The organism is Candidatus Erwinia haradaeae (assembly GCF_900698965.1).
GTDB lineage: Bacteria > Pseudomonadota > Gammaproteobacteria > Enterobacterales > Enterobacteriaceae > Erwinia_E > Erwinia_E haradaeae_A.
The window spans coordinates 865,070-1,064,936 of record NZ_LR217725.1 but is presented as its reverse complement, the minus strand read 5'-3'; the positions used below and the strand labels follow the sequence as shown (position 1 = coordinate 1,064,936).

At 34.9% G+C, this 199,867-nt stretch carries 114 protein-coding genes, 10 tRNA genes, 3 rRNA genes, 1 other RNA gene and 4 pseudogenes; 55 read left to right on the top strand and 77 right to left on the bottom strand.

The window, feature by feature from the left end; all coding sequences use genetic code 11:
- Positions 1-299 precede the first annotated feature (299 nt).
- The 3 genes and pseudogenes from tsaC to hemW all read right to left on the bottom strand — a co-directional run bounded on the left by tsaC (position 300) and on the right by hemW (position 4,522).
- On the bottom strand, positions 300-860 hold the full coding sequence (tsaC, locus tag CIPSTX3056_RS03375; protein ID WP_072666505.1) for an L-threonylcarbamoyladenylate synthase type 1 TsaC: 561 nt from the start codon (positions 858-860) through the stop codon (positions 300-302).
- Between the two features lie 691 nt (positions 861-1,551).
- Positions 1,552-1,872, bottom strand: a pseudogene (locus tag CIPSTX3056_RS03370) (DUF494 family protein); the annotation flags it as partial.
- A gap of 1,513 nt (positions 1,873-3,385) precedes the next feature.
- On the bottom strand, positions 3,386-4,522 hold the full coding sequence (gene hemW / locus CIPSTX3056_RS03365; protein ID WP_072666504.1) for a radical SAM family heme chaperone HemW: 1,137 nt from the start codon (positions 4,520-4,522) through the stop codon (positions 3,386-3,388).
- Positions 4,523-5,077: 555 nt separating this feature from the next.
- Between hemW and serC the strand changes: the two genes are divergently transcribed.
- From serC to ffh, 6 genes are all read left to right on the top strand, one after another.
- Positions 5,078-6,166: a 3-phosphoserine/phosphohydroxythreonine transaminase gene (gene serC, locus CIPSTX3056_RS03360; RefSeq protein ID WP_072666503.1), complete on the top strand. Its 1,089-nt coding sequence runs from the start codon at positions 5,078-5,080 to the stop codon at positions 6,164-6,166.
- 1,359 nt (positions 6,167-7,525) lie between these two features.
- A complete protein-coding gene (gene cmk / locus CIPSTX3056_RS03355; protein ID WP_125918805.1) occupies positions 7,526-8,203 on the top strand; it encodes a (d)CMP kinase in 678 nt (225 codons plus the stop codon).
- Positions 8,204-8,366: 163 nt separating this feature from the next.
- Positions 8,367-10,037 (top strand): 30S ribosomal protein S1, encoded by a 1,671-nt coding sequence (rpsA, locus tag CIPSTX3056_RS03350; RefSeq protein WP_072666501.1) that lies wholly within the window; start codon positions 8,367-8,369, stop codon positions 10,035-10,037.
- A gap of 1,039 nt (positions 10,038-11,076) precedes the next feature.
- Positions 11,077-12,429 (top strand): tRNA lysidine(34) synthetase TilS, encoded by a 1,353-nt coding sequence (gene tilS, locus CIPSTX3056_RS03345; RefSeq protein WP_072666500.1) that lies wholly within the window; start codon positions 11,077-11,079, stop codon positions 12,427-12,429.
- Between the two features lie 1,513 nt (positions 12,430-13,942).
- Positions 13,943-14,016, top strand: a tRNA-Ile gene (locus CIPSTX3056_RS03340).
- A gap of 1,073 nt (positions 14,017-15,089) precedes the next feature.
- Entirely contained in the window at positions 15,090-16,448 is a 1,359-nt protein-coding gene (gene ffh / locus CIPSTX3056_RS03335) for a signal recognition particle protein (RefSeq protein ID WP_072666499.1), read from the top strand.
- A gap of 491 nt (positions 16,449-16,939) precedes the next feature.
- Here the strand turns inward: ffh and priA are convergent, their stop codons facing one another.
- The 7 genes from priA to sdhC form a co-directional block, all read right to left on the bottom strand.
- Positions 16,940-19,144: a primosomal protein N' gene (priA, locus tag CIPSTX3056_RS03330; protein ID WP_072666498.1), complete on the bottom strand. Its 2,205-nt coding sequence runs from the start codon at positions 19,142-19,144 to the stop codon at positions 16,940-16,942.
- Positions 19,145-19,468: 324 nt separating this feature from the next.
- Positions 19,469-20,686, bottom strand: coding sequence for a dihydrolipoyllysine-residue succinyltransferase (gene sucB / locus CIPSTX3056_RS03325; RefSeq protein WP_072666497.1), 1,218 nt, complete (start codon positions 20,684-20,686; stop codon positions 19,469-19,471).
- Positions 20,687-20,708: 22 nt separating this feature from the next.
- Positions 20,709-23,516 carry a 2-oxoglutarate dehydrogenase E1 component gene (locus tag CIPSTX3056_RS03320; RefSeq protein WP_072666496.1) on the bottom strand — a complete coding sequence of 936 codons (2,808 nt, stop codon included), beginning with the start codon at positions 23,514-23,516 and terminating at the stop codon, positions 20,709-20,711.
- 264 nt (positions 23,517-23,780) lie between these two features.
- The gene (locus CIPSTX3056_RS03315) at positions 23,781-24,497 is read right to left on the bottom strand and encodes a succinate dehydrogenase iron-sulfur subunit (RefSeq protein ID WP_072666495.1); all 717 of its coding nucleotides are present in this window, start codon (positions 24,495-24,497) and stop codon (positions 23,781-23,783) included.
- Between the two features lie 35 nt (positions 24,498-24,532).
- Positions 24,533-26,299, bottom strand: coding sequence for a succinate dehydrogenase flavoprotein subunit (sdhA, locus tag CIPSTX3056_RS03310; protein ID WP_072666494.1), 1,767 nt, complete (start codon positions 26,297-26,299; stop codon positions 24,533-24,535).
- Positions 26,299-26,646 (bottom strand): succinate dehydrogenase, hydrophobic membrane anchor protein, encoded by a 348-nt coding sequence (sdhD, locus tag CIPSTX3056_RS03305; RefSeq protein ID WP_072666493.1) that lies wholly within the window; start codon positions 26,644-26,646, stop codon positions 26,299-26,301. Before sdhD ends, sdhA begins: the two co-directional genes overlap by 1 nt.
- Positions 26,640-26,978, bottom strand: coding sequence for a succinate dehydrogenase, cytochrome b556 subunit (gene sdhC, locus CIPSTX3056_RS03300; RefSeq protein ID WP_083595514.1), 339 nt, complete (start codon positions 26,976-26,978; stop codon positions 26,640-26,642). The genes sdhD and sdhC overlap by 7 nt, the downstream gene beginning before the upstream one ends.
- A 1,281-nt stretch (positions 26,979-28,259) precedes the next feature.
- Here sdhC and CIPSTX3056_RS03295 point away from each other — a divergent pair.
- The 11 genes from CIPSTX3056_RS03295 (at position 28,260) to rrf (ending at position 42,647) form a co-directional block, all read left to right on the top strand.
- Positions 28,260-29,543 (top strand): citrate synthase, encoded by a 1,284-nt coding sequence (locus CIPSTX3056_RS03295; protein ID WP_072666491.1) that lies wholly within the window; start codon positions 28,260-28,262, stop codon positions 29,541-29,543.
- A 1,725-nt stretch (positions 29,544-31,268) separates the two neighbouring features.
- Positions 31,269-32,072, top strand: a complete 804-nt coding sequence (gene truA / locus CIPSTX3056_RS03290) for a tRNA pseudouridine(38-40) synthase TruA (protein WP_072666490.1) — start codon at positions 31,269-31,271, stop codon at positions 32,070-32,072.
- 508 nt (positions 32,073-32,580) lie between these two features.
- A complete protein-coding gene (locus CIPSTX3056_RS03285) occupies positions 32,581-33,264 on the top strand; it encodes a YggS family pyridoxal phosphate-dependent enzyme (protein ID WP_072666489.1) in 684 nt (227 codons plus the stop codon).
- A gap of 61 nt (positions 33,265-33,325) precedes the next feature.
- Positions 33,326-33,865 carry a YggT family protein gene (locus CIPSTX3056_RS03280; RefSeq protein WP_072666488.1) on the top strand — a complete coding sequence of 180 codons (540 nt, stop codon included), beginning with the start codon at positions 33,326-33,328 and terminating at the stop codon, positions 33,863-33,865.
- Between the two features lie 651 nt (positions 33,866-34,516).
- Entirely contained in the window at positions 34,517-34,810 is a 294-nt protein-coding gene (locus CIPSTX3056_RS03275) for a co-chaperone GroES (RefSeq protein ID WP_072666487.1), read from the top strand.
- Between the two features lie 101 nt (positions 34,811-34,911).
- Positions 34,912-36,558, top strand: coding sequence for a chaperonin GroEL (groL, locus tag CIPSTX3056_RS03270; RefSeq protein ID WP_072666486.1), 1,647 nt, complete (start codon positions 34,912-34,914; stop codon positions 36,556-36,558).
- 679 nt (positions 36,559-37,237) lie between these two features.
- Positions 37,238-38,779, top strand: a 16S ribosomal RNA gene (locus CIPSTX3056_RS03265).
- Positions 38,780-38,853: 74 nt separating this feature from the next.
- Positions 38,854-38,930, top strand: a tRNA-Ile gene (locus CIPSTX3056_RS03260).
- Positions 38,931-39,066: 136 nt separating this feature from the next.
- Positions 39,067-39,142, top strand: a tRNA-Ala gene (locus CIPSTX3056_RS03255).
- Between the two features lie 330 nt (positions 39,143-39,472).
- Positions 39,473-42,410: ribosomal RNA gene (locus tag CIPSTX3056_RS03250) — 23S ribosomal RNA — on the top strand.
- 121 nt (positions 42,411-42,531) lie between these two features.
- Positions 42,532-42,647 (top strand): 5S ribosomal RNA (gene rrf / locus CIPSTX3056_RS03245).
- The 16S, 23S and 5S rRNA genes sit together here with 2 tRNA genes alongside, the layout of an rRNA operon.
- Before the next feature lie 96 nt (positions 42,648-42,743).
- Here rrf and CIPSTX3056_RS03240 read toward each other — a convergent pair.
- The 3 genes from CIPSTX3056_RS03240 to pepP are packed head-to-tail and all read right to left on the bottom strand — an operon-like array spanning position 42,744 to position 46,465.
- On the bottom strand, positions 42,744-43,961 hold the full coding sequence (locus tag CIPSTX3056_RS03240; protein ID WP_072666485.1) for an FAD-dependent monooxygenase: 1,218 nt from the start codon (positions 43,959-43,961) through the stop codon (positions 42,744-42,746).
- A gap of 12 nt (positions 43,962-43,973) precedes the next feature.
- Positions 43,974-45,152, bottom strand: a complete 1,179-nt coding sequence (ubiH, locus tag CIPSTX3056_RS03235; protein ID WP_072666484.1) for a 2-octaprenyl-6-methoxyphenyl hydroxylase — start codon at positions 45,150-45,152, stop codon at positions 43,974-43,976.
- Positions 45,149-46,465, bottom strand: coding sequence for a Xaa-Pro aminopeptidase (gene pepP, locus CIPSTX3056_RS03230; RefSeq protein WP_072666483.1), 1,317 nt, complete (start codon positions 46,463-46,465; stop codon positions 45,149-45,151). The genes ubiH and pepP overlap by 4 nt, the downstream gene beginning before the upstream one ends.
- 1,178 nt (positions 46,466-47,643) lie before the next feature.
- Between pepP and zapA the strand changes: the two genes are divergently transcribed.
- Positions 47,644-47,955 carry a cell division protein ZapA gene (gene zapA / locus CIPSTX3056_RS03225; RefSeq protein ID WP_072666482.1) on the top strand — a complete coding sequence of 104 codons (312 nt, stop codon included), beginning with the start codon at positions 47,644-47,646 and terminating at the stop codon, positions 47,953-47,955.
- A 475-nt stretch (positions 47,956-48,430) separates the two neighbouring features.
- Here zapA and ptsN read toward each other — a convergent pair whose 3' ends face one another.
- From ptsN to CIPSTX3056_RS03190, 7 genes are all read right to left on the bottom strand, one after another.
- Positions 48,431-48,913 (bottom strand): PTS IIA-like nitrogen regulatory protein PtsN, encoded by a 483-nt coding sequence (ptsN, locus tag CIPSTX3056_RS03220; protein ID WP_072666481.1) that lies wholly within the window; start codon positions 48,911-48,913, stop codon positions 48,431-48,433.
- Positions 48,914-50,491: 1,578 nt separating this feature from the next.
- On the bottom strand, positions 50,492-51,220 hold the full coding sequence (gene lptB / locus CIPSTX3056_RS03215; protein ID WP_072666480.1) for an LPS export ABC transporter ATP-binding protein: 729 nt from the start codon (positions 51,218-51,220) through the stop codon (positions 50,492-50,494).
- Position 51,221: 1 nt separating this feature from the next.
- A complete protein-coding gene (gene lptA / locus CIPSTX3056_RS03210) occupies positions 51,222-51,776 on the bottom strand; it encodes a lipopolysaccharide transport periplasmic protein LptA (protein WP_072666479.1) in 555 nt (184 codons plus the stop codon).
- Positions 51,712-52,329, bottom strand: a complete 618-nt coding sequence (gene lptC / locus CIPSTX3056_RS03205; protein ID WP_072666478.1) for an LPS export ABC transporter periplasmic protein LptC — start codon at positions 52,327-52,329, stop codon at positions 51,712-51,714. The genes lptA and lptC overlap by 65 nt, the downstream gene beginning before the upstream one ends.
- A complete protein-coding gene (gene kdsC, locus CIPSTX3056_RS03200) occupies positions 52,322-52,894 on the bottom strand; it encodes a 3-deoxy-manno-octulosonate-8-phosphatase KdsC (RefSeq protein ID WP_072666545.1) in 573 nt (190 codons plus the stop codon). The genes lptC and kdsC overlap by 8 nt, the downstream gene beginning before the upstream one ends.
- A gap of 779 nt (positions 52,895-53,673) precedes the next feature.
- Entirely contained in the window at positions 53,674-54,666 is a 993-nt protein-coding gene (gene kdsD, locus CIPSTX3056_RS03195) for an arabinose-5-phosphate isomerase KdsD (RefSeq protein WP_072666544.1), read from the bottom strand.
- 240 nt (positions 54,667-54,906) lie between these two features.
- Positions 54,907-55,104, bottom strand: coding sequence for a hypothetical protein (locus tag CIPSTX3056_RS03190; RefSeq protein WP_072666477.1), 198 nt, complete (start codon positions 55,102-55,104; stop codon positions 54,907-54,909).
- Between the two features lie 1,841 nt (positions 55,105-56,945).
- Here CIPSTX3056_RS03190 and recD point away from each other — a divergent pair.
- A complete protein-coding gene (gene recD, locus CIPSTX3056_RS03185; protein ID WP_072666476.1) occupies positions 56,946-58,781 on the top strand; it encodes an exodeoxyribonuclease V subunit alpha in 1,836 nt (611 codons plus the stop codon).
- Between the two features lie 381 nt (positions 58,782-59,162).
- Here the strand turns inward: recD and ansP are convergent, their stop codons facing one another.
- The 4 genes from ansP to CIPSTX3056_RS03165 form a co-directional block, all read right to left on the bottom strand.
- Positions 59,163-60,635 carry an L-asparagine permease gene (gene ansP, locus CIPSTX3056_RS03180; protein WP_072666475.1) on the bottom strand — a complete coding sequence of 491 codons (1,473 nt, stop codon included), beginning with the start codon at positions 60,633-60,635 and terminating at the stop codon, positions 59,163-59,165.
- Positions 60,636-61,571: 936 nt separating this feature from the next.
- Positions 61,572-61,796: a DNA-directed RNA polymerase subunit omega gene (gene rpoZ / locus CIPSTX3056_RS03175; RefSeq protein WP_072666474.1), complete on the bottom strand. Its 225-nt coding sequence runs from the start codon at positions 61,794-61,796 to the stop codon at positions 61,572-61,574.
- 83 nt (positions 61,797-61,879) lie between these two features.
- Entirely contained in the window at positions 61,880-62,530 is a 651-nt protein-coding gene (gmk, locus tag CIPSTX3056_RS03170) for a guanylate kinase (protein WP_072666473.1), read from the bottom strand.
- A 72-nt stretch (positions 62,531-62,602) separates the two neighbouring features.
- Positions 62,603-62,818 (bottom strand): hypothetical protein, encoded by a 216-nt coding sequence (locus CIPSTX3056_RS03165; protein WP_072666472.1) that lies wholly within the window; start codon positions 62,816-62,818, stop codon positions 62,603-62,605.
- 2,625 nt (positions 62,819-65,443) lie between these two features.
- Here CIPSTX3056_RS03165 and CIPSTX3056_RS03160 point away from each other — a divergent pair.
- The 4 genes from CIPSTX3056_RS03160 (at position 65,444) to purB (ending at position 71,232) form a co-directional block, all read left to right on the top strand.
- Positions 65,444-66,052: a riboflavin synthase subunit alpha gene (locus CIPSTX3056_RS03160; RefSeq protein ID WP_072666471.1), complete on the top strand. Its 609-nt coding sequence runs from the start codon at positions 65,444-65,446 to the stop codon at positions 66,050-66,052.
- A gap of 2,002 nt (positions 66,053-68,054) precedes the next feature.
- A complete protein-coding gene (mnmA, locus tag CIPSTX3056_RS03155) occupies positions 68,055-69,167 on the top strand; it encodes a tRNA 2-thiouridine(34) synthase MnmA (protein WP_072666470.1) in 1,113 nt (370 codons plus the stop codon).
- 21 nt (positions 69,168-69,188) lie between these two features.
- Positions 69,189-69,833, top strand: a complete 645-nt coding sequence (gene hflD / locus CIPSTX3056_RS03150) for a high frequency lysogenization protein HflD (RefSeq protein WP_072666469.1) — start codon at positions 69,189-69,191, stop codon at positions 69,831-69,833.
- 31 nt (positions 69,834-69,864) lie between these two features.
- On the top strand, positions 69,865-71,232 hold the full coding sequence (purB, locus tag CIPSTX3056_RS03145) for an adenylosuccinate lyase (protein WP_072666468.1): 1,368 nt from the start codon (positions 69,865-69,867) through the stop codon (positions 71,230-71,232).
- 339 nt (positions 71,233-71,571) lie between these two features.
- Here purB and cysQ read toward each other — a convergent pair whose 3' ends face one another.
- From cysQ to pitA, 3 genes are all read right to left on the bottom strand, one after another.
- Positions 71,572-72,327 carry a 3'(2'),5'-bisphosphate nucleotidase CysQ gene (cysQ, locus tag CIPSTX3056_RS03140; RefSeq protein ID WP_072666467.1) on the bottom strand — a complete coding sequence of 252 codons (756 nt, stop codon included), beginning with the start codon at positions 72,325-72,327 and terminating at the stop codon, positions 71,572-71,574.
- A gap of 1,300 nt (positions 72,328-73,627) precedes the next feature.
- Positions 73,628-74,050: a SoxR reducing system RseC family protein gene (locus CIPSTX3056_RS03135; protein WP_072666466.1), complete on the bottom strand. Its 423-nt coding sequence runs from the start codon at positions 74,048-74,050 to the stop codon at positions 73,628-73,630.
- Positions 74,051-75,801: 1,751 nt separating this feature from the next.
- A complete protein-coding gene (gene pitA / locus CIPSTX3056_RS03130; RefSeq protein ID WP_072666465.1) occupies positions 75,802-77,304 on the bottom strand; it encodes an inorganic phosphate transporter PitA in 1,503 nt (500 codons plus the stop codon).
- Positions 77,305-78,334: 1,030 nt separating this feature from the next.
- On the opposite strand from pitA, the gene CIPSTX3056_RS03125 reads away from it, so the two are divergent.
- Positions 78,335-79,168, top strand: a complete 834-nt coding sequence (locus tag CIPSTX3056_RS03125; RefSeq protein ID WP_072666464.1) for an NAD-dependent epimerase/dehydratase family protein — start codon at positions 78,335-78,337, stop codon at positions 79,166-79,168.
- Positions 79,169-80,205: 1,037 nt separating this feature from the next.
- On the opposite strand, the gene rpe is transcribed toward CIPSTX3056_RS03125, so the two are convergent.
- Positions 80,206-80,880, bottom strand: coding sequence for a ribulose-phosphate 3-epimerase (gene rpe, locus CIPSTX3056_RS03120; RefSeq protein ID WP_072666463.1), 675 nt, complete (start codon positions 80,878-80,880; stop codon positions 80,206-80,208).
- Between the two features lie 1,338 nt (positions 80,881-82,218).
- Positions 82,219-82,743 carry a shikimate kinase AroK gene (aroK, locus tag CIPSTX3056_RS03115; RefSeq protein WP_072666462.1) on the bottom strand — a complete coding sequence of 175 codons (525 nt, stop codon included), beginning with the start codon at positions 82,741-82,743 and terminating at the stop codon, positions 82,219-82,221.
- A gap of 826 nt (positions 82,744-83,569) precedes the next feature.
- Here aroK and pykF point away from each other — a divergent pair.
- Together pykF and CIPSTX3056_RS03105 are read left to right on the top strand one after the other, a co-directional pair.
- Complete coding sequence (gene pykF / locus CIPSTX3056_RS03110) at positions 83,570-84,982, top strand: pyruvate kinase PykF (RefSeq protein WP_072666461.1); 1,413 nt, start codon at positions 83,570-83,572, stop codon at positions 84,980-84,982.
- Positions 84,983-85,538: 556 nt separating this feature from the next.
- The gene (locus CIPSTX3056_RS03105) at positions 85,539-86,288 is read left to right on the top strand and encodes a Nif3-like dinuclear metal center hexameric protein (RefSeq protein ID WP_072666543.1); all 750 of its coding nucleotides are present in this window, start codon (positions 85,539-85,541) and stop codon (positions 86,286-86,288) included.
- A 1,418-nt stretch (positions 86,289-87,706) separates the two neighbouring features.
- Here CIPSTX3056_RS03105 and djlA read toward each other — a convergent pair.
- Complete coding sequence (gene djlA / locus CIPSTX3056_RS03100) at positions 87,707-88,534, bottom strand: co-chaperone DjlA (protein WP_072666460.1); 828 nt, start codon at positions 88,532-88,534, stop codon at positions 87,707-87,709.
- Between the two features lie 1,613 nt (positions 88,535-90,147).
- Between djlA and lptD the strand changes: the two genes are divergently transcribed.
- Together lptD and surA are read left to right on the top strand one after the other, a co-directional pair.
- Positions 90,148-92,490 carry an LPS assembly protein LptD gene (gene lptD, locus CIPSTX3056_RS03095; protein WP_072666459.1) on the top strand — a complete coding sequence of 781 codons (2,343 nt, stop codon included), beginning with the start codon at positions 90,148-90,150 and terminating at the stop codon, positions 92,488-92,490.
- Between the two features lie 59 nt (positions 92,491-92,549).
- Entirely contained in the window at positions 92,550-93,830 is a 1,281-nt protein-coding gene (gene surA / locus CIPSTX3056_RS03090) for a peptidylprolyl isomerase SurA (protein WP_072666458.1), read from the top strand.
- Between the two features lie 615 nt (positions 93,831-94,445).
- On the opposite strand, the gene ispF is transcribed toward surA, so the two are convergent.
- The 10 genes from ispF to cysJ form a co-directional block, all read right to left on the bottom strand.
- On the bottom strand, positions 94,446-94,919 hold the full coding sequence (gene ispF, locus CIPSTX3056_RS03085) for a 2-C-methyl-D-erythritol 2,4-cyclodiphosphate synthase (RefSeq protein ID WP_072666457.1): 474 nt from the start codon (positions 94,917-94,919) through the stop codon (positions 94,446-94,448).
- On the bottom strand, positions 94,897-95,646 hold the full coding sequence (ispD, locus tag CIPSTX3056_RS03080) for a 2-C-methyl-D-erythritol 4-phosphate cytidylyltransferase (protein WP_072666456.1): 750 nt from the start codon (positions 95,644-95,646) through the stop codon (positions 94,897-94,899). The genes ispF and ispD overlap by 23 nt, the downstream gene beginning before the upstream one ends.
- Positions 95,647-95,834: 188 nt before the next feature.
- A complete protein-coding gene (locus CIPSTX3056_RS03075; RefSeq protein WP_072666455.1) occupies positions 95,835-96,053 on the bottom strand; it encodes a septum formation initiator family protein in 219 nt (72 codons plus the stop codon).
- A gap of 188 nt (positions 96,054-96,241) precedes the next feature.
- A complete protein-coding gene (gene cysC / locus CIPSTX3056_RS03070; protein WP_072666454.1) occupies positions 96,242-96,847 on the bottom strand; it encodes an adenylyl-sulfate kinase in 606 nt (201 codons plus the stop codon).
- Positions 96,848-96,854: 7 nt separating this feature from the next.
- Complete coding sequence (gene cysN, locus CIPSTX3056_RS03065; protein WP_072666453.1) at positions 96,855-98,279, bottom strand: sulfate adenylyltransferase subunit CysN; 1,425 nt, start codon at positions 98,277-98,279, stop codon at positions 96,855-96,857.
- A 9-nt stretch (positions 98,280-98,288) separates the two neighbouring features.
- Complete coding sequence (cysD, locus tag CIPSTX3056_RS03060) at positions 98,289-99,197, bottom strand: sulfate adenylyltransferase subunit CysD (protein ID WP_072666452.1); 909 nt, start codon at positions 99,195-99,197, stop codon at positions 98,289-98,291.
- 37 nt (positions 99,198-99,234) lie between these two features.
- A complete protein-coding gene (cysG, locus tag CIPSTX3056_RS03055) occupies positions 99,235-100,623 on the bottom strand; it encodes a siroheme synthase CysG (protein WP_072666542.1) in 1,389 nt (462 codons plus the stop codon).
- Positions 100,624-101,585: 962 nt separating this feature from the next.
- Entirely contained in the window at positions 101,586-102,320 is a 735-nt protein-coding gene (gene cysH, locus CIPSTX3056_RS03050; protein WP_072666451.1) for a phosphoadenosine phosphosulfate reductase, read from the bottom strand.
- Between the two features lie 11 nt (positions 102,321-102,331).
- A complete protein-coding gene (gene cysI / locus CIPSTX3056_RS03045) occupies positions 102,332-104,047 on the bottom strand; it encodes an assimilatory sulfite reductase (NADPH) hemoprotein subunit (protein ID WP_072666450.1) in 1,716 nt (571 codons plus the stop codon).
- Entirely contained in the window at positions 104,047-105,852 is a 1,806-nt protein-coding gene (gene cysJ, locus CIPSTX3056_RS03040) for an NADPH-dependent assimilatory sulfite reductase flavoprotein subunit (protein WP_072666449.1), read from the bottom strand. The genes cysI and cysJ overlap by 1 nt, the downstream gene beginning before the upstream one ends.
- 637 nt (positions 105,853-106,489) lie before the next feature.
- On the opposite strand from cysJ, the gene queD reads away from it, so the two are divergent.
- Complete coding sequence (gene queD, locus CIPSTX3056_RS03035; protein WP_072666448.1) at positions 106,490-106,846, top strand: 6-carboxytetrahydropterin synthase QueD; 357 nt, start codon at positions 106,490-106,492, stop codon at positions 106,844-106,846.
- A 400-nt stretch (positions 106,847-107,246) separates the two neighbouring features.
- On the opposite strand, the gene queE is transcribed toward queD, so the two are convergent.
- The 4 genes and pseudogenes from queE to metK form a co-directional block, all read right to left on the bottom strand.
- A complete protein-coding gene (gene queE, locus CIPSTX3056_RS03030) occupies positions 107,247-107,918 on the bottom strand; it encodes a 7-carboxy-7-deazaguanine synthase QueE (protein ID WP_072666447.1) in 672 nt (223 codons plus the stop codon).
- 262 nt (positions 107,919-108,180) lie between these two features.
- Positions 108,181-108,618 (bottom strand): annotated as a pseudogene (locus tag CIPSTX3056_RS03025) (DNA polymerase III subunit chi); the annotation flags it as partial.
- 174 nt (positions 108,619-108,792) lie between these two features.
- Positions 108,793-110,313 carry a leucyl aminopeptidase gene (gene pepA, locus CIPSTX3056_RS03020; protein WP_072666445.1) on the bottom strand — a complete coding sequence of 507 codons (1,521 nt, stop codon included), beginning with the start codon at positions 110,311-110,313 and terminating at the stop codon, positions 108,793-108,795.
- A 467-nt stretch (positions 110,314-110,780) separates the two neighbouring features.
- On the bottom strand, positions 110,781-111,944 hold the full coding sequence (gene metK, locus CIPSTX3056_RS03015; RefSeq protein ID WP_072666444.1) for a methionine adenosyltransferase: 1,164 nt from the start codon (positions 111,942-111,944) through the stop codon (positions 110,781-110,783).
- 1,381 nt (positions 111,945-113,325) lie between these two features.
- Between metK and CIPSTX3056_RS03010 the strand changes: the two genes are divergently transcribed.
- Together CIPSTX3056_RS03010 and bioD are read left to right on the top strand one after the other, a co-directional pair.
- The gene (locus CIPSTX3056_RS03010; protein ID WP_125918803.1) at positions 113,326-115,548 is read left to right on the top strand and encodes a hypothetical protein; all 2,223 of its coding nucleotides are present in this window, start codon (positions 113,326-113,328) and stop codon (positions 115,546-115,548) included.
- Between the two features lie 2,317 nt (positions 115,549-117,865).
- Positions 117,866-118,576 carry a dethiobiotin synthase gene (gene bioD, locus CIPSTX3056_RS03005; protein WP_072666443.1) on the top strand — a complete coding sequence of 237 codons (711 nt, stop codon included), beginning with the start codon at positions 117,866-117,868 and terminating at the stop codon, positions 118,574-118,576.
- Positions 118,577-120,616: 2,040 nt separating this feature from the next.
- Here the strand turns inward: bioD and ubiB are convergent.
- The 5 genes from ubiB to rpmE all read right to left on the bottom strand — a co-directional run bounded on the left by ubiB (position 120,617) and on the right by rpmE (position 127,484).
- A complete protein-coding gene (ubiB, locus tag CIPSTX3056_RS03000; RefSeq protein ID WP_072666442.1) occupies positions 120,617-122,242 on the bottom strand; it encodes a ubiquinone biosynthesis regulatory protein kinase UbiB in 1,626 nt (541 codons plus the stop codon).
- Complete coding sequence (locus CIPSTX3056_RS02995) at positions 122,239-122,850, bottom strand: ubiquinone biosynthesis accessory factor UbiJ (protein ID WP_072666441.1); 612 nt, start codon at positions 122,848-122,850, stop codon at positions 122,239-122,241. The genes ubiB and CIPSTX3056_RS02995 overlap by 4 nt, the downstream gene beginning before the upstream one ends.
- Positions 122,851-122,860: 10 nt before the next feature.
- Entirely contained in the window at positions 122,861-123,616 is a 756-nt protein-coding gene (ubiE, locus tag CIPSTX3056_RS02990) for a bifunctional demethylmenaquinone methyltransferase/2-methoxy-6-polyprenyl-1,4-benzoquinol methylase UbiE (RefSeq protein ID WP_072666440.1), read from the bottom strand.
- Between the two features lie 1,314 nt (positions 123,617-124,930).
- Positions 124,931-126,418 (bottom strand): DNA recombination protein RmuC, encoded by a 1,488-nt coding sequence (gene rmuC, locus CIPSTX3056_RS02985; RefSeq protein ID WP_072666439.1) that lies wholly within the window; start codon positions 126,416-126,418, stop codon positions 124,931-124,933.
- An 850-nt stretch (positions 126,419-127,268) separates the two neighbouring features.
- Entirely contained in the window at positions 127,269-127,484 is a 216-nt protein-coding gene (gene rpmE / locus CIPSTX3056_RS02980; RefSeq protein WP_072666438.1) for a 50S ribosomal protein L31, read from the bottom strand.
- A gap of 1,590 nt (positions 127,485-129,074) precedes the next feature.
- Here rpmE and proP point away from each other — a divergent pair.
- The 6 genes from proP to CIPSTX3056_RS02950 all read left to right on the top strand — a co-directional run bounded on the left by proP (position 129,075) and on the right by CIPSTX3056_RS02950 (position 135,345).
- Positions 129,075-130,580, top strand: coding sequence for a glycine betaine/L-proline transporter ProP (proP, locus tag CIPSTX3056_RS02975; RefSeq protein WP_072666437.1), 1,506 nt, complete (start codon positions 129,075-129,077; stop codon positions 130,578-130,580).
- A gap of 288 nt (positions 130,581-130,868) precedes the next feature.
- Positions 130,869-130,961 (top strand) — tRNA-Ser (locus tag CIPSTX3056_RS02970).
- 4 nt (positions 130,962-130,965) lie between these two features.
- A tRNA-Arg gene (locus tag CIPSTX3056_RS02965) sits at positions 130,966-131,042 on the top strand.
- A 952-nt stretch (positions 131,043-131,994) separates the two neighbouring features.
- Positions 131,995-132,792 (top strand): glutamate racemase, encoded by a 798-nt coding sequence (gene murI / locus CIPSTX3056_RS02960; RefSeq protein ID WP_072666436.1) that lies wholly within the window; start codon positions 131,995-131,997, stop codon positions 132,790-132,792.
- 901 nt (positions 132,793-133,693) lie between these two features.
- A tRNA-Glu gene (locus CIPSTX3056_RS02955) sits at positions 133,694-133,769 on the top strand.
- Positions 133,770-135,269: 1,500 nt separating this feature from the next.
- Positions 135,270-135,345: transfer RNA gene (locus tag CIPSTX3056_RS02950), tRNA-Trp, on the top strand.
- A 223-nt stretch (positions 135,346-135,568) separates the two neighbouring features.
- Here the strand turns inward: CIPSTX3056_RS02950 and tsaB are convergent.
- Positions 135,569-136,243 (bottom strand): tRNA (adenosine(37)-N6)-threonylcarbamoyltransferase complex dimerization subunit type 1 TsaB, encoded by a 675-nt coding sequence (gene tsaB, locus CIPSTX3056_RS02945; protein WP_072666435.1) that lies wholly within the window; start codon positions 136,241-136,243, stop codon positions 135,569-135,571.
- A 602-nt stretch (positions 136,244-136,845) separates the two neighbouring features.
- Here tsaB and msbA point away from each other — a divergent pair.
- A complete protein-coding gene (msbA, locus tag CIPSTX3056_RS02940) occupies positions 136,846-138,594 on the top strand; it encodes a lipid A ABC transporter ATP-binding protein/permease MsbA (RefSeq protein WP_072666434.1) in 1,749 nt (582 codons plus the stop codon).
- The gene (gene lpxK / locus CIPSTX3056_RS02935; protein WP_072666433.1) at positions 138,591-139,574 is read left to right on the top strand and encodes a tetraacyldisaccharide 4'-kinase; all 984 of its coding nucleotides are present in this window, start codon (positions 138,591-138,593) and stop codon (positions 139,572-139,574) included. The genes msbA and lpxK overlap by 4 nt, the downstream gene beginning before the upstream one ends.
- A gap of 1,335 nt (positions 139,575-140,909) precedes the next feature.
- On the opposite strand, the gene CIPSTX3056_RS02930 is transcribed toward lpxK, so the two are convergent.
- Positions 140,910-140,985 (bottom strand) — tRNA-Ala (locus CIPSTX3056_RS02930).
- Between the two features lie 1,572 nt (positions 140,986-142,557).
- Between CIPSTX3056_RS02930 and folA the strand changes: the two genes are divergently transcribed.
- The gene (gene folA / locus CIPSTX3056_RS02925) at positions 142,558-143,037 is read left to right on the top strand and encodes a type 3 dihydrofolate reductase (protein ID WP_173646054.1); all 480 of its coding nucleotides are present in this window, start codon (positions 142,558-142,560) and stop codon (positions 143,035-143,037) included.
- A gap of 319 nt (positions 143,038-143,356) precedes the next feature.
- On the opposite strand, the gene CIPSTX3056_RS02920 is transcribed toward folA, so the two are convergent.
- Entirely contained in the window at positions 143,357-143,497 is a 141-nt protein-coding gene (locus CIPSTX3056_RS02920; protein ID WP_157883608.1) for a hypothetical protein, read from the bottom strand.
- Between the two features lie 1,000 nt (positions 143,498-144,497).
- Positions 144,498-146,144: pseudogene (metG, locus tag CIPSTX3056_RS02915) on the bottom strand (methionine--tRNA ligase); the annotation flags it as partial.
- 840 nt (positions 146,145-146,984) lie between these two features.
- On the opposite strand from metG, the gene trpS reads away from it, so the two are divergent.
- The 4 genes from trpS (at position 146,985) to holB (ending at position 151,888) form a co-directional block, all read left to right on the top strand.
- Positions 146,985-147,989 carry a tryptophan--tRNA ligase gene (trpS, locus tag CIPSTX3056_RS02910; RefSeq protein ID WP_072666431.1) on the top strand — a complete coding sequence of 335 codons (1,005 nt, stop codon included), beginning with the start codon at positions 146,985-146,987 and terminating at the stop codon, positions 147,987-147,989.
- A gap of 1,461 nt (positions 147,990-149,450) precedes the next feature.
- Entirely contained in the window at positions 149,451-149,687 is a 237-nt protein-coding gene (gene rpmB / locus CIPSTX3056_RS02905) for a 50S ribosomal protein L28 (protein ID WP_072666430.1), read from the top strand.
- 15 nt (positions 149,688-149,702) lie between these two features.
- Positions 149,703-149,870, top strand: coding sequence for a 50S ribosomal protein L33 (rpmG, locus tag CIPSTX3056_RS02900; RefSeq protein ID WP_072666429.1), 168 nt, complete (start codon positions 149,703-149,705; stop codon positions 149,868-149,870).
- 1,028 nt (positions 149,871-150,898) lie between these two features.
- The gene (gene holB, locus CIPSTX3056_RS02895) at positions 150,899-151,888 is read left to right on the top strand and encodes a DNA polymerase III subunit delta' (RefSeq protein ID WP_072666428.1); all 990 of its coding nucleotides are present in this window, start codon (positions 150,899-150,901) and stop codon (positions 151,886-151,888) included.
- A gap of 749 nt (positions 151,889-152,637) precedes the next feature.
- On the opposite strand, the gene lptG is transcribed toward holB, so the two are convergent.
- The 4 genes from lptG to alaS all read right to left on the bottom strand — a co-directional run bounded on the left by lptG (position 152,638) and on the right by alaS (position 159,275).
- On the bottom strand, positions 152,638-153,717 hold the full coding sequence (lptG, locus tag CIPSTX3056_RS02890) for an LPS export ABC transporter permease LptG (protein WP_072666427.1): 1,080 nt from the start codon (positions 153,715-153,717) through the stop codon (positions 152,638-152,640).
- 1 nt (position 153,718) lies between these two features.
- Positions 153,719-154,825: an LPS export ABC transporter permease LptF gene (gene lptF, locus CIPSTX3056_RS02885; RefSeq protein ID WP_072666426.1), complete on the bottom strand. Its 1,107-nt coding sequence runs from the start codon at positions 154,823-154,825 to the stop codon at positions 153,719-153,721.
- A gap of 1,143 nt (positions 154,826-155,968) precedes the next feature.
- Positions 155,969-156,154: a carbon storage regulator CsrA gene (gene csrA, locus CIPSTX3056_RS02880; RefSeq protein WP_072666425.1), complete on the bottom strand. Its 186-nt coding sequence runs from the start codon at positions 156,152-156,154 to the stop codon at positions 155,969-155,971.
- Positions 156,155-156,635: 481 nt separating this feature from the next.
- Entirely contained in the window at positions 156,636-159,275 is a 2,640-nt protein-coding gene (gene alaS, locus CIPSTX3056_RS02875; RefSeq protein WP_072666424.1) for an alanine--tRNA ligase, read from the bottom strand.
- 1,570 nt (positions 159,276-160,845) lie between these two features.
- Here alaS and prfC point away from each other — a divergent pair.
- A complete protein-coding gene (gene prfC, locus CIPSTX3056_RS02870; protein ID WP_072666423.1) occupies positions 160,846-162,435 on the top strand; it encodes a peptide chain release factor 3 in 1,590 nt (529 codons plus the stop codon).
- Between the two features lie 1,349 nt (positions 162,436-163,784).
- Here prfC and CIPSTX3056_RS02865 read toward each other — a convergent pair.
- Both CIPSTX3056_RS02865 and CIPSTX3056_RS02860 read right to left on the bottom strand, forming a co-directional pair.
- Complete coding sequence (locus CIPSTX3056_RS02865; protein WP_072666540.1) at positions 163,785-164,054, bottom strand: RnfH family protein; 270 nt, start codon at positions 164,052-164,054, stop codon at positions 163,785-163,787.
- Positions 164,047-164,484, bottom strand: coding sequence for an SRPBCC family protein (locus CIPSTX3056_RS02860; RefSeq protein WP_072666422.1), 438 nt, complete (start codon positions 164,482-164,484; stop codon positions 164,047-164,049). Before CIPSTX3056_RS02860 ends, CIPSTX3056_RS02865 begins: the two co-directional genes overlap by 8 nt.
- Before the next feature lie 863 nt (positions 164,485-165,347).
- Between CIPSTX3056_RS02860 and smpB the strand changes: the two genes are divergently transcribed.
- From smpB to CIPSTX3056_RS02835, 5 genes are all read left to right on the top strand, one after another.
- Positions 165,348-165,827, top strand: a complete 480-nt coding sequence (gene smpB / locus CIPSTX3056_RS02855) for an SsrA-binding protein SmpB (RefSeq protein WP_072666421.1) — start codon at positions 165,348-165,350, stop codon at positions 165,825-165,827.
- Positions 165,828-165,870: 43 nt separating this feature from the next.
- Positions 165,871-166,251: a transfer-messenger RNA gene (ssrA, locus tag CIPSTX3056_RS02850) on the top strand.
- Between the two features lie 1,139 nt (positions 166,252-167,390).
- The gene (purU, locus tag CIPSTX3056_RS02845) at positions 167,391-168,242 is read left to right on the top strand and encodes a formyltetrahydrofolate deformylase (protein ID WP_072666420.1); all 852 of its coding nucleotides are present in this window, start codon (positions 167,391-167,393) and stop codon (positions 168,240-168,242) included.
- 303 nt (positions 168,243-168,545) lie between these two features.
- Positions 168,546-168,621: transfer RNA gene (locus tag CIPSTX3056_RS02840), tRNA-Val, on the top strand.
- Between the two features lie 4 nt (positions 168,622-168,625).
- Positions 168,626-168,698, top strand: a tRNA-Lys gene (locus CIPSTX3056_RS02835).
- A 467-nt stretch (positions 168,699-169,165) separates the two neighbouring features.
- On the opposite strand, the gene CIPSTX3056_RS02830 is transcribed toward CIPSTX3056_RS02835, so the two are convergent.
- The 5 genes from CIPSTX3056_RS02830 to degP form a co-directional block, all read right to left on the bottom strand.
- On the bottom strand, positions 169,166-170,338 hold the full coding sequence (locus tag CIPSTX3056_RS02830; protein WP_072666419.1) for a glycosyltransferase: 1,173 nt from the start codon (positions 170,336-170,338) through the stop codon (positions 169,166-169,168).
- Entirely contained in the window at positions 170,335-171,300 is a 966-nt protein-coding gene (gene rfaC / locus CIPSTX3056_RS02825; RefSeq protein ID WP_072666418.1) for a lipopolysaccharide heptosyltransferase RfaC, read from the bottom strand. Before rfaC ends, CIPSTX3056_RS02830 begins: the two co-directional genes overlap by 4 nt.
- Positions 171,301-172,347 (bottom strand): lipopolysaccharide heptosyltransferase II, encoded by a 1,047-nt coding sequence (gene waaF / locus CIPSTX3056_RS02820; RefSeq protein WP_072666539.1) that lies wholly within the window; start codon positions 172,345-172,347, stop codon positions 171,301-171,303. It lies immediately after the preceding gene.
- Between the two features lie 14 nt (positions 172,348-172,361).
- A complete protein-coding gene (gene rfaD / locus CIPSTX3056_RS02815; protein ID WP_072666417.1) occupies positions 172,362-173,297 on the bottom strand; it encodes an ADP-glyceromanno-heptose 6-epimerase in 936 nt (311 codons plus the stop codon).
- Between the two features lie 235 nt (positions 173,298-173,532).
- Entirely contained in the window at positions 173,533-174,975 is a 1,443-nt protein-coding gene (gene degP / locus CIPSTX3056_RS02810; protein WP_072666538.1) for a serine endoprotease DegP, read from the bottom strand.
- Positions 174,976-176,178: 1,203 nt separating this feature from the next.
- On the opposite strand from degP, the gene queC reads away from it, so the two are divergent.
- On the top strand, positions 176,179-176,925 hold the full coding sequence (queC, locus tag CIPSTX3056_RS02805; protein ID WP_231939196.1) for a 7-cyano-7-deazaguanine synthase QueC: 747 nt from the start codon (positions 176,179-176,181) through the stop codon (positions 176,923-176,925).
- 450 nt (positions 176,926-177,375) lie between these two features.
- Here queC and suhB read toward each other — a convergent pair whose 3' ends face one another.
- Positions 177,376-178,158: an inositol-1-monophosphatase gene (gene suhB, locus CIPSTX3056_RS02800; protein WP_072666416.1), complete on the bottom strand. Its 783-nt coding sequence runs from the start codon at positions 178,156-178,158 to the stop codon at positions 177,376-177,378.
- Positions 178,159-178,780: 622 nt separating this feature from the next.
- On the opposite strand from suhB, the gene CIPSTX3056_RS02795 reads away from it, so the two are divergent.
- Entirely contained in the window at positions 178,781-178,999 is a 219-nt protein-coding gene (locus CIPSTX3056_RS02795) for a hypothetical protein (RefSeq protein ID WP_072666415.1), read from the top strand.
- 394 nt (positions 179,000-179,393) lie between these two features.
- On the opposite strand, the gene kdsB is transcribed toward CIPSTX3056_RS02795, so the two are convergent.
- The 11 genes and pseudogenes from kdsB to CIPSTX3056_RS02745 form a co-directional block, all read right to left on the bottom strand.
- A complete protein-coding gene (gene kdsB, locus CIPSTX3056_RS02790; RefSeq protein WP_072666414.1) occupies positions 179,394-180,140 on the bottom strand; it encodes a 3-deoxy-manno-octulosonate cytidylyltransferase in 747 nt (248 codons plus the stop codon).
- 11 nt (positions 180,141-180,151) lie between these two features.
- Positions 180,152-180,325: a Trm112 family protein gene (locus tag CIPSTX3056_RS02785; protein WP_072666413.1), complete on the bottom strand. Its 174-nt coding sequence runs from the start codon at positions 180,323-180,325 to the stop codon at positions 180,152-180,154.
- Between the two features lie 208 nt (positions 180,326-180,533).
- Entirely contained in the window at positions 180,534-181,475 is a 942-nt protein-coding gene (gene mdh / locus CIPSTX3056_RS02780; protein ID WP_072666412.1) for a malate dehydrogenase, read from the bottom strand.
- Positions 181,476-182,103: 628 nt separating this feature from the next.
- Positions 182,104-183,471, bottom strand: a complete 1,368-nt coding sequence (locus CIPSTX3056_RS02775; protein ID WP_072666411.1) for an MFS transporter — start codon at positions 183,469-183,471, stop codon at positions 182,104-182,106.
- Positions 183,472-183,592: 121 nt separating this feature from the next.
- On the bottom strand, positions 183,593-184,480 hold the full coding sequence (gene cyoE / locus CIPSTX3056_RS02770; RefSeq protein WP_072666410.1) for a heme o synthase: 888 nt from the start codon (positions 184,478-184,480) through the stop codon (positions 183,593-183,595).
- A gap of 33 nt (positions 184,481-184,513) precedes the next feature.
- A complete protein-coding gene (locus CIPSTX3056_RS02765) occupies positions 184,514-184,843 on the bottom strand; it encodes a cytochrome o ubiquinol oxidase subunit IV (RefSeq protein WP_072666409.1) in 330 nt (109 codons plus the stop codon).
- A complete protein-coding gene (gene cyoC, locus CIPSTX3056_RS02760; RefSeq protein WP_072666408.1) occupies positions 184,843-185,430 on the bottom strand; it encodes a cytochrome o ubiquinol oxidase subunit III in 588 nt (195 codons plus the stop codon). The genes CIPSTX3056_RS02765 and cyoC overlap by 1 nt, the downstream gene beginning before the upstream one ends.
- Positions 185,420-187,429, bottom strand: coding sequence for a cytochrome o ubiquinol oxidase subunit I (gene cyoB, locus CIPSTX3056_RS02755; RefSeq protein ID WP_072666407.1), 2,010 nt, complete (start codon positions 187,427-187,429; stop codon positions 185,420-185,422). Before cyoB ends, cyoC begins: the two co-directional genes overlap by 11 nt.
- A 164-nt stretch (positions 187,430-187,593) precedes the next feature.
- A pseudogene (gene cyoA, locus CIPSTX3056_RS02750) lies at positions 187,594-188,451 on the bottom strand (ubiquinol oxidase subunit II); the annotation flags it as partial.
- A gap of 2,424 nt (positions 188,452-190,875) precedes the next feature.
- Positions 190,876-191,004: a hypothetical protein gene (locus CIPSTX3056_RS03465; protein WP_269456851.1), complete on the bottom strand. Its 129-nt coding sequence runs from the start codon at positions 191,002-191,004 to the stop codon at positions 190,876-190,878.
- A 440-nt stretch (positions 191,005-191,444) separates the two neighbouring features.
- A complete protein-coding gene (locus tag CIPSTX3056_RS02745) occupies positions 191,445-192,356 on the bottom strand; it encodes a DMT family transporter (protein ID WP_072666406.1) in 912 nt (303 codons plus the stop codon).
- Between the two features lie 108 nt (positions 192,357-192,464).
- Here CIPSTX3056_RS02745 and CIPSTX3056_RS02740 point away from each other — a divergent pair, with 108 nt between their 5' ends.
- Genes CIPSTX3056_RS02740 through CIPSTX3056_RS02730 form a run of 3 tightly spaced genes read left to right on the top strand, consistent with a single transcriptional unit; the run spans position 192,465 to position 196,503 of the window.
- A complete protein-coding gene (locus CIPSTX3056_RS02740) occupies positions 192,465-192,938 on the top strand; it encodes an Lrp/AsnC family transcriptional regulator (protein ID WP_072666405.1) in 474 nt (157 codons plus the stop codon).
- A gap of 48 nt (positions 192,939-192,986) precedes the next feature.
- The gene (locus CIPSTX3056_RS02735) at positions 192,987-194,756 is read left to right on the top strand and encodes a SmdA family multidrug ABC transporter permease/ATP-binding protein (protein WP_072666404.1); all 1,770 of its coding nucleotides are present in this window, start codon (positions 192,987-192,989) and stop codon (positions 194,754-194,756) included.
- On the top strand, positions 194,749-196,503 hold the full coding sequence (locus CIPSTX3056_RS02730; protein ID WP_072666403.1) for a SmdB family multidrug efflux ABC transporter permease/ATP-binding protein: 1,755 nt from the start codon (positions 194,749-194,751) through the stop codon (positions 196,501-196,503). Before CIPSTX3056_RS02735 ends, CIPSTX3056_RS02730 begins: the two co-directional genes overlap by 8 nt.
- 1,037 nt (positions 196,504-197,540) lie before the next feature.
- Here CIPSTX3056_RS02730 and sstT read toward each other — a convergent pair.
- Positions 197,541-198,803: a serine/threonine transporter SstT gene (sstT, locus tag CIPSTX3056_RS02725; protein WP_072666402.1), complete on the bottom strand. Its 1,263-nt coding sequence runs from the start codon at positions 198,801-198,803 to the stop codon at positions 197,541-197,543.
- Positions 198,804-199,867: the final 1,064 nt, after the last annotated feature.

The window sequence follows — 199,867 nt, the reverse complement described above, 5'->3', positions numbered from 1 at the left end:
TCCAGTCACTTCTCATGAGGCAGTAGTCATATCTGATAGGTCAGATGGTTTTTAAAAAATAAGATTATTATTTTGCAATAAAAACGATCTAAGAAAACCATGTCATGCATGCTGCCATTAGCATGCAGTGGTAAACTGACAGAATTAGCATGTATTATAGTAAATCATCCATCGATGCATATATAATAATATAAAATTATTATGTATATTATATATACAATACACACATATTTACGTGTAACATTGTAATACATAATGCATACTTGTTATATCACTTTAATTGTATACGCTAATACGTATTAGCGTATACGCTCACCAGTAAATACGCTGCGTATCTCAGATGGATGCATTCGCCAACCTATCTCACCTGCTAATACTGGAAAGTTATGTCCAAATTGTTCGAATAATTCTGTTGAATAGCGACAAGGGGGATGATTAGTGATATTGGCGCTAGTTGAAACCAGCGCTGTATTACATGCAAGGCATAAATCAATAACAGAAGGGTGACTACTAACCCGCACTGCCAGTGTACTTAGCCCTCCTGTTAACCAATATGGCACCATGTTGCGTGCAGGAAGTATCCACGTCACTGGGCCGGGCCAGGTAGAAAAGATTAGCTCTTTTTGCTGTAATGATAATTGCTCATCAGCAACCCAAGGAATCAATTGTTCATAGTTAGCGGCAATGAGAATGAGGCCTTTTTTGATAGAGCGTTTCTTTAAGGTAAGCAAACGCATTACGGCTTTTTTCTGAGCAGGATTACAACCCAGCCCAAACATCGCTTCAGTTGGATAAGCAATGACTAAGGCATTACCTACATAGGTAGCGCATTGTAACAGGGAATGCATGATAAGACTCATTATTACGCTAGTGACCTCTAGAGAATCTGTAAAGTAAACATGATGCTGTGCAAAACCATATGATGTGTATATGCATGTGGTATATGCGTAGCATATTTGTTTAATGGGTCAACAATAAAGAGTAAAAGACTGTATATAGTATATATATAATGTATGATTTATTATTGGTTGTGATTTAAGATACTAGAAATCTGTATGTTAGGTGCGTGATTGCACTAACAGTGCATGTTAGTTAGCATGTCTTTTCTTAAGCTTAAGACGGTCCTCTTACTGAATTGAGTTATTAGTAACTCATTAATTGAGTTATTAGTCACTCAGGTCTGTAATAATGGTTTCACATAACAATAATTTTTTTCTTTAATTATATTACAATGCGCAATAGTATCTCTAACACCTTCGACTATAATTAATTGCTAGATTCTGTATATTTATTTTTTGTGATATTTGTGATAATACAGTAGCTTTGTATTTAATTTTAACGGCCAGATATTGTCAGTAAATTAGACAATTAGAGTAATACAAGTTTGTGATGCCTAATATATGCTATGTTTTGTTTTCGAGAAGATAGGTATATCATATAATGCATAGTGAGGCTTTTATCTACAAGAAAACTCGTCAATTTTAGGAGAATGCTTTATCATAAACTATTTAATAAACTTATATGTTTAAGTTCTATCTTCGTTAGTAATAATTAATGAACCACTCTTTCATTTAAGTCAAAAATTAATTCTTCCATTTTTTTGTAAGAACTTTCACAGCCAGGGGTGTTAAAAAGAACCATAAGCACAACCCACTTTAGGTCTTCTATCTGAAGATCAAGAGTATCAAGCGCCATAATACGCTCGATAACTATCTCACGTGTTTCTAAATTTAATACGTGAATCTGCTCCAGGAATAGCATAAAACCACGACAGTGAACATCTAGCAGCTGCTTTTCGGCTATAGTATAAACACGCATCGATAGGGGATTAGAGGATAGAAACATTGAAGATTCCCGCCTAGATTGATAATCTACTCATGGCTTTAATTAATTAAATTAAATTTGCTGTAACTTAATTAAACTAAATTAAATGCATTTATAATATTTTTGCGATAAAAATCAGCGAATAAACCAAGATCAGCTAGCTACAGCTAGCTGATCTTGGTTTATTCGTGCTGCCATCTGATGATAGATACATATATGCTTTCAATTAGTATATTAGCGCGCAGCACGTGCAACATGGTCATAACCCCGCTTTTAATTGAATATGGCGCGCTATTCCCGTTAGGTATGGCCTACCTTAGGGGCTGATCCCAGGCATATACTCAGAACAGACAACTTATTATGTGTATAGCTGGATGATGAGTGTCTACTCATTTTCTTACTTTAAACTAGCAGATGGCACATGGTGATGACCAATGACGCTATGTAGTTGAAAAATAATTTTTATTTACATATTGTTGTAAATCCATGATTTACGCACGCTTATAGGTTCAATGAGTGTATAATCATGAAGTAAAAATCTTCCTGTAACTTCTTGAATGCAATGTAGGGGTGGACTGTATTGATACCCTGATCGTCTATCTGAAATATTCAGTCACTTTATGCTATGTACTATATTTTTCTACGCTGGTCATCAGCCAGTTTTTAACTAACTTATGTGATAAATGTGATAACTACGATATTGCGATATAATTATAACTACGACATCATTATCTTGTATGATATACCTGTTAGGTTATATATAAAAACTGTTGGGTTACTGTTGGGTTATATATAAAAGATAATATCTTGCTAATCTTACTATTTAGCTAAATAGTTATTTAGTATACTGGGCATATCAGCGAATATTGTCATGATTTTTTAAGTGATGTGTTTAGTCATTTGCAATCAATTGGTAATAAAACTATAGATATCACATTATATCTGTGGATACGAATTTATTGTAGAATGCAATAAATATTAAATATTGCTGAATTTATATTATTTGTTATTGACTTAAAGTCATGCTTAGTTAGGAGCAGATAACCTGACTAGAGCTTAGCGTTATACTTTTATAGTTAACCATAACGTTTATAACTAACCATAACGTTAACCATCATAACGATTTAACAATGAAAGTTTAACCATAAAATCTCATGCAGTCAATCTTGTATTGAGATTAATTGCATAATAAAATTTTTATCGATTATTAGATCATAATGTTATGTGTAACATACAACAATGGTATTGTATAGACAATAGGCCATGTTGAGCGCAAGGGTATATGTCCGGCGTTATTTTATTATTATGTTGTTCTTATGCGCATGTTAAAACTTAGATTTAAAGAAGAAATATGTAGTAAAAAATCATGCAAAATCTGATTCGAGATATTATACTGTATTTTTAATGCAGTATTTCTAATAAAAAAGATTTTTTTATGCTAATTATAATGTATATAGTTTTTGATAAGTGCGCTGATACCCTAAAAAGGGCAAAATGTATTCATAATCATACCTGCTTCGTCAGAATCTAAATTATGAAATGATACCATCATGGATGTATATTAATCTGTTAAAAATAATTCCAACATACAATTAAGCAATAATTGTCCCTGTTTAGTCACTTTCCAAAATTTATCGGTTTCTATTAAAAAACCTTTTTTTATTGCTATCTCTATTGGAGATCGAATGCTATCTTCTGATAGGCCGGTATAATATGCATATTCATTGCGGGGTATCGCTTCTAGTAAGCGAAATCGATTCATAAAGAATTCAAGAGGTTTTGAGCAATTAGGAACCGCGAAGCGTTTGCACAGATAATGACCAGACATAAATTTCCGCGGATGACGAGTTTTACTAGTTCTAATAATAGAACCATTGAGCTGAGTTAACTTTCCATGAGCGCCACAACCGATTCCTATATAATCACCAAATCGCCAATAATTTAAATTATGTATACAAGCATAATTAGGTTTGGCATATGATGATATTTCATACTGCTTATAACCGGAAACTCTGAGCAGTTTATGGCCTGTGTTGAAAATTCTCCAAAGCTCATCTTCGTCTGGTAATTGTGGAACTGTTGCAGAAAATAAGGTGCATGGTTCAATCATTAATTGATACCATGATACATGCGGTGGATTGAGTGCTATCGCTTTTCGAAGATCGTAGAGTGCTTTTTTCTGAGACTGATTTGGTAATCCATGCATAAGGTCTATATTAAAGCTGCGCAGATCTAAAGAAGTAAGGGTGTGTACTGCTGTTTCTACTTCGTGTGCGCTATACATACGACCTAATTGCGTTAAACTATCTTCTTGAAAGCTTTGCACACCAAGTGAAATCCGATTTACGCCGGCATTTTTATAACCATGAAATCTATCTACCTCTAATGCTCCAGGGTTGGCCTCTATTGTAATTTCTGCATTCTGCGATAACTCTAAACTTTCACGTACTCCATCCAAAAGATATTGTATATTTTTAACATGGAGTAGACTAGGAGTCCCGCCACCGATAAAAATCGTATCAATCTTTCGGTTGGAAGTCAGCGGTATATCTAAGCGAAGATCGTTTAAAAGATGCTGTATATACTGATCTGCTGGAATCTCCTCAACTAATACGTGCGAATTAAAGTCACAGTATGGGCATTTCTTAACACACCAAGGGATGTGAATATAGAGACTTAAATTAGGCAGAATCAACATATGTACGCACTCATAATCTAAAATAATATATTTTGCAAATACTTGTCAATAGTAAGAAATTAATTTTTATTAATTCAACAGCCCATGAGGCGACGTTTATAAGTTTTGTCAAATCATAGTATCATAATAACAGGTTAATGTATTGTGCAGTTGTGCAAAGGATATAAAGGATAGCAATATTTCTAGTATGAACAAATAATTCTATTATTTGAATATTTCATTACAATCTCTCTAGCTAGATAGCTATATTAGAATAATGTTCAGGTAATGAGCATGTGAAGATATCAATAAGTGATATATGTTAAAAGTTAATATTTAAAATATTTAGGATAGTAATTTGTAGTTTCAACCGAAAAAATTATTGTGATGATCAGAAATGAGAGCATAACTTAGGCGATGGCTATGTATTAGACGATACAGTAATAAATCGTATTTTCTTAACGACATGGCCATAATAATAATTATTATACCCGAACCTGCTATAGTAGGTGCTATACTTGACAAATGTTTGGCTATCTGATTAGTGTGATTAATTTGTCAAGGATTGTTATAAGAATGAATCAAATTTTTAATTTTAGTGCTGGGCCGGGCATGTTACCAACAGAAGTCCTGCGTCATGCCCAGAGGGAATTTTTTAATTGGAATGGCATAGGGATTTCTATAATGGAAGTAAGCCACCGCAGTAAAGAATTCATGCAAGTTGCTGAGGAGGCTGAAACAGATTTTAGGGATCTTCTAAATATTCCAAATAACTATAAAGTATTATTTTGCCATGGAGGGGCGCGTGCGCAATTTTCTGCAATTCCATTGAATTTATTAGGCAACAATACTAAGGCGGATTACATTAATAGTGGGCACTGGGCAATAAATGCTATTAGAGAAGCCAAAAAATATTGCGAACCTAACATCATTAATGCTAAAATATCCATTAACGGTCTGCAAGCTATTACTCCGATGGAAAGTTGGAGTATTTCAGATGATTCTGCTTATGTACATTTTTGCCCAAACGAAACTATTGAAGGTGTTGCTATTCATGAGACTCCAGATTTTCGTGGAAAAACTGTCGTAGCGGATCTTTCTTCAACGATTCTTTCGACGCCAATTGATATCAGTAAATATGGTGTCTTATACGCTGGAGCACAAAAAAATATTGGCCCTGCCGGGTTGACACTGGTAGTGATAAGTGAAGACCTTCTTGGTAAGGCGCGTAATGAATTACCTTCAATCTTAAATTATACAGTGCTATCAGAAAGTAACTCCATGTTTAATACCCCCCCTACATTTGCATGGTATTTATCTGGTTTAGTATTTAAATGGTTAAAAAAACAAGGTGGGATTGAAGAATTATCAAAACTCAATAAGGTTAAAGCAGATCTCTTATATAAGACAATTGATAGTAGCAATTTATATCATAACAATGTGGTATGCAATAATCGCTCACGTATAAACATACCATTCTACCTTGTAGACGAAACATTAAATATACGTTTTCTTGAAGAGTCGGTTTCCGCAGGATTACATGCCTTGAAAGGTCATAAGATAGCAGGGGGCATGCGAGCGTCATTATATAATGCCATGCCATTGTCTGGAGTAAGAAAGCTCACTGATTTTATGATTGACTTTGAATATCGTCATCATAGATAGATAACAATCATAGATTGTATCTATCTATGATTGTTATCTATCTATCAGTATTATGAATCAGTATTATGAATAATTTTCTAATCATCCTAGCCATAGAGCTAGCTAGCAATTAATATTAGGCACATAACCAGATATACCATAGTATATGTACATTACATGATATAATTTTATTTTACATGATATAACGTTATTTATTTATATTTTTATTCATTCTTAATGGTAAATCTTAATAGTAAGATGAGAGATATCTCAAGGTAACATTATAGCCTGTTTTATAATGTTACATTAACAAACAGGACATTCAAATTAAAGAAAAATGGCGAATAATTAGGCCTAAAATGTCATGTTAAAGTGGCTCTTGAAAACAATCTATTCATAATCATTCAAGTTGAGATAACAATATTTTTTATACTAAAATCAATATCATGTTATTATGAGGAGTTTGAATTACAGAACAGAGGATTTGTATCACAGGTGTGAACCTGATGATATTTTAAAATAATTACAAAATTATCAGATCAAAATAAAAACTATCTGTTATATACAATAGAAAATAGCGAAAATGCAGCATATATCGTAAAATTGATATTTTAAAACAGATCAGAACTACTCAGATTATAGGTCTTAGATCTATCAGGTAGCTGGTCTAATTTTAGTATAGTTTAATTTCAGTATATACTATATATATAGTATGTATACTATATATATAGTATATATAAACTTATCAAATATAACTTATAAAATATATTATCATTCTCAGCTAATCATGTGATAATTCGCTGATCATATTATAATTTTTAGTGAATTGCTAAGATACATATCTTATCTTAGCAATATCTTAGCAAACTATAGAACCTATGTATACCGATAATAATACCTATCACTACCTCAAGGTGCATGAAGTATGTCAATCTGACAAGTGAGGTATACAATACTGATCGACCTATATTTAGACAGATTAGACAGACACAATCAATGACTATCAAAGTGACTTTATGCACACTTAAGTAAAGTTAGCATAAGTATAGTTATCAGGATAAATCAGTATATTTTTTTAGATTTTTAGAAAATTTTTAGAAAAAATCTATGTACTTTGCATGAGAGAGTGCATAATCTGTAGTGCATTGACAAGGAAGGATGCGAGGATGTATTAATAGATGGAAATGATTCTATCAAGTGATCTGATCATAATAACTGAGATAGTGAGCTATAGTGAGATCGTGAGCATTTTAAAGGTTAAATTTTCAAAATCTTCAATAGCCATCAAGTGACTCTCAATAGAATAGATGTGCATTTTTTAAGGATAGTCAGCATAACTATTTTTAATTTTTAGATAGAGAGCTATGCAAGAGAATTATCATAATGATTTTTGCTCCTGTTGTTACGATAGATGGCCCAAGTGGCTCAGGAAAAGGCACCTTATGTAAAGCGATGTCTCAGGAGCTAAAATGGCACATTTTAGACTCTGGCGCTATTTATAGAGTATTAGCCTTATTAGCATTACATCACCAGGTAGATGTCAGTTCGGAAAAGGCTATTGTTTCACTGGCTGATAATCTTGATGTACAGTTTTTATTTAACAATGGCGCTCTGAAAGTAATGTTAGCCAGAGTAGATATTTCTATGCAAATTCGTAGTCAGACAGTTAGTGATCTTGCATCTCGGATTGCTTTATTTCCTCATGTTCGTAAAGTATTGCTTAGTTTTCAGCGTAGTTTTCGTAAGTTTCCTGGGTTGATCGCTGATGGTCGTGATATGGGGACAATAGTATTTCCAGACACCCCTTTAAAGATTTTTCTTCATGCTAATTTAGAGGTGAGAACTAATCGACGTATGCTACAGTTGCACAAAAACGGTGTTAATGTTAATTTTAATGCACTGTTATCTCAGATGCAAGAACGCGATGAACGTGATTGTAATCGCTCTATTGCACCACTGCTCTTGGCAGATGATGTTTTGATAATTAATTCAACCCACATACCAAGAAATCAAGTAACTGAAATAGCATTACATTATGTGCGCACAAAACTAACATGAGTGTTAGTAGGCAGTATATTAATTGAACAGGGTCTAAACACTTAACAGCTCAACAAAAATATACATCTCACTCTGTGTTATGGATGCCATGGATAATATGAACCAACCCACGTATTAGGATGATAGGTGGACGTTAAATGCAAGAATCTTGAAGATTACCAATATGACTGAATCTTTTGCTCAATTATTTGAAGAATCTCTAAAAACAACTGAAACTCGCCCAGGGTCTATCATACGTGGTGTTGTGATCTCAATTGACAAAGACGTTGTTTTGGTAGATGCGGGTTTAAAATCGGAATCTACGATTTCTGTAGAACAATTTAAGAACGCAGCGGGTAAACTAGAAATTAGTGTAGGTGATCAGGTAGACGTCGCTCTAGACGCAGTGGAAGATGGTTTTGGAGAGACAGTATTGTCGCGTGAAAAAGCAAAACGCTACGAAGCCTGGGTTGTATTAGAAGAAGCTTATATTAGTTCGAAAAATGTTATAGGTGTTATTAATGGGAAAGTAAAAGGAGGCTTTACAGTGGAGTTAACTGGCATTCGGGCATTCTTGCCAGGATCGCTAGTAGATGTACGGCCAGTTCGTGATACAAGTTATTTAGAAGGCAAAGAGTTAGAGTTCAAAGTAATCAAACTAGATCAAAAAAGAAATAATGTGGTTGTTTCTCGTCGAGCAGTCATTGAATCCGAGCACAGCGCAGAACGTGATCACTTATTGGCTAATCTACAGGAAGGTTTATCAGTGCCAGGTGTGGTAAAAAATCTGACAGATTATGGTGCATTTGTTGATCTAGGTGGTGTGGATGGTTTATTGCATATTACTGACATGGCCTGGAAGCGCGTTAAACATCCAGGAGAAATAGTTGCCGTTGGGGATGAAATTACTGTTAAAATTCTCAAGTTTGATCGTGAAAGAACGCGTGTTTCTTTAGGGTTAAAACAGTTAGGCGAAGACCCTTGGGTTGCTATTGCAAAGAGGTATCCAGAAGGCATCAAACTCAACGGTCGAGTGACAAATCTAGCAGATTATGGATGTTTTGTTGAACTTGAAGAGGGCGTAGAAGGTTTAGTTCACGTTTCAGAAATGGACTGGACAAACAAAAATATCCATCCATCTAAAATTGTTAATGTATATGATGTAGTAGAAGTGATGGTTTTAGATATCGATGAAGAGCGCCGTCGTATCTCGCTAGGCTTAAAGCAATGTAAAGCTAACCCCTGGCAGAAATTTGCAGAGACTTATAATAAAAATGACCGAGTCCAGGGAAAGATTAAATCCATTACAGATTTTGGGATCTTCATTGGCTTGGAAGGTGGTATTGATGGTCTAGTTCATCTTTCTGACATATCTTGGAGTACGTCAGGAGAAGATATAGTGCGTGACTACAAAAAAGGTGATGAAATTTCTACAGTTGTTTTACAAGTTGATGCGGAGAGAGAAAGGATTTCTTTAGGTGTTAAGCAGCTAGTAGAAGATCCATTTAGTGCTTACCTTGCTGCTAACAAGAAAGGTGTAATTGTACATGGTCATATCATGGCAATTGATCCTAAAGGTATCATGGTAAAATTAAATGACGGCATAGATGGTTATCTATCATTCGCTGAAGAGGAGGGTCATACAGAAGATGCCGCTCCTATCATGAAAATTGGAGATTATATCTCTGCTAAATTTACCGGAATTGATCGTAAAAATCGACTTTTGCTGTTATCTAGTCGACCTAAGGATCAACCTAATACAAGAGAAGTTATAACACCTACACTATATAAACAAGAAGAGGAAACTTTTACTAGTGCTATGGCAGAAGCCTTTAAAGTTGCAAAAAGTGAGTAATGCTCATGAGATTACTGAGATTAACTATTAGGTAATCACCGTGTATTGATCTCTTGATAAGATATTCTTAGAGAATCTTTTCACCACAAAAGCACTACCTAAAAGGCCACACAGTCAATTAATTGAATACGGTGGTAAAGATTGTAAAAAGTGTAGTAAAATATTGAAACATGTTATAGATTGATAAGTTTTTCATTATACTACCTTAATGCTTGATTCGTGGATATCATTAAACACAGGATACCATTGAGTACGAGGGTGAATATCTACCGTATTCTACGGTAGATATAATGTCTGTTATAGTAGAGATTTTATATCTATATGTTATATAACAAGACCATCTTAAACAGCACAACATTAATGGAACATTATTAATTCGAATTCAAAATATGCTAGTTTTTAGCAGTAAGTGATAATTGCTACAAGAGCTGTATAGATTGTTATGTTAATTTCACTTAATCCTACATTTGATGATTATACTATAAGTGATAGCTGCTGTAAGTAATGTCAGTAATACTCCCTAATGTAAAATCATGAAGGTATTAGGGTTATCTTAGAAAGATATGCTATATGTAGTAGATAACTTCGTATTTATAAAAAGGTGTGTTCACTCATTTTTCTAACAATACATGCCCTACATCTTTAATTAGAAGATTTTATATTATAGTATTTACTATGGTGTGAGATGGTGTACGCAGAGAGTTCGCTATAGAAACATTTGGCTTTTAACAAATACTATCATTAAATCTCTATGCTTCGTTTCAGCTATATCCGTTTTTTATAGTTATGATAGTTATCATGACGACAGAGATATTCTGTTATACATTGATAGTTTATGAATTATCAGTATAAATCAGTATAATTTCGAAAAACATCTCGTTTAAAATTTCACACTATATCATTTACCTGAGAACTATATTGTAATATATATATCGCTAAGCGCCAATTCATAATTTATGAGATTTTCTAAAAAAACTAAAATGTATCAAACATACAGGTAGCCCTTTTAGTTCAGATTTGTATATCAGGAATATCTATAATGCATGATATTAATGACCTGAAGTATTTACTTAAACATGAGTGCGCTGTCGTTTTAGCCTATAGCGGCGGTCTAGATTCAAGTGTTCTTTTACATCAACTAGTTCAGCTCAGAAAACAACGTCCTGATTTTCAATTAAGAGCCGTACATATTCATCATGGACTTCATGTATCTGCTGATACATGGGCCGAACATTGTTCACAGCAATGTGCAATATGGGGAGTTCCTTATGTTATAGAAAAAGTGCATGTTCATTCTCGGCAACGAATGGGCGTGGAAGCTGAAGCTAGAAAGGCTCGTTACAACGCATTGTACAAGACAATGAAAAAAGAAGAAACCTTGTTAACTGCGCAGCATCAGGATGATCAGAGCGAAACAGTTTTATTAGCTTTAAAGCGTGGCAGTGGGCCAGCTGGTCTCTCCGCTATGGCGCAAACGAAGACCCATGAAGATTATCTTCACATACGACCTTTTTTGATGAAAAGTCGATCTGAATTAGAAGCATGGGCTGACTATTATCATCTATCTTGGATTACAGATGACAGCAATCAGGATATACGTTATGATCGTAATTTTTTACGTTTACGTGTAATGCCTTTATTGAATAAACGTTGGCCTTCTTTTTCACGTACAGTGTCTCGTAGCGCGCGGCTTTGTGCTGAACAGCATAGTGTGCTTAATGAGTTTCTTGAGGAAACGCTTAATCCATTAATGGATAGCTCTAATGCTTTATATTTTTTACCATTAAAAGTTATGAGTGCAGCTCGGCGTTCTGCAATTTTTCGGCTTTGGATTCTGCATCATAATGGATGTTTACCATCCTATCATGTTCTACAAAAAATATGGACGGAGGTTGCTTGTAGTCGTTTAGGTGCCAATCCAAAATTACAGTTTGGACAATATGAAGTTCGGCGCTTTCGTGATCGTCTCTACTATTTGGCCGTAACGAAACCATTAGGAGCCTGCCAATTAATATGGTCTTCTCCCTGGCTTACATTGTCATTACCTGATGGATTAGGTGAAATACGACAGTCTCTAAAGGGTATTACTCTGCGTTATCCTCAAGCTAATGCGGAAGTGAGTGTGCGTTTTCAAGCTCAAGGTGAGTTTTATGTGCATGGTCGTTCTGGTAAGCGTTCATTAAAAAAATTATGGCAAGAATATAGAATTCCACCCTGGAGACGCCAACGCGTTCCATTAATTTTTTATAATGATTATTTAGTGACAGCTCTGAGTGTCTTTGTTACTGATTATGGCGCTCCAGGCCCAGGTAGAAAGACCTGGAATATTTCTTGGCATCAGCATGATACTGTCTTACCATTCGGTAAGACTGCCATCAAGTATGAAGAATAATGAAAACCATTCTACACAATAGATGCGCGCAAGCGAAAGATTTTTTATTTTTTATCAAAATTAAAATGTGCTCCACATCAACCGATTCAAGATAATCTTGAATATTGAATAATAAGTTATATTTTACTATTGAAATAATCTCTTGTTACCGTATATAAGGAAGAGAATATATTAGAATATTATATAATAGTTAATAGTTAATAGTTAATAGTGAATAGTTCATAGTGTGGATAGGTGATTTAAAATATAGCGTACTTGAATTTTCTTATTTAAAGTCATGTTTAATCAAAAACTAAAATAGCACAAAATATTTATAGCAGTTATCAATTTCAAAGTGATTGCTGGAACCTATGCTGGAACATAAAACGTAATCTTGTAATATGAGATAGATAAGGTTATTGAACCTCCTAATAGGCATGTTATTCAGCATATCAGACTAAGAAAGCGACTGATATGATTCAATCACTGTCTTAAACTCAATTCATGGTGAATTAATATTGTAAATTGCCCTGAATATATTTGGCGTATTCCTATTTAAAAGTAGGTCATGATAACATCTCTCTTCAGAGAAGTTATAAACTTTAGCAGAGATTGGGTGTATTCTAAAAAATATGATGAGTTATGACAAGAAGTTCAATACACAGGGAGCAAAAACAGGCAATGAACGTTGATAAATAATTGATTTAGCAGATTCTATGCAGAATTTTCTAATCTCTGAAAGTAACTTTTTCATAAATAATCCACAATGAAACTATCAGTTAAAAATAATCGTTTTATTTATTGTATTAAATAAAAATAAGCGACTTTTTTTAAAAAAAACAACCTAGTTTTACCGGAATAAGTAGGTTTATCATGATTGATCTGTGATATTTAAGTCAAGACATTACTCAGTGTCGACGTGGAAGATAAAAGAATCAATAAGTTATCAATAAAGAATGAACTCTGCGAAGCAGATAAGAAGATCATGAGAGGATGAATTAAATACGTCATCCAAAATAAAATAACGATTTAGTATCTGTGTGTATTGTCACTAAGATACTTCAGGTCGCTCATGCAATTTGCAATCTTCATGAAAAACAGACAGTTCTTTATTTTCTAAAACAAAGAACTTGAGGTTCACTATTTTCACTATTTTAAATTTATTAGAGTAGATGATATATTGAAGAAAATTACCAAAAACAACGATGTTCTGTTAGGTATGGATTATCTGAATGGTAAATTTTTGCTAAAGCAATAACCTCTTATCACACGAGAGATGTCCTATGATTCATTGTAGAGTTATGTTATATTAAGACTGGTTCTTGCCAATGGCGCTATTGTTGTATACATTATGAGCATAATAATACTATTAGTGATATAGTAAAACTGATTAAAAACTGATTAAGGTGGGCCTTAATCAGTTTTATAGGAATTGATTAAAGAACGCACATAGCCTTACTGGGTGAACTAGTATAATAGTCATTAAGCCAGACAGTATATCCTAGGCATCATTAGATCGTAAGTTTCATGTCAAGGCCCCTTAGCTCAGGCGGTCAGAGCAGGCGACTCATAATCGCTTGGTCGCTGGTTCAAGTCCAGCAGGGGCCATCATTTTAGTATATGATATAGTGTATGTATTATAGCTTCATACTCTCTCATTTGATTATGCAAGGTAGAGACTCTACTTCTATAGAGTTAATGTTATATGGCTTTATTTTTAGGTGAGCATTTGACTCATGAGATTTCACTATGATATGGATATTAATGATATGTATATCGTTGGATAGTCTTAAGATCAAGATTTAACATCAAATATGATGTAGATATCATCTGTTTCTTGATGTAGTGCACTTCTACTAAACCTTTAACTTGAATTTATTAGTGATTATTTCGCTACTAATGTTTTGTAGTAAAAAGAGCGTTAATAATTGTGTATGCTAAATTCTGCATAATTCTTTTATAGATTGCTATCTCTTTGCATTTGACAAGCTCATCTCTATTATCTTCATTCATGCTATATATATTATATCTCAAAAATTATATCTCAAAATATATCAAAATAAAGCCTCCAGTATATCTATATATATCAATATATTGGAGATTATGTCTTTATCAGTTAGAATTATAACAAGAGCAAATATTATATATATGCGCTAATGTGCATATAATGTTTTTGCTATAAAATTCTAGAAAGTTCTGAATGATACTCAACAAATTAAGCGTAACGGACAAAAAATGAGAATATTACATTGTAATTTCATTGTGTAATACTTTAGGGTTACTCTGCGTTTACAGAATTGTAAAATAAGGTTTCAAACAATTTTTTGGGTTCAAATGATTGGTACAACAATGATTTTCATCATAGTATGTTTGTGTATTTTTTATGCGGGATACTAACAGAATTTCGATATGATTATTTATATAGCATCATTGAACATATTAAGGAGTAATATTTAATTACAATATTATTGTATTGATGCAAACCCAAATGTAATTATCAGTCGATAATAGTTTGTGCTCACACCACTAGATACTAGCAGATTTAGGGTCGGATAATTGCATATAAAATCGAATAGCCTATGACTGATATTCTTATAGTATACATGATATGATAGGATATATAAAATTCATTACTGATAAGTAAAAAATGTTTACCAAATCCCCTTTTAAGAGACAAGATTATGTTTGATAATTTAAGTGCTAGCATTTCCAATGCCCTGCGTAATATTACTGGTCGTGGTAGGCTAACTAAAGACAATATAAAAGATATTTTACAAAAAATACGTATATCATTATTAGAAGCAGATGTATCTCTAATAGTAGTGAATGAATCTTTGGCACGAATCCAATCAAATGCATTGAATCATGTAGTTAACAATAACTTAACTCCAGGTCAAGAATTCCTTAAGATTGTAAAAAACGAGCTAGTCGCAATCATGGGAAAAAAACATTGTGCTCTAAACTTACAAGTGACGCCACCAGTAGTTATGTTAATGGTAGGTCAGCAAGGAGTAGGCAAGACGACTAGTGTCGGAAAGCTCGGTAAATTTTTATGTGATAAGCATCACAAAAAGATACTAGTCACTTCTGTTGATATTTATCGGCCAGCAGCAATAAAACAGTTAAAAATTTTAACTGAACAAGTAGGCATTGACTTTTATTCATCAGAATCTTATGCGAAACCAATTGATATAGCCAAAGATGCCTTACAGCAAGCTAGAATAAAATTCTATGACGTATTATTAGTGGATACAGCTGGTCGTTTACACACCGATAATGTCATGATGCAAGAAATTCAACAAATCCATTTTGCCATACAACCTGTTGAAACCCTGCTAGTTGCTGACGCGATGACTGGTCAGGATGCGGCTAATATTGCTAAATCATTCAATAGCATGCTTCCATTAACAGGTATAGTATTAACTAAAGTAGATAGCGACACCCGTGGAGGAGCGGCGTTATCTATGTGTCATATCACAGGTCAACCTATTAAGTTTATAGGGATAGGAGAAAAAAATGAGGCTTTGGAGCCTTTTTATCCAGATCGTATTGCTTCACGTATATTAGGCATGGGTGATATATTATCGTTAATTGAGGATATTGAAAACAAGGTAAATCGCGAAAAAGCTAAAAAAATAGCCTCTTCTTTTAAAAAAACTAATACTTTTAATCTGAATGATTTTTTAGATCATCTACAACAGTTACGTGATATAGGAGGTATGAATTCCTTAGTCGAAAAACTACCAGGTATTGGAAGCTTACCAGAGAGTGTAAGATCTCAAATGAATGATATTTCACTGAAGCGCATGGAGGTGATAATACAATCTATGACAGGTTTAGAGCGTATACATCCTGAAATTATTAAAGGTTCACGCAAACGAAGAATTGCTTCAGGTTCAGGCACGTCAGTACAGGACGTCAATCAGTTTTTAAAACAATTTAATGAAATGCAGGCTATGATGAAAAAAATAAAGAAAGGTGGTATAAAAAACATGATGCGTAATATGAAAGGCCTTATGTCACCTGGAGCTTTTATATAAGATAACAGATTACTGCACACCTATGTCGGATAGAGTCTAAGTGATGATTAGTTGCACCTATCATGCAAAAAAGGATTCGATAAAGGTGTCTGAGAACAGTGCATTATATCAAATACTGTATGCATCAAATACAATTTAATGGTATCTTGATATTTATAAAATAATAGTCTTATATTTTTATACTATTATCGGTCAAGCGTCATGATTACTCATGATTGCCTATAATTACAGCAAATATAAAATATAATTTTATTAGTTTTTGAAAAGTAATATATAAGAAAGATCCACTCTTTCATTTTTGATGTAGACCACAACACAAAAGTAGTATCGTATTGTCAATATAACACCCTGATTGCTAAGTTTAGTGTTATATATTTTATTATATTTTATATCTTTAATTCATATTAAAGATAATGTTCTAAGTGTGTATAGTTTAAATTATAGCTTTGTCTCTCAGTAACATCCACTCATACTAGATAGTCATATCTTCTTTAATTTTCCGTGGGATGCATGTCCAATGTCCATAGAATATTATGTATTTTAGGTAAATTTTCAACCAGGGGAAGACTAGTTTTGACTAGACGATGAAGTATGGCATGAGAAGGATGTCGTATAAGGATTTTCCATCGATACCGTCCTCTCTGCTTAGGCTGTAATGCAGGAATCGGACCTATTATCTGGCATGTTAGTGGGTTATACAATGGACTTGATTTTAGCAAAATTAAAATCTTTTTAAGAAATTGACAAGCCCTCTGTTCGTTATAATCTTCCGCACGGAAGAGAGCGCAACTAAAACACGGTGGCAGGAATGCGTTTTTACGCTCTTGAAGCTCTTGCTTAGCAAATGCATGGTACCCTTTATATAAGATAGTTTGTAATAATGGATGTCTAGGATGATAAGTTTGCAATATCACTTCTACCTGTTTATTTCTAGATATCGCACGTTCAGAAATTTGTGCATATAATTGAGAAAATTGCTCTGCCGCCCGAAAGTTTGTAGAAAATAGAACTTGATCTTCATTTATTAATGAAACTAATGCAACATGTGGAAAAGTATGGATTTTAGATATTATTTGTGTACCTACAAAAATATGCGCACCATCATGGTGTACCTCAGCTAATTTGCTTTTTAATGCTTTATGAACCCCGGTGGTTTCACGATCGATACGCGTCAATGGAGTGTATGGAAATAGAGTTTTTAGGTTTTTTTCTAGCTGTTCTATTCCCAAACCAACCGATACAAGATGTGTAGATCCACATTCTAAGCATTGTTTAGGTACTTTTCGTTGACCGTCACAATGATGACAACATAGTTTTTTTACTATATGATAAAAAGTGTAGTTATGGTTACATCTCGAGCATTTACTCGTCCAGCCACATTCGTGGCACAATATAGAAGAAGAAAATCCTCGGCGATTAAGCAATAATAAAACTTTATTATTGCGCATTAGATGTTGGTTAATTTTTTGAATTAAAGTTACAGAAAGGCCGCCCTTGAGTTTCGCACTCTTTAGATCTACCAATATAGGAGTCACTGTTGAAACCCATGGATGAGGTTGAGTAAGATGAATTTGACGATATTTACCTAATTGGACATTATGTAATGACTCTAATGAAGGCGTTGAGGAAACCATAATGATAGGTATTGCTTCCTGTTTTGCGCGTAATATTGCTAAGTCTCGTGCATGATAACGAAAACCCTCTCTCTGTATATAAGAACTGTTATGTTCATCATCTAGAATAATGACACCAAGTTTGTTTAATGGTGAAAATAATACAGAACGGGTTCCAACCATAATAGCGATTTTACCATCACGGGCTTTTTGCCATATATTAAGATGTTTTTTATGGTGTAATTGAGAATGTAGAGTGGCAGTAGGAGCATGCAGTCGTTTCTGAACAAGAGATATAGTTTGGGATATTAAATAAATTTCTGGTACTAATATTAGAGCTTGCTGGCCTCTTGTAAGAATGTTTTCTATAAAATTTAAATATACTGCAGTTTTACCAGACCCGATCATGCCAGTCAGAAGCCAGGCAGAAAATTGATGATCTGTTCCCCGAATGGTAGATACAGCGTTAGCTTGTTCCGCGTTTAATTGAATCCCTAAGCTAATTGTAGAATAGCTATAGAGAGCGTTCTTGTGTTGCTTTAGGTGTGGCCGTAACTGATTCCGCTCTTTAGTGCGTGGGGATTCTAATTTAGCTTGCATTGTATTTTGTTGATTGGTGTCTTCTTGTGGGCCTCCTGCGTCAGCAATGGAGGTGATCCTTTTCTTGTTATCATCAGACTTTAGATTATTTGATGTTTTTGAATATGACCCTAAATTATTAATTGTATACTGATCAAGAGGAGCATTGTCTACGACACATCCTCGACGTAATAGAAAGGGAATGGCATTGAGTAAGATTTTACCTAATGAAAAATGATAGTAATTTGCAGCCCAATGTAATGTGCGCCATAAAGCAGGATAATATAATGAACAAATATCTAATGATTTGTATATAGTTGGTAACTCGCTGTGTAAAGAATTATTTTTTTTAGAAACTTTTATCACGATGCCAATCATTAAGCGATTACCAAAAGGTACACTCACACGCCCACCAATCGCTATCTTGTTTAGATTGTTAGGTACAAGATATATCATTAAGTGATTGACTTGAGAAATGGGTAGTGCAACGTGCACAATCGACATGTTCAATCCGGATAGTTAATAGCTACTGAATTAGTTAAGATTTAATTACTTTAATAAACTGATTTTATAATTCATAAAACTGATTTTATAATTCATATCAAAAATAATGTTTCTCAATTGAGGTGACTGAGAATAAGTAATAATACTAATGGATCATTGTTTGAGCATTGCAGTTTTAGATACCAAAAGGTATCTCAAGGTTACCAGATAAGCATCACGTAATTAGTATTACTCGTAGGCGATATTCCAGGTGATATAGTTTGTAGGATTAAATATCGCACATTATACACACTTATGTTTCAGCAAGGTGAATCCATATCGGTTTTAAATATCAAGAAGTAAACGATTTGGATCCTCTAAGCAGTCTTTAATGGTTGCAAGACACCCCACTGATTCGCGCCCATCAATCAGTCGGTGATCATAAGAAAGTGCAAGGTACATCATAGGCAATAAAGCTACCGCTCCATTCAGCGCAGAAGGGCGATCTTTAATAACATGTATGCCTAATATGGCGCTTTGTGGTGGATTAATCAGTGGTGTAGACATAAGGGAGCCAAAGACTCCACCGTTAGTGATAGTAAAAGTACCACCAGTCAGATCTTCTACAGTTAATTTATTAGCACGACCTTTGAGTGAGAGTTCTTTAATTTTTTTTTCAATATCCGACATACTAAGAGTATTAGCATCTGATAATATAGGTGTCACTAAACCGCGGGGTGTTGAGATAGCAATACTGATGTCAAAATAGTTATGATACACGATTTCCAATCCATCAATGCATGCATTGACTTCCGGGTAACGCTTCAACGCCTCTACTACCGCTTTCACATAGAAGGACATAAAACCTAAACGAACACCATGGCGTTTTTCAAATGTCTCACCGTGTTCTTTTCGAATAGAGATAACAGATTGCATATTCACTTCGTTGAATGTGGTTAACATTGCGGTGGTGTTTTTTGCTTTCAGTAATCGTTCTGCCATCCGTGCGCGTAGGCGACTCATGGGTATGCGCATCTCACTACGTTTTATTAGAGTAGCGGTAGTTGATGTTTGCTCTGCAATCAATTCATCTTGTGCGCTGATAGTTTGAGAAGCGTGTCTTTTAATATTGCTTTGTATCAGATTCTGGCTAAAATCTTTTTCTTTTATTTTTGCTGGTTCTGTGTCATTTTCAGATATAAAACGGCGCATAGATGGGCCAATGGCTTGGATATTAACGGTATTTTGAAATACCGCACCTTTTTCGCATGATATGTTTTTATTTTTTTGATCGTTGCTAGTAATTGGCGTGGTGTTATCGTAAGTACATCCTAATAAGCCTAAAACTTGACCCGATGTCACTGTTTCACCTTCTGTGACTAAAATTTTTTCTAAAACTCCATCACTAGCTGCTGGAATTTCTAAGACTACTTTATCAGTTTCGATGTCTACCAGTACGTCATCTTGTTTAAGTATATCACCAATTTTTTTATGCCATGTAGTAACGGTTCCGTCAACCACAGACTCCGGGAGATCAGGAACTACGATATGAATATTATTCATTTTTTATCCTTTTCTAAGTGCATCACTTAATAGTTAGGGCATCACTTACTAGATCTTTCTGTTGCTGGTGGTGCATCGACGCATGACCAACCGCCGGTGAGGCTGACGGTGGACGACCAGAATAGCGTAATAACGATCCTGATGTTAACACCTCCCGAAGTGGATGTTGGATAACATGCCAAGCACCTTGGTTATGTGGTTCTTCTTGGCACCAGATAAAATCATGGACATCATTATATCGCCGCAAGATGTTTTCTATTTCTTGATAAGGAAATGGATATAATTTTTCGATGCGGATAATAGAAATATCATTTTGATTATTCTGTCGACGCTTATTTAGCAAGTCGTAGTACACTTTACCTGTGCAAAATATCACACGTCGTACTGATTGATACGCAATTGGATCAACTTCATCAATGACTGAGTGAAAGGCGCCAGTAGCCAAATCATCTAAGGATGATATTGCTTGTGGGTGACGTAACAATGATTTAGGTGACATGATGATTAAGGGGCGTCTAACTTCATTTTGCGCTTGTAGTCGAAGGATGTGGTATAATTGCGCTGGTGTAGAAAGAACACACACCTGTATGTTGTTTTCAGCACACAGTTGTAGATAGCGCTCTAGTCTAGCAGATGAGTGCTCTGGACCCTGCCCCTCATAGCCATGAGGCAGAAATAACACTAACCCACACTGATACCCCCATTTTTGCTCACCGCTACTGATAAATTGGTCAATTACTACTTGCGCAGCATTAGCAAAATCCCCGAACTGTGCCTCCCATATAGTTAAAGTGTGAGGTGATGCCATTGCATAACCATATTCAAATGCTAGTACTGCCTCTTCTGAAAGCACAGAATCCCATACACTAAAAGATCCCTGACCTTGCTTTATATGTTGTAATGGAATATATAATGTCCCATTAGATTGATCATGGATAACAGCGTGGCGGTGAAAAAAAGTGCCACGTCCTACATCTTCACCAGAAAGGCGGCATGAGATACCTTGCTCTAAAATTGTGGCATATGCAAGGTTTTCCGCTGCTCCCCAGTCAAATGGTTTGTTGCCAGTTGCCATGCAAGAGCGATCTGTATAGATTTTCTTAACACGTGATTGCATGACCACCGTAGTTGGTATTATGCTAATTTTTTTGGCTAATTTTTGTAAATAGCTGAAGGACAGATGTTTTTGAGATTGACGATTTACATTGGAGTTTGTCAATAATGACATATCAAAGAGATCAGTGTTTTTAGGACGACACATAGGGTTTACACATCCGCCGGTATCTAATTTACTGCGGTATGTCTTTACCATTTCCATGGCATCATTCTGGTTAATAACCTGCGTAGACTCTAGGTGATGGGCGTAAATTTCTCGTACTGTCGGGTGTGTTTTAATTTTCTGATACATTAAGGGCTGTGTAACACTAGGTTCATCGGCTTCATTATGTCCGTGACGGCGATAACAGACAAGATCGATAAACACATCACGTTTAAAAGTATAACGAAAGTCTAATGATAAGCGAGTCACAAAGGCCACTGCCTCTGGATCATCTGCCATAACATGAAAGATAGGCGCCATAATCATTTTTCCAATATCAGTACAATACTGACTTGAACGGGCATCCTGTAGGTTTGATGTTGTAAAACCAACTTGATTATTAATAACTATTCGTACTGTTCCTCCTACTTGATAACCGCGCACTTGAGACATATTTAAAGTTTCCTGAACTACCCCTTGTCCAATAATGGCAGCATCACCGTGAATAGTAATTGGTAATACTTGATTACTATCTTTTTGATAAAAGGAATCTATATGAGCTCGTGCAGAGCCCATTACTACTGGATTGATGATTTCTAAATGCGAAGGGTTGCATCCTAGTGATATATTAATGACTCCGTCTGCAGTTTGGATATTAGAGGATAAACCCATATGGTATTTTACATCACCGCTTCCTAGATTTACTGAAGTTTGGCCAGAAAATTCGTTCAATAGGTCTTGCAGTTTTTTACCAAATACATTCACAAGAACATTTAGCCGACCGCGATGAGCCATACCTAAAAGTACTTGATGTGTATCCTTTTTACGAGAATAATGTATAATTTCATTAATCACTATTAGTAGTGCATCTCCACCTTCTAGTGAAAAACGTTTAGCACCTGGAAATCTAGAACCAAGATAACGCTCTAGGCCTTCTGCAGCAGTGAGTGTTTTTAGAAATTCTCTTTTTTCTGTTACAGAAAAAAGAGAATTTCTATCTATTAATTCTAGTTTTTTCTGTATCCATTTCTTTTCATGATTATCGGTGATATGCATAAACTCTGCTCCAATAGAACCACAGTATATTTTTTTGAGCAGGGAGTATATATCGATGAGCGTCATTTGTTTTGCATGAAGGCTAAATGAACTAATATAAAAACTATTGTGTAAATCAGTATTCTTGAAGCCGTGATAGACGATATCTAATGCTTCAATTTTTTTATGTTTCTGTAATTGTAGAGGATCGAGACTTGCCTGTTGATGACCAAAACAGCGAAAGGCATTAATGAGATTCAGAAGATTAATTGGTTCAATATTTTTTTCAGCTTGTATGCTATCAGAAGAAGAAGATTTCGCACGTCTTTCTAAAAAGTGAAGATTGTTTTTATTAGTTTTAGTGCATGATTCAAGCTGCTCTTTGCAATCAGAAATATTATCAAAAAGACCCCTCCAGTCCACCTCGACAGAATTTGAATTATTTAAAAAATCTTTATAGAGAGAATCTATATAAGATTGATTGTTTCCGCTCAGCCAAGAGGATTCCAGCCAGAGTTTCATGCCGATATTCTGCATCTTTATTATTCCTTCAGAATAATTTTATTAATGTACATCGTGTTGGTTAACGCTACTTAGGCTATTACATATCACCTTATCTAGCTTGTGATTTACCTTTTAGTTTTTAGATGCATAAATTCTTGATAATAAGTATGTCTAATAATGCACCTTTTCATTAAAGGCTTTCTTTAAATAATATCAAGGTAAGAGAGTTAACTTATAAGCACAATTTACATAGTCTTTAAAAATTTAAATATAAATAAGATTTTACATAGATGCATGCTATGCCCCTCTATGCAGTAACATAGTCTTAATAGATGCAATAGCGCTGGTTGGATTAAGTCCTTTTGGGCATACACTGACGCAATTCATAATACTATGACACCGAAACACGCTAAAAGCATCATTCAGATGGTCAAGTCGTTGGTCTGTGTCAGTATCACGACTATCAATGAGAAAGCGGTATGCAGCAAGTAAACCTGCAGGGCCGATAAATTTATCTGGATTCCACCAAAAGGACGGACAGGCGGTAGAACAGCATGCACAGAGAACACATTCATAGAGACTGTCTAATTTTTTACGGTCTTCTGGTGTTTGAAGGTGCTCTCTTATTGGTATATGTGTATCATGATTTAATAAATATGGTTTAATTTTCTCATACTGTTGATAGAATTGACTCATGTCTACTACTAAATCACGTATCACTGGTAATAATGGTAACGGTCGAAGAGTAATTTTCTTTTTTTTATGAACTAATAAAGAAATTGGAGTAATGCATGCCAGGCTATTTTTACCATTTACGTTTAAACCATCAGAGCCACATACTCCTTCACGACAGGAACGTCGAAATGCTAACGTTGGGTCGAGTTCTTTTATAAGAATAAGTGCGTCTAACAACATTAGGTCTCGACCATCTTCTAGTTCTAGAGCGTAATCCCGCATATATGGATGATGATCTACATCCGGGTTGTAACGATAAATAGAAAATTCAAGTTTCATGTTTCGGTCAATTCCTAATGTTGCTCTTAAGTAGATTAGTAGGTTCGATCTTGAGGTGAAAAAGCTAGGCGTAATTTTGGCTTCATGTTCACACTACGACGCATCATACGCTGATATTTCGGTTGATACAGAGTATGGCAAAGCCAGTTTATATCATCGCGCTTAGGGTAATCAAATCGGCTATGCGCCCCTCGGCTTTCAGTTCTATAGTTAGCTGACAAAGCAGTAACATAAGCTGTTTCTATTAAGTTATCTAACTCTAGGCATTCTATAAGCTGAGTATTAAAATTACTTGATCTATCATCTAAGCGAGCATTTTTTAGGCGATTTCGGAGGACCTGTAATTCAGAAATACCTCGTTCCATTTCTATGCCTTCTCGGAAAACAGAGAAATTTTTCTGCATACAGAGCTGTAGAGATTTGCGTATTCCTACTGGATCTTCTCCAGTTACGTTATGACGCCAGCGATCTAGGCGCACCAAAGCATTCTTAACTTCCTCGTTCGTAGCTGCTAATAGTATACCCTGTTCCTTTATCGCATTCTTCATATGCAGCCCAACCGCTCGACCAAAGACTACGAGATCAAGCAAAGAGTTTCCTCCTAGTCGATTAGCTCCGTGTACCGATACGCAAGCCACCTCTCCTACGGCAAATAAGCCAGGAATGATAATATCTTCTCCTGTTTCATTCACGGTTAATGCCTGACCTGTAATTTTAGTTGGGATCCCGCCCATCATGTAATGACAGGTTGGAATGACTGGGATAGGATCGAGACCCGGATCAATGTGAGCAAAAGTTCGTGATATTTCCATAATACCAGGAAGACGCGACTCCAGTACTTTTTTTCCAAGATGATCTAGCTTGAGCTGAACATATGGACCTAAGGGTCCATCAAAACCACGATTTTCACGAATTTCGATCATAATTGAACGTGCTACCACGTCACGACTAGCTAAGTCTTTTGCATGAGGCGCATGACGCTCCATAAAACGTTCGCCATGTTTGTTGATTAAATAACCTCCTTCACCTCTGCATCCTTCTGTGATTAGCACGCCAACGCCAGCAATGCCTGTAGGATGAAACTGCCACATTTCCATATCTTGTACCGGGATACCTGCACGTAGCGCCATGCCAATACCATCACCAGTATTAATATATGCATTAGTTGTTGATTGATAAATACGCCCTGCCCCACCAGTAGCTAACACTGTTGCACGTGTTTTAAAATATACTACCTCACTATTTTCGATGTTTAGTGCAGTGCATCCTACTATATCGCCATGGGTGTTTTTTACTAAATCGATTGCATACCATTCTGAAAAAATAGTAGTTTTGTTTTTTAAATTTTGTTGGTATAGAGTATGAAGCAGCGCGTGTCCAGTACGATCTGCTGCGGCAGCAGTACGCGCAGCCTGCTTATCACCAAAGTTTACTGACTGCCCACCAAAGGGGCGCTGATAAATGCGACCGTCATCTAATCGAGAAAATGGCAACCCCATATTCTCTAATTCTAAAACAGTTTTGGGGCCGCTTTCGCACATATATTCAATTGCATTCTGGTCACCAATATAATCAGATCCTTTAACAGTATCATACATATGCCATTCCCAACTATCTTCATGCACGTTACCTAATGCTACTGTGATTCCTCCCTGAGCAGACACTGTATGAGAGCGCGTTGGAAATACTTTTGATAGTAAGGCGCAAGACATTCCTTCTTGTGTGATTTGTAGTGCTGCGCGCATACCTGCGCCACCTGCACCGATAACCATGGCATCAAATTCTATTACTGGTAATTTCATTATGCACTCCAGACAATAATAGTGCCATAAATAGCATATACGAACAATATGACAACTACTGCTAGCTGTAACAGCATACGTATAGCTAATGTTTTTATATAGTCCGTCAAGACTTGCCACAGCCCAATCCAACCATGTACTAATATGGATATCAGAGTTAGACAAGTAAAGACCTTAGTAAACGGTAATTGAAAGAAAGCTTTCCAAGTGTTATAAGTTATGTGTTCTATCATTGCCAGCATAGCTAAGATGTAGAATACGTAGAATGTTATAATGATAGCGGTAGCGCGCAGAAGTAACCAATCATGCAAACCATGACGTCCTAATGCGGTAGCATTACTTACCATACTAAAACTCCGGATAAAATAGAAAACAGTGTGGTAACCAAAAATAAGATTTGCGCAGAGAATTTTCCTGTTTTTAAAGTAGCATCAAGAAAGTCACAATCCATCATGATATGACGAATTCCGCTGAAAATATGATATGCTAGTGTGCTTAGCATACCCCAAATAATAAATTTAAAAATAAAATGATCCACCACTGCGGATGCCCGTAAAAAACCTTCAGGAGACGTTAGGGATAAACCAAGTAACCAAAGAAGAACTCCGGTCGATAAAAATATGATAACCCCGGATATGCGATGCAGGACAGAAGCGATCGCAGTTAAAGGAAAATGCATTGTAGAAAGATCTAAATTAACCGGTCTTGTTTTTTTCACGGTATCCCATCAGCTCTGTCGTATTTATTTTTCCGGACCTAAATGAAGGATCACATAACATTAATACGTAATGATATGACACTCACTCAGGGAATTAAGCTTACAATTTTGCTCGTAGAGTTAGCCCAATGCACGTGTATGTTGCATATTTCGCTTAATCTGAACAGGTTGCTTCGTCATCCTTAAATTTCTTCATGTCTTGTCTTAAATATAGTAAGAAGACAAATTGGTAAAATAGTATAAATCCAACATAATATGAATACAATTATAATTAATACCAAGATGCTTAATTAATTATTAACTTTGATAACTTTTGTATATTCCTCATTAGTACATATAAAAAATATATGTGTCACTATTATTGTGAACATGTTGTAAAAATAGATTTTAGATTTTTTTAGAGAACACAGTAAAATCTATAATGATATTTGTGCATTTAAAAAAATATAAGGCTTTGTGCTACAAACAGTTATAGCAACTTACTTTGATAAACAGAATATTGACATATGATATAGAGATATAGATTACAGATATATCTCTGCCAGTACCAATACATCTAACATTTAATTATTATTTTTTTTCATGACTATTCTGTGTTTGTTGCATATATATGTGTATATGCTAATTATATGTTAATTCTATGTTGCTTGCATGGTGTTTGTAATTTTGAATTAGTGATTCAAAATTGTAATTAGTTATGCAAAATAACATGAAGTGATATGATCAGCATTTAATGTTGTAGTGATGAGCAGAATTGTCTAGACAAAACGCTTAGGATTTTAGGAGAAACAAGATTACTTTGTCGGTTTTACTGTGTACACGGATAATGTCTATGAGTCTGATAGCGTTATAGAATCAAGCATCATAAACTTATCTCCAAATGTTAGAACAGGCAGTGAGTTAACATAGGATTAAGGTACTGCATAAGTATATAGATTTAGTATGTTGATTGTAATGACTGTCATTTTATGACGATCATCATAAAATTATAGATAAAATAGATATTATAGATATTATAGATAGATATTATATAGATAGGTAGATGTATATATCGTACTATATCATAGTAGATGACAGTCAAGTGTAGATGATAGTTACGTGATTATGCAAAGACACCAAAATTTTATAAAAACGATAATAAAGATTAGCTGATCCTAAGATAGGATAACTAAAAATAGGTGCGTCATGTTATAACGCGCACGTTTATTAATAATAAGGATTAGGTAACTAAGGGGATGCTATATGGTTAAAAAAACCGCAACGATCACCATCGATGGAAAACCACCTATTGAGCTGGATATTTTAAAAGGGACTTTAGGTTATGAGGAAATTGATATCCGAAGTCTTGGTTCTCGAGGATATTTTACCTTTGATCCTGGGTTTACCTCTACCGCGTCCTGCCAGTCTAAAATTACTTATATTGATGGTGATCAAGGCATTCTTCTGCATCGGGGTTTTCCGATTGATCAGTTAGCATTACATTCAAATTATTTAGAAGTTTGTTATATACTTTTGCATGGCGAAACACCTAACGCAGAACAGTTCCGAGATTTTCACGTTGCTATAAATCGTCATACTATGCTACATGAACAGATTCATCATTTATTTCGTGGTTTTTGTCGTGATTCTCATCCAATGGCATTGATGTGTGGTATTACTGGAGCTCTAGCTGCATTCTATCATGATGCTATGGATGTAAACGTTAAATGGCATCGTGAAGTTGCGGCTATGCGACTATTAGCAAAAATGCCAACTATGGCTGCAATGTGTTATAAATATTCTATTGGTCAGCCATTCGTGTATCCTCGCAACAGTCTTTCATATGCAGGGAACATCTTGCATATGATGTTTTCCACGCCCTGCGAGGAATACGAGGTCAATCCAATTATTGAAAGAGCTATGGATCGGATCTTGATTTTGCATGCCGACCATGAGCAAAACGCGTCTACTTCTACTGTAAGAACCGCGGGTTCCTCTGGTGCTAATCCGTTTGCCTGTATTGCAGCAGGCATTGCCTCACTATGGGGTCCGGCTCATGGCGGAGCAAATGAAGCTTGCTTGCTTATGCTAGAGGAGATTGGTAATGTTGATCAAATCCCTGAGTTCTTGCGACGAGCAAAGGATAAGAATGATGTGTTTCGTTTAATGGGATTCGGTCATAGGGTATATAAAAACTATGACCCGAGAGCTCGTGTTATGCGAGAAACGTGCCATGAAATTCTACAAGAGTTAAATCTTAAAGAGGATTTAATGGAAGTAGCAATGGAGCTAGAGCATATTGCTCTCAATGATTCCTATTTTATTGAGCGTAAACTCTATCCTAACGTTGATTTTTATTCGGGGATTATACTTAAAGCAATAGGCATTCCTTCCTCTATGTTTACAGTAATTTTTGCTATGGCTCGTACTGTTGGTTGGATTGCGCACTGGAAAGAAATGTATGATAATGGGATTAAAATCGCGCGCCCACGTCAACTGTATACCGGCTATAATGAACGTACATTTGTTTCAAAAATTAATAAGTAAGTTATGAAATATCTAATTTATGCTTATGCAACTTTTATAAATATAATGTTGAATACATTATCTATTTCTAAGACTAGAATACACTAAATGTGGATAAAATGTAATCAAAAAATTATGGAGTGGTAATTATCTTGAACTGTAAAAATACTTATGTAGTCTTATAAGACAACAATTAGAAAGATTAGTTTTTGCAAAAATATCCTGAAAATTGGTTAATATAATAAAATCTTATATTAAGATCTTCCTAGTGTAAGCTGTTATATAGATTTTAATCTTGACACAGAAAAAGAACTATAGAAATAATTAGAGATTAGATTTTTTTTGATGCATCCATCTTATTTTTTGATGTATTCATCTTAATATAACAAAAATTACATTTTGTTGAGCTTCTAAATTAAATTCTCTAAATTAATATTTTATAATATATAAATATAAATATAATATTTAATATTATACTAATAGCTGAATAAAAATAGCTGAGCACAATCTAGAACTAGAACAAGGCTCTACATTGGAGTATTGTGCTTTTTCTCTCAATGTATAGTAGTTTTGAGATATTTATATGTAAAATATAAAATATATGTAAAAGACATACAGATATATATGTATATATATGTAAAATATATAAAAGACATATCAATTTACCGTATAAAGCAATAAAGCATACATGGTATTACTGGTGATATCCCCATGCTAGATTTCTGATATGAGAGTATGTATGAATGCAATTGCAATATCAAGAAATATATGTCATATGTATGTACATTTACATGTTGCATTTAAATTTCTTGGTATATAAATACATCTAAATACCAATACAAAGATATACATAATATACATACATCGAATAAATATACATACATCTAATAATACCATATATATTGATATAATAAATACATACTTAATCTATATACTATAACTATAAGTATATACTCATCTAACTTATCTAAATATATACTTATCTAATATATCTAATACTATATATATTATATAGTAAAAATATAAATAAATCTAATAATTATTATGTATAATTATTAATTATGTATAATTATTATGTTTTAATAAAATAATATAACATTTAAATAGTATTTAATATCTTATTCGGTCTTATCTTAATATTAGAATGTTGAATCGATTGGGTACTACAATTGTAAATAATTGTTCATTAGTGACGCAGAATGATACTTATAATCAAGATAAATATTAATATCAGTAATTTTTATTCATTTAGGGTATCAAATACGTCTTTATGCGTGTTCGCAATTCCTTTTAACATGTTAAAGATATAATCTGTCACAGATAGAGAGCGATGAAAAGTGCTATAAAATTTTTATATATATATGTCTATTTTATTACAATAAAATACTTTATTATAAAGCACATAGGTAATTTGATCTGAAGCTAAACTTTTACTGTAATTTACAACATAAAGAACGTTGATCTTTTACATATGATAAAAGATTGTTCATATCAGCATGAGTGGATCGATTGACCTCCAGTTTTGTGGATATGATTTTGTTGTCGATAATGTGTAATCTGGTCACAGTTTAGAGAAACTGCAGTTATTGTTCATGCTTTGCTGGGTGGAGAGCTTAGTTTTTTTTAAACATTGTTGTAACTTTTTCGCTTAATATATTAATTAAGTACAACATGAAGCACGATAATGACTTAGAGATATTGAGAATTTATTAAATATTAAAAATTACCTATCATTTATAGGAAAATATGCTAAATTCTATTATAAAATTAGCATTCGGCGTTGAATATGACGGAACTCATTATTGCGGATGGCAGAGACAGCGTGAAGCGCATAGCGTACAAGAAGAGTTGGAACGAGCAATAGCAAAAATTGCTAATCACGTGATCAATGTAGTTTGCGCAGGACGTACAGATGCAGGGGTCCATGCTATTGGGCAAGTTATTCATTTTGAAACTATATCTAAACGTAAGGATATCGCCTGGATAAGAGGCGTTAATTCTCATTTGCCAGCGGATATTGTTGTCTGTTGGGTAAAAGTGATGCCAAATTCGTTCCATGCGCGTTTTAGTGCTATTTCGCGAAGCTATCGGTATATAATCTATAATCACCCGCATCATCGTTCTGCTATTTTTTCCGCTGGTGTTACATATTTTGGTGATTTTTTAGACACGGATAAAATGCAACGTTCAGCTCAGTGTCTTTTGGGTGAAAATGATTTCACATCATTTCGTTCTAGGCAATGTCAATCACAGAGCCCGAAGAGATCTGTGATTGATCTTACCGTAACAAGGCATGGTTTATATGTTTTTATTGATATCCAGGCTAACTCCTTTGTTCATCATATGGTGAGAAACATCGTCGGTAGCTTAATAGAGGTTGGTTGTGGTCATCAACCTGAGGATTGGATCGGTAATGTTTTATTAAACAAAAATCGTCAACTAGCTGCTGCGACTGCATATGCTCAGGGGCTATATTTAATGTTAGTTCGCTATCCTCTTTATTATTCAGTTCCTCAGACTTCAGCAGAAACTTTTTCTTTAATTCATTGACTATCTACACCATTGGTAGATTAATGACTATTGTGGTTTTTTAAAAATAAAAAATGCTCAGGCAGCGTGTAAGAGCTGTGATTCAAAATGCACAAGTTGCTATTACACACCGAACATGATATTGGGTGGATCTAGTTCAAAAAAGTGAAAAAAATGCAATAGCAGTACAGGTAGTATATTATTAATATAATAATATTATTTATTATTTATTATTTATTATTTATTATTTATTATTTATTATTTATTATTTATTATTTATTATTTATTATTTAAATTATTATTTAATTAATTTAATAATTTAACTAATTTAACTAATTTAACTAATTTAACTAATTTAACTAATTTAATTAAATTAATTTAATTAATTCAATTAATAATTTTATTATTAATGTGCATTTATTATATGATTTTTTATTTACTCTGTATGAATACCCAATATTCAACTGTATTCTGTAATTTAAAATTAATTTAAAATTTAAGTTTAGTTTCGGTGTAGGTTGCTTATTGTATGATCAAAGACAACATAAAAAACATTCGTCAGCGTATCTTGGTGGCAACAGAAAAATGTAAGCGCGACCCAAAAGAAGTGACTTTACTAGCAGTTAGTAAAGCTAAAACTATTACTGACATTAAGCATGCAATAGTGGTGGGGCAAGATTGTTTTGGTGAAAACTACATACAGGAAGGAGTAGAAAAAATTCAACTTTTGCTTAATCTAGGTTTGACGTGGCATTTTATCGGCCCAGTGCAATCTAACAAAAGTCGTTTGGTAGCGAAATATTTTGATTGGTGTCAGAGTATCCATTCTGTAAAATGTGCCGATCGTCTTAATTATCAGCGTGAAACTTCCCGAAAGCCATTAAATGTATTAATTCAGATCAATATTAACAATGAAAAAACGAAATCAGGTGTGTCATTAGAAAAGCTCTCGGTATTAGCACAACACGTATCTGAATTGCCAAACTTAAGATTCAGAGGTTTAATGGCAATTCCAGCACTAAAAGACAGTTATCACCGTCAATTGATAGTTTATCAAAAAATATCAGAGGTATTTCAAAATTTACAGGATACATATCCTAGTATTGATACTTTATCTTTAGGAATGAGTCATGATATGGAAATTGCAATTATAGCAGGTAGCACGATGGTTCGCATTGGTACTGCAATTTTTGGTACTCGAGGGCGAGCATAAATTTAGTTAGTTTTAAGTTCTATAGACAATACGCCAATCAACATTTTACTTTAGGAGTCTCATGCTCGCATTGATTTTTTTAGTAACCATTATTATAACCACGTATATCAAGGTCTTGTTATTACATATCTGGTTACAGTGGGTGAATTGTGATTGTTATAATCCATTGTCACAGCTGACAATAAAAATCACCAGGCCTGTGCTTGATCCATTCCATCGTATTTTTACATATACTGGATCATGGGATGTGGTTGCATTATTTATAGCATACATGATAAGTGTAGTATCAGCACCAGTAATTTTAAAGGTATTTCGCTTAGAGCCTATTTTCTTTTATTTTGGGTTAGTGCTATTACTGAAATCCGTAGGGACGCTAGTGTTTTGGGTTATGATGTCACGATCATTGACTGGTTGGGTTGGTCATGGACGCAGTGCCATTGATTATGTGTTGATACAGTTGACAGAGCCATTAATGATACCAATTCGTCGACTTATTCCACCTGTAAGTGGTGTCGATTTCTCGATGATGGTGGTTATGATGATACTGTATATGTTAAATTTTTTAGGCGCAGAATATATGCCTGGTTGGGTTAATCTTTAAAATCATTAACCTCTAACTCTAAAAGCATTAACCTTTAAGATCTAGTAGAAGTCGTATCTTCATTACATAATTACAACATAATTACATTACAACGTTTTGCATTAGTAATATCAGTAATATCATTTTTGCTTTGTGTAATTACTGAAGTGGGTAGTGTGGTTGGAATAGCGACAAGATAAGCGGTTGTTAAGTTTTATTTTCATTTTTCTTGTAAGAGCCCATAGTAGTATCCTCATGGATACGTGATAATAGTTATATTTGTATTGAATTGTATTGAATTTTTATATTTAATATTCATATTTAGTTATTCAGTGATTTAGTTATTTAGTGATTATGAGTGAGTTATTTAGATATGATTATAGTTAATTATTGTAGTTATTACATATGTATGAATAGCATTATTAATACATTCATGCCTAACTATGAGTATTCAGATCTAACTATTAAAATGTAGACTAATCTTATATTTAAGACTATGTTTTGTAGTAGGCATCTTGACTGATGTTAGTGACCTAAATAAAAAAAATATCACTTACCCCTTGAAAGAGCATTAATATAACCACATCTATCTAATTGTAGAGGTCGCTTACTGTTTATCGTATAGTTGGCTTTTATCTGAAACTAACAAGGTTACTCAAAGGAGAGCTAACAATGAAAATTCGCCCCTTACATGATCGTGTAATAGTCAAGCGTGCAGAAGCTGAATCTAAGTCATCTGGTGGCATTGTACTGACTGGTACTGCTGCAGGAAAATCCACTCGTGGTGAAGTCATGGCAGTTGGTAATGGTCGGGTTCTGGACACTGGTGAAGTTAGACCTATGGATGTTAAAGTAGGTGATGTAGTTATCTTTAATGAAGGTTATGGCGTTAAAACTGAAAAAATTGATAATGAAGAAGTTTTAATTCTTTCAGAGAGTGATATTCTAGCGGTTGTTGAGGCATAAAAATTAGATTATATCTTATATTTGATTATATCTATAGCGATTATATCTATAGCACTGAATACTTGACGAATGTTAATATCATATCATAAGGAAAATATCAAATGGCAGCTAAAGATGTAAAGTTCGGTAATGATGCGCGCGTAAAAATGTTGCGTGGAGTTAATATATTAGCTGATGCAGTGAAAGTAACTTTAGGACCAAAAGGTCGCAATGTAATTCTTGATAAGTCTTTTGGTGCGCCCAATATCACTAAAGACGGTGTATCTGTAGCTCGTGAAATAGAACTTGAAGACAAGTTTGAAAATATGGGTGCTCAGATGGTGAAAGAAGTAGCCTCTAAGGCTAATGAAGCTGCTGGTGATGGAACAACCACCGCAACTGTATTGGCTCAGTCTATTGTAAATGAAGGTCTTAAAGCAGTGGCCGCTAGTATGAATCCAATGGATTTGAAGCGCGGTATTGATAAAGCAGTGATTGCTGCCGTAGAGGAGTTAAAAAAATTATCAGTTCCATGCAATGACTATAAAGGCATTGCTCAAGTAGGTACTATTTCGGCAAATGCTGATGAAACTGTTGGTGAGCTTATCGCAAAGGCAATGGAAAAAGTAGGAAAAGAAGGTGTTATTAGTGTTGAGGAAGGTACTAGTCTTCAGGATGAGTTAGCTGTTGTAGAAGGTATGCAGTTTGATCGTGGTTATTTATCTCCTTACTTTATTAACAAGCCAGACACTGGTTCTGTAGAGTTAGAGTCTCCTTTTATCTTGCTTATAGATAAAAAACTGTCTAATATTCGTGAACTTTTACCTACATTGGAGTCTGTTGCTAAAGCTGGAAAATCACTATTAATTATTGCAGAAGATGTTGAAGGTGAGGCATTAGCTACTTTAGTCGTGAATACTATGCGTGGCATCGTTAAAGTGGCTGCGGTAAAAGCACCAGGATTTGGAGATCGCCGTAAAGCAATGTTACAGGATATAGCAGTGTTGACTGGTGGTACTGTTATTTCAGAAGAGCTCGGCATGGAGTTAGAAAAAGCCGTTGTAGAAGATATGGGTCAGGCAAAACGGGTCGTGGTTACTAAAGATACCACAACAATTATTGATGGTAGTGGTAAAGAAGCGGCTATCGCAGGTCGTGTAACGCAAATTCGTCAACAGATAGAAGAAGCGACTTCAGATTATGATCGTGAAAAACTTCAAGAGCGTGTTGCAAAACTCGCAGGTGGTGTGGCTGTAGTTAAAGTAGGCGCAGCAACTGAAGTTGAAATGAAAGAGAAAAAAGCACGCGTTGAGGATGCTCTGAATGCTACTCGCGCCGCAGTTGATGAAGGCGTAGTAGCTGGTGGTGGTGTAGCTTTAGTAAGAGTCGCATCGTTACTTGCAGATTTGCGTGGTCAGAATGAAGATCAAAACGTAGGTATCAAAGTGGCTTTACGCGCGATGGAATCTCCAATGCGTCAGATCGTTTCTAACGCTGGTGCAGAGGCTTCTGTCGTAACTAATACTGTAAAATTAGGCGAAGGTAATTACGGTTATAACGCCCAAACTGAAGAGTATGGAGACATGATTGGTTTCGGAATTCTTGATCCAACCAAAGTGACTCGCTCTGCGTTGCAATACGCATCTTCTGTTGCTGGGCTAATGATTACTACTGAATGTATGGTAACAGATTTACCTAAAGGTGATGCACCTGATGTTGGCGCAGCAACTAATAGTGGTATGGGTGGTGGTATGGGCGGCATGATGTAATGTCGCTTTCTTGACTGCACCCTCTACCTTCAAGTAGAGGGTGCTAATCATTTACTTCTTAAAGAAGTTTGTTGTTATATTGTTATATAAATAAGCAACCTTAGAACAGATAGTGAACCAAATACTATAATTCTGAACTAGCATTATCTCTGAACCTCTGATTGTGCTATAAAAGACTCGCTACCTCTTCAATAGTAATGTTATAATAAAGTGAAATCTTTTAAAAAAAAGTTGACTTGATAAAATAAAGGTGTATGCTATATTACTTATAGCAGGAAGTATTGAAGTTTCTTAAAAAATTTCTGCCGTTCTTTAACAATTTATCAGAAAATCTGTGTGGGCACTCAAAGGATGTTTATCAGCACCAAAAGTGCTAAGATATATATAGTCTTTAAGAGCGAACTACTAATGTAACTATATACTACTATATAGTTTAGTATTTTAGTAGTATATACTACTACTAAAATTCGTAGTAGTATAATTTTTAGTAATTCATTGCTAAAAATAATATTTAGTATATATATTTTATACTAGTATTTTATACTAATAATAAATTTTATACTAATAATATATTAAAATATATACGATATATAAAATATATAAAATATAAAATTAGTATATCGTTCATGCTTTAACGTTACTGAGTATTGAGTATCGTTCTCAGTGATAGAATCGAATTTAATTGAAGAGTTTGATCATGGCTCAGATTGAACGCTGGCGGCAGGCCTAACACATGCAAGTCGAACGGTAGCGGAAAGAAGCTTGCTTCTTTGACGACGAGTGGCGAACGGGTGAGTAATATCTGGGAAACTGCCCGATGGAGGGGAATAACCACTGGAAACGGTGGCTAATACCGCATAATGTCTTCTGACCAAAGTGGGGGATCATTTGACCTCACACCATCGGATGTGCCCAGATGGGATTAGCTTATAGGTGAGGTAATGGCTCACCTAGGCGACGATCCCTAGCTGGTCTGAGAGGATGACCAGCCACACTGGAACTGAGACACGGTCCAGACTCCTGCGGGAGGCAGCAGTGGGGAATATTGCACAATGGGCGAAAGCCTGATGCAGCCATGCCGCGTGTATGAAGAAGGCCCTCGGGTTGTAAAGTACTTTCAGCGGGAAAGAAATAAATGGAGCTAATAACTTCATCTATTGACGTTACCCGCAAAAGAAGCACCGGCTAACTCCGTGCCAGCAGCCGCGGTAATACGGAGGGTGCGAGCGTTAATCGGAATTACTGGGCGTAAAGGGCACGTAGGCGGACTATCAAGTCGGATGTGAAATCCCTGGGCTTAACCTGGGAACTGCATTCGAAACTGGTAGACTAGAGTTTCGTAGAGGGGGGTAGAATTCTAGGTGTAGCGGTGAAATGCGTAGAGATCTGGAGGAATACCGATGGCGAAGGCGTCCCCCTGGACGAAAACTGACGCTCAGGTGCGAAAGCGTGGGGAGCAAACAGGATTAGATACCCTGGTAGTCCATGCCGTAAACAATGTCGACTTGGAGGTTGTTCCCGAGTGGAGTGGCTTCCGTAGCTAACGCGTTAAGTCGACCGCCTGGGGAGTACGGCCGCAAGGTTAAAACTCAAATGAATTGACGGGGGCCCGCACAAGCGGTGGAGCATGTGGTTTAATTCGATGCAACGCGAAAAACCTTACCTAACCTTGACATCCATAGAATTTTATAGAAATATGAAAGTGCCTTCGGGAACTATGAGACAGGTGCTGCATGGCTGTCGTCAGCTCGTGTTGTGAAATGTTGGGTTAAGTCCCGCAACGAGCGCAACCCTTATCCTTTGTTGCCATCGATTCGGTCGGGAACTCAAAGGAGACTGCCGGTGATAAACTGGAGGAAGGTGGGGATGACGTCAAGTCATCATGGCCCTTATGGTTAGGGCTACACACGTGCTACAATGGTGTACACAAAGAGAAGCTACCTCGCGAGAGCAAGCGGACCTCATAAAATACATCGTAGTCCGGATCGGAGTCTGCAACTCGACTCCGTGAAGTCGGAATCGCTAGTAATCGTGGATTAGAATGCCACGGTGAATACGTTCCCGGGCCTTGTACACACCGCCCGTCACACCATGGGAGTGGATTGCAAAAGAAGTAGGTAGCTTAACTTTCGGGAGGGCGCCTACCACTTTGTGGTTCATGACTGGGGTGAAGTCGTAACAAGGTAACCGTAGGGGAACCTGCGGTTGGATCACCTCCTTAACTTAATGATAGCATCCCGCGAAGTGTCCACACAGATTTTTTGATGAATCAAAATAAACAAGCAAAATCTTTGTAGGCTTGTAGCTCAGGTGGTTAGAGCGCACCCCTGATAAGGGTGAGGTCGGTGGTTCAAGTCCACTCAGGCCTACCAATTTTATACATGATACTTTCAGGTTACACTGAAACAGTGTACGGCGCAAAATTAAACAGACAACTGCCTGAGCATAAATTTTGGAATTTTATATATTGAATTGGCTAGTTCATAATGACATATCTTTTAGTTCGATGGGGTTATAGCTCAGCTGGGAGAGCGCCTGCTTTGCACGCAGGGGGTCAGCGGTTCGAGCCCGCTTAACTCCACCATGTAGGCGATTGTAAAATATAAGTTTCTTAAAAAATATTTTTACTATAAAATATTTTTATTATATAATAAAATATTTTTATTATATAATAAAAATATTAGTTAGTATGTATCGTGCAGTGTGTGAACTGCACATATATTATAACTTATAACTTATAACTTATAACTTTTAATGTATAAATTTATAATTTATAGATAGTGTGTTATAGTGTGGTAGTAATTTTGATACTATGACTATAGTAACAAGTATAGCGCTCTTTAAAAATTTGAAACAAGCTGAGAATTTAGCAATTAGCAAGATAAACAATTCACAAGACGCTTGTGGGTTGTAAGGTTAAGTGAAAAGCGTACACGGTGGATGCCTAGGCAGTCAGAGGCGATGAAGGGCGTGCTAATCTGCGAAAAGCGTCGGGAAGGTGATATGAACCGTAATAGCCGACGATACCCGAATGGGGAAACCCGATGCAATTTATTGCATCATCATGTCATAAATTCATAGTGGCATGAGGCGAACCGGGGGAACTGAAACATCTAAGTACCTCGAGGAAAAGAAATCAATTGAGATTCCCTAAGTAGCGGCGAGCGAATGGGGAAACAGCCCAGAACCATCATCAGTGTTCGCATTAGCAGAAGCGATTGGAAAGTCGCACAATAAAGGGTGATAGTCCCGTACGCAAAAATGCGATAATTGTGAGTTCGAAGAGTAGGGCGGGACACGTGATATCCTGTTTGAATATGGGGGGACCATCCTCCAAGGCTAAATACTACTGACTGACCGATAGTGAACTAGTACCGTGAGGGAAAGGCGAAAAGAACCCCGATGAGGGGAGTGAAAAGAACCTGAAACCGTGTACGTACAAGCAGTAGAAGCATTTTTATGTGACTGCGTACCTTTTGTATAATGGGTCAGCGACTTGTATTTTGTAGCAAGGTTAACCGTATAGGGGAGCCGTAGGGAAACCGAGTCTTAAATGGGCGAAAGTTGCAGGATACAGACCCGAAACCCGGTGATCTAGCCACGGGCAGGTTGAAGGTTAGGTAACACTAACTGGAGGACCGAACCGACTAATGTTGAAAAATTAGCGGATGACCTATGGTTAGGGGTGAAAGGCCAATCAAACCGGGAGATAGCTGGTTCTCCCCGAAAGCTATTTAGGTAGCGCCTTGTAATCTCATCTTCGGGGGTAGAGCTCTGTTTTGGTCAGGGGGCCATACCGGCTTGCCAAGCCAATGCAAACTGCGAATACCGAAGAATGCAATTACTGGAGACACACGGCGGGTGCTAACGTCCGTCGTGAAGAGGGAAACAACCCAGACCGCCAGCTAAGGTCCCAAAGTCATGATTAAGTGGGAAACGATGTGAGAAGGCCCAGACAGCCAGGATGTTGGCTTAGAAGCAGCCATCATTTAAAGAAAGCGTAAAAGCTCACTGGTCGAGTCGGCTTGCGCGGAAGATGTAACGGGGCTAAATCATGCACCGAAGCTGCGGCATCGAACGCATCACTGAAAGTATATTTACATAAATACTTTCAGTGATGCGTTCGATGGGTAGGGGAGCGTTCTGTAAGTCGTTGAAGGCACGCTGTGAAGCGTGTTGGAGATATCAGAAGTGCGAATGCTGACATGAGTAACGATAAAGCGGGTGAAATGCCCGCTCGCCGAAAGACTAAGGGTTCCTGTCCAACGTTAATCGAGGCAGGGTTAGTCGACACCTAAGGTGAGGCCGAAAGGCGTAATCGATGGACAACAGGTTAATATTCCTGTACTAATCATGACTGCAAAGGGGGGACGGAGAAGGCTATGTTAGCCAGGCGTCGGTTGTCCTGGTTTAAGCATGTAGGTTGAGTGTTAGATAAACCCTTACGCTCAGATAGGCCGAGGTGTAACGACGAAGCGCTAAGGCGCTGAAGTAACAAATGCCATGCTTCCAGGAAAAGCCTCTAAGCATCAGGTCATGGTTGATCGTACCCCAAACCGACACAGGTAGTCAGGTAGAGCATACCGAGGCGCTTGAGAGAACCCGGGTGAAGGAACTAGGCAAAATGGTGCCGTAACTTCGGGAGAAGGCACGCTGGCACAAAGGTGAAGCGACATGCTCGTGGAGCTAAAGTCAGTCGAAGAAATCAGCTAGCTGCAACTGTTTATTAAAAACACAGCACTGTGCAAACACGAAAGTGGACGTATACGGTGTGACGCCTGCCCGGTGCCGGAAGGTTAATTGATGGGGTTATCTGTAAGGAAAAGCTCTTGATCGAAGCCCCGGTAAACGGCGGCCGTAACTATAACGGTCCTAAGGTAGCGAAATTCCTTGTCGGGTAAGTTCCGACCTGCACGAATGGCGTAATGATGGCTAGGCTGTCTCCACCCGGGACTCAGTGAAATTGAATTCGCTGTGAAGATGCAGTGTACCCGCGGCAAGACGGAAAGACCCCGTGAACCTTTACTATAGCTTGACACTGAACACTGATCTTTAATGTGTAGGATAGGTGGGAGGCTATGAAACGAAAACGCTAGTTATCGTGGAGCCATTCTTGAAATACCACCCTTTAAAGTTTATTGTTCTAACCTAGCGCCGTTAACCGGCGTGGGGACAGTGTCTGGTGGGTAGTTTGACTGGGGCGGTCTCCTCCTAAAGAGTAACGGAGGAGCACTAAGGTCAGCTAATCACGGTCGGATATCGTGAGGTTAGTGCAATGGCATAAGCTGGCTTGACTGCGAGAGTGACGATTCGAGCAGGTGCGAAAGCAGGTCATAATGATCCGGTGGTTCTGAATGGAAGGGCCATCGCTCAACGAATAAAAGGTACTCCGGGGATAACAGGCTGATACCGCCCAAGAGTTCATATCGACGGCGGTGTTTGGCACCTCGATGTCGGCTCATCACATCCCGGGGCTGAAGCAGGTCCCAAGGGTACGGTTGTTCGCCGTTTAAAGTGGTACGCGAGCTGGGTTTAGAACGTCGTGAGACAGTTCGGTCCCTATCTGCCGTGGGCGTTGGAAAATTGAGAGGGGTTGCCCCTAGTACGAGAGGACCGGGGTGAACGTACCGCTGGTGTTCGGGTTGTCATGCCAATGGCATTGCCCGGTAGCTACGTACGGAAAAGATAAGCGCTGAAAGCATATAAGCGCGAAACTTGCCTCAAGATGAGTTTTCCCAGATTCTAAAAGAGTCCTAAAGGGACGTTGAAGACTACGACGTTGATAGGTCGGGTGTGTAAGCATAGCAATATGTTGAGCTAACCGATACTAATGACCCGTGAGGCTTAACCTTACAACACCAGAAGCGTCTTCTAATGCAAAATTGGAATCATATAACATTCAGCTTGTAATAAAGAGATTGTTTTTTAAATTAAACACCAATCATCCATCATTAAATAGATACAATAATCTTGTCTAGCGGCCATAGCGCGGTGGCTCCACCTGATCCCATGCCGAACTCAGAAGTGAAACGCCGTAGTGCCGATGGTAGTGTGGGGTCTCCCCATGTGAGAGTAGGGAACTGCTAGGCATCAAATCAAAAAGACCACCTAATATCGGTGGTCTTTTATTTTATACATTCACACGTAAGAATTTTATAGATCAGTAGGATAAAATCCTATAATTATTAACGTAACCAATTTGGTATATGTGTCATACCTTGTGCATGCTCTAACAGGTAAGACTTAATACCTGGCAGTTGATTTACCATTCGAAGCAAGCTATCACGTAAAATTTTTTTTCCTAAATGATCACCCATGAATATTCTATAGCACCCCTCTGTGCTCAGTAATATTTTATGTGTGTTATACCTGCGTTGTCTCTCATAACGGCGTAGATATTGATACTTACCAATATCCTTACCTTGATGTTGCAGGCGGCGAACTTCACCAATAAGTTCGGCTGCATCCATAAGGCCAATGTTTAAACCTTGGCCTGCTAAAGGATGAATGGTATGTGCAGAGTTTCCGACCAAAACCAGTCGGTTGGAAATCAATTTTTGTGCATAACATCCTTGCAATGGAAAGACCTGGCGTGAGCCTACTACATTACATAGTCCAAGTCTGACATCAAAGCTGACTGACAACTTCTGATTGAATACTCTTTCTGAGGCGTTCATTAAATATTCAGCTTTCTCTGGTGGCAGAGACCATACAATGGCGCTTAAATATGGGTCTTTCAGAGGAAGAAAAGCAAGCACACTGTTAGCGTGGAATACTTGATAAGCTGCGTCTTTATGAGGGATTTCTGTACGAATATTAGCAATTAGCGCATGATGTCTGTAATCCCAAAATAATGCTGGTATTTTAGCATGTTGGCGAAGCCATGAGTGTGTTCCGTCTGCTGCAACTATTAGACTAGTAGAGATCATAGTACCATTTGTAAACGAAATTAGAGCTTCTTTATCCGTAACAGAAACCCCTGTGATCTTTTTTCGTATGACAATTGTCATATGATTTAGATTGCTTACATGCTGCCAAAGTAGACCATGTACCTCTTGGTTTTCAATAACATATCCTAGAGGGCGCAAATGATTTTTTGTTAAACCTTCGTCAAAATTAATATATCCAAAACTATCTCGTTCCCAAGCCTCTACACGATAGAAAGCACTAGTATTCGTATTTAATATATGATTCCATATACCAAAGTATTGGAATAATAGCTTGCTCGCTTGATTTAAGGCTGAGAAGCGTTTTGCATTAGGAAATAAAATGTCTTTATCTATATCAGGCCTTGGTAAAACCGATTCGATTATGACTACCCGGAGGCCTATATCTTTTAAGCCATAAGCTACTGATAATCCAACAATCCCACCTCCAAAAATAACTATATCATAGTGATCCATTACTTTTCTCTCTTAACTTTTTAGCCAACCTAAAGTCCATTGAGCAAGTATATTGCGTAGTTGCGGTATGTGATCTATTATTGCCATACCTAGCGTACGCCCCATTACTAGTAGCGCTTCCTTACTAGAAAATATATTAACTAGCCCATTAGTGATATTAATAGTTGTTTGTACATCTAGTTTTCGCAATTTCTGATAGCGCTGTAGGGTTCTATACTCTCCTGCATCCTTTCCGCTGTTCCAGGCGATTTGTAAAGTATCTAATAATGACATAACGTCACGAATTCCAAGGTTACAGCCCTGTCCAGCAACAGGATGCAAGGTGTGTGCGGCATCTCCAATGAAAATTAGGCGATGAGATATATTTTGACTGATAATTTGTAATTGTAATGGGTAAATTTGCCTTTTTCCGGTACCTGTCAGATGCCCCAGACGCCAACCAAATGCTTTTTGTAGTTCCATCAGGAATTCCTGATCACTCCAATGAGATATTGCCTCTTTATTTGATGTGGCTTGGCACCAGACCAGAGAGCTATATCCATTTGCGATTGGTAGCATTGCAAGTGGTCCTTCACTAGTGAATCTTTCAAATGCCCATCCTTTATGTTCTAACTGTGTAGAAATGGTAGCTACAACCGCTATTTGCGGATAATCACAACAGTATCGCTTAATACCGCAAAGCTTAGCAACATTAGATGATGATCCATCAGCAGCAATTAATAAGGTGCCGTAAAGTATTTTATGATCGTCTAGGGTAACACGAACAAAATCTTTTGTACGTTCGATAGAGGAAATTTTATTTGGACAATATAAGGCAATTCCGGGCGTAGCTTTCAGACGAGCAAATAATCTCTTGAGCGCGCTCTTTAATTCTATAACATATCCTAACGAAGAGACACCGTAGTCTGTTGCATTAAGCACAATAGAACTAGGTAGACCACGATCACTAATATGAATGTTGGTAATTGCGGTAGCAATAGGCGCAAGAGATGACCAAATATTAAGAGCGGATAGTTTTTTATAAGTAGCTTCAGATAGTGCAATACTACGTCCAGCATCATTTAAAGCAAAACGTGTGCTGGGATCTAATCCTTCTACTAAATTTACTACTTGCCTACCTTGTGTTTCATAAGCAATAGCCAGCGCTAAGGTGACACCAACTACTCCCCCCCCCACGACAATAATGCTCATAATTTTTTTTTATTTATCATTAAGGTTTCAATTGTCCTGATATCTTTTTCTGCAAGAACAGTTAGGTTCTCATTACCATCTTTTGTAATAAGAATGTCATCTTCAATGCGAATACCAATACCGAGATACTCCTTAGGTACATTTGCATCAGGAGGAATGTAGATGCCTGGTTCAATTGTAAGGACCATGCCCGGTTCTAATACACGATTATAGTTTGTACCATAATTACCTACATCATGTACATCTAAACCAAGCCAATGACTAAGCTTGTGCATGAAAAACTTATTGAGAGCGTCACTCTCAATAAGAGCCTCCTCATGACCATGTAGAATCTTTAATTGTATAAGTCGTCTTGTTATCATTCGTGTTACACATTTGGTAACGTACAAGATAGTAGCTCCAGGTTTGTATAGCGAGAGTCCTAAATTAATTGCATCCAATACAATACTATAAATAGCGCGCTGAGGTGTAGTAAACGCTCCATTTACTGGAATAGTTCTTGTAACGTCTCCAGCATAACCCTGTAATTCACAACCGGCATCAATGAGCACCAGCTCTCCAGATTTCATCTGTTTTTCGTTATTATTGTAATGCAAAATACAGGCGTTTTTTCCTGAAGCAATAATTGTATTATACGACGAAAATCGTGCTCCGTATCTACTGAATTCATATTGAATTTCACCCTCTAGCTGATATTCATACATGTCTGGAGATAAGCATGACATGGCACGCTGATGAGCTAGAGCGCTAATACGTCCTGCTTTTCGTAATAAATCTTGTTCTGCTTTAGATTTAACCAGGCGCATCTCATGAACCCATGGGCGCCAGTCAGCTATTCTGATTGGGGGGGAGGACTTCCGAGATGCACCTTTGTGCAGTTTATCCAAGACGCTGAAAAGAATGGTATCCGCAAAACTATCCTGTCCCTGTGCATGATAGATAATCTTTAAGCTATTGAGAAAAAGGCATATATTATTGCTCATGGTATCCCAGGGAAATGCATAGTCCACTGATAGTTGAGAAAGTGCAGCTTCTTGCCCAAGGCAATTACCAAGCCAAACCTGAGTCCTGAAGGTAGACCTGCGATTAAAAAGAACGCTACAGTTTTGGTAAGTGGCGCTTTTTATTAACAAAAGAGCTGCTTCTGATTCATTAAAACCAGTAAAATACCAAAAGTCACTATTTTGTCGATAAGGATACGCGCTATCTTTGCTTCTTATAACCACTGGTGCGGCAAAAAATAATGCCCCGCTAGATGGGGTCATTTTAGATAATAGTGCTTTCCGACGATGTAAAAATTCTTTTTTAGTCATTATGGATTCTGCAGAGATATTGAAGAAAGTTTATTAACAGAATGTAGCAGTAGTAAAGTGGAGCAGTGTGTTCTAATAGTACGTCATTATCCGATCATAAAGATCATGATATACAGTATATCTAGTTTTATTGTGATAGATCAATAATCTATACTGCATTATAAGATTATAATTTAGCATAAATAGCACCTACAGAGATATGTATAACAACAGGGTTAGTATTAGTGATTGTTTCAGTTAGCATTAGAAGATTGGGGTACAGGCAATATATCTTTTATTTTAATCGTAACAGAATAATGAATTAGGCACGAAAGGATTATAAAAACATACCTGATATTGGGAATCAAGTTTCTTGTATATCTGAAGAAGAACACTCAAGAAGAAGATAAGGCAATAGATATACCTTTTGAAGGTCATCTTGAGTAAGATACAGAATAGCAATAGACTTGTTACAATAATTAAAAGATTGATTGCTTTATTTTGGCATGGCAATATATTTAATTATTCAATTGCACTCTAAATAAGAGTGTGATAGTGGCTAATAAAAGGATAAAGTAGAGGCATCTAGGATCGGATAATCTCTAAAACACATCAGAGGAGAGATCGTAAAATATGTATATTAGTAATATTATTCTTATTGGTATCAGTAATTTATTAGGGGTGAATATGTCAAAACTGTAAGTGTTTTTGATAGCATAGATAAAAGTAGATAAAATTTTTATAACAAGCTGTGTGTGTGATAGAACATTGTTTTTGCATTAGTAACACTACTTTTGACGCCTAACTCTCAATAAATGTATAAGTATATACTGTAGAAAATTTGATCTTTTAGTTTTGAGCTATAGGATCACAACTGATTATCTCTATATGTATTAATTGTTAATGCTATCTGTTTTAACGATACAGTGCTTGCTTTGACATACAATACACCTAGAATTATGATTCTAAAGAATGTGCCTACGACTTTCAAGCTGTAAAATCGTATTTCAATTTTATAAAAATAGAAGATATGCAAATCATTTATAATTTGTAAATATTACTAATATAGCTATGTTTAATAGGATAATAATCCTATATCGGATTAATGATGTCTGATTGATTTAGTTTGGTTATTATTGCATAAATAATTTTTACTATCTGGTTTAGGTTAAAATACAAAAAATAATCAGAATAATCCAATGCTTGCGGAATCGGTAGATGTGTATATTTGGGGATACGCATTACGAGTTTATTCTCCTTTAGAGCAGAGAGAAGCATTGCATGTAGCTGCAGAAGATCTCATAAAAAAGTTAACGGATTTAAAAACTCGCACCAAGATGACCAATACCGACCAATTACTTTTTAGTACTGTATGGAATCTTTGCTATGCATTAGCGCAAGAGGCACTTCAACAAAAGAATGATCAAGAATGCATGTCACAACGTATAAAAATATTATACGTAACTGCAGAAAAATCTCTATGCAATGTAAAAACAGTGTTAGCGCATTAGACGAATATTAGTGATACACAAATACAAAACTATGTATATTTTATACTTGAAAGAGTTTCTTAGATCCTATCTACTGAGAGTAGTGAGAGTGAAAATTCTCTATAATTTAATATCAAGTGTTATGTTTTATTCTATGTATATCATAAGGGTCTTATCTGATATGTATTTATTGATATGTATTTATCGATGATAAATAATAACATATCATGTCTTGTAGTATAGCATAAATAATGGTGAATTTTTAATTTCAGGATGCTAGAAAGTATTCTGTATAGTATCAAAGTTTATTTGGTTTTTGGTTTTAGGTTACCATATAAAATACTCGTAATAATAACAAACTGAATCTAGTGTACTCAATAAAGCACTGAAAGTTGTGTTAGTCTAAGGCGTTGACTCATCATAGATACACGAAATAGGTTTAAGAGTTTGTACTACAGATTGTTTTTAGAAACAAATAGCCATACTATAATTATTATTAGATTTTTTTGTGTACTGCCGTAAAAATACTATATAGATCTTCATCACTACGTGCGGATCGCAGACGACGCAAAATTGATTGATCTGCTAATCGCTTCGCTACCAAAGATAGTGTATATAAGTGAGTTTTACATTGATCTACTGGTACCAATAACGCAAATAAAAGATCTACGGGTTGATTGTCAAGGGCATCAAAAACGATAGGTCTTTCAAGACGTAAAAAAACACCGGTAGTATGTAGGGCGTGTTCTGCTAATGTACCATGTGGGATCGCAATACCATTTCCAATGCCAGTACTTCCCATGTTTTCACGTGTTTCTATTGCGTCTAAAATCATTTTCTGTGGTAAACTCAGTTGATTAGCTGCGATGCCACTAATAATTTCTAAGGCCCCTTTTTTGCTGTTACAACACACATCATGACGCGTACATGATACGTTCAGTAACGTGCTAAGCTCTAGTTGAGAATCATTATTTATCATATATTTACTTACTTATATATTGTTAAGAGATAAATAGCACTGCATTTCATACAAAAAATAAAGAATAATTATTTATTAGAAAAGTTAAGAATACATATAGTCATAGTCTCTCTTTGTTTAAAAAGTTCCCTATAATTATAATATTAGAGCTTCACATGACTTAATAATATGTTTTTGCCATTAGTTTATATAGTGAGCAAAATCTAATCGCGAGCGTAATAGATATTATTTATGCTTTCAGTGGACTGTATTTATATACTATAAAATTCAATCAATTTAAATAATTTAAATATTTTTATGCAAATAATATAAGTCTTTGTATATTTTTTGCATCCTGGACACGCCATAGAATGTGGTGTGATAAGCTATGTATTATATAGGGTAATATTGATCTTGTTTTGTGGCATGGTTATAGCAAGAAAAACCTAAACATAGATAATAACTTGTATTATTTCTACCTTATATCTAAAAGTCGTATTCAATTACTGAGATAGTCATGAGATAGGAATAATTCCTACGGTGATCGTTTTATAACGTTACCAGTCAAACTATTTTCTGATATATCATGAACTAATGCATAAATATTTTAAAAAATAAGATTTATATTGGTAGCTGGATCAGCAACGAACATCTGGTTCTGTTTATACGTATTAATGAGAAAACACCGAATAGCTATATATTAAATAATTTCATATAGTATATACTGCTCTAGTATATATGATTTATAATTGATGATCATCAAACCATACTCATGAGATAACGTCTAAGATTATAGAGCCATTATATTCATGCATCTTCAAGCATAAAGCCTCCTATGGAAGATAAAATTGATAGTACTTGGTACTATATTCTTTTGATAAACGTATAATTGTGTTTTATATATTGCAAAATGCAATAAAATTATAGATTCTTCTTGAAGAAGTATTGTATTAATCAAAGCTTTATAGATAAAGTCCTTGCAGTGCATACCAAGAAAATCGTTATGCAGGTTCTAGTTTTGTAAACATAATTAAAAGAGATATAGCTAAATAATACTTATTATTAGAAGAGATTATTCTATTTTAGAGGCATCATGCTAATGAATAATTCTATACATCTCTATTGGATATGTTATTTTTAGCTATACTAGTGTCATATAGTTGAGAACTGATTTGTAATATCTCTATATTCTGCACCCTAACAATTACTGATGATATAAGATCTTCTATATTTAGATTGTAATCTATACTTAAATTTTAATTGTTTTTGTACCTGTTTGGCCCTAATAGTAAGAAAATGATTACGTTAAATTCAAATATTTATCCGTAATATTAAATAGTATGAATTGTATTCCTTGTTAACAGGATTCTTTCCTGAACATCTACAGAGATTTAACCTCTATTGAGTGAACACCAAGAATGCAAACGACAGTAGCTTTTGCCATGTAGATACATAGAAGAGGTGGTTTTTCTAAATGATGTTTTGAGAATATATCGTACAGGATAGAAAATCATTTTTATGTCATCGTTCTATATGAGAGTCTGTCTAGATTATCCAATCATTGACAACACTACTATTTTTAGTAGATGAAATATCTATTTAAAGTCTAAACCCTGAGCCTAGATAGACACGCTGTACTTGCTCGTCTAACAGGATACTTTTTGGAACGCCATGAGAAATTAAATGTCCTTGATTAACAATATATGCACGTTCACACACTGATAATGTTTCACGGACATTATGGTCAGTAATTAATACACCTAAACCATTATTTCGAAGATACTGTATAATATTTTTTATATCTGTTACTGAGATTGGATCTATACCAGCAAAAGGCTCATCTAAGAGAATAAATTTTGGATTGGCCGCTAGCGCACGTGCAATTTCCACGCGCCGCCGTTCACCACCAGATAATGTTTGTCCCATTTTACCACGTAGGTGATAACCTATATGAAACTCGTCTAATAACTCATTAGCACGATTTTTACGTTGTTTTTTAGTGAGGTCATGACGTATTTCTAGCACGGACATTAAATTATCTAAAACACTTAGACGTCTAAAAATAGAGCTTTCTTGTGGGAGATACCCAATTCCGCGGCGTGCTCTTGCATATAGTGGAAGCAGACTAATATCTTCTTGATCAAGCATAATTCGTCCTGAGTCACGAGATATAATTCCTACCACCATATAGAATGTTGTTGTTTTTCCTGCACCATTAGGTCCAAGTAAACCAACAATTTCTCCTGATCTAACATGAAGGCTGATACCTTTGACTATCATACGGCCCTTGTAAGTTTTTATTAGATTCTCTACAAATAATGTTGACATATTAGTGATTTTTATTTTTTAATGGCATTAAAGATTTATAGTTATCCTGTAATTCTGAAGGAACGAGAATCGTAGTAATGCGCTTAGCATGATTACTAATAGCCTGTATTTTCTGTTCTTTCATAAAGTAGGTAAGATGATCGCATTGTATGTTGCTATTGAGTTGCTTCAGAGAAGCATCCCCAATTAATTCTAACTTATCACTTTCTAATTCATAATGAATTTTTTTTGCGCACCCCTGAACTGGGGTGTTATTATCTTGCATTTGATAGAATGTAGTCAGATCGCCATACGCATCAACAATCATTTTTTTATTATCTCCATTTGGACGTATCATAATAACCTGAACGGCTAAGATTCGAATCGTACCCTGGGTTAAGCGAACATTACCGGAAGCTATTGCAGTATTGCTTTTCACATCAACCGTCTGTTTGTCTGACGTTATATAAACGGGTTGACTAAAATCTCTAAGCAGTGCAAGAGAGGGTATGCTATATATTAGACAAAGTCCGCTGATACATATGTTTATGATTGTGGCTTCTATTTTGGATTTCATAAGAAGTTTTCACTTCATCAATTAATTCTGCTGTTTTATTACGTAAATTTCCATGTATTTTTATACTAGTGGATTTAAAGTTACGACCATATAGCATAACACTGCCTTCAGCAGTAATATCTTGCGTTACTAAGCTGATTATTGCGTTATTTGTTTTAATTTGTTTTATCTCTATTTCATCAGCAAGGCTATCAACTAGAACATTTCCATATAAATATAACATATTGTCATGAGTAAGTTTAGCTTGATTGGCGTGTATCTTCCAGGTGGGCAGTTTTGTATCGTCATACGTCTCAATTATTGGGTTAATAAACCAGCTAATTTTATGATGAGAATAGTATTGAGCTTTATCGGCCATTATATGGTAAGATATAGAGCCTTTACTATTGTACACTAATACGTGTAAGTTAGTACTAATATGAATGGGCTCGGTAACCTGATCACTAATATTGCAGATGTCTTCTATATTGTTATAAATTGTAAGTACTCCAAAAAATAAAAGGATAATCATAGAAACTATCAATGCTATTACCCAGTTTTTTGTTTTATTCATCACGACTAGAGGTGCAGTCTATGGTCATTTTACCTTGTGATATCAGAATTAAGTCACAAATTTCTCGTACAGCTCCGCATCCACCGGCAATCTGCGTGATATAGTGAGCTTTAGCGAGCAATATTGGATGGGCGTCAGATACTGCAATATTTAAACCTACTTGTAGCATCACTGGTAAGTCCGCTAGATCGTCACCAATATATGCTACTTCATGCGCACTAAGTTTGAGTTTTTCTAAAATTAAATGGAATGGTCTGGTTTTATCAGACTTACCTTGATACAGGTGTTTAATGCCTAAAGTGGCACAGCGCTCTTCGAGAGCTTTAGATTGGCGCCCTGTAATCACTGCAACTTCAATTTTAGCGGTTAACAAGCAATGAATTCCATATCCATCACGTATATGAAAACTTTGAAATTTTTCACCATTATCACCTTGGTAAATTATTCCATTGGACATGACGCCGTCTACATCACAAATTAATAATTTTACCTGTTTTGCTTTTTGGATTACTGGTAGAGCTACCGGTCCGTAGACAGTTGAAATAAAACTATGCGTATCATTCATCATTATTGTTCACTTGTTATGGTACTGTCGGGTTAGTTAGAGTATATCAACATGCGCGAGTAATCTGAATATTATAGGTGATGTGATATGAAAAATACTTTATGGGTATATATAATAGTCTTAAATCAGAGCTAATTCTTTAATTTTGATCTTATTTATGCACTATATGGTATGCATGTAGCCACTATAATAACTGGATTCTCGGAATCAGTGAAAGGTTTTAGCCTATTTCTTATTTATGAAATCATATGCCATATTCTAAAGGCTTGGATGGTAAGCACGTATGACCCAAAATCTTGGCATTGCATAGTATTTTGTTGTATGCGTTAGTTTTGAAGGTTTCAGCTAAAAGAAAAATATTTTAGGTAAAACAAAAAGGTCTATATATTAGAGTTAGTTTCCCGAAAATCAGTATTAGTATACTAGTATTTTGTATATGTTATTCTTTCTTAACTTAGTAGAACGCCTGTGCTAGGGAGTCTAATTTTTATTAGATTGATAGATATATTAACACACTGTGTTTGTTATTTCTAAAGTTAGGGTTTATCAGGCTTGAACTCACATCTGCTTAAATAGCATATATTCTATATATAATAAAATGCGATACAGCTTATAATAAATGATATCAGTATTAGAAGAGCACTTCCTTATAATAAAAATTATCACAACACTTATGCATACCACTGTCTAATCTAATTGTACCTAAATATTGTTTTATGAGCACGCTTATTTATTATAGTGTCATGATAGGTTATCATTTTAATGATTTTTTACTGCTGCTAAATGACGCTAGTATGTAAAATGTCATGAATATGAACTAGACCTAATAATTGATCGTTTGAGGAAATCAAAATACAAGTAATATGCTTACTTTTCATTATATTCATAGCATCAACTACTAATGTGCCAGGTTGTACACGTATGCCGAATCGAGTCATGACACTATCTATTCTAATATTCTGAACATCAATACTGATATCTAAATTTAACACACGCCGCAGATCACCATCAGTAAAGATACCCTGAATTATTCCTTCTACACTGCAAATTACTATCACTCCCATTTTTTTAGATGTCATATGTAATAAGGCTTGACCTAGAGAAGCATCCGGTTGGATTTGCGGAATATCGTTACCAGCATGCATAATATCTTCAACACGAAGTAGCAGTTTGTTACCTAATGCCCCACCCGGATGAGACAGAGCAAAATCCTCTTGTGTGAAGCCTCTTGCATTTAATAATGCAATTGCTAAAGCATCACCCATAACGAGCGTAGCGGTAGTGCTACTGGTTGGCGCAAGACCAAGGGAACAAGCTTCTTGTGGTACCTTCACGCATATATGAATCTCCGCAGCACATGCCATGGTGCTTTCAGGTCTACTGGTGATGCAAATTAATATGACATGACGACGCTTTAAGACAGGAATTAATGTTAAGATCTCTGAAGCTTCGCCAGAATTAGAAATAGCGATAACTATATCATTACCACATACCATTCCTAAATCACCGTGATTAGCCTCAGTAGGATGTACAAAAAAGGCAGGTGTTCCGGTGCTAGCAAGGGTCGAGGCGATTTTTTTCCCAATATGACCTGATTTTCCTACCCCCATAACAATGACTTTACCCTGACAGTGATAAATTATTTTGCAAGCACGGGTGAAGTCTTCATTAATATACTGATCTAGTTGTTGCAGTCCATGACGTACAATCTGTAAGACAGTCTTACCAGTCTGTTGAAAATGACAAGGATTGTTAGTGACAAGAGACGTCATATTTTCAGATCCTTGCGCTAGAAAGTGATGAATGAGATAGATGTTTATTGTTAGAAAAATGTAATATATATAGCATTCACTATGCAATAGCATTATATGCTGCAACGAAATACCATACTGCATACAGTAGATCTCTAACGTGATGTATGCTAGATTATGACAATTTCAGATGGAGTCTGCCTGCTTACAAATGTTTAAACGATTTATATATTACGTATTAGTTTAGATTATTCTTATTATCTAAACTAGTATTTTCTGCATTAAGTGAATCCAATAAACGACGGGACTGTACTTCGCCGTTAACCCATCTAATAAACTGTCATCATCCCCACTATATGCAAAAATACCGGAGGCATGAGTCTCATCGGATTCTAAGTCTTGTGAACATAAACGTTGCCCAGAGTATTTAGCAAAGAATAACCGAGCCTGCAGCCTCATTGTGCTCCTTTGATATAACATATCTTAGTATTATACAGACAAGGATCATTGTATATGGTAAATGTCAAACAATTCTATTGGTATGTTCTCGATATATCAAGAAGATAGTATGTGCTCTGTTCTGCTGTAACTGTTAACAGGAGCTCAGATGGTATGTGTGAATAATACAATATCAGGGCTTCAGTGTTTACATACATCTCTAATTAACTAGTATGGAATTTTTTATCTTTTATGTAAGAATATTTGTTTTTTGATTTCTCTAAAAATAGATTTTTAAAACAAAAACAATTACAGGAGGCTACTGACTGTAATATAGGAATTCTTACAGAAATAATTTTTTCTGTTGTCTGTTGGCGCTACCAGATATACACAAGAGTAACTAGGTGTTTGATTAGGAGGGTATTAAAAATCTTCTATAAGGATCTATAGAATAGTCCATGGCTCTTTGCAAAATATGATAAAATATATATTGATAAAATATATATATAAATACTGCTAAGTCATATTGACATTAATCGGTGGTCAATATGTTTATTGACCCATTTTGGTTTTATGTTATTACTATCATAATAAATAATGTACACGACATGCACATAAACATCTCATACTCTAAGTAAGTGGCTCCTATCAGAGCTATGTACCTAGGGTATGAGATTTTTGCATTTTATTATATCATTTAGCATATACAATACTGCAATAATCCATTCTGATATGTATTTTCTTATTAAGATTTAGCAAGGTAATTTGATTTCGGTGCGTAAATCTCTATAAAATTAGCTAAGGATGATATATTTTTTTACAGGTTACATTCACGATTTATAAGATCTTGTTTCAAAAAACAGATTATTACATATCATCTCTAAAATTAGACTATCATACGACAATAATGATTAGATTTAATCAGGTTGTTTTAAACCAAGCATATATTGAATACGAGTGACCTAGATATTATATATCCTATATACCTAGATATTATCTATTCTCATATAAATAGTATATGATCAATGTTATTGACAATGCTTTATATCTCTTAGAGAGAGTAGTTTATACAGCACATAGAGTATATTGAGTTTTTTGAATTTCTCTACTTGAAGCAAGATCCCATGGATTATATTAGAATTGCAAGTGTTTTAATATATCTGAATTTTTATTATCAACGATAAAGTTGAATTACATTTACAGTATTAGTTATTAATGCTGCATTATTATACAAGATGTATACAAATTTCTTGGAATAGATGTAATGTATATTTTTTACTGGTAGTGTGTATAAATGTATTCTGTAACCAGTTTATCGCGTTATATGATTAGCTTACAGTGATGATTAAGTCCGACCATGAAAAGAAAAAATGTATTGTTATTTTTTGTTTAATTTATTGTATACCTAATCTCTTTTATGTCATCTTTTCGCATCTTATATGACGAGATATTTTTGCACTTTGCTTTAATCGTATAGTACATATGATTCACTAAGATCTCCTCTGTAATGAAGACTGTAAATATAGGATCTATTCTTTATAAATCAATCGCGTAAGGTTTATGATTCTAAAAAGTATGGCGTGGTAATCAAGGAATTGATAGTATTGTGATCGTCTGTGATTAGAAAGGCTACCTGATACTCCTGCAGACTTTTATAATAACTCATTGTTAATTATAATTTTTATAATTTATACATAAAATAGTACAAGTCTAGATTTTGGAATTTACCCCGAGTTACCACAAAAATCCCAGCCATAATTTGCATTAGATCTAAATTGTGCCGTGTTTTATCAGGTAACGTGTAATATACTGCACCAGTTTAAGCAAATCTATAGTCAAAACTGACATTCAGGAAATAAGACATGATATTGTCAGAACTATTATATATAGCGCAGAAAAAGGGATTGCTGCGCCCGCTTGATTTTCACTTTGCTCGAATGATTTCAGGAGAAGAAGCGCCTCTTTTAATGTTAGCTGCTGCATTTCTTAGCCGTAATACCGGAGAAGGACACACATGTTTACCACTAGAACAGTTGCGTCCTGAAGCCTTGTTTTCTAGTGCGCATCAGGATTTAGCTCAGATGATATGGAGATCGGTTGGAGCACCAAAAGACGTAAAGGGCGCCCTGTTAACATACTCATCAGTGAGTGATGGCCAACTGGTTGCACCGCTAGTATTAGAAAAGGAGCGTCTCTATTTATATCGAATGTGGCGTCGCGAAGTAGAAGTTGCTAAATTTATACAATCTAAAAACTTTTTGCTGGATATAGATGAACAAAAAGCACGTAAGATTTTGGATTATCATTTTGGTCAGAACGTTTGTAATTGGCAGAAAACTGCTGTAGCAGTAGCACTGATACGGCAAATAGCAATTATATCTGGTGGGCCGGGTACTGGAAAAACTACTACGGTGGCTAAATTTTTAGCTAGTATCATTGAATTATCACCAAAAATACAACGTATCAAGGTGGCTTCACCAACGGGTAAGTCTGCCTTAAAGTTAAGCGAAACTCTTGGTAAGACCCTACAGATTCTAAAGGCAACTAATCGTATCTTAAGCAGTTTTCCTCGAGAAGCTGTTACTCTTCATAGGCTATTAGATATTGCCCCAGGTAGTCAATATGTGAGATTTTGCGCAGATAGACCACTTTGTCTTGACGTATTGGTTATTGATGAAGCCTCAATGATTGATTTGTCTATGATGTCTAATTTAATTACTGCGCTACCTGATCATGCCAGAGTTCTTTTACTTGGAGACCGTGATCAATTAAGCTCTGTAGAGGCGGGATCGGTGTTTAGTGATCTTTGTCATTACGCAGATAATTGCTATAGCTTGCCCCAGGCTAAGCAACTGTTCCGTCTAACCGGTTGTCAGGTTGTGATCAGGTCAGAGAATAAAACTAATTTGATAGGTGATATGACTTGCCTACTGACTCAGAGCTATCGATTTAAGAAGTCATCGGGGATCGGTCAATTAGCGTTAGCGGTAAATTCTGGACAGGTTCAGCGCACCGAGAGGATATTAAACGGTGCATTTCCTGATGTATGTCGTATTGCAATTAGATGCAAAGAAGATTACCAGAAACTATTAGAAGTCTGCTCGAAAGGTTATAGTATTTACTTACGCTTACTTCATGCTGGCGCAAAACCTGCTGAAGTATTAACTGCTTTTAGGTGTTGTCAGGTCTTATGCGCGCTAAATAATGGTTTGTTTGGCGTCATAGAATTGAATAAGCATATTGAAAATATGTTGCATAAGGTTAGATTAATTACTCAGAGCTCCTCTGTTACACATCAATGGTATATTGGACGCCCAGTAATGATTATGCGTAATAATCAAGAGATGAGATTATTTAACGGTGATGTTGGCATAGCAATGAAAGATGATCAAAATCAGATTAAAGTATGGTTCTTATCATCCGAGGGTAGCGTTACTGCAGTGCAGACTCAATTCATGCCATTGCATGATACAGCTTTTGCTATGACAATACATAAATCCCAGGGTTCAGAGTTTGAGCATACTATACTTGTTTTACCAAACGAGATGACGCCGGTTTTAACGCGTCAATTAGTATATACAGCAATTACTCGCGCACAAAAAAAGTTAACTATTTATGCTCAAAAAACGATTTTTGAAAGAGCCGTAAGAACTGACGTATCACGTCAGAGTGGTCTAAGAGACAGGATACTACATTAGTTGCATATTAACTCAAGAAATTTCTAAAGTATATAGAGATTGCTAGCGTTCACAGCTACACAGCGTGTTACACCCGTAATGGATGTATGAGTTTATGAGTCATTTTACATCTCAAACATAGCGACCAAGTTAGAACAAAAGTGTATCTAACAAAGTTACTATAAATGAATGCTAGTGTATCTCTAAGTGATAGCGTTTGTTCAGATTTGAGTAAGTACTGTTATCCCTCTTGATGGGGATAACAGTAAAAAATTAAAAAATCTAGTATATGTTGTACGTATGATATGATTTAGCCTGATACATGTATGATACATATATTTGCTAAGTTGATTATAGGTTATGATGTTTTTGCATTGAGTACGGCTGCTTCAATAAAGCGCATTAATACTGAGATTTAATAATTTTTACCGGATTTGCTCCTTCTTCGGTTAAGGAGTTGACCCGTTTACGCACACGAAACCAGCCCAGTGTTAGCACTATCCCAAGAAACGGAATCGATGCAATCGTATAAGTACCATTTGGATAGTCAAATGCCATTAAAATCAGTACGCTTACTAAAAATAGTAGTGTTAACCATGATGTAAAAGGAGCACCTGGCATCTTAAAGCTAATATCTTCAGCCTTACCTTCTTTGATGGCTTTTCGTAGGCGCATTTGACATATTACTATAAAAGCCCAGGATGAGATAATACCAAGTGTTGCTATATTAAGCACAATCTCAAATACGCTAGAAGGTACAATATAGTTCAGGTATACTCCAATTATGTACACACTCACTGTCATTATTATACCGACATAAGGAACTTGATGTTTGCTCATTTTAGACATGCATTGAGGAGCTGACCCGCCCATAGACATGGATCGAAGAATGCGACCAGTAGCATAAAGTCCTGAGTTTAAGCTAGATAACGCTGCGCTTAGTACGACTATATTCATAATACTACCAGCATATGGTACACCTAATTTTGAAAAGAACGTGACAAATGGGCTCTGTCCTGCTTGATAAGCATTCCAAGGCAATAGTAGAACTAATAATACTACTGACCCAACATAAAACAAGCCGATACGCCAGATCACTCTGTTAATAGCTTTGGGTAGTATATTTTTAGGATCTTTGCATTCCCCCGCAGCAGTACCCACTAGCTCAATCGATGCAAAGGCAAATACAACGCCTTGTATAAGAACAAGAGCGGGTAAAAGGCCATTAGGAAAAAAACCACCATTATCAGTAATTAAATAAAAACCAGTAGCATTCCCAGCTAAAGGCTGACCACTTCCTAAGAAGATGACGCCTACAATTAAAAATACTACAATAGCTAAAACCTTGACCATAGCAAACCAAAATTCCATTTCTGCAAACCACTTGACTCCAACCATATTCATGCTGCCAACAATAGCTAAAGCGCCAAGGGCAAATACCCATTGTGGTACATTACCACAAGCACTCCAATAGTGCATGTATAATGCTACGGCTGTAATATCAACAATACCAGTCATTGCCCAGTTTATAAAATACATCCATCCAGTAACATATGAGGCTTTTTCGCCTAAGAATTCACGAGCATAAGAGACAAAACTTCCGCTGGAGGGTCGATGTAATACCAGCTCACCTAGTGCACGTAAAATAAAGAATGAAAAAACTCCACATACTAAATACACTAGAGCTAATGCCGGTCCGGCGATCTGAAGGCGTGCACCAGCGCCTAGGAAAAGACCTGTTCCAATTGCTCCTCCAATTGCAATCATCTGTACATGACGATTATCCATGGCTTTATGATAACCAGAATCCTGGGCATTTAACCAGCGTCTCTTTGAAGCACGTTTTGCTGCGCCTACTTTGTTATCTGCGTTCATATGTAATCCTAATTCTTCTGTGAACTAATATTTCAGTTACCGCTCCAGGCATGTTTATTCTTAATGTAATCTAGTAAATTTTAATATTATTTATTAGATTAGGCACCTGTTCTCTTTAAGATGCTTACATTCATGAATTATTCCTTGCTGTTATTGAGTGGTTTGTATATCGCCGTTCTTATCTAAATTTAGGGCATTCCTTTGATTTACTCGTGTAAACAAACGGAAAATATTAGATGTCATGTGACACGACTTGTTCTGTAACAAAACTATAAAAGCATATCCCACTGCGTTTTGCTTCGCTCAATTGTGAACCGCAATGGTATTTTATAATGCACTATATCACACAAAGTGTATCAAAAACTAAGTCTTAGACTGTATTGCGGTTTCAGGATAGAATTGATGAATGTCAGTAATGCCTTAGGCATGTATAACTATTACGCCTTAATGTCATGACATAGTGCTTACTTAATATAGTAAGGTACGGATTTCTGAACAATGAGTAAACTTAACGTTTATACTGACTTCATACTAGTATATCTATTACAGTGAAGCTCTTGGTATCAAGTTAGATTGAAGAAAAGTTATCATTAGATTCTATCGAATCTATAAAATTATTAGATTTTATAGATTCGATAATGGTTATGGTATAGTTATTTAGTATTAAAATTAAAATTAAAATTAAAATTAAAACACTCTTTTTATCATAAACTAATATTTCTATTAATGCGATACTTTATGAATCACTAAAATTGTTACTACTTTGGCCTCCTCCAATATGATGTTGTCAATGCATAGGTATTACTTCATTACTTATGAATAAATGTATCGTATGTTATAGTATATCTTAGATCAGGGCTCTTTTTAACATTTTTTCAATTCTACTCTCTTAGATTGTACATTAAGAGCGGTGATAACCCTTAATTTATTATCTCCTTACTTTCTTATGTCCTGACGATCAAAGATATCAATAGTTTGGTTCGTAATAAAGCCATTCTCAATTTCCCGAAGAGCAATCACGGTCGATTTATCATTTTCTGTAGGCACCAAAGGACTGTGACCACCTATTTGCATCTGACGTGCCCGGCGTGCCGCTATTAGCACTAGGTCAAAGCGATTGCCTATATTTTGTACTGCGTTTTGTACAGTTACTCGCGCCATGAACGCTCAACTCCAGTAAGTAATGGTAATCAAATAGTTATCAATGATTAGGTTAAACTATATAGTTATAGTTTATATGGTGGCTAGTTTGTTATTGTGTTGTGTTTGCATTCATCCTCCAATAACTTATGAATCAATGAATAATGATGTACGGCTTGGTGCCGTACACGTAAACGTTCAGAACGTATAATGGCTTGCAAGTCTATAAGGGCACGATCAAAATTTTCATTAACTATTAAGTAGTGGTATTCTTTATAATGCTTTATCTCAGCGATTACTTGAGTCATGCGTTGTGCAATCACAGTCGTACTGTCTTGTTCGCGTTTATACAAACGACGTTTCAGCTCATCTTTTGATGGAGGTACAATAAAGATACTGCGTGAGGTTGGCATGATACGTCTAATTCTTCTAGCACCTTGCCAGTCTATATCAAGAAAAATATCAATACCTTTTTGTAATCCCTTTATGATGGATTGACGTGAAGTTCCATAGTAATTTCCGAAAACTTTAGCGTATTCCAGAAATTTTTTTTCATAAATCATATTACGAAACTGATTGTCATTCACGAAATAATAGTGTTCGCCATTGTTTTCTCCAGGTCTTATTTTGCGTGTAGTATGTGAAATAGATATTTGAGTATTGCATAGCGCTTGTGTTTTACACAGTGCTTTAATTAGGCTAGATTTACCCGCTCCACTAGGGGCGGAAATAATAAACAGTGTTCCTGGAGTCATGATGCTTCTTTACAGAATATCTTAAAATATAAATATATAAATATATATTTATATATTTACTAATCTGCGCATTTACTCGAAATTTAATTTCCGTAGGTTCCGTAGGTTCAAGAGATAGATTAAAATATCATTTTTGTCTATACTCTTGAAAGATAAACCATTTATTTGCGTATCACCCATGATACCATGTGTGATATTGATATAACGTATGATAGCTTCTATCTGCGCTCGTAATTCCTGCGCTCTTAATTCTGGAATTACGCCTGATACCGTAAAATATTCAAGCATTACTATCAGACTTTTGATTATCGAGCGTTATTTATCTCTAAGTTGCAATGCAAGTTTTAATGCAAGTAGGCCAACAGATCTTGTAATTCATCTTGGTAATGTGTAACACATTTGCCATGTGTCTTGCTTATAAAAAAACCTGTCTGTTTTGTATGCTTTTTATCATTGGCATAATTACGTTTATTTTTATAATTCGCAGCACTACGTTTCGTATTATGAATATACCTTTAACATAACCACAATATAGCAACATATAGAAAACTTTTATTAGGCCAACATCCCCTATTGGTGTGTTGTCTCAACTGAGTTGTAAGAGACACAACTAACAGTAGAACCTTCACTGCTGCAGTCTGAAATCTTTTAACGGATCTTCTAAGATTTCAGAGGAGTCCTGACATGTTAATTTGGCATCCCATTTTTAAATGTTTTTTTGCAGTTAGTGCCCCATACATTCAAGTCTTAACGTACTACTAATATGATCACAACAGATTAGTAGCGTTATTAGCATATGCATGCTGGATTGTATCTCTGGTGTAATTTTAATACAGATACCTGATATATACAAATTAAATTTATTTAAATATCGGATATTTTTACTCCATGTTATATTGAATAGTTGCTATGATTAAGATAGCGTAGTGAAATTATTTTGCACTATAGTAAGAGTAATCAACCAATCTACTTTCAAATCATACGCGAGCATTTCGCGTTGATCGCTTAATATAGATTTAGATTAAGCGATCATAAAATGATCTATGCTATTTATATTAAATTTATCGCGTAGTCATGCATGGTTGATTTTTATTATATGGATAATTTAATAGTCAGGTTTGTTATAATAGCAAGCTTAGTATGTAATAATTTTTTCAAATAGATTTAAATTTTGAATAGAATCAAACAACATTAGTTATATTTAAGAATTTATGTAGTCAGAATTGTACACTACATCTATAACCAGATGTAGTGATCAAAGATACTCTGCTATTTTGCGTACTCTAGCATAGCGCTCAACATTAAATTAGCTGCGCTTTACATTATCTGTAATATAGTACAGAGCAGAATATTTTATAAGCTTTTTGAAAAATTAATGCAATATTGATTTATAATGTATAATGAGTTCGTCGTAATTACAAGTGCATGGACTGTATTATTAGATATTTATAGTGCATGAATAGTCACCAGTTATAGCTAAACCTACGTAAAACTAACTTTAAAAAATCCTCTTCAGAGATAGCTACTAACTTCTTATGCTAAGTTTTATGAATTGTGTTACAAACACTACAAAAATATTATTGACCAACTACAACTATATAGTTGGTGATAGCGAAAAATTTTTAGCTCATACTGAGGTGCATCATCGTTTATCGTGATGATTTGTAAAAAGAGAATTTGCTAACTTTGTTCTAAACAAAATATTTTATGTACTTACAGGTAACTCTAAGAATGATAAGTCACAAAACTAACATATATGATAACAATAGATCTCCTAATAAATGCGCATAATGTCTCTAAAATGAATGTCATTTTACTATCGCAGTTCTATGTTTTAATTATTATGAGCATGCTATGCTCACTCTTTGAATACTAGTCTAGCAGACCCCTTATGACACATTTGTTTTGTAAAGTGCTAGATGTAGTGTATTTATCTAGAAAAATGTGAAATATTCAGCAAACGTTAGAAGGAGCATCCTCAATAAATTTTACTAGGTGTGTAGTTGCCTATACTACTTGATTACATGATTTAATTAAATAAAAAAATTAACCTCTAGCTTATAGGTTTCAGGAAAGACAGTATTACCAATTATAGCTGTAGATTGTTATTTATATCGGTTCTAAAGAGGTGTAACTGCTTCTTCTTGGTTACAGGTTTGAATTTCTACAGGCTTGGAAATCTTATGCGATCGCTTAATCTCTGATTAAACTTTAGTATGAATGATAGCTTAGTCTTATGTCGGATGTCTTATTAAAGATCGTTCCATAATGATTCTAGAGCTTTCACTACTCACCTGATAAGACTAAATGATTATAGCAGTATTCCTGCATAAGCAATATCCGTTATTTAGGACAATACTTGAATTATTGACTCGGATACAGAGTATGTAATGCGCCATGCTTTGTTCATAAGAATATATGTCATAGATAATATCGTTTTTCTGACTTTCTATATAGATCGTGCCGACAAGAGCCGCATTAGATGATACAATATAACCCACTAGTGTATTCTAGATGCTGATACAGGGTGTTTGTTGAGATAGACAACCAAGAATTAACAACACACATTAAGGATACACTGGGCTAAATCTGATTCTTTCAGTCAAATATTCAAAAGGTCAAATATTAAAAAGTTATAATTTTGAAGAGGGTTATGTGGCTCTCTGAGTATAGCATTTTGCTACATTTAAGTATAGATGGTATGCAGAGTACTCCATAGACTCTCACTGACGTTGTACCATCAGCGTGCATATTGATTTAGAAATAACTTAGAAACATTCAGCGTAGCAAAATGCATTGAGAGTATTTTGTTGAAGTATACGGATATTTTCATATAAAAGTAAATTTTAATAGTTAAATAACGAAATAATATAAATTAATGATTAACACAACTTAATGATTTTGAGGTCTGGTATGTTTACCGGTATTGTTCAAGGCATAGCGGAGTTATATTCTATTCAAGAAAAAAAACATGTACGAACTCATGTTGTAAAAATTCCAGGTGTTATGTTAAAAGGATTGGGGCCAGGTTGTTCAGTTGCACATAATGGGTGTTGTCTTACAGTTACAACAATCACAGGTAATCATATTGGTTTTGATTTGGTACCAGAGACGCTATTGAAGACTAATTTAGGTGTACTGAATATAGGGGACAAAGTTAATGTAGAGCGTGCAGCTAAATTTAGCGATGAAATCGGAGGTCATTTTGTATCTGGTCATGTTATGACGACTGCAACCATTAGTCAACTCTATAAGACAAAGAATAATTATATAGTGTGGATGAAAATAGATTGTTTTGAGAAAAAAAAGTATATTTTTTATAAAGGATTCATCACTATTGATGGCGTAAGCTTAACTGTGGGGGGGGTTACTAAAACAGAATTTTGCGTGCATCTCATTCCAGAGACCTTATCTCGTACCGCATTGGGTACAAAGCATATTGGGCATAAGGTAAATATCGAGTTTGATTTACATACTCAGGTGATAGTCGATACAGTAGAAAGAGTATTATCAATACGCTAAAAGTAGGTTCTTCGTTGTGTTTAGCATCTACCGTTAGATAGTAACGCTAGATAGGTTACTTAGTGTGTTAGATTGGTTAACGGGTATGTGTAAAAATATACATGATAGATCAGTATAGCTTTGCTTAGCTAGTTGTGTATTCTTATTTATATTTATTGCAGATATACTCGCAGATATACTAAATAATGAAGACTGTGTTATATCTATAGTAGAAGGACGCGCTATATTTTCAATGTTTACTAAAAATGAGACACTAGAGGTTCATAGTGCATTATTTATATAATAATGTGTATTCACTAGATAAAAATAATAGTTATTAACTGGTGATCAACCATCTTAATTAGAGATAAGATCTGCAAAAATCATAACCTCAAGAGCATCTAAACTTAACCAGTGAGCCCCCTCAGAGGATCCAAAAGAGATCCATGAGCATACGCGATGTCAGTGCAAATAATGACAACTATAAAACGCTAGTGTATTGCATGCTCGTCAATAATTTTTCAAAATATCGCAAAACAGTTTAGCAGGCAGATATTGTAGCATCTGCCTGCTAAACTGTTTTAGGCATGTTACGATTCCAGTAAATCTAGTCAGAACATCTGATTCAGATTCTAGATGACGCATTGATGAGTTTGTAAGAAACATATAATAGATTATATCTCGATAATGTTTATTATGACGTGAGATTGGCCAGTATAAATACACGACTAGTTGATAGTTTTATAAAATCGTTATATATATAATTATTAATTATTTAGAAAATATTTTCATTAGTTGCTATATTTTGGTGATGATGCCTAATCTGAAAAAATAGCATATCCACTCCTAATAGAACACAGATCATAGACTATAGACCATGGTCGATACTCTCAAAATTTTTATTTTCAGCCCCAAAGCTACTAACAAAAGTTGCTTATTGTAGAATAAGGGTCAAATATATGCAAAAGCACCTTTAATGATAACAGAAAGATATTATTGATTTTTCCCTTTATCAAACCTATAAAGACATGGGGGTTGATAAAGCTATGTATATACTGTGCCATGCTTCTGCAGAGTTAGTGTGTAACTCTTCTAAGCTCTATTCATGAGCTTGTGGTTTGTGGTGACAGAGAATACTGTTTAAGCTTATCACTTTGGTTAAAAATAGTAAAAAACTAGTTATGTAGCCATCGGTTATGATTATTTTAGAAAAATTAGTACGCACGAGTACCACTTAAACTTACTATCAGAGTCTTAATAGTTGCAAGCTAAACGCAAGATAAGTTAAACGCAAGATTTTGCTAGTGTCTACTAGATTTGCTTTTATTATTAAGACATATTTGCTGTATTTTTTGAGTTTCTATGGATTATGCCAATATATTGCATATTGTTTTCTTAATATTAAGTAAGAAGATGTAGATGTTTACGTTTCTGATGATAAAATTTACAGTATAAAACAGATATACATCTTAGAGTAGGCGAGCCAGTTACTAACTTACATAGAACATAGAACATAGAACATAGAGGTTTAGTGCAGTGGTCAAAAAGATGTTTAGTAATATGACGCTCATAGAGTTTTGAGTATAAAAGTATTTTGCGCTTTACATTGGGTGTATTCTACACATTTAGTATAAATAAACCATTTTTAAGTGTTTTTCTATTCTTTCTCTATTATAAAATAGTATAATATTTTTTTTATGAAACACTCTTGACTGTTCGGTTTCACGTAATTTATATAACATGTCTCACTCTCAATGGTAGGTCTGTTGTATTTGCAGGCAATTGGTAGTATAGAATAATACGAGTAATTTATTTATATTAAAGCATAGATAATATTTTTTAGAGCAAGGATAGAAACATTATATTGCTATGGTGATTTTTCTATCATAAGGTTTCATATGAAGCAATGCTTGTATCAAGTGCTATCTTGATAAGTAGTAGATTATGGTAGATGTTATAGAGGTTTTGATACAATTTTTATTGCGCAATGTTCTCAAGAACATACTTCCATTAGGTAACGCTCATGTCAAATAGTAAAAAAAAAGTTATTATTGGAATGTCTGGTGGAGTGGACTCTTCTGTGGCAGCTTTTTTATTAAAAAGAGAAGGCTACCATGTTGAAGGTTTGTTTATGTGTAACTGGGAAGAGTTAGAAAGCTCTTCAGATTGCTGTAGCATAGAAAAAGACTTATCTGATACGGAAATTGTGTGCGATCAACTTGGTATCGCTCTTCATACTATGAATTTTTCTGCAGAATACTGGGATAATGTTTTTTTGTATTTTTTAAAAGAATACAAAATGGGTCGCACTCCAAACCCTGATATTCTCTGTAATAAAGAAATTAAGTTTAAAGCGTTTCTAGAGTTTTCTATCGAAGAATTAGGGGCTGACTATATTGCTACTGGTCATTATGTACGTCGTGAGAGCACTAATAACACAACTTGTTTACTGCGTGGTCTAGATCTTGAAAAAGATCAAAGTTATTTTCTGTATACTCTCGGGTATCAACAAATTTCACAGAGCTTGTTTCCGCTGGGAGCCTTATTGAAACCCTCTGTCCGTAAGATTGCTGCTCAGTTAGGACTGATCACTGCAAATAAAAAAGACTCTACTGGTATTTGTTTTATTGGTAAGCGTAAGTTTATGCAATTTTTATCAACGTATTTGCCTCGCAAGCCTGGAGTCACTCTGTCTGTTCATGGCAACCCAGTAGGTAAACATCAAGGTGCGCATTATTATACTATAGGTCAACGAAAAGGTCTAGGCATTGGTGGTAGAAAAGAGAGTAACCAGCTTCCTTGGTATGTAGTAGATAAAAATATTTCTAATAATACGCTGATTGTTGCGCAAGGCTTGAATAATTCTCAGCTACTTTCAAAAGGTTGTATAGTTAATCAAGTGTATTGGATAAACAGTTGTTTTCCTACAGATTCGATACGCTGTACAGTGAAAACTCGTTATCGCCAGAAAGATGTACCTTGTATGCTCATCCCCTTGGATAGAACTTCTATGAAAGTAACCTTTGACTACCCAGTAGCAGCAGTCACACCAGGACAGTCCGGAGTTTTTTATCTTAATGATATATGTCTTGGCGGTGGCATTATTGATGAGCGTATACCGTTGCCTTATATCTAACTAAATACGACAGGAGTCGCTGTGACAAAAAATTATCATGATATTATTTTAGCATTAGCAGGTATTTGTCAATCAGCATATTTAGTACAACAATTATCCCACTATGGACAGTGTCCAGTAGATGCTTTTAAGACCTCTTTAAGTAGTTTGTTGAACCTTAAGCCACCTTCTATATTAGCTGTGTTTGGCAATCAGAAGTCTAATATAAAATGTGGTTTAGAAACGCTCTTGGGTATTTTAAACAGCAGTAGCTCTCAGGGATTAGCAATTGAAGTCACCCACTATACTATGAGTTTAATAGGACTAGAGCGTAAACTACATAAAAATCCGTTGGCTTTGGGAGATTTAGCTAATCGTATCGGAGGATTAAATAGACAGATAGAGTATTACTCTCTAGAATCTGATAAATTTTTAAGTTTAATAGCAGAAATTTATGTAGATATAATCAGCCCACTTGGTTCACGTATTCAAGTTAGTGGTTCGGCAGAGATACTAAAAAACATCAATACACAAAATAAAGTTCGCGCGATATTGTTAGCCGGTATTCGTTCAGCAGTACTATGGAAGCAAGTTGGCGGCCATCGCTGGCAACTCATGTTTTTTCGTAACCGTTTAATGAATGAGGCTCAGTTGATATTAAAAAGTCTTGCGAATAGCTCAGTATAATATACTCTTATTTTAACCTAGAGAAGATATAATGGAACTTTCTCCGTTGACTGCCATATCTCCTATAGATGGTCGATATGGCGACAAACTTATACTGCTTAGGTCTATCTTTAGCGAATATGGCTTGTTAAGGTTTCGCATTCAAGTTGAAGTACGTTGGTTGCAAAAGTTATCCAGTTGTTTAGACATTCAAGAAATCCCTGTGTTTTCGTCGGTTGAGAATGAATTTCTTGATGCGCTAGTGGTAACTTTTAGCGAAGAGGATGCTCTACGCATTAAGGCTATCGAAAAAACCACACATCATGATGTCAAGTCAGTAGAGTATTTTTTACAAGAAAAACTATTGACTGTACCAACTTTATATGCTGTATCCCATTTTATTCACTTTGCGTGTACTTCAGAGGATATTAATAACCTATCCTACGCGCTTATGCTAGAGCACTCGCGTCAAAAAATCATTATCCCATACTGGAAGCATATGATTACTCTAGTTAAGGATCTTGCTAAACAGTATCGTAGCACTCCTTTGCTTTCTCGTACTCATGGGCAACCGGCGACACCTACGACACTAGGTAAGGAAATGGGTAATATAGCATATAGATTTCAACGGCAGTTAGAGCATCTGAACAGTTTAAAGATCTTAGGTAAAATGAATGGCGCTGTTGGTAATTATAATGCACATAAGGTTGCTTATCCCGAAGTGGACTGGCACAAATTAAGTCAGGAGTTTGTTACGTCATTAGGCGTTACATGGAATCCGTATACTACGCAAATTGAGCCGCACGATTTCATTGCAGAGATGCTGCATTGTATGATGCGGTTTAATATAATCTTAATTGATTTTAACCGCGATCTATGGGGTTATATCGCGTTAAATCATTTTAAACAAAAAAAAATTGCTGGAGAAGTTGGCTCTTCTACCATGCCGCATAAAGTTAATCCAATAAACTTTGAAAATTCTGAGGGCAATCTTGGATTAGCTAACACCATCATGCAGCACCTTGCAAATAAATTACCGATTTCCCGTTGGCAGCGTGATCTAACCGATTCGACCGTTCTTCGGAACTTAGGAGTGTGTTTAGGGTATTCTCTTATTGCCTATCAGGCCACTTTTAGTGGGATTACGCAGTTAGAAGTTAATAGCACCTCTCTAGTGAATGAGCTTAATTATCATTGGGAAATCTTAGCAGAGCCAATCCAGGTGATGATGCGCCGATATGGCATTAAAGACTCGTATGAGATATTGAAAGACTTTAGCCGTGGCAAGCCGGTATCTTCTGATGATATTAAGATACTCATCAATAATCTCGCTCTACCAGAACAAGCTAAAGAGCGCCTACGGAAAGTTACGCCATCAAACTATCTAGGATATGCTGTACAATTAGTTGATAATTTATAGCATTCTATTTTGAGGAAATGTGGTATCAGAGATAATTTTATTAGGCATATATTATACAAGAAAGAGGGTCAAAGAAATATCTAATACGTCTAATACAGAGAGGCATAACCTTTTGAAGCAAGAAATAACTTATGTGATATCAAGATAAGATAGCTATAATATATAGATTGGAGGGAGTAGAATGGACATAAATACAATGAATGAATGAAGATAGGCAATGTTGTAGAATGATTTAATGGTGGTCTGTTTAGAGAAAACGATTGAATACAGAATACTATCCTATTTTTATAGGATGACTTGAAGTAATTAATCAACTCTAGTGACTTTCCTAGAAAAATCCTAAACACTGTCTTTAGTAGCAGATACAAGAAATCCTGAGTTAAGGCACGAGATTTTTGGCGTATAGTTAATAGTCTTGCCTTTCCAGTCACTGACTGTGGCGCCGGCAGCTAATGCTATCGCATGTCCTGCGCCTGTATCCCAAATATTTGTAGACCCTAGTCGTACATAAAATTGTGCCTCACCTTCGGCAACCATGCAAAATTTTAATGAAGAGCCAATTTTTACCATATGGTAGCAACCTAAGGTATTCAGGTAATTAGATAGTTGATCATCCTGTGAGTGTGAACGACTAATGACTACTACAGGAGGTTTCAGAGGTTTAACTTGAATTCGGATTCGATTCTCGCGATGCTCTTTCCAAGCCCTGCCTTCTATTGCAGAATAAAGCGTCGAAAATACGGGCGCATATACCACACCAAGAATTGGTTTTCCTTGATTTATAAGGGCAATATTCACCGTAAACTCACCGTTACGTTTGATAAATTCTTTTGTGCCGTCTAAAGGATCCACTAACCAGTATTTTTTCCATGTTTTTCTAACTTCCCAGGATACTATCTCTTCTTCTGATAGAATTGGTATTCTAGGGGTTAACTGCTGAAGTCCTGACATAATGACGTGGTGTGCAGCCATATCCGCGGTGGTGACCGGGGAATGGTTTGCTTTTTCTCTGATATGAAGGGGGGCTTGTCCATTATATACATGCATAATCGCATCGCCGGCTTTACGAGCTAGATGGCATACTGCTTGTAACATTAGTACCCCTTAAGTTCTTTTTAGTTTAAGCGCTCGAATCTAATACATAGTTTGGATGAATTTTAGATCGTGTACTTCCAGCCTGAGCATATGCTTAATAATATTAATTAATCTTAACTTTACCGGTAGACATATGACAGGAGATGCGTTTTATTAAAGTGCAGTTTTATAAAGATAAAAATCTTGTAACTGATTATGGCAGTGTAGTCAATAGTGAGTAAACTATTTTTTGTATAGAATATTTATTCTTAGCTCTTATTAGGTATTACTGTACTAATTGATACTAAATATGTTGATACTATAATGTAATTAATAATGCTTCTGCTTAAACGATGTAGTTAAGCTGTGCATATTTTGATAATGAAACATTTAGTAATAACTTTATTATTGTATGCTTCATAGCATTTATGCTTATTTTTATAGAAATAGTTGCCTGAGAATAGACAATAAGTTGTAAGTATTTTGTGTTCTGATTGAGTATAATCTGGCTTATATATGCCCATGGTCACGATTTTTGTATTGTTTTTAGTCAGTACTGTCCAATAGCATTATTGAATTTTAGGGACAGCTCATATGATTTTATCATATGAGTTATCACAATATCATTAAGTTGTATTTTACAAATTGATCGCCGATGTTGTATGTATTCTGTTAATACTTGATTATAGTAAGGTCTATAGGTGAGACCGAGTTAGCTATAGATGTCAAGATTAATTACAGTTGATCTTCATCTATTGCAAAACTCATAGTATCTTGATACATATGATCATAACAATGTATAGTGTATTTAGCTAAACTTGATAAAACTTGAGCTTTTTCTATTTAACTTTATAATAGTAAAGCTTTAACTCATTCTACAATTAGCCACTGTCATGCAGAGCCGCGATGCAAAAACATGAAATGCTGTATGTATCTATTAAGTATAATTGTACTATCAATGGCAATGTTTTTATATAAAAGCGCACAGAGTCAAAAGTAACCCGAAGCATTACATAGATGATACATTGGTGTCTCTTATAATTACTCTCGGTATAGAAAAATTATATAGCAAGATTTTTATGGATTTCCTTTATAACATATTCTGTATAATCGTACTTGAGATGATCTTTCTAGTTTAGGCTGTTTTTTTAAATACAAGCACTATAAGACAGTATCTATCTTATACTATTACTAGATTGATTATATATTGTATTCAAATGATTGAAATTAGTGTTGATTATTTAGGCAAAGGTTTTTAAGTAATAGAAAATAGTCCATATGATAACATCATCAGACTGTACGCTGGGATGAAAGTCATGCTTTATTTTAAAACCTCTGGTTGAAACAATTCTAATCGTGTGAGTCTTTTAGAAAATTTTTTCGTGATTAATATACCTATTGCGCCGCCTAATAGCGCAGCTGGTGCTGTAACCTTATCGTTACAGAGGAGCATCTGACAGATTCCACCTACAGAAAATAACCCAAGTAATGGTGTCATATATATAAGACATGCTGTTATAAGAATTACGTTTTTATTAATCGATAGCTCAACCTGTTGGTCTTTTAGAATGTATTGTGCATCACAAACCTGAATAGTATATATTTTTTCTGTATTACTTAAATTTAATATAGGTGTTAGCAAGTCTAAAAAAATAGAGCAGTTTTTGCAAACTATGTTCTTTTGGATGTGTAGCGATAGCACATGTTTTTCACATGATGCTATAGTTGCTGATGCTTTAATCATAATTTGTCTCCTATAATTTTGTCTGCTTACAGAAATTTATTCACCTAGAGAGAAAAGGATTGATCCACTGCGGGACTGCAGTATTCGATATGCTTAATTATTTGGTTAATTTCTTTCAAATAGTAAACATTTTATTTTTTTATTATGCGTCATCACGCAATGCACTAATGGAATCCTATTCTAATATGCAAAATATATAATATATAGATGACATATAATCATTATACTAATCATATGCTGTTAAAAAGAAACACAAAATTAGAGGCTAAGTAGGTCATGCAATGTGCTTAGCTAAGTGAAAAGTACTATAGGTTATTGTATATTTTAGTTATAGATTGATGTATTTTCTAAATACATAGAACGGTTTATATAGCATCGTTTTAAAACGAATTGGTAAATACGAAAATTCACTCTCAGGTAGTCTATTTAGGGCTGTCTTATGTTAATAGTTTTGGGGCTCATATAAACGTTATCTAGAATATTATAAATCTCTATAATTTTACTTATATTGTTCTGATTATACCTTAAACTTATCATCACTTCGCAGCGTGTTTAGCAGTGCGTAGATGTTGGTTTATGAGTAAATAGGTATTGATTTTTATATCATAAGACTTATAGTCAACTTGAGCAATAAACCACCAATCGAAAAGCGTCCACTAAATACAGTATATGTCATCTAGTTATTTCAGTCTTCTATTATGAAGCATCATTTATATGATGCCATAAAAATGTATTTATTTTTTTAAGCTGGTCATTCCTAATGAGCATTTTTACACCATCTGTCTATAATGTATCATTTTAATTTTTTATGTTTGACTATTCGGTGCATCTATTAACGCTAATTCAATAACATTGATAGCTCATATTTTTCTCATACCAATCATGGACTGTGCGATTTAGAATGGATAATGTGCGTTTTATTTTTGGAGTCACATCATGAATTTCCGTATTGCATAATGTACTGTTCCTGACCGAGAAGTAGATTATAATATAAAGCATGATCCAATACCTTGGTCAGGAGTCCTAAATATATAACTGGATTTTGGTGCATTATATGTGTTTATATTTTTGATAGAATTTCTTATTAAGACCTAGATATTTTGCTAGAAAAATATTGCATTGGTATATGTAAGTAGCAATAGCAAAATATTGCATGATAATTTTAAAATACTTCAGAGTGTTCTACTTAAAGAAGATTTCAGAGAGATAATGTATCCGCTGACATCTCAAACATTTTTACATAGAAAGATGATTCATCTTATTTGACGCTAACCGCTATTGATAGATATATATATATTATACAACAAATACTGATAGTCTGTAATCATGCGACAATTTAATTACATCACAATGATAGCATCATAGCGCTTGATGGCGATCATAGTGCTTAAAAGTGAATTTTTACTTTTGATCGACCAATCGTGTTTGCAAGATTACGCTCTACGGTTGATGATTTCATAGGTTTTTCCATATCTCAATGCTGTTACGAATTGAGCTTGCTAAATAAAAATGACCACTAATCTTGATTAAGCATGTTGTATAGAGCAACTTTATTGATAGTGAGATTATAAGCAGGTACAGTACAGGGTATAGTTACGAATTTTAAAAATATTTTATATATATAAAATATTTTCTGTGCTTATCTAGTATCTAGTATCTAGGATTGGGTTATCTGATTACCCGAGTCATCCTATGCTTATAAATCGATTAAACAAAAGGGATTCATCAGTTGACGTATAAGTATATTCGATTTAGATCATTCGGATGACTAGTGCGTATAGGGTGCTAGACAATATAATGGAGACAGGAAGGGTAAGCATCCAAGCTATTAAAATATTTTTAACCGTACGACTTTGAACACCTTGACCACTTGCAAGCATGGCACCTGCTACGGATGAAGACAGAATATGTGTGGTGGATACAGGGATTCCTGTATAGCTAGCTACTCCGATAGATACTGCTGCTGTAATCTGTGCCGACATACCCTGAGCATATGTCATCCCATGTTTTCCAACTTTTTCACCAATAGTGGTTGCTATGCGCCGCCAGCCTACCATAGTACCTAAGGATAGTGCCAAAGCAATTGCTATAATAATCCATAATGGGGCATATTCAACGGTATTGAGTAGATCTGCCTTTAATTTCGTTAAGAACATCGCATCTGAATCTGTTGTAGTTGGTAAGTGAGAGATCTTGTCCATAGTATTAGAAAGACACATCAGCAAACTTCTTAACTGTATTTTGTCTTCTACACTCAGTGTATTATAGTTCACTAGATTATCTAGTAACTTTCGTGCTTCCGTGCATGTCAGTAACGCATACGATAAGATAGAATTTTCGACTGATTTTGTATGATAGCTTGTAACTTTAATATTCGATATAGTCGGTGATGCTTGGTTTATCTGTTGTGACATATTAGGAATGCGCCGCTGATAATATTGCTGGAGATGAATGACGGCATCGCGAGTGCGAACAATGTCATAATCATTAGCATTTAGATTGACTGCAAAACCAGAAGGAGCAACACCAATTAGAACTAACATGATGAGACCAATACCTTTTTGACCATCATTAGCGCCATGTGAATAACTGACGCCTATTGCTGAGAGAATTAAGGCAACTCTAGTCCAAAATGGTGGTTTTTTTTTGCCGTCAACTTTTTCTCTTTCACCTGGGGTCATGTGAATACGTCTTTTTTTTGTATTTCCACCCCAATATCTACGTAGAGTAATAATTAAACCACCAGCCAGTATAAAACCTAAAATTGGTGAAATGATCAATGATATTAAAATATTTAGCATTTTAGGAATGTTTAATGCGTCTACAAGTGACTGCCCTGTGAGCCAAGCGTTGGTAACACTGATACCAATTATACCACCAATCAGTGTATGTGAACTAGAAGCTGGTAATCCATAATACCACGTACCTAGGTTCCAGATAATAGCGGCAATTAACATAGAGCAGAGCATGATTAGTCCATGTGTGGAGCCAACATTGCGTAGAAGCTCAGCGGGTAGTAGATGCACAATAGCATAAGCAACACTTAAACCACCTAGTAAAACACCTAAAAAGTTAAATACTCCAGACATCACTACAGCTAATTTTGATCGTAACGCACGAGTATAAATCACGGTAGCTATTGCATTAGCTGTATCGTGGAAACCATTGATGGCTTCATAAAATAATACAAAAAATAGCGCTAGTAGTAAGAAGCATGTAGTGTAATAATCGAGACCAGAAAATAAATTTAGCATCAGATTTTTGCCATTTTACATATCACTAAAGAGGAGAATCTAGTAGTATTATTTGCGACGCATTATGTTTAAAAATATGAACAATAGTATGAGTATCTTTTCTATCAGTATCAAATTTATATTAGTATAATATTGATTGCAATTAAAATCATAGGGTCTGTTGTTACTATCAAAATCTGCTACTAGTGCTGTTTCTGGCTTTCAGATAAAGGCTGTCAGGTATCTACGCTTGCCGTAACCATAAGAATTCTCATTCTATTAAGTAAGAAGTAGAAATCTATAGTAATATAGATTTTGATTTCACAGTAACATATCACCTAAGATGTTGTGAGTGGTCTTTATGATGAGAATTGCATTTAATCTAGAAAAAATCAATAGACAATAGAGTTTTATCTTATCTATAAGATGTTATTTAATCTAGTTTATTTTTTGTTTGCGAATATATAACACACAACAGAAAAAACCTAACTTATTGTAGGATTATCGCTAATGTATGTGTATGGTAATGTACCACAGCATGGTCTTATATATGCTCTTGAAGTATTGTATTGCAAGCGTCTATTTTTCAGATAAATTTATATTTTCAAACCTTGGTGTGGTTACAGATTATCATCGATTTTTCTGAGATTAAGTGCTTGAAATAAGAAGAACAATTAAAGAATAAGTGTAATGCATGAGACACTTATTGGTGTACGCTAAATTAGCAATTCAAGTTAGCGAAATATCTTTATTAACTAGCATAGTGGTTTTATTGATCGTAGCAATTCTTATTACACAAGGATGACACATCCTATTCAGTATAGGTTGCTTATATAATGTTTTTTATTAACTCAAGAGTTTGAGATCAACTCAAGATGCTCTAACAGAATAACCAAGAATGTACAAGCAAAACATAATGAATCAAAAATCTAATGACTCTTAAAATAGACAATGTAAAAGCTTAAAAGACTAGTATCGCTAATGTGTGTGCAACATATGTTTATCTTGAAGCTGTTATTATGCAGGTTTTTTTAGTGAGAGGGGTTAACAGATGAAACGCGTGGTGATTATTGGGTTAGGGTGGCTAGGCCTGCCATTGGGGGTCTCTTTGATAACGAAAAACTGGCAGGTGAGCGGCAGTAAAACCACTCAGGATGGAGTAGAATCAGTAAGAACGCGTGGGATTAATGGTTATGTTTTAAAACTTACACCAAAATTAATTTGTAACAAACAGGATCTAAAGAATCTTCTAAGTGCGGACGCTATGGTTATTACGTTACCTGCGACCCGGACTATTTCTAGTCAAACACAGATTAGTAACTACCTTGTAGCTATACAAACTTTAGTACAAACTGCTCTAAATTTTCCAATTTCTCGAATAATTTTTACTAGTTCAATTTGTGTATATGAAAAGAGTCTTTTGAGTATCAATGAAAATGCAACAGTTAAACCGCATAATGTTACTGGACGTATTTTATTAGAAGCCGAAAACTGGCTATCCTGTCTAAAGAGGGTATCAGTAGATATCTTGCGGTTATCGGGTCTAGTAGGTCCACAACGTCAGCCAGGTACTTTTTTAGCTGGTAAAACTGCATTAAAAAATGGCTCTCATGGCGTTAACTTAGTGCATCTTGATGATGTTATTTCAGCTATCATTCTTGTATTAAAAAAATCCTCTGGAGGGGATATTTATAACCTAAGTGCTCCAAAACACCCCGCACGTAACAAGTTTTATCCTCAGGCGGCCATACAGTTAGGCTTAACGCCACCAACCTTTCAAGTTGATGATACAAGAGAATTCGGGCAGATCATTGACGGTAGCAAAATTTGTCGAGATTTAGGATTTTCTTATCGTTATCCAGATCCTCTCTATATGATAGAGTAGTTATGATTCATTAGAAAATTCATGGTAAGTATCAGTGTTATACCATCCGATCTACAGTGATATACAGATCTACGAATGACGAATGGATCAGACAGAATCAAAGAATTTATAGCAAATTAGACAGTAGGAGTATATCATGCCGGATTTTTCAACAGAATAGAATAGAAATTCATACAAAATGTAACAATAAAGCAAACAGGTTTGTAACCTGAATACAATATATAATGCATACACATAAATGTATGTGTCAAAATAAATCAGATGATGTATATGGTCAATACTATTGTAGATAGTAGTATGCAAATACTAGTATAAAATTTTACAATTGTATTGATTAGATCGTAAAAATTATGCATATATTGAGCATTCATTTATTTTTGGAATGTAATGATTTACACTAGATGGATTATATATAATATAACTCCGATTCCTATTCGGTGAAGCGGAGAAATTCCTCTAACTGCATAGCTTCTGTCATGGCATGATAGAAAAACAGAAATTAAAAATACGACTAGAAAGCATGTACTTCCTCCTCAGAGGAGGTGAGCAGAATTTTTTATTATCAGCACGATAACAATCAAGGTAAGCCCTTTTAACATATAGCGTAAGTTCGTATCGCTTAGTATTATTGAAACTACAACTAGTTATTTGTTACTTTTCCGCGTACATTGATCGCTAATATTGACTTTTATAAATAGATATAGTGTTCCTTGTTTATTCAGTAATGACCTAAATTTCGATCTAATAACGAGGATTTAGCAGAGAATTAGATAGCTCTAGGTGATATGATGTCATACTGATTTTCAATTTTTTAATATCCTATCTTTTTGATTAAACGTTTTTAAGAAAAGCTTTATATTGCTTCCGACGTATAGTCAAAGATTGTTTTGATGCTTGTAGCGAAACTTTTTAGAATAAAATGTTTATAAGGATATCATAAGAATGATTTAGAAAAATTTCAGGTATGTATTAGTTATCAGCATGAGCAAAAAACTTTTTAAAGCTGATTGGCAAAGATGTACTTCTTAGCAGAACAATCAGGGAATGGCCCTGATTGCTGTGCACCGCATAGCATCAATTACCTTTTTGTAATCGATCTGATCAAAAATAGTAGAACCTACAACAAATATATCAGCGCCTTCAGCGGCAATTGCAGAAAAATTGTTTACCGTTATCCCCCCATCAACTGCTAGAAAGATATCATAACCACTTTCATTAATCAGTCGGCGAACCTGACGTATTTTATGCAGAGTGTTTGGAATAAATAATTGTCCACTAAAGCCCGGGTTAACAGACATAACTAAAATTATATCGAGTTTATGCATAACATAATCAAGAATATTTAGGGGTGTAGCAGGATTTAATGCTAACCCTGAATGACAACCACTATTTTTAATTAACTGCAAAGTACGATCAATATGCTGCGAGGCTTCCGGGTGAAAAGTGATATAATTAGCACCCGCTTCTGCAAAATCAGGGATAATACGATCAACAGGATCCACCATTAAGTGAACATCAATGGGTGCGGTTATCCCATAATTACGCAGTGCCTTCACAACCATTGGTCCCATTGTGAGGTTAGGAACATAATGATTATCCATGACATCAAAATGTACTAAATCACCTCCAGCAGATAGCGCTTTTGAGATATCTTCACCAAGTCGTGCGCAGTCTGCAGAGAGAATGGATGGGGCAATCAAATATTTTTTCACTCAAAGTTTCCTGTATTTGCCTGCTAAAGTCCTTTTAGTATGAGTAATATACTTACATGATATTGAAGCGCTTATGGCTATTATCATAAATTAATAATAGTTTGCACCTTATTCTTATTGGTTTGAGGTGTGCATTTGTGATTAATTTGATAATCCAAGGCCACATTTATGGCAAGTGTGTAATGGATAATGAAATCATGGTTTTTTATTTTGTAACAAACCACTTTCTTTTCAGTCGGATCTCAAAGAGATTGTCTGTATATATTCTCAGCATTGCAATACTAAGATCTGTAAAATCTGTAACAGTATAGTGTGAAATTATATGCCTGATTTTATCAAAATAGTCTCACTTCACAGCATATAAACCTAGCGATCTCAGGATATGCAGACATGCATGCTATCTATTAAATTAAATATTGCTTTTCTGTACAGTGTACAGATATACAGAGTTAGAATTGATATAGATTGGATCTGTCGTGTTCAAGAATAATAAGAATGATCAAACCACATAAAAACTCATTATCACATAATATAAGAAAAATATAGCTCGTGCAAGGTTACAGGAATCCACTATTAGTTTTTTAGTAGATGCTCTTGGACATCTATTAGCATTGCCTATAACATCTTGATGTTAGGTGTAACTGTTTAAGCTCAATAATTTTAGTATAGTACGACATCTCATGCTTAGAGTTATTATCAGTCTGTGCTTATAAATGATAGGTTGATTGATTATCAGCGTAGTTTTTAACTATACCGTAACATATTAATATCAGAAGTTATTTTTAAATATGTATATTTAGGCATGGATCAGAATCAATGCTTGCATGAAATCTGGCATAACTGAGATCAAAAATAAAACATATAAACTAATATCAAATATATTGCGGAAATTAATCTAGTTGATAAATGTCTCTCTATAAAAACTCATGTATGATTATTGTTCTATTTATTATACCGTAGTTTTTAAGAAGTTTTGACTACATAGTGACACAGGTTAATGTTAAGTGAACTACCTGTATTTTCAGTGTGAGTTGAATATGCCACTGATTGTTATATGACACCGCTGATAGCTTTTAGAAAATTTTAGCAAAGAGTGTTTTGAGTTATATTTTCTATAAAGCTTTTTCTAGAAGCATCTCTCATACTTTGCTAGATTAGGTTTGTGCATGACTTACAAGGATAAGACATTACTTTACAGTCTGATATTACTTGTGCATGTTAACGTTTAAAGCCTCTTCAGCTTCGGGAAAAATCTTGAAATTATGTTGCGAATAGCAGTGATTCTGTCGTCTTTCGATAAGATAAACGACCCCGTAAAATGATTAGATTGATTTAATTTTATCTACTTGTTTCTAAAATTTGTAGAATTTGCTTTACAATCAACCTCGGGCTTTGGTTATTGGTCCGAACTATGACATCAGAAATTTCTTTATATAGAAAACCTGGTTCATCAGCTAACGCCTCTATAGTTACTTTAGAATAATTTGGAATAGAATGTGGTGGATGTTTCTGGTCACGATAAGCATATTTTAGTTGCCTTGAGGTGGTAATTTCGAGATATATTACCATACCACGAGCAGAGAGATAAGTCCGGATAGTTTTAGATTGTATGCAGTCTTTTCCTGTTGCTAAAACAATGCCTTGTTTATTTGTGAGCTCAGCGATAATTTTTTCTTCACGAGAACGAAATCCAGCCTCCCCCTCGATGTCTAAAATCCAATCTATATTTACTCCAGTGCGGCGTTCCATCTCATGGTCTGAGTCAAAAAAATCCATTTTTAGAAGTTGAGATAAGTGACGCCCAATAGTACTTTTTCCTGAGCCCATAGGACCAACTAAAAAGATATTACGTTTTTCGGCCATATTGTAGTCTTACGAAAGGAACACATGAATAATACCCCATCTCTCACTAGATGATAGATAGGAGCTGACATTTTGGTTACGCTATTAACAATAGAGAGTATTTTAAATAAAAATTACTCCTATTTTAAGGTTGAATGACTTATCAAATAAGACTGTTATTAGATAGAAAAATATCTTGTCATGCTATTCATAATACATAAAGTTTGTAGGATTGAAGCGCTCTAAACTATAATCTTGTTTAGCTGTCAGGAGAATTGTTGTTCTTTAATAAGTTAGTACCGTTCCTCCCTGTTATTCACAAGTGTCTATGCAATGTTATGAAATATTGATTAATTAATATTAATATGCTTTTTTAAAAAAATTAATAAATCAGTATAAATCATTGTATGATATGTTGTACAAGCTGTATACATTTTGACGATTCATCTAATAAGAGGTGTGCTGTGTATATCTTTTTATTGCCCCTAAAGTTCCGGGGTATCAGGTTCAATCCAAAGTATTCCTCAGTTAAAGAATAAAGTTTCTTAGATATAAACAAGCAGAGGTATATGCATGCGCTATGTTGTTATAACATAGACAATATTTAATTTTAAAAGAAGAAATGGATAGCTTGACTGGCCACAAAGTTCATTTCCTTTCTTGATAAGCTGACCCTTACTCACTAGATCGAATCGCTGTCACGATATGCGAATTATATTATAAAGACAGAGTATTATATGTATAATACTATAACGCTGTTATATAATAGCATCAAGATTATAAAGGTATTTATAGTCGATGTCTTTAATATATGCAGTAATTTATCCAGGATATGATAAAAATCATTATGAAAAAAACAAAAATTGTTTGCACGATCGGCCCAAAAACTGAATCAGAGGAGATGCTCACTAAGCTTCTAGAAGCCGGTATGAATGTTATGCGTTTAAACTTTTCCCACGGTAACTATCGGGAACATGCTCAACGCATTGCTAGGTTGCGTAATGTCATGCAAACCAGCAGGCATCAGGCAGCCATTCTTCTTGATACCAAAGGCCCCGAAATTCGCACGATGCAATTAAAAGATGGTAAGGATATTGCTTTAAAATCTGGTCAGATATTTCATTTTACTACCGATCAAAGTGTTATTGGGACTGCTGAGGGGGTAGCAGTAACTTATCCAGGTTTTGCTACAGATCTAAGCATCGGTAACACTGTTTTGGTAGATGATGGTTTAATTGGTATGCGAGTGCTTTCAGTAACACAAAATACAGTAACATGTCAAGTACTAAACAATGGAGAGCTGGGTTCTTATAAAGGCATTAACTTGCCTGGTGTTTCAATTAAACTACCAGCACTAGCAGAGCAAGATAAATTAGATCTGATTTTTGGATGTAATCAGGATGTTGACTTTATCGCCGCTTCTTTTATTCGAAGGTGTTCTGACGTTATTAATATTCGTGAGCATCTAAACGCTCACGGTGGTGAGCACATCCAGATTATTTCTAAAATTGAAAATCAAGAGGGACTACATAATTTCGAAGAAATTCTGAATGTGTCTGATGGTATTATGGTTGCCCGTGGTGATCTCGGTGTGGAAATTCCAGTCGAAGAGGTAATTTTTGCGCAAAAGATGATGATAAAAAGGTGCAATCACGAACGTAAGGTGATCATTACTGCAACTCAAATGCTGGATTCAATGATGAAAAACCCAAGACCTACTCGTGCAGAAGCTGGAGATGTAGCTAATGCTATATTAGATGGTACGGATGCAGTTATGTTATCCGGTGAAAGTGCAAAAGGAAATTATCCAATAGAATCTGTTAATATCATGGCAAATATTTGCCAGCGCACTGATCGTGTAATGCGAAGCTGCACAGACTTACATATAGATAATTGTACAATGCGTATAACGGAAGCAGTGTGTCGTAGCGCGGTTGAAATTGCCGAAAAACTTGCATCCCCGTTAATTATTGTAGCTACTGAAGGTGGAAAATCTGCTAAGTCTTTACGTAAGTATTTTCCATGTGCTACCATTCTAGCGCTAACCACGAATGTAAAAACCGCAAGGCAGCTACAACTAAGTAAGGGTGTTGATACAATATTAGTTGATAGACTCACATCTACGGATGATTTTTATCGACTAGGCAAAGAAGCGGCTGAGACTAGTGGGTACGCTAAGACAGGCGATACGTTGGTCATGGTGTCTGGTGCACTGGTTCCGAGCGGTACGACTAATACATCATCAGTACATGTATTATAAGCTTAGTGGTTTTTGAGTAATAGGCTTATACTAAGCAGATGCATGAATATAACCATTAGAGTGTCATCAAAAATATTGATTGCAGATCAAAATAAAATATCGCGTTTTAGTCATATTAAATAGCTCTTAAAAAGTATTTTATAGTTTGAATCAACCATTTCATCCATGATAGATTGTTTGATGTATGGGGTTATAGTCGCTTACTGATAAAAATAGTTATCTATTATCAGCTACAAGGCTATAAAGCTATAAAGCTATAAAGCTATAAAGCTATCATGGTATTGGGACTGTTTTGTAAAATTCTACTACAGTGCGCAACAATACCTTAGCAGTCGAGTAGCACATATTTAATATATTTTATATTCGATATTATCTTGAGATAATATAGTTCTGTAAACTACTATAGCGCCTATTGCAAAAAGAACAACACTCTATTTGGTTTTACAGAGCATATTGTTTTATGATTAACAGCATAAATAATTGTAGATAAGAATGTGGTATAAACATACAGGATCGACTGCAGACAGGATGTGAAATAACAGGATGAGTTATCATGATCTCTAATGTTGAGCTAGAACAGAAGGTCAATCAACTGCTACATACTGAGTCTTTTAATGATACCGTTATTAACGGTTTACAAGTAGAAGGGCGTAACAAGATTAAACAAGTGATCACTGGTGTTACTGCTTGTTATGATTTGCTAAATGCCGCTATTCGATTAGATGCAGATGCGATTTTAGTTCATCATGGTTATTTCTGGAAAAATGAATCTGCTGTTATCAAAGGCATGAAACGACAGCGATTAAAAACACTATTAGTAAATGATATTAATCTTTTTGCTTGGCATATACCACTTGATGTGCACCCAAAATTTGGAAATAATGCAAAACTAGCGGAGCTGTTAGATATTGAAGTAAAAGGGAGTGTAGTGCATCCCTTGGTTCTGTGGGGAACCATAAAGCACCCAGTCACTGCAGATAGCTTTAAGAATCGTCTGCATATAGCGTTAGGACGGGAGCCGTTACACTGTTATGCAAATAATGCACCATCTATGATTCAATGTATAGCTTGGTGCAGTGGAAGTGGTCAAAGATTTATTGATAACGCTGCCGCTTTTGGGGTTGACGCGTTTATTACTGGTGAAGTATCAGAGCAAACAATACATAGTGCACGGGAGCAAGGATTACATTTTTTTGCTGCAGGACATCACGCTACTGAACGTGGTGGAGTCCAGGCGTTAGGTGACTGGCTCTCCATACAGCACGGCCTCAAAGTTATATTTGTTGATATTGACAACCCCGCTTAAGATTTTAAAATAGAAGAATTATCCGTCCAATCAGTCCAGGATTTATCTATAACCAACAGCAGAGCATTATGGAACAGAAAAATTTTTAAGATGAAAAATGATATTTATATACATTTTATATGGTTTTCTTAAGGTAGTGATATTTACTAAAAATTATATCTTTCACAATTTTATTATTAGCGATCATCTTACTGTTTTGAGATATCATTTTCAGTATCAATATAAAAAGATTTCTTTATATATCAAAGGCATATCACTGCTCTGGTTATCTAAGTTGTAGGTTATAAAACTAAAGTGTTGTGCATGCTGTATGAATTAAATGAGATTTTTGTAGTAGTGAACGAAACATGATATTCTAAATCATTTAGTTATCTTATACGAAAAAGTCTTCACAGCATATATCGTGCGTCATAGTTAGCATCCATACGATAACCACAGCATATCTATTTAATGTTCATTTCCCCAGAAAATATATTGTAAATTTATTGTCAATTGGATGATATCAATGCATATACAACCAGATTCTTTTATGATATTTCTTGTATGAAAAACCTCTTGGACTGATTAGGGCTATAACGATTAGAATAGGATTCTATATTGTTTGACAATGATTAATTACGAGAATCTTTTAAGCTATAATTTCCAGTAACCTGTGTTAATTAGTACTTTTAATTTCAATCAGAATATATTGACCAAATAAAAGGTATCAATATCTGATCGATAGTATAATTTTTCGAGATTCTAAATTTTTACAAATTCAGGTATCTATATGTACATTCAGGTATCTATATGCAGACATATAATATAATTATTATATTATATGCAGACATATAATATAATAATTATTGCAGGCTGCAATGTAATATTAATGAGGTAATCCTTAATAAGCTGAGTAGCTACATAGAGTGCCATGATAGTTGTTATAATCACAGCCACAGATATAGCATAAGTTCTATATTAAAGTGTTCTTAATGTTTAAAAAAGGAAAATAAGAGAGGTTTAGACGATATGATATTTCATATATCATATTTAATAAATAATATCAACATGTGTTGTAAGTCATTATTTATAGGCACAGTCAATACTGTCAAGATGATTGTCAGTTTATTAACCATAATACAATAACAATCAATACATATAAAAATAAATATAAAAATTATATTTAGGTTATAGGATATTGATGTCAGGCAAATATAAACATTAGTAACTGAATACTATACAGCTGTTTTTATTAGAGTATAGTTGTAGAGTTACTGGTGACTGAATGTATCACGTATTATACTAATATAGTATTTGAACTAAAAATAGATATCAATATGTCACTAACATAACGTATTTTGTGTAATGAAAACGAGAATTATAGGTTAGATAAACACTGTTTTACTTAAAAATTGTTCTAGCTTAAATCAGGTACAATACTATTTAAAACCTTTTTCACGTTTAATTAGGTTATAAGCTGCCTGTAGTGCCTGTGTTTTTTGCTTTGCCATTTGCATCATTTCCGGAGGTAACCCTTTTGCTACTAACTTATCTGGGTGATGCTCACTCATTCTTTTACGGTAGGCTCGTTTAATCGTGGTGACATCGTCATTCCTTGAGACTCCGATCATAGTACAGGCATCCTCTAGTGTGGGGTTAGTTGTTTTTTGAGTGTGACTATTGGTATTGTCGGATGTTTTATCACGCCGATATGCTCCACTAAACTGCTGTCCACTGCCCATCATTTGCAAAAACTGATTAAACTGCGTATGTGATATCCCTAGTTCCTCAGCAATAATATATAGTATCTTACGTTCGTTAGGATGTAAGATGCCATCAGAAAACGCTGCTTGAATTTGAATTTCAAGAAACATACGCAGCAGATCAAAACGATTAATACAGGCGATTCGTAGTTCGCGCAATTTCTCTCGCATAGGGTAGTTGATATCTTTTCCCTCACGGAAGGCATGTTGAGCTTCTGTGCGACTTACTCCATCTAATCTCATGCGATCCATTAATTGAGATACTATCTGGATATCCTCGGCCGTGACTCGTCCTTTTGATTTAGTTAAATGTCCTAAAACTTGAAAAGTAGTACAAAAGAATAGAGATTGACGTATTTTTTGATCAGAGGTATCGTTTTGATAAGTAGATGAACGAGCTTTATCAAACATATATCCCATGAGAAGACCTATGAGGATACCCCAAAACCCTAAACCGGATAGCACACCCCAAGCTACTCCTAACACTTTTCCCCAATAGTACATACACTCCTCATTAGGTCATCATATTTCTGAGATCTTGTAAAATATCAACGTTGATTTTTCATGTAAAAGAGAATCCATATGTATCAATGTGGTTTTGACGTGCTCTACAAAATATATATGTAAGATTTTTCTATATTGTTTACACATTGTTTTAAACAGGCTATTAAGATTTCTTTACAATAAGCGCATAGCAAGAAAAATTGTTAAGGTCCTTATGATTAATCTCTTTTCTGTTATATGGGTCTTGAATTTCTTATCCTTGATAAAATTTACTTAGGTATGGCTATATCTATAGAGCGTTCTCTTTAGCGAATATCAATTGATAGTAACATAATATATCTTGTAGTAGTATTTCACTACGTCAACCCTTTCTGATGAAATTCATGAAGAGAATCAATCCTATGTTCACCATTAGATAATCAGAGGATTATAGAGCATTGCTCTAGATTGTACGTGCAACGATCTCAATAAATTTTATTAGTTACATGCGTAACCTATAGAGCTATAGTTTGAGACTGCATTATCTATAATTCTAATCAGAATCTTGATGTCGGGTGATTCTTGTTAATTGAAAAGTATGCGTTATGATGATATCACGTTATTATTTACTGTTATGTAATGATTTAGGCTCAGTAATAATATTATGAGATGAGCGGTTTACTATCACAACTCAATGTTACCATCCTTCTTAAGAGGAAATTATCCTTTATTAGAGTAATTTTTAGCATAAAGAATATAGGCGCAAGATATTGTTTCTCTGTATGCGTGATTATATAGAATTACTAATAGTATACTGTGTGGTAGAATATTTATTTCAATCTGTTAAATGAATAAGAAAAATTATATATATACTCTGACTATATGAATGTATTCTTATGATATGAATGCTCTTGTATTAACAGAACGCACTGTTATCTAAAATATGCACCATCTTTGTTATTTGATGCCTTTCTTGATTAACTTAAAATAGTTATAACCAGAAGCTTATTATTGATAAGCGCACAAAGATGTCAGTACATAAAGACATAATATAGACACCCAGAGGTTTTTGAGAAACATAAAACTATAGTTTTATGTTTCTCAAGTGGGAAATAAAAGCATAACATATAATTAATGATATATATCATTAATTATATGTTATGCTTTTATTTGTTAAGATATACGTATCTCTACAACATTAGGATATCGCGAGTACCTGAGTGGTAAGAATCATTAGAGAATCATAATGAGATATTAGCGGATATACTTTTTGAACAACGATTGCAGTTAATACAGTATATATCTTTTTTTGCTATCTCTTGTTTGTCTGGCGGATTTACAAGATGTGTCTATTATGAGGCATGCATATGTTTTCAGCTAATATTTTAGACGGAGTGTTTAGATTGAGATAGCATCTGCAAAAACCGTTATGATTTAAGTCAATCCTCGCAGAGTGATATAAAAGATGTAATATATAATTGTACCAGAGCTATTTTGCAAATCAGTTTTACTTCGTCCTAAATGTACTAAATGCAGGTTAGTTTTATTTTTATTTCAGTATAATATCAGTATCATATCAGATATTATCTATTATGAGAGAGAATGCTAGTTTTTAGGGAATTTTAATACGGCGCATGAATATAAGACTATCTGTATTTTTTATTGCGTTGCTTAGATTAGCGTTGGCTAGTGAGCAAGTGTTGGCGAATGACTTAATAACAGAACCAATTCTTAGGTGTCACCGTGATAATCACCGACTAGTTCAGAGAAAAAAAATGGACCAGTTACCTGTAGTGATTCACTCGGATAAAGCTCAGGGCGCTTATCCAGATAAAGTAATATTTAGCGGTAATGTTCATATGCAGCAAGGCAGAAGACATATTCAATCCGAGCAGATTCAAGTGAATCGTGCTATTCGTAAAGGGTCGAAAAATCCAACAAATAGTGTTCTTGCATTAGGTAATGTGTGTTATAATGACAACAAGATAGCACTGCAAGGCCGGAAGGCTTGGTCAAATCTAAACACCAAAGATACTAATATTTGGGCAGGTAATTATCAAATGATTGGGCGCCAAGGAAGGGGTGTGGCTGACCAAATACAGCTACGGAATCATCATCGCTATACAATTTTAAAAAATGGAACTTTTACTTCTTGTCCAATAGGACAAGATAGTTGGAAAATTGAGGGATCAAAGATTATTTATGATCACGATGAACAGTTAGCTGAAGTTTGGGGTGCACGCTTTAAGTTAGGATCCATACCAATTTTTTATAGTCCTTACTTTCAAATACCAGTAGGTAATAAATTTCGTTCTGGTTTTTTAACTCCTCGTACATATTATAATAAAAATAGTGGTTTTCAGTTTTCTCTGCCTTTGTATTGGCAAATCACGCCAGAAGCTGATGCTACGCTAATCGCGCATTACATTAGTCGGCGCGGCATACAGTGGCAAAACGAGTTCCGTTACTTAATGGGTGGTTTTGGTGCCATTGAATTGGACTATTTAAATAATGATCGCATTTATCAAACAGAACATTCTAAGGCCATCAGATCTTCTAATAGATGGTTGCTGCACTGGCAAAACACTAGTATATATTTAAAGCATTGGCGATTCAAAGTTAACTACACAAAAGTGAGCGATCCTTATTATTTTTCAGATTTAGATTCAGCTTATGGTAGTACTAGCGATGATCATATGATTCAAAAGCTCAGTTTTGGGTACACGGAGCATAATTGGAATGCAATGGTATCAATAAAAAAATTTCAAAGTTTATCAATCAAAACGCAAAAGGATATTTATACTGCGGAACCACAATTTGATTTTAATTACTATTACCGCCCTTTTTATCCACTGCATGGACACTTATATGCTCAGATATCAAGATTTTTAAACATGGACTCACGTATGCCGAGTGCCATGCGTTTTCACCTAGAACCAGATATTGAGTGGTCTCGTATCAATGAATGGAATGGGATACGCGCTTCAGCAAAACTGTTTGCTACGCATTACGAACAATATAATATTCAGTATTATAATTCACAAAAACAGAATAGTGTAAAATTAAACAATTCAGTAAATAGAATTATACCACAATTTAAAATTGATGGAAGCATGAAATTTGATCGTGACATGAATGGGTTGGTAGGTTACAGGCAAATGATAGAACCTAGAGTACAGTACCTCTATGTGCCGTATTGTAACCAGAGTGCTATTAGAGCTTATGATTCCACTTTATTACGCAGAGACTACTACGGTCTATTTAGAGAGAGTACGCATAGCGGTCTAGATCGCATCACTGATGCAAATCAAGTGGCTACTGGTTTTACAATGCATATTATTAACTCCAATCTACTAGACCGCTTTAATCTTTCTGTAGGGCAGATTTATTCATTTAATTCAGCATATAGCAAGAGAGATTCTGCTCAGCATCAGACTCGAGGCTCTGTAGTATTAGCAAGCGATAGTTACTGGAGAATTACTGATTACTTAGCAATGCATGGAGGAGTTCAATATGACGTTCATGTAGATAATATCTCTCAGGGGAACACGATTTTAGAATGGCGCTCTGATTCACAGCACGTCTTTCAGTGCAGTTATCGCTATACAAATTCAGAGTACATGAAAAACATGCTAGCACATTATGGCAAGCAGGATCGATATAATAAAGGGATCTCACAAGTAGGTGTTATTGCTAGTTGGCCCATTATGAATACATGGTCCCTAGTTGGTGCTTGCTATTATGATCTAAAAACTGGATCTGTAGCGGATCAATTAGTAGGAATGCAGTACAGCTCTTGTTGTTACGCAGTGCGCTTAGGCTATGAACGTAAAATTAACGGTTGGGAATACAACCAAAGTCAGTATGATAATAAAATTTCATTTCATATTGAACTGCGCGGTATGAATTCTGATAATGATCTAAATTCTACTCAAATGTTATCTCAAGGTATTCTGCCTTATCAAAGGATTGTATAACATTATAGTTAAAATATACCAAAAAATTCAATAGCAGGAGATATGAGAATGGATAAAGTATGATGCAGTGGAAATTGTTAATCTTCAGTGTATTATTAATTCCTGGAATTGTTTTTGCAGCCCCAAAAGTTTTGGATAAAATTGTGGCTATTGTTAATCATAAGATAATACTAGATAGCGATGTAGATAGTATAATGCGATCTGTTAAAGCACAGGCAAAAAAATCTAGTCAAAAATTACCTAATGCAGACATATTACACTCGAAGATTCTTGAAAAGTTAATAATGGATACGCTTTTACTACAAAAAGCAGAAGAGTCTGGTATTCGTGTTAACGATCAACAATTGGACGAGGCAATTTTAAATATTGCTCAGAAAAATCAAATAAATATAGGCCAGTTACACAACTATGTAGCAAAACAAGGCTTAAACTACGTTTCTTATCGTGAGCAAGTGCGTCGGGATATGATAATTGGCGCTCTGCGTAACAGAGAAGTGCGCAATCGCCTGACTATTTTGCCTCAGGAGGTCGACTCATTGGCTACGCAGATGTCTTTAGAAAAACGTTCTAGCGTTACTTTCAATCTTACTAGTATGTTTCTACCATTACCATTAAATCCCACACAAGAACAACTTAATAAGCAAAGAAATATTACTCAACAATTAATTCAAAACCTTACTAATGGTTTGGATTACAATAAGATAGATATTCTAAAATTAAATATCTTACAGCCTCTTATCAAGATGGATATGGGCTGGAAGAGCATACAGGAACTACCGTCTTTATTTTCTCAATCTTTGGTGTTCTCGCATAAAGGTGATATTCTTGGTCCGATTAACTCTGGTACAGGTTGGTATATTTTAAAAGTTAATGACATACGTGGCGATGATACTCAGGCGTTAGTAACTGAATTGCATGCTAAGCATATTCTGCTCAAACCGTCAATAACAATGTCAAATTCTGAAGCAAAAGAAAAGTTACTGCATGCTGCAATGCGCATACATAGTAAAAAATCTTTTAATACAATTGCGACGGAGCTCTCGAAAGAGTTAGGTTTAGTATGCAGTACGAGCGATTTAGGTTGGGTATCAGAAGAAAAATTTGATTTAGAGTATCGTCATGCTATAAAGAATCTTGAAATAGGTCAGATTAGTCAGCCTGTGCATTCTGTATTTGGATGGCATTTAATGTATATTCTTGATATTCGCGTAGCAGATAAAAGCTATGAGATTCAGAAAGAAAAGGCTGATCGCTTATTATTTAATCGTAAGTTTTACCAAGAAATGGAAAATTGGATGCAAGATGAGAGAAATGCTGCCTACGTTCAAATTATAACTTAAAACTTATTCAGGTGCGCGTGCACAGTCATACTGACAATTCTTAAATTAAGAATACACAAGAGAATAATTAACGGTCATTATGTGTCCTGATTCTAAGCATAAGTATTAGATAACATTGATTGATTCCGTAATGTAGTGGAGTGGAAAATACATTAGGGGTTACACAAGTCACTAATATTTCTGCAGTGCAGATTGCATATTGACATTTATTTATATACAAATGTAGTGACAAAAAAGCAGTGACCAAAAAACAGAAAAAGTGATATAATAGATTAAAGCTAATACAGAGTCAAGATGAATGTATATTAATTAACGATTCCTAGGTTCTGAAGGTGTACTATGATTATATGAGAATACTCTGTCAATCTCAGAACAGTACTTCAGGGGGATTGTATGCAACAACCTCTCATTTGTTTAGGATGATATCATCCTAAACAAATGAGAATGAAAGTATTATCATTGTAAGTAATAGCTATGTATAATGCTCTTTAGGAGAGAGTCTGTCATATAGACTTCATCATCAATATAGAGTTAAGAATATTTTGAGTTTTGGTCAAGGCTATATATAGTGTTGGAGGTCACTCGATGTCATAGAGGATATTTTATTTAAATGTTTTAAGATCTTTTTAATAATAAAACAGCTTCACAGGCAATTCCTTCATTGCGTCCAATACAACCTAGCTTTTCTGTAGTAGTAGCCTTGATATTCACACTTTCTCTGTGTGTCAATAAATCTTCAGAAATATTCACACGCATTTGTGTTATATATGGCATAATTTTTGGAATCTGCGCAATGATTGTAAGATCAATATTATTAATTTGATAGTTTTTTTCTGTAATGCGTAGAAAAGCCTCACGTAAAAGAAAACGACTATCTATGCCTTTATAAAACGGGTTTTTCTCAGAGAAAATCGTACCAATATCTCCTAAGGCTGCTGCGCCCAGCAGCGCATCAGTGAGAGCATGAATAGCCACATCACCATCGGAGTGAGCGAGAAGCCCCTGACTATCAGGAATCAGGACGCCACAGAGAATGAGTGGTCTACTACCTCCAAATGCATGTATATCAAAACCGTGACCAATTCGCATAATTTTGCTCTGATAGATAAGATTTTTTAGATAGATAAGACTCAACTAGTACTAAATCTTCTGGATACGTAACCTTCAGGTTATCACTATGTCCTGTAATCAACTCGGGTTGATAACCACAGTATTCTAGCGCTGATGCCTCATCAGTAATGTTCTTCCCTGAGTTAATGGCCTGTCCTAAACAATGTAACAGCAATTGTAACGGAAATAATTGCGGTGTTAATGCCTGCCATAGGGAAGCATTATTTATAGTATCGTGAATCTGATTACTTCCTGTAACGGCCTGTTTAATAGTATCACGTACTGGAATAGCTAGAATACCACCAATCTTGCTACTGACAGTAAGGCTTAAAATACGATGTAAATCTTCTGAGCGCAAACAAGGTCGAGCGGCATCATGTACTAATACCCATTGAACGGAGGGAGACTTGTGAAGCGCTGCTAATACTGAATCAGCACGACATTGACCGCCCTTAACAGTAGTAATGCGTATATTACGAGCTACTGATAGCCGATTAAAATATACGTCTTTTGGATGTAGCGCAACTATTATTTTTTTAATCTCTGTATGCTGTAATAACACACTCAAAGTGTGTTCTAGAATAGTTTTTCCAGCAACTGTAAGGTATTGCTTAGGGCGCTGAGATTGCATACGACTACCTGTTCCCGCAGCAGGCACTATAGCGACTACATCTATTAATGAGGTATTTATCATAATGTTTGATATTTTATATAAAATCTGATCTGATCTGATTTTTGAATATATTTATAGCGATAAACCTTGATTATAGCATATAATAGCAGTTTTTCTGGCAGAGTAGATTCAGTTTTTCAAAAATTTTGTAGTAAATTGCACTTATTATAGAGAATACTAGGTATATAAAATTTTTTATGCATTATATAACTCATGTTTATTCAGTGATCTCTACCTTCAAGAATTTTTTCAGGATTATTTAAATCATTAATTTTTGACAAGAGTTTTTCATTTCTCTCTTTAAGAATGGAATTATATTTTTTCTGAAGCTTTAGATCGGTACTGATATTACGAAAACTATTTATCCCGTTCTTGCCTAACCAAAGAGAATATTGCAACCAACTTAAAAGAATTAGTAATAATAATATCAATTTACCCACAAGTCCTCTCTGTTAAAAATTTTTCTATATTATAGTGCTTCTACTATCTTTTGAGATCATAAAGATAAATAATATTAAACGTTTTTGGTACTCTGCGTTCTAGGTGGTATATAATTTAAGCATCACGGAGATGATAACAATTATCTTACTCGGATTACTTAAGAGAAGAAATACAGGCTCACTATTTTTTAAGCTGTAAAAATATTCTTTAAACGTAAAAATTCTAATACCTGATTAGTTAAATATGAGACCTTATATTCACCATTTAGCCGAATATCAGGATGCAATGGAGTTTGATACTCTGAATTAACACCAGTAAAGCAACGCAATTCTCCGCTACGCGCTTTTTGATACAAACCTTTTGGATCACGCGCCTCACATATCGCAAAAGGTGTATCGATAAAAATTTCGACGAATCGTCCTGGAGTTAACATCTCACGTACCATCTGACGTTCAGCACGATAAGGGGAAATCAGTGCAGTAAGGACAATCAAGCCAGCATCTGCCATGAGTCTTGCAACTTCGCCAACTCTTCGGATATTTTCGTAGCGATCTGGCTTGTCAAACCCGAGGTCTCTACATAAACCATGTCTTAAATTATCTCCATCAAGCAAATAGCTACTTACATGCAGCTGGTGAAGCTTTTCTTCAACTGATCCGGCTATGGTAGATTTGCCAGAACCGGATAAGCCAGTAAACCACAACACGATACCTTGATGACCATGCAGTTTTTCGCGCGATTTTCGAGTAATTAGATGATTATGCCATACTATATTCTGATGATCCTGAATCATATTGTGCCTATTTTATAATATTAGATGCACCCCAATGTGGGAAGTGACGACGTATAAGAGCATTTAGCTCTATCTCGAAAGAATGATGATTGATTCTATAATCGGCCATAGGGTCTGATAATGCCTGACGTATCATTCCAGCACCGACAGTAGCGTTACTGAGGCGATCAATAATGATCATTGATCCAGTTACTTGATTTTTTTCATAAGGATCAACTGAAAGCATTTCGTTAAATATAACATCTACGCGACCTATTGCGTTGAGTGGCAGCTCTTTGCTGGCATACTGTGTTAAGTCATGAATATTGATTTGGTAGAGAATTTTATCAATACGTATTGAGGTGAGTTTATTAGCAATTTTTATATTAAAGATGTCGCCTGGAGTAAGGGGATTGTCTGCCATCCAAACTATATCTATACTAGCAGATCGGACCGGTATTAATGTATCTTCTGCATCTATCAGAATATCTCCTCGGCTAATATCAATTTCATCCTGCAGTACTACTGTGATTGCTTCTCCAGCAATAGCATGGTTGAAATCACCATCAAATGTTATGATGCGAGATATGTTTGATTTTATACCGCTTGGCATTGCTTTTATTAATTGTCCTACTTTTAAAACCCCAGAAGATAGCGTACCGGAGTAACCACGAAACTCGAAATTTGGACGATTAATATATTGCACTGGAAATCGCATAGGTTGTTTTACAATTCCAGAATTTACTTCAATAGTCTCTAGTAGATCTAAAAGAGTTGAGCCTTTATACCAAGGGATTTGACCAGCTGCTCCAGTGACATTTATTCCTTCTAAAGCAGATATAGGTATACAATGAACATTAACAATATAAGGAAGCTGGGTTAAAAAATCGAGAAAATCCCTCTGAATAGCTTGAAAAATATCTTGTCTGTAGTTTACTAAATCCATTTTATTAATGGCTACGATTAAGTGTTTTAGTCCTAAAAGTGTAGCAATTAAGCTATGTCGGCGAGTTTGCTGTAAAATACCTTTTCGTGCATCAATGAGTAAAATAGCTAAATCACATGTAGAAGCTCCAGTTGCCATATTTCGAGTATATTGTTCATGCCCTGGTGTGTCAGCGATAATAAATTTACGACGATTAGTAGAAAAATAGCGATATGCGACGTCAATGGTAATGCCTTGTTCACGTTCAGCCTGCAATCCATCTACCAAAAAGGCCAAATCTAGTTTGTCTCCTTGCGATCCATGACGCTTGCTGTCATTTGCTAATGATATTAGCTGATCGTCATAAACCTGTTTGGTATCGTGCAATAATCGACCAATCAGTGTACTTTTACCGTCATCTACACTACCACACGTAAGAAATCGTAACAGGCCTTGCTTTTTCTCTTTATGTGCGTATGTTTTTAAATTTTTTGAATCGAGGTTATCTGTTGTAACAAGAGTGGTCATAAAAGCTCCTTAGAAATAACCCTGTCGTTTTTTTAGTTCCATAGAGCTGGTTTGATCGTGGTCTATCATGCGACCTGTGCGCTCACTACTTGTACTGAGCAGCATTTCTGAGATGATAGCAGGTACTGTATTTGCTGTTGACTCTACTGCTCCAGTTAGCGGCCAACAGCCAAGAGTGCGAAATCGTACCATGCGTTTTTCAATAATTTCGCCAGGCTTTAAGTTTATTCGGTTATCATTGATAACTATGATTATCCCGTTACGTTTTAGAACTGGACGAATAGCTGCGAGATATAATGGAACAATTTCGATATTTTCTAGAAAAATATACTCCCAAATGTCTATTTCAGTCCAGTTAGAAAGCGGAAATACACGAATACTTTCACCTTGATTAATAATTCCATTATAGTTATGCCATAACTCTGGGCGCTGGTTTTTAGGATCCCAACGATGAAAACGATCTCGGAACGAATAGATCCGTTCTTTAGCACGTGATTTTTCTTCATCGCGACGGGCCCCGCCAAAAGCGGCATCAAAGCCGTATTTATCTAGAGCTTGCTTAAGGCCGTCAGTTTTCATAATATCCGTATATTGTGCACTACTATGTTCAAATGGATTAATGCCTATCTTATCACCTTGTGGGTTGCGATAAACTAATAGTTCTATGCCAAGGCTTTTGATAGTACGATCACGAAATTCGTACATTTCATGAAATTTCCATCCAGTATCGACATGTAAAAGAGGAAATGATATGGTACCTGGGTAGAAGGCTTTACGCGCTAAATGCAACATAACTGATGAGTCCTTCCCAATAGAATATAGCATAACTGGATTAGCGAATTCTGCTGTAACCTCGCGGATAATATAAATACTTTCCGCCTCCAGTTGGCGTAAATAGGTTAGTTTTTTGGAATCCATAATATGTCCTTAAGAAAAGCTAGAATATCTAGAGCCGTTATCCATGTATTTTCTTGGAATTCTGATACCATGCTAGTTGTTGATGCAGATTGACTACCGTGCCTATAACTAATAATGTCGGGGCGGGGGTATGTCGTGTGAGTTCGAATAGGTTTTGTAGTATTCCGGTTTGAACCTGTTGGTCTTGATATGTGCCACGACTAATAACAGCTACGGGTGTTGTTAGATCGCGACCATGTGTTATTAATTGGTGAGTAATCTCCTCTGAAGCTATAGATCCCATATAAATTACTAATGTCTGATCAGATTGGGATAGCGCCGACCAGTCTATAACTGTACCATTTTTTCGGCAATGTCCGGTGACAAATAAAACGCTTTGTGCATAGTCTCGATGTGTTAATGGAATACCGGCATATGCAGTAACACCAACCGCCGCAGTTATACCAGGCACAACTTGAAATGGAACTCCAGCTGATGCTGCTGCCTGTAGTTCTTCACCGCCACGACCAAAGATTAGTGGGTCCCCACCTTTTAAACGAACTACTCGTTTACCTTGTTTAGCTAGTTTTACAAGCATGTTGTTAATATCTTTTTGTGAAACACTATGAGCGTTAGCACGTTTACCTACGCAGATGCGCTCAGCATCTCGTCGACCCAAGTTTAAGATTTCATCACTTACTAAATAGTCATATAACAACACATCAGCGAGCTGCATTACCTGTAATCCACGCAAAGTCAGTAGTCCGCTACTACCTGGACCTGCACCTACAAGAATGATTTCGCCTAGTGATACGTTTATCTCGCTTAACTGGCGATCTAATACGCGTTTAGCCTCGTCTATGTTTCCCGAGGCTATGTGACTAGAGAATAAGCCGTTAAACGCCTTATCCCAGAAACGACGACGATCTGACAGTATATAAAAACGCGCTTTAACTTTACTACGCCACTGGTTTGCTATCTTGGCCATCTGTCCTAGATGAGCTGGTAGTAAAGATTCGATTTTTTCACGTAATAGTCGTGATAATACAGGAGCCGTGCCACTGGATGAAATGGCTATAACCACTGGAGATCGGTCAATAATAGAAGGAAAAATAAATGAACAGTTTGGTAGTTCATCAACTACATTAGCTAGTAGATATCTATCGGTAGCATCTTTATATATTCTGCTATTTAGTTGAGAATTATTCGTGGCAGCAATTACTAGAAAAACTTGTGCAAGCTGTTTAGGATGATAAATCTTTGCGATCCATTGAATGTTGTTTGTTGCTAACATATCTGACAGTGCTTTAGATAATTCGTAAGAAACTACCTGTATATGTGCACCGGCTCTAATCAGTAGTTGAATTTTTCGTGCTGCTGTTTTACCACCGCCTACCACTAGTACTGGCTTGTGTCTTAAGTTAGCAAAAATAGGTAAATAATCCACATGAACCTTCATAGTAACAGAAGCTTATACAGGAGTATATGTGCTATCCTGAAGCGTAACAAAACTACCACTTGAAATAAGTTTTACAAAACAAGTTTAACACAATGCAGTAACAGTGAGTACTTTGTTTTTGATCTTAATAGAGTTTTGAGTTCTATTAAGATATCAAATATAGTAAACTCATCGCTTAGGCAGTCATTCTATCTGATAGCATAATGGTTAATCTTGTTAAGATTATTGCATGATACTCGAGGATCTCTAGATTAAAACCCATCAAAATATAGAAAAGCTTATCTGCATATCCTCTTTGGGATATGCATTGTGCATGACATAATCATAGGGCAATTAGCTTTTCACCTAAATTTAGTTTGACTAATAAGATTATTAATCTGAATTATAGGAAGTACATATTCGTTTAATAGCCTATATCTATTCTAAATATCCCATAAGGTTTGAATCATGATATATGAGTATCAGTAACACTGATATTGGTGTGCTGATCATATCTCTTAGATATTGCCTTGTATTTACACTTTTAGCATTTTTATTGAGTGAATTTTAGTGCCCCATGATTTTCTATCGAAATAAATCGTGGATCTGTACTAAAATATAGTATTCGCTTTTATAATACCGGTACGGTGATTTTCTCAAGTATTAAATGTTACATATGTATTATATATGTTTATATATTGAGTACACGCTAAGATTAAAGTGTGTGATAGATTATTAGATTTTTTCTTTGTATTTTTCAGTAATTGTGACATACACACAGTGTGACATACACACAGTGTGACATACATACAGTATTACCTAGTTTTTGGTATTGATCTAGACAAACACCTAACCATATGAGGTGGCTGTATATAGAGCATATATTACTTTCTAAGTATCAGTATAGTGTACTAAAGACTATAATGAACATATGATGCAGTGAGACTGCGGAAATCATCGTGAATCAATTGTTAGTCTTCATGCAAACCACATTCTCTTTTCAGACCAAAAAAGCGAGTATCCTCTTCTCTCATGCCTGCCTCTAGTTTTCGTGTAGTGTGAATATCCCCAATCGATACATAACCGAGTTTCCATAAAGGATGGAAATTTAGGTTATGTTTTTTAATATAGTCATAAATTTTTCGATTATCCCAGTCAATAATTGGCAGAAGCTTAAAAATACCTTGCTGAATCGTTAGAATTGGTAAATTTGCACGAGTACTAGACTGATCACGGCGCAGACCTGCAAACCAGGTTTGCGCTTTTAGTTCTGTAATCGCGCGCTTTAGAGGTTCTATTTTATTCAGCTGATTATACTTTGCAATGCCTTCTATACCTTGCTCCCATAGTTTGCCGTATCGTGCTTCTTGCCAAGCTGGACTTTGTAAGCAGCGAAAAACATGTAGTTTTAGCTTCATCTCTTGTGTTAACTGATCAATAAATTGATAGGTTTCTGGAAAAAGATAACCAGTATCGGTAAGGACTACTGATATATTAGTTTTTTGTTGTGTTACTAGATGTATACTAACTACTGACTGTATACCAAAACTAGAGGTTAAAATTGCCTCTCCTGGTAAGTTCTCTAGCCCCCAATTAATACGATCCTCAGATGAGAGCTTAGTTAAGTCATGATTGATATTTTCGAGCGCTATAACACGTTCCTGTTTTGGTAACTTGCGTAGCTCAATAAGGTTAAGCATCCCCACTTATATCTCCATTATTTCCAGAAATCTTGGGCTGGGTCCAATATCGGCTTGATAAGGCCAGTTCTAATAGTAAAATCGCCAAATCCTTCATCTATTGTTCTTGAATTAGACCATTGATAAATTAATTGATCAAGAATTTTGAGGGCATCCTCTATGCTAATATTTTTTTGATATATACGAGGAATTCGTGTACCAATGCGATTACCACCTAGGTACATATTATAGCGTCCGGGTGATCTTCCTATTAATCCAATTTCAGCTAGAAGCGCACGGGCGCATCCATTAGGACACCCGGTAATACGCAATACGATGTATTCATCCCCTACGCCATATTTCCTCATAATGTTTTCTACATGTGTGACAAATTTCGGTAAGATACGCTCTGCTTCAGCCATGGCTAAAGGACATGTCGGAAAGGAAACACAGGCCATTGAGTTTTCACGTTGGTGGCTTGTGTTTCCCATTAGACCATATAATCGTGCTACTGTCTCAATTTTTTCTTTTACTGTGTCCGCTACTCCTGACACCATTAAGTTCTGATTTGCTGTTAATCTAAAAAAACCCTTATGAATTTTCGCAATCTCTGCTACACCAGTTTTTAAAGGGCGATCTGGATAATCTAAAATCCGACCATTCTCAATGAATAATGTTAGATTCCATTTGCAATCTGCGCCATATACCCATCCAAAACGATCTCCCCGAGTTGTGAGGTCGTAATGACGCATGGGCTGAAAAGTTACACCCGAACGACGCTCTACTTCAGATTTAAAAACATGAAGGCCAACACGCTCTAAGGTATATCTAGTTTTAGCGTTTTTACGATTAGTTCGGTTGCCCCAGTCACGCTGAGTAGAAACCACTGCCTCTGCTACTTTAAGGGTATTATTTTTAGAGAAATAACCAAAGTCACTTGCGGTTCGAGGATAAGTAGTCTTGTCACTATGATCTATCGAAAGACCACCTCCAACCAATAAGTTAAAACCGGCTAAGACCCCTTTTTCAGCAATGGCAATAAAATTCATATCGTTTGCATGTAGATCCACTTCATTATGTGGTGGAACTACAAATGTAGTCTTAAATTTACGTGGTAAGTAAGTCTTACCTAAAATTGGTTCGGAATCAGTAGTAGCGGCCCTTTTTTGATCAAGCCATATCTCAGCATAAGCTCTGGTACGTGGCAACAGATGCTCAGATATTTTTTTTGCGTACTCATAGACTTCCTGATGCAATCCAGATTCCATTGGGTTGGAGCTGCATAACACATTGCGATTCACGTCATTGGCGGTACCTAGTGAATCTAAGCCAATGTTACTAAGAATTTTATGCGCTAACTTCAGATTGTTTTTCAAAATACCATGAAATTGAAAAGTTTGACGATTAGTTAAACGAATACTACCATACAGAGTATTTTTTTCAGCAAATCTATCTATAGCTAGCCATTGCTCTGGTGTAATCACACCACCTGGTAAGCGACAGCGTAACATCATGGCATGTTTTGCATCTAGCTTTTGCTCTGCACGTTCAGCGCGGAGGTCACGATCATCTTGCTGATACATACCATGAAAACGAATCAGAAAAAAATTATCACCATTAAAGCCACCAGTTAGCCCATTATTTAAATCTTCAGTAATACTGCCACGCAAATAACAGCTGTCTGCCTTCATACGTTCAGCATCGACTAACTTGCCTTGAATTAATAGAGGCCCACTACATTTTTTATCACTCATTAGTAAATATCTCTCTGATAGCGGTGCTGAATACGTAAATCATTTAATAAATCATTGGCCTCCGCTTCATTTATTTCGCCAAATTTTATTATGACTTCTAGTAATGCTTTTTCTACATCCTTTGCCATATAATTTGCGGCGCCACATACATAAAGATGAGCACCTTCTTCAATCCAGCTCCATAGTTCTCGCCCATTAGCGCGGATTTTGTCTTGAACATAAATTTTTTGGTTTTGGTCGCGTGACCAAGATAAATCTATACGAGTTAGTAACCCGTCTTTGATATATCGTTGCCATTCTACTTGATAAAGAAAATCTTCTGTAAAGCATGGGTTACCAAAGAATAGCCAGTTTTTCCCGGTTGCTTTTTCGCATTCACGTTGTTGCATAAAGGCTCGAAATGGTGCAATACCAGTTCCGGCGCCAATCATAACTATTGGTGTAGATGAGTTCTTTGGTAAGCGAAAATTATCATTTGTCTCAATAAAAATACGCACTTCATCGCCTATCCCTACATGATCTGCTAAATAACTAGAAGCGCCACCAGCTCTATCGCGTCCATCTACTCGAAAGCGCACGACGCTGACAGTAATATGCACTTCATTTATATTTTCTGCTTGTGAAGATGCGATAGAGTATAGTCTCGGAGTACATGGACGTAGTATACTGATCAAGGCTTCTGCGCTTATCTGACTTTTAGAAGATCGAATCATATCAACAATAGGTGTTTTTTGTGCATACTTTTGTAATGATGCGTCTTTATTGTTAATTTGTGTCAATAAATAATCACTGTGTGAAAGCCTAGCATAGCTTTCAACTATTTTTGGAGTATTAACGGTTAGTTCAAAATGCTTCTGAAGCGCTTCTGAGATAGGCAGATTATTTCCTTTTACTAGAACCGGCTCTTGCCCTGTCAACGATAATAGCGCTAGTAATTCTTGTACTAATGCGGTGTCATTTTCAAACCATACACCAAGGGCATCGCCGGGTTCATAGCGTAAGTTAGAATGCATAAGGTCGATTTCAATATGGCGTACGTCCTTCTGTGATCCTCTTCCGGTAATTTTTTGATTAACTAATAAGCGCGCTTTGAGTGGCTGATTTTTAGTATAAGTCATACAGCTAATTGTGTTGATCTGATCTGTGATCGCGTGATCCATCTGGCAAGAAGCAAGAAGAACTCGTTTTTTTAATATTGTAATAAGCTTAATGAACCATGTATGGGCCTGATCAGAATACTCGACATCGGCATCTACGCGATCAAGAAGACGCTGAGCTCCTAATTCAGCTAGTATTTTATCAAAATCTTTACCAGCTTGACTAAAGAGCTCATAGGAGCTATCGCCTAATCCAAATACCGCGAATGCAATAGAGTTCATGGCAGGTGCTTTTTTTGACATCAAAAATCTATATAATGCGACCGCTTCTTCTGGAGGCTCACCATTTCCCTGCGTGCATGTAATTAAAATTAATATTTTTTCGCGGCTGATATGTTTAAACTTATAATCACCAGCATGGATGTGATTCACATTGAGTTTTTCTGCCAAACACTCAGTACGCAATTGCTCACCAAGATGCCGAGCATTGCCAGTTTGTGAAGCAGAGATGATTGTCACAGCTGGGGGTGTGGTGAGCTTCAACTGATCGGCAGACTGATTGTTTTTTTCTTGGTGCACCATCCCCCAGAAGTAGCCAGATAACCAGGCTAGCTGGGTGACTGTGCAATCTTTTGTAGCAGATTGCACATGAGATAGTTGTTCTGCCTCGATTGGTGGTATATTTTTTACAGGTACTTGAGTAGTCATTACATCAAAAACCCCAGAGTTAGAGATCAAAATCGATAAGGTAAGAGTTAGCGTGCAAACCTGATGCAAAAAATGGTTGTTCTAAATGCATATAAAATAATTAAACGATCGTTTAACAGGTATTTATTGGGTAGTTATAGATATAACTTATGTCATGAATTAGTGATCTAAACACTATATGTATCCAAGTACTAATGTAAACGATGCCCCATCAGAGTTTCCATTGTGAAATGAATGCATCGATATTACAAGTAAATATCTCTCTGATCACAAGAAATTAGTATCTGATGTTATCATGACTGTTTTAATCACCCTGATGCATCTTTCGTTGAAGAATCAAAACTAGCAGGAGATATTAAGATTTTATCGTATGCTCGGGATGTTCATGATATATGTTGTATACACGTACTACTCTAACTGATGATAAAATTAGATAGTCATTCATGCATTATATAGTATAGATAGATAGAGTAGCGTAAAGATTTTTATAGATAATGTATTAGTTATAAAATTTTTAAGTTAATACGCTTTATCTCATACAAGGTCAACAGCTTGCATAAGATATTGCAAGGCACTGTTCAGGCAAGATCGGGACTATTATCGTTATTAAGCACTTTTTATAAGAACAGGTGGTACAGTGATAACACTATTTAAAGACTTTAAATTTGAAGCTGCACACTATTTACCTCATGTCCCTGATGGACACAAGTGCGGTAATTTGCATGGGCACTCTTTTGTAGTTCGTTTAGAAGTGACTGCTGAGATTGATCCACGCACTGGCTGGGTTATGGATTTCTCTGATATTAAGCATGCATTTCAGCCGATCTATTCTCAGATTGACCATGCTTATCTGAATCAGATACCGGGCCTTGAAAACCCAACAAGTGAAATATTAGCTGTATGGATTTTTCAAAAAACTAAACCAGTATTACCTACTCTTGGTGCAGTTATAGTTCAAGAAACATGTAATTCTGGATGCATATATCGTATATAAAAGCGATGCATATATCGTATAAAAAAGTATAGATATGGTAAAAAACCATAAAGATCAATAATTTTTATACACTGTTGTTATGCATAAGATTGCCCCTGAGTCTATAGCGTTTGTTATTAAAATAAAGCTCCTTATGATTGATATATCAATATCTATCTACGTTAATTAATAATTTATTTATTGTTGATTAATTTGTTACGGATTTTGAATGACGTTTCTTGCGGCTCGTGGATGCCTATGAATTTGATATAGATGCTTCAGTATACTATTTAATCTGAATCTAAACAATATTAGTATCATCATACTTAATAGTAAAATCTATCAAGAAGGAGAATCAAATAAGATATTGCTATAATTTAGAATTACCAATATGCAGTCTGTGTTCACATGGATAATCCTATTAAGGGATATTTATATATTTGTGTGTCTGTATGGATAGACGCCAGTTTTTCTCAATGCAAGTTTTAATACAGAGCTGGATAGCGCTCGCTATGTGATTAATGGGTTGTAATGAAATGATGCGCCTTTTGTTATCCGTAAGTATATTAATAGAGTTAATTAATGCATCGATATCACGTTGGCGTCCAACTGGGTGTTTAATTTCATCAGCTCTGAGTAAAGCTTGATTTAATAAACTATAGTTTCCATGCTTTTTGATTTTTGGAGAGACTGTAACCCAAGTTTCCATGGAGCATAGTACTTCATGGGTGCCGCTAGTTTCAATTTGACAACTAAACCCAGAAGCTTGTAATTCGGTACTTAGCGGTCGTAGATCATACAGACATGGCTCACCACCGGTGATAACAATATGTCTTGCTGTCCAATCTCGGTTAGCTATGGTGTTAAGAACTGTCTTGGTATTCGCTGACCCCCATGAGTCGTTATCTGAAATTTTTATGGGGATCAATCTCCATGGTACTTCCTGATTAGATGATTTACTCCATGTGTATTTAGTATCGCACCAGTCGCAACCGACTGGGCATCCTTGCAGGCGTATGAATATTGATGGAACGCCTACATAAACACCTTCTCCCTGTAAGGTTTGAAATATTGCATTAATTGGGTATCGCATAGATTTCTCTATTAATAGTGCACATAGTCTCAAACTTCAACTGATAGAGTATACGGGTATGCAAAATTTAACCAGCATTAACACGGGAATAACCTTGGTTGATTTGATTATACTTATCTAATTAAGAACACAGTGTATGATATTACTATTAGTTGATAATGGGTTCGCAATAGATTGTGCTTGCTTCTGTATAATTGTTTTTACTGAAGGGGTTATAGACCTGTTTTACCCCATTAGATTGAAAAACACTAGATAGTTGTACAGTATGTAATTGAAACCCTTGTTGTCGATATTGCTTGTAACGTTCTCGGGCAAACTGTTTACATGACTCTGCCAAAGGCACAAAGTCTATTACTTCAAAAAAAGATAGTATATAATCAGAACATTGCGTTAGTAGATTAATTACTACATCGTATGTTTTATTAGAGCAAGCATCTGACCATGTTAGTTCTACTGGTGCGCCATGTTTGGGTCCTTCATCTGCAATGTTATGAGGTATAAACGAATAAGGTAAGCTCTTCCATAGTGCATTGTCTAACGCAATAGCCTGTGTTTTATTTTCACAGGCGATGACTATACGTCTATCCTCATCATGCCATTTTTGATAAACCAAACTACAGATGAATTCTTCTTGGATAGTTATGTCACCTAGTGATTTATCTGGTGCTAGAAGATAGAAGGTTGCATGTTTTATAGACATATTCTAAAAGCGTCCAATGTATAGTTCTTAGGTATGATATGAGTTCATTCTTTCAATCGATCTAGAAAAAGATCACATTAGAACAGTTAGGGAATATTGTTGGATGATAATATCCTTCATATTAACTGTGCAAGTGACGTACGACATTATATATATCTATATTATTGATTGATTCTATGAGGATCTAGTCACGCTATTAGCTCGATTAATTAAGAACTGAGATAGTAAAGCTACTGGTCGACCCGTGGCTCCTTTTTCACTTCCAGAACGCCATGCAGTTCCGGCGATATCTAGATGCGCCCAATGGTACTTATGAGCAAAACGCGCCAAAAAACAGGCCGCAGTAATGGCTCCAGCATGCCTTCCGCCAATATTCGCAATATCCGCAACATTAGAATCTAGTTGCTGCTGATATTGCTTTGTGATCGGCAGTCGCCAAATCTGATCTCCAGCTTGTTCTGCTGCAACTGTCAGTTCGTGCGCTAGTGGATTATGATTTGAGAATAATCCGCTTATATGATGCCCTAGTGCGATAACGCAAGCACCTGTTAAAGTAGCTATATCAATGACTGTTTCTGGTTGAAAACGCTCAACATATGTTAATACATCACATAATATTAATCGACCCTCGGCATCAGTATTTAATACCTCTACCGTTTGTCCGGATAAAGTAGTCAGGACATCCCCCGGGCGATAGGCACGGCCACCAGGCATGTTTTCACAACCAGCCATAATGCCAATGATATTCAGTGGCAGTTTAAGTTCCGCGGCTACACGCATAGCAGCATATACAGATGCTGCACCGCACATATCATATTTCATTTCATCCATGCTTTCACCTGGTTTGAGTGAAACACCGCCAGTATCGAATGTTACACCTTTGCCTATGAAGACAATAGGACGGGTTTTAACGTTTAAAGCGCCTGTGTACTTGATTACTGACATTAGAGATTCATTGCGCGATCCGCGCCCAACAGCGAGATAGGCATTCATACCTATCTCTTTCATCTCTTTCTCTCCAATGGAATAGGTAGTTATCCGTTGATTGTGCTCCTCGGCCAGCTGACGTGCTTGCATATCAAGGTAAGCGGCATTGCAGATATTGGGCGGCATATTACTAATATCTTTTGCTATTTTGATACTATTAGCAATAGCTGAGCCGTGTTGCATAGCATATGTCCCGACCTTTAATTCGCTAGCTACAGAGAGAGTAAAAACGACATGGCGCAATGAGAGTTTTCTCAAAGTTTTTTGACTTTTTAGCTGATTAAAACTGTACACTGCCTCATGAGTGACTTCTATGGCATGACGTATTCTCCAGTATGTGTTACAGCCTTTAATATGCACTGGTATTTCAGTGAGAAAACATATAGCATTTATTAACCCTGCATCGTTTAATTGTTGAATGGTTTTATAAATGATTTTTTTATAATTTTCTTGATGTATATCTCGTTTTTTACCACAGCCAATAAGTAAAATACGTTTAGCAATAATGTTAGGAACATCATGTAATAGCAGAGTTTGCCCAATGCTTCCTTGCATCGCGCCACTATTTAGTACAGAACGAATATATCCATGACTAATCATATCTAATTGTTCAGCGATTAGCGAGAGCTGTCGAGATGCAAAAATGCCTACCACAATACAGGCACTTTTGTATTGTTCTAAGTTACTAATCCGAATACTACATTTCATGTACTCTCCTGTTTTTTAAATACAATAAACGTTATGTAGTTATAAATTAATCATGACCTCTGTATCGAGAATTGTACGCTGCACGTATACATATATACTGATGCATAGCGTAAATTATGCAATAGTACAGGCATGATAGCCCTTTTATATGATAACCCTGTTATATAATTTGAAGAAACTGCAGTGCTCTAATGGTTCCTCGGTCACTTTGATTATTTATCGTTGCATAATTTATCTAAGAATTCTCTTAGTATTGTAATATTTTATGCAAATACACATATTATAACTACTGCAGAATACACATAGTATAATTACATACTATAACTACATAGATAGTGTCATTGTTGATCAGATATTAAAATGCTTTTGGGTTGTACAATCTCTTAAATTTTTTTAAATCTTCAATAAAGGGTACGCATTAGAGATTTAACAATTTATCTTATTAAGATTTAAAGCTTGATTACTATTTAAGTAAGACACTTGAGCCCAGCCTCTTCCCGTAGCTGAATGGCTTTATCGGTCTTTTCCCATGGGAATTGTTCACGACCAAAATGACCATAAGTAGCAGTTTCACGATAAATTGGCCGAAGCAAATTTAACATCTGAATAAGACCGTACGGTCTTAGGTCAAAGAACTTACGTACTAGTTTGATGAGCGTTGTAGTATCTATTTTTTCAGTACCAAATGTTTCTATCATAATTGAAGTTGGCTCTGGCACACCAATAGCGTAAGAAATCTGCATTTCACATTTTTCTGCTAGTCCAGCAGCAATAATGTTTTTTGCAACATATCGTGCTGCATAAGCGCCAGATCGGTCAACTTTCGAGGGGTCCTTGCCAGAGAATGAGCCGCCACCATGACGAGCCATGCCGCCATAAGTATCCACTATAATTTTACGACCAGTTAATCCGCAGTCAGCCATAGGGCCACCAATAACAAAGCGACCAGTAGGGTTGATATAATACTTTATAGTATTGTTCATCCATTTTGTTGGCAGGACGGGTTTGATAATTTCTTCTAATACTGCTTCTTTAATATCTTTTTGAGAGATATTCTCTGCATGCTGAGTAGAAAACACAACTGTATCAATGCCAATAATCTTGCCGTCTTCGTACTGAAATGTAATTTGACTTTTTGCGTCTGGACGAAGCCATGGTAACATGCCATTTTTTCGAACTTGAGATTGCCGCTGGACTAGTCGATGAGCATAAGTGACCGGTGCTGGCATAAAGACATCCGTTTCGTTTGTCGCATATCCAAACATTAATCCCTGATCGCCAGCTCCTTGCTCAACTGGATTCGGGCGATCTATACCCTGATTGATGTCGGGTGATTGCTTACCAATAGCGTTCAGTACGGCACAGGAGTTTGCATCAAATCCCATATCAGAATGGATATAGCCAATATCTCGAATACTTTGTCGAGTAATTTCCTCGATATCTACCCAAGCGCTAGTAGAGATTTCACCGCCAACCATCACCATGCCGGTTTTTACATACGTCTCACAGGCTACTTTGGCTTGCGGGTCCTGCTCAAGAATAGCATCGAGTATAGCATCAGAAATTTGATCAGCAATCTTGTCAGGATGCCCCTCTGATACTGATTCAGAGGTAAAAAGATGTGTGGGCATTGCTTTATACCTTAAAACTAGTGCAGGAGTAGTTACACTAAAGATTATAACAACTGAAGATTAAGTGACTTTATACTAGGAAACAACTTTATGCTCAGGATGTAACATTGTTATGTGTACGGATGAGTTTTAATATAATAAGTTTTTGTATGAATGTAATAATATATAAAATATACAGCATTTAGGGATCTATATTTTTACTATTCTAATGCACTAATAATAATTAGTTAACGAGTTCATAATGGATGATCAATAGATAATGCGTGATATTAAAATTATTGATTTTAGCAAAAACATCGTCATTGCATGTTAGGATGTAATCCTTTATGAATTAACATTCTAAGCTATATCGCTATGTTATGTATACCGTATCTGTTTTGACAATGTCTAAAAGACTTAACAATCAGCGTACATGTGTAACATTATATTGTATATGCAATGTCATATTACAGATACTATAACGTATATTATAACGTATATTATAATGAACGATATACTTTTATATCATATATCTTGATGTGATACATGCATATATCTAGGACTATATTTTCAATGTGCTATTCAGACAATAATACATAATAATGAATATATATTATAATTTTAATGTTTAATTATAAATAAATTATTAAAGTATAATGATTATCACAACTGTATGTCTTCAGCAGGTATTTATAAATGTTAACTAACCAGTATAATATTTACTGTTTTAATCTGTAATCCATAATTATGACAAAATTATCATTAGAAGATCACTCTTCTCAAGAGTACTATCGTTTATAGTGATCAAATAAATTTATTGCATCTAACATCATGAATTTGTTAGATGCAATAAATTTATTTTATTGCCATCAGGTGAGTTATCTTCCTAATATAGAATCAATATGTCTGTAATTGATGGTATAATAGCAATGATCACTTGCATTAAATCAGCTAGCGAGATGATATTAAAATTATATGGAGGGTAATACGACGAATAGTATTAGATCTTATTAAGAGTTACGATAGAGCGCTATAGAACTTTTTACTTAAAATTTTTGCGCTAAAAGATAAAATCACAGTATTTTATTTAACATAAAATGTTAAATATATTTTTAATTATATGACGTGATTTAGTACATGTTGCGATGAAAATATCTATTTAATTTTTTAATCACTATTTATTTTATATGATCTCAGATCATAATCGATCTTCTTTCCTGACTCTAAATGATTTCGATCATATGCTGAATATTCTGATATAGGTATAGCATATGTGTGCGGTTTTTCATGCATCTTCATGCACGGACATGAAGATAGGTATGATTATTGATAAATTATAGTAGGTCAATAAATCTATGTAAGTGTAGATGACATCAGGCTTGCTCGAAGGGCATTATGTCTTATGAAATTTTTTAATTCGATCATAGATGTATGTTGTAAATGTATCCATTATATTCTGTGTGTGTTATTTTTTTTTAGTGCAAATAATTTAGCATTTGCTACGACTACAGCAATATCACCTAAACAGGAATCTGTTAAGGATCCATTAAAAACACAGCTGTCATCTCATATTGGTCCTGAGTCTCATGTAGTAAGTACTATCTCTTCTAACGGAGAAGTTGCAGGAGGATATTCCTCTATTCAGGAGTACCAAAGGCAAGCTTCTATTTGGTCTGGTCCATTTTGGTCTTATCCAACTAAATTAGGCACATTAAAACCTGATAATACTGGAATGGCTAGTATATTAGCTCTATCTGCTGATGGAAAAATAGCAGGAGGTTACTCTACTCCTCTTAATAAAGATTCCCTTCACGCAGTGATATGGTCTGGCGATAACTGGAAAACAGCAACCGATATAGATATTAATAGATCGAATCGCGCTATAGTTTCTGAGGTATCAGCTCTATCTGCTGACGGCAAAATAGCAGGAGGTCACTCTAGTGCAAATGATAAAGATTGGCTTACTGGAGCGATTTGGTCTGGCGATCATTGGCAGACTTACACTGATATTGGAATGGATATAGAACATGCTAAGTATCCTATATATTCTGGGGTATCAGTATTATCTGGTGATGGAAAAGTAGCGGGTGGATATATGAGCCGCAACAGACATGCGTCACATGCTATTATCTGGTCTGGGGATAAATGGGAAAAGAAGACCATTGTCGATGGATCTTCTTCTGATAGCTTGTTTGATAAAACATTTAATAATTCTGTGTCTGAGGTATTAGCTTTGTCTTTTGATGGAAAAGTAGCAGGTGGTTTTAATATTAATGACAAAAAAAATCCCCAAGCTACTGTCTGGGTAGGCGAGAATTGGGCAAATAAGGTTAATTTAGGTGCATTAACTAGTGACCCCTCTGGGGAATCTAAAGTCTTATCTCTTTCTCCTGATGGTTCCATAGCTGGTGGGTACTCCAGTGTTAACGGAAATAGTGCTGTATCTCACGCAATTATTTGGTTTGATAAGAACTGGAAAAATAAAACTGATTTAGGTACATTAAAAAATGATCTTTCTGGATCTTCCGAAATCCTTTCATTTTCTCCTGACGGTAAAATTGCTTTTGGAGAATCTGATTCAGATGATAAAGTCAAGCATCCATTTCTATTTCGAGTGCCACGAGAGGCCCTTAATACCCCTTCCCTCCCATTGAAGACTGTTGGTTCTAAAAGACTAATTAAAGATGAAAACGTACATACAACTAAACCATTCTTGGTTGATGCAGTGAATACTCGCTCTGCAATTAACCAAGTTGCTACTGATGCTTTTACATTAATTAAATCACAAGAGCATACGTTAACAAATTTACAGCAAGGATGCGTTGCTAATGGTGGCCATTTATGCTGGTTAATCTACACTAAACCTGCAGCTTTTATGAGCAAAAATGTTATGCCAGTAGTGAATGTGGGATATGGAGTAACAGAAGTATTTTCTCTGGGGGGTGTCGTTACACAGCCCTTATCGCGTTATTTTCCTGATAGCTATAAAATGAATGGAAATAATTTTGGATTTGGGTTATATGCTGACTGGCATGCACCTAAAAGATTGGGGCAAATTTATTTCCGTCCAGCTATATCTTTTAGTCAGTATGAGGTTGATATTAAACGATTAATATTGCCTCATACTGAAAATGGAAGAGGTAATAGCAAGATAAACGGATTTAGTTCATCCCTAGAATGGGGAGGCGGTCATCCTATCATTAGTCCAACTGTTTTGTTTTTCTGGCATACAGGTTTACGTTATAACCATGTTGCTCGTAACGCATATAAGGAGGATGATACTATTACGCTTCCTGTAGCCTACAATCCGATTAATTATAATAACGCAAGAGGCGACCTAGGAGCTGATATTCGAGTTTCGATTGTTCAACATCTTATATGGGTTTCTGGAATTAAAGTAGAACACATTCTTAAAGAGAATAATTTAATATCGAATTCCAGTATTGATAAAACCAGCCGTCTTAGTATTCACGACATCTCACCAAAAACGTCCACTACATTAAAGAATGGGCTGGTATATACATTGAGTAACAATATTTCTGTATCTATATTTGAGTCAGGTATTTCAAGTATTCCAGGGAATAAGAACTGGAAATTTTCTTGCAGCTTAAACGGAACATTTTAATATGTTATATCTATTTTATGTTTATTGAAGAGTCAAGGCTGATGAGATGTAAGTATTAATATACATTACCAAATAGCTATGGCTCTTATGTATTGCTATCTCAAAAGGTTTATCTCTATCTTAGAAGGGTTAGGTTATTTTATGTATTTTATGGTAGTAACAGATAAATACTACCCATAGAAGATACTATAGAAGATACTTATGTATTATATGGTGCGGTGTTACTCAGATAGATGCTATGATTTATATCATAGTGATATGGCATGCTGTATTTAGGCATGATACTGTATTTGTAGTATAAGTTCTGTTATGTATAGGTGTATTATGAGACTGCTATGCATACGGCGCTATGCATAGCAGTCTCATCTTGAATTTGCTATTGAGATAGTCATTACTATTGTAGATATAGCGAAATTCTATGCATGTTAAATTATTTCTCTAAAATATATTATAACAGTTAATTGAAGGTTTTAGATGACATAATCAAGCCAGTCGTTCTTGTAGAATTTTTTCTAGCAATTAATTGCTAGTCCTTTTGTTTTATGTAAAACTTATAAAAATAAGTTATGACATAATTTGGTCGTTAATTACTAAATAGTTATTAAATATTTTTATAGTTTTCTTATACCCTATCCACGCTGTAACTATACATCCATCTCTATATACTACTAGTATAATTTTGCTCAGCTTGTAATGTTTATTTACTTATCTTGTAAAAATAAATAACTGCCCGATTCTTCTAAAGAAGGCAGTAGATATTAAATAGTATTAATATGTAGAGTTTTTTTTCTAAAGATATGTCCAGAGGTTGTTCTGGTCGTTTTGATTAAATGTGTCTCTGTCATACCGTAAGGAAGGGAGAGCTAGCTCCGTCTTATGTGATGATATATAATCCAACAATATAGATTATACTATATATCTTAGTATATATATAAAATATTATTATATATATCAACCGTGCAATCACGACTTATTATTTCTATGATAAATACTTGGAAGATATAGAAGATATATCACATTTCTAACATCGAAAGATCTTCTGTTGTAACATCGAAAGATCCTCTATTGTGTCACTTTAATCTGAAAAGAATTATTTTAGTTCTGAAATTAAAAATTAGATTATGGATTTTATTAAAATTTTTTATTCACCTAAGATAACTTCAAGGAATTTAGGCGAATTTAGTTATAGAGATAGATTTTCTGAAAAGCTTCACATGTTATAATTACTATGATAGAGAGCTGATAAAATCAATAATTTATCGTAGTGGTTTTATATGATATTCATCTAGTATCGCTTATTGCACTTGGAAACACTCGTATAAGAGTGAGCTATAGCTTGTGATAGGGCTTTGTACCAACGGTTAAAGATAAATTGTTATAGTTAAATGATTATGAAAAAATTAAAATAAAAGGTCTTCTAGTTAGTATCAGATGCTCAATAAGTTTAATGATCCAGATCTGACTCAACGCTAACCATGAAGAGAATTAGGCTTGGTTATTACCTTGTTCAATATAATGAATCTTTGTCATGTTAATTATGCTGAAGATTAGCGCTGTAAAGTTTTAAAAAGTTTAAACAGTACATACGCGATTCTAAAAAATGCGCGTTCTGTGTAAAGTATCTAGATTAATCAGTATATACTCTATTAAAGCATACCTCATAATATAAACTAGAGGTGATTAAGATTAATAATCAATATAGATAACACCAGTCCTCTCAAGGTATTAGATATTCATAGTAATTATTTTATTTAGACAGTAAAAATAATATAGCACTCTGTTTCTAAGAGCTAAAGAAAAATAACGCATTTAGTTAAGGCTCTATGAATATATTGTACAGTTTTCATTATATTAATTCTCTTTTAATGTGCACATGGTATCTTGTAGTCATTGTGTTAATTATATAGTCATTGTATTAATCATAAAATTAGTATCATTAACATATACATATTTTCTCTAAGTTTATATAGATTATTTTGTGGTCTTAACAATATTACGAGACACTATTAATGTTTCTACTAAGTTTTACCAATTTCACATGACTGAACTTTTTGAAAATGATTGATGCATTTTCTTCGGAGGTATTATGAATGATATTGAGAGCATTATGCATTTTTTGATTAATAAATATTTAATAAAGATTATTTAATCTGCTACGCAGATGCGAAAAACATCTCAAATTATCCTGATGGTCTCATGGTAAAACCTTTTAAAATAGCGTGTAAAAACTAATAAGGAGCGTAACCATTATAGTGCTAGAGATAAGTGAAGCGATTACTTAAAATAGTTAAAAACTCGATTGTTGGAGTGTATTAATATGACTAAATATTTTTTTATTACTGGAACCGATACAAATATTGGTAAAACTATAGCAACATGTGCTTTGCTGCAGGCTGCTATACGCGCCGATTATCGTGCTGTAGGATATAAACCAGTTGCGTCAGGATGTGCGCTGACACCTGATGGACCTCGTAATCGCGATGCGTTGGTTCTAATGCGCAGTAGTAATGTAGACGTTAGCTATAATCAAGTCAATCCATATCCGCTAAGAGCCCCAACTGCACCACATATAGCTAGTCATGATGAGGGAAAATCCATTGATAGCAATATATTGTCAGCAGGATTGCTAGCGTTAGGATCAATTGCAAACTGGGTGGTTGTGGAAGGAACAGGCGGTTGGTTGACACCATTAGGGCTACAGTATAACTACTCTGACTGGGTTATTATGGAGCGCCTTCCGGTCATTTTAGTTGTTGGAGTGAAGTTGGGTTGTATTAATCACGCACTGCTCACAGCAAGCGCAGTTCGTCAAGCGGGGCTAAACCTGATCGGGTGGATTGCCAATTATCCTACCACAAATAGTTATCGTGCTCAGGATTATGTGATGGCATTAGAACAACGTTTAGATACCCACTTACTTGGAGTAATTCCGTGGATTCAGAATGCAATAGATGCGCCTTTATCTAACTATCTCAACCTATCTGTTTTGGAAAAGCCTTATGGAGTGTCAGAATCATGCTGTTTATGAAAACAAATATGAGTAATATCTATATATACTCTTTTGATCAAAAATTATTTATCAAAAAATTACTATAGTTCTGTGTGTAATTCGATGTAATCTATACATGTCCTTTTAACGTTAGACGAATAACACTTGATAGAATATTTTTCTTATCTTAGTTATGCTGTTTAATAAAGAATTATTATATATAGTATCTTTGATATGATCTGACATCAGGATGATGGCGACTACCTGATGTAATAAAATGTATCTATTTATCACACTTACTTGATTATTCCGTAGATATTAATTCTCCTGCTAAAGTATTTTTTACATATATAATTTGTCATCTTGCTACTAACAAACATTGAATGATGCTGCAGTATGCATTTTGTTTTCTTATGTGCTTTGAGATACTCTATCGCGTATGTTACAAATCAAGCGCCCATAACTAAGGTCCTCCTAATCAGAGGAAACAAGAGACGTTGAATGATTTTTAGCGTGCATAATCTATATTACATCTAATTATAGTGAGTTTGAAAAGAGCTCATGATTCTTAAAATGACTGATCATATATTGAAAGAGAGGTGCTGCAATTAATGAATGCGTTACGAACAGCGATAGAGTGTTAGTGTTTGCATCTCTAGAGGTTGCAATAGGTATATCTGATACTTAGAGATACTTAAGATTTTTCGATATATATGCTGATATAGGCTGACTATAATAACTTTTAAGGTGCCTAAATTTTATATTTTTGAACACCTAAGCGAATATTTAGAGTGTAAAACTATAAATTACAAAATAATTACATATTCCTAGAATCTAGGGGTTGAGTTTATCTTAGAGCTCAACATATTATATCATAATCATATATTTAAAGAGAGAATACAACGTACAATATAAAAATATAATGAGATATGAGTAACCTAATAATGATTTTATAGTAAATAGAATTATTCTTAATTATGTTATAGCATCATTATGTGATAGCATCGCTGTTTTTAGATGTATCCTGCTGCAGGGGTTCATATAACGCTCCTATAGATCAGGCATTATAATAAGTTATTGGTATTTAGATAAGATACAGCTTTAAGATGTTCTACAAGTAGGAATCTGATGTAATATATTCGTTTTTTCTTATACTTCAGAGCATAGTAAATTACTAACAGTATCTTGACTAAGAACCATTTTTCGCATTAATGCCGGCACTATTTATTTTTTTCGAGATAGAACTCTTCCATCTGATTCTGATCATCACTTAGTTATTAGATATTGCATAACTGTTTTTTTACAATATGTACGATTAACTATGATGATTATTTTAATGCTGCATTCCTAATGTAAAGTAGGATCTGTGATGTTTTGATAAACTGATAATGCAGATCACTTTTAAGTTTATAATCTAAAGTAAAAATTATACATGTAATACCGCAAAATATCGCTGATCTATCTAAGACCATAGTATCCGTAGGATACATGTGCTATATTTAAAGTAATCTTTAAATAGTGTTAATACTAACTATATGCAGACTTTTCTTTTTTAGAAAACACTAGGCAAATATAGTTCAAGATGAGTTTTGTTATAGATATAACAGAAGGTTTATGAATTTTATATATCATATACAAATTATATAATATATATAATGATATATAAAATTAATGCTTATGATGTTAGTATATAGATATCAATGAATCATCATCTATATAAACTAAGTTTATATAGATGGTTTCTATTTGAATAGAAATTACAGTAAAATTGATCATATAATATGTACATGATCACGTAAAAATAATCTTGATTAAATGCAACTATATATCTAGGGTCTATGCGCATGAAAATGCTTATCTCTAGACATAACTGATTACTATCAGGTTCAACGATATATTAATTACGTTATTTTATATCGCATTTATGCAATAATAGAAATATTGCATCATAGAATGTGTTGTGGATTGTAATTTTACAACAAATCTTAGCATGTCAATATAAATAATTATTTAGTAATGATTATTTATTTTTCTTTATTTACTTTTGTAATATTTATATGGTCTGTTTAGTGCTCAACACTAAATTAGCCATTTTAGACAACTAGCCGAGATTAGAATAATAGCAAAGAGATCCAATTCTGGGCGAAACAAGAGAACTGCCGTTCCACTTAACAATAAAGTTTGATGAAAAGTTAACCAACAATGTTTTGGATATTGATTGAAAGATGCCATCGTGAGATTTTTATTCAAATTATCTCTATTATATTGTAGTTGTATTTTTTTGTTTTGCAGAAGAGTCTCATATAATAAATCCGGTAATTCAGCTAAACGCACAGCCCATATTGGTGTATATTTTTTTAGTGTATGAAACATGGAAGAAAAACCGACTTGACTTTGTACCCAGTCTTCAAGGAAAGGTTTGGCTGTTGTCCACAGATCTAGTTTTGGATCGATTTGCCGACCTAAACCCTCTACATAAAGTAACGTTTTCTGCAGCAATACTAACTGCGGTTGTACTTCCATATTAAAGCATCGAGCTGTATTAAAAAGCTGAACTAAGATATTTCCAAAAGAAATGTCTATCAAAGGTTTCTGAAAAATAGGTTCACAGACACGACGAATGGCGAACTCAAAATCTATTAAGTTAGTATCAGCTGGCACCCAACCCGAATCTATATGCAATTCTGCAACTTTATGATAGTCGCGGTTAAAAAATGCAATAAAATTTTCTGCTAAATAGTGTTTATCTGATTGGTTTAAAGTGCTAACGATGCCGTAATCAATTCCTATATATTGCGGATTCTCTGGGTGTACATAGCTCACAAAGATATTACCGGGGTGCATGTCAGCATGAAACAGGCTATCTCGGAAGACTTGAGTTAAGAAAATTTGCACACCCCTTTCGGCTAACAGGGGCATATTAACACCATGTTGCTCTAACATGCTAACATTAGCAATCGGCATACCATAAATGCGTTCCATTACTAAAACATGCTCACTGCAATAAACTGGATAAATTTTTGGTACATATAATATTGAGCTGGTCTCAAAATTACGACGTATTTGAATAGTATTGGCTGCTTCATGTAAAAGATTAAGCTCGCTGAGTAATGTACACTCATAGTTGGAAACGATTTCCAGAGGTCTCAGGCGTTTAGCATCAGGAAAAAAATATGGTAACCACCTAGCTAGTCGATATAATAGTTTTAAATCTGCTTTGATCACTGATAAGATATCTGGCCGAATAACTTTGATTACCACCTCTTGTCCATTTTCTTTTAATATTGCAGCATGTACTTGTGCAATCGATGCCGTGGCTAATGGAATGATATTAAAGTTATCAAACTTATCCGAAATTAGTGTGTTTAATGAGGATTCAATTAATCTTAACGCTTCCCTTCCATCAAATGGAGTCACATGATTCTGAAGCATTGCTAATTGATTAATGATTTGTATTGGTAAGATATCATGACGGGTAGATATCATCTGGCCAAATTTTATCCATACAGGGCCTAGCTCCTCTAGCGCAAAGCGTAAGCGAACACCCAAAGATTCTTTTTTATTTTTTTTTGGTATCCAACATGCGCATCTACAGAAGAGTTTTATGGATCTTGATAAACTTGTTTGTGAGATAAGCTCATCCAGGTTATAACTTAGAAAAACATGGATAATATAATATAGGCGACGTAACTCACCAAAAGTCATGATATCTCCAAAAGACAAATACGAGCGTCAAATATATCTAAAGTATGTATACATTCCTCGACCTCTTTGATAAACCAGGACATTTCAAGAAATCCTGGCGATAAACGCCATTCTTCAGTAATAGTCTCCGATAGACACTCTTTTTTGCGTTTTACCTCATAATGCATTAGTTGATAACAATGACGGAAAAATTGACCTATACTCTCTGCAGCAATGTCCCCGATCCATAGGGTAAGATATTCTACTGGATCGAGCTCCATACCATCTAATTCTAGTGTAGTAAGAAGCACCTCGATGATCTTCAGATTACCTGTGACCTTAAGTTGCTCGCTATTGAGCAGTCTGGTTAGCTTTCGATAATTATATAACTTTGGTAATGCAGTTAAGGTAGTGGTTATCGTACAGTCGGCAATGCCTTTATAGCAATTAAAGATTTTTACTTGATTTTTATTAAAAACAAACACCATTGATAAATTTATATCATATATTATAAGTGACAAACTGTGACCACAGAGGTATTGCTGTGTAGAAACTAGGACTTGTTCACGATAAACAATGGTATTAATGATGCTTTCTAATATTGCCGTCATTATTTTGAGTAAAATCATATTTATCCTTTTAAAACTTAAAGCCTCGGTGTAATGCAACGACCCCACCTGTAAGATTTATATAAGTTGTTTCACTAAATCCGACATCTATCATAATTCTTTTTAGCGTTTCCTGATCAGGGTGAACATCAATAGATTCTACCAGATAACGATAACTATGTGGGTCTTGAGCTATGAGCTCCCCGAGGCATGGCAGGACCTGAAAAGAATAAGCGTTATAGATTTTGTTGAATAAGGCAGACTCTATTTTAGAGAACTCTAGTACTAGAAGACGACCTCCGATCTTTAGAACTCGAAACATAGAAGAAAGCGCTTGATGACTTTCAGTAATATTACGCAAGCCAAACGCAATAGTGATACAATCAAATACTTTATCTGGAAATGGTAAAGTTTCTGCATTTGCTTGCACATATCGCACGTTTGCAAGAATTCCTTTGTTCCGCAATTTTCTGCGGCCTTCTTGCAGCATTGACTGATTAATATCAGTTAAAATAACTAAACCATTCTCGCCCACTAAATGTGAAAAATGCGCTGTTAAATCACCAGTCCCGCCTGCTAAATCTAATACATAATGCCCAGGTCTGACACCGCTGTGCTGAATAGTCACGCGTTTCCAGATTCGATGAATTCCTAATGACATTATATCGTTCATTAGATCATATTTGGATGCTACAGAATGAAAAATATTAGAAACTAGATTGGTTTTTTCTTCTTTGTTAACTGTTTGATACCCAAAGTGGGTGGTATTTTTTGATTTATTTAGCATATTTAAGACTTCTCTAATGATTCTATATTTTATGTATCTGTATATATAGTTTATATAAAGCGACATTGACTGCATTCTTTTTCGCGATGTAGTTTTACTATTAGTCAAATATATATTTTTCATCTAGTATTACACTATATATTTTTTATCTAGTATTACAGTTTCTGCGCATTAGTAATTATCGAATGCATATTTTTATTGCAACTGATTAAGTTCCAATAGCTTTTTATGAGAATGATTACAATTAGCTGTTTGCGAAAAATGCGTGAATCATCTCAGTTGGCAAATGATGATGACATGCATATCAAAGCAGCGTTGATTATATTAGATATACAAGAGTAACAATAATTAGATATACTCAAGATTATGCACATGTATCTTAAGATTACACTGCATATCGGTTTGCTATCACCTGTTATATTATAATGCTTGCAGCGTTTCGAAACATAGTAATCAAAGAGTTTTGTGGTGTACCTTTTATGTCTGGAGTGGTCTTCGAATTAATCTATATATGATTATTGGAATAGATTTTGTATAGAATCTATTTCTAGGTGTTATGGTGGTCTAGGGGCTTATTATCTCCTGGTTTTGAGGTAGACACGAACTATAAACATAAAATATTTAGTCTTGGTGAATTGATGAATCCTTTTCTACTATATGATAATGTTTTATAATATCATCTATTACATAATTTTATAATACCATCTATAGACATAAGCAGATAATAGATTACTACTAATGTAGTAGAGTAGATATATGAGATATAGACACTATAGGTACTCGCTTTCTTGATATTATTCATTCTGAAGGTAATGAATAAAATGAATTGTTATCTACGAATTAGTATGGGTAATCAATGAAAGGATTAGATAAGTTGATGTCATAAATAGCAGCATTCTCATATTGCCGAAGCTGTGTTTGGCAGTATAATCATACATTATACCATTCATATCATAGAGTGCCTGCAAAACTAAGTGTGATATAGCTATAAGCTATGTCAAATATTGAAGAGTAGCCCTAAGAGAGCCACTAAAGCAGTATCTACTCAGTAGTAGATAATTCAGTAGCAGGTAATACTAAGTGTTTATACGCAGTTTATCTAAATGCACGCAGTATAGTTCTGAACGCTTTATCGCGCGGAGTAACGTCCATAATCTTGTGACATTATATAAGAATATCGGGCAGATACTAGGATAGATATATAGATATACTTTAGTGATAGATTCGTATCAATAAGAATAAATACATTATAGAGGGCGCTATTCAAGTTCAGAATTATTGAATATATTTAAAAAAGACGATCAATTTTTATCATCACTCTAGTGAGTCTTCAGAAATCTCTTGTGTTGGAGAGTTTTCTGGTATTGCTTTTGCTACTAGCTCGGGATTAATTGGTCGCGTGATTTGTATGCCCATTTTTCGAAAACTTTCAGTTTGGGCTATTAAATTGCCTCGGCCTTCTGATAGTTTTTTCATTGCTAACTGATAGCTAGCCTCAGCCTTATTAAGGCTGAGGCCAATATGGCTCATGTCGTCGACAAATAATCGCATTTTATCGTATAATTGATTAGCACGATAAGCTATTTTCTGTGCATAGCGAGTTTGATTGTTAAAATGCCATAGATTATTAATAGTACGCAATGCCACTAGTAGTGTGGTCGGGCTTACTAACATAATATTTTTATTAAAAGCTTCATTGATCAGTTCCGGATGTTTATCTAGAGCAAGAAGAAATGCCGATTCTACTGGGATAAACATTAGAACATAATCTAAAGATCGTAAGCTGGGTAATTTTTGGTAATCCTTTTTATGTAATTCTCGTAGATGTGCACGAATAGCAATAATATGCTCTTTAAGAGAAGCTTGTCTCTGTATATCGTTAGCAGCGTTAAAGTAACGATGATAGGCTACTAGTGTCATTTTTGAGTCAATCACCACATCCTTACCTTGCGGTAATCGTATAATAACGTCTGGTTGCATATACCCATTATTTTCTAATGGAATATGAGTTTGGGTCTGGTACTCATGTCCCTCTCGCATTCCGGCGGTTTCTAAGATACGATGAAGCACTATTTCTCCCCAATTTCCTTGCGTTTTATTATTACCTTTTAACGCCTGAGTTAGATTGCATGTTTCCTGAGCCATTTTTTCATTGAGTTGTTGAAGATTACGAATTTCATGAGAAAGAGTGTATCGTTCGCGAGCCTCTTTGCCTAAGCTTTCTTGAACTTGATGACGAAATCCTTCAAGTTGTTCACGCAGGGGGGATGTTAAGTTTTTCAAGCTTTCGCGATTTCGCTCATCTAGACGACGTCCGCTATTCTCGAAGATGCGATTAGCTAGATTTTCAAATTTAGTATTGAGATACTCTTCATTATTCATTACTAGTTGTTGTTGTTTTGTGGCAGCCATCCTGGTCTCTTCAAGACGAATTGCCATTTCACGTAACTCTGTTTTTTGAGCGTTATTAATTTTTATTTGTATTTGGTTCTCGCATATTAATTGTTCGGTTTTACTGCGCCAAGAATCTTTGTCCTGTAGTTGTTTTTCAGCAACTTGTATAGCGGCACTAAGCTTTTGATTGGTTTGTTTATGTTCTTGATTCATAGCATGTAAAATTTCTAACTGTTTCTGTAAGTTTTGAATGTCATGTTGTGCTAGTTGCTCTGCTTGCATGATTATTTGCGTTTTAGACTTGTTTCTTGTTGTTTTATTGTGGTAATAAAACAAGGCAACAAAAAAAACTGCCAGTACACTAAACAGAACGAAGAACACAGCACTATATACAATTGCATTGTTCACCTTATTTCCTTGTGTGTTTTTGTAAGAAAAAATAAGAAGATATGGATTGATATGGAATAATTATCAATATCAATTTAATTGCAGAGCATGCTCAAAACATACTTACTAATATGGCTGAATAGTTCTGGATGAGATGAATAATATTGACCTTTATTCAGCGTGGGATAGAGCAGTAAGACAATCTAGTTCTATATATGATAAACGTAATAATTCAAATAGGATTACTATCCGATAATTTTGCTAGAAAATAGCTTGATCTGAGCTAATAGATTTTTTGGTCTAATCGTATTTGAAGTATTCTCCTGGAATAATAGAAAAATATAAAAATATAAAAATGTAAATATTAGTGATTCTCAATCAGGAGCTTGATTAATTATAGGTTTTCGTGAAGGTACAGCAGACTTAATGCAGTTAACCTGTTAGCGAAAAATATCATAAAAATATTTATTGATGATATTTTCCATATAAATGGCCAGTTTATCACTTGATTATGTAAAGTTAGTTGTGCAAGACAATGCCTATTTTGGGTAATGTCCTTGCATATGCAGTGGGGTTTTAAGCATAGTCCTTTAACTCAGTGTTCGATCAGGTTTGGAAGTCACTGTATCTATAATAAAAGTATGATTATGTGTTTTATATAATATCCAGAAGCATCTCTAATATCATTAGACTTAATGATATAATAGTATCACACTAACACTATTAGTTAGTGCGAATTTATTAGTATATATGTGATATGCGTTGCTATGATGTTATTAATTTAAGGTAAGCATAATCATCTAATGCATTAGTAATCAGGTGTTTTACGATCTATGTTTTCTCCTAAGATAGACATCTGTATTATATACAGTTACTGATTGCTGCTTGGAATACAGAAACGCTTATTAAAACGATCTACGCGCCCACCACTAGCTATATCACGTTGTTTACCCGTATAAAATGGGTGGCACTTACTGCATACATCTAAAATTATATTTCGGCAAATGGTGGAACGAGTTTGAATCTCATTACCGCAAGAACATGTAGCAGTAACATGAGTATAGTTTGGGTGAATATTTCTCTTCACTAGCACACCTCATCTAAGGTTTTTATGAGCTTATCAATCACGATTCTGAATTACGAGGTTCATGAGAATACGTGCGTGGTACGATAACAATATCATGATAACAATAAGACTACTGAGTAGTATATCTATGGAAAGCACTGAGAATCATAAGATTATTGTCTTAGCTATTCAAAATTCATATAATTCTAGGATCCCGCATAGAATAATAATAGAATTATTATTTGAGCTATCTGGATCATTGGTGTGTTCTTGATGTATTCATTGATAGTTTTCGTTGAATTATATACCTATTATAAGAGAATTATATACCTATTATAAAAGTTTCATTTACTTATAAAAGTCACTTACGCTTGACGTACTCTCTCTTAGAGACATGATTATAGATTGCGAGTATAGACCTATCTAGCAATACATGCATATTTCTACTCTATTAGTTTTTTATGTCTTCCTGCCTATTATTAATTATACTAATCAGTCAAGAAGTATGGGTCAAGCTTTTATATTAGGATCCTGCATTTACTATCATACCTAAAAGATTTTTTAAGTATCTCACTTGATGATTCGCTTTTAGCGAAGACCCAGGAACATTGATTGGTTTTGGGGCTTGGTCCCTCTAGTGCATTAAATATTCTACACTTTTAAGTGGTTTTATTACTATCAATAAGATTTGATAGTAAAGATCAGTTTTCTTTCTCAAGTGAATAAGTAATCAGCAGCGTTGCATACAATAATATTGTAACTTTAATAGTCTATCGTGTTTAACTGTGTACTCTGATTCTCTGATCAGAGATAGTTTTGATACTGATCCTTTCAGTTTTATTAAGTAATCTAATGATTAAGATTGCGCTGAATTATCAATACAGCATACATTCTTGGAATGTTTATCATATTGTTTTATTAGATATTTGGTATGACAGAGGAGATGAATATTGAGAATTAGCATAATATAAACAATGCTCTAAGGTCATAAGAATGTCTATACATCTTTTTAGGAAGATATTGGTTACGGCATGAAATAAGGTAGTATCCAGGATGTGATATGAATATGTGTCTTAAATAAATTTTTAAAAATATTATTTTACAGAATATTGTGCAGCACACATTATATAAGAGTCTCTAACAGGTGAGCGCCTAATACTATAGATGGGCTTATACAGGTCCTAGATTGGTATAGTTTATCCGCATTAGCAATAACGATAAAGATAGATGATTGAGGTGGTTCATATGTTCTTTGCGCACTGAAAAATAAAATTCTTAATTATTGTCTATTTTAGGCCATTTAGGCTATTTTGTCGTTGTGGTTTTGAGAATAGTGATTTTTTATGTAAAAATATCTACCAGTATGACCTGAATTAATCTACGCACCATAAAAGAATATAGGTATATGGGCATAAGCGTTCTAGCTCGTATGTGTTTATGCATTAACCAAGATTATAACATTATTTGCATATGGTAGTATACTAGTATACTAGTTATCGCTAGTTACAAGATGTAATAAGATACAAAAATTAACATGAACCATAGCAAATCAGATAATCGATCTTGGATTATAATTAGCCCATAGGTTGTTGTATTAGGATATTACTGTATATGTCATTGCAAAAAACACATACAAGCCTTTTAGGGTTGCAGGATGTGACGATTGTTGACGATGTTAGATTACGAAAGGTCATTATTGCAACTGTGTTAGGAAATATTATAGAGTGGTTTGATTTTAGTGTGTATGGATTCCTTGCCTACGAATTAGGACAGGTTTTTTTTTCAGGAGTCGATCTTAGAATGCAAAGGATTGCTGTTCTAGCAACATTTTCTTTACCCTTTGTAATTCGACCATTAGGAGGTCTATTTTTTGGGGTCCTAGGAGATAAATATGGTCGAAAAAAAATACTTTCTATCACTATTATAATGATGTCAATCAGTACTGCTTGTATTAGTTTGATTCCCTCCTATTCAACTATAGGAATATGGGCCCCAATTTTACTTTTGATGTGCAAAATAATCCAAGGATTTGCAATAGGAGGCGAATATATCGGTGCTGCTATCTTTATAGCCGAATACTCGCCAGACCGTAAACGTGGATTAATGGGAAGTTGGTTAGATTTTGGCTCAATTTCTGGTTTTTTACTAGGAGCTGGATTAGTAGTGATTATTTCTTATATTACTGGTGCAGAGTGTTTTTCAAATTGGGGGTGGCGTATCTTATTTGGTATGGCGTTGCCGCTTGGTTCTATTGGATTATATCTACGTTACATGTTAGAAGAAAGCCCCGCATTCCAAGGGAATCTCAAGAAATTTATGATCAGCGGTCATGATGCTGGCCTTACAGAACAGAGAATTTCATATATAAAGTTGATTACTCAATATTGGAAGAGTCTACTGATTTGCATGGGCTTGGTCATTACAACTAATGTTACCTATTATATGTTACTAACTTATATGCCAACCTATCTATCGCAGAATTTGCATTTTTCAGAGGATCATGGAATTATTATTATAATATCTATCATGATAAGTATGCTTTTTTTACAGCCTATTATGGGCTTCATCAGTGATAAGTTTGGTCGTCGCCCATTAGTAATCATAGGTAGTTTTGCCTTGCTATTGTTTTCCCTTCCCTGCTTTACATTAATTAATAGTCACGTAACAGGACGTATGTTTTTAGGTTTGCTTATACTGGCGCTGATTCTTAATAGTTTTACCGGTGTGATGGCATCGAGTTTACCAGCAATGTTTCCAACACATATTCGATGTAGCATATTGGCTACTATTTTTAATCTCTCGGTTCTTATTGCTAGTTTAACTCCAATAATAGCTGCATGGCTAGTAGAAGAGACCGCAAACCTCTATATGCCAGCGTATTGTTTAATGATTGCAGGGGGTGTTGGTCTGTTAACAGGCATTATGATGCAGGAAACTGCTAATTTACCATTGCGTGGGGCTAATCCTGTAGCTTCAAATATAATAGAAGCAAAAGCTATTATAAAAGAACATCATGATCATATAGAACAAAAAATTACAGAAATCAAGCAACAAATTAGTATTTTAGAGAAACAACGTTCTCAGTTAATGAATCAACATCCGTATATGCATGAATAAGTTTAATAGAAAGATATTGTGATATTATTGTTATATAGTAAAATATTTAACAGAATTTAATCAAAGGCAATTAAGGAGTAAATTATGCTGTATCTCAAAGATTATATGGTTAAAGATGTTATAATTTGATATATAGTGAGTACTAACATGTCATATGTAAAGCATTATTGATAGAGAAAACATTTGACTTCAAGTCAGCAAATAGTAAAATACACACAATAATCGTAAACGCCTTAAAGGAATCGTAAACGCCTTGCTTATTTGAGATTAAATTTAGAGGTTTCTATTGGTGAGATGGCCGAGAGGTTGAAGGCGCTCCCCTGCTAAGGGAGTATACGGAGAAACACTGTGTCCGGGGTTCGAATCCCCGTCTCACCGCCATTATGCATCCATAGCTCAGTTGGATAGAGTACTCGGCTACGAACCGAGCGGTCGGAGGTTCGAATCCTCCTGGATGCACCATAATATTATATTAGCAGTAGCGTATAGTGCTTTTGAAGGAGTTCCTCATTACTATCTGTGATGGATAATAGCATGATAAAAAATAGGGCTACTAAAATAGTATTATGCATCTTATGCTGCACCGAGGATTTTTTTAAATCGTTATTAGATTAGCACTCAGTATTATGATGATTATCATAAAATGCCTTAATATAAAAAATATTTATTCTGATTTGAGCTTGAATTTCATTTTGTGTATTACGTTAAATTAATGCTTTTCAGGTTTTAACCATTATATTTTTCTTTACTAACATGAAGATGTTCTCATGAATTTATGTAAAGCATAAATTATTTAAATTGATTCGTGACCAGTTTGTTATGTTTTATCGTTTTTAAGAAAATGCCATCAGTGACCCATGTCATAAGGACGTATGAGTACTGCTTATATAAGAACATACTTAATACATAGATAAGAACATACTTAATACATAGAGCATTTATTAAAATATTAAATATTGTATGATGTTTACGATCCCTATGAACCACATTTGATACAATATCATAGTTATGTTGGATAGATACATGTATGCCTATTTAGGCCAGTCTGTACCATATGATAATTTTGAAGTTGTAACGTAATACCCCAGAGAATTAGCGTTGATGTTAATGATTTCGATCTATCCGCGTTTAATTAATATAATATTGATGGCTGGTACAGGTATTTCTCTGTCTGTAGTGGCTTTTCAAAAGAGCAGTATATTCATCGAATGCCATAATTCATGAATATTGGATATATGTTATATAGCAACATGCATAATGATTCATATCATGCAATACAGCTCTTTAATGTATAAGGGAGACGGTGATCTAGGTAGTTTTATGATCATATATTAAGAGTTAACATTTTACGGAGCACTGTGTGACGGAACACACACCGCTTACTACTATCGCGTAATTAATCGCCGGCCAATCTATTGTGTCTTCTAGAGTTTTGATATTTGACTCCGGCGTAGGTGGGTTATCCATTTATCGTGAGATTTATAAACTCTTTCCAGATTTAAATTATCTTTATGTGTTTGACAATATTGCTTTTCCTTATGGTGAGAAATCGGAAAAGTGCACTATTAAGCGCGTAGTATCTATTATTACAGCGGTGACTCGTGTTTACCAGCTATCCCTAGTGGTAATTGCTTGTAACTCAGCTAGTATTGTTAGTCTACCAGCTCTGCGCTCTCGTTTTATGTTCCCAATAGTTGGGGTAGTTCCAGCAATTAAACCGGCTGCTCAATTAACTCGTAATGGTGTACTAGGTGTTCTAGCCACTCAGGGTACAATCCGGCGTTCTTATACACATGAGTTACTCTCTCGTTTTGCTGGATCATGCTCAATCACCATGTTAGGATCTAAAGAATTAGTAGAATTAGCTGAAAGTAAACTGCGCGGTAATGTAGTGCCCATTAACATTATTAAACGTATATTACAACCATGGTTAATGATGGCTTTACCCCCTGATACAGTAGTGTTGGGATGTACGCACTTTCCTCTTATTCGTGAAGAATTAACAAATGTATTACCTGAAAAGACGCAGTTAATTGATTCGGGTGAAGCTGTAGCGCGCCGTATTGCGTGTTTACTTGGTAATACATCTTATGCAGTAGGCCCAAAGACTCATAATATAGCTTTATGTATGGATTCAAATCAACAAGCGCTTCAGTTAGTACCCGCTCTTAACAATTATGGTTTTTCAAGACTCGAGGAATTAACTTTATAACGGATATGAAGGAAAATGAAAAGAAGTGACATTAAAAGTACTTAAAAGCTTGAAATCTAGTACTATTCCATCATACAGATAGCTACCATGATATTTATTGGGATTCTAAATATAGCTGAGCATTAAGATAAAATATCAGCCCTACACGTTGCAAGATCACAATAAGCATATGAGAGTTGAAATTTAGTGGTTTATATACAAACCGAAGAAATCAGGTATGGAATGTTAAGTACCCAGATCCTCTTGTGAGATAAAAATGTAATTCTTCAATTTACTATGTTTAGCTGGTTATGTTTAATTTATTCAAAGAGAGTATTCTTAAGGTATAACCTAAAATAGCTATTCAATGTAATTTTTATATGTTAATATAACATGTGTATAAAATTGATTATTTAATAGAAGGCAAAAGATCACTCAATGATTTAAATATTGCCGCTTTAGCTTGAAGCTTATGCTTGTACATGATAGTCGCTGCATATATAGAGATAAGAGATAATTTATAAGAATTATAACAGTTTTATTGTCATGACGAATAGATTATAGATTAGTCTACAGCTGAACAGAATTAAGCGCTTAGAAAAACGAAGGCTAGTTATGATTAATAAATAACATCTAGCACTTATCCTTATGTCGTTATATTGTTTCCGGTTGATATTAAGTTATAGAATATATATTAGGTAGAATACGTCTAGGTAGGATACGTCAAGCGATATAACTGAGCACCAACAGGTAGTGCATGTCCTGAGTGAGTGTTATAAGTTGTATATAGTTTTATATAAACTAACAAACTAACAAACTGTGTATATGATGCATTGTGTATTACTATTTAGGAGTGGTATATCTTTAAAGCGATTCTTTATACAAAGATACCGCCATAAAAAAGATTTAAAATACTCTCGAAGTCCCCATCGTCTAGAGGCCTAGGACACTGCCCTTTCACGGCAGTAACAGGGGTTCGAACCCCCTTGGGGACACCAAGTAAGACTGTATTGAGATATGATTATCTCGTTTCATGGTGGTTCCCATAAAACTTGGATGACATTAGATGGTGTGATACAAGAAGACATGAAATCACAATGAAATCACAATAAGAATATAAAAATATTCACTAAAGCAAAGCTAAATATAGTCCACCTTGAATATAATCTACCCTTAATAAACTTAATAAAAAGATGTAACGATACTTCATAATCTGATATATTTACAATAAGATGTTTCCTTTTTTGGAAAAGTATACATATTACAGATTATATTTATACTGATCAGTATATTATATTCCATCCAACGATTTTGGATCATTTCAGAATGTTATATTTTATAATTTGAAAATTATAAAATCATAATATTCGTTTTTACTTTTCTCTGAACATTCTAACGTAGTCTATGCAAGGGTCTGTAACAGATAGATTATATTTTAGTAATAAGAGTATTTGATACATATCAACCCCCCCGTAAATATGCATATTATAGTGACTTGGTGATTAGGCGGTATAGTTTTACATCAGGGTTTTACATAAGATATAAAAAGTTATATAGTGAGCATATCTAGCATAATTAGTATAATTAGCATTAAGAAAAGGATAATGCTATGTATTATACATAATATACAAGATTATAGACAAGAATTGCACGCTTCTCTAAATTTAGTTAATAGTAATTTTATTACTCGATTTGAAATTAAAGTTTTCTCAACAGCAGAAAAACATTGCGTGATTACAGTCCTAAAAACACACATAACTTCTTTAATATCTCGTCATTATCTTATTAATAGAAATATAGAAATATCAGAATACAAAACGCGTTAACCCCCTAGATCAGACTGCATGAGGAAGATTGAATCTTTGAATAGCGATGACACTGGATCGAAAAATTCACAGAAAATTAGTTACATAAAAATCAAGATTTCAGAGTGATTAGTTTTTGACGTTAGTTGAATTTAAAACGAGAAATGAGTGATGTAGAGACCATCCAATACATAATAAATTTTGTGGACAATAATAACAAACTGCAATGAAAATAATTGATAATTGATAATTAATAATTGAAATACATTAGAAGATCATATAGAGTTTTTGTATTTTTTTCTTTATTATTATAATAATATCTTCTAGGTTAGGTAGGGCAGTTATCTTTTTTTTAACATTACCCTTACTGAGTAGGTATGATTTTGATTTAAAGAGATGTACGCAATGTTATATGAATAATAAAAGCTATTAGTTTATTGATTTAGGCTGAAAATCCTAAATTAGAAAGCGCTCTGGTATAAGATTTTTATATCACTGAAGGTTGACAAGAAACCCAATCCCAATCAATCTATATGAGTTTTGTAAACATCAGACTCTTCTGCATACAATTTTTTATGAGGCTAAATAACGCGGTAGTGCTACTGCATATCAGCTGCTACATATCTATAGTATCTGTTAAAATTTACATGACCAAATTGCTATAATACAAATTTTTCTCAAGATGAGCTATCTAGGGGCGTAGTTCAATTGGTAGAGCACCGGTCTCCAAAACCGGAAGTTGTGAGTTCGACTCTCTCCGCCCCTGCCAATAGATTCAAGTATTACTTATACAGAATACGCAGAGCATACAGAGATAGAGTGTAGTTGTATGCTTCGGTTTAAGCGTTCATGATTAGTCATTCATTAGCAATTGAGAATGTACGCACCAAACATCATATATAGGGATTTAACATAAGATAAGCACAGTTAATTACTGATTTTGTATGCGTATTGCTAATAATAGATCTATATTTTTTAGAATTGTCAAGCAATTAACTAAAAAATGCCTTACTTAAGTACTTTGGTTCTATAGTCTCAGGTGATACGGTAGAACCTAAAATCAGCATGATTTTTGCTAAAGGCAACATATCTTTTGCATGAGGTAAATCTATATTAGAAATAAGAAGATCAAGACTAGATTGATCTATTAATTCCGGACAGGATTTCCACCCTGTACCAACACAGGTCCATCTACCTGTCAGTGTTTTCATCCGCTCGAGTATGTCCTGGGGCTGTAAAATAGTTTCACCACATTCACTTTGCCAGTTACCAAGATGATTACGTTGATATTCAGCCCAGTATATATGACCCGTGTTTGTACTCATAGCCACGAGAACACGTGGTGAAAACAGCCTATTCCAGGCAGCTTGTGCTAATATCTGAAGAGTGGAGAGACCTATCAAAGGGAGACCAGAGCCTAGTGCTAGACCTTGAGCGACAGTGATTCCGACACGAATACCAGCAAAACTTCCAGGACCACGATTAAAGGCTAATGCATCTAGTTCGTGTAATGACATGGCACCTTCTTGCAAAATTTTTTGTATTAGTGGCAAAATGTATTGTGTATGTTTACGAGCGGATAGCTTAACATGAGATAATTTTTTATGCGCCTGTTCTAATGCAACAGAGCAATATGCCGTGCTTGTATTAAAGGCTAATATTTTCACTGATTGGTCACCTTAACGTAAGAAAATAACAATTTTTATTATAGCTGCAATATAGATTATTTTGAACCTGTTTAGTTTGAAGTATTGTTAAAATTATACTGATTTGAGAAGGTTATACCGTATCAATATATTTATATCATCTTGTTTTTATGGAAGATTGCATTGATGACAACACCAATAATTAGGTGATAGCACCAATAATTAGGTGATACTGACATATATTAAGATGCTTTTTATGTTTTATGAGTTTCTGAGTCTTCTCATGTTATATGCATAATCAAATCATTCTCATGCATGGCAATGCGCCCCTAGTTATAAAGCGCAGGGGGAATTAGATGAATTAAATAAGGTTGGGGTTTGATTATATCCCGTACGAAGTTTAAAAGAATTTCGATGTTCTATCTCATTTTTAATTTTGCATTTGATTCGCAAATACTTTAGTTACATAGAATCAGAACCTTTCTAATGTTTATGATAGTTTTTTATGTTGGAGAATTACAGATAGATAAAACATAAAACAACAGAATACAATTAGTAATTGTATGTCCCTATTTACTATAGTTCGGATCAATGGTCGCATTTCAATTAACACTGGTTAAGCCATGCATCTCAATCAAGATATCTCCACATGGAAAACGTTTCATCGACTTTGGCCAATTGTGACACCCTATAAAATAGGGTTAATTGTAGCTGCTATTGCGCTCATTTTAAATGCGATAGGAGATGCTGTAATGTTATCACTTCTTAAACCCTTGCTTGATGATGGTTTTGGTAAATCAGGTCGCTCAGTTCTATTATGGATGCCTGTAGTGATTATCGCTCTAATGCTGTTACGAGGCGTAACTAGTTATGCCTCTAGCTATTGCATTTCATGGGTTTCTGGTAATGTTGTAATGGAAATACGCCGTAAGTTGTTTAATCACATGATGGGGATGCCAGTGGCTTTTTTTGACCAAAACTCTACTGGAGCATTGTTATCTCGTATGACCTATGACGTAGAGCATGTTGCATCCTCATGTTCTAGTGCTTTAGTAACTATAGTGCGTGAAGGTGCATCCATTATTGGTTTGTTTATGCTCATGTTTTATTATAGTTGGCAATTATCTTTAATTTTAATTGTTGTAGCTCCATTAGTATCGTTCGCTATTAGGAATGTTTCTAAACGTTTTCGCACTATTAGTAAGAATATGCAAAACACTATGGGGGAAGTCACTGCAAGCGCAGAAGAGATGCTTAAAGGCCATAAAGAGGTGTTGATTTTTGGGGGTCAGAGTATTGAAAATGAATCTTTTCATCGTGTGAGTAATTGCATGCGACAACAAGGCATGAAAATGGTCTCAGCATCATCCATTTCTGACCCCATTATTCAGCTAATTTCTTCACTAGCATTAGCGCTTGTTTTATTTGCCGCTAGTCTTCCCAGTGTAATGGAAACATTAACGGCCGGCATTATTACAGTAGTATTTTCATGTATGATAGGATTAATGCGGCCGTTAAAATCTTTAACGAATGTTAACACACAGTTTCAGCGCGGCATGGCAGCATGCCAAACGTTATTTGCTATTCTGGATAGCGAGCAAGAGATAGACCGCGGCAGGTATATTGTGAAACGTGCTGTTGGAAATATTGAGTTTCGCAATGTAACCTTTAGTTATCCAGGTCGCGATGTTCCAGCTTTAAAAGGGATCAACCTTAGCATTCCAGCTGGAAAAACTGTAGCGCTTGTTGGGCGATCTGGATCAGGCAAATCTACCATTGCTAGTTTATTAACCCGGTTTTACGATATTCAACATGGTCATATTTTTATAGATTCTTATGATTTACGTGAGTATAAGCTTAGATCTCTACGACACCAAGTAGCTTTAGTATCGCAAAATGTACATTTATTTAATGATACCATAGCAAACAATATTGCTTATGCTTGCCAAGCGAAGTATAGCCGTACAGATATTGAGCGAGTGGCTGTTATAGCGCATGCTATGGATTTTATTAGTAAGATGGAGAAAGGTTTAGATACAGTGATTGGTGAAAACGGTATATTTCTCTCTGGAGGTCAACGACAGCGTATTGCGATTGCACGTGCGATGTTACGTGATTGCCCAATTCTGATTTTAGACGAGGCCACATCTGCACTTGACACGGAGTCTGAGCGCTCAATACAAGCTGCGTTAGATGAATTACAGAAAAACCGCACTTCTTTGGTTATTGCGCATCGGCTATCTAGCATTGAAAATGCTGATGAAATTATTGTAGTGGAAGATGGAGAGATTATAGAGCGGGGAACGCACGAGACATTGCTATCTACACGAGGTGCTTATGCTCAACTTTATAAAATGCAATTTGGTCAATGATAAAAAATTTTTGGAGCGACAGTTATATTCGTTATCTATTACTTCCATTAAGCCTAGCATATGGCCTTATTAGTAATCTTGTTCGACTCAGTTATCGTATTGGTTTAAGAAAAGTATGGCGTGCTCCTGTTCCTGTAGTGGTAATTGGTAATATTACTGTGGGTGGTAGCGGTAAAACCCCGTTGGTTATTTGGCTCGTACTAGCTTTACAAAATCGTGGTATTCAGGTTGGGGTTGTTTTACGCGGTTACAAAGGTAAGGCGGGAACTTATCCATTTTTAGTAACGAAGGATACTAAAGCTCATCAGGCGGGCGATGAGGCAGTGTTGATTTATCAACGCACTCACGCTGTAGTAGGAGTATCTCCTACAAGAAAAAAAGCAATAGAGGCCGTTTTGAGTCATTCCGCAGTAGATATCATTATTACTGACGATGGATTACAGCACTACGCTTTAGCGCGTGATATAGAAATTGTAGTTATTGATGGTGAGCGCCGTTTCGGAAATGGCTGGTGGCTGCCTGTTGGTCCTATGCGCGAACTTAAGAGTCGCTTAGATAGTGTAACGGCGATTATTGCTAATGGAGGTGAGCCTTTACCTGGTGAATTAGCAATGCATTTAACGCCAGGTTTGGCCGTAAACCTAAAATCTGGGCAACAGAAGTCTGTAAAAGAATTAAACAACATAGTTGCTATAGCGGGGATCGGAAACCCAGAGCGTTTTTTTAACACCCTTTATACACATGGCGTGAGACCGCTTAAAACAGTATCTTTTGCTGATCATCAGAATTATAATTCACTCAATTTAAACGCACTGACTGCCTTGGGGCAAACACTGCTTATGACCGAGAAAGATGCGGTTAAAGTCTGTAGCTTTTCTGAGGCGCATTGGTGGTATCTACCAGTAAATGCTGTTTTGCCTAGTATAGCGGCTAAACAATTGCTCACTATTATTTGCGCAGTGATCTTATCTGCATCATAAGAGACTTGATAGTGTGATAGAATGATATTCTTGAAGTGATATACATGATGTATGTATATCACATACATAGATGCATATATAGAATTTTTCTATTACTAGCAGCCCGTGTTGCAAACGTTGTAGATCATGCTAAAACGAAGAGGATATCTTGTATAATGCGAGTCAGACTGTCTTAGGGATCTCTTAAAAGCAATAGCATAAGGGTGATATTAGTGCTGGAAATACGAGGTTTAGCACAGTTTTAGGGGCTAGATGCTATCTATGATAATTTATAGGTGTATTGATATTTACCTATGCATTGTAGAGTGGCAATATCAATAATAATTTTATTCTCTCTAGAGAGAATAAACATTCATGCAAAACATGAATGGTGTATGATGACATCATAGGATCTTTTGAAAATACACGCACTGTAGTAGTTGGTCTTGTACCCCTTTATTAACAATTAGCACTTGCAGAGAACCAATAATATTTACTGTTATTACAGCAATGATTTATTTAAGCTATTTTATAGCTAAAGTTATTAGACAAAATACATCTATAGCCAGAATCAATCTATATCTTATGGATCAATAGATAAGAGCAAAACAATTTTCAGACAATACAGGCAGTTTTTTATTAAACATCACACGTTATATGTATGGTATATCAAGTCTATTCATTATTATTAGAGTTTCACTTATAGCGTAAGTGCACTAATAGTGCATTACATCTTAGTGCGCTAAAATGTATAATTTTATAATATTATTACTAGAGGTCATTTAACTATTATTAGTCACTGCTAATAGGAAATATAGAACTATAATTAATTATATATATTGTTGATAACATGTCATATGGGAACACTTTCGATTATTATTTTTATCAGAATAGAACCGATCATGTACTAATAAGATTTCTAATACATGAAAGAAATCATAACTTTATGCAGAAGATAAGCGTTTGTGAAATTAGCAGCATACAGCAATGTGAAATATGCAATAAATCATTATCAGTAATTGCATGAGACACACTCTATGCTCTATATTATATACACATGTATGGCTTCATCAGGTTCATAACCGAGTGTCACTTGGTTATGAACCTGAGAGTGAAGCTACGTTAAATTATACATTATATTGTTTTTATAACTTTAAAACATTCTGTGTTCTTTATGTTGTACACCTAAAAGTTTATACACCCTAGCATTGTTATCATAGGATTGTATAAGATCACTAGAACGATTAACTCCGTTATAAATCTTGCAAGATGCAGAATCTGTTACTCCCTACTGCGTTATTCTAATGATTTGTAAAATGCACAGGGCTGTGCTAAATAAGAATAACTAATCTACTTTGGTGGAGATAAGCGGACTTGAACCGCTGACCTCTTGCATGCCATGCAAGCGCTCTCCCAGCTGAGCTATACCCCCGTTATTTATATCGATAGCATGCACATACTCGGTTTCATTAATAGAGCAGATATCACTTAAGATAATAGAGCAGATATAACTTAAGATATCCTAATTAATGAGGATAAGCGAGATATACAGATCTAAAGGTAAAATAATGATCGCGGATAGATTATTTTACAGAAATATGTCGTAGTTTTGATTCTGTGTGTATAAAAGTTTTGCAGGTAATATCTGCACTCTTAATAATAATTGTATTAAATTTTCTATTTAACACCCTGGATTATAGGGTCTACTAACTCTATAAAAATGCATGGTTATTAATTGTATATGTTTATGATAGACTTTTTATTTCAAGGGAAATTATGAAATCAAGTAGTTAGTCATGAATTTATCGGTTAATGTTTTATGAGATCATTCGTTAAGTGTGAAACTGTTTATTATAACCATAATATCACACTGATATATAATATATTTCAGCTCGTATGTACACATGTTGCGTAACATTAATATCTAACAATAATAATTTTTATTAATCATCAAATTTTGCATCCTAAGATAGCACAATATACAAAAATTATGATAAAAGATAGGTTTTTTTAAAGAGGTTGAGTCAATTGTATACCAATACTCAGTATTCGTACTTAAAAAAATAAAATAGACAAGACTTTCTGTCATAACAAAGACAATATGTTGAATACAATAATTAAAAAATAGTTAGATATTTGATGGAGATAGAGCGTACCGTGTGTGATTGCATTGATATAAAACTGATATGCACTACTTTTTTTAGAAACCTGACCGTTATTTAGTGAATATTCTGTGCTTCTGTAGCAATTCTTGAATTTTTATAGGTAAAGCCAGATAGAGTAATGCACTAATATAAAGAAAGAGCATGTGTCATTAAAGGTAGTGGGTATCAGAATACATCTACTTGATATGCGTACAAAAGATTAATAGTAGATATTTTACACATCTAATATCTTACAGAGAGAGTTTTTAAAAACATTGCATTCGTCATAATTTGTACTGGTTGCACACTAGATATCTCTTTTCATAAACATTTTATAAAACTTAGCATATGCTTAGCTCATACACTACAGAATAACAAATCTAAGATAGGTTGTACTTTTAATCTGTTAATAACCATTTGTGCTAATTAATAGTTAATGTTGTATGTACTGCTTTGATATTTTTTACGTTTTTAATATAAAAAAGATTACGGAATCGACTGTAGGATTTATACATGATCTAGTCTAAAATAAGACTAGTATAGAATACTTAGTAATAGATTAATACGATAAAACTAATATTCTTAGTTTTCAGCAGCCTAGTTCATGCACTCAGCATATGATGTTAAGACATTAAAAAATTAAATCAGATGCTTTTACCATGCGCTAACCACTTGATAATGTACGCTCTGAAGTAGATGCGCAAAATGTGTCATAAAGTTATAGAATTTTTCTATTTTGCAATGTTTGTTATAGCTCGAAACAGAAACGTGTACAAATTTATTGTATTCATAATAACACCCATGACTCGATAGTAATGGGTGTTATTATGAATACAACTGGTATGAGGTTTGAGAGAATGATTATTAGTTTAATTTCAGCGCTTTCATTGAATCGTGTGATTGGCGTAAATAATTCTATACCGTGGACTTTACCGGCTGATTTAGAGTGGTTTAAACAACACACACTCAGTAAACCTGTTATTATGGGGCGTTACACATGGGAGACTCTTCGTATGCCTTTAGCGGGGCGTTTGAATATTATTATGAGTCGCCATCTACGAAGTAGTACCCAGGTTAGGTGGGTTACTAGTGCTAAAGATGCACTAAGGGTGGCCCAAGGAGCGGAGGAGATCATGGTGATCGGTGGATCAGATATTTATAATCACTTTATATCTCAGGCTAATCGGTTATACCTTACTCATATCAGTGTAGTAATGCAAGGTGATGCTTATTTTCCACAGTATATGCAGAATGAATGGTATCAAATTTTTAGTAAAGCCTATCCCGCTAATAAGCATAATCAATATAATTTATTTTTTGAGATACTGGTGCGCTTATAATAGATTGCTAACTATGCAGGTAGTTATGCATATACTGATTAGATTTTTATATTAAAACAGAGTGTGATATATACAAATGGGTGCTGTAGATACCTCCTACAGAATAATAGATATATACAAAATTCTGACAGGTATCGTGTGCTTTAGATATGACGGAAGATCAGATTCAGCGATATTAGTATTACATATTTAAGCAATGTTATTACTTTATGAGATTGAATGTATTCATGCTATATATTGATTCAACATATAACATGAATATGTCTATAACTATTTTTATAAAAAAGACCATGATGGAATAAAATAAGTGGTATCAATGTCATTTTACAGCCGTTATGAGCTCCCCAGAAAAGGGGAATAATCCACAGTATTTACGAATGCCAACCATCGTTAGATCAATAGCGTTGAAGGTTCTTGCAAGTATTTTTTGTATTTCTAGCGCGGAGATACTGCAAGTCACAGACTGGTTGCTTAAATGAGGAACGATAATACACAAGAGGTTTCCAATAGCGCGACTATAGACAAGATTGATTTACTGTAATCTATTATATTTTAAATATATTTTGTTTAATATATCAGGGGTGATCATCTTCTCGTCTAATAGGCAAATCGAATGTTATAAAACTACGGTTTAATTTAATATAAAGAGTATTGACATAGCGTGTCCGCTTATTGACAAGAGAGCATGATAAAAAAATAAGTAAAAGGTGTTATGCTATAAACGCTTTCAGTTCAGGCGATTGCTATTAAGAATTTACAAGCCAAGCCTGAACCTTCTAAAAATAGTAGGTATTACCTAGGCAAGTCCATTCTAAGCATATCTTGCATTCTAAGCATATCTTGTATAGATACACAAATTATGTCTCTTTCTTGAGGAAACCTTTACATATTTCGTGACTGAAAGGGCCGTAGAGATAAGATTTTCTGAATCTTCTGTCATACTGTATCAGTAAAAGTATTGATTCTGTCGACACATTTTTCATCGATTAACAATTGACTATAGAGCGATTATTTATAGATGTTAGAACCGTTTTTGCTTTCAGGTTACTATTTCGATCGAATCAGTAAGTTACCCCTTAGCATCTAGTAGTTTGGTTTTTAACGTTATACCTCGCAGTGCTGTTCATAAGACACTGTAGTACTAATTTTATGCTGATTGAGGTTATTTTAATGTAAGCAATCTATTTTTATGCAAAGCAAGTACTTTAATGCATGATTATTAATACTTTTCTAAAAAGTAATATAAAATCAAAATAATGTGTGATTCCGTGAGAGCGTAAGCTATGATGTGCATGGCATAATATTATAATATGATTTTATTGTATTATAATAGGGTATTAGTGTGTTTTTGTCGTGCTCGGTATAAAAACTGTATATGACAGATAGTAGCTTACTGCAATTGATAGATAATATGTTTGTCATTCCATGATCAGGGTATACGCTAGAAGCTATATCGTCTCCTCTGTTTTTAAAGAAGCATTTAGATTATGGATTTGTTGACTCTCGATGCGTGTGTATAAAGTTTTAAATTTATTAATACGATGATTTAATAAGGGTTGTTTGATTTCTTCCCAATTCAGTGAATGATTTAAAAATTTTTCAGAGCGTCTTGCAAGTGCTGGCATGACTGGTTTTAGCCAGTTGATAAGCACATAAAATAGATTAATACCCATGGTGCAAATAGCTTGCAAATCAGAATCTCTATCTTTCTGTTTTGCGAGGTGCCAAGGAGCTTGTTCATTAATATAGTGATTTGCAATATCGGCAAATGCCATAATGTCACGTATAGCACGGCTAAACTCACGTTTATCTAAAGCATCACCAATTCTAACAGAAGCATTTACAAAAGTTTGGTAAAGATTAGGATCAGCAATGGTAGCAGATAACTGCCCTAAAAAGCGGTGATTGATAAAAGATGCTGTTCGTGAAGCTAAATTCACTACCTTGTTCACAATATCGCTATTTACGCGATGCATCATATCGTCAAGATTCAGATCTACATCTTCAATACGTGAGGATATCTTAGACGCATAGTAGTATCGAAGACTATCAGAATCAAAATATTGCAGCCATGTTTTAGCTGTAATAAATGTACCTTGTGATTTAGACATTTTAGTGCCATTAACTGTGACATAACCGTGCACAAAGAGATTGGTCGGAGTACGTAACTGACTTCCAGAAAGCATTGCTGGCCAGAATAGACCATGAAAATAGATAATATCCTTACCAATAAAGTGGTATAGGTTAGTCTTAGAATCAATTTTCCAAAAAGACTCAAAATCAATATCTGTGCGTTTTTTGCACAAGTTTTTAAATGCAGCTATATAACCAATGGGTGCGTCTAACCAAACATAAAAGTACTTACCTGGTGCGTTAGGGATTTCAAAACCAAAATATGGTGCATCGCGTGAAATATCCCACTCCTTCAGGCCGGAGTGAAACCATTCTTGTAGTTTGTGTGTGACTTGCTTTTGTAATATTCCTGAATGAATCCACTGTTGTAAAAAATTATTAAATTTTGGTAGATCAAAAAAAAAGTGTTCTGAGTTACGCAAAATAGGTGTAACTCCAGATAGTACAGATTTGGCGTTAATTAATTCAGAGGGGCTATATGTTGCAGAACAGACTGCGCAGTGATCACCATATTGATTTATCGAGTGGCAGTAAGGGCAAGTACCTTGGACAAAACGATCAGGTAGAAACATACCTGCTTCAGTATCATATAGTTGAGAGATGACATGAGTTTTAATAAATCCGTTATCTTTCAACCGGGTATAAATGTAATTAGAACAATCATGATTTTCTTGACTGTGCGTAGAGTAATAATTGTCATAGCTAATCTCAAAATTAGAGAAATCTGCCTGATGCTCTTGATTTATATGCGCGATCATCTCTTCTACTGGCATTCCTAATGCTTTAGCTTTTAGCATAACCGGTGTGCCATGTGCATCATCAGCACAGATAAAATATACGTTTTTACCTCGTAGTTTTTGATAGCGAACCCAAATATCCGCCTGTATGTGTTCAAACATGTGACCCAGATGAATGGAGCCATTCGCATACGGCAAAGCACATGTTACTAATATATCCGTTGCAACTGTAGTCATGGTAGAATTTTTATCCCTTTTTAAATATAGACAGGAGACCCAATAGCGATTGGTTACATTGTACTACATACATCATACCCCCCTCATAATCAATAGATGTTTTTCTTTAAATTTTTTAATAACAATATAGTTATATTGTAATTTATATAGTATGTGGTATGCGGTTGTTTGAATTTAGGCATATTTAATTTAGGCATATAGTTGATGCAATAACAGTCACAGTAAGAGAATATACGTGATATTTAGCAAATGCTACACTAACCCTGTGATGAATCTGTAAGGAAGACGACAGATAGCTATAGATAATAGAGTGTCAACTCTAGAGTCTTAGAATATTATAAGTACAATATTCAGTACTATTGCTATATTCAAGTAAGTAATTGAAGATATTTTGATATTTTTAAGTTTTACCGATCCAATTAAGGGATACTACATGATTAGAGAGGTTTGATGTACATGTAGTGGTTCCACCAAAAGATTTTTATTGTATATTTAAGTATATATATTTAAGTATATATTAAGTAAGTTATAAGTCGAGAACTTAATGGGAAGATGAGACTATAAGTGGATGACTCACCAACACAGACTAATTATTATAGATCAATAGCTAAATGGGCCTTTACTACATAGCATGGTTTTGGCTATTCTTTAAAAATTCTAGTTAAGATAATTTTCTTTGAAAGCATGGTTTAAAAAATCTCGAACTAATACAAGACATAGTAATAGCATAATATTAGTACATGTTTGTGCTTGGCTACTGCAGGAAACCCCTGATATTGGCAATACTTAGCAGTATGTTATTATAAGACTCATCATTAATCAGTAAACATTAGGCTGCTTATGAAAAAACCCGTTGTGTTTAGCGGTGCAAAACCGTCAGGTGAATTAACTCTTGGAAACTATATTGGTGCACTACGTCAGTGGGTTCAGATGCAGGATAAGCATCATTGTATGTATTGTGTTGTTGATCTGCATGCGCTTACTGTACGACAAGACCCAAGATTATTACGTCATGCAATATTAGATACAGTAGCACTGTATTTAGCATGTGGTATTGATCCAAAAAAAAGTATTATCTTTGTTCAATCACATGTACCTGAGCACACTCAGCTTAGCTGGATTCTAAATTGCTATACTTCTTTTGGTGAGTTAAGAAGAATGACTCAATTTAAAGATAAATCACTAAGTTATCAAGAGCATATCAATGCTGGCTTATTTAATTATCCAGTTCTTATGGTAGCTGATATTCTTCTATATCAAGCTTGTAAAGTACCGATTGGGGAAGATCAGAGGCAGCATTTAGAGCTAGGTCGTCATGTAGCGCAGCGCTTTAATAAGTTATACGGTCATACCTTTCAAGTACCTGAGCCAGTGTTTCCACAGCTTGGTGGACGTGTTATGTCGTTGCTGGACCCATCGAAAAAGATGTCTAAGACCGATCATAATTTAGATAATATCATTACGCTTTTAGAAACTACACCATCAGTTATAAAAAAAATTAAACGAGCTATCACTGATAATGATAATCCCCCAATAGTACGATATGACCCTCAGGAAAAGCCAGGGATTTCAAACTTATTGTGTATTTTGTCAGCTACAAGTAGCACATCCATCACAGAGTTGGAGAAAATGTTCTATGGTCAGCCATATAGTAATCTCAAGGCTGTAACTGCAGAGACGGTCGCTGATATGCTGAGTAAGTTTCAATTACTATACTACGATTATCGTAAGCATGAAGATTTTCTTTTGCAGGTGATCCTTGCAGGGGCGCAGACAGCACGCAGTAAAGCTCAAATAACATTAAACAAGGTATATCACAGTATTGGTTTAATTACGGAATTTTAAATAACATTGCTTATTTTATGCTATATAAAAATCTTTTTACCATAGGTGTTCATCTTTTCTAGTAAACTCAGGTGCATCTCTAAAATAATTTTCCAGAAGTGAAAATATGTTATAATACAACTAGATAGAGTTTTTAGATAACTATCTAAGAGGCATGGTGATGTCTCACTCCTGAGGTTATTGTTATGTTGGTTATATGGCAATATCTGATAGCACAGTATATATATGATAAGATTGATTAACCTTGATATCTGATGCTACTGTTTTCTATATACATGATAAAAATATTTTATTATGAGTAAATAATCTAAGATGAGATTAATATCTTGTAATGATATAATCATTCACAAAAGGTATATCTATAATTATAGGGATATAAATTTATCGTATTATTTTTCTCTGAAACGTGATTCGGGTTGAAATAGATTTAGACGGTACATTGTCTGGTGATTTCCTATATTAGTATAGAGAATATAGCAAGATTCTTCTTGAATAGGTAACAAGATTCAGGCATATCTCGATAGGACTATATAGATTTCTATCAGAAATAGATGCTGTATTGACACTTAATATAGCCCTAAAGGTAATATTAATCTTCAAAATTCGCGTTTGATTGAAGTGTTACCCTCAATTTATTCGACGCTCGTGTAATCTAAGAGCGCTTGATGCGATTGTGTTACTATGTATACATTTAGCTAATTATTAATAGATCGGGCTGTTATATAAAAATTTCGACTTTTTCGTTATGTATCAGCATCAAAACTATAATTAACGTTAGCTTTATGGAAAATATAGCGATCCTAATATTTTTACTCATTCTATTGTAGAATTTTATGCTTATATTTTAGTGTCATAAAAGTGATAATTATGCTCATCATTTTGAGAATTTATATATTTTGATAATTTCAAATGCGCTATTTTTTAGAGAGCACCATCAAGTGTGAAAGCGATTAAAAAATACTTTTGTGCATTTACAATGAAGATAAAATAAAAGGTTATTTGATCATCCTTACATACAGTTTAAGGATTAGAGCATGATCTAGTGAGATAAAATCTTCGTATTAAAGATGTAAACATTGATAGATATATGTATTATAGAGAAAAATATCGTTTCTATTATTAGATAATAATACTGTTTTATTGTTTAAATTTTTCCTGTATTATGTGATATATCAATTGTTTTTTAATAGAACTACAGTTCTTTAGAAGTCTTTTTAAATCAAGCGCTCACCTCAGACCAAGATATTGTAAATACGTAATCTATTACAATCAATACTGCATAAATTTTAGTTGCTCTGCATAATTTTATGCATAAACAGTATTTGAAAGATAATTCCATGAAACAATCTCTTAAATAACTAGTACATGTGCATTCTGAGAATAAAATAGTAAAAATTTTTAAAAATTTTTAAGCAGCAAGTATTTTGTCTCAAGCTGATTTAGAGCCCTGGAGGTATCAATATGTCACATATCTGCGCAGTTACTGGAAAGCGCCCCGTGACTGGACATAACCGTTCACATGCAATGAATGCAACAAAGCGCCGTTTTCTTCCCAATTTACACTTACATCGTTTTTGGGTTGAAGATGAAAAACGCTTTATCAAGCTACGGCTATCTGCAAAAGGTATTCGTATTATTGATAAAAATGGTATTGAAAAAGTTTTAGCTGATTTACGAAGATACGGTCATAGGTATTAATAGGGGGATTTTAATATGGCAAAAGGTGTTCGTGAGATAATTAAAATGATTTCATCTGCTGGTACAGGTCATTTTTATACAACTACAAAGAACAAACGTAATAAGGTTGAAAAACTAGAATTAAAAAAATTTGATCCAGTAGTGCGTCAACACGTGCTTTATAAAGAGGCTAAGATTAAATAATAAGTTAAGAATGATATGTAATCATTTAGTAGTTGTTACATAGTAGAATTTCTTATTTTATAAGATCTATATAAAAGATAGTCCATGTCTAAAAATTCTCATACTAACTACTATCTTTCTTCATTATAACGAGTCATCACAAGGCAATATGCTCGTTTTAAGTATGACAATATCATCACAGAATACAACTATAGGTACTATAGTTGATGCAATTAATGAAAATTTTTAAGTTATCCATATGATGTTTTGTATAACTTATAGACTATAGTTATAGTATTGTGTAAGCGGGTCTGTTTATGTGAAAGATTTACCTGACAAAAGATATACTGCAGGTATATAGCCAGAGGCTGCTATGACCTCTACCAGGACTTGTCCTGATAAGATAAAAATTAAGTGCTTTAGCTTTTACTGAACTTGCAAAGGTAATGCTTATTATAAATTATAAATCATAGTCATAGAAGATCATGTGTTATGAGTAAACTAATACCCTGATATGCTTGCATAGATATCCCAGATAAGATCTCATTTCTGATCAAAAAGGGGTTTATTATTAACATGTCAAAAGTGAAACACAGGGTTAAAATTAAAATACAGGTGGTTTGAAAGATATTGTATAATCAATCTCTCTATGAATGTATACCCTGAAATTAACTGCTCGGCTAGAGCCCGCACAGATTTTATTTTTGAATAAATCTAAGGATAAATTATGATCAGCGTGTTTAAGGAAAGTGATTCGTCAGTACATGTCTTATGCGTTTATAGATAGCGTATTCTTCGTCTAACTAAATACCCTTAAAATTATAATATAAGTATAGCATTATGTTAGTCTAGCAATAAGGTTTATGGTCTATACACTCTCTATTCGATTAGAGGGTGTGGTGTAGTCTGTTCTATCGTCATTATATAACGCTATGTTTTTAATGTAATATAATGCTAGATATAGGTTAGTGGAATATAATTTTTTTGATAAAACGTAATAATATTATTGATAAAACGTAACAATAAAATCAGTTAAGGATAGGCATTGCATGCATTGGTACCCTTGGTTAAATTGTAGTTATCGTCAAATACTTACACAGTATATCGTAAATCGCGGACATCATGCATTACTCATTCAATCGTCATCTGGTATGGGATCGAAGTCGTTAATTGGAGCAATAGCGAGATGGTTGATATGCCATCAGCGCAAGGAGATAAGAAGTTGCGGTACATGTTATTCCTGTAGATTAATGCGCGCTGGCAATCATCCTGACGTATATCATATAGAATCTGAAAAAAGTCAGAATACAATTGGTATTGATAGTATACGTCAGGTTAAAGACAAATTGCATCATCACGCTAGTTTGGGAGGAGCTAAGATAGTTTGCTTATTAGAGGCGCATCAATTAACAGCCTCTGCTGCTAACGCATTGCTAAAAGTTATAGAAGAACCCCCCTCTAATACCTGGTTTTTTCTTTATCTTCGTGACTTTGAGCGACTTTTAGATACACTACGCAGTCGCTGTCTCTTATGGAAATTATCTATTCCTAATAAAGAGCTAAGTCTTATATGGTTACGTCGTCAGCATTCTGCTGACCTTCAGAAGCATAACACAGCACTTCGTTTATCTTATGGTGGACCAGTAAAAGCTCTAAAGTTACTATCAGAGTCATGTTGGCGTCATCGCTTAAAAGTATGCGATGCTCTTTCTGAGGCCATTAATGGTGATCTTTTAAGTTTACTGCCAGTGTTACATCAGAATAATGTAATTAAATGTATCGAATGGTTATGCTCTCTCTTGGTTGATGCCGCAAAGTGGACTCAAGGTGCGGTACAGTTCATCAGTAATCTAGATCAGGAATCATTAGTGATGCGTATTGCGCAATGGCTACCAAAACATGTTCTCAACGAGAGTATGCACAGGTGGATGATGTGTAGATATAGGTTGTTAACAATTTCAGGAATCAACTGTGAGTTATTGTTAATAGGGCAATTGCTTCAGTGGGAGTATAATATTACTTATCAAAAAGATTTATGAGTTTAGTCTGATCAAGATATACTATATCTATATGTATAGTATCTGCTCAAAAATCGATATATAAAGAATCTTATATATAATTATTTTGGATAACATTTGGATTAACTCGAATAATTTAGAGAACGTCTTTAGACATAATTTGTTGTTGAGTTATGTGATATGTGTCTTGATAAGACACATATGCTATCAGGCTATCGATATAATATCTAGCTTTAGCTAATCTTAGAATATTGGATTGGCTAAAGTGTGCACTCCTCATCAGATGTATACCTCTATAAAATAAAACCTCTCTATAAATAATAATTATTTATAGAGAGGTTTTATTTTATAGAGGTAAGTGGCATGCTTTTAGAAATTCTTAGTGATTCAAATAATTTATGTTGTCAAGTATATAACCTTGGACTATAACAGCCTCTATCGTTCATTATCCTTATAAAGGTAATATGAATTCCATAATTGCATTACGATATACAACGATATCTCCTATATAATGGATAAAATTACAGATAGTGTGCCTGATTGATATTGGAAGTTCTAAGTGGTATTCAATAAAATTGTTGTTCTATAACAACTTATTTCAGAGCCGATAAGTTTGAGTGTGATATGTTACAAGTCTAATATAGTGTTAACCTTGACAATGCATTGAATTAAATTCTTCTACCCTGTAGAAGATAAGATTGTATTTGAATGCTAACCTATCTCAGAAAAATCAAAGTCAGGTTTGTGAATAGGTCTCATGCCTCTCCCTGTTACTGTTTCCACATTACTAGCATTATCACACTGAGAGTAAAGAAAATTATGCTAGGCAGCAGGGCACCTAAGATGGGAGGAGTGTGGCAAATCAAACTAAGTAGTCCGAAAATCTGATTTAGTATATAAAATACAAAACCCAATATAACACCCATAACTACCCTGATGCTCATGGCTGCGTGCTGAAAAGGGCCAAAAATAAAAGATATTGCCATGAGCATCATTACCACTAAAGATAATGGTTGAAAAATTTTTTCCCACATACTGAATGTATAACGCATACTTGGTTGACCGGTTTGCTGAAAATACTTTGCATAACTATATAGTCCTCTAATAGATAATGTCTCTGGACTAAGAGCAAGCACTTGTAGTTTACTGGGTATCAACGAAGTGTGCCAATCTTGATGCAATTTATGAGTATGTTTAACTTGTGTTACATTGCTAAGATCGGCTTCATCAACTTGTTCTAATATCCAAAATTTTTTATTTGTATTATATTTAGCAGATACTGCATATTTTATAATTTTCAGGTGTCTGGTCTTATCAAAACAGTAAATGTTAACGCCAACAATATAATTGGGGCTGTAAATATTTTTAATAAACACAAAATTTTCGTTATCTATGGCCCATACCTCGTTGTAATTAGGGCGAAGTTCTGCATGCGTTAGCCTGCTATCTCGGTAATTACGCGCTATCTGCTCTCCAAGAGGAGCGATAAATTCACCAATAACCATCATGATAAATATAAGAGGAATAGTAATTTTCATTACTGATTCTACAATTCTTATACGAGTAAAACCAGAGGCTTGCATTGCAATTAGCTCTTTGTACTGCATAAGTGCGCCTAATCCTATTACAGCGCCTAGCAGACCCGCCATTGGAAAAAATACTTCAATATCCTTAGGTATACTGAGTATTGTATATAAAAGAGCACTAGGTGCAGTATACGTGCCTTGTCCGATTTTTCTTAATTGATCGACAAATTTAATTATACTAGAGAGAGATACCAATACAAAAAGTGTTGCGAGAATATTATAAAATATTGTTTTACAAATATACTTATCAAGTATACTAAGCATGCTAAATTATATCTCTGCAGATAAAGCGTTCACGCAATCGACGAACAGGCATAGTATCCCAGATATTTAATATTATACCTATTCCTAAATAGGTCAGGTTAATCAACCACATCGAGAGTGCAGGGTTAAGATAACCTTTTTTACCACTAGATTGCATTAAGCTTTGCAGTAGAAAAAAGGCGAGATATAAAAGAATCGCTGGTAACATTGAAAGTAAGCGTCCATGTCGGGCATTGACTGTACTGAGCGGTACAGCTATTAATCCCATAGCAAATACTGAGAATACTAGTGTTAAACGCCAGTGCAGTTCACTGCGGTAGTCAGGTTTTTTCATATCAGAAAGCCATAAAGCAGGAAAGCTCATTTGTTCAGTATTACAGATGCTTTGGTTAATGCGTGGAGGATAAATTATTGCCTGATAATTCTTAAAACTTGTAATCCGAAAATCATCAAATAATACAGTTCCCTCGAATTGTACTCCGTTATTTAGTGTGATTATTTGAGCACCATCCTCTCTGCGCTTTATGTGTCCATATTCTGCAGTAACAATATAAGGTCGACTGTTCCCTTTTTGGTGTAATTGTGTAAGAAAAATTTCTTTAAGAGAATTATCTCTGATTGCTTGAACAAAGAATACTATATTTCCGTTAGCTAATTTTTGAAATTGCCCTGGAATTAATGATCGTTCACTAAGAGTCATCCTTGCATTTTGTATCATCGTGTATTGGTATCGCGCAGACCAGGGTCCTATCCAGCCACTATTAATAGATGCTATTAACATAGTTAGCAGTATGATGCTCATAGTAGCTTGCATTAGTATGCGTTTACCTAGGCCACAAGCGTGCATTACAATGATTTCGTGATCACTATATAGCCTGCCTAGTGTAATTAAAATAGCTAAAACTAAACTTAACGGTAGGATTAGCTGTGCCATGATTGGTATACTAAGACCTAATCCTGTGAGCACTATATTAATTGGGATATCACTTGCTACTGTAGATCCCAGTATTTTTACTAATTTTTGACAAAAGAAAACTAAGAATAGAATAAATAAGATGGTTGTTTGGGTTTTCAGTATTTCCCTAACTAAGTATCGAGTAATAATCACACGAATGATGCTTATAAAAACTTGCTTTTGTTAGAAGAATGTCTAGTCTGATCGAATCTATTGTGCATGCATTGTTTATTGTAGAATACAAGGCTATGCTTCTCATACGCTGTAGTAAGGTGTAATGTTTTAGTTACACCGGTTAGACTTTAGTGATTGTCTCAAGATAATCACTAGTACAAGCACCCATTAATCTTATAAAATAAAACCATATTTTACAAGATTGAGGCAGATCAGGATAGCTGTAGGTTTATTTAGAATAATCGATTACATTATCTTGTTATTGAGTAGGACTGCGGTCAAAAAATGTGATTTGATTCATACTGAACATGATTTAGATAGAGATTACTATAGTTTAGTATATAAATTGTATTGATCATATCTTTACTGTATGTGTATGTCATGTAATAGACATACTCTTGGTTTAGCGTGCTGATTGTTCTAGTTTAATATTGATCTGTATATTTTACATGATTTTTCTGCAGTACTATATGATATAGCACACTTTAGGTCACACCAGATACAAGATTGTATTATAAATGACCGTGATTGAAGGTATAATGCTTCAATATCTTAGTATTTAACAAATTAATGATATGATATGAGTAACTATTTTAGATTATTAGAATAGTGTTATGTAGGTTATAAAATTCTGAGTAGATGCATCTCTGATTAAGTGTGCCTCTAATTTTATCTCACTGATTTATTATAGAGCAGTGTGGATTAGTATGGTTTAACTATGTAATTTATCAAGATGCTCAAGATGCTCAAGATGATAGATAATATCTGGCATACGTAACAGTTGCTCGCATTGCAGTATGTCGCAAGCTACAGAATAGCTCATGATGACGCTGTCTGTATCATTGGCGCATATAAAGGATTTGATTATGCAATACAATTTCTAGGGCGATATGGCTTAGATTCTACTAATAATGATAACCTAATAACTAGTAGAGAAATAGTAAAAGAAGCCATCTAATTTTCATTTTACCGCAATTTTATGCTTATTGTAAACTGTTTTTTTGCAATTACCCCGACGAAATTCTGATACGTGACATGCTCAATGCAGCGCGTGATTCATCAAGAAAGGAGCCGTGTTATAAATACTATTTATATTTTAAATTATGCTGCATACAAGAGATGTTAGTAAAGTGTTTGTTGTGTCTTTTCTGCCTGTATGCGCTGATAAATCTCTTCACGATGCACTGAAATTTTTTGAGGAGCATTAACACCAATACGTATCTGATTACCTTTAACTCCTAGCACAGTAACAGTTACTTCATCACCAATCATCAGGGTTTCACCAACTCGACGAGTTAGAATAAGCATAGTTTTCTCCTAAACAGATTCATATAGTTGTTACACTGGGTTTCGAGAGTTCTAAACGTATTAGAATACTACATTATATGCTAGATTAGACGCTGTAGTCTTAAATGTATACTATACTGTCTTCTGCCACTGCTTAAGGCCGAATATAGATCAAAGGCTATATCATAACCCTAACAGTATATATCATACTGTCTGGTTTTTTAGGATTCTTCAGAGCATGGTTTTCTGAGCACCGTGGCAGGTTTTGTTATATCATAAGATATTTTATTACAAAATATATTTTATAGGTTAATGAATGTTCGACAGAATACATGGTTTATCTTGTGACTATGTTACTACTTGATTTATCTATGCTAGATAGCATAGCATTTCTAGAGAATCTTGCACTTTACAAGAGAAAGCTACATGATAATTAATGTGAGACGCGGCATAAAAATAAACATATTGCTTTGTCGATGTATTAAATAAAAAACCCCCCTTATTAGATTATTTTAATTTTATCTGAAATCCATGATTTTACGTTAGTTAAAGCTGTAGGTAAAGCCTCTATATTTACACCGGTTGCCTGCGCTAGATGTTGGCTTCCACCGCCCTTTCCATGAATCTGTTTCGCCAGGTACTTCAGAAGCTCAGTAGCTGTAGTATGATGAGTTAGATCTTTGGTTACACCAGTAACTAGAGATACTTTTCCGTTCGAAATAGTTGCTAATACAATAATTGCTGAGCCTAAGTGGTGTTTGAGATTATCTACTAAGATACGTAGTATTTTAGGTTCTGAGACGTTTACATGACTGATTACTATTTGAATATTTTTTATTTCTATAGCCTTTTTTCTCAGTAGCAGGCTTTCTTGTATAGCTTGTTGATGCTGTAGATTCTGAGTTTTTTTTTCCAAAGTTTGTACACAGTCTATAAGGGAGCTCACTTTTTTATATAGATTGCGGTGATTGACTCTGAGCAGTTGAGCAATGTCTGATAATGCGTCGTATGGATGATATATTTTTGATAATGCCTCTTCTCCAGTTACGGCTTCAATGCGTCTCACCCCTGATGCACTACCTGATTCAGAGGTAATATGAAAAAGACCTATATCGCCCGTACGCTGAGCATGCGTGCCCCCACAAAGCTCTATAGAAAAGTCATCTATTTTTAAAACTCGTACATATTGGTCGTATTTTTCAGTAAATAAAGCCATCGCTCCAAGAGTTATCGCTTTATTTAGTTCCATTATATGTACCTCAATAGGCAAGTTTCGACGAATTTGTTTATTCACTATTGCTTCAACTTCACGAGTCTCTGCTTGCGTCATAGGTTGATCATATGAAAAATCAAAACGTAAGTATTGTGCATTAATTAAGGACCCTTTTTGCGTAACTTTTGGACCCAGAATTAAGCGTAAAGCAGCTTGCAATAGGTGAGTGGCTGAATGATTTAGGCGAATACTTATCTGATTTTCTTTATCAACTTGCGCTAGCACTGTATCGCCTTTACTCAGTCTTCCATGAGTAAGTGTACCGATATGACCAATGGCCTGAGCATATTTTTTTGTATTTTTAATTATAAAACAGGTATGATTATGGGCTGTTAGAGTGCCTTGATCGCCAACTTGCCCACCACCTTCAGGATAGAATGGGGTACAATCAAGAATAATGACACCATCTTGCCCGGCATAGATAGTATCTACTATTTCTTCATTAACTATAACAATAGAAATGACTGCATTTAGTTGTAGGCAATCATAACCTTTGAATTCAGATTTATGAGTAATATAGAGCACATTGTTATAATTAGTATGAAAACCACTTGCGTTTCTTGCTCGCTGGCGTTGTTCTTTCATTGCAAGCGTAAAACCCACTTTATCTACGCTTATGTGACGCTCACGGCATATATCTTCCACTAATTCTATCGGAAACCCAAATGTGTCATATAGGCGGAATAGCGTCTCACCATTAAGTGTATCGTCTGATGTCTTACTTAGTTCTTGATTTAATAGAAAAAGTCCCTTTTCTAGTGTTTTGTCGCATTTTTCTTCTTCAGTTTTCAAAACTTGTTCCACTTTATTTTGATACCGCTTCAGGGTTTCCGCCGATTCATCCATTACATGAATCAATGGAGATACTAGCTTACAAAAGAAGCCTTTTTGTGCACCCAAAGTGTATCCGTGACGTACAGCTCTGCGGATCAGACGACGCAATACATAAGAGCGATTCTCATTTGATGGTAATACGCCATCTGCAATGAGAAACGCACATGATCTAATATGATCTGCAATAACGTGTAAAGATTTATCGTGAATTTTTGTAGTGCCTGTAATTTGAATGATTGATTGAATTAGCTTTTGAAATAGATCAATGTTATAATTTGAGTGAACATTTTGAAGAACTGCTGTAATACGTTCTAGTCCCATTCCCGTATCGACCGCTGGCATCGGTAGAGGTATCATGGTGCCATTAGATTTACGATTAAACTGCATAAAAACAAGATTCCATATCTCAATATAACGGTCACCACCCTCATCTGTGCTTCCTGGTAGGCCTCCTTTAATGTGCGCACCGTGGTCGAAGAATATTTCAGAGCATGGTCCACAAGGACCTGTTTCGCTCATTTGCCAGAAGTTATCTGAGGCATAAGCACTGCCTCTATTATCACCGATCCGTATAATACGTTCGAGCGGTAAGCCAATTTTTTTTTCCCAAATTTTAAAAGTGTCATGATCGTCTGCATATACTGTGACTAATAATTTATCCTTTGGTAAACCAAACCATTTTGAGCTAGTCAGTAATTCCCATGCAAGTGAGATAGCCTCTTGTTTAAAATAATCCCCAAAGCTAAAGTTGCCAAGCATTTCAAAAAATGTATGGTGACGCGCAGTATAGCCTACCTTTTCTAGGTCATTATGTTTACCGCCGACTCTCAAGCAACGTTGAGCAGTAGTTATACGAGTATATTTTGGTTTTTTCTGACCAAGAAAAATATCCTTAAATTGATTCATACCAGCATTAGTAAATAATAGCGTTGTATCGTCAGGCAGTATCAGTGGGCTGCTAGTAATAATCTGATGACCCTTGCTGTGGAAAAAATTAAGAAATTCTTGACGAATTTGTGAAGTACTTTTAATCATATGTATTCCAGGTGATATTGATGCATACTGCAGAATTTATTGTGCGTTATATAATAAATAAAACAAGATCGAAAGTAGACCACTATGACTGTAGTCATATCGAATACTTACTAAGCGTATTAAAAATTTCACATCACATATAGTGGGTGCATTGTACAAGATGGATATGTTTTGTATAAAATTTATATTTTGTTAGTTGTTTATACAGTGTTTTGTGAATCCTTGTTGAAAAGACAGGTGCACGCATTAAACAAGAATCAATAGTTATTGTATATAATACATATTTTTAGTTGAGTGTTTAGTGAATTAAACGATATATTTTCATTTATATAACATAAATCTATAAATATATAGAGATAGATCGTCGTCTATATTACACTGTGCATTAGTAGACGTAATTACGTTTATGGAGCATTATTTCAAATAAGATCTTTATCTAGATGTATCGTGTGTGAAATCCGTTAAATAGCTGAGTATCTCGAAATATTCTTTGATGTCGTTAGCTAATAATAGCATATAGTTTATCGATTAACTATATGCTATAGATAAGTCTCCTTAATAGTACAAAACAAGTAAATTATAAGTAATATGGTGTTATTCACTAGAGATAAAGAACATCGTGATGATACCAAAAAAGTGAATTGCTTCTTCTGAATCTATGACAATAGGTTAAGTATAGCAGTTATAGAAACTGATCTAGAATGGAATACGAGGTCAGGCATTGTATTTTTCATTTATGAATCAGGTGTGTTTCTCATAGGCAGGTGCAAACATCTTAATCTCTATTCTTGAAGAGATTTCCCATAAAGTTTGGGTGGTACGAGCAGCGCGATAGTTTTTACTGTAAATATCCCCAGCCTCTATTTGTCTAAAATAGATGGAAGTAACTATATGAGAGTAGGTCCTATTGCGATGCTTAATGCGCATTAGAGTAGAAACAATGCATAGTTTCTGAGTATGAAATATTGTGCGTACGATAATCTATCCAAATTTTACAAATCTATGTATTATAATAGCACATTATAGAAATATTAGGTATTTAAAACTTTTAAGTATTGTATGCTTATTCTGTATGAACTACTTTATTGATATAATCAGTATAATTGATATAATCAGTATATAAATAGTACTTTTGTCGGTTGTCTGCTGAAATCACTTATAAACATGTGGGTATATTTGACTTTAAGAGATGTCTTACGCATGCTCTAAGATTGGTGTACTATATTTATAGCTGTCTTACTTTGCTATAAATTTCTAATTTAGATAGGTTAATAATGTCGGGAATAATATTCAGACAACAATGGATGGCGCTGATTAGAATACTTGATGTTATCAACATTACAGGATGTATCATCTTTATTATTGTATAGTAAGTGAATTTCGTGATCTTCTGTTTTGGATAAGCAGAATAATGTATCTTAATGATTTTCGAGCATTGGTTGAACCTGGATCTAATAATATACCTCAATTCTATGCATAAACTGTCTACAGTTCAATATACTCAGTAGTCATTGTCTTACGTCTAAATCAAGTATTGCACAGTGTAACTTTATTAAATTGGAAGAGTTTTATGCTAAATCTGTCTTATACACAAGAGGTCTTACGTCGACGTACGTTTGCCATTATTTCTCATCCGGATGCCGGTAAAACCACCATTACTGAAAAGGTGCTGTTATTTGGACAAGTATTAAAAATTGCCGCTACAGTTAAAGGTTCTAGCTCTAATAAATATAGTAGATCTGATTGGATGAATATAGAAAAGCAGCGCGGCATTTCCGTGACCACCTCTGTAATGCAATTTTTTTACAGAAGTATCTTAATTAATCTTCTGGATACCCCAGGACATGAAGATTTTTCTGAAGATACCTATCGAACTTTGACAGCAGTAGATTGTTGTCTAATGCTGATAGATTCTGCAAAAGGTGTAGAGGGGCGAACCCGCCAGCTTATGGATGTCACTCGATTGCGTAATACACCGATTATTACTTTTATGAATAAAGTAGATCGTAATATTCGCGATCCTATGGAGGTCCTAGACGAAGTAGAAAGCAACCTTAAAATTGCCTGCGCTCCGATAACTTGGCCAATAGGCTGTGGTAAATCATTTAAAGGAATCTACCATCTACATCAGGATATCATATATCTTTATCAATCTGGTCAGGGCCATATTATTCAAAAAGTAAATAAAATTCAAGGTCTGTATAATCCAGATCTAGACAGTACGATTGGTGAGGATTTTGCAGATCAACTGAGAAACGATCTAGCATTAATTCATGGTGCATCCTACGCATTTAATGACAAGGCATTTAGAGTTGGTGCGCTAACTCCAGTATTTTTTGGCACTGCATTAGGTAATTTTGGCGTTGATCACATGCTTGAAGGGGTTATCGAATGGGCACCATCCCCGATGCCACGGTATACAAATTTACGTACTGTAACCGCGCATGAGGCAAAGTTTAGCGGTTTTGTATTTAAGATTCAAGCTAATATGGATCCAAGACATCGTGATCGAGTAGCTTTTATGCGCGTGGTCTCTGGAAAGTATAAAAAAGGAATGAAATTACATCAGGTTAGAACTGGGAAAGATCTCATGATTGCTTATGCCATGACCTTTATGGCCGGTGACCGTTTACAGGCTGTTGAGGCATATCCAGGTGATATAATTGGATTGCATAACCATGGTACAATTCATATAGGAGACACCTTTACAGAAGGTGAAAAAATACAGTTTACTGGTATTCCAAATTTTGCTCCAGAACTTTTTCGTCGAATTTCTCTTCGCGACCCCCTGAAGCAGAAGCAACTTTTCAAGGGTTTAATGCAGCTCTCAGAAGAGGGTGCTGTACAAATATTTCGACCGGTATGTAACAATGATTTAATTGTTGGAGCAATAGGTGCGCTACAATTTGATGTAGTCGCTTCACGCCTAAAAAGTGAATATAACGTCAATGCAGTGTATAAAATAACAAATATCATCACTGCGCGATGGATAACGTGTAATGATAATAAAATGTTTACGCAATTTCGGTATGATTATGAGCATAATTTAGCTATTGATGGTGCTGGTCATTTAACCTATCTCGCTACTAGTATGGTGAAACTGAAGATGACTAAAGAGCGTTATCCAGATGTTATTTTTTTAACGACTCGCGAGCATTAGTTTGCAGATATATTTTGTGCCCACATACTTAAAGAGAGTGGTAAAAATTCTCTTTTATTTTGATTAGCTATAAATATTGTTACCATATTCTGTATGGTTATATATAGTAGCAATACTATCTACTATTATGACAATAAAATACTATTTACACTAACCAAAAAATATATTTATGTACAGGAATAAGATTGTAATTAGATAATGATAAACATTATTCTATCTACTACATGAACGCATATTCATATTATATGCATATAATATGAATATATTTCATAATTGATATCCTAGTGTACAAGCTTTTAGTTTTATAAACGCAACCAAATGATCGTTTAGTCTATGATTAGTTTGCGTCACTATGATTATTGAGTTGCGTCATATTTGTATATTGTCAGCATGCACAATAAATATCGTTATAGAGTTTTTGCTCAATATAATTAGGTATACCTCTATTATTATAGCATCATTCTTTATGCTGTATCTAATATTTATCTGATAAAGATATCAATCTATACATTTTATCATGATATTACGCAGATTAGAAACATAGGAAGTGGAAGGATCTTAAAGAGAATTATTTTTTATGTACAAGCTGTTCACAGAATTCACTATACTTTAACCTAGCTAATAGGATAATAACAGAAATATGTCAAAATTGATTTTTTGTGATTACCTAATAGGTCTTATATATAGGATATTGCCTAAGTAAGTATTTTTAATAAATATGTCAATAGGAGACTAGTATGCTCTTAATTGATGTTTGGCAGATAGTGTATAACGAATAGTTATCCTAATATAAAAGTATTCTTCTCAAGAATTGTGATATACATAGATAAAATATTTTCTGCGTCTCTTAAGACATGTAAGAGATGACGTCATATTAGAAAAGCGCTCTCTACTTACTAGAGATTAGCTATACTACTAATGCTTTGGTGTGTAGATGAAAGCTACATAATATAATTAAGATTAGTAGATCTTCCTTACTGTCATCGCCTATTGCAAATGCAATTCAGATAATTTTACAAACAATGACATTCTCGAATCACTATTTAAAATTGCTTGGGTATTTTGATGTATAAATTAATCGGGTGATTGTTTGGGTAGTTATTTATATCGGAGATTTAACAGATTCTCTTTGAAAGAGAAACTGTATATGAGACGCAACATATAACCATATAAAGTTTACACAAATGGTCTTAATGTATCAAATAAGATGCACAGATGAGCACTACTCATAATAGGTGTATCGCATATGTCAATAAAAATTCTTAAAAACATAATTATGCGTGAAATGAACTGTATATATTTAGTACGCAGAAGCTTATCATGATGAATTTATCTTGTCATTGTGATGCTTATTTAGGAATATTTAAAGAAGATTTTTTTCGTGCCGTTATAGGGCGATATATTTCAACACGATCACCATCATGAAGTCTATCATTCAAGTTGACCAACTGATTAAAAATACCAACTTTATTTTTCTGTAGATTGATATCTGGACGTAAGTCCAGAATACCAGAGGCTGTAATAGCTTCTTCCACACTGCTATCCGGCATGAGCTCTACACGATAAAGGTATTGCTTGTTTGGTAAAGCATAAACAACATCAACTAAAATATTAGACAGCGTAAACCTCGCTTGCACGTTGACTGAAAGCTTTCAGTAAGTTGCTACTAAGTTTTTTACATATCCTATTGAACGCTAACTCCATAAATATATGATTAAACTCTACATGCAAATGAAATGTTATTTGGCAAGTCTCTGGAGCTTGAGCACTAAAATTCCAAATACCATTGAGCTGCCGAAACGGTCCCTGCAGTAATTGTATATGAATACTATGATTACGAGTTAATATATTTCGAGTTACCAAGGTTTGGCGCATAATTCCTACTGTAAAAATATCCATGGCGGCAATAATTTGAATAGGGTTTGAGTCGAGAACCCGACTACTAATACATCCTGATAAAAATTTTGGATAACTGTCTATGTCATTCACTAGAGCATACATTTTTGTAGCGCTAAACGGCACACATAAAGAACAGCTTATTTTGTTCATACTCATTCCATGAATGTTTTGTCAGTTCCAATTATAACCGCAACGGTCATGAGTGATTACTTGAAATATCTTACACCTTCTCGTAAGGTTATGTCCTTAGAAAGAGATATTTTGTTTAGTGTGTTAGTAAATGGTTACAATAGTACTATGAATGTTAGCTAATTAGAGATTTAAGCTAATTCCTGAATATTTTAAATGCTGTCTGTATATGATACATATCTGGTATCTTTTATATTTTTTTAATATTAAGATAAATATCTTATATTTTTGCATTTTTAAAACAATGATTTGTAGCATGGCACGAAAAGTATATGACACTAGTTTTTCACTAAACAGACAGTATGTCTTATACCAATAAGATCTTATGTTGTTATATCTTCTGACAGGGAATGGATTCATTACTTCTATTGTATAGAAGTTTATATATTTTTTCGATATCTTTTGATTGCGTTGAGTTCAGTCATACAGCATATTTTCTTATTATACTGAGGTTTGAGGTTTTATGCTACCTGTAATGCAAGTCGCGTTATATATTAGCACGAAGTAATTTCTATTAAGTATCATAAATAGATAATATTACAGTAATTATTGCTGTTGTATAGTATAGTGACGATTAGTAGGATAAGGTATACTTCTTTATATAGTCAAAATATAGTCAAATAAATTTTACATACCTCAATAGTTATAGTCTGGATATATATATCAGTAGACTTGGAGATACTGATATGCCTAATTTGATTATAGATCTTATATGTAAAAATCTTAATAGTAATTAAATACATAATATGTGCCTTGTTAGCACCTAGACTATTCATACTAACCATAGGTATTGCTAGTGAGGTATTGCTAGTGGTGCTGCCTTTATGAAAAAACTACATCAACCCAGCTGTATCCCAATTGCTATAAATAAACACGCTCATTACTCATATTCAATTGAAAAAGAGTTTGAGGCCGGATTACTATTAAAAGGGTGGGAAGTCAAAGCTCTTCGCGTTGGGCAAGTCAATATTAGAGAAAGTTATATCCTTGTGCATAGTAAAGAGGCTTTTTTAATTGGCTCAATTATTTCAGCTCTTTATATAGTTTCACCATATATGCAATGCGACGAAAGACGTGCTCGTAAGTTACTTCTTAGTAAGCAGGAGCTGCATGTGCTCTCTAATATAATTCAGAGGCACGGTTATAGCGTGATTGCGTTATCAATGTATTGGAAAAATGCATGGGCCAAACTGAAGATCGGTGCAGGGAAAGGTAAAAAGCAATACGACAAGCGAGAAGAAATTAAAGAACGCGATTGGAAGCTAGAGCAAAGACGAATGATAAAAAAATTTATAGTTACATAGTGCAATATTCACGAAATAGATATACTATACTATAATAGTATATGGGGCTGATTATGGATTCGACAGGATATGTGAAACTCTAGGAGCATGCCGAGGGGCGGTTTGCCTCGTTAAAAGCCGTAAAAAAATAGTTGCAAATGATGATAACTTTTCGCCTTCTGCGTTAGCAGCGTAATTAGTCTAATAAACTAAAGGTGTCTTCTCTCCTAGCCTATTCTCTTTAGGACGGGATCAAGAGAGGTCAGGCCAATAAAGAGATCGCGCATGAACCTTGCTTAGGGCAATTGCGTTAAATAAAGTTAAGCTGGTTTTTAGGTGGCGTGTCAGTTCGCAACTTATTAACGACAACAATAACTAGACTAAGCATGTAGTTCTGATAGCAGAACAATTCTGGACGCGGGTTCAACTCCCGCCAGCTCCACCAAGATGCTTCTAAAGCATCACTAACCCACTTAAAATATGCATTCCGTTAGACCTAAAATAGGTTATATAAATTTTACATTTTATATTCTATGGTTAGTTTTACTAAATATCTTGAATTTATCTCTATAGTTCTTAGTTTATCTCTATAGTTGCGGTCCCTCTGAGTCCAACCTGGAGATCAAGTATTTTTGCAGTTTAGAGTACTTATTGAATGTTAGTAACATGATGTTAAAATATACTAAAGGGGTCTATAGTAAACAATAGAAACACATTATATGTGTAGATAACAATAATTGTTCTTAATAGTTATTCTTGAATGTGCTTTGCTTGTCCGTATACATGTCTTTTGACAGTATTAAAGTTTTATACATTATAGATATGTATTAATTCATACATATCTATATAGGAATAGATGATCTATATAGGAATAGATGAAATATGAGAAGTATATATCTAAATATTATTGTTCTTACAAATTGGCTCCCCTTAATGGTTGCTGTGATATAAGTTACTGCTATTGTGATAGTCTATGGAGACTGTAATAGAATCACGTTCTGTATCTTAACAGATACAATACACAAGATATAAACTCAATGGTATACCGGTGCGCTAATGAATAATTAGCCCTCAAGGTATTTATAATAAGATTTTATCTTTTGCACTTTTTGTTATTGTTAATAACAATATGGTTTTTATCTGCATATCTTAAGTAATTTGAATCATAATTAATCTCTTTGATCAATCAAGTTATATCCATCCTCAGCATTCTTAATGATAACTTATGGATTTATTAAAACCTATACCATTTAATTATACCATTTAATATATACTACTGATCATGCTGCTTCATTGAAATGCAAAACATTTCATTCTATAGTCATTCTTGGATTAAAAGCAGTATAGTAGTTAACATATATAGTTATAAATTAAGAACATTCTGCTAAAATATGCCCCATACTTATTCATTAAAGCGGTTTCTGTTATTGATGAAAATATTAATCTAAGATAGTGATTATTTTCTTTGCATTCTACCCAGTTAAGATACGCATAGAATATAACTTTAATTTTACTATAGAATACAGTAATATTATTATTAAGATTGATCAATGTGTTGCTATGTATACAAGGATCACAGTCACAATGCAAGATATCATACAACAACGAAAAATTTTAAAAATTGTATGTCATGATACAGCAGGTTTAATCACGAAAATTACTGATATCTGCTATCAGAATAAATTTAATATTTTACAGAATAATGTATTTGTTGATCACAACACTGCTTGTTTCTTTATGCGTACTGAATTAGTAGGTCGATTTTATTATAAAGACAGTTTTTTTCAAGATCTTAATGCCGCTCTTCCAGATGGTTCGCAGTATGCGCTGCACGATACTGAGCGCCGGAAGATTATTATTTTGGTCAGTCAAGAAGTTCATTGCTTAGGTGATCTTTTAATAAAAAGCGCTTATGGTGAATTAGACGTTGATATTTCTGCAGTAATCGGAAATCATAAAAGATTAAGTCAGTTAGTGTATGGTTTTGGTGTACCTTTTATTTTTTCCACGCATGAAGGTTTAACGCGTTTAGCGCAAGAAAATAATATCGCAAATAGTATTAATCTTTATCAACCTGATTATATAGTACTTGCGAAGTATATGCGCGTGTTAACACCAGATTTTTTACGTCGTTATCCTAACAAGATTATTAATATTCACCATTCTTTACTGCCTGCATTTACAGGTTCACGTCCGTATCAGCAGGCCTATGCTCGTGGTGTTAAAATTATCGGTGCTACTGCACATTATGTAACAAATCAGTTAGATGCTGGACCTATCATCATGCAAGATGCGATCTCTGTCGATCATAGTTATTCAGTAGAAGATATGATGCGAGCGGGTCATGATGTTGAAAAAAATGTACTTAGTCGTGCATTGTATAAAATTTTGACGCATCGGGTTTTTATACATGGCAATCGTACTATTGTGCTGTAATAATAAAATTATTATTATAGGTGGATGTAGCTCTATAGTGTATTGCATACATGCAATACCAGTAAATTTCTTAATAATATCGCATAATGATTAATGATTTATGTTCGATTCATAGATCGTTGTTTCATCAACACACTATAACTATATATCTAATCATAGTAATATATAAAATATTACACTAAATTTATACTTGAAGATTTTTAAAAAATGTATTGTAGGTGATCTTAAGGCGATATAGATATTGCAAAATTATTGACTTAGTTGATGGAGTCTATATAATACTGCTATTATCAGTATCATACAGGGTGATTAGCTCAGTTGGTAGAGCACCTCCTTTACACGGAGGGGGTCGGCGGTTCGAGCCCGTCATTACCCACCATCTAGGGTCGTTAGCTCAGTTGGTAGAGCAGTTGACTTTTAATCAATTGGTCGCAGGTTCAAGTCCTGCACGACCCATCATACATTGTAGTTACAGACAATCTAGATAAAAATTGTATTTAACATCTATCGGAAAATAGTGAATTTTAACCGATTTTAACCGAAATCACTAACATTCCACCAGTTTAACTAAATTCACATGTATACATAAAATACATATTTATTTATTACAACATTGCATCAGATTAAAAGTATGTATTGTTTTAAAAATCGGGATGAAATAAATAAGTACTAAAAGCTAAAAGTATTAGCAAAATATTAGCAAGAAAAGTAGTTTCTCTAATAATATATCTATATCTTATCATCTTCATGATCATAATTTATGTGCTTTTAGTAATTTTTGAATCATCTAACTTTTTCTTTAATAAGAAACGCACAGAAGTAAATTTATAATTTATAAGAAATTTGAGGAATTCGCTAACACTTGTGAGAAATAGCAATTTTAGAGGGTTATGACTGAATAGTCATAGTCAAACCTATATATCTTAGTACTTTTTTAGACTAAAAGAATGTAGTGCCTTCTGAAATTTTTTTTGAAATGCATCATAACTAAAGTGAGATCTAGTATATCGCTGCGCGTTATGACTAAATTTTCGATAGCGTTTTGGCACTATTAACTGTTCTACTGCATTAGCACATTCAATATGTGATAATAGTTTTGGTTGAACTAAAACATCAGAAACAGGATCATACACATGATAAGAAAAATTAATTTTTATCCCCGATAAGTTCTGGTGGTGTTTTATAGATACTGTTGGATAAATTCCAATTCCGCAAACACCATCACATATCACTTCTGGTTGACCATCAATGATAGGAAAAATTACTGGAATTCCATAATATAATGCCTCCATACAAGATAATCCGAAAGATTCAGTAATGGGCGTACTCATGTAAATATCTACGCGATTAAAAAAAACAGACATATTTTCTTGAAAACCACTAAATCTGACGTAATTATTTAACTCTAGTTTGTTTGCTAAGCGCTGCAATTCTTCTTGCTCTGGACCTTGTCCAGCGATTTCTAGAATTATATTATGCCCGCGGCAAATTAATTCATGTAGTGTCAATATAGAGACACTAATACCCTTCAGGCTTACTAAACGTGATGCGGTCCCAAGTCTTACTGGTTCAGTAAGTGATTTTGCTATATGATTAATACCAATAGGAGTTATCAGGCGGTTGAGAACTACAAGATGAGCACACGGAAGATTAAAGCGTAATTCCATAACTCTTTTTGATGCTTGAGACACTGAAATGACACCATCTAGCATACCAAAAAAGCGCATTGTCTTAGAATTTATTGTATATCGCCATGATGAGCCATGATCATAGTATAGGAGTTTAGTATTTTTTGGTTTAATGAAGAATTCAGGAATCAAATCCCACACAATAACACAATCAGCAGATATTTTAGAAATTTTCCATGATAGCCAATATTTTCTTAAAATTTTTGGACAACGTATAGGTAGATTATTAAATAATCGGTTAGCAAAATATACTTTTTTCTCTATAAGATGATGTTGAATCTCGGTACCAACATGATTGCTTATACATAGAATTATATTCTTCTTATCAGAAGAAGCCTTGATATATTGTAGTAATAAGCGTTCAACCCCACCCATTTGTTCTAGATTAATCACATGAATTTGTTTCATACAAGCAACCGCTCCAGAATTAATTGAACTTTTTCAGGGGTTATTTCTGCCATGTTTTTCTTTACTGCAAGCATTGCAATTTGATTAGGACCGTATCCACCCACCAAATCTACATTAGTGGGTCCATACAAAGTAATAGTCGGGCGACTGAGAGCAGCAGCGAGGTGACTTAATCCTGTATCTACGGAGATTATTGCTTTAGCTCCTACTAGTATATGCGCAATTTCCTCTAGCATTAGTTTAGGCAAGACCTCTACGTAACCAAACCCCCTTGCGAGCCTTTGAGCGCGCAAGAATTCATGGTGAGCCCCCCATGGTAATTTTATGGTTAACCCTGTAGATTGTAACAAGGCGATAAGCTTTCTCCAGTGGTTTTCGGGCCACTGTTTGCTCTCTTTTGTAGTGGCATGCAAAAAAACTAGATAGTGATTGCTTTCTATTGGTTGATTTTTTGTAAATCGTTGTAGAATACCATAATCACCTATTGTTGTTGGTAGTGTATAGTGCAAGCTTTGTGCAAATAGGCTGCGTATGCGCTGTACGGCATGTTGTTTTTTATTGACAGCATAACGCTTATCATACCACCAGCTAGCAACAGGTTCTCGTATGCTGTAAATATCACATCCGTGTTTCACACCTTTAGTAAAACGACTTATTAGCGCAGCGCTTTTTATTAAGCCCTGAGCATCGATAACCGCATCGTAAGAATGATGCTGTACGGACTGTTTAAAATTGATACGTTCCTTGCGGATTAGACTTTTAAACCAATTTTTTCGCCAGCGACGGATCGCTACTGGAATAACGCGAGAAACCGCCGGATGCCAGGCAGGAATCTCAGAAAAGTTCTCTTCTACGACCCATTCGCAACAGATATCAGGAAAAATCAACTTGGCGTCGGTTAATGCAGGTAGTGAATGGACTACATCTCCCATGGAGGAAGTTTTAATCATTAAAACCCGCATTTATACTCCTAAAGTGTGGTGTAGTAGTTTAAACTCCATCATAACCCGCTCTGGTGTGATCCTGATCAGGCTGGGATGATATTCTTCATGGATTCTCCCCTTTTTTCTTGGAAAACAGCTACTCTCTAAAGAGATGATTCTAGATTTTTTTGATAAAGGCGGGGTAAATTTAGGATTACTTGGGCCATACAGCGCAATCAATGGACGATCCAGTGCGGCAGCGATATGCATCAGCCCAGAATCATTACTAATGACAGTATGACAGCAGGATAGAAGAACTACAGCTTGTGTTAGATCAGTGTTACCAGAAAGGTTGTAATAATATTGTTTAATCTCTTGAGAGAGATGAAGGAAAATCCGCTCCCCGGTAATACGATCTTTAGTGGAGCCAAACAGCAGGATCTGATATCCTTTTCTAATTAAAGATTCCGCTAGTTGTGCGTAATGATAATGTGGCCATTTTTTAAAAGAACTATATTCGGCTCCAGGACAAAATCCAATGATCGGTCGTTGTGAATGTATTTTAAAAGCATCAAGAGTTATCTGTTTTTCATAGTCTTCTACGTTCAGTGTTGGCATGCATAACGGTTGCGGCAGGTCTCTACTACTATTCATCCTGGATTTATGATAACATAACGCTATGTAACGCTGCACCATAAGTGGAAAGGCAGTAGCGTTCAATACACGCATATCATTAAGTAACCCATAACGCATTTCACCTCTCCATCCTATTCGACGTGGAATCTTAGCGAAGAAAGGAATAAGCGCAGATTTAAATGAACCTGGTAGAACAAAGGCTCGATCATAATGCTTTGAGCGTAGTATCTGACCTAAACGCCAACGTGCAGACAGTTTCATGACACCGTGCTCTAACGGTAAAAGTAATGATTCATTAACTTCTGGCATTCTCAAAAGCAAAGGATGACACCAAGAAGGAGCTATTACATCGATAACCGTATGAGGGTTGCGACTTTTGAGAGTACGATAGAGGCTCTGTGACATCATCATGTCACCAATCCAGGAAGGTCCTATCACTAGAATTTTCATCTCTTCAGCGCTCACTATACTGAATGTTGTAACCATTTCATGTAATTTGTAATACCTTTAGAAAAAGCTTGAAATGGTTTTGGATAACCTGCTTCTCTTAGTTTTGTCAGATCTGCTTGTGTAAAATCTTGATAGTATCCCCTGAGCCTTTCTGGAAAGGGAATGTAGTCAATCACGCTGTTTTGATAAAATCCTAGCATAAAATAAGCTATTTCTTGGAAAGATACCGCTTGACCAGATCCACAATTAAAAATACCTGATATAGAGTTTTCTAGACACCATAGATTTACTGATGCTACATCTTTAACATAAATAAAATCTCGTTTAAACTCATTACTACCGATAAATAACTGAGCATTTTTTTTAGTTTTTAGCTGTTTATAGAGATGTAGAACTATACTAGCCATGTCTTTTTTATGGGTTTCACGTTCTCCATAGACGTTGAAATATCGTAAGCCACATATCTGTGATTCTACTTTTGGCAGAATTTTTCGGACATAATGGTCAAAAAGCATCTTAGAGTATCCATATATATTCAGCGGTCTCTCGTATGGGCGTTCTTCAATAAACTTACAGGTATTATGACCGTAGATTGAGGCAGAAGAAGCGTATAAAAATGGAATATGATCTTTAAGGCACCAATGAAGGAGTTCTTTTGAGTATTGGTAGTTGTTATCCATCATGTATTGGCCATTCCATTCGGTGGTAGAGGAACATGCACCTTCGTGGAACACCGCTTCTATATTACGAAAGTGATTTTTATTTTTTGCAATAGCAATTCGAAAATCTATCTTATCGATATAGTCAGCAATATCAAGATCTGATAAATTGAAAGATTTAGTACCATCTTTGAGATTATCAACTACCAAAATATCTGTGCACCCCTGACTGTTTAAAGCATCAATAATATTGCTTCCAATAAATCCCGCACCGCCTGTAACAATTATCATAGATTTTACCTTATACACTGCTAGCATAGGATTTTAGAATATTTATTCTAATGATTGTTGTATAATCTTTCTCATTGTGCGATTAAAGGTAGATTCCGCTGCGGTATCTATATCTTAATTTGTATTAAGAGAAGCAAATGATTATACAAAAATATTGTTTAGCTAATCATGCTAGCACTCTGGATAAACATAACCCTGATTAGAGTTATGCAATAAAATCTTACGTTTAACATACTTATTGCATGAGTAGGTAAATTAAGTTATCACCACGTTTAATACTTAATGCAAGTACCGTAGGTTTATTATCAAGCGCCTTTTTTAGCTCAGTTATGTTAGTAATGGGTTGTTGATTTACCCCAAGAATCACATCATTTCTTTTGAGTCCTATGCGTGCTGCAGCTGATCCTGATTTGAGGGTCTCAACTTGAACCCCTTTAATATCTTTTGTATTGTAATTTCTGAGATCTGCGCCCTCAATGCCATCATAAATACTACCAGAGGACACTCTTTCTGTATTGCTTTCCTGTAAAGCTAGATTAATCTTTATTAGCTTGCCATTACGTATTAATCCAAGCTCTATAGTGGTTCCTACTGGAAGAGAGCCAATTTGGGCGCGTAGAGCTGCAAAACTAGAGATTGATTTATTATTGATTAATATAATCACATCTCCTGCATGAATTCCAGCTCTATCTGCAGAAGACTGAGATAAGACTTGACTCACAAAAGCGCCGCGCTGAACATTTACTTTAATTGCTTTGGCAAGTTCCGAGTTTAACTCTGTTCCAATAATTCCTAATTCCCCTCTCTTGACTTGACCATACGCAATCATTTGGTTACATAGATTTTTTACCATATTTGATGGAATAGCGAATCCAATACCAATATTACCACCATCTGGAGCTAGAATAGCAGTGTTAATTCCAATCAACTCGCCATTTATATTCACCAGTGCACCGCCTGAGTTTCCCCGGTTAATTGCAGCGTCAGTTTGAATGAAATTTTCATAGTTTTCAGTGTTTAATCCGCTTCTACCGAGAGCAGAAATAATCCCTGAGGTTGCAGTTTCACCAAGACCATACGGATTACCAATAGCTACGGTGTAATCCCCTACGTGCAAACCATCAGAGTCTGCTATTGTAATTGCCGTTAAATTCTTAGCCCCTCGAATCTGAATTAAAGCAATATCAGAACGAGGATCTTTACCGATCACTTTAGCATCATATTTTTCTCCACCACTAAGTTGTACTTGAATTCTTGTAGCGTTATCTAGCACATGATTATTTGTGACTATGTAGCCCTTTATGGAGTCAATGACAACGCCAGAACCGAGAGATCGAAATTTTTGCGGGGGAATTTCTATGCTATAATTATCATTAGAGTTATTGCCTGGACATAATGGTGATCCAAGAAAGGGAGATCCTTCCTGACATAATGGTGAAGGTCCACCAAAGAAAGGTTGAAATTGCTGCATAGGTTCTACTTTACGCATCATTGTGCCTTCGATATTAACGCTGACAACTGATGGCATAACTTTCTCTAGCATAGGAGCTAGACTTGTTAATTGTACAGAATTAACAGAATGCCAAAGATTTTTAGGATTATCTGTGGCTGCCAGAACTGGTAGAACTAAATTTAGACCTACAACTAATGTGTGTAAAAGTAAAATCTTTTTTTTCATCATGATATTTCTCTAGTGATTTTATGCAGTCGTAAGAAAGGTGTATTCTACATAAGACACTTAATATTTATAATAAATGAATATTTTTAGCATAATAAGCATTAGTATATGCATACTATTTATGCATCACAACAGTTGAATGTAGTTAGTACTACCTACGTTCATTCCATTAAAGAGATTCTATGGTACTCTGCAACCTAGATATGCATGAGCTCTCAATATCTTACTGAGATTACATCAGAGTCAGTAATATTCAAAAATTAGCACACTATAGTATGTTAACGATATTTTGGTTAAGTATTCAAAATCTGTAGCTTACTGTATAGAAATTTTTTCTTTACAGGTGATATTGTTCATGTGTTCAGTTTGAATACAATAGTGACATGTATAGTATTGTATTAAGTGTGTATATTCCCATACAGATTGCACGTTAGCTTTTAAAGAATAGAATATTTTTATAAGCTTCATTATGAAGTCTTAGTATCTTAAGGATTTCTTAATGAGATAGATATAACTTTTAAAGTATTTTGACATGATTCCTGTAGGTATTGCATCAATACTTATGGTTAAGTTCGTTCACCAAGAGGCTGTTAGCATAAACAATTTTTATAGCGCTTATACAGCCTGTCGTGTTCTAATTTGAGATTAGCGACATACATCGCCAATGTACAGTGTGGTCAAGTCACTATCAGGAACGATATAACTGAGTATATTAATTATTCTAATAAAGTATAATTTTAGTAGTTTTTACAAAGTACATAGTCTGCACTAAAGTACTAGCCTCGTTTGAAAAATTCATATGTATTTGAGAGTTCAACAATTATTGATATAGCTGCTCATATTAAAAATATGTTTTAAAGAGCCAACATAGTTCTCGTGTTTTTGGTATAGGTAGGCCACAGGTTGATGTACTTGATATCAATAGTGATGCACAGTTTTTATAAATCGTAACACATTTCTTTTGAAATAACTTTAGTCTATCATATGTTAATATGATTTATTTTTATAAGTGCTATATTTAGAGAGAGATGATTGTTAAATTTTTTTAAGTTAATTATTTAATGATTCTTCTGCTTGTAGCAGAAGGGAACAGGATTGAGTGTCACTACCATAATTCTTATATAACTTACATGGATTCATGCTAAAATATTATTGATCATCTTTTAGCTAAAACTATTTTATTCGTAACCCAAGAGAGCATATATGAAGGATAACGTGATGCAAAATTCTACTGTGGTGCTTTTTAGTGGTGGTCAAGATTCTACTATATGTCTAATACAGGCTATGCGAGAATACGAATTCGTTCATTGCCTTACCTTTGATTATGGTCAACGCCATAGCTATGAGATAGATGCAGCACGAGATATTACCCAACAGCTAGGAATAAGTTCACATAAATTGATTAATATTTCTGTTTTAAACGATCTTAGTTCCTGTAGCTTAACAAGAAAACATTTGCTTGTTTCTAATTTTGATGCACAACAAGACACAGACTTACCTGATACTTTTGTACCTGGACGCAATATCCTTTTTTTAACATTAGCTTCAATATATGCTTATCAGTTAAAGGTGGAGACATTAATTACAGGAGTATGTGAAACAGATTTTTCAGGGTATCCTGATTGCCGGAATGACTTTATTTTAGCGCTAAATACAGCGATATCATTAGGAATGTCAAAAGCATTGATCTTTAAGACGCCATTAATGTGGCTTACAAAATCTGAAACATGGGCATTAGCAGACACACTAGGTGTTCTGGATTTTGTAATGCATGAAACCGTAACATGTTATCATGGCATTAAGAGTGATGGATGTAGACAATGTAATGCTTGTCACTTGCGCAATACAGGCCTTAGAGAATATTTAGATAATTCCAATGCTATAAAACATAGTTTATATAATAAGCAAAATTTATATCAAACTAATATGAAGATTGATACAAGTATTTAATGTATGAGATATGAAACATATTAATATTACTTCAGTGATATACAGTGTGATTGACCCTTGGCTATAGCAGTATTCAGTGAATTATTTATAATTAATACAAGATAGTAGCCTCGATATGATATCAAGAGGGTATTCAGTGGATATGTTCAAGCCTTAAATGTATCTCAAACCAATAGTGATGTTAAATAAGTATTCCGGTATCTTAATAGTCTATATAGCTATCGATATAGGGTTTAATATTTTGCGTATCTTCAATAATACTAATAGTTTACTTATCATATGCATCACGGGTGATAATATTACCTGTGTATAGTGCTTACTATACTAGTTAAGCTATTAACATCACTCTATTGGCATAAATCTGATCACAGTGCATATTCTCAAGAGGTATAAATATTTTCAGAGCAATGCTTATAGACAAGCTGCATCATTTTTTAACTATGTTTTTAACTACCTTTGACGTATTTGAGCTAGTATTGATTGTACAATTCGTGCGTTACCTGCAACAAGGTTTCCAGAACAAAAATAATGATTATCACCGCTAAAATCAGTAACTAGCCCACCAGCTTCTCGTACTAATAAGTCCCCAGCAGCAAAATCATGTGGTTGCAGGTTTATTGCAAAATATCCATCAATTCGACCAGAAGCTACATAAGCTAAATCTAGAGCAACTGAACCACTACGACGAAAATCAGCGCATCTACAGAAAAGCTTTTCAAAAGCATTAATGGAGGGCGCGTTACTTTCATGCACTTTAAATATAGCATCAGTTGATAAAATTGCCTCACTTAGGTATCGTGCAGTTCCTCCTCTTAACCGATAACCATTTAATTGTGTTCCGTGACCTCTCCAGGCATAAAATAATTCATTACGCATTGGGTCATATACTACGGCGACCTCAGTGCGTCCTTTAACGCGTGTTGCAATAGAAATACTGAAATGTGGAAGTCTTTTCATGTAGTTAATATTATCATCTAGCGCATTTATCACCCATTGTACTTTTTGAGTATCTTTGTATATTTGACTATCATTTTCTGTAAAAATAATGTGATTTGGATAAGATTTAAAGATGATATCAATCATTTGGTCTTTTGCTTTTTTCTCAACAAAATTAGTCAGGTCATAATTACCTTTTTGCTTCAATTCAGTGGAATCTGCTATTTCATAGTATTTTGTGATAATGCTTCCGGCCTGACGTACAGCTCGGATAGCAATGTTGAGCATTGGATGCATAAGTGTTATAATCTCAGTAAATATTCAATAATACAATCGAATGAGTAGTATTAACAGAAGCCTATAGAACAAGGTTGGTTAACTACCTTTAAAAAAACTGTAAAACCTATCTGTCTTACAGTAATCGAATGCTCTACAGTAGTTTTTAAACTAATAAATAAGTCTTTAACCTAATTAATGGTATACATTAGTATAGTAATTCCTACTAGTAAATATCTTGTATTAATGTTTGCGATTAGATCGCATTAATGATTATGTGGTTTCATTCTTCTATTAGGCGCAGTGTCTGATAGCATCGAGGTTCTGTTGAAAGTGCGAAATATGTAATATGGTCTTAAGTTTTCCAGTAAATATCGATATCTTCTATGGCTATATATTATAATTATTTTGGACTCAGTATGTGAATCATGTATAAATGGATATTTAGGATCTGCACTTGTTTGAATTGCAACCTGTTATAACATGAAGGACTAAAGATGATATTTCCTTACCAATACTTATCTAACTTTATTTAAAATACATGGAGAATATTTGTAAATATAGGTGGTGATATGTATCTCCAGTGGGCTCTAAAGAGAGCCCATACAATCTCAAGGCATAAAACTTATGTAGGAGTTAAATAATGGATGAAGCAGATTTAGCTCAAAAACGCGAGCAAGATATTATTAACGCAGCACTATCATCCCGAGAAAAAAGCCTCAAAAGTCCTGATGGACAATGTATTTGGTGCAAAGAGGAGACTATTGTTTTAGGAACAGCATTTTGTTCAGCAGAATGCGGAGATGATTATAATAAATATCAAAGAGAAATGAAGCAACGGCTGGGTAGACAATACCAGTAGTAGTAATGATCAGGAAATACATGACATATAAATAGATTGAGATTTATTAATACCACAATCTGTTTAAATAGGAAAATGATCACAAGGAGGTGTGTACGGAATGCAAATGTTATAATATAGCGTTACACATGATCTGCTACATATTGTGTAAAACGACATGTATTCTATATTTTTATTTTTCAAGAGATTTCACAGAAACATTCTGGCGGTCATGTATCTATGCTTGTTGAGAGCATGCAAGAAATTAGCAGTATCTAGATGTAAATGCTCAGTACTCAGTCAGGATTTTTCTTGTAATTTTCTTGTAAAGTAGTAAACTTTTTTACAATAGCATTCAAAATGTCTGATAGATTGGCATGTGATAGTTGAATGCATTGCTTTAATACCTTAGACTTTATTTATTAAGTTGATTAAGCTTTGCGAGATCTTCTGGTGTATCTATGCCATGTGTAAGATGAGCCTGAGTAATATCAACATGTATTTTTTCACCATACCATAATACACGAAGTTGCTCTAAGAGCTCCTCACTTTCTAAGAGTGTAGATTGCCAACTAACATAACGGCGAATAAATCCAGCATAATAGCTATAAATACCGATATGACGAAGCAGTGGTATGTTAGCATTATGTGTTGTAATGAAACTGTTCGTGCGACTCCAAGGGATCACAGAACGAGAAAAATACAATGCACAGCCGTAGATATCTCGAACGACCTTAACTAGGTTTGGGTTGTGTGCTTCTTGTAAAGAGTGTATTGGTGTTGCTAATGTAGCTATGTTTACGCTATGAGATGATAGGTTTTGTGCTACCTGTTGTATCATCATTGGAGGTATCATCGGCTCATCACCTTGAACATTGACAATCACTGTTTCGTTAGGGAACTGATAGTGTTCAATTACCTCAGATAGACGTTCCGTGCCAGACTGATGGTTTTTTTTTGTCATCAAAACCTCGACATGAGCAGTACGTACTGTGGTTGCTATATCATCATGATCAGTGGCAACAATAACTTTTTGTGCACCAGATTTCAGAGCTTTCTCGACTACATGAAGTATCATCGGTTTTCCATGTAATGTTAATAGAGGCTTGCCCGGCATGCGTCTAGAAGCAAAACGTGCTGGAATTATGGCTATAAAATTCATGAACCGTCCTCCTATAGTGCTAGATGGCGAGCTGCGTGTTTGAGTAAAACTGGAATGCCATCTCGGATCGGATAGATTAACTGGTCTATTTGACAGATAAGTTCGAGGTGATCTTGATTATTATACAGCTCTAACGGCTGATAACACTGTGGGCACGCAAGAATATCTAAAAAGCAAGTATCCATAACACTCCATAAAATAATATAAGATATTAAACCTATATATACAATACTAGCACTATACTGAATAGTAAGCGCATAAGCTTTTTGAGGGTCTTCCGTGCCATCTGATGAACTAGTCTTGATGTTGGTTGTATAAGCATTATATAGTATCAGATTTGAATTTTCACACCTAGCTGTAACTCTTAATATATAGCGCTCAGTATCTCATGGATTACTTAACAAGATCTTCTCCTAGTTGAATGTCGTATTTGAGTTGATCGAGCATGTTTCTGAGTGCATTCATTTCAAATGCACTAAGTTTACCAATGGGGCAATACTCAGAGATTCCATCCTTTCCTAACATAAGGGGTTGCGAAAAGAATTTAGCATATTCCCCCGGTCCTTCAACATATGCACATTCTATTATGTTAGTTGCTCCTTTCAAAGCGCGCACGAGTGAGAGACAAAAATGTGTTGCTGCATATGCCATTGAAAGAGTGGCAGACCCACCACCAGACTTGGATTCAAGTACTATTGTACCTGCATTTTGGATATCTTTTGTAAGATCGTGAATTTCTTCTGTAGTTAATTGAATATTACTATGCGATGCTTGAGAGAAGAGAGGCAGAATTGTGGAGCCTGAGTGACCCCCAATAACTCGGATGTTGAATTTTTCTGGTGCTTTGCCAGTCAATAAAGCAATCAATGTATTACTACGGATAATATCTAGCATAGTAATGCCGAATAGTTTTTTTCTATTATAAACTCCAAATTTTTTTAGTACTTTAGCCGCTATAGGAACAGTAGTGTTAATTGGATTGGTAATAATGCCTATTATAGCATATGGACTAGTGATAGATACCTGCTCTATAAGGTGTTCAATAATTCTAGCATTTAATTGCAAAAGATCAGATCGATCCATACCAGGCTTTCGCGCGAAACCAGCTGCAATTAATACGATTTGAGTGTCTTTTAGTGCTAGAGTGATATTGTCTCCTGTAAACCCTTGCATGCTAACAGAAGTAGGTATATGACTTAAGTCAACTGCAACACCTGGGGTAATTGGAGAAATATCATATAGAGATAATTTAGAGCCTTCTGGTAGTTGTGTCTTGAGCAATAAAGAAAGGGCTTGACCAATACCTCCTGCCGCACCAAGGATTGTCACTTTCATCTGATACTCCTTAAGTTATCTTACATTAAAATTGTGTGGGCTGTATACTGCTACGATCAAGTTCATCGTAAGTGACTTGCCTTGCTCAATAGCAAGATAGAATTTATGTGAAATATTTTAAACCCAGTTATTTCTAGAACTGATCACGAACAGGATTATTAATGAAGATTCATTTAACTTGCCATGAGATCACAAAAAATTATAAAAATTATATTTTTAGTAAAATTATGACATATGATACGTCATCTTCTATCTCGATTCAAATAATGATATGTATCATAGGCATGATAACTTATAATATATGAAAACTTTTGATTACGAACTTATATTGTGCTTATTGTGCTTTTACTAATAGGTTATATGCTTTATTAAAAATAACAAAACACAGTCAATTTTTTAATATTTTAGATTTAAACCAATATTGGATCTAATAAGATATTAATTTCTGCATGCATTTTTATTAATGTCTCTAAAGATTCTATCCAATATTATCAATGAATATTGCTAAGCAATATGCCTTGAGTGTTGATTAGTAATTATTATTATAGATCTTAAACTTAAGATACAATACTCTAGTGTTAACTAAAAATATTTTCTCCAAACCTCGTCAGTGTTAATATGGTGTGTATTACACTTTTTGTGACATTATTTTTTTTATCTCATCCCGATTTGTCATTTTACTATCAATTTTTACATAAGCGCTTTTTTCATGAGGTAATATCCATGCATCAAATATACCATCTTGCTGCTTTAGAAAGTTTTGCAATTGAATCGGATCTTGTATGCAATCTTCAAGATGAAAACGTAAAGTACTAAGATAACGAGGTTCTCTTAGGTTTAGGCTCAATACAAACCAAGATAACGCTACCAACATGTTAAATAAAAATACTGTACTACTACCCATGTAATCTAATATCCAGCCACCTACAAAACCTCCAGTTGCCACACCAATACACTGACTAGTAGTGTATACTCCCATTGCTGTACCTTTATAGCCAACAGGGGATTGCTTACTGATAAATGAGGGTAGAATTGCTTCAATCAGATTAAAACTAACAAAGAATATCTCTAGACTAGTGATTAGAGTCCATATTGGGTAATCTATCATCCAAAAGACAGTCTCAGCTCCTAAAATGCATCCTATAGCTAAGACGAAAACTTTTTTCATTTGACGTTTTTTTTCAGCATAGATGAGTAATGGTGCTGCAAGAGCTAAAGCTATTGACATTGTACATAGGTATATTTTCCAGTGTTCGCCAGCAGATAATCCTACCATAATAAAATGTTTAGGTACTCCAATAAAACTCGACATTAGTAACACATGCAAAAAGAAAACACTAAGATTGAGCTTCATTAGATGAGAATTGCCAATGACGTGACGAATACTGCTTGTTACTAGTGAAGATTCACGATTTAGTGTGTGCTTTGACGTTGATGGTACAATGATCAGTGTAATTATTATACTAATCATGGTTAATACTGCGATGATCCAGAATAGTTCTTGAAGGCCAAGCGCTTGAGTGATAATAGGTCCAAGAACTATAGCAAGGGAAAAAGTGATCCCGAAGCTAATGCCAAGAAAAGTGATTGCTTTAGTGTAGTTTTCCTCACTCATGAGATCAGATAAAAGTGCCAAAATTGTTCCGGCTATTGCCCCGACTCCTTGCAAAGCGCGTCCAAGAATCACACCCCATATAGATTCTGTCATAGCGGCAATTATGCTGCCGATCATAAAAATAGATAGACCGCTGATAATTAATGGTTTTCGGCCAAAGCGGTCAGATAGTACACCGAAAGGAATTTGAAAAAAAGCTTGAGTAATGCCGTATATGCCAATAGCTAGCCCTGTTAATGTTTCAGTCGCACCATTTAAGTTGCCACCATAAGTTGTAAGGATAGGTAGAGCCATAAAGAGCCCTAGCATTCGCAATGAAAAAACTGTCCCAAGACCCCAGCTTGCATATTTCTCAAGTGGGGTCATTTTATTATGAGCCATGATTACCTTGATATCTTTAGTAATGACACGTTTTTATGATGGGTAGTGTTCAAGACTACACAAATAGAATAATAACACATTACCGTTCTAGACTACATAGACGAAAAATCATTTCCAGCGTTTAACTTATATATACTGGCACGTGCTTTGGATTTACTGCTATAACATCAACAGACATCATGATACTTAGCGTGGTAATGACTACAATTGAAATCAGAAATAATTTTCGCGCCCAAAGGCGATCGTCTTGGGTTGTGTAACCTGATATAGCTATCATTAACCACCACGTGTTTACTATAGACACTACTACTAGATATTTATATCCGGTGTAACCAAAAATTTTTAGCATTAGGGTAGCTGCGATAAATGCAATGATATATATGGTGATATAACGTTTTGTTATAAAAACACCCTTAACAACTGGTAAGATTGGAATATTAGCTAATTGATAATCTTGGATTCGATATATAGCTATGGCATAAGAATGTGGTATTTGCCATAAACTAAAGATAATCAGTAGTATAAGTGCGCCGGGTTGTAGTTGATTAGAGGCCGCACAGTAACCGATAATTGGTGGTGTGGCTCCAGACAGGCTGCCAACAAATGTACCATGAAGAGAATGACGTTTCATATATAGACTATAGATGCAAACATAAATTATCATGCCTATAGCAGCAACTGACATGGCAAGAAAGTTTGCTTTACTATATAATACAGCAAAGCCAGTGACACCTAATATAGTGGCATACATTAGGCTTAATTTTAGAGAGATTAGCCCTTTTGCTAATGCTCGATTTTTAGTGCGATGAGTTTTTTTATCAATGTCACGATCTATATAGTTATTGTAGACACAGCTAGATGCAACTATCAGCCCTGCACCGAAAACAGTAGAACAAAGTTCTATATAATTAATGTCACCTTGAGAAGCGAGTAAAAATCCTCCAATAACAGAAATTAAATTTCCAAAAATAATTCCTGGCTTGGTTATCTCTATATATCGAGCAATCAAGTGCTTGATGACTCTAAGTTGTCTAAATCTCAACTAAGAATCCATCATATTGCAGTTGAGATTCCACATAATCCATAGTGAACCGGCAATGATAATCAGAATAATTAACGCTGTAAATAGAATCGCAATGAAGTTCCATCCCTCTTCTGATTTTCTGTTGAGGTGTAAAAAATATATTAAATGCACAAAAATTTGAACAATGGCACAGATTATGACTAGAGATAAGATTGTACTTTTCGATCCAGCTCGATTGATAACCATCCAAAATGGAATGATAGTTAAAAGAATAGAGAAAATAAAACCTTTTAGATAAGTCTGAAGGCTAAAATATGCATCACCATTTTTTGTGTTAGGATATCTCACTATACCTCCCCTATAAGGTATACAATAGTAAATACACAAATCCATACAATATCTAGAAAGTGCCAGAACAGGCTTAGACATGTAAGACGTATACGATTGGTTTCGGTCAGACCCCGTGTGCTTATTTGGAAAATCAAGAGGAGCATCCAGAGCATACCAAAGAGCACATGCAAACCATGAGTACCCACCAGAGTAAAAAATCCAGACAAGAAAGCACTAATATGAGGAGTAATACCTCTAGAAAAAAGATCAAAAAATTCAGCGCCTTCCATGGCAATAAACCCAAGAGCAAATAAAAAAGTTAGTGTTAGGTAAGTTATGACCGAACTTTTGTGTCCTAGATTCATGTGGATAATAGCTAAACCATGCATTACAGAGCTTAATAAGAGAAGGATAGTCTCAAATAATACACATGGTAGATTAAAGAACTCTTTACCTGTTGGACCATTAGCAATATTATTTACGATTACACCATATGTAGCAAACAGTGTTGCAAAAATTATGCAGTCACTCATTAGATAGAGCCAGAACCCGAAGATTTTATTTGTTTCTACATTTTGGTGTGTCGTTAGATTTTTAGTTAACATGATGAATCCTGTTTTTCTTTTTTTCCTCAAAATTATGATTTTCGATTGCTAAAATCTCTGCAATGGATACTAAGTAATCCACGTCATCGTCAAAGCTTTTTATGCTCCAAGAGAGCAGCACTCCTAATAATGATGTAATAACAAGCCACCAGATATGCCAGATCATAGCAAAACCACAAAGTAGACTAAAAAATGCTATTACGATTCCAGTACTGCTATTTTTTGGCATATGAATTTCCACATAATGAATTTTTTTGGAAGAAGCTTCATTCTTACCCTGTCTTTTTATTTTTTCTTTCATGGCCCAAAATGCGTCACGTGTATCTACTTGAGGTACAATAGCAAAATTATAGAATGGAGCGGGAGATGAGGTGGACCACTCTAGGGTACGCCCATTCCATGGGTCACCAGTATGATCGCGGTTCTGAACGCGATCACGGATCGTAACATAGAATTGAATAATTTGACAAACCACACCACAGCTTATCAAGGCTGCGCCACTAGCGGCAATAACTAGCATTGGATGAAACTGTGGGTCGATATCTTGACTCAGACGACGCGTCATCCCCATAAAACCTAATATATAAAGTGGCATAAAGGCAACAAAGAAGCCAATGATCCAAAACCAAAATGCACGAACGCCCCACGTTTCGTTTAAAATAAATCCGAATGCCTTTGGAAACCAGTAGGTTATACCCGCAAAGCACCCAAACACTACACCGCCAATAATTACATTATGAAAATGCGCTACCAAAAATACACTATTGTGTAGGACAAAATCTGCTCCAGGAATAGCTAATAGAACACCTGCCATACCACCTAAAGAGAAAGTGACTAAAAAACCCATAGTCCATAACATTGCGGGATGCAGCTTAATGCGGCCTTGGTACATTGTAAACAACCAGTTAAAGATTTTGACACCAGTCGGAATAGCGATAATCATCGTCATAATTCCAAAAAAGGCGTTAACGTTTGCACCTGCGCCCATTGTAAAAAAATGATGTAACCACACAACAAAAGATAAAATTGTAATAACGATTGTAGCCCAAACCAGTGATGTGTAACCAAATAATCGTTTATATGAAAACGTAGCTACCACTTCAGAAAAGATACCAAAGACTGGTAGAACCAGGATGTATACCTCTGGATGCCCCCAAATCCAGATGAGATTAACATACATCATCATATTTCCGCCCATGTCATTGCTAAAGAAATGGAAGTCAAGATAGCGATCTAAAGTGAGTAGTGTTAGTGTTACAGTTAACACTGGAAATGCGGCAACAATCAGAACGCTGGTGCATAGAGATGTCCAAGTAAATACTGGCATTTTAAACATAGTCATGCCCAATACGCGCATCTTTAAAATAGTAACTATAAAGTTTATTCCTGTAAGTGTCGTAGCAATACCAGAAATCTGTAAACTCCATATCCAATAATCAACGCCAACTCCTGGGCTATATTCTGGTCCAGATAGGGGTGGATAGGCCAACCAACCAGTTTGTGCAAATTCACCGAGACCCAGTGATAGATTAATTAGAGCGACACCTGCAGCTGTTAACCAAAAGCTGAGGTTGTTAAGATATGGAAACGCTACGTCTCTTGCACCAATCTGTAATGGAACTATAATATTCATTAAACCTACCACAAAGGGCATGGCTACAAAAAAGATCATAATCACACCATGTGCGGTAAAAATTTGATCATAGTGGTGAGCTGATAAGAAACCCTCTTTTCCAGAAGAGGCAAGAACCTGTTGAGTACGCATCATAATGGCATCAGCAAAACCTCGCAGCAACATCACGAACCCCATAATAATATACATTATGCCAAGTTTTTTATGATCTACGGAGGTAAACCATTCGGACCAGAGGTATGTCCATTTGCCAAAATATGTAATAACCCCAGACATAGCAATGCCAGTAAAAATAATAGCGGCAACTGTAACCATGATAATAGGTTCATGGAAAGGGATTGCGTCTAGGGTTAACTTTCCTAACATCGTGTATTTCCTCATCATTGCGTACAGTTGAGACTAAAAAATTATTTGTAGTATGTTACTAAGTGATGTCTTGATTCTAGGTTCCGACTAGAATGTGTACTATGTACATTGATACGAATAGGAGTATTAATGTTGTCAGATATTTTAATATCTCCTTTATTCTTAGAATCAAATTGATGAATAATGTTTTTAAATAGTTCTGGTTTTACATTTGAAAAGAATTGAACAGAGTAATTGTTTTTTAATGAAGCTAAATATTTAAAATCACTCATATTCATCAAAATCTTAGAAGATTTTTTGGCTTTGGATATCCATTGATTAAACTCAGTAACATTGCCAGTAGCAATGGCTTGGAATTTCATCTGAGAAAATCCGTTGCCACTATAATTCGAAGAGATGCCGCTAAATGTACCTGCTTCATTCGCAATTAAATGCAACTGTGTTTGCATGCCAGGCATAGCATACATTTGGCTGCCGAGAGCAGGTATAAAAAAAGAGTTCATTACAGTATCTGATGTAATCTTAAAGTGTACCGGGCAGTTCACCGGAAAAGCGATTTCATTAACAGTAGCAATACCTTGCTCGGGATAAATAAATAACCATTTCCAGTCGAGTGATACCACTTCGATGGTAATCGGGTTAATATTTGATGTTAATGGATGTCGCGGTTCGAGAACATGAGTGGACTTCCATGTCAGGATTCCAAGGAATGTAATTATTAAAATAGGTACAATCCATACCACAGCTTCTATTGTACTAGAATGATCCCAGTCTGGATTATATATCGCGTGCGCATTAGATTCTCGATACCTGTAGGCGAATAGTATTGATAACACAATAGCTGGAATAACAACTATCATCATTACCGAAAAAGCTGTGATAATTAGTGATCGTTGCTCTATAGCTATCTGTCCTTTAGGGTTGAGTAGTGTAATATCACAACCACTAGATAATAAAAAAGATAACATCATTGTGATTAATAACACAGTTTTTATTTTGTTATTGTATATATTAAGTTTCATTTAGTGACCTTGATCGTGATACTTGATCTTGATAATAATAGCTATACTCTCGTTGCAAAGAGTATTCTTCGAGCAGGTTTGAGCATTGCAAGACTGTTAGCTAACTTTTTCATCCAACCAACAAAGAATCAATGCACGCGCTTGTGTATCACTCTAAAAATTGACTATGACAGATCAAGATCATATACATTCTTAAATTTTCTCACAATGCAACATCAATCAATTCTAATAAAAGTATTTTATACTTGTTTAGGAGTGCACCTGATGAATATACATGGCACTGTTTTTTGTGATACCTCATGTATAATAAAATCTATTCTATCTTATCAGTTGTTAGATGCTCAAACTAACTCATCATAAATGTCTTATTATGTATAAAACATTGTTTGTTATAAAATATTGTGAGAATTGTAATATTCAATGTGTTGATAACAGGACAGAGTATTTCTAATGATTTTGATGTTTTTAATCTCAACTGCATAAAGTTGCTCTAGATTACATATCTTTTGAAAGGCTATATTTGCCATATCGTATTATTGCTATCTCAATGCAAACACCTGATAAATATGTCAAGTTTTTTCAGATTAAGCGTTATAATTGGTCTTAATCTTGGAGAAAAATTTTTGTAAGGTTTTGGGATAACCTTACAGAAGACTAGTTTAATTAATAGATTCGATTGCGTTTGCTATGTAGCAAATCAACTGCAAATAATCGCGAAATGGTATATATAGCATACTAATATTCACTTATTATTCTCATTTATTATACACCAATCTAAGTGTACACTAAATATATTAGATACCCAGATTTATAATCACACCTTGATGTAATCATCAATTATACAATATTAATATACAATATTATATTATAAATTATAAAATATTATAATATATAATAATAAATAATATATTAATAATAATGTACGAATTTAGTTAATACTTATAGGAGCTAGGAGCTCAAAAACTTCTGAACTCAGATTCATGGATAGTAATGATGATAGTCATATGTATAATGATAGTAGCATACTATGTAATATTAAGATTGTTTATCACAATAGGCCAGAACAATACATCTCTTCATTGTATGCCTGCTAAGCAAGAACATCCTGTACCATAGTAAATTAGTAAATTACTAGCTATATATTATATAGTCTTAATATTACTTATTGGAATGATCATTGACACTGCTGTCATCTCTTTCAATCTCTTTACAGCAATCCTTTCATATCGTATAACAGTGTGCGCTCGAAGGTACTATATCATAATCGTAATGACTCTATTATGTGATATATTTATTCAAGTATCATTTATTTGTTTTTTATTTTTATTGTTATTTTTTATATTGAAATTGAAAATTTTTAAAATCAACACAGTTAACAAAGCAAACGCCGTATACCTAAATTATATTGTTCATTAAGGATCGCCTGACTTTTATTGGTGTTGTATGTTGGTATTGTATATTTTGTAGTATGGGATCAGCTATAAAAGCATAGTATTGGCTATACAGATCATCAGTATTTGGCTCGATGAGTATCGCTCGGATGTTAAGGTAATATTATAGCTCTTTCTTTTGTTATTGTGATCAATAAGCATGGTTAACGAACTCGTTAGCCAATAGTAACATTGTAGGCTTCTCTTGCTAGATACATTTATGCTAGATACATTTATAAATTTATAAAGAGTAGAGATAGAGAGCTGTTTCTATGAACTGTCTTTCTTGTACATAGATATTTTTGTCCTGCTATACAGATCTATCTAGATAGAGAGTCCTCAACTAATGACTAATAAATTTCTTCTGCTTTATCTGTAGTCTTAATATCTGTTTTAGTCATAGCATGTTTACTACTAGAAAACTGATAGATACTATTTTTTATTCTATGGTTATTGATTCTAGCGTTAAAAAATATCAGTTCATTACTCTAGCGGGTCTGCAATATTATTTAGATAATTTATGACACAGTGAGTTGAAATGCTGTTCAAGAATAGCCTTCCATTGTGCTTTTGTAATAATTTTGTGCATAGTTATCTAATTATGTAGTGTGCTTGTCATAAATTTTGCTTTCTGAAAATGCCCTGAAAGGGAGCATGATTGATTTGTTATACTATTGTTTTGTGATTATTATCAGTTCTGGTTCACCTTTAATGTATTTTGGTTCTTTTAGCGCTGTAATGATAGTCTGTGCATTATCAATCAAAAAGCTAAAATAGTGCCATTTCTACACGTATATATATCATGTTTGAAGTGAGCTAGAAGCCTTCTTTCATACTGTACTGATGGTCGTTGCTTATTTAATGTATTAAGCTTGTTGCAGTGGTTGTGTTGACTCTTCCTTGTATTGTATGTTTTCAGAGCGTGAGATGCTTAACTATCTTTAGAGTTGTTATTTGAGTCTTTTATAATAAATTTTTCTCATTTTTCTCTTAACTATCTCCATTGAGCAAGACCTGTATTGTCTAGATCAGCACCAAACTGACCTACTGTCAACCATGTCATTATTATTGAGTATTGTTCTACAATAATTGAGGATGAGCGCCAGATCACTTCCTGAACCATAGTGGTAATTTTTTATTATTAATTTTTTATTATTAATGTTTATTTGACTGTAATACATGCAATCACAATACTTCTATAAAGTTTTGCCGACCTAGAGATTACTGTTATTCCTTATAAACCTCCTAGAGAGCCTGACAGAGTTAAATCATTAGACAGTAAACATCGTACTTGGTGGTGCTGCAGATAAAATAATCTGGCATGGTCATCAATACTTATTATCTAATTTGTAATGCTTTACGTACATTCACAAGAGGTGGCATAATATGGCATAATAAAGAGCGGTAGATAGTATTTATGCTATAACAATAAAGTTATACACGCTGGTCTAGATAGGATGCAATCAGTAAGAGTATGAACTATCTACAAATAGCATAACCATTTTGTTCTAAAGATATTTTAGAGCACTGATTATATTAAGTTAATAGAATTCTTTTCTGGCCTTACCGAGATAATTCAGCATTATGTTTTTCAGGGTGGCGATATAATATTAGTATTATTCCAAACAGAAAAGGTACAAGTAATATTAGGGATTGATGACTAATGCTGCTTCCGTTAATTATATTTTCTAATATTACTGCAATTATTGGAAAAATCATAAAAACTAAAGATGCTTGAAATGGTTGAGTGATTTGTTGTAAAGAAAAATATGCTAGAACCCCTCCAACACCAGCAACAATACCTAGGTAAATTATTGATAATAGCGCTTGAGGAGTAAAAGCATGGAAATTAGGTGACTCACTTAAACCAATTAACGTTAGAAATATACCAGCACCTAAGGAAGGCAAAGCATTATAGCTAAGCACAGAAATTCCAACACAACGTTTTTTGCATTGGACGTACATGACAGCATGCATAAGTACTGCTATTAATAGTGCCATTATGCCACATAGTTGATTTTTTATGCCAGAATGGCCTTCATGCCATAAAATAATGCTTAAGGTTAAAATGCTGATAGCTAATCCCACTATTTGTCGTAAAGTCGCGCGCTCTTTTAGCATTATCAAAGATAATGTTAAGACAGCAGCTGGCATTGTGGCAAAAATAATAGATGCTAAACTAGAAGAAGTATAGCTTTCACCATAAAGCATTAAAGTAAAAGGTATAGCAAAGTAAAAGATGGTCACGCACCACTGAAACCCGAATTGGGTGGATGGAAATAATAATGGAGCTTTTTTATAGTGTGCTAGCAGCAATAACAATGGAGCAGCACAAAGGAATCGCAGTCCGGTGGCAAGAATAGCTGGCACTGCAGAGACTGCGATCTTCATGGCTATCCATGTTGTACCCCACGTAAGACAAACAGTTGTAAATAAACCTATTATTAAAAGATTATGATAAATTTTTCTATTCATCCTGCCTCCGATCTATGTGGTAAGCTTAGTATATAGATCAGACTAACGAGATGCTAGGAGAAAAGGTTGCTAAAATCCTACTTCTAAGATGAGTACAAGGAGAATATTTTGCTACCGATAACGCTGGATACAAAGGATCGTTTATTGTTGAGCTTTTTGCAACAGGATTGCACTGTGTCTCTGCAGGTTTTAGCAGAGCACATCTGTCTGACGACAACCCCTTGCTGGAAGCGCTTAAAGAGATTAGAGGATGAAGGTTATATCCGGGCACGGGTGGCTCTCCTAGATAGTAAAAAGCTAGGTCTTGATGTGACTGCTTTTGTTTTGATTAAAACTCATCAGCATAGTCGGAATTGGTTTAATCAGTTTGTTGGTGTAGTCAAAGCTATGCCAGAAGTTATGGCTTTGTATCGTATGGCTGGGGAGTATGACTACCTCTTGAGAGTGCAAGTACCCAATATGAAAAGTTACGATGCTTTTTATAAAAAATTACTCAATAGGGTTCCTGCCTTGCTTGATGTGACTTCAAGTTTTGCTATGGAAGAAATAAAATACACTACCGCTTTACCGGTTTCGACTTAAGTGGTGGGCCCACCTTGCTGATTCAGTTGATAATCAGGATTTTTTCTAGTGCAATTATTTAGCCAATTAAGTTGGTATTTTTTGCGAGAATGGCGCCGTTATCTCGGTGCTGTTCTGCTTCTGCTTGTCATTGCTGTGCTTAAACTCTTTCCGCCACACATTGTGGGTAAAATTGTAGACGGCGTTAAACGGGGTGGTATTAGTCATGGTCAACTCATAAAGTGGATTGTTGTAATGTTACTTACAGCGATTATTGTGTATTTTCTCCATTATATGTGGCGTGTATTATTATTTGGCGCATCTTATCATCTTGCGGTAGAACTACGTGACAGTTTTTATCAGAAATTGAGTCGTCAGAACCCTGAATTTTACTTACGTCATCGCACTGGTGATTTAATTGCGAGGGCCACCAATGATATAGATCGTGTGGTTTTTGCTGCTGGCGAAGGATTTTTAACTTTAGTAGACTCTGTAGTGATGGGGGTCACGGTTTTAGTAGTTATGATTCATCAAATCAGCTTAAGCCTTACTTTATTAGCTTTAATTCCGATGCCTATCATGGCGTTAGTGATTAAATGCTATGGACATCAATTGCATAACCGTTTTAAAAAGGTACAGGCTGCCTTTTCCTCATTAAACGATCAAACTCAAGAAAGTTTAAGTAGTATCCGTATGATTAAAGCATTTGGTTTGGAAGGTCATCAATCAGATAAATTTGCTATTATTGCGAAAAATACAGGGGAGCAAAATTTACGTGTAGCGCGTATTGATGCGCGTTTTGACCCAACAATTTATCTTTTTATAGCAATCTCCAGTCTTTTAGCCGTTGTTGGCGGAAGCTGGATGGTATGGCATGGGTCCATGACCCTTGGGCAGTTAACTAGTTTTGTCATGTACCTTGGTTTAATGATCTGGCCTATGTTAGCATTTGCGTGGATGTTTAATATTGTAGAGCGCGGAAGCGCAGCCTGGGGTCGAATCTATGCTTTACTAGCAGAAGCACCAGTGGTTCCTGATGGTCATAAAACATTACCAAAAGAGCGTGGTCTTTTAAAAATCTCCATCCAGAGATTTTGTTATCCTGGTTCTAAGAAGATTGCATTATTTAACTTCAATACAACGATTCAGCCAGGACAGATGCTAGGTTTATGCGGGCCCACTGGGTCTGGAAAAAGCACTTTGTTAAGTTTAGTTCAGCGACACTTCGATATTGATTCTGGTGATATTCAGTTTCACAATATTCCGCTGTCGCAGTTACGTCTAGATACCTGGCGTAGGAGATTGGCAGTAGCTAGTCAGACTCCATTTTTGTTTTCCGATAGTGTAGCACAAAATATTGCTTTAGGATGTCCTACAGCTACACAGTGTGACATTGAATATGTAGCTCGTCTTGCTCATGTTCATGAAGATATATTACATTTACCTCAGGGGTATGACACAGAAGTTGGCGAGCGTGGAATAATGCTATCTGGTGGACAAAAGCAACGTATTGCTATTGCGAGAGCATTATTATTAAATGCCGAAATTCTCATATTAGATGATGCTCTCTCTGCTGTAGATGGTCGTACTGAATATAAAATTATGCACAATTTACGGCATTGGGGGGAAAAACGTACAGTAATTATCACAGCCCACCGCCTATCTGTTTTATCTGAAGCAAGTGAAATTTTAGTATTACAGCACGGAACAATAATACAGCGTGGGGATCATCAACAGTTAATTTCCAGTAAAGGTTGGTATCGAGAGATGTATCGTTATCAGCAATTGGAAGAGGCATTAGGTGAGGATGATATAGCATGTAGAGCGCCTCATGGGTAATGCTATTCGGCTCTGGCCAACTATTAAACGCCTTCTATCTTATGGCGCTCCATGGAAGAAATCACTCTGTTTAGCGATAGTTATGCTATGGATTGCTGCTGGCTCTGAAGTTCTCGGGTCAGTTTTCATTAGCTACTTTATTGATCAGATTGATGAACGTCATATGCCTTTTAATTTTTTTTCTGGCATGATTATTATCAGTTATCTCTTGCTACAGCTATTTGCAGCACTGCTGTACTATTGGCAGGCGTTATGGTTTAATCAGGTTGCTGTAGGAGTTGTACAGCATTTGCGCACTAATGTTATGGATGCGGCTTTGCGTCAGCCATTAAGTGCTTTTGACACTCAACCTGTTGGTCAAATCATTTCTCGGGTTACTAATGATACTGAAGTAGTTCGTGATCTTTATGTCACTGTGGTGTCAACTGCACTTCGTAGTGCCGCTCTAGTTGGATCGATGCTTATAGCAATGTTTACTCTAAATTGGCGTATGGCTTTAGTGGCAATAACTATTTTCCCAGCAGTGTTAACAGTGATGTTAATATATCAGCGCTATAGTACACCAATCGTTCGGCGATTACGGAGTTGTTTAGCTGATATTAATAATGGTTTTAATGAAGTTATTAACGGGATGAGTATTATTCAGCAATTTCGCCAACAGGCGCGTTTCGGTAAACGCATGGGTAAGGCTAGTCGTTTGCATTATATAGCGCGAATGGATATTCTCCGACTAGAAGGTTTTTTATTAAGACCTCTTCTTAGTCTTTTTTCTGCGTTAATATTATGCGGATTAATGATGTTGTATGGCTGCTCATCAGATAGTACAATAGAAGTCGGCATCCTATATGCTTTCATTAATTACCTTTCTCGTCTGAATGAGCCACTGATTGAAATTACTACACAGCAGTCGATTTTGCAGCAGGCTGCTGTAGCAGGTGAGAGGATTTTCGAACTAATAGACTCTCCCTCTCAGCCTTATGGTAAAGATATTCAACCATTAAATAGTGGAAAAATTGATATTTGTAATCTTACATTCAGCTATCGTTCGGGGTATCCAGTATTAAAAAATATTAATATATCGATACCAGAGCGCCATTTTGTAGCATTAGTTGGACAAACAGGAAGTGGTAAAAGCACATTAGCTAATTTATTAATGGGGTATTACCCTCTTAGTGAAGGTGAGATCTATCTTGATAGCAGGCCTATATCTTCATTAAGCCATTCTGCGTTACGAAAGAGTATAGCAATGGTTCAGCAGGATCCAGTAGTGCTAGCTGATACTTTTTTTTCTAATGTAAGCTTAGGTAGAGATATTACTGAGAAAGCAGTATGGGATGTACTAAGTGCAGTTCAATTAGATGATCTTGCGCGTTCTATGCCTCAAGGTATTTTGACAGAATTAGGAGAGCAAGGTAACTGCCTCTCCATTGGGCAGAAGCAATTATTAGCAATAGCACGTGTGTTAGCGATCATCCCCCAGATACTGATTTTAGATGAAGCTACTGCTAATATTGATTCTGGAACAGAGCAAGCGATCCAGAGAGCTTTATGTTTAGTCCGCCAGCATACTACATTGATAGTTATTGCTCATCGACTGTCTACGATCACTGAGGCAGATACTATTCTTGTATTACATCGAGGTCAGGTAGTCGAAAAAGGTAATCACCAAACATTACTAGAAATGCGAGGCAGATACTGGCAGATGTATCGTTTGCAGCTAGTTGGCGCAGAGTGTGCAGCTACATGAGATCTATTCTGTGTAACAAATATCTCGAGGAGAGAGGTAGATGTATCTAACAATATATGCATCTAGAAATATTAGATAGCGTGTTAATTTTGTATTAGAGCATCAGAGATGCCTTGCGTATTGATTGCTTTAATCTATACACACATTTATAACTTTTTCTTCAGCTATAGGTAAAATTGTTATATAACATCTCTAGTTCGAGATACGAATCGGGTGGAGTCAAGTTATTATTTATAATACATAAAATAACAGTATGCACAACAGCTCTTGCTAGAGCTTGTTATCTAACTACAGTAGTGTAACGATGCAGAATGCACATTGATATGATGGTCTTACAATACATATTATTTTTATGTAATTAATGCTAATGATCCTGGATAAAATATCTATCAATATAGTTCTGGCAGTATTAAGAAATGTATTGTGTTAAGACGCATTTATTTAAAGTCTGTATATCCAGGAGAATCAAGTAAATAGAGATATGTACTTTGTCGTCCTAGATATACTCTACTCTTTAGTAGACATCTTGGTTATACTCTAATTAGACTGAAAGTCTGATACTGAAAGGTATAGAGTGAAGAATACATTGTGAATCACTATGAGTAAACACAACCATCCTTAATAAGACACATCAATCTTGACCTAAGATAGTAGAGACTATTTTTTTAAAAATCTATTCCCATTTATGATAGAATACAGTATGTTACTATCAACAGTGTTAGTAGTGTTTAAAATCTTTAAATAATACAATATTATATCATGAGCATCCTTACCATGCTAAACGACCTGTGTTATATCTTAACTCAATACATGCGTGATCATAATAAAAACACTCACAATAGTAGTCTGTTAGATAGACATGTAATTTAGCTAGACATGTCACGTAATGACATTTTAGTATAGATGTTATGTTTTAATCAAATCTTACATATCTGCTAACTTTGATATTTGTATATATAAAAGTGATACTTTTATATATACAAATATGAATGATTTAACGTCTTATGAATACCTTACTTATCTAAAATATGAATATCTTACTTATCTAAAAAGGGTGACGCTGTAGTAGCAAATTGGGTGCGCTTTTCAAGTTGATCTTGTTTAGCTATGCAAACAGCGGCGGTAAATAAAATACCTGCTGATGAATTTAATGCAGTTTCTACAGAATCTTGCAAGACACTAATAATAAAGCCAATCCCTACTACTTGAATTGTCACCGCATGGGGAATTCCAAACATATTACAAACTACTGGTATCAGAAGAAGAGAGCCTCCCGCTATAGCAGATGCTCCACATGCACAGATAGAAGCTACAATACTAAGCAGTATGGCAGTAGAGATATGTAAGCTTATGTTTAAAGTATGTAGAGTTGCTAATGTCATCACTGTAATGGTAATGGATGCTCCAGCCATACTAATATTTGCTCCAATTGGAATAGACGCCGTATAGGTATTCGGGTTTAAATCTAGTTTTTTTGCAAGAGCCATATTGACTGGAATATTAGCGACTGAGCTACGAGTAAAGAAGGCAGTAATACCGCTTTCGCGCAGACAGGTAAAAACCAGTGGATAAGGATTGCGACGAATATGCCACCATACAAGTACAGGGTTAAGAAGTAACGCAATAATCAGCATGCATCCGATCAGTAAACTAATCAGATGTGCGTATTGCCATACTGCATGAAATCCAGTAGAGGCGAGACTGGATGATATTAGACCAAATATACCAATTGGTGCAAATTTCATAATAACACAGACTAATTGGGTAATTGCGTCTGAGATGTCTTTTAGAAAAACATGTGTGTTATCACTACTGTTTCGAAAGGCAAATCCTAAACCTACCCCCCAAATTAGAATGCTAATATAATTAGAAGTCATCAATGCTTCAATGAGATTAGTGATCATGCTGATCAAAAATCCATGCAGAACCTCCAAAATACTAGAAGGAGGTATTACACTGGCCCCAGTGGTAGTAGTTTTTAAGGTTAGGTGTTGTGGTATAAAATAGCTAGCGATTAAAGCCACCATTGAAGCACTAAATGTGCTAAAAAGGTACAGTACAATAACTTTACGAATGTTACTATTCTTTCTTTTATGATAACTGGCGATCGAGGTAAGAATAAGCATTAGGACCAACACAGGAGCAATTGCTTTTAACGCGTTAATGAATAACTCTCCAAGTATGCCTACTGCTATTGCATAACTTTCTGATAACCACGCAAAAACAACGCCACATATCAGTCCAATGATAATTTGCGTTATTAAGCTTAATTTGAGACACCTATTATATGCTTTTCTCATTATCTTAAATCACTTTTAAGGTGCTGCTACTCTTATATTAATATGCCAATACTATGTACTTGATTAAGGCATACAACAGAAGGTATATAGCAGTAGTCTGGTGGATTACCTAGGGATTATCTGATAGGTAAAGGTCAGTGTACAGTATGTTTTTATATATCACTTAATAATGTGACTCTATATGAATTAGACACGCACGATCGCTGCAGTTGATAGATATAGCATAATACTATAAGCATTCTACTTCAGAGAGATATCTGTTGTAGTTTTTAAATTAGATCACGCTCTCAAGCGCTGTGTGTAACGCAACTCATTATTCTGCACCTGAAATAACTTTAATATATCACAAGAGTATAGTATATATCAGATACCTCATCAAATGGTTACCATTAAGCCTCAAGAAATAGAGAAAATAGAGCAATAGAGCAACTAGGAGTTTATTTTTTAAGCTACAAGTTAAACTTAATCTGTATTACAAAAGATTACAAGAGTGGAATTGCGTTATGGTCAGCTACGATGATCAGGTACACGTTCTATAGTTAGTTTTTATGTCATGGTAAATGGAATTATTTGCTATGATTCAATGTTCAATATTCACTGATTAGTTATAATTTGCAGTATAGTAATCATGCGTAGCCATGAATTACAATGTAACTAATAGTGAAATAGGGCTTACTCTGAATTCTGAGTCGAGAATATTTTTCCATTAACTGTTGTAAGATTCTGATCTAGGTTTTTAGTTTTAACATGCCTTATGAATCTCTGTTGCTCAATGAGAGATGAGTATTCTATAAAATAGAACAAGCCATAACTCAGTTCTGGGCAGAATCTTAGAATAATCAGCATTGCTCATTCTGAGATGCTGAAAGATCTAGGCATTTGCAAGATCTTGCAAGATATTTTAGTTTTATCTGTTTTTGATCTGTTTTGTAGCTATCTAGCTATATAATTGTATGTATAACTGTTAGTTTGATATATATCTTTAATATATTTGATTTTTAATATATGTATATTTTTCGTTAGCATGCATACTGCATGCGCTCATGCTATAATCCTAGATTATA

What these genes read in the sequence shown, in the direction of transcription:
- cysD (WP_072666452.1), bottom strand. Translation starts at nt 99,197, where the DNA reads ATGGATTCCAAAAAACTAACCTATTTACGCCAACTGGAGGCGGAAAGT.
- pitA (WP_072666465.1), bottom strand. Translation starts at nt 77,304, where the DNA reads ATGCTAAATTTATTTTCTGGTCTCGATTATTACACTACATGCTTCTTA.
- CIPSTX3056_RS03135 (WP_072666466.1), bottom strand. Translation starts at nt 74,050, where the DNA reads ATGATTAAAGCATCAGCAACTATAGCATCATGTGAAAAACATGTGCTA.
- CIPSTX3056_RS02775 (WP_072666411.1), bottom strand. Translation starts at nt 183,471, where the DNA reads ATGGCTCATAATAAAATGACCCCACTTGAGAAATATGCAAGCTGGGGT.
- cysC (WP_072666454.1), bottom strand. Translation starts at nt 96,847, where the DNA reads ATGATTCAGGATCATCAGAATATAGTATGGCATAATCATCTAATTACT.
- CIPSTX3056_RS03285 (WP_072666489.1), top strand. Translation starts at nt 32,581, where the DNA reads ATGATCAAAGACAACATAAAAAACATTCGTCAGCGTATCTTGGTGGCA.
- msbA (WP_072666434.1), top strand. Translation starts at nt 136,846, where the DNA reads ATGCATCTCAATCAAGATATCTCCACATGGAAAACGTTTCATCGACTT.
- sdhA (WP_072666494.1), bottom strand. Translation starts at nt 26,299, where the DNA reads ATGAAATTACCAGTAATAGAATTTGATGCCATGGTTATCGGTGCAGGT.
- metK (WP_072666444.1), bottom strand. Translation starts at nt 111,944, where the DNA reads ATGCCCACACATCTTTTTACCTCTGAATCAGTATCAGAGGGGCATCCT.
- cyoB (WP_072666407.1), bottom strand. Translation starts at nt 187,429, where the DNA reads ATGTTAGGAAAGTTAACCCTAGACGCAATCCCTTTCCATGAACCTATT.
- pepA (WP_072666445.1), bottom strand. Translation starts at nt 110,313, where the DNA reads ATGAAATGTAGTATTCGGATTAGTAACTTAGAACAATACAAAAGTGCC.
- CIPSTX3056_RS03275 (WP_072666487.1), top strand. Translation starts at nt 34,517, where the DNA reads ATGAAAATTCGCCCCTTACATGATCGTGTAATAGTCAAGCGTGCAGAA.
- waaF (WP_072666539.1), bottom strand. Translation starts at nt 172,347, where the DNA reads ATGAAAATTCTAGTGATAGGACCTTCCTGGATTGGTGACATGATGATG.
- CIPSTX3056_RS02730 (WP_072666403.1), top strand. Translation starts at nt 194,749, where the DNA reads ATGGGTAATGCTATTCGGCTCTGGCCAACTATTAAACGCCTTCTATCT.
- ptsN (WP_072666481.1), bottom strand. Translation starts at nt 48,913, where the DNA reads ATGATAAATAATGATTCTCAACTAGAGCTTAGCACGTTACTGAACGTA.
- rfaC (WP_072666418.1), bottom strand. Translation starts at nt 171,300, where the DNA reads ATGCGGGTTTTAATGATTAAAACTTCCTCCATGGGAGATGTAGTCCAT.
- cysN (WP_072666453.1), bottom strand. Translation starts at nt 98,279, where the DNA reads ATGACCACTCTTGTTACAACAGATAACCTCGATTCAAAAAATTTAAAA.
- CIPSTX3056_RS03280 (WP_072666488.1), top strand. Translation starts at nt 33,326, where the DNA reads ATGCTCGCATTGATTTTTTTAGTAACCATTATTATAACCACGTATATC.
- pykF (WP_072666461.1), top strand. Translation starts at nt 83,570, where the DNA reads ATGAAAAAAACAAAAATTGTTTGCACGATCGGCCCAAAAACTGAATCA.
- tsaC (WP_072666505.1), bottom strand. Translation starts at nt 860, where the DNA reads ATGAGTCTTATCATGCATTCCCTGTTACAATGCGCTACCTATGTAGGT.
- kdsD (WP_072666544.1), bottom strand. Translation starts at nt 54,666, where the DNA reads ATGACGTCTCTTGTCACTAACAATCCTTGTCATTTTCAACAGACTGGT.
- CIPSTX3056_RS03010 (WP_125918803.1), top strand. Translation starts at nt 113,326, where the DNA reads ATGAAATTTTTTAATTCGATCATAGATGTATGTTGTAAATGTATCCAT.
- ffh (WP_072666499.1), top strand. Translation starts at nt 15,090, where the DNA reads ATGTTTGATAATTTAAGTGCTAGCATTTCCAATGCCCTGCGTAATATT.
- gmk (WP_072666473.1), bottom strand. Translation starts at nt 62,530, where the DNA reads ATGACTCCAGGAACACTGTTTATTATTTCCGCCCCTAGTGGAGCGGGT.
- sdhD (WP_072666493.1), bottom strand. Translation starts at nt 26,646, where the DNA reads ATGGTAAGTAATGCTACCGCATTAGGACGTCATGGTTTGCATGATTGG.
- ansP (WP_072666475.1), bottom strand. Translation starts at nt 60,635, where the DNA reads ATGAACGCAGATAACAAAGTAGGCGCAGCAAAACGTGCTTCAAAGAGA.
- rpmB (WP_072666430.1), top strand. Translation starts at nt 149,451, where the DNA reads ATGTCACATATCTGCGCAGTTACTGGAAAGCGCCCCGTGACTGGACAT.
- mdh (WP_072666412.1), bottom strand. Translation starts at nt 181,475, where the DNA reads ATGAAAGTGACAATCCTTGGTGCGGCAGGAGGTATTGGTCAAGCCCTT.
- kdsB (WP_072666414.1), bottom strand. Translation starts at nt 180,140, where the DNA reads ATGAATTTTATAGCCATAATTCCAGCACGTTTTGCTTCTAGACGCATG.
- holB (WP_072666428.1), top strand. Translation starts at nt 150,899, where the DNA reads ATGCATTGGTACCCTTGGTTAAATTGTAGTTATCGTCAAATACTTACA.
- lptA (WP_072666479.1), bottom strand. Translation starts at nt 51,776, where the DNA reads ATGAAATCCAAAATAGAAGCCACAATCATAAACATATGTATCAGCGGA.
- cysI (WP_072666450.1), bottom strand. Translation starts at nt 104,047, where the DNA reads ATGAGTGATAAAAAATGTAGTGGGCCTCTATTAATTCAAGGCAAGTTA.
- suhB (WP_072666416.1), bottom strand. Translation starts at nt 178,158, where the DNA reads ATGCATCCAATGCTCAACATTGCTATCCGAGCTGTACGTCAGGCCGGA.
- sucB (WP_072666497.1), bottom strand. Translation starts at nt 20,686, where the DNA reads ATGAATAATATTCATATCGTAGTTCCTGATCTCCCGGAGTCTGTGGTT.
- surA (WP_072666458.1), top strand. Translation starts at nt 92,550, where the DNA reads ATGATGCAGTGGAAATTGTTAATCTTCAGTGTATTATTAATTCCTGGA.
- CIPSTX3056_RS03160 (WP_072666471.1), top strand. Translation starts at nt 65,444, where the DNA reads ATGTTTACCGGTATTGTTCAAGGCATAGCGGAGTTATATTCTATTCAA.
- ubiE (WP_072666440.1), bottom strand. Translation starts at nt 123,616, where the DNA reads ATGCTAAATAAATCAAAAAATACCACCCACTTTGGGTATCAAACAGTT.
- CIPSTX3056_RS03320 (WP_072666496.1), bottom strand. Translation starts at nt 23,516, where the DNA reads ATGCAGAATATCGGCATGAAACTCTGGCTGGAATCCTCTTGGCTGAGC.
- cyoC (WP_072666408.1), bottom strand. Translation starts at nt 185,430, where the DNA reads ATGTTAACTAAAAATCTAACGACACACCAAAATGTAGAAACAAATAAA.
- proP (WP_072666437.1), top strand. Translation starts at nt 129,075, where the DNA reads ATGTCATTGCAAAAAACACATACAAGCCTTTTAGGGTTGCAGGATGTG.
- CIPSTX3056_RS03190 (WP_072666477.1), bottom strand. Translation starts at nt 55,104, where the DNA reads ATGAGGCTGCAGGCTCGGTTATTCTTTGCTAAATACTCTGGGCAACGT.
- prfC (WP_072666423.1), top strand. Translation starts at nt 160,846, where the DNA reads ATGCTAAATCTGTCTTATACACAAGAGGTCTTACGTCGACGTACGTTT.
- ubiB (WP_072666442.1), bottom strand. Translation starts at nt 122,242, where the DNA reads ATGACTTTTGGTGAGTTACGTCGCCTATATTATATTATCCATGTTTTT.
- aroK (WP_072666462.1), bottom strand. Translation starts at nt 82,743, where the DNA reads ATGGCCGAAAAACGTAATATCTTTTTAGTTGGTCCTATGGGCTCAGGA.
- queC (WP_231939196.1), top strand. Translation starts at nt 176,179, where the DNA reads ATGAAGGATAACGTGATGCAAAATTCTACTGTGGTGCTTTTTAGTGGT.
- hemW (WP_072666504.1), bottom strand. Translation starts at nt 4,522, where the DNA reads ATGTTGATTCTGCCTAATTTAAGTCTCTATATTCACATCCCTTGGTGT.
- CIPSTX3056_RS02785 (WP_072666413.1), bottom strand. Translation starts at nt 180,325, where the DNA reads ATGGATACTTGCTTTTTAGATATTCTTGCGTGCCCACAGTGTTATCAG.
- rpsA (WP_072666501.1), top strand. Translation starts at nt 8,367, where the DNA reads ATGACTGAATCTTTTGCTCAATTATTTGAAGAATCTCTAAAAACAACT.
- CIPSTX3056_RS03465 (WP_269456851.1), bottom strand. Translation starts at nt 191,004, where the DNA reads ATGGTTCAGGAAGTGATCTGGCGCTCATCCTCAATTATTGTAGAACAA.
- purB (WP_072666468.1), top strand. Translation starts at nt 69,865, where the DNA reads ATGGAACTTTCTCCGTTGACTGCCATATCTCCTATAGATGGTCGATAT.
- lptB (WP_072666480.1), bottom strand. Translation starts at nt 51,220, where the DNA reads ATGTCAACATTATTTGTAGAGAATCTAATAAAAACTTACAAGGGCCGT.
- sstT (WP_072666402.1), bottom strand. Translation starts at nt 198,803, where the DNA reads ATGAGAAAAGCATATAATAGGTGTCTCAAATTAAGCTTAATAACGCAA.
- rpmG (WP_072666429.1), top strand. Translation starts at nt 149,703, where the DNA reads ATGGCAAAAGGTGTTCGTGAGATAATTAAAATGATTTCATCTGCTGGT.
- cysJ (WP_072666449.1), bottom strand. Translation starts at nt 105,852, where the DNA reads ATGACTACTCAAGTACCTGTAAAAAATATACCACCAATCGAGGCAGAA.
- degP (WP_072666538.1), bottom strand. Translation starts at nt 174,975, where the DNA reads ATGAAAAAAAAGATTTTACTTTTACACACATTAGTTGTAGGTCTAAAT.
- lpxK (WP_072666433.1), top strand. Translation starts at nt 138,591, where the DNA reads ATGATAAAAAATTTTTGGAGCGACAGTTATATTCGTTATCTATTACTT.
- CIPSTX3056_RS02860 (WP_072666422.1), bottom strand. Translation starts at nt 164,484, where the DNA reads ATGAACAAAATAAGCTGTTCTTTATGTGTGCCGTTTAGCGCTACAAAA.
- lptD (WP_072666459.1), top strand. Translation starts at nt 90,148, where the DNA reads ATGAATATAAGACTATCTGTATTTTTTATTGCGTTGCTTAGATTAGCG.
- ubiH (WP_072666484.1), bottom strand. Translation starts at nt 45,152, where the DNA reads ATGAGCATTATTGTCGTGGGGGGGGGAGTAGTTGGTGTCACCTTAGCG.
- csrA (WP_072666425.1), bottom strand. Translation starts at nt 156,154, where the DNA reads ATGCTTATTCTAACTCGTCGAGTTGGTGAAACCCTGATGATTGGTGAT.
- recD (WP_072666476.1), top strand. Translation starts at nt 56,946, where the DNA reads ATGATATTGTCAGAACTATTATATATAGCGCAGAAAAAGGGATTGCTG.
- CIPSTX3056_RS02745 (WP_072666406.1), bottom strand. Translation starts at nt 192,356, where the DNA reads ATGAATAGAAAAATTTATCATAATCTTTTAATAATAGGTTTATTTACA.
- truA (WP_072666490.1), top strand. Translation starts at nt 31,269, where the DNA reads ATGCTAAATTCTATTATAAAATTAGCATTCGGCGTTGAATATGACGGA.
- CIPSTX3056_RS03165 (WP_072666472.1), bottom strand. Translation starts at nt 62,818, where the DNA reads ATGCTTGAATATTTTACGGTATCAGGCGTAATTCCAGAATTAAGAGCG.
- CIPSTX3056_RS03240 (WP_072666485.1), bottom strand. Translation starts at nt 43,961, where the DNA reads ATGGATCACTATGATATAGTTATTTTTGGAGGTGGGATTGTTGGATTA.
- bioD (WP_072666443.1), top strand. Translation starts at nt 117,866, where the DNA reads ATGACTAAATATTTTTTTATTACTGGAACCGATACAAATATTGGTAAA.
- lptC (WP_072666478.1), bottom strand. Translation starts at nt 52,329, where the DNA reads ATGAATAAAACAAAAAACTGGGTAATAGCATTGATAGTTTCTATGATT.
- sdhC (WP_083595514.1), bottom strand. Translation starts at nt 26,978, where the DNA reads ATGCATTTTCCTTTAACTGCGATCGCTTCTGTCCTGCATCGCATATCC.
- djlA (WP_072666460.1), bottom strand. Translation starts at nt 88,534, where the DNA reads ATGTACTATTGGGGAAAAGTGTTAGGAGTAGCTTGGGGTGTGCTATCC.
- priA (WP_072666498.1), bottom strand. Translation starts at nt 19,144, where the DNA reads ATGTCGATTGTGCACGTTGCACTACCCATTTCTCAAGTCAATCACTTA.
- groL (WP_072666486.1), top strand. Translation starts at nt 34,912, where the DNA reads ATGGCAGCTAAAGATGTAAAGTTCGGTAATGATGCGCGCGTAAAAATG.
- pepP (WP_072666483.1), bottom strand. Translation starts at nt 46,465, where the DNA reads ATGACTAAAAAAGAATTTTTACATCGTCGGAAAGCACTATTATCTAAA.
- cysQ (WP_072666467.1), bottom strand. Translation starts at nt 72,327, where the DNA reads ATGTTACAAGCAGTATGCCATCTAGCTCGTAAAGCCGGCGATGCGATT.
- zapA (WP_072666482.1), top strand. Translation starts at nt 47,644, where the DNA reads ATGCTTGCGGAATCGGTAGATGTGTATATTTGGGGATACGCATTACGA.
- trpS (WP_072666431.1), top strand. Translation starts at nt 146,985, where the DNA reads ATGAAAAAACCCGTTGTGTTTAGCGGTGCAAAACCGTCAGGTGAATTA.
- ispF (WP_072666457.1), bottom strand. Translation starts at nt 94,919, where the DNA reads ATGCGAATTGGTCACGGTTTTGATATACATGCATTTGGAGGTAGTAGA.
- tilS (WP_072666500.1), top strand. Translation starts at nt 11,077, where the DNA reads ATGCATGATATTAATGACCTGAAGTATTTACTTAAACATGAGTGCGCT.
- queE (WP_072666447.1), bottom strand. Translation starts at nt 107,918, where the DNA reads ATGCGATACCCAATTAATGCAATATTTCAAACCTTACAGGGAGAAGGT.
- purU (WP_072666420.1), top strand. Translation starts at nt 167,391, where the DNA reads ATGCAAGATATCATACAACAACGAAAAATTTTAAAAATTGTATGTCAT.
- CIPSTX3056_RS02830 (WP_072666419.1), bottom strand. Translation starts at nt 170,338, where the DNA reads ATGAAACAAATTCATGTGATTAATCTAGAACAAATGGGTGGGGTTGAA.
- kdsC (WP_072666545.1), bottom strand. Translation starts at nt 52,894, where the DNA reads ATGAATGATACGCATAGTTTTATTTCAACTGTCTACGGACCGGTAGCT.
- lptG (WP_072666427.1), bottom strand. Translation starts at nt 153,717, where the DNA reads ATGCTTAGTATACTTGATAAGTATATTTGTAAAACAATATTTTATAAT.
- rpoZ (WP_072666474.1), bottom strand. Translation starts at nt 61,796, where the DNA reads ATGGCGCGAGTAACTGTACAAAACGCAGTACAAAATATAGGCAATCGC.
- CIPSTX3056_RS03315 (WP_072666495.1), bottom strand. Translation starts at nt 24,497, where the DNA reads ATGAAACTTGAATTTTCTATTTATCGTTACAACCCGGATGTAGATCAT.
- rfaD (WP_072666417.1), bottom strand. Translation starts at nt 173,297, where the DNA reads ATGATAATTGTTACAGGCGGTGCGGGATTTATTGGAAGCAATATTATT.
- CIPSTX3056_RS02995 (WP_072666441.1), bottom strand. Translation starts at nt 122,850, where the DNA reads ATGATTTTACTCAAAATAATGACGGCAATATTAGAAAGCATCATTAAT.
- CIPSTX3056_RS03125 (WP_072666464.1), top strand. Translation starts at nt 78,335, where the DNA reads ATGAAACGCGTGGTGATTATTGGGTTAGGGTGGCTAGGCCTGCCATTG.
- CIPSTX3056_RS03295 (WP_072666491.1), top strand. Translation starts at nt 28,260, where the DNA reads ATGGTTAAAAAAACCGCAACGATCACCATCGATGGAAAACCACCTATT.
- alaS (WP_072666424.1), bottom strand. Translation starts at nt 159,275, where the DNA reads ATGATTAAAAGTACTTCACAAATTCGTCAAGAATTTCTTAATTTTTTC.
- serC (WP_072666503.1), top strand. Translation starts at nt 5,078, where the DNA reads ATGAATCAAATTTTTAATTTTAGTGCTGGGCCGGGCATGTTACCAACA.
- CIPSTX3056_RS02795 (WP_072666415.1), top strand. Translation starts at nt 178,781, where the DNA reads ATGGATGAAGCAGATTTAGCTCAAAAACGCGAGCAAGATATTATTAAC.
- smpB (WP_072666421.1), top strand. Translation starts at nt 165,348, where the DNA reads ATGAAAAAACTACATCAACCCAGCTGTATCCCAATTGCTATAAATAAA.
- mnmA (WP_072666470.1), top strand. Translation starts at nt 68,055, where the DNA reads ATGTCAAATAGTAAAAAAAAAGTTATTATTGGAATGTCTGGTGGAGTG.